Genomic DNA, 182,253 nt, shown 5'->3' with positions numbered 1-182,253 from the left:
AAAGAAAGATGAAACAGCATTTAACTCTATTATTGAGTTACTTGCTGAAGATTTAGCAGCACTTCCAGAAAAGACCATTGCAATAAAAGAAAATGGCGTGAGCTTAAATCTGTAAGAGATTTTGATAGCCTAAAAACCTTTTCTGGTGTAACTAAAACGGTTTTGGCTAGAGATATTGCTCCATTAATGCAATGGCGAAACACTCGCGGACACGAAGAAGCCTATTATTTTGATTTACTTATAGCTAGGCTTCAAAATGAACTTTTAAGAAAGTCTGCTAAGTTTGAAGATTATAAAGATGAGCTTTATTTGCAATTTCCCAGCTTCCAACAAATATTAATCAAGTTCGTGAAAAGCTTAATATTATCAATCAAATAAAGGCTTCTCAATTTTGGGAAACTATAACAATCAAAGATTTAGAAAATATCCGTGTAGAACTGCGAGGAATAATGCAACATAGACGTCTTACTTCTTATAGTAGTCCTAAACCATTAGTTATTGATGTAGCTGAAGATAGAACCAAAATTGAACAAAGAAAAGTACTGCCTAAGCTAGAAGGTTTAGAGTTAATAGCCTACCGTATGCGTGTTAAGGATGCTTTAGAAGCTTTAATTGAAGAAAGCACTATTTTACAAAAAATCAAATCTGGAAAACCTGTTAATGAAGACGACTTGCAAGAGATTTGTTCACTTATACTTACACAAAATCCAGACGTTGATTGTGATAACCTAGTAGAACTTTATCCAGAAGCAGCAGGAGATATTATTTATATTTTCCATAGAATTATTGGATGGGAATCTACAGCAGTTCGTCAAAGATTTGAGCAATTTGCACAAGAGCATAATCTAAATTCTAAACAGATTAAATTTTGGATTTAGTAATAAACTTTATTGCTAAAAACGGTTCAATAGAAATTGATAAGCTTTTTGAGTCACCGTTTACTTTTATTGATAGTTATGGATTAGTGGAGTGTTTAGCGATGAAGAAAGAAACGAGTTATTAGGCATTATTAATTCTTTTCAAACCTAAGAATATAAGCAACAATTAATAAATTTTTCCAACAGGACAATTATGATTACAGGACAGCTAAGAAGTCAGATTGACAAACTCTGGGAAGAGTTTTGGACAGGCGGAATCACCAATCCATTAACCGTCATTGAGCAAATTTCTTTTCTAATGTTTGCGCGGTGGCTTGATATTAATGAAGAAGTAAACGAGAAAAAAGCAAAGGTTAAAGGTAAATTTTTTTTAGGATAGCCTTTACGGAGAAGATAAACGACATCTCCGTTGGTCTAGCTTTTAAGCAATTAGGCGGTGATGAAATGCTTAAGCTAGTGCGCGATAATGTTTTTCCACACTTTAAAGAAATAGCCAACAAAGGTAAAGATTCAACCTTTAGCGAATATATGGCAGATGCTCAACTAATGATTCAAAAGCCTAGTTTGTTTGTTTTCTGCTGTAAATATGATTGACCGCTTACCGCTTACTGAAGCTGATACAAAAGGCGACTTTTATGAGTATTTGCTTTCTAAACTAACTACAGCAGGCATTAACGGCCAATTCCGTACACCTCGCCATATTATTGGTCTAATGGTTGAACTCCTTGATCCAAAGCCAAATGAGGTTGTAGGAGATCCCGCTTGTGGTACGGCGGGCTTTTCTAGTAGGAGTGATGCAATACTTATTAGAGAAATACACATCAACCGAAGGTATTATTGAAAATGAAGATGGTAGCAAAATTTATAGTGGTGATTTGTTAGAACCATATCAAGAGCATATTCAAAAGAAATGCTTCACGGTTTTGACTTTGATGCAACAATGCTAAGAATTGCAGCAATGAATTTAATGTTGCATGGTGTAGACTCGCCTAAAATCCATTATCAAGATACTTTGAGCAGCAATTTTCCAGATAAATTTCCTAAACTAGCTACAGAAGGCTTTGATGTAGTGCTAGCCAATCCACCATTCAAAGGCAGCCTTGACGAGGAAGATGTTCATTCCTCATTAATTGGCAAAGTAAAAACCAAAAAGACTGAATTGTTGTTTATCGCGCTAATCTTGCGAATGCTTAAAAAGGGTGGTCGTTCAGCAACAATTGTTCCTGATGGAGTGTTATTTGGCTCAAGCAAAGCCCACATAGCCTTACGTCAATTGTTAGTTGATGAAAACCAATTAGAAGCAATTATTTCGCTTCCATCAGGCGTATTTAAGCCCTATGCAGGAGTTTCAACAGCAATAATAGTTTTTACTAAAGGCGGCAGAACGGACAACGTATTTTTCTATGATGTTGAAGCCGATGGATATTCATTAGACGACAAGCGCGACCCAGTAGCCGAAAATGATTTGCCCGATGTGCTAAAGCGTTGGCAAGCACGAGATCCTAAGAAAGACAGCAGTAGAACAGACAAAGCTTTTTTTGTCCCTGTCAAAGATATTCAAGAAAATAACTATGATTTGTCATTGAATAGGTACAAGGAAGTAGTGATGAAGAAGTAGAGTATGAAGCACCAAAGGAAATACTTAAAAAAGCTAAAAGGTTTAGAGGCAAGTATTCAAGAAGATTTGAATGAACTGGAGACACTACTATGATGAGTAAAACAAAGTATGTTTTCTTGAATGAAGTTGCTGATATTTTAGGAGGGTTTGCCTTTAATAGTTCTTGGTTTCAAGAATGGGGGAAAAGTAATTAGAATAAGTGATATAGCAGGGGGTTTTGTGTCAACAAGAAATTCTGTTAGGGTTGATAATACAAAAAATCCTTTACCAAATTCTTGTAGAGCTAAAAGGAGATATTCTGATTGCTCTTTCTGGCGCAACAACAGGGAAAAAAGTGGCGTTGTTTTGCAGGAAGACGAAGGTGCTTATGTAAATCAACGTATTTCTATTATTCGTCCTAAAAGTCCAGAATTCTCAATAATTTTGAGGCATTTGATAAGCTCAAAAAAAATTATGGAAAACTTATTAAGTCTTGCTGGGGGAAGCGCACAACCTAATTTTAGTCCTAACGAGTTAAAAAATTGCAAATTCCATTATTTAACAGTGAGCAACAAAAGCGCATCGCCGCCATTCTCGACAAAGCCGACGCGATAAGGCGCAAGCGGCAAGAGGCGATTAAGCTGGCGGATGAGTTGCTGCGGTCGGTGTTTTTGGACATGTTCGGCGATCCGGTGACGAATCCGAAGGGGTGGGACAAAGTAAACATTAAAGATTTAGTTTCTGAAGTAAATTATGGAACAAGTAGCAAGGCAGGAGAAAAGGTCAATATCCTATCTTAAGAATGGGTAATATAACTTATCAAGGTGGATGGGATTTTACTGATTTGAAATATATTGATTTATCTGACAAAGAAAAAGAAAAGTATTTAGTGGTAAAAGGTGATTTACTTTTTAATAGAACCAATAGCAAAGAATTAGTTGGCAAATCAGCAGTGTATCGCCAAAGTGAACCTATGGCTTTTGCAGGGTATTTAATTAGAGTAAAAGCTAATTCTCAAAACAATGCAGAATATTTAGCTGGGTTTCTTAATTCAAAATATGGTAAACAAATATTAACCAATATGTGCAAAAGTATTATTGGTATGGCTAATATAAATGCACAGGAGTTGCAGTCTATAGAAATACTAAAACCTCCTTTAAATCTACAAAATGATTATGCAAAAATAGTTTATAAAACAGAAAAAAATAAAAGAGAAATTGTTTTATGATCACCAGCAAATAGATATTTTATTCAACTCCCTTGTCCAACGTGCTTTTCGAGGCGAATTATAGAAATAGGTAGGTTTATGATTACGGCAATTACACTAAAAAACTTCAAAGGTATTCGTGAGCGTGTACGAATTGAGCTAAAGCCTATCACGCTGTTGTTTGGCGCAAATAGCGCGGGCAAAAGCACTATTTTGCAAGCAATACACTATGCAAGAGAAGTTTTGCTGTACCAAAACCTTGATGCAGATCAAACTATTCAGGGTGGTGACAACATAGATTTGGGAGGTTTTAGGAATTTAGTTAGTGATCGCGATCTTAAAAAGAAAATTCATTTACGGTTTGAAATGGATCTTTCTAGAGAAGATTTACCTTTATATCATTCTTTATCAAAATGGGATTTTGATATAAGCCCTAAGGTTAAATCAGCTTGGGTAGAAATTGTTATAGGGTGGGACGAAGTAAGAAAATATCCTTACATTACAAATTATCTAGTGGGCATGAATAATGATGAAGAAATAGCAGGAATTTATTCTGAAGGATTAGGAAATATAATAAAAGTAAATGTTAGTCATCCAATTTTTTATGATGATCCGAAAATCGGTCAACCTGTTGGCTCAGAGAAAAAGTAGCAGAATTTACATTGGTATATCCTAATTCTGTTTTGCCAAGATGGAAAACAGGAATAAGTTTTGTAGAAAGAGGCACTACTCTTTCTGAAGACTTGGCTGGTAATTATTACTTTAGTGGAATGTATCTTCTTGGACAATAAACCAAATTTTGAGAGGGACAGGAGAAGTATTAACAGAAAAGTTAAATAGATTTTTGTACTTAGGGCCAATTAGAGAAATCCCATCAAGGAATTATCAGCCTGTGTCAACGCAAAATAGACAAAATTGGGCTAATGGTTTAGCTGCTTGGGACACGCTTTATTTGAGAGATCAAAAATTTCTAAAAAAAGTAAACCATTGGTTAGGAGAGGAAAAACTTAAAACAGGCTATGCTCTAAAAATGAAAGTGTACAAAGAAGTTGATTTAGAAAGTCCTATAATAGCCATACTAGAAAGAGGTGCAGAATTAGATGATATAGAGATTTTGAAATCATACATGGAAAAATTGCCAAATAAAAAACGTCTTTTTATTTGAAAATAAGACGGGTATAGATGTTTTTCCTCAAGATATTGGTATAGGTATTTCTCAGATTATTCCTGTTATAGTAATAGCATTAAATAAAACAGATGATAGTATTATTGCTATTGAACAGCCAGAACTATATTCATCCGGCAATTCAGACGGGGCTAGGGGAGATCTTTATTGATCAAATTAATGAAAAGAGATCTCTTTTCTTGAAACCCATAGCGAACATTTAATATTAAGACTACTTAGACGAATACGAGAGACTAACGACAATGAACTACCACCAGATGCACCAGCACTTACACCTGATAAAGTTTCTGTTATTTATGTTGAACAAACTGCTGAAGGCGTGAAGCTAACACCACTTCGCATAGATGAAACAGGCGAGTTTATAGACCGTTGGCCTAAAGGCTTTTTTGAGGAACGAGCAGAGGAGCTTTTTAAATGTTAAAGGAGTATGCTTTAGATCCTTCTGTTTTAAGTAATTGGGATAGATTTCGTTATTTCATTAGCCAATTTGGTGTAGCCAATGGGCGGCTTATTTCTCAGTACCCTTCTAAATGGAAAAGGCTTGTTTATGCAGCGACAGCAAATTTTCAAGCAGTTGAAAGAACGAAAGTAGAAATAGCATTAAAAAATCTTGTTCTTATGACACGTGTTTCTGAATGGACACCTACTTTATCTTGGCTAGAAAATGTTATTGAGGAACATTCCAAAAGGCCATTTCATGCAATAATTGCGACGGAAAACTCTAATAACCACGCCTGTGTTTTAATAGGTAGTCAAGTGGATAACAACGATGAGCTTATGAAAGCTCCAAGGTCAAAGGAAATAAGACGCTCTGCTACTGAAATGGCTTTGTGTGTTAAAAACTTACTTCTATGTAGCAAGGAAATCATATTTATAGATCCGTATTTTTTCAGGCTTTCATTAAATCCACATATTCGCCCCTTGAGAGAATTCTTAAGCATTATATCGGAAGATTGTAAAGAAAGAGGAAGTTCTATAAAACTAGAATACCATTCTGAAGATAACGATAAAACAATAGGTAATAATACATTCAAAGATGAGTGTGATAAAAGGCTTCCTTACATAATACCTAAAGGTTTATCACTTAATATTATTCGATGGGATGATGGCGAGTTGCATAATCGTTATATTTTGACAGACATAGGTGGAGTAATGTTTGGAACAGGTTTAGATGACAATGAAGACGGCAATAGCACAGATACAGACATAGTAACAATTTTGGACGAAGAAACGCATCAAAGCTTGGCAGCAATATATTGGTAAAACTCCTTTACATCAAGTAAAAGGAGCAAAATAACACTTTTGTTTATACAAAAGTAGATTTCTAAAACCCTAACAGAATTTTAGCCTAGGAGCAATGTTATGGGAGAACCATTAGGAAGTTGTCACTTGTTTTTAGAACCAGCTAGACAAGCTTTGTTTAGAGTAGTTCGCTCAGACATAGAAGATTCCAGAGGCTCAAGCACTATGTATTTGGAAGATTTAAGAGTTAATAGTAATGCTGGAGAAATTTGCTTAGAAGAGCCTATTTATAGAGAAATAGGCAGAGATTCTAGTTATTTTGTGACTGTAGGGCTTGAAACTTATCGTTTAAAGTATGGCAAAAATCGAATTGGGCGTTTTAGCGATAATGATATTGTAGTAGAACACATAATGGTTTCTCGTAGGCATTGTTGCATAGTTGTTCATTCAGATGAACAGATGGAAATCTTTGACACCGCTTCTAAAAATGGCACAAAGGTTAATGGGCAAAAAATAGAAAAATGGTGGTTAAACCTGGTGATGAAACAACTTTGGCTAGACATTATGTTTTAATGCTTTCTGGTTTAGCAGAATAAAATTGTTTGAATAAAATTATGGAAGAGTTTTTCAGTTGAAGTGATAATTCTAACTCGAAATCTAAATATTCTACAGCTAAAATATCAAAATGTGTAAAAAACTCCTGTTTATCAATAACTTAAGGGACTTAGAAAAAATAAAATCTCCCAAATTAAGTAGGTTTGTATGGTAAGCTCTAAGGAATAACAAACTTGGAGAAAAAAGTGGAGCTAACAGAATCGGTAAAAAAATATTTAATAGAAACAGTAGAAAGACTGAAAGGGAGGGAGAGAAGGTTTTTTATGGCTAGAACAGTAAAAGAATTAGGAATAGGAGGACAAAGACGAGCAGAAAAAGAACTAGGGATGGGATAGAACAACGATACGTAAAGGAATGAACGAATTAAATACAGGAATAACGTGTCAGATGCTTTTCGGCAAAGAGGGCGCAAGGCAATAGAAGAACATATACCAAATCTGCTTTTGGATATAACAAATATAGTGGATGGACAAAGCCAAACAGATCCTTCTTTCAAAACTAGCAGACTGTACACAAGATTAAGTGCAAGAGAAGTTAGAGAGCAACTTATTTTGCAGAAAGGCTATGAAGAAAGCGAACTACCTAGCGAGAAAACTATAGCTAACAAATTAAATGCGTTAGGATATTATCCTAGTAAAGTACTAAAGAGTAAGCCAAAAAAAAGATCCCGCAAACAGACGCAATTTTTTCACGTCTAAATGAAGTTAATCCAAAAGCTGATAAATCCACAGAAGAGTTGAGAATTTCCTTGGATGCAAAGGCAGCAGTAAAATAGGTAATTTCTCAAGAGGAGGAAAATCTAGAGTGTTGACTAAGGCGTTAGACCACGATTTCAAGCCTGATTCTACATTAACCCCATTTGGCATATTTTTACCAAAATATGACGATCTGTTTCTTATCACCCCATTTACTCTTACCAGTGATTTTATCGTTGATACCTTAGAACTATGGTGGTTAAAGCAGAAAAAATTCTTTCCTAGCGTTAATACTTTAGTTATAAATCAGACACGGCCTGAAAACCAAAGCCATCGTACACAGTTTGTAAAACGTATGGTTGAGTTTGTTGCAAAATCAAACACATCTGTTTCTCTGGCTTACTATCCTCCATACCATAGCAAATATAATCCCATAGAGCGTTGTTTTGGCGTTTTGGAGAATCATTGGAATGGTTCTATTTTGGATACTTTAGATTCTGTTCTTCATTTTGCTCACTCCATGACTTGGAAAGGCAAACATCCCTACGTTGAATTAATTTCTAAGCCTTACCAAACAGGTGTCAAGGGCTCCTAAATTCCTTATGAAATCTTTAGAGTCTAAACTTGTTCGTTTTCCTGGTCTTGAACGTTGGTTTGTTGATATTCCTTCCCTTTCTATTTAATTCTGGGAGATTTTATTTTTCCAAATCCCTAACTAAAGCAATTGCCCATCAAGTTCTGCTTTGCTTAAATTGTGGTGGATTTTCTTTTAAAGTGCTTCCTATATTTAAGCTAGAAATTACCAAATCATTCTCAAAAAGGCTGCTTTTAAGCCTCTTTTAACCTTAATTTAGTATTCTCTGGGGCATGCATAACTTTATTTCATCACTTCAACTGAGGGACACCACCTAAAATAATACTTTACTATATTATTATTTATTTAGTATAACTATAGTAGCTTATTTAATAAACTAGTAGGATTTCTAAACGATGAGAATGCCAAAACAGTCTTTACGTAAAATAGTACAATTTCTAAATAATCCAGAAGAAGAAGGAGGGTTTTGGCTTCCAAATATACAACGTTCTTTTGTTTGGACAAAAGAGCAAATATGCAGGTTGTTTGACTCTATCTTAAGAGAATATCCTATAAGTACTTTATTAGTATGGAAAACAAAAAGCCGTGTGAAATGTAGAAAATTTATTGAAAATTATAAATCAGATATAAGATTGTCAGATTTCTTCGTACCCGAAAGTGATAAAAAAAAATGTCTTGTTTTAGATGGTCAACAGCGTTTACAAAGCCTCTTTATAGGATTGCGTGGAAGTTTTGAAAAAAAGGAATTGTACATTAATATGCTTAGTGGAGAAGTTGCTGCTCCTGATGATGTTAAATACAAATTTGAGTTTCTTTCATTAGATGAAGCTAAGTATCCTTGGATAAAATTCAAAGATTTAGTATTTTCGGATTTAGATCCTGTCACTTTAGCACAAGACGTAATTTCTCGATCAACCAAAACGCTTTCTTCTGATGAGTTAAAAAAAATAAGCAAAAACATAGGGATTATCTTTAAAACTTTTCACTCAGATGAAGGAATTTCTTATCAAGAATTAGATAGTACAGAGAATATTGCTCTTTACTCTGAAGATGATGTAGTAGAAATTTTTATTAGGGCAAACTCTGGTGGAACAAAACTTGGTAAATCAGATTTGCTTTTTTTTCTTTGTTGGCAACTAGTTGGGACGAATCTGGAGAGGAAATAGAAGAGTTGTTAACAACTTTAAACAACTATGGTTTTGCTTTTTACGCGTGACTTTGTTTTGAAAACATGTCTTACATTACTTGATCAGTGAGCCCGTTACGAAGTTGGTAAATTTAGAAAACAAGGTGTAAGGGAAAAAATAGAGGAAAGATGGGGAGATATATCTAATGCAATTAAAGATGTTTTAGATTTTGTTCAAGGAAAAACGTTTATTCGTTGTGACAAAGCTTTGCCGTCATATTTATCACTAATACCAATAATTTATTTGAGATTTCATTTTGAACAAGCATGGAAAGAATCTAAAGGGCTAGATGAATATTTGATACGCTCTTTATTTTCTGGTGCCTTTAGTGGGACATCTGATCAAATGATAGATGATTGCATTACAAATATTCGTATAAATAAAAATTTTTTATTAAGTGAAATTTTACACGTAATTCGCATGCGTGGGCGAAGTCTTGAAATTTCAAAGGAGCGGCTTTTTGAGATAACTTATGGTTCAGATACCATACATTTATTATTTAATCTTTGGTATAAAGACTTTAATTATACACCAGCATATGTAGGTAATATGCCTCAGATAGACCACATTTTTCCTCAAAGTGTTTTAAAGAAAATAAAAGATATTAATCTAATTACAGGAAGAAGAGATTTGATGAAATTCCGTGATTATGAAAGAAACCAGATAGCAAATTGTATGTTACTTTCTCAAGCAGAAAATGGTGCAGCAGGTAAAGCAGATACACTTCCTAAAGATTGGTTTAATGGTAAATCACGAGACTATTTGGAACTACACTTAATTCCAAAGGATCCTGTTTTATGGGAAGTTGATAACTACCAAGATTTTATAAAGGCCAGAAAAGTGTTAATTCAACAAAAATTTAGCTATTTATTATCAAAATATTAACTTGGCAAAAAATTCTTATTTGCTTGAACAAAATTATTATCTATTTTGTCAAAACTTTAATATTTAAAGTAAAAATTATTTTAAGCTTTGTGTTCTAACTAACACACAATTACTCAAAATTAAATTTCAAATTATTGAGTGAATAAAATAGCTAAATAAAAGTTGGACATAGCAAAATATTACAACCCAAGAGTATTTGATTAATTTTTCAAATACTCTTAAAGCTTAGTTAGTTAAAACTTGTTTATATCTTAAAATCTTTACTTAAGCTATATTTTTGAAATACTATAATAAGTTACTTAAAATATATGCAAAAAATACTAAGATAAATACTATATTTATAGAACATTATAGGAAGTTGTTATGATAGATTTAGAAGAACATTTGCCATTTTTAATGATAAATTCTGTACTAGAAAATAGTTACAGAAAGAGGTTAATAAAAAGAGTAATTGATTATTATAGAAATTCATCAGTAATTGCTAAAAAAAAGTTAAATAAAGTATTACAAAATCTACCAATTAAAATAGATGGATTTAGGCGTATTGATATGAATGCACCTAAAATAAAGCTCTACAAACCATTAGAAATAGCATTTTGTGCATGTAATCCTCTAGTAGAATCAATTTTATGTATTTGGATGGAATCTCACAATGTTTTAGAAAAGTTAGTTGAAGGTTTTTTGGTAGATAAACAAATAAAATCTGTAAAATTTTCTGATCTTGGTGGCAAGTTTATTTTATTTTGGGAATTAGAAAAAGTAATGACTTATGTCAAAGAGTTTTTAGTAAAACATCCAGATTTTGATGAAAATGATGTGGGATTGATGTTGTGTTGTTTGGTTGGATGTTTACCAATTCCAGGAGAAGTAATAGAAAAAAACAAAAAGGAAAAACAACTAATGGATGACAGAAAAAAAGTTTGTGAAACGGTACCGAAATTTTCTGGTTTATTAGGGGAAATGTTTGATAAGTTAAGCTCATTACCATATGAAGCGTCTGAATGGTTAGAGTTATTAGATTTCATTGAAAATATTAAAGAACTTAAAGAGAAAAAATATAAGGAGTATGAAAGTCAACATAATAAGAACAAGAGGGCGCTAAAGGATTTAGTTAACCAAATAGCAGAAAATCTGTCAAAGGAACTTTCTTTTTGCAAAATAAATATTCAAGATTTGGCAATACATAATCTTTCCACAGAAAATCTAGAATTTTTAACAAAACAATTTTTGTCATTTAAAGAATTATTAGAAAAACTAAGCAACTTACTACAAACATTGCCAAACAACATAGATGAACATCAAAAGTGGAATGAGTCATTGGTTGAAATAGTATCAAGTATTAATAATATTTACTCCTATATATGTTCTTTAGTATTGATAGTTCCTCCACAAAATAAAAATTTTGAAGCAAAAGAACACTTTTCAGAACAAAACAAAACTAAAGATGTTAGTGAAAAAAAAAAGAATATAGATAATTCTGATATGTTTATTTCATTGAATTATTGTGATAGTCATGTTAAAGAAGATAATATACAAGACATAGACATAATAACAATTAATGAATTTGTTAAAACTGAAAATAATATATTAGAAAAAAATGTAAGTATATTTACAAAGAATGAGAGCAATGATATAGAAAAATTACAATTATCCACTATAGAAATAGAAGAAAAACAAGAAGATAATGTTAATCAAAATATATCTTCTACTTTGGCTAATCCTATAGATACAGTGAATACATACTATGGTAAAGAAAATATAGATAAATCACAGTTTATTTTGCAAGATGATATACAAGTAATTGAGGCAAAAGAGAAGAATAAAAAAATTATTAAATCTTAATGGTAAAGAAATTATTGGAAAATTAGAAGAAAATTTTTGAATACTTCTTTTCTATTTCGACCTCTAAAAGATGTGGCAAAATTAATTCTCAATGATGCTAGAGAAAACGTAACTTCTAGATTGGAAGAATTGATTTGGAACTTATTAGCAGAAAATAAGTTGAGCCTTGCTTTTCATTTGAATCGATGTTGTGAGTTGATGTTTCCAAGTAACAAAAGAGTTGTTACTTCTTGGTTAATAAGAGCAATAATTTTGAGTAAAAATATACTCCATGATGTGCGGCAACTTTCAAATATACTGAAAAAAGATTTTTCTAATTTTGTGCCAGAAATTTTTTCTGTATGATGGTGAATGGAATCAAGTTTTAAGTTTTCTCTTAGCTTCTGCTTCTTTAAGACCTGCTTTATTAGCTCCTAGTACAAATGCTTCCAGAATTTTACACCTGTTGTACTATGCAAAAGATGGTTTAGGCATGTTTAAAGATTATTGTGAAATAATTGCAGAATATGGTGACAATTCACAGCCAATAGATCTTTCTCTTCTAAAAGGAAAAGAATCTTGGGAGAAAAAACTTCAAGAACTTTGGGCAGATATTGATTCTTGGTGGGAAAAAGCTCCTAAATTTAAGATGAGTTTTGTTCCTATTACGCATATTTGGCAACATTGGATTAAAAAAGGTCAACTTATTGAGAACTTAATTACAACCATACGTAACGACAAGATTGAAGAACTAAAAAAAGTTTGTGAAAAAGTTAACTTTTTGTCAGATGAAAAAGCTGTTTTAAAAGAAGTACAACGTCTTGAAAAAATAATCTTTCTTATCCAAGTAAACAAGGAATAGAGGTAAAAAATTCTAAGTTCTTTGCTAAAACATACAAATGAAGTTGTGGAACTTTGTGGTAGGTGGATTTCTATTTGTAAGTCTCGTCCTAACGAAAATAGTGACTGGATAACTCGTAAAACTAATGAAGTACATAAAAATATTAAAAAGAATTATGATTTTGTTGTAAATGAATTAGAAACATTTGTTAAAAAAAATTCTAGTTTTTCAGAAATATCTGTTCGGAGAAAATATGTTTACAGGCTATTAAAGATATAAAAGCAATTTTTTCTCCAGTTGTTGAAATAAAAGATAAAGAACCACTACAAAAACACTTACTTAATGCAGATTTCTTAAAAATGTCCTTTCTACCACTGAGCGATAATTTGGAACCAAGAAATTATGATCCTAAAATTGTCATGGAACAAATACTAAATTTTATATCTAATGAAGATATAAGTTGGCACCAAGCTTTTGAGGAGAGAGCAGAACTTCGTGATCACAGTGTCACTTTACAGATAATAGAGTATGTTGAAGCTAATAGAAACTCAACTACAGATTCTTTTCTTGACATAGAAGATATGCGTAAGGGAAGAGAAAAAATATTCGAGAATGTAAAGATGCTCTGAAAAGGGATTTACAAAACACCAGAGAATCCATAGAGTCAGCAATAGTTTTAAGTCTGCTTAAAGAAGCAGATAGAGATTCTCTTATCACCAAGATTCAACAAATAGAAAACACAATTGATGAAATTTTAGAATTTAAAGAAAAACATAATCAGTTAACAAGTATAAAACAATCTATAGAAGAGGAACGTACTAATAAAATTACTAACGTAAAACAACGCCTTGAAAAAGCAGGCATAGAGAAAGGGCATTTTGCATATAATAGAATTTGTAGTGTTTTAGAAAAAGGTGATATCTTAACAGCCAATGAATACATAGATACAATATTACAAAAAAATTTCATACATGAATTTAGAAAAGAAATAAATTCATTCAAAGATTTCTTTCCTCAGAAATACAGAGAAATAGAAGATTTCCTTGAACCTGATTATGAAACTAGGCCAACACCCCAATATATAATAGATATTGTTAATTCACGTAAAACCATTGGCCCTATTCAAATGAGACCTGTTGCTGGCCCGCAGGCAGAGCAAGCAGCAGATATGCTAAAATCTTGGTTTACAGCCAAAAAAGCAAAAAAAATAGATGAACACAGTTTAACTATTATACTTAGTAGCTTAGGGTTTAATGTTATAAAAATAACTTTTGGTTCTCAAAAAAATAAACCATGTCTTTGGATAAATATAACTACAGAAATAATACAGGAAAGAGAAAGATGTCCAGTCTCTTATTATGGATCAAATGCTAAAGGTAGCTATCGTGTTTTGTGTGTTTGGGAAAGGCCCACAGAAGAAGATTTGCTAAATGAAATTGGGGATAACTTTCAAGGTAGTCCAGTTATTGTTTTTCATTTTGGTAGAATGACAGAAAAAAGGCGGAAAGATCTTGCTAGAATGTGTCGAGAGCGTCGACGTACTTTTGTTGTTATTGATGATGTTTTAATGTTATATCTTTGCGGTGAGCGAGGTTCAAGATTACCACGAATGTTTGAATGCAGTTTACCATTTACCTTTTTAAAACCTTATACTACAACAGCTAGCCTTGTCCCACCAGAAATATTTTATGGAAGACGTATAGAACGAGAATCCATTATATCTCCTATGGGATCATGTTTTATATATGGCGGAAGACAATTAGGTAAAACAGCGTTATTAAGAGACGTACAGAGAACTTTCCATTCCCCAACTAATGGTAGAATAGCAATATGGTTAGATTTAAAAACTTCAGGGATAGGCTATAATCGTCCTGTTGACGAGATTTGGACACTTATAGCTGATGAATTTAAAGTTTTAGATATTATTCCGAATAATGTGCCTCCACAAACTAGAGAAAATAAATTACTTGAGTACGTACAAAAATGGTTGGAACAAGATGATAAACGTCACATACTTTTATTGCTAGATGAGGCTGATCGCTTTTTGGTTATAGATGGGAAAAAGCATGCAGAAGGAGAAGAAATAGGCGAATTTACTAGGGCTGCATTATTAAAAGGTTTGATGGATAGAACTAATCGAAGGTTCAAAGTAATTTTTGCTGGTTTGCACAATGTTCAACGTACTACAAGATTAGAAAATCATCCATTGGCTCATTATGGCGATCCAATGTGTATAGGCCCATTACTTGACAATGGTGAATCACGCGAAGTAAGAGAAGCTAGAGCCTTAATTGAAAAACCTTTTGCTAGTTTAGGATATTATTTTGAACCTCGTGACTTAGTTTTTAGAATACTTTCTCAAACAAATTATTATCCTAGTCTTATACAACTTTATTGCGATCATTTGCTTAAACATGTAACTAGCTCAAACAATTTTACAATTGAGCATCATAAAAGTCCTCCTTACACAATTACGTCTAAACATGTTGAAGATGCTTATCGCAGTCAAGATTTAAGAAGAGCTATCAGAGAACGCTTCAAACTTACGTTAGATCTGAATACACGTTATCGAGTGATTGCTTTAGCAATAGCCCTCTACAGTTTAGAAGATGATGATAGAGTAAGTGATGGATTTTCTACTGCATGGATTAGAGAACAAGCATTGACCTTTTTTGGAATCAAGGGTTTCAAGATACTTCTGAAGATGCTTTTCGCGTTTTACTTGATGAAATGGTAGGCTTGGGTGTACTAAAAAATATTTCTGTAAATCATTATAGTCTTAGAAGTCTTAATGTAGCTTTACTTATTGGTATAAAAGAAGAAATAGAGTCAGAGTTGGAATCTAGTTCAAATAAGGAGCTATCTCCTGATTATGAAGCCGCAACTTTTAGATCTTCTCTTAAAGAAGATTCTTCAAGACGCAGCCCCTTAACTGCTCAACAAGAATCAGAGCTACGAAGTAGAAAAATGAAGTATCAATAGTTTTTGAAGTGAAGCAGCAGGAATAGAAGATTTGGAGCAATTTTAATAGGAGCTTTTGGCAAAGAATTCTTTTTTAAATTTGGACAAATAACTGATAAAGCTCAATTTGTAAAACAATTATCGGATCTCGGAAAACGAGAAAAAAATGGTACAAATCTTGTTTTTGTCCCTTATACTTGCCCTTGGGCTGATAGTTGGGTAGACGAAGCTATTAATAGACTTAATAGATTAACTTCAAAAACTTCTTTTGTTCGCATTTTATTTGTTGCGGATTCACAAACAACATGGCAATTGACAAACACTAACACTGAGAATTTAGATAAATTTAGAGAAAAACATGTAACATGCTTTACCTTAAAACCATGGCACGACTTAGCTTTGTGGCAGTGGTTAGAAGATATTGGTTTTCCAAATCTTGGGGATAAAAATAATAGACAAAGAATTACAAAAGTTACAGGTAATTGGCCAATACTACTTTATGAGTTATATAACAAAACAAAAAATGCTATTCACTTACTTGATCATCATTTAAGTAAAATAGAAATGGGATTGAAAGAAAAAGAAACTGTAAAAAATTTAGAAGTCTCTTTTGGGCTTAGGTATGTTGAAGCCAAAAAAGTTTTGCATAATTTAGCAATATTAGGAGAAGCATCCATAGAAAATTTGATGGAACTTACAGACTTACCACCTGAGATTGTATATCGAAGCATAGTATGGGCAGATTTACTAAATTTAGTATTTCCATCGAGTAACAAAACTTGGAAGGTTGATCCAATAGTTGATAAACTTGTTAAATTAGGCACAGAGTAAATATATGTATAATTTTTGGTGGCAATTACCTGGGCCAAAATCCTTTATAGATAGACTTGTTCAAGATATTAGAGATGGCAAGAATATTATCATGTGTCTACCAAAATATTCACCCTATGAAAAATTATCAAAAGCTGTAAGAATAGAAATGGAGAATGATGAGTGGGAATGGCACTCAATAGATACCGAAGAAGAAAAAGATCCAGTAAATTTACTATTTAAACGATTTATCCAAAATCATAGAATTGACCAAATTAGAAATGCTAATACTTTAGCAAAAGATCCTGTTTTCAAAGGAAAATTAATTTGGCTTACAAACATAAACCAAAATAATTGGCTGTCTTGGAGAGAATTTATAGTTGATTACGCAAATATATGTAGGCATTATTGTTTGCTCGATAGAACTTTATTTTGCATTCCTTTGATAGGAGAACTTACTTTGAATCTTCCATCAGAAGATATTTGTCTTTCATTACACAGATGGTGTAATTATATAGACAGAACAGATATGTTAGTTTTTACTTCACAATTTTTTCGAGAAAAGGCTATCCCGCTTATAGAAAAACAAATGATTATTTCTGTTATTGTTAATCTTTCGCTTTGGGATCCGTTTACTAGTGAAAGATTGGCAAATGAAAGTATAGATAAAATACTTAAACCTAATTATATACTTAAGCAAATAGCTAGAGAACGGGATTGGGATAATAGTGATTTTGTTAATGAGCGGTTACTTTGGTTATCAGGTATAAAAAATGAGTTTGAAGGAAAGGAAGAATTTCACTCAGCCATTTTGAGTTTGCATGATCCAAAAAAAGAAATAGAAAGAAGAATATGGAGTGCTCAGGTAGGAGTATATTTTCCATTTATAGAACAAAAACGACAAGAGATATTAGTTAAACTTAAGAATGTATTAAAAGTGCCTTTTACGACAAGATTTGAGACAATAAATAATATTTGGGATTTAGAAATAGGGCATATTGAAAGCCAAATCGTGAATGAAATTTCTGTACCTATGGAACTAAAAAAGTTAGTTAAAAGACTAAGGATAATGCGTAATAAATTATCTCATCTTAATTCATTGGATGAAGATATTTTATTTTTTAATTATGATATTTTGTAGCTTTTTGTATAGGTAAAATAAATTAGTGATTCTATTGTCTTAATTAATGGGAATGCTGGTATCAGTAGAGCGATGTTGAGATTTTTCATTAAAAGAATTATCAGATAGATTTGAGCTATTTGAGCTATTTGGGCTATTTGAGCTATTTGGGCTATTTGAGCTATTTGAGCTTGATGTACTAGGTTGATTGGGTAGAGAGCTAGCGTGATTAAATTGATTAAATTGGCCTTGAGAATAAGTTTGGTTTTTAAGTCTTGCAATCTCTTGGTCGCAGTCTTGAATTTGCTTACGTAGTGAAAATTTTTGGCTGGCATCAGAAGTAATAGCCAACGCTGTTTCCAAGAACTGTTTTTTTTCAATCCAAATTGATAAAGGATCGGGCATAAAATAAAAAGTTATGAATAAAACCTGCTTTCTCTAGCCAATAAAGTAGCACAGCAAAAACAGAAATTAATAAAGAGTTTAGTAAAGAAATGAAATACAAACTTGTAATATTTGATTTTGATGGAACTTTAGCAGATTCATTTCCTTTTTTTCTAAGTACCATAAATGATTTAGCAAATGAATATAATTTCAAAAAAGTGAACATGGAAGAGATAGAAACTTTACGAGGTTATGATGCAATGCAACTTATGAATCATTTAGGTTTACCATTGTGGAAAGTGCCATTTGTAGGAAACAGCTTTAAGAAAAAAATGGCTGAAAATATTGACCAAATTCCGTTATTTTCTGGTGTAGAAAATATGTTGCAGGTTTTGTCTAATAAAGGAGTTATATTAAGTCTTATAACTAGTAATTCTTACAGCAATGTGAGCAAAATCTTAAGCCCTAATAATATGGCTTTTATGGTTGAACCTCAATGCGGTAGTTCTTTGTTTGGAAAACGCTCTAAATTAAAGAATATTTTACGAAAAACTAAGATTGATTCTAGCCAAGCTATTTACATTGGCGATGAACTCAAAGATTTACAAGCTTCTAGTGCTGAAAATATCGCTTTTGGTGCTGTATCCTGGGGATATACTAGAATCGACACACTTATAAAACATTCTCCAACAGAAATGTTTTATTGTATTGATGAGATTATTAGAAAAATTGTTCAATAGCAATTAATTTGAGAATAATAAACTTAGCATTCAGCATATATATGTAGGGTGAAATGTAACAATAAATGGAAGAAAAACTAAGAATATATGGATATAAATAGTGAAATAGAAATATATTGGAAAGAGTTTTGTAACAAAATGAAAATAAGTGTTAATACAACTACCAGCATTGGTATTTTGGAAATAGTGAGAAAATGAGCAAACAACTGTGTAACCTTGTATTAGCAGGTAAGAAAACAGCAACAGCAAGTTTACAATGGGTTTATGAAAATAAACCCGAAGACTTACCAATACCAAATGGATATAGCATTATTACGGATTTTCAAAGAAAGCCTAAATGTATAATTCAGACTATTAGTATTGATATAGTTACATTTAATAAGGTTAGCGAAGAATTTGCTAGGAAAGAAGGGGAAGGTGATTTGAGTTTGAAATATTGGAGAGATGTTCACTGGGCATATTTTTCTAAAGAATGCCAAGAAATAGGAAGACAACCTAGACAAGGTATGCCTATCATTTGTGAGGAGTTTAAGCTAGTTTATAAATCTCTTGTAAACTAATTTTTTGTTAAGAATGTGCATAACAAGCGTTGCAGTAGACTCTCAAAGTCGGCTCACTAATTTCACTCACTGCTGAACTTGGTATTCGATGTTAGCCATTAGGGTAGTAGTAGTAAAGTAAAAGAAAGAATAAATGTAGTCTAGGTTAGAAGAATAAATGCTTAAAAAGTTAGGAGAAAGTTAATGAAAATGTATATTCTTGTGAAAGAATCTATACCTAATGGTTTCGCAATGCTTGCATCAGCTTTATCTTCTTTGGCCTGTTACTTAAAATTTAAAGATACTCCAGAAATTTCCCAATGGTTGTCTGGCCCTTTTTATAAAGCTATTTGTAAGGTTAATGATTCAGAGTTTGAGAAAGCCAAAGAAACCGACGATCATATTGTTTTGACAGAATCGGCTTTAGGTAATCAGGAAGTTGCTATTGCTTTTAAACCTAGAGAAGAATGGCCGAAACCTTTTAAATTTTTTCGTTTATACAAATAACTGACAGTAAAGACATTCGTAGGAAAATTATACTTTTTAATACTACAAAATAATTATTTTTAACTATTTAGGGGTTTTAATCTTTAACTATTTAAGGGTTACACTCTAATTTTTAAAGAAAGTTAACAGATGAACAAGAAAACAATTAGAAAATACGAAAAATCATTGGCTAGCAATTGGAGTATAAGAGTAAAGACTAAAGATCAAATAGGGGAATAATTATGATGGAGTAATCTTTAATATAAAAGAAAATTTTATTGCATTGAGAGAAGAAAGAGATTTTGAGTTTGATGGGATAATTATATTGGTAAAGAAGTTTATAAAAAGCTGCCGTGATGGAAAAATCGAGAAATGTTGTAATGAAATACTTAAAATAAATGCTGAAATTAAAAAAATAGATAAACCAGAATGGCTAAATAATTGTGAAAATATAAAACAAGTCTTAGAAAAAATGATGGAAAGAGATATATAATAAGAGCGTTGAAACATTATTTAAGCTTAATAAAAAGGTTCAAACAGCCTTCTACCTTGGCCCAATTACTAACTGTGATAAAATGTCATTTTTTCTTAAATGTTATGATGCTTCTGGTAAATGGGAAAAAGTTTATAAAATTAATTATGATGAAGTTTTTAGGATTGAGTTTGATAGTAAATATTGCAATCGGTTTAATCATTATATGAAAATTAGTGCATAACAAACGTTGGAGTAGACTTGCAAAGTCGGCTCGCTGGTGAGCTTAGTGCTAGGCATTCTTACTATGAGGAATCATGGACATAATCTCAGGAATAATAGTGTTTGCTTTTGGGATAGGGCTGATTGCATTAGCAGGTGTGATTGCCTCAAAACGACTGCTTGCAGAACGATTCCTTAATCTATTTGCAAGTTCGGCACGCGCTCACTACATCGAGCAAGTTTTGCGATTGGTCGTGGGAGCATCTCTTGTTATCTTCTCGCCATTAATGTGGTATTCTTACGTATTCCAGATATTTGGATGGCTTTTTGTTGTATCAACCCTAGGATTGCTTCTTGTGCCTTGGCAGTGGCATCATCGGTTTGCTGAAAGAGTTATACCGTTGGTTATCCACCACCTCGAAATATATGGAGTTGCTACATTTGTGCTAGGTGCTTTCGTTCTTTATAGTGCTTCTCGATACGCATCCCAATAGAATGGTAATAGTCAAATTTTTTGTTCCTGTTGTTTTTGTGTTGTTGTGTGGGGCATAACAACTGTTGCAAGGGACTCAGGAAATTGGCTCGTTAGCACCGCCGCTGAACTTGGCCTTATTCTGCTTATACAACGCAGTAATATACACTTGGTTTTTCTGAATTGATCTAGAAAAGAAATGTTTCTACAAAGATATTTGAAGTTTAATTTAGTCTTGAAGAAACGAAACTGTATTTTGTATAAGGAAAAATATGTCGATAAAAAATTAAGTTTATGTAGAATAAGCAAAAGGAAGTAGTGAAAAAAAATATAAGGCGGAAACACAATGTCACCTTGGGTAAAAGATCCTAATGCAGGAGGAAAAAAGGTTCCAGAATCAGTACAAAATAAAGTTAAAAAACGGATTTTGACATATGCAGAAAAACATCATGTGGGTACATATACCAAATTAGACATACGTTTTAGAGGGCAGTTTTGCTATATAGATGCGTATAAAGAACCTTACGTATCAGATGATTTTCCTCCACCAGGATATCCTGAATCAAGAGAAACCTTTATAGAACGCTTGCGTAACACTCCTATACATTTATGTAGATTACGATATTTTGGCGATGAAGAAGGTTGGGGTTTTGCCTTTTTTACTTACAGTAATGAGAAATATGAACTATCTGTTTTTCCTGATGGTAGTTTTTATGGTTCTCCTGAAGACGCTTTTGCTGCTTCTGCTGTGTATTTGTATGACTAATTGTTTTTATAACCTTTAGATTATATTAGGGTTGTTCTTTATCATGCGTTTTTGAGTAGCGGCATAACAAACGTTGTAGCGAACTCGCAAAGTCGGCTCGCCAAAGCTAGCTAATAAGGCAAAGAAGGCAAAGAAGGCAAAGCAGTAGCTAAAGTAGCCAACGACTATCTACAAATTAACCATCATCAAAACCAATCAACAACCACCAAACCATCACGAAACCTTAATTTTTGCCCTGCAAACACTGTTTATTAATGAGTCTTATATTAATGAGAAGTGTTTTATCAAGATTTTCAATTAAATATGGTCTTTATTTTTAGTTATCAACTTGGCTATTAATTAATTAAGCTTTTTCTTGCTATCAGTAGTAATAATTAATATAAATCATCATAAACACATCATCAACTACCAATTAATCAATAATCAACTACCAATCAATTAACCAAGCTCAACAACACCGCGATTCATAACAATACCTCTCAAAAACTCCAATCTGCTAGCAACCAACATATATTCACCATTAATAGAGTTGCCAACACGTTTTTGTTTTAATCCTAAGCGTTTAAGTAATAATGATAAATAGCGAATTGGATCAGATAATAATTGTTCATTTTTAGGTAGATTAATAATTCCTACTAATACTTCACGATTTTGAGTTAAGTAAGTAATTAGCTCGCTTGATGATAAGCTTTCCTTACTATATTTTCTTCCGTCATAGACTAAACCTTTCAAATCAACACAATGCTAGTTAATACAATCCTATAAAGCTCTCAGGAAAATCAGAAAAAATAAGGTCAATAAATAGAACAGTTGAGAAAGAGCAAAAGGACTAAATAATCCAAAATCAATAAGATAAAAAAGTATTCAGAAATAAAAGAAGAAAATCCATCCTATTAGTGATTAAATAAAAATACTGCAATAAACTAAAGGAGGATGGAATGTATAAGAAAATGTTAACAGAATGGATAAGAAAGCTGCAACCAAGACAATCAAGAAGATTGACAGAAGAACATCTTAATGCAGCAATGATACTAATGGAAATAGAACTAGAAGAAGTAAGAAAGGAATTAGAAAAACTCTATAGCCAAGATAAAAGGGGAAGAAAAGGGTACGATCCAGTATGTGTGCTAAGAGCATTACTGCTAATGATAATACTACAGTATGAAAGAATCAGCAAGTTTGCAGAAGAATTATATGACAAGCCAAGACTAGCGATGATAGCAGGGTTTAAGCCGAAAAAAACGCCAGCCGCATCAACGTTTTATTTGTTTATAGACAGGTTAGAAGATGGAGAACATCAAAAAAGTTGTGAACATAAGTTAAAAGCATCCAAAAAGAGGAAGAAAAAACACATTCGTAATCTATCGGCAGAAAAAGAAAGTAAAGAAGCGCGTAAGAAACAGATAGAAAAGAAAGTGACTCAATAACAATACACCTAAAAAAAGAGCTTTTAGCTAAAAAACAAGAACCAAGGGTAGAAGGGTTACAAAAATTGCTAGAAGATTTACTGATGAAACTAGCAATAATACCGAGTGCAAATAAGGGGTTGCTAGGAGAACTAACCAAGCTAAAAGTGTGTGGAGATGGTTCAGCCCTAGAAAGTGGAGCAAACTGCAATGGACAGCCAACTTGCGATTGTCGTTCAAAAGGTATTTATAAATGTAAATGCGACCGTATTTATTCAGACCCAACCGCAGATTGGGGATTTGATTCTTATCGTCAAACATACTACTTTGGTCACACTTTTTATCAGCATACAATTTCTGTTTCTGGACACGATTTACCCTTACATATAACTATGGGGCCTGCTTCCGAGAGTGATTTTACTCTGTCTATGAAAAGTCTGGATTCTATGTTAAAGATGTTTTCTGCTCATGTTCTACCTGTGAATATCTACTCTATGAGTTATGATTCTGGTCACGATGGATTAGGCATTTATCAGTATCTCAAGGCTAATTCCATTAAACCTGTTATTGCCCTCAATCCCCGTTCTGGTACTCTCCCCAAGCCTACTGGCACTGCTAAACTTGTTAATGAAAAAGGTGTTCCTCTTTGTCCTGCTGGTTTAGAAATGCGTCATAATGGTAAGCGTGGTGATGGTAGAATCTATTACAATTGTCCCGTTAAGCGTCCTACTCATCTTAATGGTAAATATGTTTTTAAGACTCACTCTCAAGAATGTCCTCAAGGCTCTCTTTGTCAGCCTGATTCCCAAATGGGGCCGGTTGTTTATATTCGCTCCTCTGATGACTTACGTCTTTATCCTGATATTTCTCGCTATTCTCCTGAATATAAACTCCTTATGAATCTTCGCACTGGTTGTGAGCGTTCCAACTCTACCAAAAAAGTTGTTCATAAACTTGCTAACCGTCCTTGTCGTTCTGCTTCTCATTTTCTTGTCCGTCTCTATCTTGTTGCTATTCTTGAACATTCCAAGGCTTGGTTGGCCGATCGTAAAAAAGCTGTTGGTTCTGATACCTTAAAACTTATCGCTTCTTTTTTAGCTGCTTAAGTTTTTTTAGGTTTTAATTTTTAGGTTTTCTAGCTTTTTGGCTGGGTTGCGTAGCTTTGTCTTTTTTTCTTGTCTTTTTTACTTGCTAGCTTTTTGACTTTGCATTTTTGATTTTTTGGTTGGCTTTTCTCTCTGATTTTATCAATTTATCCTATTAATCTTACGCATTTTTTAGGATAAATCTTTCCGTACATACCTATCTTCTTTATTCTCAATTATTCAGCTTGTTTTGCTGAATACCCTCTGCCACGTCAATTATTCCTACCCTTTTCTTCGGGGAGTTTTTTCCGTGTTTTGGGAACCCGGTGGGGTCTTAATCCGCTGACCGTCAACTATTCTACAGATTGGTACATGAATCCGCAGCATGTTACGTCTTAATCCGCATGCCACGTCAATTATTCCTACTCCCCGGGGTTCAACTGCCGATGAATACAGGCTTAAAACCCAGTTTTGGCTAACCTTATGCTGAATTAGGAATTGTACGACGTGAAAACGCTAAGATTAAAACATATGATTTCCTGCTTGTCAACGAAAATAAACGACTTATCAATTTTGGCTAACCTCGATTTTCCTAACAAGATGTTGCACCTCCATAAAATATGGCTTAACCCCTTTATCTACAACATCTGTAGACACACCATTCTTTAATATTTTTTCTCTGCAATACGTAAGAATACAAAGCTAATTACTTTATGTAATATAATTAGTATTAATTCTAACTTTTTAGATTTTTATAGATCAATGCCTAAGCGTCCACACTTAAGATGTAAGCCTCGACGAGTTAAACCTAATTCTCTAGCTGTGCGGGAAATATTGTTTTCATTACGCTTAAGCGTTTCGGTTAAAATTTGTCTTTCTACTTCATCAATAGCTTCCGCTAAAGTAGTATTTCTAGGGATAGTAATTGCACCTGTTTTACCTAGCATAACCCATTCGGGGCGAGTAGATACTTGACGTTGAAAATTAACTATTTCTGGCGAAAGGTCTTCTAAAACCACAATATGTTTATCATCAGCATAAGCAACGACTCTTTCAATTTCATTTTGAAGCTGTCTTATATTACCCGGCCAATTATAGTTAAGTAATTTATCAGCCACTTCTTCAGACAACTTGACAGATTTGTCCATTCTTTCGGCAAAAGTTTTTAAGAAACTTTCTGCTAAAGGTAAGATTTCTTCTCGTCGCTCTCTAAGTGGAGGAATTTGTATGCGGATTACGTTGAGACGATGAAAAAGGTCTTCACGAAATAACCCTAGGCTAACTTGTTTTTCTAAATCTCGGTTGGTAGCAGCTAAAACCCGGACATTAACCTTTGTTGGTCGATCATCGCCTAGGGCGTGGACTTCGCCTTCTTGCAAAAATCTAAGCAGTTTAGGCTGAATATCTAAGGGAAGTTCACCTATTTCATCCAAAAATAATGTCCCACCTTCTGCTGCACGAACTACACCACGTTGATCGCTAGTTGCACCAGTAAAAGCACCTTTGCGATGACCAAATAGGCGACTTTCTACTATATCTTTTGCTACAGCAGCACAGTTAAAAGGAACAAAATCTCTATCTCGTCGCTCGCTTTCCAAATGTACAGCGCGGGCAATTAATTCTTTGCCTGTGCCGGATTCACCAGTAATTAAGACAGTAACATTATTAGAGCGAATTTTATGTATATGAGCTAAAACAGATTTCATAGCTGGACTAGCAACTAAAAAGCCAGACATTGAGCTAAGACAGCGCAATGATGTAGGGTCAAAATCTTTAGTGGTTTTAATACGTTCTCTTAATGTATTTATTTCTAAACTTTGTTCTGCAAGTCTAACAATGGAATTAAGTTGGCTTAGCCTACGCTCATTAGGTATTTGTCCTGCAACAACATAAAGAAGTAATTTTTGCTCACGGTCTGAAAACTCTTTGACTATATGTTCTGGTGCTAAGGCACGGCTTCCATTAAGTTGTAAGCGGATTTTATCATAAATTCTAGCGATATTACTTAAAGGATTACCCTGACTAATAATAGGATTAAAATCTGTTGTTTCTGTTATTTCAAAAATTATAACAGTGCTAGCAGCCATTAAATCACGAGCAATTGCAGTAAGTTCACGAAGCAGTAATTCACGTTGATGTGTTGCTTCCATCAATCTTTCTATTAAAAAGCTATCAAAATTAACTGCGGCAAGGGTTTTTTCTGCTGCAACTACACCTTGGCGGGGAAGTTCACTAAATAGTTTTGCTGCTTTTTCTTGCAGTTTTGTTACTCCTAGTTCAACAAAAATATTTTTTGCTGCTAGTAGGTTGGTTTCTGCTAGAACAATATCGCCAAGTTTATATAAAACCCTTGCTAACTCAAGTTGTGAAAGGGCTGTTTGATAAACTGATTTAGTTGTATTAAAACAAGAAATACTTTGATCAATAGCATAACGTGCGCCGCTAAGATCTCCCATTGCAGCACGAGTGCGGCCTAAAAGCCGTTGAGAATAGCCTGAAAGCTCTAAGTCTGCTTGTTTATCTAATTTTGCTCGTGCCATTTTAAGAAAGTCTTCTGCCGTTCGATATTCTTTTTTTTCTAGGTGCATTTCTGCTAGCACAAGATAGGAAATCGCCGCATGTTTAGTTACTTTAGAATTAAAAGTTAGTTGCAAGGCTCGTTTGGCATAATCAAAAGCTTCGTTATGTTTGTTTTGAGCTAATAAAACTAGAGCTAGATAGCGAAATGACTCAGCTAAAGGAGTCTTAGTTTTTATTTGCATTAGCAGATCTATGGATAAGCTTATCTCTTTTTCTGCTAAATCATATTTTTCTTGAAAGTAATGTAAATAACCTAGAGTTTGTAAAGCTATGGCCTCATCACGTCGGTTTTTTGCTTCTTTAGAAAGGTTTAAACCACGAGTTAATATTTCTTGGGCTTCTTTCCAATTTCCTAATCTAATTAGGTTTTTCCCTAGGTTACTATAAGCAACTCCTAAAAGTCTTTTATGTCCAACATTTTCTAAATGTTCAATTGCTAGTTCATAACAGCGGGTAGCGGCTTCTATTTCGCATTGGTCAAAATAGACAGCAGCTAAATTTATTTGTAAAGCTCCTTGAAGTATATGATCCGTAGAGCTTTCAGCTAAATTAATTGCTCCTAAGAAATTTTCTTTAGCAGTTGTTAATTGACCTTCTTGATAATCTATTAGCCCAAGCCTTAGGTATGTTTGAGCTAATGCATGAGTGTCGCCAGCCCGACGTTGATAATCAATTGCTTCCAGCAAATGATCACGAGCAATTTTATATTCTTCTATTTCAACAATATAAGTACGACCTAGGGCATGATAGGCTTCTCCAACACCAGACTCAAAACCTATGTCCTTAAACTCTTTTAAGGCTTGATTTAATAATGCTATTGCTCTAGGGTGATCACCTAGCCAACTATAAACCCAACCTAGCCTTAAATTTACATTTCCTCTAACTTGAATAGAAAGTTCCTCTTTTGCACCAGTTTGTTCATATTTATTTAATACTTTTAATGCTTCGCGGTATTGATTCATATTTTCCAAACACTTGGATAACATACAGCGAACAATATATTCTTGTTCTGTTGGCAAGTCAGTTTCAAGAATTTCTAAAAAATGTCGGCTTGCTTCCTGATCAGCATTACGACGTAGCGCAGCCTCGCCAAGAAAGATTTTTTCTTGTACAGATAGCGTGTTTTTTGTTTCTACTGGTGACATAAAATTGATAGGCTTTAAGATATTATTTTAAGATATTTCGCCATTTGATTTTTAGCTTAAATAACTCTTGGTGCCAACCCTTGATTTATATTTATGCAAAAAAATGGATAAATTTTTAGCTAAAATTAAGTTCAATGATTATAATTGCTTATTACTCATCTTGTTAGAAATTAAAAATCAGGTCTTTTAAATCTTATGAAAATTATTATTGCTGAAGATGATGTAATGAGTGCCAGAATCCTAGAAATTTTTTTTGTTAAACAAGGTATTAAAGTTTCCATAACAACTAATGGAGAAGATGCTTTAGCACTCCTAAAAACACAACATTTTGATGTTTTGTTAACTGATTGGATGATGCCTAAAATGGATGGTATAGAGCTTATACGCCAGGTAAAAGCCTCTATTTGTCCATTACCTATAATTATTATGTTTACTGCTGTTAGCTCCCAAAATGCTAAGAAAATTTTGTTTAACTTAGGTATAAATGACTATATTGTTAAACCTTATAAGCCAATTGATGTACTAGAATGTATAAAAAAATTTTTTCCTAATTAATTTTCACTACATTTCACACATAATTCTATAAATACCTCAACATAAGATTGTTTATAAAAACTCTGGAAATAAATGCAAACTTCTACCAACTTTTGTGAACTAATATTTTAAAGTTACGTTAACAGTGTTAACTAACTTGAAGGCGTTAAATAAATCACAACAATATCTCATAAAAAAGTCAAATAAGGGGTCAATATGAAAAAAGTATTTAATTTAGTAATGGTATTAGTAGCAAGTGTAGTATTTTTCAATGGATTAGCATATGCTGAAGGAAAAAGTAAAACAGTAGATATTAGTAAAGATGTAATAGTCAATGGAACAGAAGTAAAAAAAGGTAAATATGAAGTAACATTTGATGAAGAAAAGCAAGAAATTAGTATTTGGAAAGGTGATAAATTAGTAGCTAAGTCTAATGTTCGTAAAGGTTTACTTAAAAACAAAGCGGCTGTTAATCAATTAATGACTACTAAACAAAACCAAAATGATATGCTTAGAGGCATTATTTTAGCTGGTGAGCAAGAAACCATTTTAATTAGCCCTGATAGCACAGTTAATGCTGCTCCTCAACAGTAACTAACTTTTTGATAAGGAAAGTTTATAGACTATGGAAAAGCTTATTATTGGAATTATTGTAGTTGTTGGGCTAATAAATTTTTATCCAATAGTAGGGATTTTTTCTAGTGAAATTTTATTTAACTTATATAAAATAGACTCTATTAGTAATGATGTTCTTATACTATTAAAACATAGAGCTATTTTATTTGGTTTGTTGGGTGGGTTTATTATTTATTCAGCGTTTAAGCCAGAATTACAGATCTGGGGCATTATTCTAGGATTAGCAAGTATGTTGCCATTTATTGTAATTGCTCTATTTACAGGAAATTATGGTATTGGTATTCAAAAAATAGTAGTTGCAGATGCTATTGCTTTGGTTGGATTAATTATTGCGTTAGTGCTACGGTTCCTAAAAGCTGGAAGTGCTATATAACTTACAATAATTTAGACCTAGTTGCTAATCTTTAGCAAAAAGCATTGATTGGACTAAATTAACCAAAAATGAATCTCCATTGATTTAGTTTATCTACCTATCAGCAATAGCTTATTTGTATTTGCAAGCAGCGGAGTATAATTTTTCTACTTAGTAAAAATCACAAGTTGAAGGAGAAAAACATGGAGCAACGCAAACTAGGCAACCAAGGCTTAACAGTTTCAGCAATTGGCTTAGGTTGTATGGGAATGTCTGAATTTTATGGGGCTTCTGATAAGTCAGAATCTTTAGCTACAATTGCCCGCGCTTTAGAATTAGGAATTAATTTCTTTGATACGGCTGATATGTATGGCCCATTTGTTAATGAAGAATTATTGGGAGAAGCTGTTAAAGGTTGTCGTGATAAAGTAGTTATAGCAACTAAGTTTGGAATTATGAGAGGTGAGGATAAATCTTTTCTTGGTGTAAGTGGAAAACCTGAATATGTCCGTTCAGCTTGTGAAAATAGCTTACGCCGTTTAGGTGTAGAAGTAATAGACCTTTATTATCAACATAGGGTTGATCCAGAAACTCCAATTGAAGACACTGTTGCAGCTATGGCAGAGCTAGTTAAAGAAGGAAAAGTAAAATATTTAGGACTCTCTGAAGCAGGCCCGGAAACTTTACGTCGTGCTTGTAAGATTCATCCAATTTCAGCACTTCAAACAGAATATTCTTTATGGACACGCGAGCCAGAAGATAAAATTTTGGCAACTTGTCGAGAGCTAGGAATAGGTTTTGTAGCTTATAGCCCTTTAGGGAGAGGTTTTTTAAGTGGTGAAATTAAGAAATTTGATGATTTAGCCGCTGATGATTACCGTAGAATGTCGCCACGTTTTCAAGGTGAAAATTTCCAGAAAAATTTAGATTTAGTAAAACATATTGAGCAACTTGCTAAAGAAAAAGGCTGTAACGCTTCACAACTTGCTTTAGCCTGGGTGCTTGCCCAAGGAAAAGATATTGTTCCTATTCCTGGAACAAAAAGATGTAAATACTTAGAGGAAAATGCTGCTGCATTAAGCATAGAATTAACTGAAAGCGATTTAGCAAAAATAAATGAAATATTACCAGCAAATAGCGCGGCAGGTTTAAGATACCCAGAAATGTCAATGCGCTTTATTAATCAATAATCCCCCATATAACTTTGGGAATATAAGATAAATATGTTCCCAAAGTTTATTGAATAACAACAATATCTAATTTTGTATCCCCTTTAATTTCAATCTCTGTATATTTGTTGCCATTAACAAAAACGGAAACTTTCTCTCCTACTTTTGTTTGAAAATCTATTTTGTAATTTCCTTTTTCGTCTATTTGTGCGGTTTTGCCATAATCCCAGCTAGTGTTAATAATTAAAGCTTTTTTATCAGTGTTTTTTTGCTCAGTAGATCTATTTTTATTTTTATATGTTACTGTCCCATATAAAGAATCGGCTAATACTAAAGTAGATAGTAGTAAGGTCAATAAAAAAGCATTAAAAAGTTTTAACATCAAAACTCCTTAAATTATTAGTTAGATTGATAAATTAGAATGTTGATTTTTGTTGCTAAATCAAACAAGTGGTTTAGTTTAGCATAGTTAGAAGGTAGTAGCGAAGAAGAAAATTTTATGCGGATGAGAGGACTTGAACCTCCACCAACCGAAGTTGACAGCGTCCTGAGCGCTGCGCGTCTGCCATTCCGCCACATCCGCAAAGTGCCAGCAAATATAAAAGATTTTAACTTTTGTAGCAAGTTTGAATAACAATTTTTTTCCGCGTTAAAAAATATCTTGTTTCTATAAGTTTTTGATAAAATTAAACTTAGTCCAGCCTTAAAAGACTAGGCTATTAATGACCCTTAACAGGGTTAAAAGTTATATATTGCTGTATTTTTAATAACTTATGCTATTACAAAGCAGTTTACTGTCTGAACAAACATTTATTTTTTTACATCAACATTTGATTCGGCTAGGTATTTGGGCATTATTTAGTATTATTCTTGGTATCGTAATTTTACTAGCAAAAAGACAAAACCTAGCAGCAGAACATTTTAGCCTTCAATTTATCGTTTGGGGTGCTATTGATGGAATAATTGTGCTTTTTGGGCTACGTGACAGTTCCCGTCCAGATTTAGTTGCTGCAATTAAGCTTAGAGAATTTCTTTGGCTAAATGAAGGTTTAGATATTGGTTATGTAGCTGTAGGCATTACACTAATAATCATTGGCCGATGGTCAAAAGTTAATTCTGCTAGTTTGGTTGGTGCTGGTTTAGGTGTAGCAATTCAAGGATTTCTACTGCTTTTACTAGATGGTGTGCTACTTTGGCAATTACCTAATATTTCTGACTGGATCAAGCCATAAAATAGCTACAAATATTTTAATATTATTTTTTGCCGGGTTTTTCAATTTTCTTGTTAACACTTTTCTTTTTTCTAACGTCTCTTAGTTAAAATTCTTTTAAAGACCAAAAAAGAAAAGGTTTTGAAAATTTCATGGTAGAGCAAGTCATTGAAATAGCTCCAAGAAGTAATAATAAAGACCAACCCGCGCTAGAACCTTCACTTTCAGACTTAGTTAGTGATGCACGTTTAGGTAATCGCATGGCATTTGGTGAGCTTTACCGACGGTTTGCCCGTATGGTGCATGGCGTTATACTGGCAAATGCTCCAGCAAATGTAGCAGACGATCTAGTTCAAGATGTTTTTCTAACTGCGCTTAATCAGCTAGCTAATCTACGTATTAATCAAGCTTTTGGCGATTGGTTAGCAACCATAGCCCGTAATCGTGCAATAGATTACAACCGCCAAAGTAAAAAAGTCCTGGAGTTAGCTCAAAAACCTATTTCTACAAATACATCAAAACTAGAAGCTACAGCTATATTAGCTGTAATTCATAGCCTACCTGATTGTTATCGTGAACCTCTAGTTTTACGTTTAGTGGAAGGGATGACAGGGCCTGAAATTGCCGAGCAAACAGGCTTAACACCTGATTCAGTAAGAGTTAATTTACATCGAGGAATGAAATTATTGCGTAGCAAGTTAGAAGAAAGGGACAACAATGAGTGACTATCTTTGGGATAAATCAGGAAAACCGGATCCAGAAATTGAGGAATTAGAAAAAGCTCTAGGAAGCCTTAAATATAAAGAGCAGCCATTTAATTATCCTGTTAAAGCAAAACCAGAGGGTTTATCTATAAAATTACTAATAGCAGCCTGCTTAGTATTAGCTCTAACTGTTGGTTTGTTGCAAATTTTTATAACTCAAACTAATCAAAAGCTTTCTTCTACTACAACTATGCCCATAAAATTAACAACAGAACCAGCAATTGATGGCAAAAAATCAGCCGAGCAAGTTATTTTTGCTCTTAGCATAACTAATGCTGAACTAAAAAAAATTCAGACAAAAATTTCTAAAAGAAAAAATTTTAATTAATAAGGAAAACATATGAAAAAAGGAACAAAAATCTCTTTAACCTTAATCAAATTAATTTGTTTTATTACTTTGCTAGTTACTACAGCCAAAGCTCAGGATGGCAGATTACAGCTTGATAGCTTAAATCATTTGGATACAAAAGCCGAAGAAATGGTAAATATTTCATTAGACCAAAATATGCTTAAAACTGCTGCAAATTTTCTAGACATAAAAGATCCAGCTAAAAAGGCTGAACTTGAAGAATTAGTTAAAGATTTAAAGGGAGTATACATTAAGGTTCTTGAATTTAATAAACCTGGTGAATATTCACTTTCAGAATTTGATGTCATCAAAAGCCAATTAAGAGAACCTATCTGGTCAAAATTATTTGATAGTACAAATAATAATGGCAAAGAATTTGCCCAAGTTTATACAATGAACCAAGGTGGCAATATTACAGGATTAGCTATTATTGCGGCTGAAGAAGATGAATTTGTGGTTATAAATATTATTGGTTCAATTAGTTTAGAAAAACTCAAAAAGCTCCAAGGCAATTTTGGGATTCCAGATTTTGATGGGCTTAAGAAAAAATCTAAAGAAAATAAAAAAGTACAAAAAAACTTTTAGTTATTTGGTAAAGTAGTTAAGAGTTTTTTCTTAACTACTTCTGTTTGCAATAACATATAGACCATTACTGCACCAATAACTAAAAAAGCACCCAACGCTTGCCAGCCAGATTTTAATGGCTCGCTTAGTAAAACTGCACTTAAAACCAATGCGGCTACAAGCCTTGCTCCCATCAAGCTAGTAAAAAGTGCTGCTCCAAGTAAACTTAAACTATTGATTTGGATTAAGTTACCAGCAATTAAGTTAACTACTAGTAAAGCAATAAAAAGTCCCCACATTTCCCAAGACATTCTTAGCCAACTATACCAATTTTCTTGCAAGAAAAAGCTAGCAACAAAACCTGTCAACATTAAAACTACACTTTGTTGAGCAAAAAGCACTACTGAGCTTATTTTATGGCTAGTTTGCTCATAGCGAGTTAGCAAAACATAAAAGGCTAAAAATATATTGGAAAACATTGCTAAACTAATTCCAATAGTATCGTTTAGCTTCCATTCATCTTGGAAAATACTTAAAGAAGGTTCTCTAAGAATTACTAAAATAGAACCTAAGCTAGAAACAGTTAAAGCTGAAAAAGTATAAGGTGGTATTTTTTCGCGAAAAAACGCCCGTCCAACTATTGCAACAACAAATGGAGTAAGTAAATTAATTAATTGTACATAAGAAGCACGAGTAGCTTGGATAGAAAGGATATTTGTCACCATTCGCACTGCGCCAACAAACATTAGTAGCCAGGCACTACGATTTTTTAGCGACTGTGTCCAAGAATGTTTAACTAAAACTGGAGACATTAAAATTAGAACTCCAGTATAACCAACTGCAACTAAAGCAAATGGAGGGAGAACTAAAAGCAGTTTTTTAGCAATTACTGGATAACTACCCCAAATTAAGTGCGCACTTAAACCTAAAAATAGACCAAAGACTAAAGATTTATTTAATAAATTAGGGTTATTACTCAAGTTTTACATCCGTAGAGAATTTCTTATAATCGCTATATTTTTGATTTACTCGGTTAGTAAATTTTTTCTCAACAAATTCACTAGAAGCTTCTATGGGAAGTAAAAAGCTATCTTCGCCTAGTGTGACATAAGCATAATCTACAGCATAGGAAAGAGACTCTAATCCTTTAGGCAATTTTTTTTCTTGGTACTCAATTCTTAAAGGGACTAAAGTTTCTGTGTCTATCCAGGCTTGTCCAACTTGTTCAGAAGCAAGGCGTTTACCTTCAAAAAAATAATATTGTTGGTTAACTATTTTACTAGTAAATTTAAGTAAATAAGTATTTCGGCCTCTTAAGATATGAAAATTAGTATCTAGGTCAAAGCTAAAATCTTTTTGGTCACGCGAAGCAAAATGAGAAACTAAAATTGAGCTAAAAACCCCATCAACTTGAGGGCCACGAGGCTTAAATTTATCAGACTTAACAGTTTTACCATTAATTGATTGAACTTGTCGATATTCTTGGAAATCTAGTTGTGTACGACCTTTTTTTGTTAGCTCAAGTTGGCGACCTGTTAAGCGAGAAACAATTTCACTACTTTCTAAAAGTTTTCCTGAAGGTTTTTGGTAACTTTCCTGCAAGATAGTTTCAGTAGCAATAAAATCAGGCAAGGATTTTTCAAAACTATCTGCTCGACTAGCTAAAGCAACTAGGATTTTTTCTAGCGTTTCAGGATCTGCTGGATTTTGTGCAAGTATAGCAATAACAGCAAAAAAACATAATCCAATGGTTAATAATGATTTCTTTAAGAGTTTTTCTATCATCAATTTTCTGAAGTTGGTTTAGGTAACTTAAACCAAAACCTTGATCCTCCTTGATTAAGCGGCAAATAGCCTATTGTCCCACCCCATTGTTCAATCATCATTCGACAAAAATAAAGCCCTAAGCCTATTTTTCCTCTATATTTACCTATTTGATAAAATTTTTGAAAAAGATGGCCTACCATATCTGAAGCAATACCTACTCCTTGATCATCAACATTAACATTAACAAAATCGTCTTCTAACTCTAAGGTTACTGTTACAGTAGAGTTTTTAGGACTATAGCGTAAGGCATTTTCTAGTAAATTAGAAAATATTCTTGTAAGTCGTGAATATTCACCTACTACTAAGTAATTTTTCTTATTTTGAATATTTGGAGAAATCTCCAAGTTTACTTGTTTTAAGGCAAAAGCAGGTTGAAGACTTTCAATAACTTCTTGTAAACAAAGTAGTAAATTAGGTGCTTTGTTAATATTGTTTGAGAAATTATTTAATGATGCAACTTCAGCAGCAAATACATCTAAGACTTCTCTAATTAATTTTGCTTGTTTATCAGCTTGATTTAGGCCAATAGTTACTAGTTCTTTTGCTTCATTGCTAAGCTCTTCTAAGGAAATTAATGATAACGCGCCTTTCATACTATTTAGAGGGGTATTTAAGTCATGTATGATGCAATGAAGTAAAATTTCTTTTTTCTGAATTTCTTTAGAAAGCTGATAATACTTTAAGCTAATTTCTCTGCCTGTTTGAATTAAATAATGTTTTTCTTCATAGGAGATGCGAGAAAATTCAATTAGTAAAACTTTTTTTTGTTCTTTTTCTAAAAAAAGTGCTACGGCTTCTAAGTAATATTCTTTACCTACGTTATTAGTTTCAATCCAAAGACCTGATTTTAAGTGTCCTGATTTGGTATGTTTCCAAAAGTCTTCTGCATCTATTAAAAAATTATCTAAAAAAGGGGAAACTCCTTCTAGGTTTACCTCTTTTGACTCAGAAATAACGTTTGGGTAAATATCTGGAAACCAATCAGGCAAACTACCAAGTAACTTAAATAGTTCTGTGTCTAGTCGTTCTAGTGCAACAACATTTAGAGCTACCAAAAGTTCTTCCATCGTTACTATATCCTCTTGACTACCAAGCTTTGCTATCATTGTTGTGATAAACCCAAGAAAAAACAGGAATTGGTTGGTTATTTATTATTAAATTTCTTGGAGAAAATTTTGTTTGTAGTTCTGCTAGTTTTTGAAATGTCGTTTCATCTATTAAAATTTCCTTAGCTTCTGCTTGACGTTCTAAATTGGCTGCTAGTTTTACAGGTTGTCCAAGTGCAGCTAGAAATTTTTGCTCTTTACCATTAATTATACCTAAAGAAATTGTACCAGAAGCAATGCCAATACCAAGTTCAAAAGTAGGATGTTTTTCCTTTTCACGATATAAATTTAATTCATTTATTGCTTGTAAAGCTCTAAGAGAGGCTCTTAAAGCTTGTCTAGCTGAAATGGCAGTTGAAGGAAGTACACCAAAAATAGCCATTACCCCATCACCAATAACTTTATCTAAAATCCCAGATTCATCAATTATTGGTAAAAGTATAGTTCGCAAATATAAATTAAGTACCTTAAATACTTCATCTGATTGAGCATCTTCACTATATCTACTGAAATCACGTAAATCAATAAACAGAATAGAAACTTCCTTATGTAAATCATTTTGCCCAAAAAGTCTGACTTCTTGGGCAATATTTTCTGCTTCACTTCCAAGCATCATGCCAAGCATTTTTGATTGTTTATCTCTAAGTAGACTTAGGTCATTAATTTTCTGTTGCATTATTTGTTGTTTACGTTCTTCTTCAGCAACACTTAGAAGCATCACCCAATCAGCACTATCTGAGGGAAAAATATGTAAATCGGCAGAGAGTTCTGATTCTAATTTTATTTGGGGTAGGATTATTTTTTCTTCTTGAAGTGGAAGCAACCCACAAAGAAAGCCTAGTTTTTCAGCAGCTAAATCACCTATGGTTAAATCCATAATTCCATAAGCCGCCCAATTACCTCCTAGCTCTACAACACAACCCTGTTTATCAACTTTTAGAAAGGCTAGGCAACGTTCTTGTTCTATTAATTGGCTTAAGTAATCCAATAATTCTGTTGGGACTATCAACATTAGGCCCCCACCATTTTTTCTGCTAATGAAAGAAATAATTCTTCTACTCCTTCGCCGGTTTTAGCACTACCTTTAATTACAACTAGACCTTGGTCGGTTAGCTCAGTAATTGTTGCTTGGTCAATTTCCCAATCTTCTACTAAATCAGCTTTGTTTAATACCAAAATAAAAGGGACTTTTCCAATAGCTTCTTCAACATTTTTTTGTAGAGAAAAAGCTTTATCCAAAGTAGAACGTCTAGTTCCATCAACTACCAAAATATATCCGGCTGAACCTCGTAAATAGGACATTTGAACTTTGTTAAATTCATCTTCTCCCGCTAAATCCCAAAGCATTAGCATTAGATCTTCGCTACCAACTTTAAGAACTTTTTTGTCTATTTTTACCCCTACAGTTGTATGGTATTTTTCTGAAAAAATACTCTTTACAAAACGAGCAACTAAGCTAGTTTTACCTGTAGCAAAAGCTCCCAGCATACAAATTTTTTTCTGAATCATTACTTAAACCTTATTTACTAATTTTTTACTTAGTATTTATAACAGATATTTGAAAAGATACCCGGCGATTAACTTCACTATTTTGCTGTGAGTTAGCTGTATTTGTCAAAGTATCTGCGACACCAATTCCAACCGCGCTAAAATATTTAGAATCAATATTTTGTGTCGCTAGTAGATTTACCATTTTAGTTGCACGTTCTTTGCTTAAAGACAAGTTTAAGTCTTGTGTTCCAACCTCATCAGTTTGTCCAATTATTCTTATTTCTAGCCTTTTATTTATTGATTCAGCTAAAGAAATAAGTTTTTTTAGAGTTGTGACAAGTTGAGAAAGTTTTTTTTCTTCTCCATCAATAAATTGTGTTTTGCCATTAACAAATAAAAAATATTGTTTTTCTATTTCTAGCTTAACTTGTTCTAATTCTTCAGTTTCTTGGTCAATTAAATTATCTTCCTTAAAAGAGCTAACTCCAGCAATTACTCTTGACCATCTTTTTGCATCCCTGATCCATTGATTTGGTGCTTTACCACTTGCAATTAAAACATTGTTTTCTAGTCTTAAATTTACCGTTTCTGGTGTTTGTAATATATCTTTAGCTCTGGCTAAAATAAATTTAGGTTGCATAGCCTGATAAGGTTCCCAGCGTGAAATTACTTTCTTTTCACTTAAACCTGCTTGTTTACGAAGTTCTTCTGGGTTTGTTGCTAGAGGGTCAACAAGTCCAGCAATAAAATATTTACTTCCTTGTTTACTTGTTTGAGTAATTACTATGCCGGGTTCGCTATTAAGTCTATCCAAGTAAATTTGCCAATGCCAATAATGCCAAAGCCAAACGCTAAACCAAATTAGCAGCAAAGTGCTAATAACCCCAAATGTGCCTAAAAAAGCAGGGGAAAGCTTTTTTTCATCTTTTTTAGCTTCATATTGTGATTCTAAACAAGGCTCTAAAAGTGGTCGAACATTTTCAAATATGCTAGCATCACCTTGAAATTCACTTAATATAGTAGATTGTTCAAGATGAATTTTTTCTAAAGCTTCCTGAAAAGTTGCTCTTAGTTCTTTAGGCGTATTTCCTCTTAAAACGCCTGCTAACAAGGCTTGTGGCCCTTGTTCAATCCAAACTGTTAAATCCCCCATTCGCAATTCTTGTAAAGACTCATTTTGTCCAACTTGAAAAGAATCCCGTACAAAATCTTGAATCGCGCTAAACATTCCAGAAACCATATCTGCATCTTGAATTTCTGTCCCCTTAGATAAAAGTATTGGTGAAACCATATGTTGAAGTAAAAGACCTGTTTCTTTATGAATTAAAAAGACTTGTTCAACTCGATAAAGTAAAGTTTTTAGTAAAACTATCTCTGCAAAAGTTCGCCCAGTACGAAAAGCTTCTAATCGCCATTTTAAGCCTTGAGCAGAAAAACTATTTTCTAAGGTTTGGTTTAAGCTTTGTAGCATTGTGCTTAGGGTTTGAGCTATTGCTTTACGAATTGCAGGCCCCATAACAGGAAAAAGCGCGTCTACAAGGGTTCGTGGGTCTTTTTTTACTGATACTTTAATAGCGGTTTCAATGGTAGGTTGTAAGGCTTCGCCTAATCGCTCATCTCGTTTTATACTTAAAGCAAAAGCTCTAGGTAAAACATTACTAACACTTTGGGCTTGTTGTTCAGGGTCGTTTAGGTGTTTTTTTATTTTGGAAAGTTCTTCTTGTTCAGGAGCAAACAGTAAATGCCGAAGCTCGCCCAATAATTCTGCTTGGTTTTGAGCATCGCTTTCAGCATCTACTGTGGATTTTTCGCTAGCTAATTTGTTGGTTTGGCCTAAGTCTGGATCTAAGGACATGTTAGCTTAAGCTACTAGGTTATTCTCCACCTGGAATCTTAAATTCATTATTTAGACGCATTGCTACTTCAGTAAACAAAGTAGCTAAAGTAGTACGGTCAGTTTTATCAAGGCGTAATTCTTCAGCCTCGCGGCTAATTAAGTTTAAGAGTTCTTCATATTTATTTCTAATTTCATCAGATAATTGTTTGGATTTATCTGTAATTTGTTGGTTAAGTTCTCGTTGGGTTTTAATTAAATTGTCATCTAATTGAGTAACTTTTTTCTCTAGCATTCGAGAAGAATCTTTTATTTCCCTGGAAAGCTCTTTAGTGTTGTCTGAGCGTTCTCTTTCTTCAACTTTTAAGCGATCAGCTAAAGACTCTAATTCCCTTTTAATATAAGTTTCTAGGTTGTCAAAACGTTTTCTCATTTCGTCTTTTAAGTCTGTTGTTTCTTTTACTACTTTCTCTTCCAAACGAGCTAATCTTTTTTCATAATTGCGCATTTGTGAGCCAAATAATATTTCTCGGACTTTGTCTAAATTTCCACCTGATAGATCGCTGCTAGTAAAAGCATTCTTGTTAGTATCTTCAACAGCAACAAGTTTTGTTTCTGTTGGTAGGTTTTTTCTTTTCTCTTCTGCCATACTCATTAGATAACCCTCTACTTTTTCTAAAGTTTATTAGCTCAAAAAGTTAAATTAATTACAGGTTTGGTGGTTATTACTTTAACCTTTTTTTTCTGATTAAAACAATTAGAAATCACCTATTTTTTAGAAAACAACCAACATAAATATAGCCTAGGAATATCACCCTAGGCTATATCTACTTTAAATTTTAGAAAATTTATCTTTTTTATTTGACTACAACTTTGCCTTTAAGCATTCCCATGCCACAAGTAAATTCATAGTTTAAGTCTTTTTCTGGAGTAAATTCAACTACTGTTTCTTTATTAAGAGGTAAGTCTTTACGAATACCTAGCTCAGTAAATAAAATTTCATTACCACAATTTTTTTCATCCACTCGATAAAAAGCTATTTGTGCAGGAACACCTGATTTAAGTTCTAAATTAGTAGGTTCATAGCCATTTTCACTAACAGTAACTTTTAATTTCTGTACTCCAGAATCAGTTGTTGCAGCAACTGTTTCTAAGGATTTACCTTCAGCAATATTAACAACAAAAGGAGCAACAATAACTTTTCCATTGCGTTGAAATTGAGTCCAAATTTTATAAAGACCTGCTTTAGGGAAAATTGTTCTAGTGCTAACTTCGGGGCCGCCACGAGCATCTTTGCTTTCTGCTTCTTTAAGCGGATGAGCATGTAAATTTTCTGTATGGTCTTGATTAATAATATTAAAGTGAGCAAATGCACCTAAGTAAGGCTCAATATCTGTAAGTGGTTTACCTGTTTTAGCATCTTCTAGTAAAAAGGCTAAATTTAGCGCATCATTAGTTTGAAAAGGCTTTTCAGGCTTTATTGTAACTTTAACGCCGTCAACTATTTGGCTATCGGTTTTATCTACAACTAATGGAACTGCCGCTTGTGGAGTACCAGAAACATTAAGTTCTAGACGAGCTAGACGATGACCTACACTTTTAGGGCTATAGTCCATATAAAAGCGGTATTTACCAGCAAAAGGAAATTCTGTTTCTACTTCATAAATGCTTCCATCACCTGTTGGTTGTGGATGAATATGATTAAAAAATGAAAGATCCTCGCTAGTAACAATTAAATGTATAGGTTTTTCATGAACTATTTCTAAATCATTGATAGCAACATCTTTAGTAGTGCTATCTTGAATAGAGAAAATAAGTTTAGCTTTTTCTTTTGGTTTTACCTCACCTGGTTCAGTAGCTAAACTAACATTAAAATAAACTTGTTTTTTCTTTTCTACATTAGGCTTATCTTCTTTTTTTTCTTCTGTTGTTTGATTGCAAGCCAATAAAAGTAGGCTTAAGAAAAATGTTAAAACTAATATTGCTTTTTTTTTCATTGAGTGACAACCTCCAAACTTGGGTCTTGCCAAGTTAGTTTATTTTTCCTCCAATTGCTTTTTCTAAAGCAACTAAAGATAAGTAATATTCTTTATTTATTTGAATAAATTGCTGTTGAAAATCTATTAGACGACGCTGTTCAGCAATAACAGCTAAAAGCTCTTGTTCACCTAATTGATAAGCAACTGAGATAATTTTTAAGTTATCCTGTGCCTTAGGTAAAATATCTATTTCAAATAGTTTTAATGTTTCTTTAGAGCTTTCTAAACGATTAAGAGCTAGTGCAACTTCTTGTTTAATTTGTTGTTCTAGTTGTTCGCGTTGGTAGCGAATTTGTGTTTTAGTAGCGGTAAATTGTGCAATTGTGCCTTGGTTACGGTTATTTATTGTTAGAGGGATGGTGATGCCAACACCGATTTTTCTATTAATATTAGACGATCTAGCTACTACCATATCTTCAACTTCTCGTTCTTCTGAGTAAGTCGCAAAAAGATTTATATCCGCTTTAGCATTAGCCGTTGCTAAATCAATTTGTGCTTGTGAAAGTTCTTCTTTAAGACGTGCTGCTTGTAAATCTAGGCGACTAGCTAAAGCTTGTGTTTGTAAATCTAGTAAATCTAGTTGACTAGTTATTTGAGTAGGAAAAAACTCTGTTAATTTTACTGCTGTATCAGCCTCTAAACCAGCTAAAGTTTTAAGCTGCAAAATACTAGCTTTTACTTGTAAATCTGTTTGCAGAAGAACGCTTTTCCAACGGTTTAGCTCTACTTGTGTTAGTTGTAAGTCTAATTTAGCTGCCTCACCTTGTTCAAATTTTACTGTTACTAGCCGAAGATTTTCTTGAGTAAGAGCAACTAGCTTTTCTAGTAATTCTAAGGTTTTAGCTGTAGCAAGAGTGTTTATATATTGGGTATAAATTTCTGAGCGTAAAGTTTGCTCTTGAAAAGCAATTTCTTTTTCTGCTTGAGCAAGTTCTAACTCTACAACTTGAACACGTTTTTGACGCTTTCCACCACGTTCAAAAGGTTGGGAAAAGTAGCATCTAAGTCATATTCACCTGTGCGGCTAGCAAGTTGGTCGCTTCCAAACTGCACGCTAATTTGTGGATTAGGTCTTAAGCCTGCTTGCAAGCGTTTAGCTGCTAGAATATCGCGGGTTTGTCGTGCTGCTAACAAATTCCGATTATTTGTTAGAGATTGGTTAATTAACCAATCTAATGTAACCCCATTCCCAATATATTGTTGATAAATAGGTGTTGGAAATTGTGCAAGGTCTATTTTTTGCAAAAACTCATTTTCTGGATTTGTTTGACTAGGTTTTTCTTGTGCTTTGATAACTGTTAAATTCAATATTATGAATAAAATACCAAAGATAAAATAATAAAAATTCTTCTTCATAAATAAAACTATTTCTTAAGCTTTAGTTTGAACTTGCCTAAATAAAGCTATTTTGCGATAGAAAAGCCAAATAAAAAACATAAGTAGTAGTGTAGCACTACTTATAAAAATAATTTGTTGCCAACTAATTGAGCTAATAACAACTTGTTTTTCTAGTGCAACAATACCTGAAATACTAGTGTTAGCATCAATATTGCTACCAGCAATACGCATTTTTAACCCATAATTGCCTACTTGGGGAAATGTTACTTTTGTTTGATAAATTCCAGGGCTATTTGTAGTTGCCGCAACTGCCTCAAAATTAGCAGCATCCGCATAAACTGTACCATAAGATATTTTGCTAGTTTGTAAATTCCCTAGAAAATTAAAATTTAGCTTTATTTGAGCATTACTAATAGGCTCATTAGTTGTTAAATCTGTCACAAAAATTTTAACTAAAGTTTCTGTTTGTGCTATAGGAGTAGCATATTTAAGTAAAATTTCTGTATTACTAGTTTTAGCTAGTTTGCTATTAAGTTGTCCTGTTTGTGCTATAGGAAGATCTCCTGCTTCATCCGCATGGTCATCTCCTCCATGAGCAAAAACAAATGAAGAAAGACTAAAAATTAAAAAAGAGAAAATACCAATAATAAAGACTTTTTTAATCATTTTTATAACTCCTAGCCCTTTAGGGCTAGTCTATTCTCATATGCCACTACGTGGCATTGAAGGTTTAAGACAACGAATAATTTCTTTAGGACAAAGCTTTATTAATTTTGCCAGCTAAAATTTGGTTTTCCTTTTCCAAAAGTTTATTTAATGAAAGAGCTTTTTGTAGCGACTCTTGAGCTTTTATAGCCAATTCTTTAGCCTTGTTTTTATCTGTTTGAATACTAGCAGATAATAAATAAAGCTCTGCTTTGCTAACATAAGCATCTGCATTATTTGCATTAGCAATTAGTGCTTGTTCACTTGCTTTTACTCCTTTTTCAACAAATTCATCAGCATTTTTAGAGTTTTGTTTAATTAATGATTCTACTTCTAAGCTAAATGCACTAGCAAGTAAAGCATTGATATTAGTGTTTTTAGGACTAATTTTTAAGCCTTCTTCTAGTGCTTGATGACAATCATTTAATGCCTTTTCTGCTGATTTATTTTGTAAAATTAGCCACTTTGCTTCTAAGTAATAAGCTCTTGCAATTAGAAAAAAATTGTAATTATCCCCTGGTTTTAGTTCTTTTGCTTTGTTTGTTGCTAAAATAGCTTGTTTGATTTCCTCTAATGGAGATTGCTTTTTATTTAGTAAATATTCTGCTTTTACTAAATGTGCCGTAGCACGGTTAACATATATAAAAGGTTCATTTGGATTAGTGCTAAAAGCTTTGTCACAATTATCCATTACTAATTTTACCCACTCTAAAGGAGACTCACCTTGTTTTAAGCTATACACTGCTTTTAACCAATAAGCTCTTGCCTTACCTATATATGCTAGCGTGTAATTGTTATTATAAGTTATAGATTTATCTAAATTAGCTATGGCTTGGTCAGCAAAATCTAATGGGGATTCACCAGAAAATAATTGGTAGCTTCCTTTACCAAGATAAACAGATCCAATATTAAAATAATTAATAACAGGGCTATAAGTGCCATGAGTAATAAAGTATAGGAAGTTTTTTATTGCTGCATCATAACTAGAATTAGGGTTTTGACCAAATAAGCTTAAATAATCGCCTTGCTGTAAATACAGCATGCCCATGTAATTATAAGTAATTAGGTTATTAGGGGATAGAGAAATAGCTTTAGTAAAATTATCTTCTCCAAGTTTTATTAATTTTTCAAATCCTTCTCCTTTATTTAATAAGTATTGTGCTTTTATGGTGTAGATTAATATTTGTTTATTATAAGCTTCATGAAATTTAGGGTTAATTGCAATTGCTTGTTGGCAAGTATTAATTGCTTGTTGAAGAACTGCACTAGGGTCTTGTCCTTGTCTAATTTTATATTGTGCTTCTAAACTAGCAACTCTAGCTAAATTAACATAAGCTGGTAGAAAATCCTTTTTTATATTAAAAACATTGTTATAAGCTTCAATACTTTTTTCAAATTCTTCAATAGGATCTTTTCCTACTTCTAATAAATATTCTCCATAATAAGCATAAATACTTCCCATCAAATCATAAATTTCTGGGAAAGCAACATTATTTCTAATTCCTCGTTGAACTTCAGTAATAGCATTTTTGTAGTATTCACTAGGATCTTGATTTAACTTTTTTGCTTGGTAAAGACCAGAATAAAAATAAGCAGTCGCTCTTCTAGTATAATTTTCTCTATTGTAGCGATCTACTTTTATACCTAAATCTGTTATTTGTATTATTTCTTTAGAATACTCATCTAGCTTTTTACTCTCATCATTAGCATAACTAGAAATCATTCTTCTAGAAAACAAGTCTGAAAGTTTGTCATAATTTTCCGGGTCACTAGCAGCAATCTTTATTACTTCTTGATAAACATCTTGTGCTTTTTGGTAAAAATTTTCTGCCTCAGAATATTGTCTTTTGCTTGGTTTCTGTCACCAAAACTAGCATAAATATCCCCTTCTAAGCGTTTTGCTTCATAAAACCAAGGAATTTTATTAAAAGTTTTTGAGCTTTATCCAAAGCTAACTCCAATTTTCCTTCATAAAAAGCAATTAAGGCCTCACCATATTCAGTTTGATTTACTCCTGATTTACTTATTTGTAAGTATTTAAGTGCTGGGTTGCCTATTTGATTTTGTAATTTTTCACGTTCTAAGTCACGAGTATTAGCATCTGGAATTTGGTCTATTTCTCGTAGTTGTCTGCTATAAACTTGGCTTAACAAAATGCCTAAAGCATAGGCTACTTTAGGTTCTTGATAACCTTTTTGCCAAGCAAGTTCTAACTCTCTTAAAGCTTCTTGAGTTTTATCAATTTCTTGGTAGGCTCGACCCAAAGCATAATGTTTAGCCGGGCCATCTTTGTCTAATTCTTTTACCTTTATTTCTAGTTCTTCTATTTGTTGTTTTACTAAAGTCATCTCCCTATTAATGTCATGCAATGGCAACATATGGCTATGACGTGTAATATGTTCTATTTCTTCTAGTTGCGCACCTATTTCACGGTTTAATTTATTTTCCCGTTCTACTCTCAAATTAGTAAAGTGAATTTGTATAGCAAAAATAACTAGAATAACTAGAATAATAGCTGATGGAATAACTACAACCTTATGCTTGATAGCTAGGCGTTGTAAACGATAAAGTATATCTGCTTGTTTTGCTTCTATTGGCTCACCTGCCAAATATCTTTGTAAATCATCAGCTAAAGCTTTTGCAGAATCATAACGACGTTGTGGTTCTTTTTCTAAACACTTCATCACTATGGTTTCTAAATCTATAGGTATTTGTGGATCTATTTTTCGTAGTGGTTTAACCTCTTCCATAGCAATTTGCTTAAGCAAATCCATTATATCTGCACCTTCTTGAGGAGGTTTACCAGCTAAAAGCTCATAGAGGGTAGCTCCTAGGCTATAAACATCACTACGTCGGTCTAGCATTTCAGTTTTACCATGAGCTTGTTCAGGAGACATATAATAAGGTGTGCCTAGGATTTCACCTGTCATTGTCATACCTTTTTGAGAAACTTCTCTAACTAAGCCAAAATCCATAACATAGGCTTTCCATTGCCCATCCTCTGTTTTTTCAACAATTACATTTTGAGGTTTAACATCTCGGTGAATAAGTCCTTGTTTATGTGCTGCATGAAGACCCTCAGCCACATCAGACATAATTTTTACTTTTTGTTCTAAACTTAATTTTGTACTTAATTTAGGAAGGATTTCCCCGTCAATATATTGCATGGCAATATAGATACGGTTATTAAATTTCCCTACTTCATAAACTCGACAAACATTAGGATGTTCTATTTTTGCCTGTGCGCGTCCCTCTTGTAGTAATCTCTGAGTTGCTTCCTTATCACCACTATGAAGAAATTTTACTGCTACATAACGTTGCAAATCTGGGTCATAAGCTAGAAAAACGCTTCCCATACCTCCTTCACCTAGAAGTTTAATTAAATCATAGCGTCCTGCTTTAACTAAATTACTAGGATCTTGGGTTAACTCTCTTGAGATTGTAGAACTTGTTTTAGTTGTATTGGTAAAATCTACAGCATTTGCATCTGTATCAACTTTTTTTCTGCCAGAAGAAGTATAGACTTGAGAATGAGCTAAAACTTCCTGCTTAATAGAAAAAGGAAGTACAAAAGAAGGGCTATTTTTACGTGCTTCTACTTCTTGTTCTAATGCTCTCCACATTGCCTTACTAAGAAGACCTGCTTCCATTAAACCTTCTAATTCATTATGTACAACCTCTTTATTATCAATATTTTCTTTAATTAAATTTAAGTCTGTCTCACTAACTAAACCTTTTTGCAAAGCAAGTTGGATAATTAGCTCATCTTTGTTACTCATAAAACTTCCTTATTTTTATACCAACTCTTAAGCGACTAAGATTTTCTTTAATCCTAAATATAACATAAAATTTCTTTTAATCTTAAGTAAGCAAACCACTTGGAGCAATATAGATGACCAAAAAAAATCTAGCTGCAAGCAAAATTAAAAACTTAGAAAAATCTAGCTCTATTTTTGAACAAGTTTATAAAATAGTTTTACAAATTCCTTTAGGTAAAGTAGCAACTTATGGACAAATTTCCCGTCTTTTAGGTGAACGCCTTTCTGCCGCAGGCGTTGGTTGGGCAATGAAAGCTACACCTAATGATGGCCGTAAAATTCCTTGGCATAGAGTAGTTAATAGCCGAGGAGGTATTTCTACAGAAAAACTATTAAATTTTGCTCCTAGCCTTCAACAACATTTATTAGAAACTGAAGGCATAATTTTTAACCAACAAGGATTTATAGACTTAAAAGTCTTTCAATGGCAACCCAATATTAATCAAAAAGAGAGCTAACTATTTGAAAATGAGAAAAAATAATATTGCTTTAGTATTATTTGCAAAATCTCCTATTTTGGGAAAAGTAAAAACTCGTTTAGCTTTTAGTGTTGGCGAGGAATTAGCACTAGAATTTTACTTAGCTTTTCTTAATGACTCTTTAAATCAAGTTTGTCAATTAAATAATGTTGATTGCTATTTATATCTTACTGATATATGGAATGAAACTCTTGTTAAGTTACCTAACATATTGCAAATAAAAGACATAAATATTGCTTATCAAACCAGCGGAGATTTAGGTATAAAACTATCAACAACCTTTTTAGAGCTATTTGCCAAAAAATATAAAGCTGTAATAATTATGGGAACAGATAGCCCAAATTTACCAATTGAATATTTACAAGAAGCTATATTAAAAATTATAAATTTTGATTTGGTTTTAGGAGAAACTTTAGATGGAGGGTATTATTTAATAGGTCTTAACCAAAGGGTGGAAAATTTAGTAGATCTTTTTACCAACATTTCTTGGAGTACAGAAAAAGTTTTTTTAGAAACTATTACTTGTGCTAAAAAGAAATCCTTGGAAGTTTTTTGCTTACCATCTTGGTATGATATTGATACCTTAAAAGATCTAACTAAGCTTAAAGAAGATATCAAAATATCTAAGTCTGCTAAAAATTGTCCAAATACTGCTGAATTACTTAAAAAAATAACTCTTAAAACATAGCTAAATAATAAAGCCGTAAAAATTCGCTTTCCGGCTTTATTAAATTTACTAAAAATCTATTTTGCTGCTTTAGCAGTAGCAGCTTTACCACGAATTTCTAATTCTTTGAAGATACCGCTTGCTCCTGCCATACGTTCAGCTAAAAGCAATACATAGCGAATATCTACACAAATTGTGCGTGATTGTGCTTCATTAAAACCATAATCACTACCTAATCCTTCATAATTACCATCAAAAGCAACTCCTATCATTTCCCCGCGTCCATTAATTACAGGGCTTCCAGAATTACCACCAGTGATATCATTAGTAGTAAGAAATGCTACAGGCATTTCTTTTAGGTTAGCATCATCATAAGGAGCAAAACTGTTGCTAGAAAGGATTTGTTTAATCGAAGAAGGAACATCAAAAGGCTCTTTTCCAGTGTCTTTATCTACAACACCTTGTAAAGTGGTGTAATAATCATAATAGACACCATCACGAGGCTTATAACCCTTTACTTCACCATAGGTAAAGCGCAAAGTTCCATTAGCATCAGGATAAAAGAGAGTGTTTTTAAGTGTAGACATACCTTCAATATAAAGTGAGCGAAGTTTAGGAAGATTGGCAGCAAATTCTTGTTCAATTTTGCGAGTTTTTTCAACTTCTTTGCTTACTTCAATTAAAAACTTAAGTGTTGCATTAGATTGCATATCTGCAAGAGATGAGCTAAATAACTTGGTCAAGCTTTCTTGTGTAAATTCTTCTGTTAGTTGACGAGCAAATTCTGCTACTGCTGTTTGACGTGCTTCCCCTTGTTTACCACCTAAGCGTTCTTCAATAAGAGCTAATTTTTGCCCATTTGACAAATCTAAAGCTTTGTTTAAGTATAATGCTATTAATTTAGCATCTAGTTTTGGATCTGAATCTTTTAATAAATTAGGTATATTGCTCTTAAACTGTTCAACTCTAGCATCAGCATAAAGAGGAGATCTTTCATTTTCTGGCTTTTCTTTATCTAAAGCACGTCCAACAGCTAAACTAGCTATTCTTAAACTTCCAACATTATTAAGCAGTCCACCTAGAATTGCATTCTTAGAATAATTAGCATTTCGTTCAGCATAAAGTTTTTCTAGCTTTGGAAATAATTCACCGTATTTTGCTTGCAGTGCCGATTGTTGGGCAATTTGTTTCTTAAATGCAGTTTCTTCAGCTTGTTTTTTCTCAATTAAACGAGTGCGTTTGATTCCTTCTAATGAGCCTTGGAAATTTTTTAGTGCATTGCTTAAGCTAAAACGTTCTGAAGCATAAGCTAGCTGTTTTGCAGGATCTTGTTTTCCTGCTTCATCTAAAATATTAATTCTTGCAGTTAAGAGATCTACTAAAAATGGTAAAAAAATATTTTGCTGAAAATCCATTGAGTAAGACTCTGCTAGCCGAGAAGTACGACCTGGATAACCAAGGATCATAGCAAAATCTCCATCTTTATAACCATTTAGTGAAATAGGAAGGAATTTTGATGGTTTATAAGGAACGTTTTTATCTGAATGTGGGGCTAAACTGCCATCAGGCGCAGCATAAGCACGTAGGAAAGTATAATCACCTGTATGACGCGGCCAAATAAAATTATCATCATCGCCTCCAAAAAATCCTACTGATTTAGGAGGAGCATAAACAAGGCGAACATCTTTAATAACTTCATAACCTAAAAGTTGATACTTAAGCCCAACTACCATTTCAGAAACTTCATACTCAATAGTTTCTTTTTGCTTATGTGCAGCCTCGGCTATCTCTCTTCGTTTAGCATCAATAGCTTTTTGTGTTTCTTCAGGAGTCATCCCTGCTTTTACTGCACTAAGAACTTCTTCTGTAACATCTTTTATTTCTTTAGTTATATTAAGGGCATAGCCTTTTAATGGGATTTCCTCAGTTTGAGAGTTGGCGACAAACCCCTGATCCAAGTAATTTTTTTCTGGTGTACTAACAGCAGCAATGCCATCAAAAGCAACGTGATGATTAGTGATTATTAAACCTTGGGAAGAAATAAATGATCCTGTCCCAAATCCACCGCCACCAATCCTAACCTTAAAAACAGCATCTTTTAGACTTAAACCCGCAGGGCTATAAATTTCTTCTGCTGAAAGTTGTAGTCCTTTTGCTTTCATTTGAGCAATAGGTAATTTACTTATATCTTGTACTAGCCACATTCCTTCATCAGCTAATTGAATAACAGGTAATATTAATGTGACTACCAACATTATTACTAAACAAAATAACTTACGGTTCATGAAACTCTATCCTTTATATATTAGATTTTTCAGGGATTGACAATCTTTGAATATAAAAGAAAAAATGATTTGTTTCAATAAGTTAGTGAGAAGAAGAAAAGAAAAACCGATAGATTTTTATTTCTATCGGTTTTTCTAAAAGTTAATTTGTTAGCTTAAACTAGAAGCTAATACGGAAACCTAATTGCATTTGAAATGGAATACCTACGGTTGTACCAGCACCAAAAGCACTACCAAGTAAACCTGCTGGTTGTAAATCTTGTAGATTGACAGGGTTACGAGGAGCAGTATTTTTACCTGTTGCTATAGTAGAACTAATATCACCATTAAAGTTATTACCAATATTTGCACGGTTAAATAGATTAAAGAATTCTACATAACCTTCTGCTTTAAGTCTTTCACCAAATCTAACATTTTTAGTTACACGTAAATCAACTTGGAAATATGGAATACCTCGACCAGGATTTATTCCTAAAACTCTACCATTACTACCAGGTCTATCGCCAGGATTAAACTGGATAAAGTTACCATTTCCATCAACACGAACAAAATCATCAAAACGGCCATCACCATTAAGGTCATTTCCATCAACAACAGCAAATGGACGAGCAGATTCAGCTTGAATAATAGAAGAAACTTGGAAGCCATAAGGCATATCTAAAATACCGTTGATAACTGCACGATGACGTGCATCTTCACCTGTACGACCTAAATCGATAGGACGAAACATAGCAAATTGATTTTCAAATGTATTACCAAAATCATTACGTGAAGCACCTAGTCCTGGGCCACCATAAGCTAAGGTACGAGCTAAGGTGTAATTAAAGCCAAACTGGTACTTAAAGGGGCCATCACCACCATAACGCTTATTAATACCAATGGTAAAACCATCATATCTGGAACGACCTATAGAAGCAGCAAAACGAACTCTACCAAATGCAGGTTGACCACTTGCAAGAAAGTTTGGTGTTAAGCTACGTGGATTTTGGCTTGAAGGTGTACCAACAACAAAGTTTGGATTAGCAGCACCAATACGAGAATTTAATTCTAAGTTAGCAAATTCATGCAAACCAAGAATATGGATATATTGTGTTTCCAAGATAAACCCTGGTTTAAGTTCATATTGGAAATTGATAGAAGTTTGTTGTGAATAAGGAGTAACAATATTTGGATCAATTAAGCGCAATGTACCATTTGCGGGTACATTTGGAACGCTGCCAGTTTGTCTTGGTAAAGGATCAATACCAAACCGAATTGGATCAAATAAAACTGAAGTATAAATATTGTCTCCAGTTTGTTGAAGTGCAAAAAATTGTACGTTGGTAAAAATTTGGTCATAGAAAAGACCATAACTAGCACGAAGTACAGCCTTACCTCTACCTGTTGGGTCATAAGCAAAACCTATACGTGGGCTAAAGTTATTTTTATCGTTTTCTGGAACGCCTCCATTAGGAGAAAATACTCCTATACGACGTAGTGCTTGAACGCCACGATTATTTTCATATGAACCGTTTTTTGGATCATAAAAACCAAAGTCTGCATCATAGCGAACACCATAATTAAAGGTAAACTTATTGTTTACACGAAAACTATCTTGACCATAAAAAGAAAATTGTTTAACAACTTGATCTACTCGACTATTACCATCAGATAGAATTACTAGATCAACTACATTAATATCACTTAGTGTTCCACCAGAAGCAAGTATTTGGCTTGGATCAGTATTAAAATCAACTTCTGGAACAGAGTTAAAATCAAATGTACCAGCTAAAACAGGTACATAAACAAAATCTACACCAAATTTTAAGCTATGACGACCTTTAGCTACAGAAACAGCTTCCTTAAATTGAAATTTATTTTGGAAAGTGGTTTGAGGAACATTTGGATTACGACCAAACAAAGCACTTGGGAAGACTAATGTTAAAGGAGCGTTTGTATTTTCAACTATACGATTATCAAACTTAGTAAATTGAAAATTAAATACATTTACTACGCTAGGGCTAATTGTATAAGTATCGCTTAATAAAATAGAGCGAAGTTCATTAGTTGTACGTGCAGAAGAAGTAATATCAGCATTACTTGGTATTTGGTCATTAACAAGCTTATTAGTTTGATGACCATAACGGGCATAAGCTTGATGTCTATCATTAAATCTATAATCTGCGCGTAGTTGAAATTGAGTATCGCGGAAAGGTGTTGGAACTGTGGAAAGTGCAGCTACAGATGCAACTCCAGGAATTGCACCCATACGAGCAAAAGTATCTAATGCTTTTAATTCTCGTACTGAGTTTGGGGAAATTACTACAGAAATATTTTCTCTAGTATATTCAGCAGCCCCAAAAAAGAAAAATTTATCTTTAATAATTGGGAAGCCTAAACTACCAGCTATATTTTGACGGTCAAAAGGTTGTTTAGCAAATGGGCCATCACCTGTAACACGGTCAAATTCTGGGTTAAAGTTATCACGAGCATTAAAACGGTCGTTACGTTCAAAAAGTACAAAACTTCCGTGTAATTCATTTGTACCACTTTTTGTTACTACAGTGATATTACCACCAGCAGAACGACCTGTATCAGGTAAAAAGTTTTGGGTTTGTACTACAAATTCTTGAATGCCTTCAGTAGTAAAGTTTTGTACTGCACCACCAACCACATTATCTTTATTATCACCACCATCTACAGAAACATTAGCATCACGTCCACTACTACCAGAAAGTGAAACTGTCCCTGTACGAGCTTTAGTTGGGTCAAAAGCTCCTACTGGTTTTGCACCTGGAACAAGTACAGCTAAATTAGAAAATGTGCGACCAGTTAAAGGTAATTGTTTGACTTGACGATTATCGATAACACCTTGAACTACAGTATTTGTAGTTTCAATTGTGGCTCCTGCTTCTCCAGAAATAGTAATTACTTCTTCTGTTCCTACAGGTTTAAGGGTAAAGGTTACGGAAATGCGGGAACTAACATTAACTATTACTCCCGGTTGGATAATTTTTGTAAAACCACTAGCCTCACTAGTAACTTCATATTCGGCTGGTGGCAACGGACCAATTTCATACTCGCCTTGCTCATTAGTTGTTACTGTTTTTGTTAAACCAGTTGACTTATTGATGGCAGTTACAGAAGCACCTGCAACAACAGCACCTGTTTGATCTGTAACAGTACCTACGATAACACCCGTCGTCACTTGAGCAACTGCTGCGCCGGCCAATGCTAGTACAAATGCTAGTATGGTCAACACTCTAACAGACAATCTGTGCATATCTACCTCCTCGTAGAGTGAGAGAATTATTTATATTTCAAAGAATCTTAGGGAAATCGCCCTAAAAAGTTTTGCTAATAACTATTCCTTATTACTTTATAGAACAGTTATTAGCAGATATAACGACCAGGGTTTTCTTATTCTATAAAGCAAATTGCAGACCAAGATTCTTTGATACTAGGGAATTTTGATAAACGACACTTTATAATAGGGTTAGTATTTCTACAAGTGAACCTTCCTAGTAAGAAAAAATTTTAGAAAATACAAAAATTTGTATTTTTTTACATATTTTCCAATTAAAACCAAATAATAAACATAAATATGTATAAAAATAAAAAAGCGGGCTAGTTAGCCCGCTTTTTTAGTAGAGGAAAATTTACTTCTAATTTATTCTGGACGAGTTGCCCCTTGTGGTACAACGTGCAACATTACTCGTCTATTGAGTAGGCGATCTCCTGATGGATCTGGACGTTGATTATCAAAGCTACGAACTTCAATACGGCCAGCATCAAGATTTCTTTCATTGACTAAATAATCTCTTACACGTTGAGCGCGGGTCTTAGCTGTGCCAGCTTTTTCACCCTTATCAGAATGTCCATCAATAATTAAAACAGCATTTCTATCATTTTGTAGTCTTGCTGCAACATCGTCTAATACACGCTTACAAGCGTTATCTGGACGAGAATCATTGACTGTCTTATAAGTGTTACAGCTAGTTGTAAATACAGCAGGTGGAGCAGGTCTAGGAGTAATTGAAACTGTAACGCTATCTGTAGCAGAGCATTGACCATCACTAACAGTTACTTTTACAGTGATATTGCCTGCACTTAAGCCTGTGCTATTAAGTTGTTTAGCTGCATCACCACCATTAAGTGTGCCTCGAGTGGTTGTCCAAACATACTGTAGCTTGTCACCATCTGGGTCATTACCGCCAGCAGTGAAGTTAAAGGTGACATCTGCACCTTCTTGAGCAGTAGTTGGATTAGCCTTGAGTGAAACGGTTGGGCAACGATTACCTTTTTCTACTGTAATTGTACGAGTATCAGATTTAGATAAATTACATTTATCTGTTACTGTTACTGTAATTGTGTAAGTACCAGGAGCTAAATTAGCAGAACTCCAAGTTCTTTCTACAGAACCGTTATCTGTAAATGAACCACCTGTAGCAGTCCAATTATAAGTTAATCCATCACCCATGCCACGAGTGCTAAATTTAACAACATCGTTAGAACGCTCCTTAACTGCTAATTTATCAGCAGCAAGTTCAATGGTAGGAGCTACAGCATTAGCACAAGGGTCTACTGCTGGAGGTGGTGGAGGTGCTGCTTTTGTATTACGTAACCCTAGAGTTATATGAGCAACAAAGCCGTTATAATCACCTTCTAAGCTACGAGCTATAGTTGCTGCTGGTACTGTTCCAGTAGCAATAACTCGTTTAATGGTGTCTTCTTCGCGTTCTGAACCAGAATTATTAGCAAAGTAACGATAGCCACCACCAAAAGAGAATAAGAATCGTCGGTTTTCATCCTTACCAAATGGATAAAATCTAGCACCAGCTAAAACATCTACAGGGTTAGGACGATTAAGCGTAGGTGTAGCTTCACCAACATAATAATTATAGGTAGCTTCACCAATAAGTTGTACATAACGATTAATAGGAACATCTACACCAGCAGAGAAAATTAAAGAATCACTACGATCTAGAAGCTCAAAATTACGTGATTTTGGATCATTAGCATGGACATAGCCAAAGTTTAAGTGAGTGCTAACAAGTCCTCTACGTAAACTAGTAATTAAAAATACTCCAAAGTCTGTTGCGCCAGCACCAGATCCTTGTGTTAACCGTCCACCTCTATCTTTTTGAAATAATGCACCGGCTGGAACAGTTGGCACCTTAACTATGCCTAAAATAGCAAAACCAATACCTCTTTCTGGTCTAAAGCTTATTTTAGTACCAAAAGAAGCACTGCCTAAAGTGCCGCCACCTTTACCTAAAAAAGGAAAATCATTTAGAAAACCTGGGGCAAAAAAGCCTGGTTTATTAACTCCCAAAACAGGATCAAATATTGGTCGTGAGCCTGTTTGCGGCAACCCTGGTAACACACCACCAACGACAGCACCGCTTATTGGTGCGCCATTAAGAGGGAAAAATTGTGGGTTAGTTTGGTTTAATTCAGGGAAATTAATATTAACACCATCTAAACCAAATGAACCTTGGGGACGTGAAAGTCCTGGAAATAATGGCCCGCTTAATTCAAATGGGGCGTTGGAAATAACTCGTTGATATCCATCAGTTTGTAAGAATACTTCCACACGATCAGTAACACCAAAAGCAACATTAACAGGATATTGCATAATATCAACATCGCCTGGGTCACGATCATAGTTGTTAGCAAAAAATCCAACATTAAATTCCCCACGCTTTAGCGTAGAGGAGTCATAAACAGTAAAAAGCCCTGTGGCACCACTAACTGTTGGTTGAGTTACGCGGCGTTTGTCTCTTTCTGATTCTTGCGCAGAGACCATAACATTAAATAACAGCACCAGCAAAATTGTCGCCATCATGGTCTTCAAAAATCTCATAAGCACCTCCGGTCATCCGACCACTATTTAACTCTAAAACCTGTATTGTTAATCTTGAATGAATCACCGCAACAAGGGTTTCTATTAAAACACTACTTAAAGTGTTATATAGTGCGGTGTTATTAAAGTGTTATTTTTGCTTATACACGCTTTAGCTTGATAGAGTCAACCCAATTTTGTCAAACCCAGGATCAAAATCCTTTTAACTATTAGCTTTTCTAACAAAATACCTAGAACACAGTTTATATCATAGTGCTATATACTAGGTAATTATTGGTAAAATATGATCAGGTTTATATTTTGCCAATAATCTAGCTAACACCTAATCCTTTGCGTAGTTGTTCTAAAGCTTTTTTCAGATAATTTGTATAATCTCGGCCCCAATAAATAAATTCTTTTTCACCTTGTTCAAAAAATTTAGCTGCATAAGCATATTCTATTAAAGAAGCTTGTTGTTCTGGATTTAGCTTTTCCCAAGCTTTATTTTCAGAAATTCCTGTTACAAAATCATAACCTTGGCCTAAGTATTGCCCTAATAAAGATTTGCCAATATAACCACAACCACCATTTTGATATTGCCAAATATGAGTCATTTCATGAACTAATAACTGCATACTATAAGTTTCTTTTGGAATATAAATAATATTACCCATTACAAAAGCTCGTCCGCTAATGGTTAGTAAATGTGAGTCGCCAGCTTTTATTAAAATTTTGGAATAATCTACTGTAGAAAGAAATATTTTCTTTAACTCTTTTGTTTGTATTTCTGTTAGTTTTGTAGTTGGTGCTTCTAGCCCTAAAGATTTTTCTACCAAACTAACAGTAGTTAAACCTTGATAAAGTAATTTAGAAACTAGATTATTAACACTCATTAGATTAAGAAAATAGCTTAAGCTATTATTTGAATTCCATTACTATTTAGTGCTTGACACAAAGAGTTTTCGGCTGCACTAAGTAAGCTATTGATACTACTATCTTTACCACGGATATGTAATTTAATTTGAAAACGTAAATCTTTACCAAAACCCTTTGCTTTGGACTTAATATAAACTTGTGGGTAAAGTTTGGCAACCTGACTTAAAATAGGAGCAAGTAAAGATTCATCCCCACACAAAGCAAAAAGTTCTTTTTCGGCAAATATTCCTGTTTCATATAATTCTGATAGCAATGCTTGCACTGGGCCAAGCATAAAGGCTTTCATTTCCTGAGGAACACCTGGAAGACAAATAATTGTAGTATTTTTAGCTGTAATTTTTATTGCGGGTGCTACTCCTTCTGGGTTTTTTATAGGTATTGATGTTAATGGTAGAAATGCCATTTTACTACGTGCATCATTTATTTCTGCGCTATCAACAAAATTTTTTTCAGCTAAGGCTTGATACTTTTCTACTATCCATTGATAAGCAATTTGGTTTAATTCCAAAGACAAATCAAGGCTTTTAGCAATGGCTTCTAAAGTTAGATCATCAGATGTTGGGCCTAAACCACCAGTACTAATAAGTAGATTTATTGGAAAAGAAAAAATTTTTTGACTAAGTAATTGTTCAACAGTGCTAGCAATTATGCCTAAATCATCAGGTAAAGTTAAAGTAGCAGCAACTTGCAAACCTAAAGCCGTTAAATTTTGACAAAGCCAATTTGTATTGGTGTCTAAAGTTTCACCAATTAATAACTCATTCCCTATAGCTAAAATTACAACTGTGTACATAACTCTGAGCAAATCCCTAAATTAGTTAAATGTAGCTTAACTTCTGGCATTGTTAGTATTCCGTACTCAGTAACTACCCCTGTAAAAAAATCTAATGGAATAGTTTCAAAATAACGATTAAATACTATTATTTCTAAAGGTGAGTCGGGCCAAATTTCCGCTTGTTTATGTATTTCTTCAGTCATCAAACGATAAGACGAGGGTAAGAACTTAGTGCTATCTGCCAGTACATAACAAGGTTTATTAAAATGACGGGCAGCCAAAGCAATAAGCATTGTCCCTATTTTATTAACAATCCCTTCTGTAGTAATTGCATCAGCCCCAAAAATAACAACATTTGAGCGTTGCAAGGCAAATAAAATTGCAGCATCAACAATAAAAGTTACTCCAATACCAGCAGTTGCTAGTATTTGAGCCGTTTTCCTCCCTTCCATTATTGGCCGACTTTCGCTACAAAAAACCTCAAAGTTAATCCCTTTTTGTTTAATGTTAATTAAAGCTTTATTAACTGTAGCACTATAAGAGTAAGTAAGAACTATAGTATTTTCTGTAATTATTGGTTGAAATATTTCGCTAATCCCATCGCTACCACTAACAACAATTGATAAAAAATTATAAATATATTTTTCTAATGCTGCTTTTGCTTCCCCAAAAACAACTTGGCTATTGATAACCAACAAAGCACGGTTGACTAGGTTAAAAAGTGTTGCCATTTTAGGTTGGGCTTGAAGTAGGGCTTTAGCAAAAATAAGTATTGGAGTACGTAGGCTTTGTACTGAGGTATTAGGGGCTTCCTGTATACTTGCCACTATTTCTAATAAAGTTACTGCTGCACGTTTAGCTAATTCTGAAGAACCAGAGCTATTATCTTGAGCAATATCAATTAACTTTTGTTTTATTTTCTCATCAATATCCATAAATTTCTTAACCTGGCAAAGGTCTTAAGATTTCTAACTCTAGTAATAACTGCTCTGCACTACTGGTGCGTTCGGTTAAATCCTGTGCTAGCAGCCCATCTATAATACAAGCAAAGGCAGGAGTAACATTTGCTTGGCTATGCCAAATAAATTGTTTTTCTATAGGGTTATATAACTTACTAGGATGCACTCCTGTAATTAACCTTAGTATTGTAGCACCAGCAGCATATAAATCACTTTGTGGAACAGCTTGCCCATAAAGTTGCTCTGTTGGAGCATAACCAGCAGTTCCAACTACTGTGCTATTAGTGCTTTTTTGTGCATGTTGAGAAACCGCAGCAAATTCCACCAATAACAACCGTCCATCGTCTTCAGCAAACATTAAATTTTGTGGCTTAATATCTCGGTGAACTACTGCTGGAACACGGGAATGTAGATAAACTAAAATTGTAGCAAGTTCTTTTAAGATCCTTCTTGCCTCAGCTTCAGTAATTTTACTTCGGTTAGATTTATCTAATGATTCTAGTAATGTTGTTCCAGGAATATATTCTTCTACCAAATAAGCAAAAGATTTCTCCTCAAAAGCAGCATATAGGCGAGGAATACCAGGATGATGTAGCCCCATTAATACACGTGCTTCTCGTTCAAAAAGTCGCTCTACTGTAGAACGTCTTACACTATAAAAATCAGGATCATCTTCAGAAACTGGTTGTAGTTCTTTTACTATCTTAAAAGTGCTATCTTTGTTTGAGTCTTTAACTAAGTAGTTAACTCCAAACTTACTGCGGTTTATAACCTTTTCAACAATGTAACGTTGTCGAATCATTTCATTTTTTATTAATGATCCACAACCTTCACAACGTCCATTTACACCATCGCTAGGGGAAGAACAATTACTAAAAACACATCCAGACATCCACAATCTCCAAAAGATACATTGACTTAAATAGATATATTGACTTAAATAGCTTTGTGCAAGATAGCAAAAAATTTAATAAATGTCAGTTAATATTATTTAATTTTATCTAGGCATTTTCCTTAGCAGAATTTTAGAGATAATATTCTTATTGGTTAAGATACAGGTAAATCAACTTTAGAATTGCTGCAATGGATGACGTTTTCCAGAAAAATACCATTTTAATTTCTCTATTCCATTAAAAGCTAAAATTCCCAATATAAAAACTAGCCCAAAAATTAATCCTCCTAATAAACCACTAAATAAAGACAAAATAGCTAAAACCAAAATAGCATCACCCGAAGCACCAGCCCAGAAAAAAACTAACATTAGGCTTGCAAATCCTCCTGTTGTTAAACCAAGTTTTATTAAACCTAGTAAAATCTCTAAAGCAGTTTTTTTAGTAATATTAATAAAAATTTCCTTTTTTGAATGGTCTTCTTTAATTGTAATTTCCTTACAACGTGAACACCAGTTTTGATCTGGGTCAAAACAATCTGTTTGATGACAAATTTCGCAACGTAAAGGTAATGATTCAGTACGAATATGTAGATTTGTTATTTTGTTCATATCTATAGTAGCATCATTAAGTTATTTTCTAGGTGAAAGATTGGCAACAGGGTAGATATGCTGATTAATATCATAGTTTCCAGAAATTTCTAACATTACTTCTTCTAAAATATTTTCTCGTCCATTAAAAGAAAAAAAAAGCACATTGTGCTAAATTAGGACTACGATGTAAAGCAGGAGGAACAATTAAGTTTGCAAATTGCTTTTGTACCTCAACAGGCATTTCTTCAGGCAATTCTAGATCTCTAACTGTTTCTACTACAAACCTACCACGTAAAGGAATTTCTAATAATAAAAACAACCTAGCTACATCTCCAGCAGTTAACTTTTCTGATTCCACCAAGTCAAAAGCTCTTAAAATACGGGCAAAATCCCCTTTTTCTAATGAACTGTAATAATTATTGCCTAATACCAGATAAGTAATAGGTAAATAATCAAATACACCATTAATTGTTATAGAAAATTTTCTTAGTTCTGAAGGAAGGTCAAAAACTTGGTTTTCTGTTAGCGTCATACGGCCAGCAAATCGGGATTTTTTTGCTTCTGCATCAGCCAATATTAAATCTGTTATTGCCATAAAATTATTACTCCAAAAAGTTAAAAGCTGCAAGCATACTTTTAACGCATAACTTGCAGCTTATTCAAGCTTTAATTTTAGAAAAATAGAAGATTTAACCAAAAATTCTATTGAGAAATCCAACGTCTTTAGGTTTTTGCTCTAGCTTATTATCTAACTTAGAATCATCCATAGCTTTTAAATAAGCAGTATCGTGTAATGTAGCATCTCTACCTTGTAACTTAAGCGCATTTGTATCTAATTTCTTTAATAAGCGATCACGTAATTCTTGAGGTGGGACTAAACGATTATTGCTAAGCAAGCTATAAATATCATTAGTTACTTGATCAAAGCGTCCTGAACGTGTACGGGCTGCGGATAGCTCATTATAATATGCTGCACCTGTATCTTTAGCAGAACGTCCTACAAGTGTACGCCAGAAGCCTTTCATTTCATCTGGGTTAGGCAAGCGGTTTTGTGCCGCCATAATACCTGTATATTGTGCGCTATATTCATCTAGTAACATTGCAGCTAAATTAGCATCTTCATATTTAACACCTTGGAATTCTACACCTTTACGATCAATCATATTATGGTCAAGGTGTGCAACTTCGTGGGCTAAAGTACCAACTATTGCTTTGAAAGCGTCTAGGTTTTCGCTATAGCCATTAGCAGCATTAATAGCAGGATTATTTAAGTTAAGATTTATTTTACCGCTTACTTCTGCTTCACCATAAAGTTGCGGGTCATCTTTGATGAAGTTTTAGTCTATTGTTCCTTTAACAAAATTGTCTAAAGTGTTACGAGCAATTGTATTTGTAGGTTGGGCTGCAATTTGAGCAGATACTGTAGCAATAACATTTAATGCTACACCTTTTTGATCAGCAGGAAGGCTAGAAAAATTACCATTTTTAACAAACCCTAACACATCGCTTGTACTAGCATTTGGGTGAAGTTGGATTGCTCTGCGTACTAAATCTTTGTCAGCAGTGCTTAAAGAATTAAAGGTAGTTCTATCAGTACCTGTTAAAGAAGAAATCTTAGAGCTTGCTTTATCTAAAGCTGATTGAGGAGGATTAGCAACTAATCCTAAAGATCCACTTTGTTGATTACCATTTTCTAAATTTACTCCGCCGCCAATTCCATAGCCACCGCCGATGCCATAACCGCCACCAATTCCATAGCCGCCGCCAATTCCATAGCCCCCGCCGATGCCATAACCGCCGCCAATTCCATAGCCACCGCCGATGCCATAACCGCCACCAATTCCGTAGCCGCCGCCGATGCCGTAACCGCCACCAATTCCATAGCCTCCTCTAACTTCTTGGCCTTGAGAGCCTTTGCCACGACAAAAAGCGCATCCATCACTTTTGCCTTCTTGGGCTTGAACTGTGCCTGAAGCAGCAGCAGAGCTATCTACTTTTGTTTGTGTTTCGGTTTGTAGTTGGCGAGCAATTAAGCTAGCACCTAGGTCTAGTTCACCTGTTCTACTTAATTTTCCTGGAGCTACTTCAGTGTTTGTTGTAACACTAGTAGAATTATTAGTATTTTGATTGGTTTTGTTATTTGTTGTAGGTAATGAGTTTGTATATATATTAGGGACATTTGAATTGTTAATTTGATTAACCATTACTAGCTCCAAATTATTTTGATTAGAAAATGAATACACTTAAAGCTGATCGTAGATTTGTTCACATTATCGGGGTGTAGTTTTAAATAGTTGCGTAATAAAATTACCAATTCTGCAAATTACCTGTTTTTTCCTTTTTTGCAGCATAAAAGTCTAGGCTATTAACTAAAAACTCATAAAATAGACATATTTTGATCGCTAAGACCCCCCTAAAATTACTGTGTTTTTACTCTATGGAGAAAAATTTATGTCAGATCAAGTAAACCAATCGCTTTCAGGCATTCACTTATCTTTATTAATGAATTTAGAAGCCAAGTTTCGAGATGCAGAAAATCGCTTGTTAGGTGAAAACAAAGTCCCATTTGAATTTCACACCGATGCACCTATGGAGTTAGTAGAATGTCCTTATGTTGGTAGTCGTCATAAGCATTTTAAGCCTATGAATATTTCTGCATTAAAACAAATTAATAGCCATTGGTCTGAAATATTAAACGGATTTTCCTGTTTACGTAGCTTTCTTCTTTCACAAAAAACTGAAAGTAAAATCACAGTTTTAGATCTTTATAACCTCTCAATTGCTGGTTATTTAATGCCATCCTATTTGTTTTACAGAGCTAAAGATGCTTTTACAGATGGAGAGTTACCAGCTTTTGTTGCAACAATTTATAAAGCTTCTCTTGGGCTTATTAATGCAGTACAAGTAATGCTAACAAAAAGATTAGTTTTAGGTAGATATAACGCAGAAATGCAGATTGATGCAGAGGCTTTTTATTTATTTGCTGAAACGGAAAAGCTTTTTATTGGCCCTGGGAAGTTTGCGCTGGTACTCCAAATCAAATTAAAGAATTATTAAAAGTAATGTTAAGTGACAAAATAGATAAAACAGCACAAATTTCATTAATTGATAATTTATCTGATTATTTTCATTATATTACTCAGGCAGAAAAAGTTGTCTTACTTGATAATTTTTTCCCATTTATTTTTTATTTTTCTCTAGAGAATAAAAACATGGATAAATTACTGCAAATTCTCTATGAACAAGACACTTTAGGCTTTCGGGGAGTATCAATGGAACTGCAATTTTTTGATTTAATTGAGCCTATTTTAGGCAAAAAAGATGCAAACTATCAGGAGAAAGTAAAAGCTGATTTAATTAATATTTTCGAGCATATTGATAAACAAAATGATATTGTTTTTTTGTTAACACAAACTGAGGAAGAAAAAGAGAAATTTACTATTTATCAACAAAAAGTTTTTGAATTTTTTGCTAGCGATGAAATAAGAATTTCCAGAAAACTTACTCATCAAGACATGGAAATAGTTGTTGAGTTTTTTGTTAGCTATCTGATGTTAGAGCAAAAAAAATTAGCTCTTTATACAAAGTACCAAAGAGAAATGAACAAGGTTTTAGGCCGAGATCAAGTATCTAGGCCAATAGATGGACTAGATTTAACATTAATGTATGACAAAAAATTACGAGATGTTTTTGCTAGTTTTTTAGCGGTTGAAATAGAAAACTTTGCAGACAAAACTATTTTACGACAAGGTGTAAACACACTAGTTTTAGAGTAATTTAACAAAGTAGATCCATCAGCATAGCTTGCCAGATCTTTAATAACTATTGCAAAATCTTTGCTTAAAAGTAATTTCCTAAAAACTTTTCTTTTGGAGATGGCATGTCAGAAAACTCTTTAGCACGCTATAAAAAAGGTCGTTTAGGTCAACGCATATATCAAGCTAGCAGTTTGCCAAAAGCTTTTCGTCAAACTTATGTTGTTTTTGGTGGAACGGGTGCCGTGGGTGGGACGGCAATAATGAAGATGCTTGAAATCTTAGAAGAAATGATGCACTACAAACACCCTAACCCCGCCGACACGCCTACAATATTAGTTACAGGTTTAACTAATGAAGAAATTCGAGCTTTTACTAGTCGATTATTTGAATATTACAGCAAGTTTTATGGTAGTGAATGGTTGCCTGAGCATATTGCTAATAAAGGTTATCGTACTCGCTCTGGAATTATGCTAGAGCTACATCGCTTAAGCGTTAATCCAGAACTACCCGGACTAGTTAATTTACTAAAATTAAGCGTATCAGAGCGTCAAGCTTTAGCAGATAGTTTTTTGAAAAAAGGTGATTTAACGTTAGAAAGTTCTGAAAAAGAAAAGTTTGACCATTTAACTAAAGCCATTAAAGTAGACTTAAAACAACCATTTACCGAGTTTTTGCAAAAATACAAATCTGATCGCAACTTAGCATCCCGTTTTCGTGCTGTTATCGTCGGTATCCCTCTAGCTAGCGTTGCAGCTTATCATTTAAGTAATTTAGAAGAAATTTGCCGCGTTTTTGGCATTAAATCACCTCAGCTAATCACAGACCTAAAGCAACTTTATCTTTCCAGAGTAAGAGACGATTTAGCCTTTATTCGCAATGAGTTAGCCGAAGAAGTAATAGCTGCACATACAACGGCTGTTGGTGGAATGTATGACGAAGGTGCAGAGGGTGAAAGAGTTATACGGCTAGGCTTTGCTCATAGTGCTTTAGACGAGCGTTTACGTTATAAACAGCTTTTTGCTGAACAATTACAACAGCTTTATTCTGAGGTAGGAATAAAAATGCTTGTAACTGCTGCTGCTATTGGGATTGATGCAATTATTTCTAATCAAAGCGTACCTATTCAAAGTGGAGTTTTACGGGATTTACGAGAACTTTTTGCAACAGGTCGTCAAATAATTCCAGAAGAAGATCTTCGACGTGGAAAAATTAAAATTTATCCTCCTGTAATGATAAAAGATCGAAAAGAAACTAACGCATCTGTTACCTTTCAAAAAGGTTTGGAGTTTACTCCACGTATTCAAATTCGATCAGGGGAAAACGGGCGATTTTCTACTTCCAATACAGACGCGCTTTACCGTGTTATGCGTGTTGCATCGGCTAGTGAGCTAGGTTTAGTTTTAGCCGAAGCTGCAATTGTTGGTGATGATAAAGATGTTCCCTGGTTTATAAACAGCAATTGCTATTATACAGAAACAGAAAATGCTCGCTTGGTCTTTGATTTCTTGCAACAACCTCAATTAATGGACTCACAAATCAGCGGACTAGATGTAAAGTCATTCCAAGATTTAGGATCAGCTAAACATCAGGGAGAATTGCACTTATTAGGCTTAGTTATTTTGCTTCACAGACTCCGAACCTTTGACGCTGATGCAATTCCAACACAAATTTCTTTGTCTACATTTAATCCACAGCAATTTTTTGAAAGTAATTCACGTCCATTATTTTTTGAAGATTTAGCTACTTGGCAACTAGAAACTTTAAGCAAAGATTTAATTACTTTGGTAAAAGCTCAAACTCCACAAGACCTAATTTCAATTAAACATCTCTCTAGCCGTAATTATCAGGAACGTAACGACGCTTTTAATTTAGTAATGATGGAAGTAATAAAAACTGTCCACTCCATTACTTCGCTAGGCTCGCCAATTATTTTTAATGACAAGAACGAAACTTTTATTTTAGTTGGCCCCTACATTGCACCGTTAGATTTGCTAATGTCTGAGCGTAACACTATTGAAAATGCTATCTTAGACCAACTAAAAAACGTCAGCAAAACGGCTCGTACCAAAGAAGTAACTCTAGCAAAAGAATTTTTCTATTGTAATAACGGCTTTATAGATTTAAGGCCAATCGCCGTTGTTTCTACAGCTAAAAATTTAGCTGATGCTTTAGATAATAGAATTCATGTTTATGATTCTTTGGACGCTTTTAAGAAATACTTAAATAGGTTAACGCCTTATTCCTATTTTGCCACTAGCGGTTTAATAGCTTTTCTTGCTCGTATGCTCGGACTTTATGAACAAATTTCGCAATTTAGCTTAGAGCTTGGCACGCTGCATGACTACCGTTCACAAATACCTGTTTCACCTGGTGGGCTACATTATGTTGTGCCAAGTGTGGTTGAAGCCTTGCGTCAAGCATCCGAAGGGCTAGAAAAAAATACTGGTACAGATCGTTTACATGGGCAATGGGGTTATTTTCGTCGTGAACCGCCTGATCGTCCTATGGTTTAGAGATTTAGAACTACGATTATGGAAAACGTCTATCCAACATTTTTAGAGGCTACAGAAAGTTTTCGTAAGTTTTTAATGGAACAAGGCCAAACAGATAAAATTGTATGGATAGATGTAGAAGATGTTGTACTGGTTAATTATAAAATCTGGACAAATAAAATTGACTTTGCAAAAAATTATTATAAAGCAGAAGAAAAATATAACCTTGGTACAAACAAAATGTTAGGAATAGAGCTTTCAGCAATTTGCCGATTAGGTGATAATATTTGCTCCCATGTTTTTGTTCCAAATGATAAAGAAGATGCTCTAAACCATTTGATGTTAGGCAACTTAAAATTGGCTGTTCCACAAAATTGCCCGTTGCTAAACAAGTTTGGTTTTCTTGGCAATGGAAACTGCTAAAAAAACAAGACTCTAAACATAAATCATTTTTGTTTCATATAGATTAAAAATGCTAAACCAACTTAAGTTATTTTTTATGCTCTATTATCAGCCCCAAAAGGCAATGGGCAGTATTATTGACACAGGTTCAATAGCAGGTGCGATTATTGCAATAATTTTAAGCTCTTTTTTATTTGTAGTTATCACACAACCAATTTTTGACGAATATGAGCAAAAAATGATTGTGTTACCTAAGCAAAATGTGTCTTTTGCAAATCAACCAAGTAATTCTGAGGTTGAAGAAAACTTTGAAGAATATCCAGAAATTTACCACCCTAAAATTAGACAGCCTTTGCCTTTAGTTGGTAATTTTGGCTGGTGGTTTGTAACTTTCTCTCTTGGTTCAACACTAGGAACAATTTTATTTTTACCACTGCTTTATGTTCCTGTAACTATTTTAGTGTTAATTTTTTTTGAGCCTCTAGGAAGCTTTGGCGTAGTTTTCCGCCGTGATTATGCACCACTTCTAGCTTGTACTTTGCTAAGTTGGTCAGCAACACATTTGCCTTTTTCACTTCTAGCAATAGCAATCAAACCCAATGCAAAAACAGCATTACTACTTTGGCTATTATGTAAAATTTCATTTGCAATATTTATGGTTATAGCTTTAAGAGTCGTTTTTAGTGCTAGTTATTTTAGTGCTTTAGGAACGTTGTCTATTTCTTGGCTCTCGGTCTTGCTGCAATCTCTTTTATTTTGGCTAATGTCCCCTTTTATTATATTTTGGGTTTATTTTTATTTACGTGGGGATATTGGCGCGGTAGGCGGAGATGTTATGTCATCTTTTCGGCAACGTCAAAGTTTTCGCCGTAATCTTGAAGCAGCAACCATTAATCCACAAGATGCAGAAGCGCATTATCAACTAGGACTTATCCATAAGCAACGTCGTCAATATAGCGAAGCAATAGCCCGGTTTCAGCGTGCTGTAGAAATAGATAAAAAAGAAATAGACGCATATTTTCAGCTAGGTATAATTGCTCGTGAACAGAATCGCTTGCAAGAAGCTATTTCTTATTTTGATACAGTAGTTTCACTAGATGATAAACATTCACAAAGCGAAGTTTGGCGGGAAATTGGAGCAACTTATCAAGTAGCAGGAATGAAAGAAGACGCTCACACAGCACTAGAAAAATACATTGAACGCCGACCATATGATGCTGAAGGGCTTTATTATTATGCAAAAGTTTTAGTTGAACTTGGCAAAACAGAAAAAGCTAAAGAAATTATTAAACAATGCTTAGAGGCAGTAGAAACTGCTCCTTATTATCGTCGGGCTACTTTGCGTCGTTGGAGCAAATTAGCAAAAGGGCTGTTAAAAACTTAGGTTTTAATAATTAAGCTTATTTCTTTGCAACTCTAAAATAATAGTCCTCTAATTCAAAAACTTCACCGTTTTTGTTTATTCCTGACACAGTAACTAAGTAATCATCGTTAGAAAAAGTAACTGTTTTTACACTAACATTTATAGATTTTTTAACATTATCAGTAACTTTTTGTTGCCAAATCTGTTTACCATCTACAGTTTTAATTGTAACTTGGTAGGTTGAATAGCTTTCTACCCCTTCTTCTAGCATAAGCTTAAGCTGCAAAATTTGGGCATCTGGTGGAATATTTAGTAATTTTGTTGTGGCATTATCTCTAGTTAACCCTGTTGTCAAAACCATTGAAATAACTTGTGCTGACTTTTGTAGTAATTTGCTTATTTCATTTTCTAGAAGAGTGCGTTCTTGTCTTTCTGTGTCTAATTCCTGTTTTATTTGCTCATAACGTTTTTGGCTAGTGTCAGATTTTTGTTGAAGAAGTTGCTCTTTTTTCTGAAAATCTGCTTGTTGCTGACTTTGCTGGTTTTCTAAGATTTTTATTTGGTTTTGAAGTTTGATAGTTTGAAACATTAGCCAACTACCTCCACCAAGCAAGATTACTAAACTAGCAGCCAAAGCAAATTGCTTAAGAGTTTTTGATTCAGACCAAACAAACCGCCTTTTGTAATTGCTAATAACAGGTATTTCTAAGACAGCTTTTTCACCAGTAATTTTGTTAATAGATTTAAGAAAAGCTCTAGTCATCTCTACTTTTTGTTTTCCATCTTTTGAGCTTAAAAATTTTTCTTCAAATTTCTTTTTTTCCTTTATATCTAACTCATTGCAAAGATAAGCATCTATTAGTTCTGTTTCGGTAATTTTTAATTGCTGATAAAAACTATCATCAGCAAAATATTTTTCCTCTATTTGAGTTTGCTCATCAGAAGACAAATCGCCTAACAGGTAATTTTTCATAAGTTGTTTTTCATTATTTTCTTCAGGACTAGAATTTTTCATAACTTAATGTCTGTTATTGCATTTTCATTACAATATTTATTTATAATTTTTGAGCTTTTTTAACACAGTTTTCTACACATTTAACTAGATCTTGTCTTAGACGATGAGCTTTTACCCGTAAAGCATTAATATTTATTCCCAATTTATCAGCCAAAAATTGACGTTGTTCGGCTTTAGTTATTTCAACAGAAAAATATTCAATTATCAAAAGCTTTTGCTCTATAGGAAAATTACTTAAACATTCATTAAAACACTTTGTTGTTAGCTCTGTTTGCTCATATTCAATTAGCTTTTGCTCTTGATTATTATTTATTGCTAACTGGTTAGTTGCTATTGGTAAATCTTCTATTGCAACTGTTGGTTTTACACCTCGTTGATGCTCTTTTAACACAAAATGAGCAACACTTAAAAAATAGCTATCTGACAAAACGTTTTGTGTTTCGCTGTTTTCTGATTGATTATTTTCTTGTTCTAAAAGTTTTCTTGCTGCTCGATCAATGGTTTTATCAGCTAATTCTAAATCCATTTGTGAAAAACCACGAGTACGGAAAAAAATTATCAGCTTATTGCGAACAATTAAATATTTTTCTTCTGCTAATCTTTGATTAGTATTAAGACGTTTTAAGAGAACCTCAAAAGACTCTTTTTGCAATTCATCTTTATTTTGTTTAACTGTGGCTTTTTGCTCCTTCATTGAAAATCACCTTGTAAGACAAAAGCCGCCCAATAATAAGGGATTTCCACCTAGGCTGTTTCATCATTTGAAGTTGTGCTTCTCTAAGTGCATTTGAAGGTGATTGGTTGTTTTTTAATAAATTTTGATAAAAGTATTTCATTAGTTCAGCCGTAGCTCTATCATCCACCTTCCATAAACTAGCTATTATTTGTTTAGCACCTGCATACATAAAACCACGTGTTAAACCTACTAAACCTTCTCCTTTTACTTCTTTTCCTAGAGCAGTTTGACAAGCCGATAAAACAACTAAATTAGCAGAAAATTTTAAGTTATAAATTTCTTGTAATTGTAAAAACCCATTTTTAGGATTACCTTCTCTGTCAACTAAAGATAAAACTATGCCTGAAAGCTCTGGATAATCATTATTTATTATTGAATGAGTAGCAAAATGTAAGATTTTATTGTTTGCTAACTTACCTTTAGTTAACAAATCATAATCGGCATCAAAATCTAAGAATTGCTGGTAGTTCTCTTTCCATAATAAACTAGTAATTGCTGTTGCTTCCTGGCGACTAAAAGGAAGCCGAGATAAATCATTTATGCTATTTATTTCTTTTTCTCTAAATGTCTCTGCTGACGCTAAATTAACGTTATTCTTTACTTTATCCTCTATTTTGCTTTCTTTTTTTACAATACTTTGTTTTATTCTTGGATCGTCTTTACTAAATATAGGGTCAGCAACAATAGTAATAGTAGTTTTACTTATTAACTTTTCTTTTTTTTCTCTAAGCAGCAATAAAGTTGCAGCAGAAGGTAAATTTACCACCTCATTTTCTAAAATTAATGGCGAGAAGCTTCTTTGCCGGTTTAAGGAAGTATGCTTAGATAATATATTGAATGGAATATATTGTAACGTCCCATCTGCAACAATCAACAACCGCTTATTTGCAAGTTGAGAGCTAAGAGGAAATAACACTAACTCACTTAATTTAGTAACCGCTAAATTATAGTCTGAATCTAAAGAGCTAGTATTTTTAACATTACTGGGTAAGCCTTTACTTACTAGTAAGTTATAAACTATTTGTGCTTGTTTTTCAATTTCTGACCTAGAAGCTAGCTTATAATACTGTACTTTATTATTAGTAACTAACCATATATAGCTACTATCTTTACCTAACGAATATTCTAGTAACATTGTACTATCATCTAATAAAGATTGAATTGTTGGTAAAGAAATATCTTGTATTTGGGTTAAAGTTGCATATGCAGGACTATTAATTTTAATTTGTGTTTGAGTTTCTTTTCTTTGATAGATTAGTTCTCGTAGTTCTTTTTCTATTTTTTCTATTTTTTATAAAGGTGTGTTTTTATCTAAAAGCTGTCGCTTTTGTTGCTCTTTTATAGATAGTTTAACTTGGATCTCCTTTTCTTTTTCAAGCAATTGAGCATCAATACCTTGGCGAATATCTACTTGTGCTTCGGTTAGAAGTTCTCTAAGACTTCGCGCACGTCTTTTTTCATTAATTTCTAAGGCTTTAGCTAGATAATTTTCTTTTTGTTCTTCTTCATAAAGTTTTATTAATAAATCAATATATAAATCATAATAATTTTGTGTTTTATCAAAATAAGATTCACCTAATTCTTGGCTATTTATGTTGGTACGAAAAACTTCTATAGCCTCTAAAGCCTCTTCTATCAGTTTAATAGCTTTAGGTAAGTCTTTTTTTTGTTCCAAAAGTGCAAGCTGATAAAGATTTTTTACTTTTCCTACTGAATAACCCATTTTTTCATATAATTCTAAGGATTTATTAAAGCATTCTGTTGCTTCATTTAAGTTATTGGTAGACAATTTTGCTATTCCGATAAAATATAATATATTTGCTTCCGTAGCTTTGTCATTAAGCTCTTGAGCTAAAGCCAAAGCTTGATTTAGGTATTCTTCTGCCTTTTTGTAATCACCTAGTAAACTATAAGTAATTGCTACACCAATAAGAGGCGATGGTAGTTCAAAAGATTTTCCTATACTTTTATATAAAGTTATAGCCTGTAAATAATACTTTAGACTTTCTCCTGTATCAGAAATATAAGTTTTACCAATAGCATTAAGTGCAGCGGCCTCTTGTTCAGTATTTTTTGTTAGACGAGCTAAAGCCAAGGATTCCTGATAACAATCTCTTGCTCTAGTAAAATCTTTTAGCAAGAAATATATAGATCCTTTTTGATAGAGTAATATAGATTTATTAGTAATATTGCCTATTTCTTTTTCTATGTCTAAAGCTTTTTGTGCAAATTCTAAAGCTTTTTGGCTTTTGCCTATTTGCAAATAAACCTGGCTTATTTTACTTAAAACATTTAATTGCCCTTGTTTATTATCTGTAGTTTCTCTTAGAAGTAAAACTTGGTTATAATAATCTAAAGCTTTTTCTATTTTTCCATCATCTTCTAATAAAAGACCAAGAAAAAATAACAAACTAGCTTCACTATTTTTATCTCCAATAGTTTGAAATATTGATAAACCTTTTTGGTAGGCTTCTAGCTGTTTTTCTTTCTCACCTAACCGCCCATAAACTACACCTAAAGAACTATGTATTTTCCCTTCAGCCTGCTTATCTCCTAGGGCCTGATAAATTTCTAAAAGTTTTTTTATATCCTCTATAGCTTGTTTTGTATCACCTAAATTTAATCTTATTTGTGTTATTTTTTCATAAACTGTAGCTTGTTTTTTTATATCACCTAAATATTTATATTCAAGCAATAATCTTTCATATTTTTCTAGTGCAGCAGTTAAAGATTCTTTAGTAATTTTATTTGTTAACTGTTTAGCTTCTTCAATAAGCTTATTTATTTCTTCTTCTGTTAACCTCTTATCTTGACTAGTTTCTTGAACAAATAGCAAAATTTTTGCAGAAGTTATTGTAGGCAAAGAAATAAAAAATATTCCAACAATTAAAATTATAGTAAAGTATTTTTGAGTAAGTAATAGATTATTCATAAATTTTTACTTAGTATATAGTAGCTAGAATGTTATAGATAGCTTTCCGACTAATATTTACACTAATTAATAGTTAATTAGTTGCATAAGTTATCCAACTAACTACTAACTCTGCTAAAACAATTTGTTAAAAATCCGCTAAAATAGCGCGTATTAATTTTAAGTATAATACTAAAGCTAATCTGGAGAATAAATTATGAGTGACTCACCCGTAGAAATTACCATTAATAACAATGGTTCAATAAGAATTAGTGGAAATTTTGTTATCAAAGATCCATCAGGAAAGGAGTTTGGTTTAGCAGGTCGTACTGTTATTGGTCTTTGCCGATGTGGACAAAGTGCTAATAAACCTTTCTGTGATGGTGCGCATGCTCGTTGTGGTTTTCAATCGCCAATAGAAGCACGTGATTTGCCAGCACCAGTAAAAAAATAAAACCCAAATCCACTAATAACTGTTCAAAAGGTCAGAAAACTATTCCTGACCTTTTGTTATTTTATTTGTTAAACTTTTACATTTAACTAACATCTTCCAGGGTTTTCACAATGTTTTTATCAGAACTTAAATCTCGAATTTCTTTTTATTTAACTTTAGGGCTAATATCAGGTTTTTTACTTTGGATAATTGAAGTCGTAGAACGGTTTCTTAGCCTTAAACATAACTTTGTCCAACCTCATGAAGCATTTTTTTTCCCTTTTTATTTTGTCCCTACCGTTTGGGGAAGCCTGCTTTGGTCATTATTTTTAATTATGTGTATGGCTAGCAGATTAATTAGCCTTGAAATAATTGATAAGACTAAAGTTACAAGAAACTTAATTAATAACAAATGGAAACAAAACCTATTTGCTAGTTTAGGGCTATTATTAATTTTTATTTTGCTTTGGGCGTTAATTCCTATTTATTTTACTAGTCCACTTTATGAAATGTCTGTATCTATAACAGAAAAAGTCCCTTATGTCAGCCTAGTTTTTGCAAGAAAAAAACTTGCTATCTTATTTATGTTATTTAGTTTAGCAATATTTACCATTATCTTAGATCTAGTAATTACACCTTTAATAAATTTAGAAAACAATCAAATAACTTTTACCAAAAACAAAAAAATTACTCTAGCTTTATTTAGCCTAGTGGTTTTGTTTACAACTTACTACATGGACGCTAACTTTTTGGTGACACGTAGAGATTTAAGTTTCCATGTACCTATTCATTTGTTAAGTGTATTAGCATCATTTGGCTTAATTGCTACTATTTACAAGTCAATTAGAAAACCAATTTTATTAATTAGTTTAATTCTTGTAGTTAGCTCAAGTATTTTTACTATTACCACCTTAAAAAGTAATCAAAATTTAAAATCCTTACTTTGGCGATGTAGCACAATTGCAAGACGTTATTTAACCTTAGCTGAACAAATTCAAGGCTGTAGAGAAAAAAACTTGGATGAACTTTTAGCACTAGGACAATTAAACCAAATAAGTAAGTCTAATGCTTTATCCGACGCAGAAAATATAGTTAGTTCTAATAATTTAGAAGAAACCCGAAATATTATTTTTCTTTCTATAGACACATTAAGGGCTGACCATATGGGGATTTATGGTTATAAAAGGAGTTTGACACCAAATCTTGATAAGTTTGCTAGAAAAAGTATTTTTTGCCAGCAAAGTTATAGTATTGGAACTAATACAGGTCATTCTTTTGCGTCAATTTTACGTTCTGCGCTAGGTGATGGGATTTTTGACTCTAGCATTCCAAGCATTGCTGAAGTTTTAGAGCAAAAAGGCTACCAAACAGCTTTTATAACTAGTCCAAAAACTGAGAATTGGTTAAATAAAAAACGTTGGGCGCAGTATAAAACCATTATTATGAATGGTTTTCAAGAAGTTGTACATCAAGAACCAAAAACTTGGGATGCAGCAGAAATGACGGATAAATCCATAGAACTACTAAAACGACTTCAGGAAAAAGGAAAGTTCTTTGCTTGGATTCATTACCTAGATCCACATACTCCTTACGTACATCACCCAGAATATGATTACGGACAAGGTGACTTAAATATTTATGATAGCGAAATTGCTTATACAGATGCTCATATTGCTCGCTTATTAGAGTTTTTAGAAAGTTCTGGACTAATGAAAAACTCTCTTCTTGCTTTTACTTCTGCTCATGGAGAAGGATTTCTTGAACATGGTGAGGTAGAGCATGGCGGGCTTCCTTATGTAGAGCAAAGTTTTGTTCCTTTATGGGTTTACAAACCTGAAATAGTGCCAACAAAAATAAGTAAACCTGTTTCACATATTGATTTAGCCCCAACAATGCTTGGATTCTTAAAAATTCCTTTGCCAACTGGTTATGAAGGTCAAGATATTAGCAAAATTGCTTTAGATAGTACCTTGGCCCACCCTTATGTAATTACAGAAACACCTAGAAATATTCCTGAAGGGACATTTTTTGCTTGGGGTTTAACCGAAGGTCATTGGAGAATTATTTATGACTCAGTTGGTAATAACTGGCAGCTATATAATTTAACTAATGACGCTTTAGAGCAAAAGAATTTAGTTGATTTAGAACTAGAAAAATTTCATGACCTACGCACTAAACTTGCTGAGTATTTATATAAACAAAGTAAAAGAAAAAATTATTCTAATTGGCAAAGCTTAAAACAAATGGCTGAAAGTAAATCTAATTAATCTAAGTAAAAACAAAAAATGCCAAGCTATTATGCTTGGCATTTAATTTATACTCGTTACTACACTTAATTAATTAAGCATAGAAGTTACTGTGCTATAGAAAACGTAAATTGAAAGTTTGCACTTGCTCCAGAGGAATTAGTCACTGTTAGTTGGTTAACACCTTTGCGCATATTTAATTTTTTGCGGTTTCCAGTCATTAATATTTGTCTATCAGTTTGATTAGATAAAAATCTGCTTATTTCTACTCCATTCATAAATACTTTTGCTGTAGTGCCAAAGCCTTGTCCATCAACAGTTAGTGTTGGTTTTCGGTATACAGCATTGTTAATTACAATGTCTCCTACAGGATTAGTAACAACTTCAGGCAATCTAATTAAACGAACAGAAGAAACAGGTTCTTGAAGTTCATTAAATAAAAGGTTTCCAGTATTGCTCAGGTGAAGATTTGGCAAGCTAAAGACACTAGCATTAGCAACTGAACCACCATCACCTTTGTAAACATTATTACCTTTTATTAAGGTAGAAATGTTTTTACTTGTAGCATTAACTCTGAAAATTCTAGTGCTTTCTATTACATCGCCAAAAGTTTCTGGTCTATTGGAATCAAACTCTCCAGCACTAATAAACAAATTACCGGCTTTATCTACATCAACACTACGAACAAATCCAATACCGGCTAATGTAGCTGGCCCGCCTTCACCACTAAACATTGACTGTGCATTACCAGCAACTGTACTAATAGTACCTGTTGCAATATCAACACGACGAACTACACTTCCAACTAAAAATCTATTAGTCCCTACTTGTCTATCAGCAATAAAGACATTGCCATTTATATCAACTGAAATGCTTACAGGGCTAATGGCTACTTGAGTAGCAGGATCACCATCTTTGCCACTACGACCGTCACCAAGTTCTTTTCCATTACCAGCAATAGTAGTAATAATGCCTGTTCTAGCATTGACACGACGAACATTTGCTTGACTAGCAATAAGTAGATTTCCTTGCACATCTATTGCAATATCTACAACTCCACCTAAAGCAGCTTGGGTTGCTAGCCCACCATCACCACTAATTGCATCTTCCAATGAACCATTACCAGCAACCGTTGTAACAATATTTGTAGCAGCATCAATACGGCGGATTTTTCCATCTGATGTATCAGCAACAAATAAGTTACCTTGTGAATCAGTTGCTAAAGCTATTGGTTGGAAAAATACTGCATTTAGGGCCGGGCCTCCATCACCATCAGAGCGATCTTTATCAGGAATAAAACCTGTACATTCTGGTTTACCAATCCCTGCAAAACGGCTAATAATCCCTGTTGCTGCATCAATACGACGAATAACACCATTATCAAAATCTGCAAGAAAGATATTTCCGCTTGGATCGGTTACTGTATCAATTATTGAGCCTAAACTGGCTTTTATAGCTAAATCACCATCACCTCGTTGATCTAAAAACTTTTTGCCTGCTATATCTCTAACATCCCCAGTATTTATATTTAAGCTTCTAATTCGGCGCGAATCAGAAGTATATAAATTTCCATTTCCATCAATGTTCATACCATTGTTCAAAGAACTTAAAATAAAATCTTCAATATTTTTGCCACCACACTCAAAAGTGGGAGGATTTTGTTTAATAACTGTAATGATACCTGTAGTAAGATCTACATGTGATATTATCCCGTCAGAAATAATAGCGTTATTTTTGCTATCTATAACTACGCTTCTTGGCCCAACTAACCCAACACTAATAGCAGGTTTACCATCTCTATCACTACCACCAGAAAATGTTCCATTGCCAGCTATAGTAGTAATCACATTAGTTTTTGCGTCAACACGACGAACACGGCCATTAGCAGTATCAGCAATAAAAAGATTACCTGTAGAATCAAAAGCAATCCCTATTGGAAGACGTAAACTAGCACTTAAAGCTGGGCCACCATCACCACTAAAAGTAGGATTACCATTACCTACTACAGTAGTAATTATTTTTGTAGAGCTATCAATTTTTCTTACACGATTATCAGCAGTAACAAACAAACTACCAGCCGCATCAAAAATCAACCCTCTTGGAGTTTCCCCAAAACCAGCATTAATAGCTTGCCCACCATCGCCACTAAAAGAACGGCTTTTCCCACCAGCAACAGTAGTAATAATATTAGTAATTGCATCTATACGACGAATACTTTGAGTTAAAGCATCAGCAATAAAAATATTACCTGTACTATCTAAAACAATTGTTGTAGTTGGTCTGATTGCTATTAGCTACAATGCCATCTGGTGTTCTTTTTGGTTTAAAAAAAAAAAAACAAAATAAAAATTTATTTTTCTTTTGTTTTTTTTTTTTTTTTTTTATTTTTTTTTTTTTTTTTTTCAAACTTCTTCCTCAAGAGATGTTCCACCACCTGCTATTGTGTTGATAATCCCTGTTTCTTTATCAACACGTCTTATACGTTCAGCCCTATTATCAGCAATAAAAACATTGCCCAGGCTATCAACATATGAATTAGTTAAAATACTTAGATTAGCTTCTAAGGCTTTACCACCATCACCAGAAAAAGCTGTTCCACCAGCAATAGTAGTTACTTCTTCTAAGTTAAGCTCAGAAACAGGTTTAGCAATAACATTTACTTCCTTTTGTGCAATACCGCCGCGAGTAAGAACAGAAAAAGTTCTAATACCTGGTGCATCCTGTGATGGGACTCTAAATCTTATTTCTGTTGCACTAACAATTTGAGCATCTTTAATGATATTTCCACCAAAAGTTACAACGCTTTCTGGAGCAAAGTTTGAGCCTGTAACAACAATTTCTGCCCCACCTTCCATACGAAAAACCCCGGACTAACTTTTGCTCTCTCTGGCGCGCCAACCGTTACAACCTCAATCGCTTCATCCTCAGAAGTAGCGGCTGCATCAAGAACAAAAGTTTCTGTTCCCTGTACTACAACATTAACAGCTTGATTAAAACTTACTCCAGGTTGTGCCAGTTGTGTAACCTGTGTATTTTGTCCAAATGGATTTGTTATAACTTGAACCCCTGTATTATCAACTACATAGATATTATTGACACCATCTAAACTTATTGATTGTGGACGATCAAAAACAATCTCATTATTGTTTTGTTCGTTAACTAAATTATGGTTTTGTATATTAGCACTTGAACTTGTACCTAAGGTTGAAACATTAGCAATAGGGCGACCATTTTCTTGACGTGTTATTTCAATTACTCTAACTCTATTATTGTCTTCATCTGCTACGGTTAGTAATCGTCCATCTGCACTAAGTGCTAAACCAGCAGGACGCTTAAATCTAGCTTGTTTGCCTATACCATCTTCTTTGCCGCTTTCACCTGGCTGACCAGCAAGTAAACTTACTGTATTACTAGCAAAATCTACATAGTAAATTGCATGGTTATCTGTATCTGAAACATAAAGATTGCCCCCAACATCTGATACTAATCCGCGTGGACTATTAAAAAGGGTTTGTCCAAATGGTGCTAAATCATTGCTGTCAAATTGGCTTTTTCCTGGAAAACCTGCTCCAATTAATGTTTCTACTTGTTGATTAAAGCCTATTTTTCTAATTCCATGATTAAGTGTATCCGCAACATAAATGCCACCTTTTGAGTTGTTGTCTATTGCAATTGCTGTTGGGCCGGCAAAAAGTGCTTGTTCACGAAAACCATTTTGACTGCCTACTCTATTGCGTTGTCCAGCAAAAATTTTAGTACCTGAAGTTAAGGCCTTATCTGCAACTAAAATTACATTTTGAAGCGGGTTACTAATATATAAACGACCTGTGTTATCAAGTTTGGAATCTCCTGGTACTCGCTCACCTTTACCTTTTCTTACTCTCGCCACTACAACAAAGGTAGAAACACTTTCACTACCTCGTTTTGCTGTAACTGTGGCAAAACCTTGTTTAACTCCTCTAACTTCTCCTGTAGTTGGATTTACTTGTGCAATATCTGGGCTACCTGAAGACCATATAACTCCATCTGCAAGCCGGCCATTACTGTCAACGGCTGTTAAAGTAATTCGGTTTTGTTCATTAACAATGGGATTACGTTGTTTGATTAGTAAATTCTGCGCTAATGGTTCTACTGTGTCATATAATGGAAGGAAAATTTGGTCATTATTAGCTATATTTGTTGTATCTAAAGATACTTTTGGGCTAACACTTAAAAAGCAACTCATTAAGGAAAATGAAATTACTATGCCGCGTACTTTATTAGATGAAAATAAACTCATATGTCAACTGTCTCCCTACACCAAACTTCTTAAAAAATCTTTCTCATTAGGAGAACGCGCAATTTTTATTGGATTTCTATCATTTTAACGGAAAAATTTTTCTTTTAATTAAAAACTTTTAGCAGTTTTTTATAAGTTATCGAGAAAAATATATTTAGCAGATAACAATGTTTTAAATTAGTTTTTCTTTTCTTAACCATTCCTCAGTCAATTTCATCCCTTCAGATAAATTAACTTTAGGAGTATAACTTAAAACTTGTTTTGCTTTGTTTATATTGTAGGTAGCTCGGCGAGTAAGAAAATTCAGTGCATTTCTTGTAATAGGAGCTTTTTTTCCTGTAATTTTTTCTGCTAACTCCATTGTTAAAGCTACTATATAAGCAACAGGAAAAGGAAGTGTTTTTAATTTTTCCTGTCCTAGCATTTTTGCATAATAGCCAAAAAACTCTTTCCAAGTAGTACTTTTTCCATCAGTAATAATAAAGCCTTGGCCTATCACATCATCATTTTTAGCAGCCATTATCATTGCATCTACTAGATTATCAATGTAAACATAATTACATAAGCCTGTACCACCAGCGACTAAAAACATTTTATTATCTTTAATTGCTTTTATTGGTCTTATAGTCCATGCACTTGAGCGAGGCCCATAGACTGCACCAGGGCGGATAATTACGGCAGGAAATTTTTCTTTTTCAACAGCTTCTAAAACTACTTTTTCTGCTCCTACTTTAGTTTCTGAATAAAGTCCACTCTCAGGGTCAAAAGCAGAGTTTTCATCAGTTCCATCTTTAGGATTAAATCCATATACAGCAATACTACTAATATGTATAAATCGTTGACAATTATTTGTTTGTGCTGCAATAACAATATTTTTTGTACCTTCAACATTAGCTTGATAAAACATTTCTCGACTACCTCGGTCACTGGCCCAGGCAGCAGAATGAAAAATAACTTCGCACCCTTGACTAGCTTTTTTTAATGAAGGCAGATCAGTTAAATCTCCAATAGCTATTTCAATTGGTTTGTCTATGGCTTCTTTTAGCTTATCGCCTTTTTCCTTACTACGCGCTAAAGCACGAACTTTAGCACCTTCTTCTTTAGCTAAAATTTCAACTAACCGATGTCCAATAAAACCTGTTGCACCAGTAACTAAAACTGTTTTGCCTGATATATCCATAGCTTTTTATTTATTCTCCAGCAGTTTTATCCTGCTAATTCTTTTTAAGATATGCTTTAGCCTTAACTCTACTTCAGTTACATCAAAAGGTTTTGTCCAATAATCTTCTACACCTTTGGCTAAAGCTTGTAATTTATCTTGTCTTTGAGTACGCGCTGTAAGAAAAATTAAAGGTATTTTACTTAATTCTGGGTCTGCTTGTAAAATATCGTAAAGTTTATATCCATCAATATCAGGCATCATAATGTCAGAGATTATTAAATCTGGACGGGTTTGCTTGATTAAATTTAATGCTATGCGCCCATCTTTAGCTGTCATTGTATGACAACCCATATTTTCTACAATTTCTTGTAGTAATAACAAAATCCCTAATTCATCATCAACAATTAAAACTGTATGGTCATGTAAACTAGTATTTTCACTAGTTTCTAGAAGCCTATCTTGCCACTGTTCTGTATTTAAGGCTATTCCTTCTTCTGTCTTTTTTTTGGGAAAATGATTCTGTAACATTAATTGGAGGATTTGTTTTTTGCCAAAGTGTTGGAGTTTCTAAAATATTTTCATCTACAAAAGTGCGAAGTTTAAATTTTTGAGTCTTACGACTTATTTGAGGCAATGTATCTAGGTCTAATTTTCCAAGAAAAGCTAATTCCTGTGCTGCATCTTTAAGTTCATCTATAAGCTGTGAAGCCGACTGTTGGCGCATTTCACAAGATTTGGCTAAGGATGTTAAAACACATTTTTCTAATTTTGGTGTAATATCTGACCGTAACTCTTTTAGAGAAGGAACAGGTTTTAATAAATGTTGTCTAGCTATAGCTGATGGTGTTCCACCATTAAAAGGAACTTGCCCTGTTAACATTTCATATAGCATAATCCCTATAGAGTATATATCTGTACGAAAATCAACTTCTCTGCTTTCAAACTGTTCTGGAGACATATAAAGAGGAGTGCCTAAAATAATTCCTGATAATGTAATACCTACTAATTGCTCGCTTAGTTTAGCAATACCAAAATCAAGTATTTGTACAAAGTCTGAGTCTTCCAAAATAATGTTTTCTGGTTTTAAGTCGCAATGTACTACACCTAATTGATGGGCAAGCTCAATAGCTGAACAAATTTGAAATGTAATGTTAAGTATTCGTTCAAAAGAAAAAACTTTTTGTAATCTCAACTCTCTACTTAATGAATTACCTTTTAATAATTTCATTACCAAATAGCCAGCATTACATGGTAATGTACCGTAATCATAAACAGTAACAACATTAGGGTGGTCTATACGTGAAGAGGCTAAAGCCTCACGGCGAAGGCGTTTTGGTGCGGATTGATCAACCATCATTGTAGGAAGCAGGATTTTAATTGCTACCGATCTAGCAAGCTCTATTTGTGTAGCATGATAAACAGCACTCATTCCCCCCCGACTAATTAGGGAGTTAAGACGATATTTATTGTCTATTACCAAGGGCCATGGTAGCGAGTTAGATAAATCCTGGCTATCTTTGGGACAGCATAATAACTCATCCTCATAGCAAGTACGGCATGTTGGACATTCTTTCATTTTTATTTTTTGATAAATAAAATTATTTGGGGCATAGCTTTCTTGCAGAAAGCCCAGTGAATAAATAATATAGTTGACTTGCTAAAAGCTTATTAAAAGATAGATTAAATGCTTTTTGATCGAAATAAAAGTCTAAAAAACCTAAGTTCTTAAAGTTATTCCGGTAAACATCTTAGTAAATTATGATTATTAATGCCCGTGCATATGCCAAAATTAATTGGTTATTAGAAGTAGGTAGCTTGCGTGAAGATGGCTATCATGAACTTTCTACGCTTTTTCAAACCATAGATCTTTATGATGAACTTAGATTTAGTTTATCTAAAGATATTTCATTAAAAATAATTGATCCAAATTTTTCTGCTAACTTACCTATAGATAATAAAAACTTGGTAATTAAAGCGGCTGATCTACTTGTAAATGAGTTAGATAGAAAACAAGGTGTTAGTATTCAATTAAAAAAGACTATTCCTCTAGGTGGTGGACTTGGTGGCGGTAGTGCTGATGCAGCAATAACGCTTTTAGCCTTAAATCAGCTTTGGAAGGCGAATTTAAGCCAAGAAAAGCTACTTTCTTTAGCTGCTAAGCTAGGTTCAGATGTACCCTTTTTTATTCTTGGTGGCACGGCCTGGGGGAAAGGGCGTGGAATAGATATAACGGCTCAACAAGACATTGATGCTCCTTATTTACTGTTAGTTAATCCCAGGCAAGAAGTTGCTACTTCCCGCGTATATTCTGAATTTGACCGCTTGACAAACAAAGATCAGATGAGTACACTTGCAACTTACTTTTTCACATCCGCTGAAACGTTATTTGCTAAAATTAAAAACTCACTTTCTCCAATGGCTAAAGCTATTTGTCCTCAAATAGCTACTATTGAAATAAAGCTAACAGAACTTGGAGCTAAAGCTGTTTTAATGTCTGGTAGTGGTGCTACTGTTTGGGCAGTTTTTCCATCAGCTTTACTTTTAGAACAAGCTTTTGAGACTTTAAATAAATGTGAGTGGTTGGTAATCAAATCCCGCACAATTTCGCGTAGTGAATACCAACAAAGTATACTTAAAGTAAGTGATTAGTGAAAATCAAGTTTTTGTTTTGCCTGCTTACAGGCATTGCTGGGAGGTCGTCCAATGGTAGGACAGCGGTCTTTGGAGCCGCTTATCGGGGTTCGAATCCCTGCCTCCCAGCCATCGTTTTTGTATAGCTAAAAATCTTAGCTGAAAATCTCGTCTATATGGTGGAGTTTTTAAGGTGGGTGGCCTACTGGTCTTTTCCGGCAATGCAAATAAACCTTTGGCAGAGGAAATCTGTCGTCATCTTAAGATCCATCTTGGGGAAGCAAATACGTCTCGCTTTAGTGATGGAGAATTTAATTTTCAAATCCTGCAAAATGTTCGTGGTATGGATGTTTTTATTGTCCAACCTACTTGTCCCCCAGTAGATGCTAATGTGATGGAACTGCTTATTATGTTGGATGCGTTAAGACGTTCTTCAGCAGATCGAATTACAGCAGTTATTCCCTATTATGGTTATGGGCGTAAGGATAGAAAAGATAAGCCTAGAGTACCAATTTCAGCTAAATTAGTAGCAAATTTAATTGTAGCGGCTGGAGCTAACCGAGTTTTAACAATGGATTTACATGCAGGCCAAATTCAAGGCTTTTTTGATATTCCTGTAGACCATTTGTTTGCTTCACCTGTTTTTGTTGATTATTTTTTGAAAAAGCAAATCCCTAACCTAATAGTTGTATCTCCTGATACTGGTGGGGCCGAGCGTGCGCGTGCTTATGCAAAACGTCTTAATACGGATTTAGCCTTAGCAGATAAAAGACGTGAAAAAGACCGTGCTAATGTAGTGGAAGTAATGAATATAGTTGGTGATGTACGCGGTCGTAATACATTAATTATTGATGATATGGTAGATACGGCTGGTTCATTAACTCAAGTAGCAGCAGCACTTAAACAAGCTGGAGCAGAGGATATTTATGCGTGTTGCTCACATGCAATATTATCTGGCCCAGCACTAAAACGTCTGGAAGCTTCACCAATAAAAGAGCTTGTTGTCACCAACTCTGTTCCTTTAGGTGCTGTTTTAGAGTCGTCTAAAATTACTTGTTTAAGCATAGCAAAACTTTTAGCAGAAGGAATTAAATCAATTCATGATGAAACTTCCATAAGTAAGTTTTTTATTTAATGATTTATATGTAAGGGTGGAATAGAACATGATTTCAGATATTACTGTTGAAGCTTCTCTTAGAAACAATACTGGTTCAGCAGAATCACGCCGATTGCGCCGCGTCGGTTTAATGCCTGCTACAATATATGGTGATAAAAAAGATCCTCTTTCTGTAATAGTAAATGCTAAAGAAATAACCAGAATTTTACGTTCAGAATCAGGCCATAACACTATTTTTAATCTTCAAACTCCTGGACACGATGCAACTACTGTAAGAATCAAAGATTGGCAAATACACCCGATTTCTGGCAAGCTTATGCACGCTGATTTTTATCGTATTTCTTTAACAGAAAAACAAAATGTAAATGTTCCTGTTGAATTGGTTGGCGAAGCTGCTGGTACAAAAATAGGTGGTGGTATTTTAGAGCATAATCTTAGAGAATTATCTGTAGAGTGTCTTGCAGCAGATATTCCTGAGCATATTAGTGTTGATGTTAGCAATCTTCAATTAGGCGAACATATATCAGTTAAAGATATTAGCGTTCCAGAAGGCTTGCGTGTACTTAACAATCCAGATCAAGTTGTAGCTTCAGTACTTGCACCACGTGAAGAAACTGTTTCTGAACCTTTAGCTGAGCCAGAAGTAATTAAGAAAGGTAAAGAAGAAAAATAAGTTTCTTATTTTTCTCTTAAGTGTTTTGCTTTACTAAGTCAAGTAAAGCTTAAAAGTTAAAAGCATGCTTATAGTTGGACTTGGAAACCCAGGACGCAAGTATGAAAATACCCGCCATAACCTGGGTTTTCTTTTGATTGATAGATTAGTAGAAAAAGCTAGTGTGATTATTAATTCCCGAACAGATTGCGAAGCACAAGTCACAAAAGTATCACTAGCTAATCAAAATTGCTTACTAGTTAAACCTCAAACCTTTATGAATTTAAGTGGTAAAGCGGTTTACTGCTTAGTCAATAAATACAAAATAGAAACTGAGTCTAAACTATTAGTAATTTTTGATGATGTAGCTTTGCCATGAGGAAAAATAAGGTTTAGACCTAATGGTTCGGCAGGTGGGCATAATGGAGTAAAATCTATTATTGCAGAAATCCACACAAATGTTTTCCCAAGACTGCGTTTAGGAATAAAATCTAGCGAACCTATTAGAGATTTAGCAGATTTTGTTTTGTCGGTCTTTGAAAAAAGTGAAGTTGATTTGGTTAACCAAATGCTAGAACGTGCAGAAGAAGCTGTAATGTTTTGGCTAAAAGAAGGTAATGATAAAACCTTGGCATTTGCTAACCGAGATACTGTTTCTTAAGTTCCTTGCTCCAAACAAATAAGCTTTGGGGCTTTATATCCATAAGGAGAATTAAAATTGAGAATCTACGAAGTACCATTTATTGTTACGCCAACAGCAACAGATGATGATGTTGAGCGTTTAATTGCTCAATTTGAGCAAGTTGTTAAAGATAAAGGCGGTAAAGTTACCAAAGTTGAACGTATGGGACGGCGCCGTCTAGCCTATTCAATCCGTCGTAAATTCCGAGAAGGCATTTATGTCTTACTAGTAGTTGAAGGTAGCGGAAAAGAAATTGCTGAACTTCAACGCCGTTTAAGAGTTAATTCTGACTTTGTACTACGATTTATTGTAGTCAGAATTGATGAAGATCTAAAACGTGTTGAAAAAATCCGTGCCAAACGTCAAGCTCGTAGCTTAAAACGCCCACAAAAGAACGATCACCGTGGCGGTGGTAATCAAATGATGGGAACGGCTGATGATTCAGATGAATAACTATTAGGAAAGAAAGGAAAAATATGGCTGTACCAAAAAAATATATTAGAAAGCGTAAAGTTTGTCATTTCTGTTCTGATCGAGTTGATTATATTGATTACAAAGATGAAAAGCTTTTAAGACAATATACTCCTGAACGTGGAAAAATTTTACCTCGTCGCATTTCTGGCGTTTGTTCAATTCATCAACGTAAATTAATGGAAGCTGTCAAACGCGCACGTAACATCGCAATTCTGCCCTACACTACTCTGTAAGGTAGCAAACATATTTATTTAGTGGAGAAATAATATTATGGCAACAATGGAAATATTATTGCTAGAAGATATGGAAAACTTGGGCGCGCGCGGTGAAATTGTGCGTGTAAAAGCTGGCTATGGTCGTAACTATTTGTTACCTCGTAAGTTCGCCCTTGCTGCCACTCCTAGCAATCAAAAAATGATTGAACAACAACGAAAATCTTTACTTAAACGCGAAGCAGCAGAAAAAGCTTCTGCATCTGCTAAAGCTGAAGCATTAAAATCTTTAGAATTAGTCTTTGAGCGTAAAGTAGGCGAACATGGCATTCTTTATGGTTCAGTTACTGCGCTTGATATTGCTGAAGAAATGACCAAAAAAGGCTATGAAGTTGATAAACGTCGCATTGTCTTAAAGGATCCTATTAAGAGTGAAGGTCAATTTGAAGTAACTGTGAAATTACATCGTGAAGTTTCTACTGTAGTAAATGTGGTAGTAAACAAAAAAGATGCTTAAAGATAGTTAAAACTTTATTTTTTGATTTTAAGAAAGTTATTGCCCGACAAAACCAAATATTTGTCGGGCAATTCTTTTTACTTAAAAATAAATTCTATATCTACAGGTATTTTATCTAGTCTTTTTAAGTTATCTTCTGTTGCTTTATCTAATCTCCCTTGTCTATCTAAAGTTTGGCGAGCAGATTCATAGTCACCACGTCCTTCAACAGTAAGTAAAAACTCTGATAAAGATCTTATTGAGGCTCGGAATTTATCAAAATCTAGCCCAAAAAGACCTGTTTTTTCATCATAAGTAATTGCTCCTCGTTCTCGCAAATAGTTGAATTGAATAATATTAGCGCGTGCATGATCATCGCCTGATCCAAACCTAATAGATCTAAATGTACCAGCTAAATAAGTTGCAAAAGATTGTTTTTCCTGTTGTGGAGTTAAAACACCTTTTTTAGTCAAATAACTAACAGCATAAATACCAACAATATCTGCTTTTGCTTCTTCAATTGATGAATAGGTATCTTTTAATGCTATTCGGATAGCTGTTTCTGTATCTTTTCCTTCTTTACGAACAAATTTTAAGCCTAAAGTATGGGCTAATTCATGTCCTAAAACATTGTTAAAGAAAGCTTCATCAGTAATAAAAGGAAGCAATTTAGGGTCAACCATTTCTTCAGCAATAGGAAGCAGAATTTTTTCATACTTTGCAAGCATTATATTTTTATAAAAAAGTTTTTTTGCACCCTTTTCTTTGATTACTACTTCATCATTTGGTAGCGATGCAGCAACAGTCTTAACTCCAACATTACTTGCCCCAGCAGCATAAGCAACATCAAAAATACTAATTGGTGTAGCTGTAGGTTTTTCTTTTGGTTGTAGATCGGTTGTCACAGGTAAATTTTGCTGTAAATTATCCATTTTTTGTTCAAAAACTTTTAATTTCTCACTTGCTGCAACATCTCGAACTAAAACCATAGCTTCATAAGAAGCCTTTAACCCCAAAAGACTATCGTCATAAACTTCAATTGGCCCGATAACAATATCTAAAAATCCATCTCTAACATCAATCCAAGCAAAATCACTATTACGAAAAGTTCCTGAAAGCAAAGCATCTGCTCGTAGATCTAAATACTTCTTAAATGCTACATTTCTGGTTAATCTGCTAGCTTCACGTAATGCGTTAGCCGTTTTAGTTAGTTCTAAGTGAAAGATCTCCTCAAAAGGAACGGCTACCAACTTATCACCTTCACGTTTAATAATGGTGTTGATTTTTTGAAAATCTTCTTTAACTTCTGGGTGTTTGTCTAAATAGCGTTCAAACTCTTCTTTTGTTAAATCTTCTGGATAAAAAGTAGCTCCACTAGGCATGCTTTTTGTGCCAATAAATGCTTTATCTCCATCACTTTTATCATAAGGGCCATAATTAATTTTTAAGTAATGTAATTGGTCTTTCTCTAGCTCACTGTTAGACTTTTCTAAGCTAGCTAGTAAATCTAGTCCATGCTTAGAGCGTTGTTTCCAATAAAGAAGGTCTAAAGCACGTGCTGCTTCAACCATTTTTTCTAAAGCTTTTTTTTCAGAAACAGGTAAAGCTTTAATGCTTGCTTGTAAAGGGACAGGAGCATATTTAGCCAGTAAAATTTTTAGCTCTGTATGAGAGAGTCCTTTACTTTCACTTGCTTTTACACTAAAAAAGCTAATCATCAAACAAACTGCCCAAAAGCAAAGTAATAATTTTCTCATTAATTTTACTATCCTTAATTATTTAATTAATTTAACGACAACTAAAAAGAGGCTATTAATTTTAGCTTTTATTGTGATAAATTGGTAAGAATAAAATTACTATTTTTTTAATTTTTCTAAATTATTTATATGTTTTAGCAATAAGTCTTGATTTCAGAACACTTTCCTAGACTTTAGTTTAAGAAAATTTTATCTTGACACTTGACTATCTGGTCAGATACCCTAACCTAATGTTAATAATCCGACTATTTATTATCATTTTTACTGCATTAGTTTTTATTTCCTGCCAACCAAACCAAACAACAGAAGTTGAACAAGGTGTTGTAGTGGTAGAAAAAGCTGAATTGCGTAACTCTACGGGCTTAGTCTCTGCAACTATCAAAGAAGTAAAGCGAGGTGAGCTAGTAGATATTTTAGAAAGACGTACAGCAAATAATCAAGATTTTGTTCATATTCGCATAGGGAAAGATAATCCTGTAGAAGGCTGGTTAGAATCTCACCAGATAATTAAAAAGATCTAGTTGATGATTGTGAAAAACTAGCAACAGAATGGCAAGACATTCCTACACAAGCTATTGGCAAAACTAAAGATAAACTTAAACTGCGTCTTACACCGGGCCGCGACACTGAAGTAGCTACTGTTTTAGCAGCAGGAACAAAATTAGAAATTGTTGGTAGAACCCGTGTTGAGCGCAAAGATGAGAATGATCAAGAAAAAAAATATGATAGTTGGTATAAAGTCCGTTTAACTGATAATCCTGTAATAAAAGCTGGTTGGGTTTATGCTGAATCAATAGAAATTACTCCACCAGATTTAATTTTAGCTTTACCTGGTGCAGGTCGCCGCTTTGTTGCTTGGCACTCCTTTGGTGAGTTTACCGATCCAGAATTAAATGTTACTCAAAATAATTATATTATTTTAGATAAATATGCTTATAGTAAAGAATCACAAATAGATTTTGATCGAATTTATGTTGTAGCCTGGGATTTAGAAACTCATGGTTATAAATCTATATTAATTCAATCCCAAGTAGATGGCCTCTATCCTCTTAAAGTTGAATCTCAGTCAGATGGATATCTTTTTACAGTAAATTTACTAGATAAACAATCTAAACCTGTTGCTATACGTTATAAAATAACTGGTGATGCAACTACTAATACTTGGAAAGCGGCTAAAGAAGCAGAAGCTAAACCTATAACTAAACCTGTAGTCAAGCCTAAAAAATAAACTTATTTTGTTGCAACTGTAAGGTTATTACCCTTTTTTAAGGTGTCAACATAGTTATTAACACCATTAAATAAAGCTTGTGCAATATTTTGACGAAAACCTTCTGTTTGAAGTAGTTTAGCTTGCTGTGGATTACTAACAAAAGAAATTTCTGATAGGACACTAGGCATATTTGCACCTACTAAAACTATAAAAGGTGCTTTTTTCACTCCACGATCTAGCCCTGCCATTTTGTCAATTTTCCTTAAACCTGTCACTAAACTTTGTTGCACTACATGAGCAAAGTCTTTTGATTCTAATATTTTGTCTTCTAAAACTATTTTTTGTAATAAAGCTTGAAGGTCATGAGCATTTCTTGCAGTAGAAGCATTTTCTCTTGCAGCAACTTCTAATTCTTCTTTACTAGCTTTAATACTTAAATAATATGTCTCAATTCCGCTTGCTTCCAGTGATTGACCAGAATTAGCATGAATTGAGATAAAAAGGTCTGCTGTTTGAGAATTAGCAATTGCAGTTCTTTCTTCTAAAGAAATAAATTCATCTTTATTTCTAGTCATCACAATGTCAATTTCTGGTAATTGTTGCTTAATCAATTTTTGCAAACGTAAAGCTACATCCAAAACTAAATCTTTTTCCTGTAAGCCATTTGGCCCTAAAGCACCTGTGTCATGCCCACCATGCCCTGCATCAATAACAATACGTTTTACTTTTAACCCTAAAGCACGCATCAAAGATAGCCCTGCTTGAGTTGGTTTTTCATCAAGTGTTGGCAATCCTTTATCAGACAAAGATAAGCTAGTATCAACTAATGTGGGTTTAGCTTTACCTCTAAGATCAATCATTAGTCGATCAGGATTATTTAAGGTAAAGATGGCATAGTCTTCTATTTTGTCAAACTTTATGTCAATACGTACTTTTTTTTCAAATTCAGTAATTTGAAAATCCTTTAGCAATCCTTCTTTTTCTATCTCTAGTTGCTGATCTAATAATTTGGGTAACACTTTAACTTCATGGACTTGAACACTAAGAAACTTGCTATTCATTAGTGCTTTTTCATAAGTTACAGGAGCAGATAAATCTATAACAATGCGGCTATAATCTGCACCTGTAAAAGCGCGTATTCCTGTAATTTGCCTTTCAAGATTGCTTTCAAGGCTTGCAATATTTGCTATTTGCAAGTTTGCTCCTGTAGCTTTTAAGTTATCAATCAATCGAGAAATATTAGCATTAGCTTCTCTCGCGCTTACAGAATTAGGGAAAATTTTTATTACATCTGAATAAGCATTTATGGCTAACTGAGGATCAAAAGGAGGGTTTTCTAAAATTTTTGCCATCCGAATCAATGCCCGTGCTTTATGTGGACTTTGTATATAAGTATCTATAAGCTGACGATAATAGCTAGCTGCATTATAGTAATAACGTGGCTTACGTAAATAGTATGCAGCTTCTTCAGAGATTTGTGCCATTGCTAGTAAGGCTTCATCACCTTGAAGTTTTTCTGTGTCCACTACTAATGCCTGACGATAAAGTTCAATAATAGTTAAATATTCTGTTTCAATACGTTCTGATATTGGGCGGTTATGTAATTTTTCGTTAGCAAGGTCAGCTTGTTTAATAAGCTTTTTGGTTAAAGAAATAGTGTTGTTATTTTGTTGTGCCTTAAAACCTGGGCTACTGTTAAGAGTTAACAGCAAGACTATTACCATAAAAAAAGTAATAAACCGGTAGCGTGATTTCACTTACGTAGCCTCCTAAAAATCTAACCTATTAGCCAAATTCTAGGCCCCACGACTAAGTAATGTCAAATTTGCAGAGAAAGAGAAATTTTTACTTTTTTTAGTCCAATATTAACAATAAGTTGCAAAGAGCATTAAATTTTAAGTCTTAAAAAAAAGCAGATCATATTTAAAGCAACACTTCAACTAATTAGTCTTAAAATATTGTGTAACAAGGTTATTAGCTAATTTTAGTTAATCAAGGAAATAATTTTTTCGTTCTTCCAGTTGTTTATTTCGTTCTTTTTGAGCTTGTAAATATTTTCCAGCAACATTAAGAAAGCGTTCTTGCAAAGATGGATCAGTAATTTTTCTTGCTCCTTCTAGTACAACTGGATCAACAGGAATGTCTTTTTGCAGAAGTTTAGATTTATTTATTTTCTTAGGTTTTATTTCTGTAGGAGCAATATAAAAGTCAAATCCCGTTATTAAAGGAAAACCTAAAATAGTATTAATTTGAAAAAGTAGTTGGCTAGACATTTTTTCTAGTTCTTTTTTCCATGTTTGGTCAACAACAGCTATAAGTAAGGTTTTTCTTATTAACTTTTTTGGGGTTGTTACTTGAGTAATTGAATGTCCTGTAACTAGTCGCCAAGCAACAAAACTAGCACTTTCACAAATTTCTTCACTATAATTTGCTTGTTTTATCATTGAAGGAATTAGTTTAATAATTGCATCCATAAAATTTATTACCTAAAAGAAATATCAAAAACAAAACCATCCACTTTTTTAATCTGGATGGTTTTATTTTAAATAAAAAAGTTTACTACTAATTAGAAGGAACTTTATTGGGTTGTCCCGTAGCATTAGACTTTTGGTTAGTATTATTTAACTCATTAAGTCTTTTTAGCTCTTCTTCTTCTGCTGCAAGAAGTTTAGCTTTACTAGCATCTATTTCTGCTTTAGCTGTAGCAACAACCTTAGCAGCATCCGCTTGATCAGGAACATTTTTATCTAAAGCAATATAGCGGTTAAGGTAGTCTTTAACCTTACCTTCTTGATCTAAATAAAGTCTTAGTTCTCCTAAACTCTTGGTTTGGTTGACGCTATAAACAAAAATCGTCTTTCCATCACGTTGAGGAGGAGGAGGTAAAGCAACAGCATTAGCAGCAATTAAAACATCAATATCAGGGTTTTGTTTAATAATTTCCTTAGCAACTCCTAAGGTACAATAAGCTAAGACTACTACTAGATCAGCTTTAGCTCTTACTTCTGGAACTACTGCCTTAATTTTCTCTAATGGTTCATTGATAACAAAACCTGTTGTGCCAGCAGGCCAAGTTTCAGTTAAACCAATAAAACCAACTTTTAAGCTACCCTTCTTACCTAGACGGTTTCCTTGAACTTCACGGATAACATAAGGTTTAAGAGGAGTAATTTTATTGATATCTTGGGCAGGAACAATATTAGCAGAAATCATATCTCCTAATATTGGGGTTGATATTACTTGTTGTTGATATTTTTCTTTGTCCAAGACAACTTTTCCATAAAGCATATCTCGACGTGAAAAATTAACTACATCTAGCTTAAATTGGCTAAAGCCTTTTAACATCCATTCATTCATTAGCAGTGCGTCTTCACGCAGTGTTTCTGGTTTTTCTGCTGCTAATTCTTCATTAAATAAATGCCCTACATCTACATGTAAAACTGGTATATCTTTATATTTTTCCTTAAAAGATTCTACATACTTAGCACGCCGTGCCAAGCCCCCTTGCGGGTTAGCTTTTCAGCCACAAGTTTCTAAACTCCCCTCCATATCTGCACCATAGATAAATGCTATTGAAGCCCCATCATCTACTCCAAGGCGTTCTTGTAAAGTGGCGGCTCTTTCTGCCTGAATATTTTTTGCTTTTCCATTTAAGTCTACCTCTACAGTTGTTCCTGTAAGGCCACGTCCAATTAATAAAGCTACTCCAACAATAATCACAGCAACAAATACGCAGAAAATCATAAAGCGTTGTTGAACGGGATTCATAACTTATTAAACTCCTTGACTAAATTACTTTAAGCTAAAGTTTTCGTATTAAGTAATTTTGATAGTTTTGATAATCTATAACTTAAAACTGCACAATCTGGTGAACGTCTATTAGTTCTAATTGGTTACAAACTATTTATCAATTACAAAGGTTGGAACCATTCCACCGCCAGAGGTTACATTACAAAGCGATGTGCTAGAAAGACGTGTAAAGGCTCCTTTTACTTCACCATAAAACAGCAATGGATCTAAATCTACTAGCTGCTCTAAAAAGCTAACTTCACCAGTTTCAGAAAAATAAGGGAAAACTTCTCTTGCTGTTGCTACTCGCTCTTGTAATAAATAATCCCCTTTTAATGCCGTTTGAATTGCTTCATCCCATTGGCTTTCATCAGATTCCCAACCAATAAAAATACCTTTGCCACCATACTCATCATTAGGTTTTAATACTAATCGATCTCTATTACTACGAGCATAGTTGACTAAATCAATATCTTGGTCTTTATATTTGGTGTGGCGTTCACACATTCGACGAGTCCAAGGAATATGTGTTTGAATAGCTTGGCGTTCTACTGTGCTAAATAAATGGTCATTCTTTTCATCAGTTAACAAGCCAAAAAGCATTTTTTTATGTACAAACTTGGCATGAAAAGAATTAACAACACAAACAGCACGTTCACGATAAGCATCAAGCAAGGGTTTACAAATATCATAATTATCTAAAAATTCATTTACTAGTAAACGACGATAAACAATATCTATTTCATAGTCGCCACGTCGCAATCGTCCATTAGAAAATTCAAGTTCATCAGGATGAACTATTTCTGCTGTATAACCAGCATTTCGGAAAAATTCTTGGAATTGCTCAAATTCACATTGGGTAGGAAGCCCACGTAAATCAACAATAGCAATATTTGGACTTTTACTATTTGCTCCACTCCATTCTGAATAAGCACGTAGCAATGTATCTAGCAAATCTTTACGAGCATAAAGAGGAGTAACTTGGAATTTTTCAGCAAAGCGTTTCATTATGGGTAAATCCATAAATATTTGTCCCATTACTTCACAATAGGAAATTCCTGCTGGGCTTTCTCCGTTTAACTCAACAAACTGAAAGCTATTTTCTGTTAAAAAAGAATCTAGCCGAGAGGTTACAGAAACCCCTGTAAAGCCTGAATCTAAAAGCACAAGTTCGCGTTCTTTTTCTGTAACTCCTAATTCATCTTGAAGTTCGCTACTAGCTTTAATGGCTATGCCCATTTTTTCTATACATTGCCAAATTACACGGCAAATATCTTTCATATAATCCCATTGTTTTTGTGAGACAAAATGAGGACGGATATAGGGTGAAAGAACACGACCCCCAAAAATCATTTTTTTCTCTTTGATTCTTTCATAAAGAAAATCTCTACTCTCATTTATTACACTAGGGCTTTCCTCTAGTAATGAATTATAGTAGTTTACTGCTTCACGTACTTTTTCCATATCTGTCTCCTTGGCTTACCAAATATTACTTATATATCACTATAAACACTGATAGGTAAGGAAGAATTTTCCTTACCTATTTAAGTTTTTAGATAATATCTAAGCTATTCACCTACAGCGATACGTTGATTAATAAAGCTATCCCAACTCATAGATTTAGCAGTTGGAGTACCTTCTAAAGCATAGCGAATAGCTAAGTCTGAGACGTGTTGAAGCATCCATTCAAAATTAGCCGGGCCTACAGAAAAAGAATCTGCATCTGGAGCAGGATTCATAAAGTCAATTGCGTAAGGAATGCCATCACGAACAGCAAATTCTAAAGTATTAATATCATATCCTAAAGCATTACAAAGAGTAATACAGTCTTTATGTATACGTTCTTGTAGTTCCTTACCAATATAGTCTTCAATGCTAACATCAATATATTGTGTAGGATATGGTCGGCTCGGATCATAAGGCATCATTCTAACATGTTGACGACCAATGCAATAACAGCGAACATATTGTTCAAATGCAATATGTTCTTGTAAAGTCATACAAAGTTGATCTGTATGGTCATAAACTTGTATTAGTTCTTGTAAACTATTTACCTTATAAACATTTTTCCAACCGCCTCCATCATGGGGCTTAAGCCAGGAAGGAAAGCCAATATAATCAGCAATAGCTTGCCATTTTAGAGGGAATTCTAAGTTTCTTAGTGATTCAGAAACAACACCCTCTTTATAAGCTTTTTGCGGCATTAACATAGTTTTAGGAACAGCTACACCTAAACGTGAAGCCAAGGAATAATTAAAAAATTTATCATCAGCAGACCACCAAAAAGGGTTATTTACAATAATAGTTCCTGTTAATGCTGCATTTTTTAAGTAAGCACGATAAAAGGGGATTTCATGAGAAATACGGTCAATAATCACACGATAGGGGCAATCAGCTACTTCACTAATACCACCAATCTTGACATATTCTGCCTTTACACCTTTATTTAGAGAATTAATTCTATCAATTAGTGCTGGTGGAAAAGTATTTTCCCTCCCTACCAAGATACCAATTTTCATTTTGGCTACCTCCCAATTTAGCTTAGAATGGCTGTAATGTGTTAGATTAATTACTAGTTAAAAAAAATCTTATAATAATTTATAGAAAAGATGATTTTGAAATGGAATTTTTATTAAGTAATCTGCAACATTACTAATAGCAAGCCTTAAAGTCAATCTAAAATAGCTTTAGAAATAATTTAGTTGACAATAAAATGTTCGCCTAAAAAACTCACTTATGTATAATATTAATTTGGTACTTAAAAGAACTGACATCTTTATCAACTATTTTCGCATCTCTAAAAAAATATACATTTAATTTATCTTGGTTTTGCATAAAGAAAGGATTTACAATCTTACAAATGAAACTAACTAGGCCATTTATAGCTTCTTCTTTAATTTTAACAATGTTTTTAGCTGCCACTTTTATTTCTCCTAACGTTACGAAAGCTAACCAATTAGCTCAAGAAACAGACAAAAAAGAAAAGAAAAAAACTGATCAAGAGAAAAAAGTAGAAAAACTCACTGCTGAAGAATTGGCTGAGGTAGTAATAATTTCTTATGGTGGGCGTGCAGAATTAGAACTTGTTCGCACTAGCGGTGTTGAAGAAGGCACCATAAAACTACTTGGAGATGACAAAGAAATTGAAGGACGTATTACTAAAAAATTTTCTCGTAAAAACCCTAAAGGCACTGATCTTGCTCGTATAGATGTAAAGCTTCCAAACCAAGAAATTACTTTTGGTTTTAATGGCTTTACCGTTTGGGCGGCTCGTGATGGTGTAGGATTTAGTCCTGAAGAGGGTGCAGAAAAAAGCTTTTCTGCTGCCTTAGTACATAACTATGAAGCATTACTGCGATATAAAGAACAAGAAAGCACATTAGAACGTGCTGGTATGGAAACTATAGTAGGTATAGAAACTTTACTACTAGATTTAACTCATAGAGATGGTTCTAAAACACGTTTTTATATTAGCTCTAAGTCTTATAGGATCTTACATTTAGAATATGAAGTAGCATTATCTAATGATAAGCCTACAAAATTTCGAGAATCATTTTATGATTTTCGACCCATTCAAAATACTTTAGTACCTGCAAAATCAATACTTTTTGAAAATGGCCGACAAATTCAAGAAATTCTTTACACTCAAATTCGCTATAAATTACCTTTCCCAGAAGAAACTTTCTTAAAGTATTAAAATTTATAGATTTTACTAGAAAAATAAAAAGCTCTGCATTTAAGCAGAGCTTTTTATTTTGAAACTAATTTTAGAATATAAGACGGAAGCCAAATTGTAGTTGACGTGGGCGGAATGCTCCAGCAAAGCGATCTGGAGTAGCAATAAAGCGTCCATCCTCTTGAGGTGGCAAGTTAAAACCGTTTGGCCCGGGTGGAAAAACTCGATTTACATCGCTAATATTAAGACGATTAAAGAGGTTAAATGCTTCAAAATAGCCAATAAGTTTTACATTTTCACCTGCCCTAATAGAACGTGCAACACGCATATCAACACTGGCAAATCCTGGCCCGCGTCCCGCATTACGTGCAATAGCACCTGGCCGGTCTGCTGGTGCTGCTGTATCACCATTACCATCAAAGTCTGCACCTGCTAACAAATTAAAAGGTTGTCCAGAGCTTAAAGTAATAATTGAAGAAACTAAAAAATCTCGTAGGAAAAGATTCTTAAGCGAAGATGTATCATAATTACCAGAAAATACAAATCGTCCACGAACATCTTGCAAGGATAAAGCTCTTTCACCACCAAGATTTAGTGGGTCTTTTAACTCTAAAATATCAACACGAAGAGCATCAATATAATTATCTATAGTTTTAGAAACAGTAAAGTGTGTGAGAACAGAAAAGCGTTTTGGCAATCTAGCAAAAAAGGCTACAGTTCCTGCGTGATAATAGCTATCTCCAGAGGTTTCAAAGCTGATTAGCTCGCCACGAGTTGGGTTTACACGACCTGTAATTGCACTCATAATTGGATCATTTGGTACAGGTCGCACTACAGGGTTAATATTGCGAGCTAAAAATATTTTTAACCCTCTAACCATTTGATAACTAGCCGACAGTCCATATTTATCATTAAATACATAATTTACACCAAAATTCACTTGCTGAGCATAACCATTACGTAAGTTAGAATCTAGTACAGTATCTCTAGCAAGTTGAGGAGTAATAGCAACTTGTGAAGGAACTGATGTTCCTTCTGGAAAACGTCTGCCAGGTAAGTTAAATGGAATTATCGAGAATGGGAAAGGTAGGACAGGTGTTACAACTGTTTTACCATCAAGAAATCGTGTAACAGTAGCTGGAGAAAATTGTGTAGCAACATGGTAGATACCATAAGAACCAAAAATGCTTAAATGTTCATTTTGTCCAGGTCTATAAAAAAAAGCTAGACGAGGGCTAAAATTACCACTATTTTTTGGAGCAAACCGTATTCTTTCTTGGTCATAACGTAAGCCAGCTTTAATTAGTAGATTTGGCCTAACACGAAAATCATCTTGAAAATAAGCAGAATAATAATCATAACCAACTGATGTAACTGGCCTACCAAAGCCTTGTAGAAAAGTAAGAGGAATAGGTAGTTGTGCTAGAGGTAATCCAGCAGGAAAACCAGGAAACTGTACAGGTAGTATTCCAGAAGCAGCAGCAAGAAAAGCTAGTTGTGCAGGACTACGTCGGGTTGGATCTAAAAATTCTTCTGCTGTAAATCTAGGCAACCCAGGAATGCCTAGAGCTTGAGAAAAATCTAATGGAGTAAATACTGCTAAACCTCCAAATAAAACTGGTGTAGAAATTTTTCCATCCGGTATACGAACAAAAAGAAAATCGAGTCCAGTCTTAAATTGGTGTCGCCCTTTACTAAAAGAAATATTTTGAACAGCTTCATAGGTACGAGTTAAACCTGTTGTAGGGAGTAATGGATCGCGTCCCACGGTGACTAAACCATTGGCACTAAATATATTTAATGATGGGCCATTTGCATCTATTGGTCTAGTAACAGCGTCTCTACGGGTAAATAGAAATCTAGTCTCATAAACTATATTACTAGTAGGATTAATAAATGTATTATTAACTGCTATAGTATTATCATTTAAGTCAAGTATCCCGCCAGCAGTAGCATCTCTACTACCACCAAAATTTTGCCGCGCACCATTGTAAATACCACCATAGTTATAACGAACTGTTAAACGATCATTTTGGCTAACTTGAAAATCTGCCCTAGCTAAAACACGTGAAGAACTTTCTGAAAAAGGAATTGGGCCATTTGTAGCAAGTATTCCTAACCGTCGTATTGATTGAACAAGTTGGTCATTTATAGTAACGATATTATTTTGTTTTAATGATAGTCTTTCAAAAGATGCAAAATAAAACGCTTTGTCTTTTTTTATAGGCCCACCCAATGTACTACCAAATTGGTATTGGCGAAATTCTGGCTTAAATGGTGAAAAAGCATCTCTAGCACTAATTGAATCATTGCGGAAGAAATTATAAAGCGTTCCATGTATTTCATTTCCTCCGCCTTTAGTAACAATATTAACAATTCCTCCTATTGAGCGTCCAAATTCAGCAGAAGAATTTGCCCCTACAACTTGAAATTCTTGCACAGCATCTTGGCTAAAAGTGCTTCGGACACTACCATTTCCTTGCTCATTATTATCTACTCCATCAATACTAACATTATTATTACGAGCAGATTGTCCATTAAATGAAAGACCTGAACTAGCAGTAGCACCTGTAGCAGAAACTCGGTCTGGAGTGACTCCAGCAGTCGTTAAAGTAAAGTCTAAAAAGTCACGTCGGTTTATTGGTAAATTAGCAATATCATCTACTGCAATATTGGTAGCTTTTTCTGTTTTATTTTCAACAGAAATTCCACCTGTTGCTTCTACCACTATAACATCACTTACAGTACTTGGTTGTAACGTAAACTTACAGACTCCAGTTGTACCAATATCTAATGTAGTTTGAAAAACTTTGCCAGAAAAACCATCAGCACTAGCTTTAATTTCATATTCACTTGGAGGTAGCTGATTAATTAAAAATGAACCATCTTCGGCACTAACTACTTCACGAATTTGATTAGTTTTTATATCTCTAGCTGTAACGGTTGCCCCACCAATAACACCTTCTTGATTATCACGTACCACACCTGTTATTGAAGATGTAGTACCTCCGCTAGATTGTGCATAAATAGGATTAACACACAGCAAAAGGACTACCAAAATAACAGCCGTCATTAATAGACGAACACCCTTTAAGGCCATCTTTGCTTATCTCCTTCTAGTTATATTATTTTGAATTTAGATTTTGTTTTTATATAGAATTTAACTGAAATTCTACGTAACGTTTGGTAAAAAAGCAAAAGCTAAATAAAAATTCAGCCACAGTTATTGCTGTGGCTGAAAGCTTTTGGAGTTTAAGTTGTTAAATAAATCAGTTAAAACTGACTTGGGTTAATATTTTCTCTAAAGTTAGTAAAGAGAATGTATTGTAGATTTGGTGTTCCTGGTGGTAAACGAGCAACACTAGTAAATGCTGTATTAAATGTATAGTCACGAGTAGGAGGACTATATACTGTAGTACAACATTTAAAGTTACCATTGGCTTGGAAACTATCCCAACCATCAATGATTGAACCACAGTAACTTAGTTTATCATTACCCCAATCTTCTAAGTATCTTAAGAAGTTATGTACACCACCATAGAGGCGAACATCATCTGGTTCTGTACCAATTGCTCCACTAGTTCCTTTAACTCCCCATTTAACAGTATCTGTAGCACCAACAAATAGGCCATCTCGTACACGTCCAGTAAAAGCAGCAAATCGATATTGTGTACTAACAGCAACACGTCCACCTTGATTATAAGGAGAGGTAAAGCTATTAGAATCTCGCCAATCTTTAGATAACAATGTAATGCTATCAGAAATGATTGCAGCAGGAACTTCATTGCCTAAGTAATCTGTAGCTACATTTGCAGTAGCTCCTGTAGTGTTTTTTACATTAGTAGTATTATAGTTACCAAGAACATAGGCATGATTTTCTGTTGCTATTGTTATACCACGATTTAGATTTAAACCTTTATTATTAGGAATAGAGTTGGTACCAGAAGCGGTTAAATCAGTACCATTTGACAATCGAACACCACGACGAAATAGACTTTGTTGTAATGCCACTGTACTATCATCAAGGCGCACTCTAGTAAGATTAGTTACATTATCCCCAGTACTACGGAATAACTCCACAGCAGCACTAATATTTATTGGAGGAGGTAGTTTAGCAGGAGCCCCTGTAGCTAAGCCTTGTCTGCTATTTGGGTGCCAAGGCCCTTTGGTAATAGCGTCTACTCTATCAATAAATTCATTTGGTAGACCACCTTCTGTATTGATTAGATTTTTTCCTAAGTCAACAAAAGGAAATTCAATAGTTCCGTTGTCATTAGTATCTTCTATTTCAAATAAAGTTTCATTTGGCCCACCTGGAATATAAGGTCTGCGTTGTCCAGCAACAACAGTGTTAGTGTTACCATAAATTGCTTCATGGTCATATTTACCAAAATTATTCATTTCTGGGTTAGGAGGATTGTTTGGATTAAGTAAGTTAATTGCATAGTTATCACCGCGACGGTCAGAAAGATAAATTATCCAACCATTTGTTTCACTAGCAATATTAGAGGCTCGGAAAGAAAATCCACCAGCAGCAAAATCTGGATCAAAAGCACCTGTAAGAAGTCTCTTTAGATTTTGCATATCTATATCAACTAAAGAAATAACACCATTAACAGGTATATTGGCCGGGCCTGCTGTATCTAATGGGCTACCTTCACGTTGATCATACATATTTATTGGGTAGGTAATAAACATGCCATCTTTCATTAACTTATCTGTAACACCAGCATAAATAATTGGAGGTGTATCACTATTTTCTGGTTTGTTACGGATGTTATCTACTAAAGGAGCAGTAATTAGCGGATTTGAAGGATCGCCATTACCATTTCCACTAAGTTGAGTTACTCCATTAACTACTAAATTATTTCTATTGTTATTTGTTAAAGCACCTGCAAACCCTCCATCACTTCTACCAATAACTGTTGCTGTTGGAGTTGTTGCAAGCATAGAAACACGTTGAAGACGAATTACAGATTTCCTATCATCCAAATTACCATAAGCTTGTAATGCTGGATCTGCTGGATCTACATTTTTAACATTACGCAACTCTGTAAGATCATTGGTGTTATCATAACTAGTTACACCTAAAGCTAGAATTTCTTTTGTTACATCATTAACTACAATAGAACCATTGTCTAATCGTGTAACAGTTTCAATTTTGATCCAGCCCTTCATCCTATGACCATTGATTCGAGAAGCTTGATAAGCACCTAGGCTTTGTGGTTTATAGCCTAAACGTCCATCTGTATAAGTAACATTAGTAATAGGATCTTTTGAAGCATCTAATTGAACACCACCATTTCCACCAGGTAATTGAGCTTGAAGATCACTAATACTAATACGTAGTCCTGCTTTATTAAAGAAACGGGATTGAGCAAGTATATTTGTAGTTGGATCTTCGCTTGGAAGGCCACGACGAATAATTTCTATAGGTCGGTTATTAGTATTTTGAATAGGTAGTTTTAGTGGTGGGGCATTAAAGAAAACTTGTCCCGGTAAATTAGTTTTAATAAAGTTCTCAAAAGAAGTTTTATTGGATGTCCCTACTGGATGGCCTGGACGAGGATCAATTGTTGTATTTGGGCCACCTACTACACTACCTAAAGTTAAATTTTTATAACTAGAAGATGGAGGAAAGAAAATCTGTACACTTCCAACAGCTTGACTTCTATCAGCACCATTTCTTAATTTTCCATAAGTAAATTGTCCGACGGTTGTCACTCGATCAGCAAACTTAGTAGCACTATTAGGTGTAAGATAAACATCTCGGTTAGAGTGCATACGACCACCAAAATTAAATGGAGGCCCATTATAAAACTCTAAATGCCTAGTAGAAAAAATACCAAACTGAAATATAGGAATTAAATTGTTATATAAACTACGGGTAAGCTGTACAGTTACACCACTTCCAGTAGTAGTAGTAGCAGTAAAAATATATTCCTCTCGCAAAGCTTTTAACCCCGAGTATGGGCCGTTGGTAAGGTCTATTTCTGGATCAACAAGTTTGCGGTTTCTAATATTTGCATTAATAACTGTACCATTTTTTGCTAGATTTGGGTCATTAGCCAAAGCTTTTGCATTATTTACAATTGCATCAAGTTGTGCTTGTGAAGGAGCTAGATTAGCAGTAAAGATATCAGAGAATTCCTTGCTCATCTTTTCTAGGCCAGCATAAGAAAGATAGAAAGCATTTTTTGTTACAGCATCATTATTTATGCTAATAGAAGAAGATGTAGTATTAATCAAAGCGGTAGAAACAAAAACAGTCAATAAAGCCAGGATCAAAGCAGAAATTAGTAAAGTTGCTCCCCTTTGATCCTGTCCTATGGGTTTAAAGTATTTTTTAATAAAGTATTTAATCATAAGTTACCCTCCTATGAGCAACTAACTAGCATTTTGGTTAACTCGATAAACGATGTTTCTTGGTGCAAAAGATGCCTGTACACCAAAGCGTGCTGGTTGGGCATTTCTGCGGTCAATTTCTGTAGAACGTAAAATTAAATTAACATTTACTAGCCGAATATTTTGTAGTGCAGCAAAATCATTTGTATCAGTTGAAGGGTCAAGTTCAATATCATTACTAAGACGAGCAGGATCAGTTGAAGTAGATGGAACAAACAACTTAAATGATACCCAAAAGCGTTCTACATTTTGACACACTGGATCATTAACAAAGGCATTTCCAAGCGTTCCTGTAGCTTCTGGTTGATAAGTATAACGACGGCGAATTAGGTCTTGAGTTAGTGGATCAACCATATAAGTATAAAGCATTATTCTAGTAGCTGTAACCAACCCACCAGCAGGATCACCTGGAACTTCAGGAAGTAGATCTAAAGGAAAAACTTGGCTAAGTGCAGCATCTTTTTGAGCTTCTAATGCAGCTATTGCGGCTGTTGCAGTAGCAGGATCTAAAGCACCAATTTGAGCATTTAGATTATTTATATTGGCTATAACAGCATTTATATTAGAGGTTTTTTTATTAAATCCAATTACATCTGGAGCAAATTCTAAACTAGTTGCAGTAACATTGGAAACTACTGCTAATACAACACTTTGGCTATTACTACCTCCTGTTAGCTTAAATATATCACCTACTCTAACAGTAGAAGTATCAAAAACCCTTCTAAAATAAATTGGGCTACCCATATCATCTTGGCCTTCAAGAAAAATTTGTCCTGCTGGGCTAACTGGATCTGGATCTCCCAAGTTTAGTGTGGAAGTAGTACGGTTCCAAACTCCTTGAAACTCAACATCTGCACTAAGGCTTTTAGCTGTATCATCAGGAGCAGGAAGAGGGATTGTTCTACCAATGTCTTGAAATCCTTGTTCTGAACCAGCAAGAAAAAATTCATCTTCATAGGCAATTGTTACTTTATCGGCACTACCATTTTCTAAGGCGGTTTGTCCACCTCCATTAGCACCATTGCCTAAAGCTGTTGCTCTTCTAACTGGAAGTAATGAGAACAAAGGTTGTTTATTATCACTTGGAGTAGGTACATTAATAGCTGTGTTGGTTGGGTTAGTGCCTCTGATTTGCTCAAAAGCATTTAATGAAACACTTGGGCCAACAATACCTAAACCACCCGCAATGCCTATTAGGTAAGAGTCTCCACTATTAGTAATATCTCTTTCTAGGAATTTTAAGGCAACGCGGGAACTTTGTTGGACTTCATTAAGGTTTGTATTTACTTGAGAATCAAAATTAGCAAGTCTAATTAATTGACCACTCAAAACAACAACAATTATAAAAACAACTGTTGTGACTAAGAGTTCTACTAAACTAAATCCTTTTATATTAAAAGTTTTTTTAAAGTTTTTATTTAACATGTGATTTTCTCCTATTAGATAATCACTAATTTACGTAGGTGAAAAATAATAATTTTGAGTTTTCAAAAATCAACCAGTTAAACTAGTTGGATAGGAACCAAGTACCAAATTAAGTCTATATACTCCTCTATCATTTGGCTGTGTTGAGCCTGGAGGATAAATTTCTACAGAAACTTGTTTTAAGGCATTGTTGCTACCTGCAACAGGAATAACTAAAATTCTATAACCATAACCTTGTTGAGTTAGGTTAAAAATAGATTCTGTTGTACGGTCAAATTTTTGTTGTCCAACAGCAAGTGCAGGATTTGGGCCAACAGAAAAAGTTAAATCTCCTACATCATCGCTAGTACCATAAATATTATCTGGGCCTGGAGCTAAAATAGGTCGGCGTACATTGGCACCAGCAAAAAACTGTTTCCAATTTAGTAAAATCTATTATTTCTGATTCTCTAGCAACAATAATAGTTTCAGTTATTGTTGTAGCAAGTGTTTTACAAAGAGTTGTTTGACGAATAGTTTCATTACTACGAATAGATAAACCTAAAAGTCCTGCTAAACCAAGTAATGCTGTTAAAATAACTCCAATAGAAATAATTAATTCTACTAAGGAAAATCCTGATCTATGAGAAAGCTTAATTAAACTTTTCATAATAACTACTTAAAAATTCTTACTGCCTGTGCGAAAAGTAGTACCATCGTAATACCAGGTCTTAACACCACCTGTTGAACCATAAAGACTAACCACTCTGGTTAATTCTGATCTTTGGGTTGTGGTACATGCATTAGGAGCATCTGCAAAAAAGAAAGATCCTCGAAATGGATTGCTACCAGGGAGTGGAAAATAATTTCCACTAGTAACAGAGCCATCAATATTAAAGAAAATTGTTGCTGTATCCATTCCCATAAAGTCAGCTAGCTGAAAAGTATCTTGAGGAGGCATATTTGCTGCTATAGTTAATGGGATATTTGTTGGTAGAGCAATAGCAACATCTTGAGGTAGGTATTCTACACGAACTACATTTGTTACAGGTGGGGTTTTAGTAATATCTATACTGTTTATAGTTAATACATTTCTATTACCTGAACTATCTGGAACACGGCTAATTGTAACTGAATGAGGTACCCGATTAGTAATTGCACGTTGTCGAGCTTGTTGTATTAAAGAGGTTGCTACATTAGCTGCTTTTACAGTTTTGATATTTGTTCTAACACCACGAAAACCAACAATAGCAACAGTAGTTAAAATTAGCCCTATTGTCACAACTACCAAAACTTCTATTATAGAAAAACCTTTTAAATTTGCTTTTTGAAAGACCATATTTTATGCCTTTCTCTTTAAGAAAGATTTATTAAAATAAATAAATTAGATAAACTCTATTTAGTTGGTTGATTAGATTGACCATCAATAACATTGTTGTTATTTGATGATGTTTTTGTTGTTAAAGTAATAGTTTCTGCTTCTGGACTAGTAGCAATAAGCTTTCTAGCTTGTAGGTCTACTTTCCAAGAAATTTCTTTTCTTCCATCTTGTTTATAAACAAATTTAACAGTCTGGAAGTTACCTTCAGCTTGTTCAATTTTCCAACCTAAAATTTGCCAAGTTCTTCCATAAGTAATATTTAAGTTAGTAGCTAAAGCTTCTTCAATTGTTAAACCTGTAAGCTTAGAAGCAGAGTTTCTAACAAAACTAGCTACTTCATTAGCACCATCAACAAATTGTTCTTCTACCTGTGTTTGGTCAGTAGAAACTTCTGTTGTTTGTGTATTTGTTAAATCACTAGTTTCATTAGCTCTTGATAAAAAAGTATATGTTGCTGCCGCTGCTGCAAGTACTAAAGTAATAGCTATTGATAAGACTACTTTTATTAAAGAATTGTTTTGTGAGGTAGTTGTTTTTGAAGAATGAAAACTAGATTTTTACTTTCTGTTTTTATATTATCTATTTGTTTTTGCCCAGATAAAGTTGGCATATTTTTATTATCAACTTTGTCAACAAAATCACTTTTAGATAAAGGGTTAGATAAAGGGGCTGTTTTTGCTTCAAAATCTTCTAAATTCTTAAGTAGATCTATTCCTATTTGTTGCTCTCCATAAACATTGTCAACATCAGTCAAAGTTTGTGTTTCTCCTGTTATTGGATCAAAAGAAACATCATCATAATTATTTAAATCATTAGGTGATTTAGACATAGTTTTAAAAAGAAAATAAAAATAAATTTATAGAAAAATTAAAGAGATTTTATTTATGATTAGGGCTAAGAATTTATAAATTATGTTGTTCGAGAAATTAAGCAAATCTATATATTGAGATTAGCTCCATAGTTTAGCACAAACATTAATGCTTTTTAATGGTTTTTAGCAAAAATTTTTATGTTGTTAGGGGAAGCAAGAGAAAGACACTTTAATTATTAATTGTAACTTAAATAACTCTACTTGTTTAGTAGTAAATTAAGGGATAGATTGTTTCTTAAACTCTTCATGGCGTTTGCGAGCTATTTCTAAAAGTTCGGTAAATTCTTTTTCCTTACGCAAATTATCTAGTAATATATCTTGTAAAAAATAAGGATAGCAAAAAAACCTTTTTCAATACTTAAGCGAAGCATTGCTAAAGCGGAAGGTATGTCTTCTAAAACTGCATAAGCTTGAGCAATTTTATAAATTGCTTCTCCATCGCTAACACCACTACTTCTGATTTTTTCTTCACTATTTTTAATTAGTTTTAGTGCTTCTGCATTTTTACCTTCAATAGATAAACTAAAAGTTTTGCCTATTTGAGCAAAAATTTGATCTGGGGTAAGTCTATAAGCTTCATCAAAATGTTTTTTTGCACTAGAAGAATTGTGCAAATAATAATCTGCAATACCTTTATAAAAAATAAAATAAGAATCATTTCTATCAGGTAAACTATCTAAGAATTTACGATATTCTCCTGCATATAAATAACTATTAAAAGTGCGATTCATTACACCTGCATCTAACTCTACGGCTCGTTCTCCTGCTTCAATAGATTCTTTTATTAGTCCACCATAGCGATAAGCATAACTTAATTCCCAATAAGCTGCCGCATATTGAGGTTTTTTTCTAATAACCTCTTTTAATCTACTAACAGCTTCTTGAGCCTTTCCAGTATCAGTTAGCAATGTAGCACTAAAAACACGTGCCTCAATTTGTTCTGAATCTAATTCTATTGCCTTATCATAAGCTGCCTGAGCTTTAATATAATATTCTTGCCCGCTATATTCAGCCGTAGCAGCAGAAGCATAGCAAAAACCTAAGTATGCCCAAGCCTGAGCAAAATTAGGATCCAAAGCAACAGACTTTTCTAACATACTTCTAGCTTCAGAAAAATTATTAGCAGACTTTACCATTAAATCTATGCCTTTTAAGCAATATTCATAGGCTAAAGAGTTGATAAAAACATCCCGATTCAACCTTTTTACTTCATCATCTGTAAGCTTTATTTCTAATTCTTTAACAATTCGGTCAGCAACCTTTGTTTGAACTGTTAGTAATTTTTCATATTTTAAGTCCAGACTACCTACCCAAATTACTTTATCATTTTCTACATCAACAAGTTGTGTATGAATTCTTAGCTCTTCGCCTTCTTTTAAGAAACTTCCCATTAAAAGAGTATTAACTTTTAGCTGACTAGCAACTTCTTTAATATCAATATCTTGATTACGATACTTACTTATAGCTGAAGAAGGTCGCAAGGTTAAAGAGTCAACATAACCAAGTTTATTAATTACAGCATCTGCTAAGGAAAAACTTAAAAAGTCTGTATCTGGATCATCTTTTAAATTACGAAAAGGTAATATAGCTAAACTACGTGCTTTTTTATTATTTTGTAAATTCTTATAAAATACAAAATACCCTGCTAATGTTCCAGTAAATATTATTACTAAAGCAATTAAAGGTATTAGGCGTTTTTGCTTATTCTTAGGTTTATCTATAAAATTATTATTTATAGTAGTTTCAACAGCAGTTAAGCTTTTATCTGTTTTATCTTTACTAGAAGGTGTAGTAGTTTCGCCACTAGGGTTAGTATTTTCTGAGTTGTTGCGGTTTAGCTCTTTTTCAAAATTTAAGCGTTGCTTTAAGCTCTTTAGATCTAGCAACATATCTTTAATAGTTTGATAGCGTTCTTCCCTATCCTTACGTAAAGCTTTTTGAACAATTCTTTCTAATTCAGAGTCAATTTCCGCTACATGTTGACTTAGGGGTAAAGCTTCATGCTCTAAAACCGAAACAATAATGTCTGTATTTGTAGCACCATCAAAAGGTACTTTACCAGTAATCATTTCATAAAGAACTACCCCAAAACTAAAAATATCTGTTCGTGCATCTACAAATTGTCCACGAGCCTGTTCTGGAGACATATATTTGGGTGTTCCCATAATTTTTCCAGATTCGGTATTAATCCCAGTATTATCTTTATTTCCATTTGCTTCTGTAAATTTTGCTAAACCAAAATCCAGAATTTTTACGTAACCATCTGCACGTAGCATTATATTTCCAGGCTTAATATCTCGATGAACAACCCCTGCTGGATGGGCAACAGCTAGAGCATTAGCAATTTGTACAGCAATTTTTAGTATTTCTTTTAGAGTTAGTCCTTGTTGGATTTTTTGTTTTAGAGTTAGACCTTCAATATATTCTGTTGCAATAAATTGTATGCCTTCAAAATCTCCAATTTCATAAATAGTAAGAATATTAGGATGGTTTAAGGCTGAAGCTGTTCGAGCTTCCTGCTCAAATCTTTTAGTCCTTTTTGGGTCTTGAGTAATTTCTTTTGGTAGTAATTTCAAGGCTACTTTACGCCCTAAACGCGCATCTTCAGCTAAATAAACTTCTCCCATTCCACCTTCAGCTAATTTTTTTAAGATTTGGTAGTAAGAAATTTTTTGGCCGGCTTGAAGTTCTAAAGAGTCAAATTGTCCATCTTCAGTAGTAGTTATACCATATTTACTACCCACCAAAGAATATTGTGTACTTAAATCAGGAGAAGGGATAAATTCTAGACTCTCTAATTCTCTCTTTAGCTCCAAAGCTGATTGCTGGCGGTTTATAGGTAGAGGAGAAAGCCCTTTATGAACAATTTCATTTAATCTTGAAGAAATATCTGGTCTTAATTCTTTTAAGGGCCTAGCAAGCGAAACCGTTGCGGCTGGAACAACACCTGCTAACATTTCATAAATCATTAGACAAATACCAAAAATATCTGACCGTGCATCTACAGCATTGCCCAGAAATTGTTCTGGTGTCATATATTTTATAGTACCTATTAGTTCTTCATGCTCACTAATATTTTCTTCGTTATCACCTAGTTGAAGCAGTTTAGCAATACTAAAATCTAATACTCGTACAAGTATTTCACCATCAGCTAATTGTTCAATCATGATATTTTCTGGCTTTAAGTCACGATGAACTATGCCTTGTAAATGTGCAGCATAAAGGCCAGCACACATTTGTTTAGAAATAAGCAAGGCTTGTCGCTCAGTAAAATATCCTTTATCCTCCATCATAGTACGTAATGACATGCCTTCGATATACTCCATTACTATATAAGGAGTATGTTCTATAGTAATACCAAAGTCTGTTACACCAACAACATTAGGATGACGTATTTTAGCAAGCGATTCTGCTTCACGCTTAAAACGAACTAATTGTGGGGAATTGTGGGCGGGAAAATTCATTAATTTGAGGGCAAAAGTTTTATTTAACTGCAAGTGGGTAGCACAAAAAACACGCCCCATGCCACCTAAACCAATTAAAGAGTCAAGTCTGTATTTTCCATCAATAACCGTTCCCAAGACTGCTTCAATTGATGGTCTCATAAATTTATCTAACAAGCCTCAAAATAAAACTTTTTTAAGGAAAAACCCATAATACCTGCCGCTAAAAGTTTAGGCAACTATCTAAAGCCAAAATTATTTTTTCCTTATAATTTTTACTCAAATTCGTCTTCTATAGTATCTCTATATTCATCTGCCATACCTGGGTGATTATGCCGTTCAGCAGCCGAAATCCCTAACTCAAAAACTTTTCGTGCCTCTTCCATACGTCCAAGCCTTAACAAAGAATGTCCCCAAATTCGATAAACTGCTCCCTCATCATCAGCTAATTTTATGTAGCTTTCTGCATATTCAGCGCATTTTTCTAATTCACCTAATTTATAGTAAGTATCTGCTAAACCATAATGAACAAAAGCGTCTTTGGGATTTTGTGTTAGTAACTCTTGTAGTGAAGCAAGTCTTTCTTTAGGCGAAATTGGCACAGTTATAATCTCCTTAAAAACTATCTTATTTATATTCTTTCTTGATTAGAAAGTTTTTTCATTGGTTGAATTAAAAAATGGCCTAATGAAAATAGCCATCTTTCCCGCTTAGCTTCCCAACTAGAACGCTTGCTTATAGCCTCAAATTTGCTTAAGCGTTCCTGCATAAGCAGTCGTTCTTCATCTGTATAGTAACTATATCCAGAAGCACTTTGTTGAAATCTCTCTGATAATACTTTAGTAAATTGTTTTACCAGTTTATTTACCTCTATAGGTTCTTTAGTAGAAAGAACTATAATAATTTCCTGTATACGTTTTACAGGTGTTTCTACGGCTAACATATCTTCTAGCAAATAAGCTTCTGGTTGTTGCCAACTAGTAATTTGATAAGAAAGTTGGACATAGCGCATCATTGAAAGAAGAAAGCGTAAAAACCCTAGTCTAATTGTGCCTTGACGCGAAAAAGCCATCAATAATTGCAAGCGTCTTTCTAAAACCTTCCGACGTACTGAACCACTAGCTAAAGTATTTAAGCTAATCCAACGTTGATATTGGTCAACCAAACTATTTCTTTCTGCACTACTATGTTTAAGTAATAATATAAATAAGATTTGTTGCAACCGTAAAATAGTAGTTTCTGGATTTTTCCATTCATTTAATATACGTTCATGGGTTAATTCCCAGTCATCTATTTCACTTAGTATTATTCCATAAGACGATATAGAGATAGGATCACTTTGTTCTAAGTCTTTTAAGCCAGCAGTAATGCTATTAAACCATTGTTCTTTTTCTTGGTCATTAAGCCCAATAAGAAGACTAACTCTTTGCCTTAAGTTTTGCAAAAAGTTTGTTAAAGATGCTATTTCTTCAACTATTCTGCCCTTTTCAACCATTTCAATAGAAGCTCTTAAGGCTTGCTGAACTATGGTTTTATCTTTAGCATCTGGGCTAACTGCTGTTAGTAGTGCCTCTAAGGTATATTCTGATAGAGGCAACTCACTTTGTGATAAAAATATACGTGTTTGTACTGCATCAAGAGTAAAAGTAGCTGTATTATTTTGTTTTACAGACAAATTGCTTTCACTAGCAGACCTAGATAAAACACTTAAATCTTCTTTTACCTTAATAATATCATCTGATTTTTCAGGATTAAAATTAAGTAAGGCTTGATGAAGTGCAACTAAAAATTGAAGAAATTTTTCTTTTAATATATCTTCAGGCTTAGTTACTTTAGAGATTTTTTCTAGCTTAAAATCTACAGGAAATAGCCCCGGGCCTTGTAAATCAAAAAATGATAAGTGCTTTTCTAATAATCTTTTATAAATATTTTCAAAATGATATCTTTCCAAATCATTTAAGTTACGACCAAAAAACAGCCTTGCATAACCACGAGAACAATCTGTAACTATCTCTTCCCAACTACTATAATCATTAGCTGAAGTAGCACGCCCACGTGCATAGCCATGATCAAAAACTCTACGTAAACTATCCAGGAAAAACAAAGTATCATTCATTAATTTAGAAATAAAGTGTGCTGAATCTGCTCCTTTTTCACGTAAAGAACACCTTTGTTTTAAGCTAAATAGAAGTAGTTCAGATAACATATTTTTTTGTGATAATATATCTGAAGTTTCATCTAAAGGAATATTATTACGACCAGCATAATGCCTAGTACCTTCATCTAAGTTTTCTCTGGCATAAACCTCACCAGAACTTGACTCTAGTACTCTAATAGCTTCATAGGTATAAAAGGAAAGTTCACATAAATCACCAACACGTTTAAGAAAAAAAACTTTGCTACGAATAGTTTTTTGTGAATTTTGGTATTCTCGGCGAAAGGTTTCTACAAATCGATCAAATGACTGATGAATAGCATTACGAAAGATTATTTTTATTTTTGGTAGATAATTTTCTTGTATATTATGGATAAATTCTTCATTTGCAATATTAATAGCATTGTAAGTAACTACTAAAAAATCTTCTATAAATTTAATTAGTGATTCTAGGGAGTGGTCAATACTATGGGCAATATACTCAGAGAGTATATAAGCAACCGGGTGATCATCTCCTTGACTACGTAGTAAAATGCCAGGAATACCTCGTTTTTTTGCCATTGCTTCCAAAGTATATAAAACAGCATTGTTAAAAAGAGTATCACTATCAATTTTATTCCATTTTTTAGCAGAGATTAAAATTGCTAATAGTCCAATTTCTCCACCTCGTTCTAGTAATTTATGCTCACCAAATAAGATTTCTAAAAACTGAGCATCCCCACTAGAGTACATTGCTGTACCACGTTGATCTTTAAGAGCCGTAGTTTTTAGGTCTACCCCTATTTTCTTTGCATTTTGTTGTGGGATTAATGGATGGCTAAGTAGAGTTTGAATAACTTGAACTGCATATTGTTCTACCATTTCATCTATTTCTACAGGGGCAAGATCTGAAAGGTCAGAATGAAAGTCAATAATATCTTGAAGGTTTAAGTCTACGGCAAATTCTGCTGGGCGAACACCTGGAGGAAAATCTGGAATATACTCCCGGCAATAAGGAAGCATTAAGGCTGCGGCACGTAGTTCTAGATCCTGGTTTGACCTTCTAATATAGGGCCAACCCCATTATTTGACGGATAATTTTTTCTACTTCTGTTTTTATTTCTGCAATACTGATTTGTTGTTTAAGAGCATTTCTTAATTCACCAATATCAAGCGTTGTGGTGTGTTTATCTCCTAAATTATTTGGTAAAGATTGTGTTGTTCTTGTTGAAGAAGTTTCACTAACACCACTAAGACTAATACCTAGAGAAGCTAGTTTTTCTTGTAATTCCCGGTCAATATCTTCTTCAGAAGGATTTTCTGTAAGACCAGAGTCTTTTGTTGTACGCAGAAAAACCTTCTTATTTTTGTCATTAGAAGTTTGCATCTTAACCTAGATTACTAAATTCTTGCTTCTTTAAATACAGTGATATTAAAGAAGTTAGATTTGTATTTAGCCAAATAATAACATATCTTACAGCTTTACACATCCGTTAGGAATAAACTATAAGTCTTAAGTTCCTTCATATTAAGCATTTTTTGAAGGTTATAAAAAATAAAATAGATTTTCTAATTAAGCAACTGCTGTTTCTGTATAAGTCAGAACTAGACGACAGAAATAATCATCTAGTAACTGAACTCTAACATCAAAAACAGACTGTTGAATTGTCTCTATTAAATCGTATTCTTGCTTAATACAAAGTAAAATAAACAATGACCAAAGCATTCTTTGCCGATCTGCTATTAATTCTTCTTTATGTGCAGTTACGCCTTCTCTTCCTAGCTGCTCATCTAAAATCAAAATTTCTACTTCTTCGTGCATTTGTTTTAAGAGTCTTAGGTTTAAGTCAAACATTGCCATAAATTTACTACTATAATCTGGATCATCTTGATAGTAAATATTACGGTATTGATAAAACTTTAGATAAATTTCTTCTGCTAATTGTTTAGCCATACCTGTTAAGGCGGCTATTTCATCAACATTGGTTTGCATAAATTTATCAAAAGTATTAAGACCTGCAAACAATATTTTACTTAGTATTTTTTCTGTAACTTCTGGGATTTGTTTTAAGACAAATTTAACAATAAGAATTTCCTTCTTGTCTTCTAAGTCTTGTTCTGAAACAGCTAAAGCAAAGGTTTTTGGTTGGAGTTCTGCTAGTTTTTGGTAAGCAACAATTATTTGCTGGGCAGCCATTTGGTCAAAACTATCTCGGCTTTGTGTTTCTGCTAAGTTTTTATCATCCATTACCAATTTTTCCATATCTTTTACTGCATCAGAAATTTGTTGATACCCCATTTTAGCTGATGCTCCAGAAAGTAAAGAAAAAATTGGCTCAATAATTTCAGTCCATTCTAGCGATGTTGGACGTTCTGCTTCCCAATTACGGTATAACTCTCTAACATAATCTTTCAGCGGTTTTACATAAGCAAGAGCAATATTATCAAAAAGATCTCTAATCATTGCATCTTCTGCATCTGTTAAACCTGTGCCATCTTCTGAACCAAATTCACCTGAACTTACCCCTATACCTGAACCAAGAATTGTATCAAGAGAGCCAAAAACATCATCTAGCATAGATTCATCAAATTCATCTCCACCTTCTAAAGGATCATTACCTAGTTCAATATTTTCAAGTTTTTCTAATGCTGTATTTTCATCAATTTCTGGAGGCGGTGCAGGCAGTGGTTGAAGAGAAGCATCTTCAATACGAAAAGTAAAGCTAATATAATCTAGTAAAGATTGTCGGTTTTCTGCACTAGGGTTTTGTACATAACCAGCAACCCATTCTAATACTTGTTGTCCTATTTCTATATTAACAGAGGTAAAAACTTTACGGCTTTGATAATACTCCAAACAGTAGTTACGCAGTACCCCAATAGCAAAACGTATTACATCATCTTCTATAGAACGCATTAAATCAGCACAGATTTCAGCAAATGTGCGGTAGTAGTTAAACATTACTGGACGGCGTTCTATACGTTGTAAAGTAGCAGTTAGGGTGACTAAACCGCTTTCAATATCAACAAGTTTCTCTTTCTCTTCATCTCCATCAACAATTAACATATTTTGTTTTAAGAAATAAAAGAGAATTTTATAAACATCGTGTTTAGAAAGATGTGTAGCTTGTTGTAAGCTAGCAATATCAGTGTTGGCTATTAAAGCATCCCAAACACGCTGGTATTTGTCTGGTGCATCAGTGTTATTAAAGTTTGTATAGTAGCTATTAACTTGTTTTTGTCGGAATTTAGATTCAGGTAAAACATATTTACCTGCAATTTGTAAAATTTGACCTCGTTGAACAGAACCTTCAGAGATTAAATTTTCTGTAGAGCGACTTATATTAGGCTCACTACGACTAGGAGGAGAATTAAAATAAATCTGTTCAATATCGCGGGGATCTAGTAAAAAAGACCAATAGAAAGCATTATCCCCTTCTAAGTAAAAAGCCCGTACAAAAGCGCGTGTTGCTTGTCCTCGTTCAAAGTCAATTTCGCTTTCTACTCCATCAGTTGTAATAATAGCTAATTTTCCACTACCTGATATTTCTAGGATTTGACATATTGCTTCTGGAATATTTTTAAGTGTTGCGAGTTTTTGGATGTTTTTATCACGAGCATAAAGACCTAATGCTGTAGGTTGAGCAAGTATTTTCTCTGCTTCTTGCGTAAGTTTATGTTTACCCGGTAGAGCTTTTACTATTTCTTTACAAAGTGTTTTTACTGGCTCATTAGCCATATGACCAATAATTTTAAGTAGTTCTGAAGCTGTTTCTTTATCACCTAATAAAGAAAATGTATATTTTATCTTTTGAAGTTCCTTACGTATTTTGCCAGCAATATATTGTATTGTTTTATCAGACAGATAAGCTCTAGGAAATTTATCTATATGTTGGCTTAGTTGTTCTTGTCTTAAACAAGATTCCAACGCAGTTTCTATTGAGCGTTCAGATTCAATAGAAAGTAAAGCAGGTATTATTTTTTGGTAATATTCAGCACTTTGTTTGTCTTTTTCTATTTGAGGCTCAATTATTTTTAAGCGTTCTATTAAACGCTCACAAGCTAAATCTGTGCCTATTGAACCTAGTGTAGTAATAATTTGGTTAATTAATTGGCGTTGTGCTTTGGGCTGCCAATAACTACATAGTAATTCTACAGCTTGATTTTTAACTGTGTCATTGTCAGTTGTAATGCGACCTAAAATATAGGCTAAATTACGTGTATACCACCAAGGTAAACTAGCTGCTTTGCTACTTAGCTCTACTACAAGTATATGGTAAACATCCTTACCATAGCATTCTAGTAGTTTTAATAAGAATCTACGAATACGACGATTAGCTTCTATTTGAAGTTGAACTAAAATTCTTTCTGGCTGCCAATGGTTAAATAAACTAACTATTTGTTTTACTAAAAGACAATTAGCATTATTATTAGCAGCATCTTCTAGCTTTTGCATACTAAATAGTTCTGCTTTATCTTGAAACTTCTTAATTTCTGATAGTTTTAAGTTATTTTGATCGCGTAGTTCTCTAATTATGGTAAAAATTTGTATACTTTGATAAAAGAAATCATCATTAAATAAAGCAATTGCTAAATCTAACATTTGAGTTAGATATAGCTCTATCTTAAATGCTTCTTTCTTTTGGTAGTTATTATATTTATCCGACTCATTAGCAAGTAGAATTTCTTTCTTTTGTTGTTTATCTTCAACTAAATCAACAAAGTCGGAAAATATTTCTTTAACTTTTTCTTGATAACCTGCTATTTGATTACTAGTAGCTTCATCAGCAAAACTATATTTTTTATCAGCAGAAAGGACGCTAAAAGTAGCATTTTTATAAACATCTTCATTAAATTTTTCTGCTTCAACTTTTATTTCTTGGCGTTTTTCTATAACAAAACGTTGATCCCGAATAGTACCTATAGGACGGATATCTTGCCACTTAAACTGTTGAAAAAGAGCAGCTAAATGGGCATTTTCTGGGCTAGGACAAATAGATATTAAAGTTTGTTCAAAGGTAGGAAAAAACTTATGTATTCTTTCAAATTTAACTACACGATAGAAAAAAATATCAAAAACTTTATTACGGGCTGAAACTAGTGAATCTACTATATATTGTTCTTTATTATTTCTGGCCCATTCAAGCACTAAGTAAGCAACTTGTTGTATATCAACTTGACGAATAATAGTAGCAAGTGATTGACCAATCAAAGCTGGGGCGCGTTTGCCGGCTAAAAACATTTGAAAATCTGCAATGGCATATTTTACTTGATTAGGATCTTTTGCTGACATTTTCTCTTCCGTAATAGCAACTCTAAAATTCTTTGCAGTATAGCTTACTGCTAATTATTGTGCCAAGCTATCAAGAATCAATAGTTAATCACAAAATTATATAAGTTAAAATATCTATTTTTCTGTCCTATCAAAATACTGATACTTTTTTACTTAAAACTCAAATTGAACTCTCAATATAAACTACTTATAGATTTTTTTTCATCAAAAAATTACTCTTACAAAGCTGCTTCTTGACCTTTGGCTGCTCTAAGCTATAATTTTGCTCAAACTATTAATTATGGAAACTAACCAACAAATTAAAGATTTAGCAAATAAAAAACCTAAACTAACCAACAAATTAACTTGTTGGTTAATACCTTTATTATTTCTAACTTCAGCTATATTTTTACAATTATCTGCTAGTAGTCACCCTAGTTTAATAGAGAAATATTACCATCAAATAATTTACCCTTATATTGCACAATTTTTAAGCCTAATTAATAAATTAATTTGGTTTTCCTTAGCTGAACTTATACTGTTAGTAATACTAATAGTTTTACCTAGTTGGTTATTTTGGCAAATACGAAAATTTTATCTAAAGAAATCTCCAGCAAAAGAGCTTATTTTAAGTTCACTTTGGAAATTAAGCGTTTTCACTAGCGCAGGCTTACTTCTTTTTCTTTTTCTTTGGGGCCTAAACTACCAAAAACAGCCTTTAGCACAAAATCTTAATTTACCAAGTCGTAAGGTAGACACTAAAGAATTATTAGAGGTTTGCCAAGCATTCATTGAAGCTACTAATGAAAGTTATAGAGAAGCTACCCCACCAACTTTTTACTTAGCTAGTGCAGATAAAGCATTTAATAACAATTTATTAACACCTAAAATTTCTCATAGCCAAATACCTATAACTTGGCAAAAACTAAATGACAATATTGAAAGATCATTTCAAAAAGAACCTTTATTAAATTATTTGGCAAAGGGAAATTATGGGCCAGCTAAGGCTGTCTATCTCTCTACTTTTATGAGCCGTTTTGGAATTTCTGGAATATTTATTCCATTAACCGGCGAACCAAATGTTAATGTTGCACAAGTAGATTGTTCAATACCCTTTACCTTAGCACATGAAAAAGCTCATCAACGTGGTTTTGCTTTAGAAGATGAAGCTAATTTTTTAGCCTTACTAATTTGTATTAAATCTGAAGATTCCTACTCTCGCTATTCAGGTTACTTAATGGCAACAATACATTTACTTAATACTTTATATTTAGTTGCTCCAGAACATTACCAAAACACTATTGAAAAACTTAGCTCCGGGCCAAGGACAGATCTAAAAGCTATGTCTCATTTTTGGAATTACTACTCTGGTGCATTAAGTAAAGTTTCTGAAAAAGTAAATCATACCTACTTAAAAGCTAATCGTGTTCAATCTGGAATTAAAAATTATAATGAAGTAGTGAATCTAATTATTAGTTATTACTTCATACATTTATCTAGTAACGCTAAAAAAAATAATCTTTCTGACTACAAATAATTATTTTTTTGTTAATTTTAGCTAAAATTTAGTCTTTTGAGTGATACGCTTCTATTCAATTGCCGATAAGTTATTGTTATGGAATTAATAGGGCAACAATTTGCTCAATATGAGATTATTGCTAAACTGGGTCAAGGCGGTATGGGAGAGGTTTATAAAGCCCGTGACAACCGTTTAGGTCGTGTTGTAGCAATTAAAATTCTCCCTCCTCAAGCAGCAAAAGATGAAACAGTTAAACGCCGTTTTCTAATTGAAGCTCGTGCAGCTTCAGCCCTCAACCATCCTTATATTCTTACCGTCTATGAAATAGGAGAAACTCCAGAGTTTGAATATATGGTAATGGAATTTGTTAATGGTATTACCCTACGTGAACACCTAGCAAAAAGCCACTTAAAGTTATCGGAAGCACTAGACATATTTCTTAAAATTGCTGAAGGATTAGACAAAGCTCATCAAGCAAAAATTATTCATCGAGACTTAAAACCAGAAAACATTATGCTAACCAAAGATGGTTTTATTAAAATCCTGGACTTTGGGCTAGCAAAACTAGAATATGAATTTGCAGAAAAGCCTGCTACAGATGAACTAAAAAGCGATCCAAATATTATCCAAGGCACAGTTGGATATTTAGCTCCTGAAATGATCCAATGCCAGCCAGCAGATATTCGTAGTGATATTTTTGCTTTTGGAGTTATGTTCTATGAAGCTTTAAGTGGTCATCTACCTTTTGACGGTCGCAATTTAGGAGCAAAATTAGTTGCTACCCTACAGTATAATCCTCCAGATATATCAGAGTTTCGAGCAGATTTACCCCAAGAGATAGTAAATCTAACAAATAAAACTATAGCTAAAAACCCTGATGATCGTTATCAAAATCTTAGCCCAATAGTAGAAATTTTACGTGCTATAAAATTAGAAATAGAAGTAGAAACTTCTATTTCTAGTATTCGTAACCCACCAGAATTTCTTGAAAAAATCCGCAAAAACAATAGTGGGGATATAGTCATTAAACTTGCTGATAGTGATCGTACTATAGCAAATTCTATCAATAAAATTACTTCTAGTACTGATGTTAGCACAACTAAAAAAATAGATATAAAACAGGCTACAGCTAATACTTTTTACTTAACATCCTTAACTAAAACCAAGTTATTTCGCTTAGTTGTAGTAAGCCTAGTAGCTATGCTAACTACAACGCTTGTGTTTACTTTCTGGCAAAACTCTAAAACTATTCCTATAAATAACTTACCTATAAGTAATAATAAAAATTTAGAAAAATTTTCTTTAGCTGTTATATATTTTGAAAATATTTCTCAGGATGAAGAATTAAAATGGCTTGAACGTGGATTAGCAGAAATGCTAACAACAAATCTTGCACAAATTGAAGCTTTTGACATTGTTAGTAGTCAACAAATTTATGAGCTTGTAGCAAGAGTTAATAATAATGAACCAAAGAACTTAAATCGTGAAAAAGTCTTAGAAATTGCCCAACAAACCCATGTCCCTGCTTTTGTTACAGGAACTATATTAAAAATAGGTAAGCGAATCCGCTTAACTATTAATCTGCAAGATACTGCTAGCGGTAAAATAATTTTCTCTGATAAAATTGATGGTGAAAATATTAATGATATTTTCTCAATTGTTGATGAGCTAACCGTAAAATTGACTAATCACTTTGGAATTAAAAATACAAATAAACCTGATATTTCTATAAGTGAAGTAACTACTTCTTCAATCACAGCTTATAAACACTATGAACAAGGTGTTGAAAAATCCTTACAACTTTATTTATCAGATGCAGTAGTTGAATTTGAAAAAGCTGTTGCAATAGATCCTAATTTTGCAATGGCCTACCTACAATTAGGATTAGCTAAATTAAGGTTAGAAGATGAAAAAGGGACTCGTGCTGCTATTAGCAAAGCTGTTGAGCTAATAGATCGTGTAGCTAGTAAGGAAAAGCTTTATATTCGTGGTCTTGAAGCATTAATTGAAGGTCAATCAGAAAAAAGAATTGAAATTTTTAAGGAGATTACCGAAAGGTTCCCTAAAGATAAAGAAGCTTTTCGCCAATTAGGAACAGCTTATTTATCAGACGAACAGCTTGATGCTGCAATTATAGCTTTTCAACAAACAGTTAAACTTGATCCAGATTATTTAGAAGGACATAATCGTTTAGCTTACGCATATGCAGCTAAAGGAAATTTCTCTCAAGCTATAGAACATGCAAGCAAATATGTTTTAGCTAGACCCAATGAACCTAACCCACATGATACAATGGGAGATATTTATCTACTTGCAGGTCAAGCAGATAAAGCACTTTTAGAATATAAAAAAGCCTTAGAAATCAAACCCGATTTTATTAATTATTATCCTTACTGGAAAATAGCAGCAGCCTATAGGGTTTTAAACGACCTTGACCAAGCAGAAGCTTATTATCGTAAACAATTAGCACTAAAAGACAAAAATCTTGGTGGGGCTGATAGTATTAAATCCTTAGCTATGATTGCTCTCTTAAGAGGAAATAAAGAAGATACAATTAAGTATTTTACTAGTGCAATTGAAGATGAGTTAGATAGAGGAACTCGTCCAATGGCTGTTTTAACATATGTTGAACTAGCTTTGTTTTATTTAGAAATGGGCGATCTTACAAAAGCAAAACAAGCATTAAATAATAGCCAAAAATTAATGGAAGATGCTTCATCTCAGTTAGATCTTTTCTCTCGCTATAATGACCGAAACGTAGAACTTAATTACATTAAACTACTAATTGCACTAGGTGAATTAGAAAAAGTGGAAATAGAAATAGAAAAATTTCTTCAGCTAAATAAAAAGTCTTATACTCAATTTAGCGCAGCAATGCTTAAGCTATATGCTAAGGCAAGTTTGGCTGAAGCCCGCAAAAATTACTCTTTAGCTTTAGATTTATGGTTAGAATTACGTAAACAATCTGGTATAGAACATAATTATCAACTTGCTATTGGACGTTGTTTATTTATGTTAGAAAGATATAGTGAAGCTCAAGTTGAGTTTACCAAACTAGCTAATGCGCCAATGGTTATGCACCAACAATCAGCTAGTCCTATTGGAACAGAAGTAATTTTAGATAACCTAAAAGCTAATTATTACCTTGGCAAAATTGCAGAGATCCAATCAAATCTACCTCAAGCAAAAAAACATTTTCAATACATCGTATCTCGTTGGCAATCAGAAAAAATCCCTATTTCAGAAGTTGCTTATTCTGAGAAATTTCTAAAAAATAATTAAATAAATACCCCTATTTTTCCCTACATTTATCAACTTAATCTAAATTGATAAATGCTCAAAGCAAAGAGGTAAGGAGAAAAAATTCTTTAAATAAACTAAAAAGAAAACTAACTTTTTAGTTTACATCTGTGTTATTTTAGTAAATAATAATGAGCTTTCCAGCTAATGGAAAAGTAAACAAACATAAAACTAATTCTTAATAATCATTTTTTTAATAATAAAGGAGTTCGTATGTCACAGGTTGCTATTACTGAAACCAACCGCTTCTCAACTTTTGTAAAAAGCAAACGTTCAGATGATTATCGTGACCTTGTCGCTTGGCAACAGTGGTTTGTTCAACGTGGGATCCCTGCGGTGATTGCTTCTACATCTTCTGGCTATGCTTTATATCGTCAAGGATTAATTGAAGTAGATATTCACGATACAGAAACAACTGTAAGCGCACAACGCTCACATTCATAAGGCTTAAAGAATAAATAGGAACCTCTTTGGGGTTCCTATTTATTTTCTGAGCAAACTTATATTAAGTTCTATTTTTCTTAAAAAACCTTTTATAAAACTATTCTATTTACCATTTGTTTTTGTGCAAAATTTCTTGTAAAGGAAGTCGTGTTTTTTTTGAGTCATTTGTTAATCCATAACCAACAGGAATAATTATTGGGACTTCAAAACTACTTGGAATATTAAGGAGACTTTTTAGTTTTCCCTCATCAAAACCTTCCATTGGTACTGTTGCTAAACCTGCTGCTTTAGCAGCTATCATAAAATTCATTGCTGTTAACATTACTTGTTTGGCAATCCAGTAACGTTTATAAACGCCTGGAATACTAGGAATAGGCTTAAATAACCTCACAATAGGAACTAATAATGCTTTCCAAAGCCAATTAACCCCTAATGGGCCTTGCTTAAAAGCCAAAGAAACAAATCCACGCATGTTATTTGCATATTCATTATTAATTGCCCCAACAGCTAAATCCATAGCCAAAACTTTTTCAAAATTATTTTCCACTACTTGCCGATCTCCAGCAAACACAATAATTGCAGGTGCCTCTAAAATTTGCCGTTGTTGCATACAAATCGGAAAAAGTGCTTGTTTTAATTTTTCGTCTGTAACTACTAGAAAATGCGTTGGTTGTAGGTTATAACCACTTGGGGCCCAATGAGCAATATCTAGTAACTCATTTAGTAGTTCTACATCTATAGGATCTTTACGAAATTGACGTGTAGCACGACGGTTAATAACAATTTCTTTTAAGTCTTTTAACTTGTTCAAAATATTAATTTATCCTTGCTCTTAAGTTTTTAGTATTTTTATTTAATTTATAAAAATTATAATCTTGACAATTATCGTTTCTTGCCTTGGAAAGTTGTTCATTGTCCAACTAGAATCAACGCTAAAACCATTTATAAAATACTGTACAATAAGCCTTTTTAGCGATAATCTATAGTTTGTTTTTATACTTGTTAAACCCCTGTCAAGTATAAATATTAGTTATTTATTCTATAGATAAAAATTTATTATTTTTTATTAAATGAGCAAAAAGCATGGAAAAAATTCTACCTGCCCAACATCTACTTGCAGATTTATTTGGAATAGAAAAAAACCTATTATCTAATCAAGACATTTTTTTAACTCTCCTAAAAGATTCTGCTACTAAACTATCCCATCCTACAACTACAGAAATAACATTATTAACCTTACCTCAAGGTGGTTATGCTTATAGCTTAATACTTCCTATAGGACATATAAGCTTTCGTTCTCATCCTGAAGCTAACTACTTGGCAATAGATATATTTCTGCAAAATCAATTAGACCCAGAAGAAATATTTACTCTTTGGGCGAAAAACTTTTCTGCCAATTTGATCAGAAAAACATCTATTAGTCGTGGGCTGTATGGAGATTAACCACAACTAATAGTGTTAAGCTAATTTTCCTTTCTTGATCTATTTTTATAAGAAATAAGAGCAAAAATATAAGCTGTTTAAAAACTAATAGGTTATCCTAGTAGCCACAAATATATTGTATTTCGCTGTTGACACACATAAAAGCCAGGTCTAGCATTCCCTAATTAAAAAAGCTATAACTATTTCTCTACTTAAAATAATACTTAATCTATATTCTATAGCTTATTTTAATCTACAAAATATTAATAAAAACAATAATGTTGTATTTTTAATTAGTTAGCTAAATTTAACTAAACTATTACGTAAAATTTGGGAGCAAAAGTCATGAGTGCTAGCACTAATAAAGTTTGGCAAGGTAAATCCTTAAGCATTAACACAGAAAAAGTTGTTGCCAAACGTTACGCGCTAAAAGACAATGAAGGAAATGCTTTAGAAAACTGGGAAGCTATTTGTAAAAGAGTAGTAACAGCGATTGCAAAAGCAGAAACAGACGTTAATCAAAAGCAAAAATTCTATCAATCAGCCTATCAATTGATGTTAGAACGTAAATTTATTCCTAACACTCCTTGTTTAGTAAACGCTGGTAAAGAAGATGGTCAACTAGCAGCTTGTTTTGTACTAGATGTACCAGATTCAATTGCAGCAATCCTGGATTCAGTTAAAGCCGCTGGACTTATTCACAAATCAGGGGGCGGCACAGGGATGACTTTTGAGAAACTTCGTCCATCTGGTTCTATTGTTGCTTCTACTCATGGAGTAGCTTCTGGCCCGGTTTCTTTTATGAATATCTTTAATACAATGACAGAAACCGTTAAACAAGGCGGCGTTCGTCGCGGTGCCAACATGGGCATACTACGTATTAGTCACCCGGATATTTTACGCTTTATTCATGCTAAAAATGACCAGTCCTCTTTAACCAACTTCAACATTTCTGTAACCGTTACAGATGATTTTCTTTTAGCAGTTGACCGCAATGAGTGGTTCCAAACCGAATTTGAAGGCAAAGCTTGGGAGAAGTCTATTTTTGACCCAACAACAGGCAAAGACTATGAATATGAAGGCCAAAAGCCTCCTAAAGCTGGAATGATTTATGCTCCTGATATTTGGCGGCGTATTGTTGAATCAGCTTGGAAATATGCCGAACCAGGAATTATTTTTATTGATGAAGTAAATCGACATAACTACTTAATGAATTCTATGGGAGAGATTTATAGCTGTAATCCTTGTGTTACTGGAGATACTCTAATTTACACATCACAAGGGTTAATTACTGCGGCTAGCCTTTTTCATGATTTTAGCAAAGCAAACAATGAATTTTTCCAAATAGTAGTAGATGGACGTTTTGGACATAAACAAAATATTACAAAAGCTTCTCCTGTCTTTTGGACAGGGCAAAAGGAAGTATTTAAGCTATGCACCCAAGAGGGCTATACCCTTCGTGCAACAGCCAACCATCAGATTATGACTCCTAGCGGTTGGGTAGAATTAGATAAGCTAAAAGTTGGTGACAAAATTCATATTCTTAACCGTAAAGGTGGATTTGGTACAGAAGGCAGCTTAGAAATGGGTAGAACGCTTGGCTGGCTTGTTGGTGATGGACATATAAATAAATCTGTTAACCGTGTTGTACTAGGTTTTTTTGGTGAAGAACAAATACTTGCACCAATGTTTGCTGAATATGTTAATGACTTTGTTGCACCTCTTACAGTTGAAGAAGCTGGAGTCTATCCTATTTCAACGGTAGCTGTTAAAGGTCAGGCCCAGACTCGCGTTAGCTCAACAAGATTTTATCAAGTCGTTGAAAAATATGGATTAACAGAAAATAAATTACAAGTTCCTGAGAACGTTTATAAAGGCTCAGAAAATATGCAGCGTGGATTTCTACAAGCCTTATTTTCTGCTGATGGCACGGTGCATGTTGATGCTCAAAAAGGAAATCATGTTCGTTTAACTTCTATTTCTAAAGATTTACTTGAATCAGTACAACGCCTACTCCTTAATTTTGGTATTGCAAGTAGAATTTATTTAGAGCGTCGGCCTGCTGGCGAACGAGCTTTCCCTGACTCTAAAGGTGGACTTCGTAACTACAATTGCCAAGCTTATCATGAGCTACATATTTCCAAAGGTAATATTGAGACTTTTACTAAGGAAATAGGCTTCTTAGTACCAAATAAACAAACCAAACTGGAAATAATTCTTGCTAATCGGAAGCGTCAACCTAATAAAGAACACTTTATTGCTACAGTAGAAAGCATTACATCAGAAGGTATTGAAGATGTTTATGATTTAACTGAACCTCTTACTAATTCCTTTATTGCCAATGGGATAGTAGTCCATAATTGCGGCGAGGAATTTCTTCACTTTTATAACTCATGCAATCTTGGTTCAGTAGATGTTGCTAAGTTTTGTGACGCAGGCGTTATTAACTGGTCTGCTCTACGTAGCGCAGTTCATACAAGTATTAGATTTTTAGATAATGTAGTAGATGTTTGTGCCTGGCCGCTACCACAAATTCAAGATGTAGTTTCTCGAACACGTCCCGTAGGTTTAGGGATTATGGGCTATGCTGATTTGCTCTTAAAACTTGGCATTCGCTATGGTTCTCAAGAAAGCTTAGACCTAGCAGAAAAATTAATGAAATTTATCCGCAAAGAATCTTGGGAAGCAAGCTTTGACCTAGGACAAGAAAAGGGAGTTTTCCCAGAACTTCCGCCAAATGAAGAACTTTATAAAGAGTTTCTCTATAAAGATATTGGAATTGATGCAAAACGTCCTCTAACTCCTCGTAATTATGAAACAACAACAGTTGCGCCAACAGGAACAATTAGCTTAGTAGCTGAAACTTCTTCTGGCATCGAACCTAACTTTTCTTGGGCTTATTTAAGGCAAGATACTTTAGGAAAAAGATTCTACGTACATCCTTTAGCTGCTCAAGCTTTAGGTATTAAGTACGATCCATTGGATGAAGCATCTATTGAAAAAGCTGCTCAAACTGTTGTAGAGCGACAATCAGAACTACCTGACTATTTTATTAATGCTTATGAAATTGGAGCAGAAGAACATGTTCGTGTATTAGCTACATTTCAAAAACATGTTGATAACTCTATTTCTAAAACTTGTAATGGTTCAGCAAATGACACAGTAGCAGACGTTGATAGGCTCTATCGCCTAGCTCGTAGCTTAAAAGTAAAGTGTGTTTCTTACTATCGAGATGGAAGCCGTGAAGGTCAAGTTTTAACAGCTATTAAACAAACAGAGCCAACAACACAAAAAGAAAATGTAGAAAAATCCAGCAATAGCACAGTAAGTAAAGCAGAGCCACAAAAAGCGGCTGGAAATCTTGTGCATGTAGAAAGACCTAAAGAGTTAGTAGGCTACACTTGGCGGATAACTTTTGATGGAGTCAATTTATATGTAACAGTAAATCATGACTATAACGGGGTGTTAGAAATCTTTACTTCTGGCCCAATTAGCGCTTCTGTTGGTTTGCTAGCTTCCAAGATGTTACGCGGAGGGTTTGAAGCTGAAGAAGTAGCACGAAGCTTAAATAAAGTTACTGGTACACATTCAGTTTGGTTTAATCAAAGGCTTTGCACTTCACCAGAACAAGCAATTGCAGAATGTATTTTAATTACTAAACGTCGTCTAACAGGTAAGACTGATACTTCTCGCAACAAGGAAGTTTCAATTGTAGGCACTTGTCCAGAATGTGGCGGACAGCTAGAACATGCTTCTAATTGTGATTCTTGTCGTGATTGTGGCTATTCTAAATGTAAGTAAATCTAGGTTTTAAGCTTTTTCATTACAGTTTTAAGTATTAAAGATTTGAACCTTGGTTCATCTTCAATACTTACTTTTATTTCAACAACATAAACTGGTAGTTCAAAAGAGAATTTACGAAGTTTTACTGCATCTTTTTCTGTAGTAACAATAAACTCTGCTTTAGCTTCTTTTGCTTCCAATACTATTTTATCTATATCTATTTGTTGGTAGTTATGGTGGTCGATGAAGACATGTTTTGAAACTACTTTGGCTTGATAGCTTTCCAAATCAGAGATAAAAACATCAGGATTTCCTAAAGCACATAAAATAGCTACTTTAGCACTAATAAGTTTACGTAGTGCAATAGGTTTATTAGTTGCTAGTTCTCGAAGTCCTACAAAATCATGGTCAGAGTAAAAAACAGGAATATTTAATTCTAAACCTGATAAAACTTGAAAAATTAGATCTCTGTTAATTTCTCGATCTGCTCGGCTAACAACAATCATTTGAGCGCGTTTTAGACCATAAAGAGGCTCTCTTAATTTGCCATAGGGAATCATTTCCCCATTATCAAAAGGATTAGTAGCATCTAGCATAACAATATCTAAATCTCGCTTAAGTTTTAAGTGTTGAAATCCATCATCAAGCAAAATCACATCACAACCTAAGTCTTTTATGGCTAACTGTCCTGTTTGAAAGCGGTTTGCACCAACAATAATTTTTACTCCTTTTAACTTTTCAGCCAACATAAAGGCTTCATCCCCCGCTTCAAGCAAAGATGCAAGCATTTGTTTTCCATCAGAAATTACTAACTGTTTTTTTGTGTTATTTGCACGTTTATAACCTCGGCTAAGAATGGCTGTTTCTAAGTTTTCTTCATTAAGAAATCTAGCAATATATTCTATCAATGGAGTTTTTCCTGTTCCACCAACAGAAATATTTCCAACACTAATCACAGTTTTACTTAAAGTTTTTGCTTGGAAATACTGCTGTTCATAAAGCAGCATTCGCAAACTAACAATCAATTGATATAGCTTGGCTGGTAAGTAAATAAATGCGCGGAGCAATTTAGATTTAGGTAAAAAGTCAGAGGGTTGAGTCATTTTTAGGCTAGGGTAGAAATTATTTTTTATTTACAATATCTAGTATTACTTCTAGTTGTTGTGTGAATGCCCCTCGATTTTTTGCTATTACTTGATAAGCATTTTCTCCTAACTGCTTATTAGCAGACTCATTCTTAAGTAAATAGCTAAGTTTTTCTGTTATCTCTAAGATTAACTCTTGTTTTTCTAAAGCAGGAAGTTGAATAACAGCTTTAGCTGCAAGAAAATCTTTAATAATTTGATGGAAATTATTCATATAAGAACCTGTAATGATTGCACGTTGGTAAAGTGCTGGTTCTAAAATATTATGACCTCCATATGGTACAAGGCTTCCACCAACAAAAACAACAGTTGCAAATCGATAAACTGCGGCTAGCTCTCCAATGCTATCTAGTAAAATTACTTGTTCAATTTGATTATTATTTTTAGAGTCGTCTAATTTTGATCGATGTGTAAATTTAATATTTTGACTGGTTAGTAGATTTGCTACTTCTGCAAAGCGTTCTGGCCGTCTAGGAACAATTAAAAGTCTAGTGTTAGCAAGCAGTTTATCCTGTAAAAGTCTTTGATAAGCAGCTAAAAGTAATTCTTCTTCACCTGGTGTAGTGCTACCAAAACTAACAGTGGTGCATTTTGAGAAAGATTAAGTAATTTATCTAGTTTTATAGCTATTAAGTCTAAACGTTTGCTTTGCTCTTGTGTCCCAAAATCATATTTGATATTTCCAGAAACCAAAACGCTATTTGGAGGCGCACCTAGAGCTAAAATCCTTTCTGCATCTTGAGTTGATTGCATCATAAATCTAGTAACTAAACTTAAAGTTCTAACTAGTAAAAATTTTAATAACTTGTATCGAGGAAAAGAGCGATCAGAAATTCGGCCATTAGCAATTAGAATTGGGATTCTATTTTCAGAAGCTATGTGAAAAAATTGCGGCCAAATTTCTGTTTCCATAATTACAATTGCAACTGGATTGACTTGAGCAAAAAACTTTTTTACTGCAAAAGCAAAATCTAAAGGAAAATAACAAATCTCAGCAAATTTACTAGCTCGTTCTTTAGCTAGATGTTGACCTGTAGTAGTAGTAGTAGTAATTATTATTTGATATGTTGGTAAGTTTTTATGGATTTGCTCAATTAAAACTTCAGCAGCCAAGAATTCACCTACAGAAACACAGTGAATTAAAATTACAGGCTTATTTATGGGAGAAGAGAACTTTATTGGACTTAAGCCTAGACGAGCAGTTAGGTTAGCAAGATATTTTTTATGTACAACTGCTTGATAGAGTAGGTAGGGGGCAGCTAGCACTAATACTAAAAACAAGCCTACATTATAGAGAAAATACATAAATTAGTGCTAACTGCTAGATAAAGAAGCAGTTATTTATTAGCCCGTTCCATATATTTATTTTCCGTTGTATCAACACGAATACGATCACCTTCTTTAATAAAAGGAGGGACTTGGATTGTTAGACCTGTTTCTAATTTAGCAGGCTTATTAGAATTACTTATAGTTGCACCTTTTAATTCTGGCTCAGTTTCAACAACTGTTAACTCTACAGAAGCAGGTAGGTCAATTCCTATAGGTTTACCGTCATAAAATTCTACTTGGATGGTTAAATCTGGGATTAAGTAATATGTTCCATCTCCTAATGCTTCATCATCTAGTTCTATTTGTTCATAAGTTTCTTCATTCATAAAATAGTGAGTGCTATTATCACTATAAAGATACTTAAACATATGTTGTTCTAATGTTGCACGTTCAACGTCTTCAGTAGCACTAAAACGGGTTTCTAATGAAGCACCCGTCATAACATTACGTAGTTTAGTTTGCATCATTGCTCGTAGATTGCCTGGCGTATGGTGACGCGCATCCATAACACGATGAGGTATGCCATTAAAAAGGATAATCATACCGCGTCGAATTTGATTTGCTCTCATTGAAATCTTATCTCCTTACTATGGTTATTAAATTGGGTTTATAAAAATTTTAGTAACCTTGTTTTTTTAGTTTTATATAATTATTTAATATGTTTTTAAGAATTATATTTTGATAATTGCTAGCTTTTTACAAAACGTTATAGACTAATAGAACTATTACACTTGGTCAAGCAAGGCGAGCAATTACAGCTTAAAAAAATAAAAATACAGCTTTTTTTTTTTAAGCTTTCTTGAAAATTGACAATTAACAGATGCTTAGTATATGCTTGATTGTCATATATAGTAGGAATATTCATAACACAAATTTTACATTCAATTTCCCTTATCTCAGCAACCTGAGTTAAGAAATTAGGATCTAGTATATATAAAAGCTTGTTAGAATTTTGTTTTCTTCACACTGTAAACTTAAGGTATTTTTCCTAAAATGAAGGAATGTGTTAGTTGTAGCCGCAAATTCCCAGATCATATGGTTTTTTGTCCATTTGATGGAGACATGCTAGATGGAGAAATGGAAGATCCGCTAGTTGGTCGCGTCATAGATGGCAAATATCGTTTAGAAGAAAAATTGGGCGAAGGCGGAATGGGAACAGTTTATAGAGCTAAACATGTGCTAATTCAAAATGATTTAGCAGTGAAAATTCTCCATTCTCCTTTAGTGGCTGACCGTCATGCTGTAGCACGTTTTCAACGTGAAGCAACTGCTGCTGCTCGTATTAAACACCCAAATGCAGTAGGAGTTACTGATTTTGGACGGACTGAAGATGAAATTGTTTATATTGTGATGGAGCTTTTTGTAGGCAAATCCTTAAGAGATATTATTGAGGAACTAGGCCCTCTACCTATAGAGCGATCCATTACTATAGTTCGTCAAGTTTGTTTGGCTTTAGATGCTGCCCATCGTAGCGGTATTATTCACCGAGATGTTAAACCAGATAACATTGTAATTGAAAATAATAATGGTCAAGGTGAATTGGTAAAAGTTCTAGATTTTGGTATTGCTAAACTTAAAGACGGCCCAAGCAATGAATCGGGAGGACGATTAACTCGTCAAGGCGTAATTATTGGCTCACCTCATTATCTTTCGCCAGAACAATGCCAAAACTCTGAACTTGACGCTAGATCTGACTTATATAGCTTAGGTATTGTGCTGTATGAAATGTTTACTGCCGATGTACCTTTTAAGGCTCCTACACCAATTGCTGTTGCAATGATGCACACAACAGAAACACCTGTTCATGTAAAAGAAAAAAGACCTGATCTACCAGACCCCATTGCTAAAATAGTGATGGATGCTTTAGAGAAAAAACCAGAAAACCGTCCTCAATCAGCTATAGAAATGGCTCAAGAACTAGAAAAAGCCTCTATAGAATGTGCCATAGCTCTTCCACCTCTACCTGGAGCATCTACAGCTTATACTTTACCAACTACTAGCAGTGCTAGTATTCCAATAGTAAGCCCAGATCTAGCTAATCTACACGATCCTTATAAAAGTAATCCTCAACTTAAACCTCTTTTAAACAATGGTGTTAATAAATTTGCTACAACAGGCTCATTATCTCCTGAAAAACCTTCTAGAGATACTATGCCAGAAAAACCTCTTACAGGAAGATTAACTCCTCTAATAACGAGTAGCACAAAGAAAGTAGATGATACTCCTAGCTTTATTGTTAATACTCCTCAATATACTCCCAGCAATATACCTACACCTATTTCTTTAGGCAATACTTCTGCTATTAATGCACTACCTTATCGTGAAACAGAAGAAGTTAAAGCTAAATCTAAAAGTATTTTTATTTTTGGCAGCATAGCCGCTATTGTTTTACTAGTGGCTGTTTCTTATTTTGCTTTATTTAGGTCTAGTAATAGTTCAACTACAACAAGCACTACAAATAGTACTACTACAAATCCGATAGCAAAAATACCCGAAGGAATGCTTTTAGTAAAGGGTGGAAAGTTTAAGATGGGTTATGATGCGCCAGCAGATGATGATAAAAATAAATATGTTGGGCCAGCATTCGAGACAACAGTAGCAGACTTTTATATTGATAAAACAGAAGTAAGCAATCAAGACTATAAAAAATTTATTGATGCAACAAAACATCCTGCTCCTGCAAATTGGAAAAATAATCAATTTCCCTCTGGTCAAGATTTATTTCCTGTAACTAATGTTACATGGGAAGATGCGCAAAGCTATGCTAAGTGGGCTGAAAAACGTCTCCCTACAGAGAAAGAATGGGAATACGCTGCACGAGGAACAGATGGACGTATTTATCCTTGGGGTAAGAGTTGGGAACAAGGTGTAGCAATATCACAAGAATTAAAAGAAGATGCTCCTCGCACAGTTGGAAGTTTACCAAAAGGAGCAAGTCCATTTGGGGTGTTAGATATGGCTGGAAATGTTTGGGAATGGACAGCAGATAAATTCTCTTCTTATCCAAATAATAAAGAACCTGTTGATTCTAAATTAGCAAATGCTAATGTTATTCGTGGGGGAAGTTTTAGATCTGATCAAAAAGTTTTAACTACATACGTTCGCAATTTTGTTCCTCCTAACTTTAAGGATGATATTTTAGGTTTTCGTTGTGCTAAATCAATTAAATAAAAATATGACGGCATCAAAAAAAATCTTATTAGTCATTGCCCTAGTTTTTACAGGTATTTTTGTAGACAAAGCCCAAGCACAGGATATTGGCATTTTTAGTGAACCAGCACCAAAGAAAAAACCTGTGGAAAAGCCGCCTGTGCGCAAACCTACACCCAGAAAAACAGAAAAACCAGACAACAACTTGGAAAAAGCCGTGGAAAAAGTAAAGTCGCTTTTTACTTTGACTGTTATTTCTGATCCTATAGAGTGTGAAGTATATATAAATGATGTTTATCGAGGAACAACATCAACAGCTAATGGAAAACTAATTATTCCTGATTTGGATCCAAAGATTTCTTATAACTTACGCATTTACAAACGTGGAATAGGTGAAGATTTACAAAGTTTGCAGCTTACAGAAGATAAAGTGCTTAATCTTTCACTTACACAAGTTGCAAAAACCAGTGATCCTTTAAATAAAGTTGATGAAAATACAACAAATAATACAACAGAAGTAAAAAAAGAACCTGACAAGCAACCAGACAAAGAACTTAATAAAGAAGCTGATACTACATCAACCAATAATTCGACTACTCCGCCAACTACTGTAAATCCACCTAAACCTATTACTCCGCCACAAAGAGAAATGGTCTTTATTCCTGCTGGGGACACTGTAATTGGAGTAAATGCAGGTGCAAAAAACAATACTGCTAGACCTCAACATAAAGTCTCTATTCCTGGCTTTTATATGGATGTTTATGAAGTAACAAATGAAGATTACAAGCTATTTTGTGATGCTACTAATCGCGTTTATCCTACAAACCCTGCATGGGATAAAAATTATTTTTTAGATAAACCAAATCATCCAGCAATAAATGTTTCTTGGGAAGATGCTAATGCTTATGCTGCTTGGGTTGGTAAAAGACTTCCAACAGAAGAAGAATGGGAAAAAGCTGCACGTGGCCCTGAAGCAAGAATTTGGCCATGGGGAAAAGACTATCAGCCAAATCTTTCTAATTTATCAGGTAAAGAAGATGGTTTTGAAACAACTGCACCTGTAGGTAGCTTGCCTAGTGGAGTTAGCCCTTATGGACTACAAGATACAATTGGAAATGTTTGGGAATGGACATCTAGTCGTTATATACCTTACCCAGGCGCACCACTTATAGACGATGAGCGTTTAAACAAAGAAAATTTTCGTGTGATTAGAGGAGGTGGATATAATACCCCATCTGGCCCGCCTCTTAATGCAACTTTTCGTTTCCCTGGTGAAATTGGTAAAACCTATGAAGCAACAGGATTTCGTTGTGCTAAATAAGTAAGTTGTTAGTTTAGCCATAACTAAATTATTGATGTTGATAGTAAAACTGCTTTCTTTGCTGGTAAGTAGTAATAAATATAGTAAAATCTCTTTATTCTTGTCCCTTTCAAGCTTAAATCAATAAATGAGGATTAAAATTAATGCTGAAACATCAGCATAAGATTCTTTTTGTAGACGATGATTTAGAAAACCTTCGGCTAGCACAACGTGTCTTCCGCAAAAACATTACTGTTTTAACTGCTGAAACTATAGAAAAAGCTCTTACTCTGCTTTCAGAACAAGAGATTTCTTTAGTTATCTCTGATCAAAAAATGCCTGAAGGCTCAGGATTGGAACTTTTGCAAGAAATAGCTAAACACTCCCCTAATACAATAAGGTTTCTTTTAACAGGTTTAACAGACACAGAAGAAATACAAACAGCTATTAGTGAGGACTTGATTTTTGGTCATATCATTAAACCTTATAAACTTGCTGAATTACGCTTAACTATTTCTCGGGCTTTAGAATTTTATGAATTAAAACAAGAAGTCTCTAGCCTTCAACAAGACTGGCAAAAAACAGCACGCGAAACCGCTACATTACTAGAATCAGGTAGTGCGTTATCTTCCATAAGTGAAGTACCTCATGTTTTAGACCGTATTGTTAGTATTTTATGTAAAGACTTTGGTTATCAAGCTTGTTCTATTGAACTAATTGATAGAAATAGCTGGGAACTATTTGTTAAAGCTAGTTCAGGCTTTCCTGAAAATTATGACAAACGCCGTGTTACTATTGAAGGAGCAGGTTTAGTTAGCTATGTTGCTAGAACAGGAAAACTACTTACTTATCAGATACTAGTAAAGATGAAAGATACATCTTACAAAATCCAAATACTCAATCACAATTAGCAGTACCTTTAAGAGTAGGTAAAGAAATTATAGGAGTCTTAAATATTGAAAGCGGACGTTTAGAAGCTTTTTCTGAGCGAGATATTTTTATTTTAAGTTCAATAGCAGATAAAGCAGCAGCAATTGTTCAACAAGCCCATTTATTTGATTTAGTAGCAAAAGGCAAAGAAGAATGGGAACAAACCTTTGATTCAATATCTGATGGAATCTTTATCTTTGATCGAAAAAACGTCTGCGCCGTGTTAATACAAGCGGAGCAAGGCTATTAAGACAAAAATTTGAAACTTTATTAGGACAGTATTCTCATAATCTTTTCCCTAGCGAAGAAAAATTAGAATTATTAAAACAAGCTTTTGAAACTAAGCAAAGAATCACAGAAAAAATCCTAATAGGAGAAGAAGAACTCCTTATGCAAGCAACAGTTGATCCAATTTGGGATGAAAACAAAGAGATTTCTGGTTGTGTGGTAATTTTACGAGAAGTCATTTAATTATGCCTATTAGAGAGGACGCTTTTCTACACTATCAAGAATTACTAAGTGATATTAGTTTAATTACTAAAGACTTAAAAGAAAGATTTAGTCAAGAAATCACCTGTCATTTAGGGTGCATTGGTTGTTGTCAGCAACAATTAACGCTTTCTTTAGTAGAAGTTGATTTTATTAGTCTTGCTATAAAAAATTTACCTACTGCCCAACAGCAAAAAGTTCTATTAGCTGCCCAAACTATAAAAAATAAAACTAATGAGACAAATACTTGTCCGCTTTTAGATGGCATTGCTTGTAGCGTTTATGAGTCACGTCCTGTTATTTGTCGAACACATGGATTTCCTATTACTTTTAAGGATGAGGAAAGCGAAGACCTTTTTTTAGATGTATGTCCTTTAAATTTTTCTAAAGATGGGGAGTCAGTAGAACTAAATCTAACAGATACAATAGATATAGACCGACTCAACTTACGTTTAGCAGCAATAAATTATACTTATTCTAGAGATAAGCTAGGAGACGGAAAAAAATCTGCTGAACGAATGGAGATGTCTGAAATTATTATTAGCGCATTAGGTGATCTATAGCTATAATTTGAAGATACAACTGTCAATCAACACAACTGTCAATCTAAGGAGGCCAAAAAGATGTCTGGATGTCCAAATTGTCGTGCTTATGTGTGTGATGGGGAAATGTTTTGCCGTGCTTGCGGTTTTCGTTTAGCCGGTTTTCAAATCTCTACTCAAAATTTATCCGTCCCAAATATTTCTCGTGTGCCAGTCTTACTACGTGCTAGCAATGAATCGTCAAATACTGCTAGCTGGCAACGACATGTTTTACCAATTATGGGATTTATTCTAGCCCTTGCTATTGGTAGCTCTACTGTTGCTTTACTTAATAATGAACCTATTAGTAATCAATCACTTCCCACTATTTCACAAACTTTTGAATCTTATGCTAATCGTAGTTATGAACGCTCTTATATGGGAGTTTATCTTATTTATGAAGCGGATGAATCTGGAGGAGCATTGATAGAGAGAATAGTTGAAAGCAGTCCAGCAGAGTATGCAGGTCTACTTAGTGGAGATCGTATTATGTTTGTTAATGGTGAAGAAATTTTCTCACCCGCTGATGTTTTGTCAAAATTAAGTACTGTTACTCCTGGCTCACCAATTACAATGGAAGTTTTACGCGATAACATAGAGCTTAACATTAGCCTTAATACTGTTTATCGTAACCAACTACAACTTGATAATATTTGCCATCACCAAGGTTTTTTAGGTGTAAGTAGTTTAGAAACTTATAAAGTTAAATCAAGTCTTTGTGGTGCGTCTGAACCTGTTGCAATGGGTGTTGAAGTAGGTGAAGTATTAACTGATAGTCCTGCTGAAGAGGCTGGATTGCAAGAAGGTGATATTATTGAATCAGTTAATGAATTCTCTGTTGATAGCCCCGGTGATCTAAGCCGTCGTATTAGAGCTAATCAAAGTGGAGATATGGTAGAACTAAAGGTTTTAAGAGATGGTGAAGCTTTAACATTAACAGCTACTTTAGGTAGTAGAAGATAAGTTAAAACCTAATTAAAATCCCTGGAAGTGGGAGTAGTAATCCTATACTACTCCCTATAATTCCAACTACAGCAGCAAATCTTCCCCAGATCACCGCCGTATAAGTTAGCCTTTCATTATGCTTATCTTTACACCAACCAAACAAAGCAAAACTTATAACTAAATTAATTAGATTAAAGATAATTATTTTATTATGAATAGTAGAGGGGCTATACATAAGCATTTGAAGTTTTTGTCCAGAAATAGCATTTATATCTATAAGTCCAATAGAAAAACAAATTATTCCAAGTACAGCAGCAAGAATTGTAGCTGCTCTTGAAGCTCTAATAACAAAAACAGGATTAGCTAATTGTTCTAAAGGTAGGCTGTTACAGCGAAGACAAATATTAGTTTGTTTGTCAAACATATCTATTTGATGACAAACTTCACAACGCTCTGGAGCTTTATGTTGGGTAATTTTAAAGTTCCATTGTCTCATAAAAAAGCATTATATCATTCTACTAACATATGTGAAGTGTTGAATAAAAAAATTTTTGCAAAAATTTTTATGTTCATTTCTTTTTTAATCATTAAATAATTCTACTTATTAGTTCTAAATTCTTGACTTTTGATTTGCTTAGTGTTAAAAATCGGTTAGCTCTATTAAAAGAATTATCATAAAGTTTTAGTAATGCTTACAATTAGTTAAAAGAGGAAACAATGTTGAATAAAAAAAATCTCCTAAAGCTCTTTGGTATTGCACTTGTACTAACTACAACAGTAATAACAGCCTCTGCAATTGTTAAACCTGGTCATTATGAAAATAAACCCATAAACATAGTTAAACCTGGTCATTAATTTATTTATTAGCTTAGAATTGTAGCTAGTAAATAGGAAACATTAAAAATTTTAACTTAGTAAAAGTAGTAAGAGTAAAGTTATGAGAATCCGTTTTAAGTACCAAACTCTAACTTTTTTAATTTGTATAGTAGCCTTGCTTTATAGTTGGTCAGCAAAAGCTGAATCTCCAGAAAGTAGTGTTTTAACAGCACTACCAAGCAAACTATCTACTACAAATAATGTAGTCTTCACTCAAAATGGTGAAGTAGGTTTAGTAGCAGCTTATAGTGAATCAGATGATTCTAATGGACATTATGTCTATAGTTTTAATTCTGTTACTGGTAAAGTACTTGATAAGTTTGATACTCAACCATCAGGCGTTAATCCAACCAAATTAACTATAACTAGTAACAATGTTTTAGTTATTGCTGCTAGTGCTAGTGTTTCTGATGAAGCATCTATAGTTACAGTGCCTATAAATAGTGATGGTAGTTTTGATAATTCCCACCAAGTATTTATAAATTTTGCAGTGCCTACTTCAGCAGAAGACTCATTCTTACCAGACGATATAGCGGTTTCATCAAATGGTGTATATGGTATTTATTCTAATAAATCCCACATATTTGTTTTTTCCATCAGTACAGGACAAGTAGTATTTCAAGAAAGAGTTGGAATTGACCTATATAGTCCAGAAAATCGTTTAGAAAGTATTTCATATGATGCAGTAAATAACCGATTAGGTGTTATAAAGCAAGTAAGCGGACAATATTACTTATATGTCTATAGCTTGACAGAAGAAGGGCATTTAGAAGTAAAAAGTTTAATAACATTACTGCGTGATGAGATAATTGGCTTTGGCTCAAAAGTGGCATTTAGCGATAATGGCAACAAAGTTTATGTAGCTTCCTCTAACAAAGGTTTTCTTTCTTGTTATGATGTTAATAGTGCTAGTCCAATTGCTCGCCAATATATTGCAGCTTTAGCAGACACAGAAGTTGAAGATGCTAAATTCCTAGCAATCAATATTCAATATAACGACAATAGTAATCTAGTTTATATTCAAAAACCTGGTCATATCCAAAAGCCTGGCCATATTCAAAAACCTGGTCATATCCAAAAACCTGGTCATATCCAAAAACCTGGTCATATTGCTGTAGTTTCTCCAAACTTATTTGATGTAGTTTTTGATAAAACCTACACTTCTTCTTTAGCGGATGTTGCCATAAACTTAGATGGTTTATCAATTTTCGTTGCTACAGATAGTGGCGAGTTAAATAAAGTTAATCTAGCTGATTTAAATGAAGGATTCCAAGTTAGTTTTGACTCCTTATTACAATTAGGATTAAATCAGAAAACCCAAAACTTAATATTGACTCATCCACAAGGAATAAATTTAATTAACGCAAATTAACTTTAACTGTAAAACCAGCTTAACACAAAGTTCAAACATATTAGATTTGAACTTTGTGTTAATTTTTTTATTGTGTTAATTAGAGCATAAACAAAGTTTTTTGGCTTTTTATCTCTTAAAGCCCCAGAGGGGCAACATATTTGTAGCGCAGGGTTTTAACCCTACGTATGATAGTATAGTATTTACAGAGTCACGAACGTGACGACATAATTAAAATATTGTGTTAATTAGGTTTATTATGTCATTGCTACGTGACTCTAGTTATGTATAATCACTAAGCTTAGGTCTTACAACCTAGGCTACAATTATTTCGTCACGCGCGTGACTTAAGATATTGAAAAAATATCAACTTACTTAGTTTACATTCTACTAAATCAAGTATTAAAATTATTTAAAAATTTTACCCAAATAAGCAAAGTGCCTAAAGAAAGTTTTTCTTTAGGCACTAAGTAAGAGCTTTTTAGTAAAATGATAGCGATTTATAGCTACTAATTAAGAATGCCTTACAGTAGAAACAAATCTATCCCCTAAAATCTCTGAAAGCTGATCAAAAATATCCCCAGGTATATGAATAGCAATATTTTTATCATCTTCACAACGAATAATCGGATTACGTGCTTGTTGTTGTAGCATAGTTAAATTAGAGATAAAAAACTGCCTTCTTACCCAAACAAATGCTTCTCCAGCTTGGATTAAATCATCTGAACGACGATCTGTTGGAGGAACTAAAAAGAAAAGAGATTGTTTTTCGCCTCGCTGATTATCTGCCATAACCCTATATCTACCACCAACTAACCAATAATGTTCTTTAGCACTACTACCTGGTTCAACATGTAAAACATCCCCTTTTCTAAAAACTACATAATCCCCAAATTTACCTATAGCAGCTAAAGCTTCACGTTGTTCATCTGAGCGTGCAAAAGCATCTATCACAGCCGAAGCAACCCAGTCTTGGAAATTAGCTGGTCGGACTTCTCTTCTTGGCTTCGCCTCAGCTTCTTGTTCTGGATCAAAGCGAGCTAAAACTTTAATTTGCTTGGTTAGTGTTGCTGCCATACCCCCAGCATTTAGTTTAGTTTGAAGTCCTGAACCTTCAAACTTAGCAAGAATGATTGTAATGTTATCATCCCCACCACGTTCTTTTGCTAAATTGATTAATGTATTGCCAGCATCAAGCAAAGTAGCACTACTATCAATTACTTTCTTTATTTCATTGGCATTAACCTTACCTGTTAAACCATCACTACATAGTAGTAAAATATCATTAATTTGTAATTTAATAGAGGTGACTGCGATTTGTAGAAACTCTTGACTTCCAATAGCTTGTAACAAAATATTGCGGTTTTTATTAGTAGAAGCAGATTCAGGAGAGATAGCACCAGAATCTATTAACATTTGTATCATGGTCTGATCAGTAGTTAATTGCTTAATACGACCATCTCTAAGAATATAAGCGCGAGAGTCTCCTACTTCAGCAACATAAGCAATATCTTGCTCAATTAATACTGCTGTTGCGGTTGCTCCCATATTAGATAATTTTGGATCCAAATTACGATGATAAGAAACCGTACGATTAGCTTCTTCTACAGCAGCTTCTAAGCGACTTTGTGGAGATAATTGTTTTGGGAGTTTTAATAATTCATTCTTTATTGCCCCTACTGTTAGTAAACTAGCAACTTCTCCACCTTCATATCCACCCATCCCATCAGAAACTACTAGTAGGATATTATGTTTTTCTAAAGGACGTATTAATTTATAGTTATTGTCTAGTAACATCCCTGATTCAGGCTCAACCATTAAAAACATATCTTCATTATTGCCACGTACTAGCCCAACATCCGTTAACCCTACTAATAGTGTTGAAACAATTCCCCCACTCATAAACACCTCGTTAAAAATAAAAAATGAATTAAATTATTAAAATTATTGAAAACTTAAATAAAAGTTAATTTGATTTACTAATAAAAATTTCTTTGACTGTGTATCATACATAGAGATCCAAAATGAAACAAGTCTGTAAATAGTTATTTACAATTTTATTCTATTTTTTCTTATAAACTACTTTGTAAAGGTAGCTTAATAGTAAAACAGGTACCTGATCCTAACTGACTTTTACAGCTAATTTGACCATTATGCGCTTCTATTATACGCCGACAAATTTCAAGTCCAAGCCCTGTTCCTTCTTCTCCTTTAGTAGAGAAAAAAGGCTCCCAAATTGATGGCATAATTTCTGGGGCAATACCTTGTCCATTATCTGCAATTTCTATAATAACTTCTTTTCCTACAACAGTTAAATTAATAGTTATTTCTCCACTATACTCTTTTGTTGCTTCAACCGCATTGCGAATTAAATTAATAATTACTTGGTCTATTTTCTCCTCATTAAAAACTAGTTCTGGTTCAATATCATAATAAAAATTAAGAGTCCTTTTCGCTACTCCTGCATCAAGTTTCATTAAAGACAGTGTTCTTTGAATTGCTGGAACTATTGGCTTACAAGTTTTTTCATATTGCTCAGTACGATTACGAGCAAACGCCCTAATTTCTTCAACTAGTGCTAAGGCGCGTCGTTGGCCTTCTAATACCATTGCTGTAAATTGCTTTACTTCTGGATCATGACTATATTTCATTTCAATAAATTCAACTCCTGTAAGTAAAGCCAACCTATTACGAATCTCATGAGAAATAGCTGAGGTAAGTTTACCTATAGTCGCAAGTCGTTCTGCTTTAACTAGTTGTTCTTGTGTAGCACGAAGTTCTTCAATAAGTCTTAAGTTTTCCATTACCAAACCTGCTTCACGTGCTGTAGCCATAAGAAATTCCAAATCTTCAGAATTAAATAATGCTGCTTTAGTACGACTATCTAGGTAGATTACCCCCCACACTCTTAACTTTGAGCTTATTGGAGCAGCTAAAACTGAGCGAATATTTTCTAAAATAACACTGACATTTGCAGCAAATCTTTCATCATTAGTAGCGTCATGTGTAAGAATACCAACTTTTTCTTGAAAAGTATGTTCTACTATGGTATTACTAACTATAGTAGAACTAATTTCTTTTTCATCTCTACTACGAGCTAAAGCTAGATCTAATTTATCCGTAACAGGGTTATGAAGCAAAATTGCACCTTGATCTATAGGCATTACCTTAAGTAATTCTGTTAGCCAAGTCTCAGCTAATTCTGTGACACTTTGAGCAGGTAGAAGTTTATGAGTAATTTCATATAAAGAAGTTAGTCTTTGTAGAGTTGTTCCGGTTACATATTCTGGTTGGCGCATTAAAGCAGTGTTAAGAAAGCGTGTTTGTTGATCTGTAATTACAGTTGCCCCGCGTAGTTCTGGGCTAATACTTAAAGGAGCGCGACTATCTGTTACATCTGTATCTAGGTTAGTAACATTAATTTTAGGTTGACCATAGCCAAAAGTTAATTTAGTAGTGTTTAGCCCTCCTAATACAATTTCATCTCCAGTTTTTAAGATATGTTCTTGTACTCTTAAACCATTAATAAAACTACCACATTTACTTTCTTTATCCCGAAAAACGTATTTTCCGCCCCAAATTTTTACAATTTCTGCATGGCGGCGGGAAATACGAGAATCTTCTATACGCAAATCATTTTCATATGCTCGCCCAATAGAAAAAGAATTTTGTGTAATTTCAACTCTACATGGAAGGTTATCTTCATCTAAAAAATCAAGATAAGCTACTTGTTCTTGCTCACTTGACATAACTTTTTATTTTTTCTCCCTCATATAATTAGCCCTAAAATAACAAAGATAAGGCTTAAGATATTCTTAAAATATCTTTTGTAACTTTTAAGTATTACTTTATTTACAACTTAATTTATAGCTTTAAGATTTTTTAATAAAACTGGAATTATATTTTGTTGATAGCTAATATTTTGCTAGACATTATAAAATACAAGTTCAACAAACTAAAGCTATAAAAATCAAGCTATCTTGTAAGGGATAAATTATTTTTTCCGTATTTACCCTTGCATCTCTTGACCTGCTCAGTTTAGACTGCTCTTTTAGCATTAAACTTTATATATCAGCTAATTAAAATCAAACTTATGATAAAAGACACTCAACAGTTTTCCGCAGAACTGATAGAAGCAGCCCTAAGATTACATCAATTTAAGCTGCGTCATAAATGGCGATTAGGTGATCAATTCTGTGTTACTGAAGATTGCGAACTATTTTGGCAAATGCTTTTTATGGATTGTGTTTATTTAGTTGATATAGAATTAGTAAATTTAATGGAAGAATTAAATAAAAAAAAGGTTTCCTTAAAAGAAGAAAATGAAAAGATGGTTTTTATTCCTCGTTTAGAGGATATTGTTTATTTTTGTGCTATTAGTGTTTTTACTTTAGAACTTAGTGTTGAACCGCACCAAGGCCAACCCACTTATAGGGCCCGTTTAAGCATTTCTTCAGAAGATAAAATAGTTTGTGAAGAAACAGCTTCTGGCTTGCGTGTTGCAGCACTTCGAGCGTTATCTACAGCACTGCAAAGCTATTTTCCAAATTTTATCCCTACTAATCCTACTTCTATTCCTATTTATATGTAGATAACCATAATTGAAAGTTTCAAATTAATTCTATTATTTGAAAGTTTTGTAAGCTATTGAGTTATATATAAGATGTTAATTTAATTTAATCAACGGCTTACAAAACTTTTAAGGATCTTTTATAAAACCCTAAAAATGTACTGTTGGTTTAGCAGTAAAAGTTGAAAAAGTACCATTTCTTCCTTCTAGTTTGTTAATTCTATAATCAAAGCCTAAAGAAAATCTTGGACTAATACGAAACTCTAAGCCTCCACCAGCATTTAGACCAAAACGGAAATCGCCTTGACCAGCAGAAAGACCACGAGATCTAAGTTCTGGAGCTATAGGAGCAAGTCCGCCAACTTGCGCACCATTAAGTAAAGCATTTAGTAAACTAGCTAAAGCAGGGTTATTAACAAATTTAGCAGCATCAAAATCTACTAACTTTTGGCTACTTAACCCTACATAAGTACCAAGCCCAACAACTACATAAGGTCGTATATTTTGTTTATCAAAGGATAACATTGTGTACTTAAAACTAGCTGGTACAACAGTTAAGACTGTTAGACGTTCTTTAACTCGGTTAGTTATTGGGAGTGGGGAAAGTAAATTATTTACACTTGGAGGGTTGCCTAAAGCAGTATTTAAAGCACTATTCACTAAAGCAATTACGCCTGAAGTGCTTTGTACTTGGGTAATAGTTCTTTGCGCTCCTATCATAATTTCATAAGAGATTTTGCCACCTTTAACCCTTTTTAATGGCAAATCAATAAAACCCCCTGCAAAAAACCCTTCATTAGATTGAAAAGGATTTTGGCTACCTCCAATCATTAACCCAACCTCAGCCCCAATATGTCCAAGATCTGGCAGCAATTCACTAGGCGCACGTTTAGCTATTGGTGATGGTTTAATACTTGGCAATGGAGGATTTATAGAAGGCTCAGGATTTAGCTTAGTATTATTAACTGACGTTGTTTCTATTACAGGTTTATTAATAGTTTTTTCTAGCAAGGCTTCTAACTTTTCTATTTGTTGGCGTAATGTGTTGATTTCTGCTTGTTGAGCTTGCAGTTGTATAGTTAGATTTTCTATCGAACTGTTATTTTTATCCGTTGATGTGGTAACATTTTTTGGATTATTAGTAGCTACAGCACTAACTAGGTTGTTTTCTGTAAATTGGCTTATCATATTAGTTTGAGCAAAAGTATATTTTTGGGTAAAGAAAAAAACTGCAAATAAAGTAGTTATAAAAAATAAATATCGAGATTTCAAAGACATAGATTTCCCTCCTCACAAATTTTTAGGTTGGTAGTTTACTTTTGGTTGTTGATTTGTGTTTTAGTAGTTCTTGGTTAAGAAATTCTAAGAAGTTAAATACTTTACTATTTATAAGTTATTTAACTTAAGACTATTCTATTATTAACTAAACCAAAAACTACTTCTAATGGGGGGTAAAAAAATTGTTCTACACCTAACTAGATATTCAAACAGTATTAAAGCTAAAATACCTGCTTATATTTACTTGTTTTGAGGAAATTTTCATTAATATCAATAATTCTGACTGGCAAAAGTCTTTTGCTGCAAATCGCATTCCATAAATCAATATTCATAATATTAAACTTTACTATTTATTTTCTAACTATTTATTAATGCTCAAGTTATAGATAGTTTAGATACACAAAATTTATCAAGCATCTTTAATATTATCTAAATAAAGTGCTAGGCTTATTTGGAAAAATGTTTTTATTTTAACAAGTAAAAATTCACATCTTAGAAAAGATAGAGAAATATTTCCCAACAAGATTTTTTTTTCTTCATGCTATATTTTGGGTTTGCTTTTATCAGGAGTTAAATCAATGCAAAAAATTAATGTTGGTATTATTGGCGGCGGACGTATTGCAGATTTACATTACCTTGGATATAAAAATAGTCCTGATGCAAGAGTTTATGCCGTTTGTGATATTGATAAAGTAGTTGCAGAAAACCGCAAAACAGAGTGGCAAGCCACAAAAGCCTATACTAACTATCAAGATTTACTAGCAGATAAAGAAATAGATGCAGTAGAAATCTTAGTCCCTCATAATGATAACTTACATGAAAAATTAGTTATTGATGCTGCAAATGCTAGAAAACATATTGCAGTACAAAAGCCTATGACAACTAGTTTAGCTAGTGCAACCCGTATGCTTGCAGCAGTAAAAGAAAAAGAACTCATCTATAAAGTAACAGAAAATTATGTTTTTTATCCTCCAATTGTAAAAGCTAAAGAATTAATCCTATCTGGCGCGATTGGAGAGCCAATAAGTCTAAGAATTAAGTTTATTAGCGGCTCATCCGGTGGTTGGACAGTACCAAGTAATTCTTGGGAATGGCGAATGTCAGAAATTTTAGCTGGACGAGGGACAGCAACCTTTGATCATGGACATCATCTTTGGTCTACTGCTTGGTTTTTAATGGGTGAAATAGAAAAGGTTATGGGCTGGATTGATTTTTCCCAAGACGTTTTAGACACCCCAGCAACTTTTATTTGGAAATATAAAAATTCTAATCGTTATGGAGCCTGTGATCTTACTCATTCGACTAACCTACATATTCCTTCTAAATATTATGCTAACGATGAATGGATTGAAATAAATGGCTCAGAAGGAATTATTTTTATCCGACGCTGCACAGGAAATATTCATACTGGCCCAGCACTTTCTATTTTTGATGGTAAATCAATGAAAGATATAGAAATAGAATCTGATTGGAGCATTGGATTTCAGCTTTCAACACAAAACTTTATTGATGCAATTAAGGGTAAGGCTAGTCCTATGCTTTCTGCTGAGCAGGGCCGCGAAATTCTACGCTTTGCATTAGCAGTCCAAAAAACAGCTAGAGTTAATCGAGAAGTCTATTTGGATGAATTAGATAGCCATTGGCCCTCATTTTATAGTTGGCGTAAACGTCAAAGCAGTAAACCAAAAAATAAAACTTCCTGGTCTATAGCTTCTTTATTTACCCCAAAAGATCTTTCCATCTATGCCCCACAAGCAAAAACACTTACAGAAAATTTAGTTAAAAGTTTTGATCCAAAAACGGCTACTGGTTGGGATATTACAATTGGGATTCATCTAACGGCTGATGGTGGAGTGTCAGAAGAGAAAATAAGTTTATCAATCAAAGATTCAAAAATTAATTTAGAGTATGGACAAATTCCAGAAAACGCCACATTTACCGTTACAATGTCATCAGGTGTCTGGGCGGCAATTTTGCTTAAGAAAAAGCGAGCAGAAGTAGCATTTCTTCAAGGAAAAATCAAAGTTGCTGGTCAGGCTGAAGAAGTCTTAAAATTACGTGCTATTTTTAAGCTTTAATAATTATTAAGTAGTATCCTCTGCCCAGCTTTTACGCTGCATTAATACTTGTAGAGTGATAGCTTCAAATTCTGCAATAGTTAAAGTAATTTTTTCCTCTTTAGCTAGTTTTCCTCCTGGAACTAACCGATTTATCTTAACTTCAATTGTTGGTAAGTGTTGCCAAAAGTCTAGCAAAACCGTAGTGCTACTTTCATTACCTGTAATTTTTATTTCTGAACTCGGGCCTCGATCAAACCAGTAATGACCTGTTTTTACATCTAAATTTGCTTCAAATACCAAACCACAATGCTTACAACAACCATCCCAATCACTATTCCAAACATAAACATTTAGATCCCCAAAAAACCGTCTATTTTGCCAATCTGCTACAGGTTTGTTACATTGTGGACAATTAGGAGCAAGTCTTTCAACTCCACAATGTGAACAAGTGCTTTCTGTATGTCCTACTTTTTCATTACAAGCAAAACAATTAATTAATATCGGCTCAATATATGTTGTTTCTAGTTCATTTTCTGAGTCAACTACGGGTAAATCTCCAAGCATTGAGCGTACCATTGTTTTACTTATGCCTGAAGTTTGTTCTAATACTTCTTCTTGTATACGGCCTAAATATTTTATTACTACTTCTGCTGTTACAGTTTCTACAGTATGCTTATCTATTACTTTTATAAGTATTAAATGTTGATTTTTTTCTACTATTAACCTTTCTGCTAACATTAAGTAATCGCCGTCATCTAATTTCATAGCACCAATAATTACAAAATCATCAAATGTCCCATCTTTAGGATGTAGTAGTCTTAGCTTAGGTATACCAACATAGGCCCAACGATTTTTAATTTTAACTTTTTGCTCAGGCGCAACATTCTTTGTTGGTCTTTGCTCACAAGGAATTGCTATTGTATGTGTGACTACTTTATCTAGTAAAACAGGTTCAGTAATTTCTTTTATAGGTGAAATAATTTGTGTTATTGATAATTCTTCTTTAACCGTAGGTTCACTATTTAGTTGTTTTAAGTCATATAAAAAATCTTTTGCGCTGTAATACCTTTCAGTAGGATTTTTTGCTAATGCTTTTTTTATTACTTCGTCAATACTTTTTGGCAGCTTTGGATTAGTTAAATAAAGGCTAGGTATTGGTGAATTTACTTGCTGATGAAACATCTCTGTCAAACTACCTTCTTGAAAAGGAATAGAGCCTGCAAGTAGTTCAAAAGCTAAAACCCCTAGCGAGTAAATATCTGTCCTAGCAGAAATAGCTTCATTCATTATTTGTTCTGGTGACATATAGCCAGGTGTCCCAACTACAACACCTTCAGGTACTTTCATCTTAAAACCTATTAAACTAAGCTTTTGCTCTTCATCAACAATAATATTTGTAGGGTTAATATCCCTATGAAAAACATTAGCACGATGAGCAAAATCTATTGCTTCTGCTAAAGGTTCTAATATTTTTAGTGCTTGGTCAAAACTTAAACTTCCTTGCTCATCCAACAAATTAGCCAAAGTTTTACCAGTAATATACTGCATTATTACTAAATATTTTTTATCAACCCAAATAGCATCATATATTGGAACAATGTTTGGATGTTGGAGTAATGCTATTGTTTCTGTTTGACTAACTAAGTAAGTAGTCATATCTAAATCATCATAATAATCATTAAGTAAAGTTTTTATTGCTACAAAACGATCTAAGCTAGTTTGTTCTGCTTTATAAACAGCACAAAAACCCCCTTGACCAATCTTTTTGATAACTTTATAACCATCAAGATTATCTATTGAACTACTTATTGAAATTTCATGCATAAAGTTGGGGTTTAAGTAAAGGGTTAGGATCTATTGCTTTGACAAAGTATAATCCATTTATATTTTTTGTCAGGAAAAATTTTAGGAAGTTATCATGTTTATTAACTCAAAACTTGTTTTTATTTTTTTAGCTATTACTTTGCTTTGCCAAGTTGTCTTTTGTCAAAACCCTTCTAGGGCTAAAACTCCGCTTAGACTTGTAGACCAAGCCTTATTTGATGCGGCTTATTTAGGCGATGATAAATTGGCTAAAGAAGCTTTGGCAGCAGGAGCAGACCCTAATGCTAAAAATGATACTGGCTATACACCTTTAATTTTTGCTGCTGATGCCAATCAAGAAGAAATTATTAAATTACTAATTAAAGCCAATGCCAATGTTAACGCTCAAGATGATAGCGGTAGGACATCCCTAATGGTTGCAGCAATTAACGAAAGTAATAAAGCAATAAAGCTACTATTAAACGCTCAAGCTAATGTTAATTTAGCTGATCGTAGCGGTAAAACAGCCCTAATGTATGCAATAAGCACTGGTAATGCTTCTGGAGTAAAATGCTTTTAGCTGCAAAAGCTGACGTTAATGCTAAAGATAATTTTAATAGCACTCTTAATGTATTCTGTTGATTATGGTGAAAGTAAAATTCTAAAAATAATTTTAAGTGCTAAACCAGACATTAATAGCAGAGATAGAAACGGACGTACCGCGCTACTTCGTGCTAAAGAAAGCACTAGCCCAGATTTAGCTAAAATCCTTGTAGAAGCCGGCGCGACTCCATAACTTCAAATAAAAAAGCACAAAGGCTAAAAACCCTTGTGCTTTTTCTTAGAAAAGCTCTGTAGGACAAATAAAAATTTAACGCCATAACCATTAAGATTGTCACCTATTTATTTGTCCAATACAGAAAACCAAATAACTTTAATTATGTCCAAAGTACATCAATTGGCGCATAAACGCCTTGATTTGCATATGGAACATATTCAAAACCCCGCTTAAATGGGTCATCTTGTCTTACAAGGGTGTAATCAATACCTAAAGCAGAATAGATAGTACAAAATACATCTTCAGGTCTAATGGTAACACCTCGCGCCCAACCTGGATCAACGTAGCAGCACCCATAGCATCGGTTGAACCTATTGGACGACCACCACGAACACCAGCACCAGCAAATAAACAAGACATTTGTAAGTAATGATCTCTACCTTGTTGGTTATTAAGCCTTCCTACAGTTCGGCCAAATTCACCCATTGCCACGATTAGAGTTTCATCTAACAAGCTCTTACCAGCAGTTTGTGAAGGTGTTTTAGCTAAATCAGCAATTAGCTGTCCTAAACCTGAATCTAAAGCCCTAGCTGGATTAAACAAGCCTTGTGGAGTGTAAATATTATTGTGATTATCCCAACCACCTAAGTTAATTTGTATAAAACGTGTTCCTAGGTCAGATTTCACAATATTTCTAGCCACTAAACAAGCATTGCCAAAAGCATTATTTCCATAGCTCATTGAGTCGCTTTCAGAGTATTGAAAAACAGATTGTATTGCTGGGTTATACATTAAATCGCGTGCTTGTGTATAAGCTGCTGCCATATCATCCGAACCAGCACCAATTACATTATCCTTGCGGTTTTCTTCATCCAAGCTTTGAAGCATGTTATAGCGATTAGTAAACCTTGCTTCTCCTACTGGATTAGTAGAGTTAGCTAGTCCGGTTGGGTTTGGAGTTACGCCAAATGGAGCAACTTGAGGAGGAAAATAGCCCCGACCAACAATATTACCTGCATTAAGAGCTATAAAGCCTGGCAATTTTTGATTAGCAGTCCGACGATTTTCATATTCAAGTGCTACAACAGCACCAATATTTGGAGCAATTTTAGAAAGACCACTTGCAGGATTACGCCCTATTTGCGTCCAAATTTGCGCTAGTGGATGCACTAGAGCATAAGCACTCATTGAACGAACTATTGAAACTTTATCTAGTTGTTCGGCCAGTTTTGGAAGTAAGCCTTTAGGCCAACGAAATTGACCAATTGTAGTTGGTTCAAACTCCTTTGGTGTCCAATCGCCTTCTTTTAAGTCAAAAGTATCAACATGGCTTGGTGCGCCGTCTAAATGAACAAAAATACAGTAACGCGCAGTATTTTCTAGTTGTGGGCCGGTTTGGGCTAAAACTTCCATTGGTTTAGCTACTTGGCTAAAGAAAAAGCCTGTTAAGCCAAGGGCTGACAACTTAAAGAACTCTCGACGGCTAAAACCTTGTCCTCCAATTAAACTTTGGCGGGATGTTGGTAATTTTTCTTGTGCATAAATTAATTCTTTTGATTCTTTATTCATTGTCCTATCTCCTTGCTGCCATTAGTAGTTATAGATAAAGTCAATCTTATTCATTAAAACCCACATTAAATCTTCCGCGCCTTGGCTACGGTTGGGCTTTAACATACTAAGTGCTTGATTCATTTCTGTTTTGTTTGGAAAACGAGAAAGCACAGTTAAAAACATATCTTCAACTAGCTTTTCATCTTGGCTACTATTAGCAAGTAGACGGTTAAGCGTACTATTAGCAATATTTGCACTAATACGAGTATTAACAAATGGGCTGTTCATCAAAGCTAGACCTTGGGAAATTGTTGGGCTATTACTACGTGGTAAATCATCTCTATCACCACGTTCAAAAGTATTTAGAAATACTAGTCCAACGAGTGTTGCAGGAGTGTTAGCGCGTCTATCTCTACGGTTAAAAGGCTCGTTTGTGTCAGGCAGTTGCATTGCAAAGGAAATAGGGCTATTAAATCCAAATATTTGGTAGCTTGGGAAAATATTGGTTGCTATGCTGATAGCGTCGTGTAATTCTTCTGCATCTAGGCGACGGACAAATTTTCTAGCAAATAGCGGTACATATTCAGCTTTCCAAACACCGTTATATCTTGAAGAAAGTTGATAGCTGCTAGATTGAGTAATTAACCTCATTATATGTTGTAGGTTATAGTTACTACCGATAAATTCATCAGTTAGTTTTTCTAGCAATTCTGGGTGTGTAGGTTGAATGGTAAAAGGGTCTTCAACTGGGCTATTTGGGTCAAGGCGTGCTAAATCAAAATTATCAACAGGTTCAACTATTCCCATTCCATAAAATTGCTTCCAAAGATAATTAACTGTAGCACGTGCAAATTGACGGTCAGCCGTTAAAAATCTAGCAAATGCGGCTCGATAACTTTCACCTGTTGAAGGTCTTTCACCTGTAAAAATATATCTAGGTGTTACTACATTTGAGCTACCTGCTTCAGGTTGGCGAGCAGGTCGGTTGCCATCATCAGTGTTAAGTGTGTAATTACCATTTTGCAAATCAATAACATCAAAGTTAAAAATATTTGGCTGCCGGCTAACTATATTTCTTCTAATACCTACACGAGAGAAAAACGCAGCCATTTCCCAAGCTTCAGTGCGTTTTACTTGTGTTGCCCAAACATTTAAGGCGTTAGTATGGCCTTGACCATTATGACAAAGCAGACAATCAAAAGTGTTGATTCCTAAAAATCTAGTGGTAGCTTGTACTAAGGTAGTGTCATAGGTATCTTGAGGTGGCCCCATTTGAGTAATACCCCCGATTAAGTAACTAGCGTTACCACTTTGGAAGGTGTTACCTGTTCCAGTAATCAGACCTCTAACAAATTGATTATAAGGAGTATTACTAGCAATAGATGTTTTGATTGTGTTATAGAGAGCGTTACGGCCTTCTTCAAATCGATCAATATTTTGTGAAAAAGCAGTATTTTTTACTAAATCCCCTACAAACAATGTCCAACGATCAACAAATTGAGGAGAACCTATTAAGGAATTTATTACTTTATCTCTTTTATCTGCTGAGGTATCAGCTACAAATTGACGTACTTGCTCTGGTGTAGGAATACGTCCAGTTAGATCTAGTGTAACTCGGCGTAAAAATTCTTCATCGCTTGCAAGTGGTGATGAGGAAATGCCGTTTTGTTCAATTTTGTCAAATATCTGATCATCAATAAAATTACGTCGGGGAACTTTTGCTGTTGCGTTATATTCTTGTGGAGAAAGCTTAGCGGCTGCTATCTCAGTATTTCTTGATAATTCTTGAGCATATTCTTTTGGATCTATAAATCTCTTCTTCTTATTTAATACAGTACAATCATCTTTGCTTACACCTGCCCTTGGGGTATTTCTAACAATACCTTCTAAATCATTCCTAGAGGCTTTAGCGGATGAATTAAATTGAGTGTTTGCTAATACTAACGTAGCAATAAAACCTAATATTACTAACCGTTTCATTAGGGTTTTACTCATGTAGTCCTCCCTACTGTCCATTATATCCTTAAATCTATACTATTGTTTATTTTGTGTCTGAAAATTTTGTCATCTGGTTGACGTTAACTTAGAGATTAGCCATTATAAGAAAGTCTGAAAAATATTAAAACTTTTTGGAACTTTTTTCTTAGTTTTTTTCCTTTCAATAAAGGAAAATTTTATTGTTGGCTATGTGGTGATAACTTAAAATTATCCATCAAAATTTCGAGGTGTTATTATGGCTAAACTTAATCAAATTATTGCAGTAGAAAAAGGCATTAAAGCCGTTCTTTTCAAGAACTTACAGAAGCTCACCATTTTTACAAAAACCACACTTTTAGCAGGAATTTCAAGGACCTATCGCCCAAAAGATGAAGAAGGCGAGCAACTCCCATCTGAATCTAACCGCGTACAAGTAGGGCAGAAGAAATAATTCGTAAAACAACAGAAATTCTCTCTAAATTATTTGATGTAACTGCAACCAAAGATTGGGCAAATTGCAGAGCTTCAGCTGATGTTGTAGTAGATGGTAAAGTGCTATTAAGCAAAGTACCTGCTAGTTATCTATTATTTTTAGAAAAACAATTAGTTGATATCCACACATTTGTAAGGAAACTCCCTACCTTAGATCCTTCAGAGGAATGGAAGTTTGACCCTTCTGCCGATTGTTGGGCAAGTGAGCCAAATCAAACGGTAAAAACCAAAAAAGTCCCACGTAACCACGTAAAAGCCGCCGCTACAGATAAACACCCTGCTCAAGTAGAAGTTTATTATGAAGATGTAATTGTTGGTTATTGGCGGACGGTAAAATTTTCTGGCTCTTTACCAGCACAAAAAGTTAATGAACTGCTTGCTAAAGTAGAAAAACTTCAACAAGCTGTTAAATTTGCTCGTGAAGAAGCAAATAATCTTGAAGTAGAAGATCAAAAAGTGGGAGAAAAAGTTTTTAACTATATTTTTGGCTAACTAGGTTGCACCTACCCTTGTCTGTTGATTATTATTGGTGGTGGAGTACAAGCTTAAACTTAAATTTAATTTGAAGACTAAGCGTAAAAGCGTAGGTTCAAACCCTACCCCTGCCACCTAAATAATTATACTTATGGCAGGGTAGCCCAATTGGAAGAGGCAGCGACTTATGTCACCCAAGGCTGAGATTATCACTCCTAAGCTCAGTATTTTCGCCGAACGTCAAATCGACCGTTAAAGGTCTTACAAATCGAGATGCTGATTCATAATCGGCCCGGCTCATCAATAATAAAAATAAATCCTTATGGGCTGGTAGTTTAAGTGTAAAACACGATTATTTAGACTGAACCTTTAACTTAAATGTGTTGGCGTGTGCAAATGGGCGAAATCCACCTAACTTTTAATTAGGAACGGAAACTCGGGCCTGGAGGTGGGTCATACCTCTAGGCCCATTAACCAATGAAAATAACCAAAAAAATAGCCTGGTGAGCAATCACTAGGCTATTTTTTTAAGATAAATTGTTAGTAAGTTTTAGAAATTAAAGCTACCCATATTAGAGCTAAGGCCATCAACAACAAGTCTGACACTATTGCTAGAGCCTTTAATCAAATTAAGCTTTTTCTTATTGCCTTTGATAGTAAATGTTGTATTGGTGACACTACGAGGTGCAATTGTAATTAACTTGTCATTAACAAATAGCTGTAAGGTGTTAGCACCGTTGGACATAAAGCCTATGCCATTGATTGTCAGTATTTTAGCTTGAAATGAAGTTTGGGTAATGGTTGGGTTGATTGTAAATTGAGCCGTTGCTTGACCTGTGTTACCTGCTGCGTCTGTTGCTGTTATTCGTACTATTGCTTGTGGTGTTGTTAAGCTTAACCCAGCAATATTATTGAGTGTAAAAGCTACTATCAGTTGCTCCAAAGCTTGCTACTTGAGTAAGTTTTGCCCACCATCTAACGATAACAACAAGGCTTGAGACATAACAGCCCTATTATCAGTGCTTTGCCAGTTGACTTGGATAGGTTGACCTGCCATAACTTGTTGATTTGATGTTGGTTGGCTAATGGTTACTGTTGGTGCAAGGTTGTCAACTGCTGATTGGATGCGAAAGTTGTTAGCTGTAATTGCTTGAGATGAATTACCAGCAGCATCCCTAACAATTAAGCGCAGGCGAGCTTGATTTGTTTCAAGTGTTTGAGGAATTGCAAAATTAAAGCTTTGAGTTGAACCGGACAAGCCTGTTGCTAGTGTAGTTGTAAAAGTCTGCCCTCCATCGGTTGAAAGAGACAAGTCTTGAGCAACCACCCCTACATTATCGTTTGACATCCAGCTTATTGCTAAATTGCTGCCACTTTTGAAGTTTTCGCCGCCCATTGGAGCAATAAAATTAACCGTAGGGGCTTGAGTGTCGTTATTGCCACCTCCACCCATTCCAATAGTAAAATTACCAGTAATTGAGTTAGCCCTTTTAGCCCCAAGGTCAACGGTTGAGACTCTAATTTGAGCTTTGTTAGCAACTTGGATATTTGGCACTGTCCAGTTAAAGTCTCTAGCGTCTGCTCTAAGTTGTTCTGCTCCAGGAATAACCGTAAAAGTCTGGCCGCCGTCGGTTGATAGTTCTACCCTGTGACTAGCAATTGAAAAGCTTTGAGGTGCAACCGTTGTTTGCCATTCTATTCTAAAGCTTTGTCCCGGCATTAGCTGTTGATTGGCTGTAGGGCTTGTTACTTGAATGCTTGGCGGTTGCCCTATTGTAAAATCCCCTGCTAGCTCTAGCCCAGAACAGTTTTGTGAAAAGGTGTTAAACTCTTCCTTTGCGAAAATAGATACATCTGTCCTAAGATCAAAGATAGATCTGCCTGCAAAATCAGTAATATAAATTAAACCTCCGTCAGGAGATATAGTAAATGCTTGTATAGTAAAAACATTAGCAGTAAATATTTTAGTTAATGTCTTAGAAGATGGTAAATATCTATATAAATCTACTCCATTAAACTCAGCAAAATAAAGTGTACCATCAAAATTGAACTTAACGGCTGTTGTAGTAACAGTTCTTGTACTTGTAAAACTAACAGTATCAATTACTTGTAAAGAAGAAGTATCAATAATAACAACACTTTTATTAGTATCATTATTGACACCAAAAGCCAATAATTTACCATCTGGAGAAATATCTATTGATATAGATGGAAGAAATTTATTAATAGGAAGGTTATTAACTGTGGCTATAACTCTTCTAGTTTGAATATCATAAACACTAATTAAACCACCTGAAGAAATATAAGCAAGTCTTCCATCAGGGCTAAACGCTACATCTCTAGGATTAGCAATATTTATTGTATTAATGGTTCTAAAAGTTTGAGGATCTATGATAGCAACCATGTTATTGTCCCCAAGTATTGTCCATACCAACCCATCTGGTGCTAGTTTTACATTAATAACTGCAAATGTACTAAGTATTGTTCTAGCAATACCTTGTTGTAAATCTACAACAAGTAACCCTAGATTCCCTCCATTAAAACCAGGTAAAGGTCTAGTAATAAAGGCCATTTTTTTATCTTTTGATAGTTGTATGTCATCCCCAGCTTTACCATCTAAACTAATTTGTTGTATTTCTACACCTGTTAAACCATTTATTACTGATAAGTTACCATCAAACATCGGCCAAACATCACGATTAACTATTCTATATACAATAGGAGGGGTATTTTGTTGAGCAAAGATACTAAGGTTAAAGACAAAAAGAGTACAAACTAAGCCAATAAGCCACTTTAGCATAAGAATTTCTCCTAAATTTATTGTTATTAGTTATAAGTTGAACCAATGTGGGTAATTCTAGCCGTTAGGAAAAATACATAACCTGATGGATCAAGTCCTGATATTCCACCTTTTCCAGTGTTAGCAGAAGCACACCCTATTTGTGGACGGGTTGAGTTTAATCTTACCAATCTAAGGGTTTGATCATTTTCTGCTGGACATTCTAATGTAGTAGGCAAACCACCTGAACGTACATTCATTTATAATTCTAAGTCCGGGAGGTAAATTATTAGGAAAACCATTGCTAGCAGCACTTCCAGGAAGACCAACAGCACCAGTAGCATTATCTTGCGCAACAAGAAGTACACATTCAGAGCCAAATCTTTGTATAAATGGATTGGTTAGATCATCAGGACAAGGAACAATGTTAGTTTCGTCGAAATCGCAAGCATTCCCAGAACCATTAATGCCATTTGCATAGAAATTATTAGTTAAGGTAACGTCATAGTAAATAACTAAACCTCTTGTGATTTCGCCTTTGTTGGTTTGCATTGCTACATCAGCGCGGACTGACCATTGATATTTCTCTTCTCTTTGGTTTCCAAGTCTTCCTCGTGGCATTATTTCTTGACCTATGTAAGTTGTTCTTAGTGTATATTCATAAGAATTTTCTGTTTGATAAATAATTGATTTTCTTGCTTCCTCTAATGATGGATCGCTAAGAGGTGTATTATGTTCAGGATATGCTTCTGATAGATAATCAATTGTTTTGTTAGTCGCTCCATTTAAACCATCAAAAAGATTTTCTGGTTCACATAAACCAAACTGATTTTCAAGATTGCCTGATGAGCCTATGGAAGAAGGAGGAGTAAGAACACCTTGGCAAACATAAGGCTGTCCGCTTTGCGCTTTTCTTAAATGATCAATTAATTGTTGCTGGATTTTAGGGTAGATTGCTTTTACTATTTTATGGCGTATTGGGCTGGATGTTGCCATTATCATATTTTCTGAACGTGTTATAGCTATGTCTAAAGCGACATTTTGTAAATGTGCAGTAGTTCTAAGTGCTGGTGCTATGCTTGCTGATGTTGCTATTATCATTATAAATACTGTAGTAACAAGTATTGCCCAACCTTGACGGCTATTAAGCTTTCTTAATACTCTTTTAGATTTTTCTCTTAATAAATTGTTGTTCATAATATCCCCTTATTCCAAGTTACGTACAGCAATTGGAAAGTTAATCGTGGCCTTACGATTAATTACTTCTGAAGTAATTCCAGCAGGCAAAGAACGTATTAGTGTAACATTAATTGAGCTAACATCATTAAGCCAACTAACTAGTGGTGTGTTTGGTGTTGGAACTACAGTTCCATCTTTTAATTGGTAGGTTACGCTAATAGAATCAATTTCACCTAATCTGCCTTCTGAACCACCTTGGACAACAAAATTGCCATTTCCATCAGGTAAAATTACCCCGCCATCATTTCTTACAACTCTGCTACTCATTTGGTCTTGCTTTAAGTAAAAACTCGCTATTTTAACAGGTATAAGAATTGTTCCAAGACCAAATAATGTACGAGGTGAAAGGGTTGGATTTATCGCACCTGGAATAACATCAACACATTCTCCATTTAGGCATAAATCATAAGTAACATTAATAAATTTACGTGCTGTTGTCCCTGTGCCTTGTGAACTTTGAGTTGCGCTTACTATTTTAACAAAGCGGGAAATTGATTTAGCTGGTTCTACTGCATTGTCTGGCTGATAGGGTGGTGTACTAACTAACAACATCACTTCGCCAGGTTGAAACATATCTACGCTAGGAATCCAAGATAAACCATTTAAGGTCTGCTCTTGAGGGACATTTGGAGCAATATCATTTTCATCTCCGCTTGTTGGATCAGGTGTTGAAGTTCCTCTAGGAGTTGGGCTAGAAGATGGTAATGGAGTTGGAGTTGGAAGATCTTTAACTGGTGGACGTTGATTTTGCTCTGTTGTTGTTAAATTATCTTCTTTATCAGATCCAGCACCAGGTAAAAGAGTAGTTGAAACATTGGTAGGAAGCGCAATTTTAGCAATTCTTAAGCTACCTATTTGATTAGACATTTCAGCAACAGAAAACCGAGGACGTTTAGCATCTCCATAAATAACGGTAAAAGCGTCAAAACCATTGACTTTATAAGGTGTTACAACGCCTAAAGTAATTGGTGTTAGTTGCCCTTTATCATTAGGCATTGAACCAATTGCTGGCAATATTGGAGTATTAAAAGATTGTCCGTTAGAAGTGGCTAGACCTCGTGCTGGTAAAGTTGTCAAAGCTTTTTCTAGGGAAGCTTGGGTATTAGTTATTGATTTTTCAAGAGTAACTACTCTTTCTTGTCGAAGATCTAATTTAAGCCATTTAATGTAAAGACTTACTAAAGTGGTTAGTAAAAGTGTACCTATAACAAAAACTACAATTGCTTCTACTAAGCTAAATCCCTTATGGTGGGAGGAATATCTTAATGTTTTGTTTTTCATATCATTATTCCTTTACTTTCTAGTAGTTCCATCGGATTTAGTGATGATTTGTGTACGAGCAATGGTCTTAGTGTCTTGGTAAACTACTATGACATAAGCAGTTACATCTTTAGGATTTGGGAAATCTTTTTTGACTAACCATTGACGGCGGAATTTAGGAATAAGGGAATTGCTTGGATTAAGCACATTTGAAGTGGAACAATCTAACGTAGTCTCCCCCCCCGTAATTTTGCTTATTATTTTGATTAAGATTATTTATAGGATCGGTTTTGGCTGTTTTACCTTTGGGATTATCATCTTTGCCACCTTTACCATCATCATTAGGATTTTGAGCAAAGGAACTTAGAAGACAGCCAGACTCATTAAGTAAGTCAAAATAACCATTTATTGGGTTGTTAGGATTGATTGATCCAATTTGAGTTTGATTTTTAGGGATAAGGTTAACTTGATTAATGCTATCGTTATAAAGCTCACTAGCTTTTTTTAATGATAGAACGTTGACATCTACAAATTTTTGTACAAACCGACCATTGTTTATTGTGGTTAGCATAATTTTTCCAAGGCCACCAAACATAATGCCAATGAGAATTGCAGCTATCATATATTCAACTAAAGAAAAGCCACGTATGTTTGACCTAGTTAAAAATTTTAGTCTATGAAACATAAATGTTGTCTCCTAAACACTTTTATTAAACTTAATATATTTATATTAAACTGAATTTATTAGCCAAACGGCGTGTGCATTTTTTATCAAGTATTATTATTATAAGCATGCTATTTAGCTATTGAAAACTATTTTTTCCTGATTTTTGAAAAATTTTTTGGAGTTTGATTTTGGACAACAGCAATTGCTATGCCTCATATTGGTTAGTTAAATAAATAAAGCACTTAGAGCAAATTTAATTTTATAAAAGCTAAAAATTAAAAATGTCTGCCATTTTTGGCAGACTAAATTATTGGCAAACTTGGCAATGCTGCCAAAAATGGCAGTATCCTTACAAACTACTTACGCATAATTTCTGCTATGGGTGTGTCTCTACCTTCACTAGTAGTTAATATGGATTTTCCATCTAAGTTATAACAAATTGCTTCACCTTGAAATCTAAGGTTAATTTCTACTAAAGAAAGAGGTTGTTTCCAAATATTATCAAAATTACTTTCTCCGTTTGGCAAGCACAATTCATAAGCTCGTTGATAATCGCAAAGTATTATTCTTTGCCCATCAGGTGAAATGTCTCCTCCTGTAAGGCGATTAAAAAAAGTAACTGGTGTAGGTAAAGGAAGTTCTGTAATAAAAGTAAGTGTAGTAGTACTATTTAAAGAAAGCGGAAAACTAGCCTTATAAACTCTTGCTGTTTCTGTTTTATCGCTAGTAGGAGCAGCTATTTTAGTAACAATATAAAGATCCCCTGTTTTAGGATGTACTAGTAAAACCTCTGCATCATATTTGCCGTCTGGGTATTTTAATTTAATAGCATTAGATTTTTTGGTCATTCGAGCAGAAGTTTTTGGAGTGTTTGCATCACTAGCAGAAATTTTTGGTTCTAAAAATTGATAAATTATAATTTCTTCTCTTGCCCTAAAATTATCTCCAATATCTGCTAAATAAAGGTAAGATTTATTTTTCTTTGGCCCTGGCCCAATTGCCATATCTTCCCAATCAAAAGCTTTAGCCTTATTTACCCGCCAGACACCTTGTTTTTTACCTTTTCTATCAAAAGCATAAATAAATGGGCCATCTCCAGAATCATTATGCGTCCAATACTGTTTTGGATTAAGACGAGATGCTATAACACCGCTACTTTCATTTACATCTGAATCTGCTAAGTTAGCTATTATTTGTGGTGGTTGAAATTCAGTTAAACATTCTTGGTAAGCAGTTTTAACAGCAATATTTGCTCTTATCAGCAAACTATTAACATTAGATATAAAGAAAAATACTAATATTATTAGTAAAAAATGTACTGTTTTCATACATAATCCTCCGCTAGCTTGCTAAAGCTAAGATAATTGCACTAGTCATACTTCTTAAAATTATATTCGATACGCTCATAAAATATAGTAAGAAAAAATATTAATCGATACAAATGCAGCAATATGTTAGAATGACCTGAAATTTTTCGAGTGATTATCAAATGTTTTGGGGCTAATTATCCCATCTTTAGTCAAAAATAAAATCAAAGCTAGCAAAACTTTGTCAGTAGTAGCCCCTATTAGCTTATTTTCGGAGATTAATAAATGTCACTGCTTCGCTCTGTTTTGGATTCTATTGAGCCTTTAACTAAAACCTTCGCTAAAACCCACTTGGTTAGTCTTATCATTTATGATGTTAAGAAAACCAAATTGATCCAAGCAGGCCCTGAATCAGTGCTTCAAACTGAGGCTTGTGCCACTGTGCTTTGGGAACAGGCCCAACATAGCAAACCTGTTAGTTTTGATCGTATGATTGATGGTTTTTATATTTCAGCTTATAAAATTTACGATAATGCTAATAATATAAGCATGTTAGTTACTATGGCTCGCTTGCCTGAATCTGCACTTTCTGATCAACTGCAAAATGAGCTTTTAGATTCATTAGCAAAAACAGTTCAAAGTTGTTTACAATGGGCAGGGGCCCAGCGTTCTGCTGTTTTAGAGTTAATGGAAAAGTACGAAGAACTAACCTTGCTTTATGACATTAGCGAAAGACTAGAAGGACTACCAAGTTTTGATGAAGTAGCTAATGAAATGCTTAAACAAGCTACCTCGCGTGTTAAATGTAAAGCTGGACGTTTAGTTTTAGTTGAAGAAAGTGGAAATTACCAACAACGTCTATTTGCTCAAAAAGATAGCGTTATCCCTCAATCAGCTATTAGTTATTTAGGTCAAGAAGATACAGCTACACTTTGTCTAACAAAACCCGTCACCCAAATAGTAAATGACCCTTTTAATATTGGTGAATCAACTGCATTAACACAATTACATGTTCCTGTTTGCTTAAAAGAAACTCCTATAGGGGTTTTAAGTCTATTTCGTCTTTTAAGCTCTCCTTTTAAGGCTTCTGACAAAAAAATTGCAGAAATGCTTGCCCGTCAAACTGCTGGAAAATTAGAAAGCTCTCGCCTTTATGCAAAACTAGAATCGCTCTTTATGGATTCTATTAAAATGTTAGTTGAATGTATTGATGCTCGTGATACTTATACATCAGGACATTCTTCTCGTGTCTCTATTTATTCGGTTTTCCTGGCTCGCGAAATTGGATTAGCTGAAGATCAAATTAAAACTATTGAAGTTGGAGCATTGCTTCATGATGTAGGTAAAATCCGTATTCGTGACCATATCTTAAATAAACCTGGTCGGCTAACTGACGAAGAACGCCAAATAATACAACAACATCCAGAATTTGGAATGCGTATTGTTGACCATATCAAACAATTACATAATACCGTCCCCTGCATTTATTGCCATCATGAATATTACGATGGTAAAGGTTATCCACGTGGTTTAGGTGGTGAAGATATTCCGTTAATGGGACGAATTGTAACTATTGCAGATACTTTTGATGCTATGACATCTACACGCCCTTATAGAAAAGCTTTGAGCCAAAAACAAGCTTATGATGAAATAATGCGTTTTCGAGGTATACAATTTGATCCACATTTAGCAGAAGCTTTTGGCGAAGCAATTTTACGAGGAGAATTTGATAAGTATATAGAAAATACTGATCCAATTAATACCCAACAAGCTCAAGCCTAACTATAAAGGAACTAGCTTTATGAACTCTAAAGAAAATAATCTATCTATTTTTTGGATAGTTCTTAGCATGGCAATATTTATTGTTACAGAGCTAGCTATTGGTGGAGTAGTTGGAAAAATTTTACCTAATTTTATGTCTATCCCTTTAGGATTTATGCTAATGGGATTACTACATTTAATGGGTTATTTTGTTGGTGGTTTTTTTATTGGGGCAACATTTCCTAAAAAGCGGCTTTTAGAACCTCCTTTAGGTGCTATTGGATGTGTCTTATTACTTTATATTACTACCTTTTTTGTCCCAATGAGCTTTTATCAGTATAGTTTATGGAAAGTTTTAGGTGCTAGTGTAATATCTTTTATAGTTACTTTTATTGGTACATCTTTAGGAGAAAAATTAACTAGTAATTTAAGCTTTAATAAAAACACTAGTTACGGTAAAAACAGCGAGTTTGAAAGAATGAAAGCCCAATATGAGTTAGGGGAAGGCAAAAAACAAAGTGATGGTTGGTCATATGAAAAAGAGAAAAAGAAAGATTTTACCTTTTAAGATTTATTAAATATCCATCACTCCTTCAACATTCCAAAGCTTTATAATTTGGTCATATCCGGCTGTTGCTATTTGTTTTTCATCAGGTGAAAAATCTACTGTTAACACAGCACTTTCATGACCTTCTATGCTAAATACTGAAACTCCTGTAGCAGTATCCCAAAGTTTTATAAATCCATCCCAATCAGCAGAAACTAAATAATCTCCACGTGAGGAAAAAGCTATTGCCCGGATTGAAGCCTCATGACCTTCTAAAATAGCTAACTCTGATTGACTAGTAACATCCCATAAACGGATTGTATAGTCTTTACCACCTGTTGCAAGTATTCCATCTACAGAACTTGATAAGGTGTTGATACAATGGCTATGTGCTGAGATTTTACCAGCTAAGCCTTTTTTATTTATATACTAAAATCTTATGGTTTCATCTACTCCACCAGAAATTAGCAAATTACCATCGGGGGAAAACTCTACGGACTCAACTAGCCTAATATGCCCAGAAAAAGTAGTTAATTTTTGTCTAGCAATAATATCCCAAAGTTCAATATTTGCATCATTTGCAACAGCTAGTAATCGACTATTAGGAGCAAAAGCCAGTGAACGAAGTGAGCCTTGATATTTATCAAATCTAGTTATTTCTTTTTCTGTATTTAGATCCCAAATTCTAACACTTCCATCAGAACTAGCTGAAGCCACTAAGGTTCCATTAGGAGCAATAGCTAAAGCATTAACCGCTAGTTCATGTCCATGTAAAGCACCTCTAACACGTTTTTTCTTTAAGTCCCAAATTTTTATTGCTCCATCAGAGCTTGCAGAAACTAAATATTTTCCATCAGGTGTGTAGTTAATAGCTTTGATTACGTGTTCATGCCCTTGTAAAACAGCTATTTCTTGTAAGAAAATTTCTTCATTAGAAATATTAGTATGTGCTAATAGTTCGCTAGCCTCCAGGTCTAAATCACTCATTTTACTAGCCTGTTTTGCCAATGCTTCAGCAAAACCTTCTGGAGAAAGCGATAAATCCCCTGTTTCAATATCTTGTTCCATAGTTAAAGAAAGAGGATTTTCTTCAGAAATAAAGTTATTTTCTTCCTTTTCATCTTTTTTAGTTTTTTCTTCTTTATTTACTTTTGGAATATCAGAAACCTTAATATCTACAATGGTTTCAGCTTTACGTGATAACTTTAGTATTTCTTCTTCTTCTAAAGCACCTGTTTGACGAGGAGTTGCTAAAATCGAGCGGGGCAAGGGTGGGGGCGGTGGAATAGGTGTAGCAGATTTAGAATTTGGAAAAACATTTACCGATTGTTTATCTAAAAGTATGCTTTTTTCTAACTCCTCATATAGCTGCATCACTGTTTGTTGCCGGGTTTGACGGCTTTTTGTTAGAGCTTTCATTACCACTTCTTCTAGTTCAGGTTTAATATCTCGTCTAACAGTACTTAACTTGCGTGGAGGGTCAATGGCATGTTGAATAATAACGGCTGAAGGTGTAGGAGCATCAAAGGGTACTTGTCCAGAAAGCATTTCATAAAGCATGACACCCAAACTATAAATATCATAACGAATATCTAATTCTTCTCCTTTACATTGTTCTGGAGACATATAATGAGGAGTTCCCATTACTAAACCGGGCCCGGTTAAAGTCATAGATTTACCAGACTTTTCCTTTAATTTAGCAATTCCAAAATCTACTACTTTAACCATATCTGGGTTATTTTCACTCGATTCAATAATAATATTATCTGGTTTTAGGTCTCGGTGAATTACTCCAGCATTATGAGCCGCCTGCACTGCTTCACAAACAGGTTTTAATATATCTAGTGTTCGTTTAGGAGATAAAATTCCTAGTTTTTCAATTTCATCACGTAAGGAACGTCCATTTAGTAATTCCATTGCTAAATAAGCACGTCCATTTTCTAGCAAACCAAAATCATAAATTGTAATTACACTAGAATGATTAAGCCGAGCAGAAGCACGAGCTTCACGGCGAAAACGCTCTAATGTCTCACTACTAGAAACATAATCTGGCAAAACTATTTTTAGTGCTACTACTCGGTCAAGCTCTAAATGAGTAGCACGATAAACTGTACCCATACCACCCTGACCAATTAAAGCATCTATTCTATATTTATCTACCATCCTTTGACCAGGAAAAGCTTCAACTAAAAAAATACGATCCTTACTACATCGATCATCAGTATCTTCATAACAAGCTTTGCAAATTGGACAATATTTCATTTTTTGAACACCGCAAATTTTATTGATGTAACGAAATTTTGCTTAGTTTATCATAGCTTAGTTTGTTAGGATAACTTTTTTATCCACTTATATTAGAGAGCCTTTTTCTATTACTTAATACCTAATAAAGTTGCTATATTTTTTCTTAAATAAAAATTTTTCTTCCCTATATTGACACAGTCAAATTCCCTATATATATTTTCTCTTTTACAATCCATTAAAAAATCTCACCCATCCTAACAACTTAATCTAAGTAGGTATTATGACAAAGCCTTTACCAAAACAGCCGCGTTTGTTTGCTCGAATTGCAGTAAATTTCCCAGTTAGAATAAGCACTTTAGATATAAAAGGGAAAAAAATACTTACTCAAGCAATAATTCTTAATGTTAGCCGAGGTGGTGCTGCAATAGAGTTAAATGCTGATACTGATCCAACTAGCACAGTAAAAATTCATTGGCAAGACCAACGTGGTTTACACGAAACCTTAGCACAAGCTCGTTGGAAACAAGTTTGTGGCAATAATATTTGGCGATTAGGTGTAGAAAATACTGAAAATAGTCAGCTTTGGTCAAATTTAATTTATTTTGCTTGTAGAAATCGCAATTGCTAAAAACATTTCTTTGCTACTACTAAACACCATAAATCTGTTATCACTTTATCTATTATTTTTAAGTTTCTACTAATTAGTTTTCTTTCTATATCAATGAAATTATGCTTCAAAATACCAGAAATAATTATATTTCCATCTATTGTTAATCTATCTATTAAATCTGGAAAAAGTTCAGAAATTGCTATAGGTGGTAAATTAGCAATTATTGTTGAATAAGAATTTATTGGGTAATCATTTAACTTAGCTTGCCTTAAGTCAATGTACTTTTCTAATCCATTTAGCCTAAAGTTTATTTTTGCTTGCTTTATAGCATCTTGATAAATATCAAAAGCAAATACTTGATTTTCTCTTTTAAGCTTAAAAGCCGCAATAGCTAGTATTCCAGCCCCTGTTCCCACATCTAAAACCTTTCCATCTTGTAAATATTTTTCTAGCATTTCTATGCACCATTGAGTAGTTGGATGTAAATTAGTAGTTCCAAAAGCAGTAGGGTTACTTGCAGAAAGTTTTATAACTAACCAGTTACGGTCTACTAAATCATTTAAGTTAGTTTTACCATAAACTAAGCGTATTCTTTGTCCTAGATCATAAATAATTTTGGGTGTTTGACGTTTATGTCTTCTAAGAGTTAGAAAATCTTTTGTTATTTTGCAGGTCATAAAATTCTTGTAAATACAAAAATTAAGGGACAATCACTTGTCCCTTAATTTTACTTCTAAGCTTGGATAGATATTTAGGTTTTTAGCCATCAGCTAATTTTTTGATATCTTGCGCCCATTGAAAATATTTACACTTTGCTAAATCTCCAATGGTTTTTACTCTTAAAGCTTTCTCTAAAGCTTTTCCACCTTCTTCAGAAATACCTTGCAACGCGCTAACTGGAGCATCTACAAGTTCTTTAGGTGATTTAGTTTCATATTCTTTATCTAGCATATCTTTCAAATCCATGTTTTTTCTCCTTATAAACCAATTATCAAACTAAAAAATTTAACTACATTAAATTTCTGCGTGTGCGCGTTCTACTAAACTACGCGCCAGGGTTTGAATACCTGTATGTTCATAGTAATTAGTAGTCATATCCAAAAAGGCTCCAATATAATCTAGTTTGCTTTCTGAAACTTCAATAAAGCGTTGCAGATTACTAACCAACATATTTTGGGTTAAGCTTCGTGAACTAACAAAGTTGCTCATCCAACCTTTAACAGAATTAAAACTATCTTTAATAAATCCAACTTGACCTAACGCGCCAGAACCAGGAATCATACTGCTAACATAACTAAAACCAGGATGGCTAGTTAACTCACCAGATTGCAACCTACCAACTATTTCTTCTACTTTAAGAATAAAATCTGGGCCTAAAGGAATAACACCATCAAAGCAAATTAGTGCTGCCATACGCATTAATGAAGCACTGCTATAATCAGCAATAGCTCCCCCAAATTCAGCAATTCCATCTCCAGGAATACCATTTATCTTACTATATGCTACTACTTCGGCTACTAACTTTAAGCATAAATCTATAGCTTGTAGGTTGTCAGCTTTAGGGGTAATTCGATTTAAGAATGAGAGAAAAGAAACACTTTCACCAAATTTATTTACAAGTGCCGCTGAACCAAGCGCACCACCAGCACTATTAACTTTTTGGTACATCCATAAAGCTGTTTGGTAGCCTTGGGATTTATCATTGTAAAGATGTATTGCACGTTCACCAATTTGTTGGATCATATCTTGATCCGTTTCACCAGTAACTTCAATAATGGTATTTTCAAAACCAACAATATTTTTCCATTGACCTGGAATAACAAAATCTAGTGCTTGTAGTGACCTTACAGTCATTCCACCTTTTGGCAGTTCATCTATGATTTCATAAATAGGTTTACTCATCTAAACTCCTTAACTAAGGTATAATTTTGGATTATTACTTAAGTGCTGACAAACCATTAAGATCAAATTTCTTTAACCATGCTTCGCGGTCTGCTTTAGTAAAGCCTGGGTCTTTAGAAATAGCTTTTACTTGAAAACGCTCTGCTACTAAGAGTGTGGTGCCAGTGCTACCTTGGTCAAGAGCAGGAAATCCACCAATTTTTGAAGTAGATTTCTTAAATTTTTCTGCTGCACTAGGATTATTAGCAGTGTCAGAAATAGTTAGTTCTGCTGCATCTTTGCCATCTTTTTTAAGTTTATAAATAGCAAGACCTTCTTTTTCTTGTGCTGCTACACGCTCAAAACCATCACCAGCAGCAGGAAAGAATTTATTAAAAGCACTACCTGCTAATGGTTTAAGATTAGCTGGATCTGTTTTATCGGGGATTGATTGGTCAGGCTTTTCATCCGTATTTTTGGGTTCTTCTTTTTTATCTACTTTCTTACCTGTACTTTCATTTTGCGCTTTATCCCAACGAGATTCTTCTTTTGGCGCGCCACCACAAGCAGCCATTAGTAAAACTAATACTAATGTTAAAGAAACCCAAATTTTGGAAAAACCTTTTTGTGTGAGAACCATTTTGTCTTCTCCTTCAAGAAAATGTTATGTTTACTTGGAAACGATTTGATTAAATATGCCAATAGTAGATGGTTAGCAATTTTACCAAAACCATTGCTTTCGCCAAAATGGTTTTTACTAAAATTTTTCTAACCAATTGAGCATTCAGACAAGAGGTCTGACAAAAGGGTCATAAACTGCTGTTACTACTAGAAAATGCTTGTATTTAGTTATCAAGCCATTAAACAGGATCTCAGATGAAAATAGTTAAAAAAAACGTTGTCCATTATTAAAAAAATTTTTCCAAAAATTCTATTCTGTAGTCTCTTTTTCTGATTTTAATAAATGCTCCATTGCTCTTAGTACAGCTAATCTAGGTGTTAAACCTTCGGTAAATTCTCCTGTCATCCAGGTAATTCTCCATTTACCTTTAGCAAAATATTCCAAAGTAGGGACAAAACTTCTTTGAAGTAAAAAGGCTAGAGCATCTTCTAAGGTAGGAATAAAATAGCAAATATCTGCTTCAATATATTCCCCCTTATAGCGAAAAATTTCTGGTCTTGTTGCCTGCATATAAGTAACATTTGTTTCCTTTGCATATTCATCAAAATCTTGCCAAGGATCCCGGCGAATCCCCAATTGATGAAGACTTTTAGCTAATTCTACTAATTCTTTTTGATCCATCTCCCGAAAAAAATTACTCATAATCTTAGTTAATGCTCCTAAAGATATTTTTATTATATAAATTAATTTATTAACAAATGGTAACAAAAATAAATTAAGGTAGCCATAACAGCTACCTACAACGAATACTTAAAAAATTAGTCAAATAAAACTACATATTAGCAATTAAATCTTGCTGTTTAGCATTCATATTCTGTCTTAGTGTTTCTAATGATTTTTTAGAAACGGCTCTTAAAGTCTCTAAAACTCCAACTCCTTTATCTGCCACAGCTTCAATAACAGGTTCATCTTTAATAACTAGCTCTTTTTTCATTTCATCTAATGTACAAATATTAGGTAAGTCTCTTTTATTAACTTGTAAAACATAAGGAATTTGATAAAGATTTAACCCATAAGATTGTAAATTATGTTGTAGGTTCCAAAAAGATTCTATATTTGCATCACGTCTATCAATTTGACTATCAGCTACAAAAACTATTCCATCAACTACATTTAAGCCTTTTAAGATAGTTTTGCGGGTAATTTCATAGAAAAGCTGACCTGGGACGGTATAAAGATTAAATTTTGTTTTATATTCTTCTATTAAATCAAATTCTAAAGCCAAATAATCAAAAAACATTGTTCTATCGGTTTGTGTAGCCAAATTTATTAAATTGCCCCTGGATTTATTTACAGCATGTTGATGTAAATAGCTTAAATTTGTTGTTTTACCACCTTGACTAGGGCCATAGTAAATAAAATTACATGTCATTATACGTGCTTCGTAATCTATGATTGGCACTGACAACCTCCCTTTTTTTGACAAGACTAATGGTACTTTCTCGCCAATCGTTGGACTCTTAGCAACCTAGTCCATACTACTTAAAATCTAAAAAGGCGTGCCATATAGTAACCTGACAGAGCCTATAAGTAAAGATTTTGACTGATTTTAATAGGAAATTTTCGTTGTTAACAGAGTCGCGCCGTAAGGATAATATTTTCAATACAAAAAAAAAAGCGCAATTTTACCAAAATAAGAAAATTAATTTTGCTTGATTTTTCTCTTTAATTAAAACGCTTCTTCAGTGTGTTTAATCATTCGTCCTTCCATCATATAAATAACCATTTCACAAATGTTTGTAGCATAATCAGCCATTCTTTCTAAATGTTTAATTACAAATAATAGTTCTGTTCCTCGTGTTACTGTATCAGGGTTGCTTTTCATTATTGAAATTAGCTCATCATAAATTAAATGAAAAAGCTCATCTACCTGGTCATCTTTTCTAATGGTTTGGCGAGCTAGTTCTGCATTTCCATTGATTAAAGCTTGTAGGCTATCATGAAACATTTCATTAGTAACTTTTGCCATTCTAGGTAAATCAACATAAGGTTTTAGAGGTGGCTCTAAATTTAAGGCTTTTACATGTTTAGCAATATTTACTGCATGATCGGCAACTCGTTCAATTATTGCTGCACTTTGTAAACAAGTAACAGTAAAGCGTAAATCTCCTGCCGCAGGTTGGCGCAAGACCATAACATCAATAGCTAATTTAACAATTTCATTTTCTAGCTTGTCAATCTTATCATCATCAACTATTACTTGATTAGAAATCTCTGAATTGCTTTCTAGTAAAGCTTTTATAGTTAAATCAATAGCCGTTTCTGTAAACGTTCCCATAAGGGTAAGTTTTTCTTTTAGTTTTGTTAAATCGCCGTCAATAATTCTCATCTTTTTTCCTAAACAATAAATTTTTAACCAAATCGCCCTGTGATGTAATCTTCTGTTTTCTTTTCTTTGGGCCGAGTAAAGATTTTTTCTGTTTCGTCAAATTCTATTAATTTGCCTAGTAAAAAAAATCCTGTGTAATCAGATACTCTTGTAGCCTGCTGCATATTATGAGTGACAATAATCACAGTATACTTTTCTCTTAGCTCTGCAATCAACTGCTCAATTTTTTCTGTAGCAATTGGGTCAAGTGCCGAGCAAGGTTCATCCATTAAAATAACTTCTGGCATTACTGCCAAAGTGCGAGCAATACAAAGGCGTTGTTGCTGTCCGCCAGATAAAGCCATAGCAGAATCATTTAGCCGATCTTTTACTTCATCCCAAAGCGCACCTTGTTTAAGTGCTTGTTCTACAATCTCTTGCAAATGTTTACGAGACTTTGCTAATCCGTTAATTTTTACTCCATAAGCTACATTTTCAAAAATCGATTTAGGAAATGGTGTAGACTTTTGAAATACCATTCCAACCCGACGACGTAGAGCTACAACATCAACGCTTTTTGCATAAATGTCTTGCTCATTAAGTAGCATTTTACCTTCAACACGCGAACCTATAACAATATCATTCATTCGATTTATTGAGCGTAGCAGCGTAGATTTTCCACATCCAGAAGGGCCAATAAATGCTGTAATAGACTTTTCTGGAATTTTAATATTTATGTTATATAGAGCTTGTTTTGCTCCATAAAAAAAATTAAAGCTACTTGCCTCAATTTCAATTTTTGTAGCTGTTTTATTATCAACTTCATTAGCTTCTTTTAAGATATTTTTTTCCATTTTCCTTATTTTCCGTGTCTTTTAAGGCTAGCTAGATTTGTTTCGAGTAACATAACGTACAGATAGATTTATTAATAAAACAAACATAACTAATAAAAACGTAGCAGCCTAGGCTTGACGATGCCAATCATCATATGGAGATACTGCATAAGTATATATTTGTACTGGTAAAGATGCAATTGGTCTATCTAAAACCTTAACAAAAAATCTATTTCCTAAAGCAGTAAAAAGTAGTGGTGCTGTTTCACCAGCAACCCGTGCAATAGCTAGTAAAATTCCGCTAATAATTGCTTTATGAGCAGAAACCAAAACGATTTCAATTATTACTCGCCAATAAGGTGCGCCAAGTGCTAGCCCTGCTTCTTTTACTGTTTGTGGAACTAGTCGAATAGCTTCTTCTGTTGCTCTAACAAGGGTTGGAACCATAATCATTGCTAAAGCTAATGCTCCAGCAATAGCAGAAAAACGTTGCATTGGCAAAACTACTATTGTGTAAATAAAAATTCCAATAACAATTGAAGGTACACCCGCTAGCACATCAACCATAAAGCGAGTAATTACAGCTAGTTTACCTCTACCAAATTCAGCTAAATAAATTGCAGCAGCTAAACTTACAGGAACAGAAATTATTGTGGCAATTACGACCATTATTGCAGACCCTAAAATAGCATTTGCCATTCCTCCGCCTTCCTCACCAACAGGTTTTGGAAGTTGCGTAAAAAAGTCTAAATTAACCGAAGTAATGCCATTTAGGAGAATATAAATAAGAATTAAAAACAGAATACCTAAAACTAAAACCGTGCTAAGAGAGCAAAGCCCAAAAACTAATTTATCTATAAATTTACGCATTTGACTTTGTTCCTTTAGTAATTTGGCGAATAAGTAATTGTGCTAGCCCTTGGACAATAAAAGTAAGTATAAACAGTAAAACACCTATTTCTATTAATGCGTGTAAATAAAGATCATAGGTAGCTTCAGCAAATTCATTAGCAATTACACTAGCCATTGTATAAGCAGGGGCAAGCAAAGAGGCAGCTATTTCTGGACGATTGCCAATTACCATTGTTACAGCCATTGTTTCACCTAACGCACGTCCCAAGCCTAAAATAACCCCTCCTAAAATTCCAGAGCGAGCATTTAAGAGCATAATTTGTGTTGCTTCCCAACGTGTTGCACCTAATGCTAAAGCCGCTTCTCTTTGTGTTGGGTCAACGGCTGTTAGCGAACTTACAGAAATTGCTGTAGTTATTGGAACAATCATCACTGCTAAAATCAGTCCTGAAGTCAAAAGCCCTATTCCATAGGCTGGCCCTTGAAATAATGGTAAAAATCCAAGTGTTTTTCCTAATACTGGGTTAACTACTTCTCTCATAAAAGGAACTAAAACAAAAATTCCCCAAAGTCCATAAGCTACGCTAGGAATTGCTGCTAAGAGTTCTACCAGAGTAAGTATTACAGGTCTTAATTTAATTGGGCATTGTTCGGTCAAAAAAACAGCGACACCTAAGCTTATTGGAACAGCAAAAGCTAGTGCAATTAATGAGCTAACAAGTGTGCCATAAATAAAAGGTAAAGCTCCAAAAACTTCTTTAACTGGATCCCAGGTAGAAGAAAAAACAAAACTAAAACCAAACTGACTAATACTTAGACGACTACTATAAATCATTGAGATTAGCAAGGTTATAACTAATCCTAACAACAATATTGCTAAAATTTTTGTTAGCTGACGAAACCCATTATCAGCCGCGCTAGTCATTAGCCAGCGTTTTTTACCTTGAAAATTTGACTCTAGGTTTATTGCTTGTGTTTCTGCTAAAGGTGATATTTTATCCATAAATTCAGAGGTTTAAGAAATAGTTAAGGGTTGGCCTTTAGATTTTAGAGTTTTTAGTTTTTCTTTTATCCGCTTTACTACTTCGTCTGGAAGAGGTGCATAATTAAGCTGTTTAGCTATTTTTTGCCCATCATTTATTGACCATTTTAGAAAATCAGCTAGAGCTTGAGCTTTTACCTTGCTTTGTGTGTCTTGGTAAATTAAAAGATAGGTATAGCTCGCTATTGGATAAGATTCTTCGCCATCTGCATTAGTAATTGAAAGCCTCATATCATCAGGCATTTGCGACATTGCACCCGTCGCTGCCGCTGTTACTGAATCTATGTTAGGAACAATAAATTTACCAGCTTTATTTTTAATTGAAGCAAATGGAAGTTTATTTTGCAGAGCATAAACTAATTCTACATAACCAATAGTTCCTTCAATTTGTTTAATTTGTCCTGTTACGCCTTCATTGCCTTTGCCACCAAGACCAACAGGCCAATCAACCGATGTTCCTTTGCCAACTTCTTTAGCCCAAATAGGGCTAATTTTACTTAGGTAATCAACAAAAACGGCTGTCGTCCCACTTCCATCAGAACGATGTACAACCGTAATATCTTTATCTGGCAAATTAATATTTGGGTTAGCTTCAACTATTTTTGGGTCATTCCATTTTTTTATCTCACCCAAAAATATTGCAGTTAAGCTTTCAGGAGTAAGTTTTAGCTCACCATTAACACTAGGTAAGTTATAGCAAGTTACTACTGCACCTAATGTAGTTGGAATATGTATGATAGGTTTTTTTAAGGTTTTTTGCTGCTCGTCTGTCATTGGAGCATCTGTAGCCCCAAAATCAACAGTTTGCTCTTTAATTTGCTTGATTCCACCACCGGAACCTATAGATTGATAATCGATCTTTATGGTTGAATTAAGTTTGTTATATTCGCTAATCCATTTAGAATAAAGAGGATAAGGAAATGTAGCACCAGCACCTTGAAGTAAAATCCCATCACCTGACATCATTCCGCCCTTCTCATCTTCTGTTAGCGGGCCGGCACAAGCTAAGGTTAATAGAAAGATCATTACAACAAGCAAGAGATAAAAATTTTTTAACATAAAAACAATTTTGGATATATTCACAAGGTTTTCGACAGCTTAGAACAGGGCTGTAAATGCCTTGTAAATGAGTTGTAAAAAGTCTGTAACGCTAACGTAAAATTTATGTAAATAGAGTATTTATTTCTAATTTCTCTTGGATAAAGACTAGCCGAAAAAAGAAAAAAAAAGTATCCTTTAACACTTATTTACTTCCTTAATCATTGGAGCAGAAAAATAAATGTCCTTTTTTGAAGATGATCTTAACTTTCTAAGAGATCGCATTCTGCTACTTGGAGGCGCGGCTGAAGCAGCCATTTCACGAGCTACCCGTGCTTTAATAGAACGTGATGCAGATCTAGCTGAGTCCGTTATTGCAGAAGATGATGAAATTGATAGTATGGAAAATGAAATTGACCAATACTGTAGCGATTTATTAATTAATAATACTTCTCTTGATCTGGATCTACGCTTTGTTATTTCGGTTTCTCGTGCTGCACAAATAATTGAAAGAATTGCTGATCACGCGGTAAATATTGCTAAACATGCCCTAGTGCTAATTGACCAACCTCAGCTTAAAACACATATTGAACTTCCTCAACTAGCTAGTATTGCTCAAGATATGCTCTTAAGTAGTTTAGATGCTCTTACTCGTTCAGATTGCCAGCTAGCTTTTAATACAATTCATAAAGATGATCAAGCCGACGAGCTTTTTCACACCATTTATGACCATTTAGTTACTACTATGGAACAAGAACCAAAAACCGTTAGACGCGCTGTTGAACTACTTTTTGTAATTAAACATTTAGAAAGAATTGCTGATTATGCTACCAACATTTGCGAAATGGTTATTTACTTGGTAGAAGGACGGTTAATTAAACATACTCCTGAAGCTAAATAAATTATGTTAAACAAAAATCGAATTTTAGTTATAGAAGATGATGAAGATATTGCTAATAATATCAAGTATAGTCTAGAGCGTGGTGGCCCTTATGAAGTGCTACTAGCTTTGACAGGTGAGGCAGGTTTAGAACTTTGCGAAGATAGCGATTACGATTTAATTCTTTTAGATCTTAATTTACCTGGAATGTCAGGCTTTGAGCTTTGTAGGGCATTACGTCGTCGTCGTCGCACTTCTCATATACCGATTTTAATTCTTTCAGCACGAAGCAATGAAGATGACAAGGTACATGGCTTTGACCTAGGGGCTGATGATTATGTGACTAAGCCTTTTAGTATGCGAGAATTAAAGGCGCGTGTTAGTGCTTTGCTTAAACGCCGTATTGATCCAGTAAAAATCCTTCCCTTTGATGATGGACAACTTATTGTAGATTTTGAGCAAATGAATGTGCGTTTTCGTGGTCGAAATGTCACTTTAACACGCAAAGAATTTCAATTATTAAAACTTTTATTAGAAAATCGTGGACGTATTCTTACCCGTGAAACATTGCTAGAACGTGTTTGGGGACTAGAATACCTAGGTGAATCCCGAACAATTGATGTGCATGTTTCACGTCTTAGGCAAAAGTTAGGCGGGGATGAGTATATTCAAACTGTAGTTGGTCTTGGTTATCGTTTCAAAGACCCAAAACAAGGAGATGATTTTAATGACTGAGCCAATAGAAGCTAGCGAAGTTAGCAAAAGTGCTACTAGTCCGCTTCGTCGGGAATTGATTGGTAATCCACTGCTACGACCACTTTTAGATGTAGTTAGAGAAGCAATTTTAATTGTAGATTTAGATACTAAAATAGTCCTAACCAACCGAACCGCCCAAGAAATATTTGCTTTCCCTTCAGATCAGTATCATAGACTTCGCTTAACCGATATTACCCGCAATAAAGAGATTTATCATTGTTTTACAGTTTGCTTAAAAGAAAAAAATTTATTTGAAAAAAAGATTCGCCTGCATACAAATAGCGGGGAACGAAGCCTAGACTTAAAAGTTGAGTCTATTACAGCTAGCGACGCAGATGGAAAAGAAAAAGTAATTGGTGTTGTAGGTACATTTTTTGATAACACTAAACTAGAAGCCTTAGAGCAAATGCGCCGAGAATTTTTTGCTAATTTATCTCATGAACTTCGTACACCTCTAACTTCTATTGAAACCTATGCTGAAACCTTGTTATCTGGCGCACTTTATGACAAAGAAAATAATGTTAAATTTCTACAAATCATTGCTAAACATGCGGCTAGGATGCGTAATTTAGCCCAGGATATTTCTGATTTAGCAGCAATTGAATCTGGCAAAGTAGCAATGCACCCTCAAGCTATAAGAATTTTTACTGTAGTTCAAGAAGTTTCAGAACTTTTAAGAGATTCCATTAAGGCCAAAAATATTTTCTTTTCCGTGCAAATCCCAGAAGATTTATTTGTTCTTGCTGATGGAAAAGCATTTGAGCAAATCGTTTTTAATTTGGTACAAAATGCAGTTAACTTTAATCGTCTCAGTGGTTCTATTACTGTTACGGCTGAATCAAAAGGCGATTACCAGTTAATTAAAGTTATAGATACAGGAATTGGAATTGAAGCTAAACATATCAACCGTATTTTTGAAAGACTTTATAGAGTGGATGAATCCAGGTCTCGCAAAGAAGGAGGGACTGGTTTAGGACTTGCCATTGTTAAACACTTAGTTCAAAGTCAATCAGGCGCAATTTTTGTTGAAAGTACGCCAAACAAAGGCAGCGTTTTTTCTGTTTCCTTACCTTCTGCTAATAAATAATGCTATCTAATTTCTTACCTACAGCATTTATTTTAAGCCTTTTGGAACAAATCTTTTGATGCTCCGTTTAAGGCTACCAAAATCATTAAATAAAATTATTAATTATATTAAGCGAATTTTTGAGCTAAAATTCTATTGTTTGTCGCTATAAATAAACAAGAAATAAATTAAAGAGCTTTTAACTAGTTATAATCACTATTACCTAAATAAATACTGATAGGATATTTTATAATGTCTAATCAACTGCCTTTATTATCAGTTAAGAAAAAGGTCTTATGGTTCTCACCATTAGTAATATTAGCTTTATTAGTACCAATAATACTAAAATCTGGTGTTTCCTTTAATCCTGACAAACTCTTAACTAACCTTCCACCCATTACAAAATTAACCCAATCAAAACCCATATTAGAAACCGTTTTAGTAGAAGTTGGAACATTAGAAAAAAAAGTTCTTTTAGATGGTGATTTACAAGCTGTTAGAGCGCGTACTTTGTTTGGTAAGGCAAGTGAATCAAAAATTACTTATATGCCGCCTGAAGGAACAAAAGTAAACATAGGCGATAGACTTGTTGAATTTGATAATACTCCTGTTTCTAACCGAATACTTGAAATTAAACAACAAATTATTACATCAGAAAATCAATTAGTAGAAATACAGTCAAATCATGAATCAGGACTACGCGACTTAGAAGCAGGTTTAAGCCAATATTGGTTAGCCTTCCAACAAGCTAAAATTGATGCGTCTGTACCTATAAACTTAGTGCCTAGAAGAGATTACCAGGAACGTCAATTATTATTAGAAAAAACTGAAACTGAATATAATAGCCATTTAGCTAAAATTGAAAAAAAGAAATTAGAACAACAAGCAGAGTTACAAGCTAAAAATTTAGAAAAAGAAAAATTAGTAGTAGAACTACAAAAATTAGAAAACCAATTAAATGATCTTAACCTTAAAGCCCCCTCAGATGGTATTGTTATTTATGCAGATCATATTTTTGAGCCTAGAAAAGTACAGGTTGGAGATGTGGTTTTTAGTGGTTTCCCTGTTATTAATCTTCCAGATTTAACAGAATTAGAAATTTTAGCTAGGGTTAATGAAGTTGATGGGCCTCGTCTTTCCATTGGTCAAGCGGCTCAAGTTTTTTTAGATAGTTATCCTGATATTAAAATTAATGGAAAAATTAAAGATATTTCACAAACTGCTGCAAAAGCTGGAACTAGCCGTTCTGATACAACTAAAATTTTTAAGGTTGTTGTTTCCTTAGAAAAAACCTTAACAGATATAATGAAACCCGGAATGTCTGCCCAAGTTGAAGTTAACTTGGTAGAAAATACTCCTAAAATCCTAGTCCCTCGTTTTGCTGTTGAATTTCACAACAAACAAGCTCAAGTATTTAAACAGGTTGGAGAAGAACTTCAACCAATTGCTATTAATATTTTGGCCTCTGA

At 34.0% G+C, this 182,253-nt stretch carries 165 protein-coding genes, 2 tRNA genes and 9 pseudogenes (1 of these 176 running past the window's edge); 84 read left to right on the top strand and 92 right to left on the bottom strand.

Translation table 11 applies throughout. The features are described 5' to 3' along the window. Positions 1-162: 162 nt before the first annotated feature. From IPK14_12050 to IPK14_11955, 20 genes and pseudogenes are all read left to right on the top strand, one after another. Positions 163-378, top strand: a complete 216-nt coding sequence (locus IPK14_12050) for a hypothetical protein (protein MBK7994114.1) — start codon at positions 163-165, stop codon at positions 376-378. Between the two features lie 71 nt (positions 379-449). Beyond that, the gene (locus IPK14_12045) at positions 450-878 is read left to right on the top strand and encodes a hypothetical protein (protein ID MBK7994113.1); all 429 of its coding nucleotides are present in this window, start codon (positions 450-452) and stop codon (positions 876-878) included. A 193-nt stretch (positions 879-1,071) separates the two neighbouring features. Beyond that, positions 1,072-1,227: pseudogene (locus tag IPK14_12040) on the top strand (SAM-dependent DNA methyltransferase). Between the two features lie 95 nt (positions 1,228-1,322). Next, positions 1,323-2,496 (top strand): annotated as a pseudogene (locus IPK14_12035) (N-6 DNA methylase). A 548-nt stretch (positions 2,497-3,044) separates the two neighbouring features. Further along, a pseudogene (locus IPK14_12030) lies at positions 3,045-3,191 on the top strand (restriction endonuclease subunit S). A gap of 86 nt (positions 3,192-3,277) precedes the next feature. Then, complete coding sequence (locus IPK14_12025) at positions 3,278-3,703, top strand: restriction endonuclease subunit S (GenBank protein MBK7994112.1); 426 nt, start codon at positions 3,278-3,280, stop codon at positions 3,701-3,703. Between the two features lie 78 nt (positions 3,704-3,781). After that, the gene (locus IPK14_12020; GenBank protein ID MBK7994111.1) at positions 3,782-4,333 is read left to right on the top strand and encodes an AAA family ATPase; all 552 of its coding nucleotides are present in this window, start codon (positions 3,782-3,784) and stop codon (positions 4,331-4,333) included. A gap of 241 nt (positions 4,334-4,574) precedes the next feature. Then, positions 4,575-4,847, top strand: coding sequence for a hypothetical protein (locus IPK14_12015; GenBank protein ID MBK7994110.1), 273 nt, complete (start codon positions 4,575-4,577; stop codon positions 4,845-4,847). A 190-nt stretch (positions 4,848-5,037) separates the two neighbouring features. Next, complete coding sequence (locus IPK14_12010; GenBank protein MBK7994109.1) at positions 5,038-5,289, top strand: DUF3696 domain-containing protein; 252 nt, start codon at positions 5,038-5,040, stop codon at positions 5,287-5,289. Further along, positions 5,283-6,131, top strand: a complete 849-nt coding sequence (locus tag IPK14_12005) for a hypothetical protein (GenBank protein MBK7994108.1) — start codon at positions 5,283-5,285, stop codon at positions 6,129-6,131. The genes IPK14_12010 and IPK14_12005 overlap by 7 nt, the downstream gene beginning before the upstream one ends. Positions 6,132-6,230: 99 nt before the next feature. Further along, the gene (locus IPK14_12000; protein MBK7994107.1) at positions 6,231-6,683 is read left to right on the top strand and encodes an FHA domain-containing protein; all 453 of its coding nucleotides are present in this window, start codon (positions 6,231-6,233) and stop codon (positions 6,681-6,683) included. A 227-nt stretch (positions 6,684-6,910) separates the two neighbouring features. Next, positions 6,911-8,103 (top strand): annotated as a pseudogene (locus IPK14_11995) (ISAzo13 family transposase). Between the two features lie 307 nt (positions 8,104-8,410). Continuing rightward, positions 8,411-10,087 (top strand): annotated as a pseudogene (locus IPK14_11990) (DUF262 domain-containing protein). Between the two features lie 363 nt (positions 10,088-10,450). Then, positions 10,451-11,929 (top strand): hypothetical protein, encoded by a 1,479-nt coding sequence (locus IPK14_11985; protein MBK7994106.1) that lies wholly within the window; start codon positions 10,451-10,453, stop codon positions 11,927-11,929. Positions 11,930-11,965: 36 nt separating this feature from the next. Next, a complete protein-coding gene (locus IPK14_11980) occupies positions 11,966-12,274 on the top strand; it encodes a hypothetical protein (GenBank protein MBK7994105.1) in 309 nt (102 codons plus the stop codon). After that, positions 12,249-12,770 carry a hypothetical protein gene (locus IPK14_11975; GenBank protein ID MBK7994104.1) on the top strand — a complete coding sequence of 174 codons (522 nt, stop codon included), beginning with the start codon at positions 12,249-12,251 and terminating at the stop codon, positions 12,768-12,770. Before IPK14_11980 ends, IPK14_11975 begins: the two co-directional genes overlap by 26 nt. Before the next feature lie 1,105 nt (positions 12,771-13,875). Then, positions 13,876-15,486, top strand: a complete 1,611-nt coding sequence (locus tag IPK14_11970) for a hypothetical protein (GenBank protein MBK7994103.1) — start codon at positions 13,876-13,878, stop codon at positions 15,484-15,486. 2 nt (positions 15,487-15,488) lie between these two features. After that, complete coding sequence (locus tag IPK14_11965) at positions 15,489-15,731, top strand: hypothetical protein (GenBank protein MBK7994102.1); 243 nt, start codon at positions 15,489-15,491, stop codon at positions 15,729-15,731. A 291-nt stretch (positions 15,732-16,022) separates the two neighbouring features. Then, positions 16,023-16,541 carry a hypothetical protein gene (locus IPK14_11960; GenBank protein MBK7994101.1) on the top strand — a complete coding sequence of 173 codons (519 nt, stop codon included), beginning with the start codon at positions 16,023-16,025 and terminating at the stop codon, positions 16,539-16,541. A 4-nt stretch (positions 16,542-16,545) separates the two neighbouring features. Then, positions 16,546-17,661, top strand: a complete 1,116-nt coding sequence (locus IPK14_11955) for a hypothetical protein (GenBank protein ID MBK7994100.1) — start codon at positions 16,546-16,548, stop codon at positions 17,659-17,661. A gap of 39 nt (positions 17,662-17,700) precedes the next feature. Here IPK14_11955 and IPK14_11950 read toward each other — a convergent pair whose 3' ends face one another. Next, the gene (locus tag IPK14_11950) at positions 17,701-17,991 is read right to left on the bottom strand and encodes a hypothetical protein (GenBank protein ID MBK7994099.1); all 291 of its coding nucleotides are present in this window, start codon (positions 17,989-17,991) and stop codon (positions 17,701-17,703) included. Positions 17,992-18,134: 143 nt separating this feature from the next. Here IPK14_11950 and IPK14_11945 point away from each other — a divergent pair, with 143 nt between their 5' ends. From IPK14_11945 to IPK14_11915, 7 genes are all read left to right on the top strand, one after another. Next, complete coding sequence (locus IPK14_11945; protein MBK7994098.1) at positions 18,135-18,764, top strand: HAD hydrolase-like protein; 630 nt, start codon at positions 18,135-18,137, stop codon at positions 18,762-18,764. Between the two features lie 194 nt (positions 18,765-18,958). Then, a complete protein-coding gene (locus tag IPK14_11940; protein MBK7994097.1) occupies positions 18,959-19,324 on the top strand; it encodes an ASCH domain-containing protein in 366 nt (121 codons plus the stop codon). A 183-nt stretch (positions 19,325-19,507) separates the two neighbouring features. After that, positions 19,508-19,810, top strand: a complete 303-nt coding sequence (locus IPK14_11935) for a hypothetical protein (GenBank protein MBK7994096.1) — start codon at positions 19,508-19,510, stop codon at positions 19,808-19,810. A 262-nt stretch (positions 19,811-20,072) separates the two neighbouring features. Beyond that, positions 20,073-20,282: a hypothetical protein gene (locus IPK14_11930; protein ID MBK7994095.1), complete on the top strand. Its 210-nt coding sequence runs from the start codon at positions 20,073-20,075 to the stop codon at positions 20,280-20,282. 82 nt (positions 20,283-20,364) lie between these two features. Next, positions 20,365-20,505, top strand: coding sequence for a hypothetical protein (locus IPK14_11925; protein MBK7994094.1), 141 nt, complete (start codon positions 20,365-20,367; stop codon positions 20,503-20,505). 73 nt (positions 20,506-20,578) lie between these two features. Further along, positions 20,579-20,977, top strand: a complete 399-nt coding sequence (locus IPK14_11920) for a hypothetical protein (protein ID MBK7994093.1) — start codon at positions 20,579-20,581, stop codon at positions 20,975-20,977. Between the two features lie 324 nt (positions 20,978-21,301). After that, positions 21,302-21,721: a hypothetical protein gene (locus IPK14_11915; protein MBK7994092.1), complete on the top strand. Its 420-nt coding sequence runs from the start codon at positions 21,302-21,304 to the stop codon at positions 21,719-21,721. Between the two features lie 438 nt (positions 21,722-22,159). Here IPK14_11915 and IPK14_11910 read toward each other — a convergent pair whose 3' ends face one another. Beyond that, on the bottom strand, positions 22,160-22,453 hold the full coding sequence (locus IPK14_11910; protein MBK7994091.1) for a hypothetical protein: 294 nt from the start codon (positions 22,451-22,453) through the stop codon (positions 22,160-22,162). A 206-nt stretch (positions 22,454-22,659) separates the two neighbouring features. Here IPK14_11910 and IPK14_11905 point away from each other — a divergent pair, with 206 nt between their 5' ends. Together IPK14_11905 and IPK14_11900 are read left to right on the top strand one after the other, a co-directional pair. Further along, positions 22,660-23,148 (top strand): transposase, encoded by a 489-nt coding sequence (locus IPK14_11905; GenBank protein MBK7994090.1) that lies wholly within the window; start codon positions 22,660-22,662, stop codon positions 23,146-23,148. 83 nt (positions 23,149-23,231) lie between these two features. Beyond that, positions 23,232-24,233 (top strand): hypothetical protein, encoded by a 1,002-nt coding sequence (locus IPK14_11900; GenBank protein MBK7994089.1) that lies wholly within the window; start codon positions 23,232-23,234, stop codon positions 24,231-24,233. Positions 24,234-24,964: 731 nt separating this feature from the next. Here IPK14_11900 and IPK14_11895 read toward each other — a convergent pair. Beyond that, the gene (locus IPK14_11895; protein MBK7994088.1) at positions 24,965-27,937 is read right to left on the bottom strand and encodes a sigma 54-interacting transcriptional regulator; all 2,973 of its coding nucleotides are present in this window, start codon (positions 27,935-27,937) and stop codon (positions 24,965-24,967) included. A 195-nt stretch (positions 27,938-28,132) separates the two neighbouring features. Here IPK14_11895 and IPK14_11890 point away from each other — a divergent pair, with 195 nt between their 5' ends. The 4 genes from IPK14_11890 to IPK14_11875 all read left to right on the top strand — a co-directional run bounded on the left by IPK14_11890 (position 28,133) and on the right by IPK14_11875 (position 30,649). Beyond that, positions 28,133-28,492 (top strand): response regulator transcription factor, encoded by a 360-nt coding sequence (locus tag IPK14_11890; GenBank protein ID MBK7994087.1) that lies wholly within the window; start codon positions 28,133-28,135, stop codon positions 28,490-28,492. 195 nt (positions 28,493-28,687) lie between these two features. Next, a complete protein-coding gene (locus IPK14_11885) occupies positions 28,688-29,065 on the top strand; it encodes a hypothetical protein (GenBank protein ID MBK7994086.1) in 378 nt (125 codons plus the stop codon). Between the two features lie 31 nt (positions 29,066-29,096). Next, positions 29,097-29,480: a phosphopantetheine adenylyltransferase gene (locus IPK14_11880; GenBank protein MBK7994085.1), complete on the top strand. Its 384-nt coding sequence runs from the start codon at positions 29,097-29,099 to the stop codon at positions 29,478-29,480. Between the two features lie 182 nt (positions 29,481-29,662). Beyond that, a complete protein-coding gene (locus IPK14_11875; protein MBK7994084.1) occupies positions 29,663-30,649 on the top strand; it encodes an aldo/keto reductase in 987 nt (328 codons plus the stop codon). Positions 30,650-30,695: 46 nt separating this feature from the next. On the opposite strand, the gene IPK14_11870 is transcribed toward IPK14_11875, so the two are convergent. Together IPK14_11870 and IPK14_11865 are read right to left on the bottom strand one after the other, a co-directional pair. Further along, on the bottom strand, positions 30,696-31,010 hold the full coding sequence (locus IPK14_11870) for a hypothetical protein (protein MBK7994083.1): 315 nt from the start codon (positions 31,008-31,010) through the stop codon (positions 30,696-30,698). 118 nt (positions 31,011-31,128) lie between these two features. Then, positions 31,129-31,211: transfer RNA gene (locus tag IPK14_11865), tRNA-Leu, on the bottom strand. A 190-nt stretch (positions 31,212-31,401) separates the two neighbouring features. Here IPK14_11865 and IPK14_11860 point away from each other — a divergent pair. The 4 genes from IPK14_11860 to IPK14_11845 all read left to right on the top strand — a co-directional run bounded on the left by IPK14_11860 (position 31,402) and on the right by IPK14_11845 (position 33,537). Then, positions 31,402-31,860, top strand: a complete 459-nt coding sequence (locus IPK14_11860) for a hypothetical protein (protein MBK7994082.1) — start codon at positions 31,402-31,404, stop codon at positions 31,858-31,860. 131 nt (positions 31,861-31,991) lie between these two features. Then, positions 31,992-32,564, top strand: coding sequence for a sigma-70 family RNA polymerase sigma factor (locus IPK14_11855; protein MBK7994081.1), 573 nt, complete (start codon positions 31,992-31,994; stop codon positions 32,562-32,564). Then, on the top strand, positions 32,557-32,931 hold the full coding sequence (locus IPK14_11850) for a hypothetical protein (GenBank protein MBK7994080.1): 375 nt from the start codon (positions 32,557-32,559) through the stop codon (positions 32,929-32,931). Before IPK14_11855 ends, IPK14_11850 begins: the two co-directional genes overlap by 8 nt. Positions 32,932-33,000: 69 nt before the next feature. Then, a complete protein-coding gene (locus IPK14_11845; GenBank protein MBK7994079.1) occupies positions 33,001-33,537 on the top strand; it encodes a DUF4252 domain-containing protein in 537 nt (178 codons plus the stop codon). Here the strand turns inward: IPK14_11845 and IPK14_11840 are convergent. From IPK14_11840 to IPK14_11775, 14 genes and pseudogenes are all read right to left on the bottom strand, one after another. Next, a complete protein-coding gene (locus IPK14_11840; protein MBK7994078.1) occupies positions 33,534-34,496 on the bottom strand; it encodes a DMT family transporter in 963 nt (320 codons plus the stop codon). The genes IPK14_11845 and IPK14_11840 overlap by 4 nt on opposite strands. Then, positions 34,489-35,301: a hypothetical protein gene (locus IPK14_11835; GenBank protein ID MBK7994077.1), complete on the bottom strand. Its 813-nt coding sequence runs from the start codon at positions 35,299-35,301 to the stop codon at positions 34,489-34,491. The genes IPK14_11840 and IPK14_11835 overlap by 8 nt, the downstream gene beginning before the upstream one ends. Then, a complete protein-coding gene (locus tag IPK14_11830) occupies positions 35,301-36,449 on the bottom strand; it encodes a HAMP domain-containing histidine kinase (protein MBK7994076.1) in 1,149 nt (382 codons plus the stop codon). The genes IPK14_11835 and IPK14_11830 overlap by 1 nt, the downstream gene beginning before the upstream one ends. Then, a complete protein-coding gene (locus IPK14_11825) occupies positions 36,430-37,461 on the bottom strand; it encodes an adenylate/guanylate cyclase domain-containing protein (protein MBK7994075.1) in 1,032 nt (343 codons plus the stop codon). Before IPK14_11825 ends, IPK14_11830 begins: the two co-directional genes overlap by 20 nt. Then, the gene (locus IPK14_11820) at positions 37,461-37,958 is read right to left on the bottom strand and encodes a GTP-binding protein (GenBank protein ID MBK7994074.1); all 498 of its coding nucleotides are present in this window, start codon (positions 37,956-37,958) and stop codon (positions 37,461-37,463) included. Before IPK14_11820 ends, IPK14_11825 begins: the two co-directional genes overlap by 1 nt. Before the next feature lie 25 nt (positions 37,959-37,983). Next, entirely contained in the window at positions 37,984-39,795 is a 1,812-nt protein-coding gene (locus IPK14_11815) for an OmpA family protein (protein MBK7994073.1), read from the bottom strand. Positions 39,796-39,814: 19 nt separating this feature from the next. Further along, positions 39,815-40,429, bottom strand: coding sequence for a hypothetical protein (locus IPK14_11810; protein MBK7994072.1), 615 nt, complete (start codon positions 40,427-40,429; stop codon positions 39,815-39,817). A 202-nt stretch (positions 40,430-40,631) separates the two neighbouring features. Next, the gene (locus IPK14_11805; GenBank protein ID MBK7994071.1) at positions 40,632-41,771 is read right to left on the bottom strand and encodes a cupredoxin domain-containing protein; all 1,140 of its coding nucleotides are present in this window, start codon (positions 41,769-41,771) and stop codon (positions 40,632-40,634) included. A gap of 34 nt (positions 41,772-41,805) precedes the next feature. Beyond that, positions 41,806-42,477, bottom strand: coding sequence for a TolC family protein (locus IPK14_11800; protein ID MBK7994070.1), 672 nt, complete (start codon positions 42,475-42,477; stop codon positions 41,806-41,808). After that, a pseudogene (locus IPK14_11795) lies at positions 42,454-42,807 on the bottom strand (TolC family protein). The gene IPK14_11800 and the pseudogene IPK14_11795 overlap by 24 nt, the downstream one beginning before the upstream one ends. Continuing rightward, positions 42,753-43,121: a hypothetical protein gene (locus IPK14_11790; protein ID MBK7994069.1), complete on the bottom strand. Its 369-nt coding sequence runs from the start codon at positions 43,119-43,121 to the stop codon at positions 42,753-42,755. The pseudogene IPK14_11795 and the gene IPK14_11790 overlap by 55 nt, the downstream one beginning before the upstream one ends. 63 nt (positions 43,122-43,184) lie before the next feature. Continuing rightward, complete coding sequence (locus IPK14_11785) at positions 43,185-43,817, bottom strand: hypothetical protein (protein MBK7994068.1); 633 nt, start codon at positions 43,815-43,817, stop codon at positions 43,185-43,187. 85 nt (positions 43,818-43,902) lie between these two features. Next, positions 43,903-45,579, bottom strand: a complete 1,677-nt coding sequence (locus IPK14_11780; GenBank protein MBK7994067.1) for a hypothetical protein — start codon at positions 45,577-45,579, stop codon at positions 43,903-43,905. A gap of 166 nt (positions 45,580-45,745) precedes the next feature. Beyond that, positions 45,746-47,635, bottom strand: a complete 1,890-nt coding sequence (locus IPK14_11775) for a serine/threonine protein kinase (GenBank protein ID MBK7994066.1) — start codon at positions 47,633-47,635, stop codon at positions 45,746-45,748. A gap of 113 nt (positions 47,636-47,748) precedes the next feature. Here IPK14_11775 and IPK14_11770 point away from each other — a divergent pair, with 113 nt between their 5' ends. Beyond that, positions 47,749-48,132, top strand: a complete 384-nt coding sequence (locus tag IPK14_11770) for an MGMT family protein (GenBank protein ID MBK7994065.1) — start codon at positions 47,749-47,751, stop codon at positions 48,130-48,132. A 10-nt stretch (positions 48,133-48,142) separates the two neighbouring features. Next, complete coding sequence (locus tag IPK14_11765) at positions 48,143-48,841, top strand: TIGR04282 family arsenosugar biosynthesis glycosyltransferase (protein ID MBK7994064.1); 699 nt, start codon at positions 48,143-48,145, stop codon at positions 48,839-48,841. A gap of 56 nt (positions 48,842-48,897) precedes the next feature. On the opposite strand, the gene IPK14_11760 is transcribed toward IPK14_11765, so the two are convergent. The 11 genes from IPK14_11760 to IPK14_11710 form a co-directional block, all read right to left on the bottom strand. Then, positions 48,898-51,105 carry a S46 family peptidase gene (locus IPK14_11760; protein ID MBK7994063.1) on the bottom strand — a complete coding sequence of 736 codons (2,208 nt, stop codon included), beginning with the start codon at positions 51,103-51,105 and terminating at the stop codon, positions 48,898-48,900. A 160-nt stretch (positions 51,106-51,265) separates the two neighbouring features. Then, positions 51,266-54,367, bottom strand: coding sequence for a TonB-dependent receptor (locus IPK14_11755; GenBank protein MBK7994062.1), 3,102 nt, complete (start codon positions 54,365-54,367; stop codon positions 51,266-51,268). Between the two features lie 387 nt (positions 54,368-54,754). Next, entirely contained in the window at positions 54,755-56,893 is a 2,139-nt protein-coding gene (locus IPK14_11750; protein MBK7994061.1) for an OmpA family protein, read from the bottom strand. Between the two features lie 368 nt (positions 56,894-57,261). After that, a complete protein-coding gene (locus tag IPK14_11745; protein ID MBK7994060.1) occupies positions 57,262-57,822 on the bottom strand; it encodes a hypothetical protein in 561 nt (186 codons plus the stop codon). Between the two features lie 17 nt (positions 57,823-57,839). Further along, positions 57,840-58,658 (bottom strand): competence/damage-inducible protein A, encoded by an 819-nt coding sequence (locus IPK14_11740; GenBank protein MBK7994059.1) that lies wholly within the window; start codon positions 58,656-58,658, stop codon positions 57,840-57,842. Further along, positions 58,643-59,575 carry a hypothetical protein gene (locus IPK14_11735; GenBank protein MBK7994058.1) on the bottom strand — a complete coding sequence of 311 codons (933 nt, stop codon included), beginning with the start codon at positions 59,573-59,575 and terminating at the stop codon, positions 58,643-58,645. The genes IPK14_11740 and IPK14_11735 overlap by 16 nt, the downstream gene beginning before the upstream one ends. 7 nt (positions 59,576-59,582) lie before the next feature. Then, entirely contained in the window at positions 59,583-60,491 is a 909-nt protein-coding gene (locus IPK14_11730; GenBank protein MBK7994057.1) for a serine/threonine protein kinase, read from the bottom strand. Between the two features lie 177 nt (positions 60,492-60,668). After that, the gene (locus tag IPK14_11725) at positions 60,669-61,100 is read right to left on the bottom strand and encodes a hypothetical protein (GenBank protein ID MBK7994056.1); all 432 of its coding nucleotides are present in this window, start codon (positions 61,098-61,100) and stop codon (positions 60,669-60,671) included. Between the two features lie 124 nt (positions 61,101-61,224). Continuing rightward, entirely contained in the window at positions 61,225-61,677 is a 453-nt protein-coding gene (locus tag IPK14_11720; GenBank protein ID MBK7994055.1) for a hypothetical protein, read from the bottom strand. A 94-nt stretch (positions 61,678-61,771) separates the two neighbouring features. Then, on the bottom strand, positions 61,772-62,245 hold the full coding sequence (locus IPK14_11715) for a hypothetical protein (protein ID MBK7994054.1): 474 nt from the start codon (positions 62,243-62,245) through the stop codon (positions 61,772-61,774). A gap of 174 nt (positions 62,246-62,419) precedes the next feature. Then, positions 62,420-63,286 carry a hypothetical protein gene (locus IPK14_11710; protein MBK7994053.1) on the bottom strand — a complete coding sequence of 289 codons (867 nt, stop codon included), beginning with the start codon at positions 63,284-63,286 and terminating at the stop codon, positions 62,420-62,422. A 247-nt stretch (positions 63,287-63,533) separates the two neighbouring features. On the opposite strand from IPK14_11710, the gene IPK14_11705 reads away from it, so the two are divergent. From IPK14_11705 to IPK14_11685, 5 genes are all read left to right on the top strand, one after another. Further along, a complete protein-coding gene (locus tag IPK14_11705; protein ID MBK7994052.1) occupies positions 63,534-64,139 on the top strand; it encodes a hypothetical protein in 606 nt (201 codons plus the stop codon). A 5-nt stretch (positions 64,140-64,144) separates the two neighbouring features. Beyond that, positions 64,145-64,858 carry a hypothetical protein gene (locus tag IPK14_11700; GenBank protein ID MBK7994051.1) on the top strand — a complete coding sequence of 238 codons (714 nt, stop codon included), beginning with the start codon at positions 64,145-64,147 and terminating at the stop codon, positions 64,856-64,858. Positions 64,859-64,962: 104 nt separating this feature from the next. Further along, the gene (locus IPK14_11695; protein MBK7994050.1) at positions 64,963-67,353 is read left to right on the top strand and encodes a hypothetical protein; all 2,391 of its coding nucleotides are present in this window, start codon (positions 64,963-64,965) and stop codon (positions 67,351-67,353) included. 18 nt (positions 67,354-67,371) lie between these two features. Continuing rightward, positions 67,372-67,755 (top strand): hypothetical protein, encoded by a 384-nt coding sequence (locus tag IPK14_11690; protein MBK7994049.1) that lies wholly within the window; start codon positions 67,372-67,374, stop codon positions 67,753-67,755. A 49-nt stretch (positions 67,756-67,804) separates the two neighbouring features. Further along, the gene (locus IPK14_11685; GenBank protein ID MBK7994048.1) at positions 67,805-69,118 is read left to right on the top strand and encodes a tetratricopeptide repeat protein; all 1,314 of its coding nucleotides are present in this window, start codon (positions 67,805-67,807) and stop codon (positions 69,116-69,118) included. 16 nt (positions 69,119-69,134) lie between these two features. On the opposite strand, the gene IPK14_11680 is transcribed toward IPK14_11685, so the two are convergent. From IPK14_11680 to IPK14_11665, 4 genes are all read right to left on the bottom strand, one after another. Then, complete coding sequence (locus IPK14_11680) at positions 69,135-70,112, bottom strand: hypothetical protein (GenBank protein ID MBK7994047.1); 978 nt, start codon at positions 70,110-70,112, stop codon at positions 69,135-69,137. Positions 70,113-70,152: 40 nt separating this feature from the next. Further along, on the bottom strand, positions 70,153-70,806 hold the full coding sequence (locus IPK14_11675) for a hypothetical protein (GenBank protein MBK7994046.1): 654 nt from the start codon (positions 70,804-70,806) through the stop codon (positions 70,153-70,155). Continuing rightward, complete coding sequence (locus IPK14_11670; GenBank protein MBK7994045.1) at positions 70,781-71,983, bottom strand: CHAT domain-containing protein; 1,203 nt, start codon at positions 71,981-71,983, stop codon at positions 70,781-70,783. Before IPK14_11670 ends, IPK14_11675 begins: the two co-directional genes overlap by 26 nt. A 156-nt stretch (positions 71,984-72,139) precedes the next feature. Then, a complete protein-coding gene (locus tag IPK14_11665) occupies positions 72,140-73,780 on the bottom strand; it encodes a tetratricopeptide repeat protein (protein ID MBK7994044.1) in 1,641 nt (546 codons plus the stop codon). Between the two features lie 196 nt (positions 73,781-73,976). Between IPK14_11665 and IPK14_11660 the strand changes: the two genes are divergently transcribed. Beyond that, positions 73,977-74,213, top strand: coding sequence for a CDGSH iron-sulfur domain-containing protein (locus IPK14_11660; protein ID MBK7994043.1), 237 nt, complete (start codon positions 73,977-73,979; stop codon positions 74,211-74,213). A gap of 110 nt (positions 74,214-74,323) precedes the next feature. After that, positions 74,324-76,459: a sulfatase-like hydrolase/transferase gene (locus IPK14_11655; GenBank protein MBK7994042.1), complete on the top strand. Its 2,136-nt coding sequence runs from the start codon at positions 74,324-74,326 to the stop codon at positions 76,457-76,459. 86 nt (positions 76,460-76,545) lie between these two features. Here IPK14_11655 and IPK14_11650 read toward each other — a convergent pair whose 3' ends face one another. The 6 genes from IPK14_11650 to IPK14_11625 all read right to left on the bottom strand — a co-directional run bounded on the left by IPK14_11650 (position 76,546) and on the right by IPK14_11625 (position 83,455). Continuing rightward, positions 76,546-78,531, bottom strand: coding sequence for a hypothetical protein (locus IPK14_11650; GenBank protein ID MBK7994041.1), 1,986 nt, complete (start codon positions 78,529-78,531; stop codon positions 76,546-76,548). 309 nt (positions 78,532-78,840) lie between these two features. After that, positions 78,841-79,293 (bottom strand): IPT/TIG domain-containing protein, encoded by a 453-nt coding sequence (locus tag IPK14_11645; protein ID MBK7994040.1) that lies wholly within the window; start codon positions 79,291-79,293, stop codon positions 78,841-78,843. Then, on the bottom strand, positions 79,233-80,717 hold the full coding sequence (locus tag IPK14_11640) for an Ig-like domain-containing protein (GenBank protein ID MBK7994039.1): 1,485 nt from the start codon (positions 80,715-80,717) through the stop codon (positions 79,233-79,235). The genes IPK14_11645 and IPK14_11640 overlap by 61 nt, the downstream gene beginning before the upstream one ends. A 172-nt stretch (positions 80,718-80,889) precedes the next feature. Beyond that, positions 80,890-81,897 (bottom strand): SDR family NAD(P)-dependent oxidoreductase, encoded by a 1,008-nt coding sequence (locus IPK14_11635; protein MBK7994038.1) that lies wholly within the window; start codon positions 81,895-81,897, stop codon positions 80,890-80,892. Between the two features lie 6 nt (positions 81,898-81,903). Next, positions 81,904-82,407, bottom strand: coding sequence for a response regulator (locus IPK14_11630; GenBank protein ID MBK7994037.1), 504 nt, complete (start codon positions 82,405-82,407; stop codon positions 81,904-81,906). Further along, complete coding sequence (locus IPK14_11625; protein ID MBK7994036.1) at positions 82,334-83,455, bottom strand: serine/threonine protein kinase; 1,122 nt, start codon at positions 83,453-83,455, stop codon at positions 82,334-82,336. Before IPK14_11625 ends, IPK14_11630 begins: the two co-directional genes overlap by 74 nt. 182 nt (positions 83,456-83,637) lie before the next feature. On the opposite strand from IPK14_11625, the gene IPK14_11620 reads away from it, so the two are divergent. The 9 genes from IPK14_11620 to IPK14_11580 all read left to right on the top strand — a co-directional run bounded on the left by IPK14_11620 (position 83,638) and on the right by IPK14_11580 (position 88,164). After that, positions 83,638-84,528 carry a 4-(cytidine 5'-diphospho)-2-C-methyl-D-erythritol kinase gene (locus tag IPK14_11620; protein MBK7994035.1) on the top strand — a complete coding sequence of 297 codons (891 nt, stop codon included), beginning with the start codon at positions 83,638-83,640 and terminating at the stop codon, positions 84,526-84,528. 40 nt (positions 84,529-84,568) lie between these two features. Then, positions 84,569-84,642: transfer RNA gene (locus tag IPK14_11615), tRNA-Gln, on the top strand. Positions 84,643-84,703: 61 nt separating this feature from the next. Further along, positions 84,704-85,645 (top strand): ribose-phosphate pyrophosphokinase, encoded by a 942-nt coding sequence (locus IPK14_11610; protein MBK7994034.1) that lies wholly within the window; start codon positions 84,704-84,706, stop codon positions 85,643-85,645. A gap of 28 nt (positions 85,646-85,673) precedes the next feature. Further along, a complete protein-coding gene (locus IPK14_11605; GenBank protein ID MBK7994033.1) occupies positions 85,674-86,300 on the top strand; it encodes a 50S ribosomal protein L25 in 627 nt (208 codons plus the stop codon). 64 nt (positions 86,301-86,364) lie between these two features. Further along, positions 86,365-86,658, top strand: a complete 294-nt coding sequence (locus tag IPK14_11600; protein ID MBK7994032.1) for a peptidyl-tRNA hydrolase — start codon at positions 86,365-86,367, stop codon at positions 86,656-86,658. A gap of 6 nt (positions 86,659-86,664) precedes the next feature. Beyond that, the gene (locus IPK14_11595) at positions 86,665-86,940 is read left to right on the top strand and encodes an aminoacyl-tRNA hydrolase (GenBank protein MBK7994031.1); all 276 of its coding nucleotides are present in this window, start codon (positions 86,665-86,667) and stop codon (positions 86,938-86,940) included. Between the two features lie 57 nt (positions 86,941-86,997). Beyond that, positions 86,998-87,414, top strand: a complete 417-nt coding sequence (gene rpsF, locus IPK14_11590) for a 30S ribosomal protein S6 (GenBank protein MBK7994030.1) — start codon at positions 86,998-87,000, stop codon at positions 87,412-87,414. 23 nt (positions 87,415-87,437) lie between these two features. After that, entirely contained in the window at positions 87,438-87,668 is a 231-nt protein-coding gene (locus IPK14_11585; protein ID MBK7994029.1) for a 30S ribosomal protein S18, read from the top strand. A gap of 46 nt (positions 87,669-87,714) precedes the next feature. Then, complete coding sequence (locus IPK14_11580) at positions 87,715-88,164, top strand: 50S ribosomal protein L9 (protein ID MBK7994028.1); 450 nt, start codon at positions 87,715-87,717, stop codon at positions 88,162-88,164. Positions 88,165-88,241: 77 nt separating this feature from the next. Here IPK14_11580 and IPK14_11575 read toward each other — a convergent pair whose 3' ends face one another. Next, positions 88,242-89,900 (bottom strand): Zn-dependent hydrolase, encoded by a 1,659-nt coding sequence (locus IPK14_11575; GenBank protein ID MBK7994027.1) that lies wholly within the window; start codon positions 89,898-89,900, stop codon positions 88,242-88,244. A gap of 230 nt (positions 89,901-90,130) precedes the next feature. Between IPK14_11575 and IPK14_11570 the strand changes: the two genes are divergently transcribed. After that, positions 90,131-90,421, top strand: coding sequence for a hypothetical protein (locus IPK14_11570; GenBank protein MBK7994026.1), 291 nt, complete (start codon positions 90,131-90,133; stop codon positions 90,419-90,421). A gap of 38 nt (positions 90,422-90,459) precedes the next feature. Continuing rightward, complete coding sequence (locus IPK14_11565; GenBank protein ID MBK7994025.1) at positions 90,460-91,128, top strand: SH3 domain-containing protein; 669 nt, start codon at positions 90,460-90,462, stop codon at positions 91,126-91,128. 2 nt (positions 91,129-91,130) lie between these two features. Here IPK14_11565 and IPK14_11560 read toward each other — a convergent pair whose 3' ends face one another. The 6 genes from IPK14_11560 to IPK14_11535 form a co-directional block, all read right to left on the bottom strand. Continuing rightward, positions 91,131-92,867, bottom strand: a complete 1,737-nt coding sequence (locus tag IPK14_11560; protein ID MBK7994024.1) for an N-acetylmuramoyl-L-alanine amidase — start codon at positions 92,865-92,867, stop codon at positions 91,131-91,133. Between the two features lie 231 nt (positions 92,868-93,098). Next, positions 93,099-93,584, bottom strand: coding sequence for a DUF721 domain-containing protein (locus tag IPK14_11555; protein ID MBK7994023.1), 486 nt, complete (start codon positions 93,582-93,584; stop codon positions 93,099-93,101). 88 nt (positions 93,585-93,672) lie between these two features. After that, the gene (locus IPK14_11550) at positions 93,673-94,608 is read right to left on the bottom strand and encodes a hypothetical protein (protein MBK7994022.1); all 936 of its coding nucleotides are present in this window, start codon (positions 94,606-94,608) and stop codon (positions 93,673-93,675) included. Between the two features lie 21 nt (positions 94,609-94,629). Beyond that, complete coding sequence (locus tag IPK14_11545; protein MBK7994021.1) at positions 94,630-94,878, bottom strand: hypothetical protein; 249 nt, start codon at positions 94,876-94,878, stop codon at positions 94,630-94,632. Positions 94,879-95,010: 132 nt separating this feature from the next. After that, positions 95,011-96,363, bottom strand: coding sequence for a hypothetical protein (locus IPK14_11540; protein MBK7994020.1), 1,353 nt, complete (start codon positions 96,361-96,363; stop codon positions 95,011-95,013). Between the two features lie 104 nt (positions 96,364-96,467). After that, on the bottom strand, positions 96,468-97,418 hold the full coding sequence (locus tag IPK14_11535; GenBank protein ID MBK7994019.1) for a hypothetical protein: 951 nt from the start codon (positions 97,416-97,418) through the stop codon (positions 96,468-96,470). A 341-nt stretch (positions 97,419-97,759) separates the two neighbouring features. On the opposite strand from IPK14_11535, the gene IPK14_11530 reads away from it, so the two are divergent. Further along, the gene (locus IPK14_11530) at positions 97,760-98,596 is read left to right on the top strand and encodes a hypothetical protein (protein ID MBK7994018.1); all 837 of its coding nucleotides are present in this window, start codon (positions 97,760-97,762) and stop codon (positions 98,594-98,596) included. A 70-nt stretch (positions 98,597-98,666) separates the two neighbouring features. Here IPK14_11530 and IPK14_11525 read toward each other — a convergent pair whose 3' ends face one another. The 11 genes from IPK14_11525 to IPK14_11475 form a co-directional block, all read right to left on the bottom strand. Next, entirely contained in the window at positions 98,667-101,675 is a 3,009-nt protein-coding gene (locus IPK14_11525) for a TonB-dependent receptor (protein ID MBK7994017.1), read from the bottom strand. A gap of 173 nt (positions 101,676-101,848) precedes the next feature. Further along, positions 101,849-104,941: a hypothetical protein gene (locus tag IPK14_11520; GenBank protein ID MBK7994016.1), complete on the bottom strand. Its 3,093-nt coding sequence runs from the start codon at positions 104,939-104,941 to the stop codon at positions 101,849-101,851. 21 nt (positions 104,942-104,962) lie between these two features. Continuing rightward, complete coding sequence (locus IPK14_11515; protein MBK7994015.1) at positions 104,963-106,405, bottom strand: hypothetical protein; 1,443 nt, start codon at positions 106,403-106,405, stop codon at positions 104,963-104,965. A gap of 358 nt (positions 106,406-106,763) precedes the next feature. After that, complete coding sequence (locus IPK14_11510; protein MBK7994014.1) at positions 106,764-107,054, bottom strand: prepilin-type N-terminal cleavage/methylation domain-containing protein; 291 nt, start codon at positions 107,052-107,054, stop codon at positions 106,764-106,766. Positions 107,055-107,063: 9 nt separating this feature from the next. Next, positions 107,064-107,723 carry a prepilin-type N-terminal cleavage/methylation domain-containing protein gene (locus tag IPK14_11505; GenBank protein ID MBK7994013.1) on the bottom strand — a complete coding sequence of 220 codons (660 nt, stop codon included), beginning with the start codon at positions 107,721-107,723 and terminating at the stop codon, positions 107,064-107,066. 547 nt (positions 107,724-108,270) lie between these two features. Beyond that, entirely contained in the window at positions 108,271-108,594 is a 324-nt protein-coding gene (locus IPK14_11500) for a hypothetical protein (GenBank protein ID MBK7994012.1), read from the bottom strand. Positions 108,595-108,941: 347 nt separating this feature from the next. Continuing rightward, positions 108,942-112,241, bottom strand: coding sequence for a protein kinase (locus IPK14_11495; protein ID MBK7994011.1), 3,300 nt, complete (start codon positions 112,239-112,241; stop codon positions 108,942-108,944). A gap of 113 nt (positions 112,242-112,354) precedes the next feature. Beyond that, on the bottom strand, positions 112,355-112,681 hold the full coding sequence (locus tag IPK14_11490; protein ID MBK7994010.1) for a hypothetical protein: 327 nt from the start codon (positions 112,679-112,681) through the stop codon (positions 112,355-112,357). A 29-nt stretch (positions 112,682-112,710) separates the two neighbouring features. Further along, a complete protein-coding gene (locus IPK14_11485; GenBank protein MBK7994009.1) occupies positions 112,711-115,236 on the bottom strand; it encodes a hypothetical protein in 2,526 nt (841 codons plus the stop codon). Between the two features lie 40 nt (positions 115,237-115,276). Then, the gene (locus tag IPK14_11480; protein ID MBK7994008.1) at positions 115,277-115,600 is read right to left on the bottom strand and encodes a hypothetical protein; all 324 of its coding nucleotides are present in this window, start codon (positions 115,598-115,600) and stop codon (positions 115,277-115,279) included. Between the two features lie 186 nt (positions 115,601-115,786). Then, positions 115,787-119,506, bottom strand: a complete 3,720-nt coding sequence (locus tag IPK14_11475; GenBank protein MBK7994007.1) for a DUF4388 domain-containing protein — start codon at positions 119,504-119,506, stop codon at positions 115,787-115,789. Positions 119,507-119,768: 262 nt separating this feature from the next. On the opposite strand from IPK14_11475, the gene IPK14_11470 reads away from it, so the two are divergent. From IPK14_11470 to IPK14_11460, 3 genes are all read left to right on the top strand, one after another. After that, entirely contained in the window at positions 119,769-121,022 is a 1,254-nt protein-coding gene (locus tag IPK14_11470) for a DUF3810 domain-containing protein (GenBank protein ID MBK7994006.1), read from the top strand. A gap of 78 nt (positions 121,023-121,100) precedes the next feature. Further along, positions 121,101-124,286 carry a protein kinase gene (locus tag IPK14_11465; GenBank protein MBK7994005.1) on the top strand — a complete coding sequence of 1,062 codons (3,186 nt, stop codon included), beginning with the start codon at positions 121,101-121,103 and terminating at the stop codon, positions 124,284-124,286. A gap of 231 nt (positions 124,287-124,517) precedes the next feature. Further along, positions 124,518-124,748 (top strand): hypothetical protein, encoded by a 231-nt coding sequence (locus IPK14_11460; GenBank protein MBK7994004.1) that lies wholly within the window; start codon positions 124,518-124,520, stop codon positions 124,746-124,748. 106 nt (positions 124,749-124,854) lie between these two features. Here IPK14_11460 and IPK14_11455 read toward each other — a convergent pair whose 3' ends face one another. Beyond that, entirely contained in the window at positions 124,855-125,559 is a 705-nt protein-coding gene (locus IPK14_11455) for a nitroreductase family protein (protein ID MBK7994003.1), read from the bottom strand. Positions 125,560-125,831: 272 nt separating this feature from the next. Between IPK14_11455 and IPK14_11450 the strand changes: the two genes are divergently transcribed. After that, on the top strand, positions 125,832-126,191 hold the full coding sequence (locus tag IPK14_11450) for an S-adenosylmethionine decarboxylase (protein MBK7994002.1): 360 nt from the start codon (positions 125,832-125,834) through the stop codon (positions 126,189-126,191). 324 nt (positions 126,192-126,515) lie between these two features. Next, positions 126,516-129,971 carry a hypothetical protein gene (locus IPK14_11445; protein ID MBK7994001.1) on the top strand — a complete coding sequence of 1,152 codons (3,456 nt, stop codon included), beginning with the start codon at positions 126,516-126,518 and terminating at the stop codon, positions 129,969-129,971. A gap of 2 nt (positions 129,972-129,973) precedes the next feature. Here the strand turns inward: IPK14_11445 and lpxK are convergent, their stop codons facing one another. The 4 genes from lpxK to efp all read right to left on the bottom strand — a co-directional run bounded on the left by lpxK (position 129,974) and on the right by efp (position 132,996). Then, positions 129,974-131,056, bottom strand: a complete 1,083-nt coding sequence (gene lpxK, locus IPK14_11440; GenBank protein ID MBK7994000.1) for a tetraacyldisaccharide 4'-kinase — start codon at positions 131,054-131,056, stop codon at positions 129,974-129,976. 19 nt (positions 131,057-131,075) lie between these two features. Continuing rightward, positions 131,076-131,312 (bottom strand): hypothetical protein, encoded by a 237-nt coding sequence (locus IPK14_11435; protein MBK7993999.1) that lies wholly within the window; start codon positions 131,310-131,312, stop codon positions 131,076-131,078. Positions 131,313-131,632: 320 nt separating this feature from the next. Continuing rightward, a complete protein-coding gene (locus tag IPK14_11430) occupies positions 131,633-132,403 on the bottom strand; it encodes a hypothetical protein (protein ID MBK7993998.1) in 771 nt (256 codons plus the stop codon). A 32-nt stretch (positions 132,404-132,435) separates the two neighbouring features. Further along, positions 132,436-132,996, bottom strand: a complete 561-nt coding sequence (efp, locus tag IPK14_11425) for an elongation factor P (protein MBK7993997.1) — start codon at positions 132,994-132,996, stop codon at positions 132,436-132,438. A 424-nt stretch (positions 132,997-133,420) separates the two neighbouring features. Here efp and IPK14_11420 point away from each other — a divergent pair, with 424 nt between their 5' ends. The 7 genes from IPK14_11420 (at position 133,421) to IPK14_11390 (ending at position 139,840) form a co-directional block, all read left to right on the top strand. Further along, on the top strand, positions 133,421-135,598 hold the full coding sequence (locus IPK14_11420) for an SUMF1/EgtB/PvdO family nonheme iron enzyme (GenBank protein MBK7993996.1): 2,178 nt from the start codon (positions 133,421-133,423) through the stop codon (positions 135,596-135,598). Then, positions 135,579-136,898 (top strand): formylglycine-generating enzyme family protein, encoded by a 1,320-nt coding sequence (locus tag IPK14_11415; GenBank protein ID MBK7993995.1) that lies wholly within the window; start codon positions 135,579-135,581, stop codon positions 136,896-136,898. Before IPK14_11420 ends, IPK14_11415 begins: the two co-directional genes overlap by 20 nt. A 143-nt stretch (positions 136,899-137,041) precedes the next feature. Then, a complete protein-coding gene (locus IPK14_11410) occupies positions 137,042-137,788 on the top strand; it encodes a response regulator (GenBank protein ID MBK7993994.1) in 747 nt (248 codons plus the stop codon). Beyond that, on the top strand, positions 137,755-138,057 hold the full coding sequence (locus tag IPK14_11405) for a GAF domain-containing protein (protein MBK7993993.1): 303 nt from the start codon (positions 137,755-137,757) through the stop codon (positions 138,055-138,057). The genes IPK14_11410 and IPK14_11405 overlap by 34 nt, the downstream gene beginning before the upstream one ends. Continuing rightward, complete coding sequence (locus IPK14_11400; GenBank protein ID MBK7993992.1) at positions 138,021-138,278, top strand: PAS domain-containing protein; 258 nt, start codon at positions 138,021-138,023, stop codon at positions 138,276-138,278. The genes IPK14_11405 and IPK14_11400 overlap by 37 nt, the downstream gene beginning before the upstream one ends. A gap of 2 nt (positions 138,279-138,280) precedes the next feature. Continuing rightward, on the top strand, positions 138,281-138,859 hold the full coding sequence (locus IPK14_11395; GenBank protein MBK7993991.1) for a YkgJ family cysteine cluster protein: 579 nt from the start codon (positions 138,281-138,283) through the stop codon (positions 138,857-138,859). Between the two features lie 60 nt (positions 138,860-138,919). Then, positions 138,920-139,840, top strand: coding sequence for a PDZ domain-containing protein (locus tag IPK14_11390; GenBank protein ID MBK7993990.1), 921 nt, complete (start codon positions 138,920-138,922; stop codon positions 139,838-139,840). A gap of 1 nt (position 139,841) precedes the next feature. On the opposite strand, the gene IPK14_11385 is transcribed toward IPK14_11390, so the two are convergent. After that, positions 139,842-140,318 (bottom strand): hypothetical protein, encoded by a 477-nt coding sequence (locus tag IPK14_11385; GenBank protein ID MBK7993989.1) that lies wholly within the window; start codon positions 140,316-140,318, stop codon positions 139,842-139,844. Between the two features lie 221 nt (positions 140,319-140,539). On the opposite strand from IPK14_11385, the gene IPK14_11380 reads away from it, so the two are divergent. Both IPK14_11380 and IPK14_11375 read left to right on the top strand, forming a co-directional pair. Then, positions 140,540-140,677: a hypothetical protein gene (locus tag IPK14_11380; GenBank protein MBK7993988.1), complete on the top strand. Its 138-nt coding sequence runs from the start codon at positions 140,540-140,542 to the stop codon at positions 140,675-140,677. 82 nt (positions 140,678-140,759) lie between these two features. Further along, entirely contained in the window at positions 140,760-142,070 is a 1,311-nt protein-coding gene (locus tag IPK14_11375; protein MBK7993987.1) for a hypothetical protein, read from the top strand. 492 nt (positions 142,071-142,562) lie between these two features. Here the strand turns inward: IPK14_11375 and IPK14_11370 are convergent, their stop codons facing one another. Further along, on the bottom strand, positions 142,563-143,951 hold the full coding sequence (locus IPK14_11370; GenBank protein MBK7993986.1) for a serine/threonine-protein phosphatase: 1,389 nt from the start codon (positions 143,949-143,951) through the stop codon (positions 142,563-142,565). A gap of 170 nt (positions 143,952-144,121) precedes the next feature. Then, entirely contained in the window at positions 144,122-145,798 is a 1,677-nt protein-coding gene (locus IPK14_11365) for an FHA domain-containing protein (GenBank protein MBK7993985.1), read from the bottom strand. Between the two features lie 344 nt (positions 145,799-146,142). On the opposite strand from IPK14_11365, the gene IPK14_11360 reads away from it, so the two are divergent. Continuing rightward, entirely contained in the window at positions 146,143-146,640 is a 498-nt protein-coding gene (locus IPK14_11360) for a hypothetical protein (protein MBK7993984.1), read from the top strand. A 129-nt stretch (positions 146,641-146,769) separates the two neighbouring features. On the opposite strand, the gene IPK14_11355 is transcribed toward IPK14_11360, so the two are convergent. Continuing rightward, positions 146,770-147,897, bottom strand: a complete 1,128-nt coding sequence (locus IPK14_11355) for an outer membrane beta-barrel protein (protein ID MBK7993983.1) — start codon at positions 147,895-147,897, stop codon at positions 146,770-146,772. A 578-nt stretch (positions 147,898-148,475) separates the two neighbouring features. On the opposite strand from IPK14_11355, the gene IPK14_11350 reads away from it, so the two are divergent. After that, a complete protein-coding gene (locus IPK14_11350; GenBank protein MBK7993982.1) occupies positions 148,476-149,975 on the top strand; it encodes a Gfo/Idh/MocA family oxidoreductase in 1,500 nt (499 codons plus the stop codon). A 6-nt stretch (positions 149,976-149,981) separates the two neighbouring features. Here IPK14_11350 and IPK14_11345 read toward each other — a convergent pair whose 3' ends face one another. Continuing rightward, the gene (locus IPK14_11345; protein MBK7993981.1) at positions 149,982-151,781 is read right to left on the bottom strand and encodes a serine/threonine protein kinase; all 1,800 of its coding nucleotides are present in this window, start codon (positions 151,779-151,781) and stop codon (positions 149,982-149,984) included. A gap of 94 nt (positions 151,782-151,875) precedes the next feature. Here IPK14_11345 and IPK14_11340 point away from each other — a divergent pair, with 94 nt between their 5' ends. Next, entirely contained in the window at positions 151,876-152,340 is a 465-nt protein-coding gene (locus tag IPK14_11340) for an ankyrin repeat domain-containing protein (GenBank protein ID MBK7993980.1), read from the top strand. Between the two features lie 18 nt (positions 152,341-152,358). After that, positions 152,359-152,556 carry an ankyrin repeat domain-containing protein gene (locus IPK14_11335; GenBank protein ID MBK7993979.1) on the top strand — a complete coding sequence of 66 codons (198 nt, stop codon included), beginning with the start codon at positions 152,359-152,361 and terminating at the stop codon, positions 152,554-152,556. A gap of 252 nt (positions 152,557-152,808) precedes the next feature. On the opposite strand, the gene IPK14_11330 is transcribed toward IPK14_11335, so the two are convergent. Next, the gene (locus tag IPK14_11330; protein ID MBK7993978.1) at positions 152,809-154,107 is read right to left on the bottom strand and encodes a DUF1501 domain-containing protein; all 1,299 of its coding nucleotides are present in this window, start codon (positions 154,105-154,107) and stop codon (positions 152,809-152,811) included. A 21-nt stretch (positions 154,108-154,128) separates the two neighbouring features. Continuing rightward, positions 154,129-156,084 (bottom strand): DUF1553 domain-containing protein, encoded by a 1,956-nt coding sequence (locus IPK14_11325; GenBank protein ID MBK7993977.1) that lies wholly within the window; start codon positions 156,082-156,084, stop codon positions 154,129-154,131. 238 nt (positions 156,085-156,322) lie between these two features. Between IPK14_11325 and IPK14_11320 the strand changes: the two are divergent. Beyond that, positions 156,323-157,050: pseudogene (locus IPK14_11320) on the top strand (hypothetical protein). 532 nt (positions 157,051-157,582) lie between these two features. On the opposite strand, the gene IPK14_11315 reads toward IPK14_11320, so the two are convergent. The 8 genes from IPK14_11315 to IPK14_11280 form a co-directional block, all read right to left on the bottom strand. Next, positions 157,583-157,975 (bottom strand): hypothetical protein, encoded by a 393-nt coding sequence (locus IPK14_11315; protein ID MBK7993976.1) that lies wholly within the window; start codon positions 157,973-157,975, stop codon positions 157,583-157,585. 6 nt (positions 157,976-157,981) lie between these two features. Then, entirely contained in the window at positions 157,982-159,832 is a 1,851-nt protein-coding gene (locus tag IPK14_11310) for a hypothetical protein (GenBank protein ID MBK7993975.1), read from the bottom strand. 26 nt (positions 159,833-159,858) lie between these two features. After that, the gene (locus IPK14_11305; GenBank protein MBK7993974.1) at positions 159,859-160,050 is read right to left on the bottom strand and encodes a hypothetical protein; all 192 of its coding nucleotides are present in this window, start codon (positions 160,048-160,050) and stop codon (positions 159,859-159,861) included. Further along, the gene (locus tag IPK14_11300) at positions 160,016-161,008 is read right to left on the bottom strand and encodes a hypothetical protein (GenBank protein ID MBK7993973.1); all 993 of its coding nucleotides are present in this window, start codon (positions 161,006-161,008) and stop codon (positions 160,016-160,018) included. Before IPK14_11300 ends, IPK14_11305 begins: the two co-directional genes overlap by 35 nt. Before the next feature lie 9 nt (positions 161,009-161,017). After that, positions 161,018-162,331, bottom strand: coding sequence for a prepilin-type N-terminal cleavage/methylation domain-containing protein (locus IPK14_11295; protein ID MBK7993972.1), 1,314 nt, complete (start codon positions 162,329-162,331; stop codon positions 161,018-161,020). Positions 162,332-162,343: 12 nt separating this feature from the next. Then, entirely contained in the window at positions 162,344-162,517 is a 174-nt protein-coding gene (locus IPK14_11290) for a hypothetical protein (protein ID MBK7993971.1), read from the bottom strand. Beyond that, complete coding sequence (locus IPK14_11285) at positions 162,510-162,995, bottom strand: prepilin-type N-terminal cleavage/methylation domain-containing protein (protein MBK7993970.1); 486 nt, start codon at positions 162,993-162,995, stop codon at positions 162,510-162,512. Before IPK14_11285 ends, IPK14_11290 begins: the two co-directional genes overlap by 8 nt. A gap of 338 nt (positions 162,996-163,333) precedes the next feature. Then, complete coding sequence (locus tag IPK14_11280) at positions 163,334-164,305, bottom strand: hypothetical protein (protein ID MBK7993969.1); 972 nt, start codon at positions 164,303-164,305, stop codon at positions 163,334-163,336. A 264-nt stretch (positions 164,306-164,569) separates the two neighbouring features. Between IPK14_11280 and IPK14_11275 the strand changes: the two genes are divergently transcribed. Both IPK14_11275 and IPK14_11270 read left to right on the top strand, forming a co-directional pair. Beyond that, positions 164,570-166,066 carry an HD domain-containing protein gene (locus IPK14_11275; GenBank protein MBK7993968.1) on the top strand — a complete coding sequence of 499 codons (1,497 nt, stop codon included), beginning with the start codon at positions 164,570-164,572 and terminating at the stop codon, positions 166,064-166,066. Positions 166,067-166,085: 19 nt separating this feature from the next. Then, positions 166,086-166,613, top strand: coding sequence for a hypothetical protein (locus IPK14_11270; protein MBK7993967.1), 528 nt, complete (start codon positions 166,086-166,088; stop codon positions 166,611-166,613). A 6-nt stretch (positions 166,614-166,619) separates the two neighbouring features. Here IPK14_11270 and IPK14_11265 read toward each other — a convergent pair whose 3' ends face one another. From IPK14_11265 to IPK14_11255, 3 genes and pseudogenes are all read right to left on the bottom strand, one after another. Continuing rightward, on the bottom strand, positions 166,620-166,721 hold the full coding sequence (locus IPK14_11265; protein ID MBK7993966.1) for a hypothetical protein: 102 nt from the start codon (positions 166,719-166,721) through the stop codon (positions 166,620-166,622). A 48-nt stretch (positions 166,722-166,769) separates the two neighbouring features. Continuing rightward, positions 166,770-166,970: pseudogene (locus IPK14_11260) on the bottom strand (serine/threonine protein kinase). Between the two features lie 51 nt (positions 166,971-167,021). Continuing rightward, entirely contained in the window at positions 167,022-168,854 is a 1,833-nt protein-coding gene (locus IPK14_11255) for a serine/threonine protein kinase (GenBank protein ID MBK7993965.1), read from the bottom strand. 262 nt (positions 168,855-169,116) lie between these two features. On the opposite strand from IPK14_11255, the gene IPK14_11250 reads away from it, so the two are divergent. Further along, positions 169,117-169,464, top strand: coding sequence for a PilZ domain-containing protein (locus IPK14_11250; GenBank protein ID MBK7993964.1), 348 nt, complete (start codon positions 169,117-169,119; stop codon positions 169,462-169,464). Here IPK14_11250 and IPK14_11245 read toward each other — a convergent pair. The 11 genes and pseudogenes from IPK14_11245 to pstS all read right to left on the bottom strand — a co-directional run bounded on the left by IPK14_11245 (position 169,461) and on the right by pstS (position 178,103). After that, entirely contained in the window at positions 169,461-170,123 is a 663-nt protein-coding gene (locus IPK14_11245) for a 50S ribosomal protein L11 methyltransferase (protein ID MBK7993963.1), read from the bottom strand. The genes IPK14_11250 and IPK14_11245 overlap by 4 nt on opposite strands. Before the next feature lie 82 nt (positions 170,124-170,205). Continuing rightward, on the bottom strand, positions 170,206-170,412 hold the full coding sequence (locus tag IPK14_11240) for a hypothetical protein (GenBank protein MBK7993962.1): 207 nt from the start codon (positions 170,410-170,412) through the stop codon (positions 170,206-170,208). Positions 170,413-170,460: 48 nt separating this feature from the next. Then, the gene (locus IPK14_11235; protein MBK7993961.1) at positions 170,461-171,348 is read right to left on the bottom strand and encodes a hypothetical protein; all 888 of its coding nucleotides are present in this window, start codon (positions 171,346-171,348) and stop codon (positions 170,461-170,463) included. 34 nt (positions 171,349-171,382) lie between these two features. Beyond that, positions 171,383-171,967, bottom strand: coding sequence for a hypothetical protein (locus IPK14_11230; protein MBK7993960.1), 585 nt, complete (start codon positions 171,965-171,967; stop codon positions 171,383-171,385). 291 nt (positions 171,968-172,258) lie between these two features. Next, positions 172,259-172,651: a hypothetical protein gene (locus IPK14_11225; GenBank protein MBK7993959.1), complete on the bottom strand. Its 393-nt coding sequence runs from the start codon at positions 172,649-172,651 to the stop codon at positions 172,259-172,261. 130 nt (positions 172,652-172,781) lie between these two features. Next, on the bottom strand, positions 172,782-173,411 hold the full coding sequence (locus IPK14_11220) for a GTPase domain-containing protein (GenBank protein MBK7993958.1): 630 nt from the start codon (positions 173,409-173,411) through the stop codon (positions 172,782-172,784). A gap of 267 nt (positions 173,412-173,678) precedes the next feature. Further along, positions 173,679-174,338: a phosphate signaling complex protein PhoU gene (gene phoU / locus IPK14_11215; protein MBK7993957.1), complete on the bottom strand. Its 660-nt coding sequence runs from the start codon at positions 174,336-174,338 to the stop codon at positions 173,679-173,681. Positions 174,339-174,361: 23 nt separating this feature from the next. Then, on the bottom strand, positions 174,362-175,171 hold the full coding sequence (locus tag IPK14_11210) for a phosphate ABC transporter ATP-binding protein (GenBank protein MBK7993956.1): 810 nt from the start codon (positions 175,169-175,171) through the stop codon (positions 174,362-174,364). A 27-nt stretch (positions 175,172-175,198) separates the two neighbouring features. Then, positions 175,199-176,020 (bottom strand): annotated as a pseudogene (gene pstA / locus IPK14_11205) (phosphate ABC transporter permease PstA). After that, positions 176,013-176,927: a phosphate ABC transporter permease subunit PstC gene (gene pstC, locus IPK14_11200; protein ID MBK7993955.1), complete on the bottom strand. Its 915-nt coding sequence runs from the start codon at positions 176,925-176,927 to the stop codon at positions 176,013-176,015. Before pstC ends, pstA begins: the two are co-directional and overlap by 8 nt. Positions 176,928-177,017: 90 nt before the next feature. Beyond that, a complete protein-coding gene (gene pstS, locus IPK14_11195) occupies positions 177,018-178,103 on the bottom strand; it encodes a phosphate ABC transporter substrate-binding protein PstS (GenBank protein ID MBK7993954.1) in 1,086 nt (361 codons plus the stop codon). A gap of 220 nt (positions 178,104-178,323) precedes the next feature. Here pstS and phoU (IPK14_11190) point away from each other — a divergent pair, with 220 nt between their 5' ends. The 4 genes from phoU (IPK14_11190) to IPK14_11175 form a co-directional block, all read left to right on the top strand. Further along, positions 178,324-178,983 carry a phosphate signaling complex protein PhoU gene (phoU, locus tag IPK14_11190; GenBank protein MBK7993953.1) on the top strand — a complete coding sequence of 220 codons (660 nt, stop codon included), beginning with the start codon at positions 178,324-178,326 and terminating at the stop codon, positions 178,981-178,983. A gap of 3 nt (positions 178,984-178,986) precedes the next feature. After that, on the top strand, positions 178,987-179,697 hold the full coding sequence (locus IPK14_11185; GenBank protein ID MBK7993952.1) for a response regulator transcription factor: 711 nt from the start codon (positions 178,987-178,989) through the stop codon (positions 179,695-179,697). Beyond that, the gene (locus IPK14_11180) at positions 179,690-180,805 is read left to right on the top strand and encodes a hypothetical protein (GenBank protein ID MBK7993951.1); all 1,116 of its coding nucleotides are present in this window, start codon (positions 179,690-179,692) and stop codon (positions 180,803-180,805) included. Before IPK14_11185 ends, IPK14_11180 begins: the two co-directional genes overlap by 8 nt. 231 nt (positions 180,806-181,036) lie before the next feature. After that, a protein-coding gene (locus IPK14_11175; protein MBK7993950.1) for an HlyD family efflux transporter periplasmic adaptor subunit crosses the window boundary here: on the top strand, positions 181,037-182,253 show its 5' portion. 82 nt of this gene lie beyond the right edge of the window; only the first 1,217 of its 1,299 coding nucleotides appear in the window; it begins with the start codon at positions 181,037-181,039; its stop codon lies beyond the right edge, outside the window.

Source organism: Blastocatellia bacterium (assembly GCA_016713405.1).
Taxonomy (GTDB): domain Bacteria; phylum Acidobacteriota; class Blastocatellia; order Chloracidobacteriales; family JADJPF01; genus JADJPF01.
This window is presented reverse-complemented; position numbering and strand designations above follow the sequence as displayed.

Bases quoted from the DNA above. Each gene is read 5' to 3' on its own strand.
- IPK14_12020 (MBK7994111.1), top strand. From the start codon at position 3,782: ATGATTACGGCAATTACACTAAAAAACTTCAAAGGTATTCGTGAGCGT.
- IPK14_11245 (MBK7993963.1), bottom strand. From the start codon at position 170,123: ATGACCTGCAAAATAACAAAAGATTTTCTAACTCTTAGAAGACATAAA.
- IPK14_11680 (MBK7994047.1), bottom strand. From the start codon at position 70,112: ATGAAAAATTCTAGTCCTGAAGAAAATAATGAAAAACAACTTATGAAA.
- phoU (MBK7993953.1), top strand. From the start codon at position 178,324: ATGTCCTTTTTTGAAGATGATCTTAACTTTCTAAGAGATCGCATTCTG.
- IPK14_11730 (MBK7994057.1), bottom strand. From the start codon at position 60,491: ATGTCTGGATGTGTTTTTAGTAATTGTTCTTCCCCTAGCGATGGTGTA.
- IPK14_11740 (MBK7994059.1), bottom strand. From the start codon at position 58,658: ATGTACACAGTTGTAATTTTAGCTATAGGGAATGAGTTATTAATTGGT.
- IPK14_11230 (MBK7993960.1), bottom strand. From the start codon at position 171,967: ATGGTTCTCACACAAAAAGGTTTTTCCAAAATTTGGGTTTCTTTAACA.
- IPK14_11350 (MBK7993982.1), top strand. From the start codon at position 148,476: ATGCAAAAAATTAATGTTGGTATTATTGGCGGCGGACGTATTGCAGAT.
- IPK14_11755 (MBK7994062.1), bottom strand. From the start codon at position 54,367: ATGCACAGATTGTCTGTTAGAGTGTTGACCATACTAGCATTTGTACTA.
- IPK14_11690 (MBK7994049.1), top strand. From the start codon at position 67,372: ATGGAAAACGTCTATCCAACATTTTTAGAGGCTACAGAAAGTTTTCGT.
- IPK14_11180 (MBK7993951.1), top strand. From the start codon at position 179,690: ATGACTGAGCCAATAGAAGCTAGCGAAGTTAGCAAAAGTGCTACTAGT.
- pstS (MBK7993954.1), bottom strand. From the start codon at position 178,103: ATGTTAAAAAATTTTTATCTCTTGCTTGTTGTAATGATCTTTCTATTA.
- IPK14_11365 (MBK7993985.1), bottom strand. From the start codon at position 145,798: ATGTCAAGTGAGCAAGAACAAGTAGCTTATCTTGATTTTTTAGATGAA.
- IPK14_11925 (MBK7994094.1), top strand. From the start codon at position 20,365: ATGTCATTTTTTCTTAAATGTTATGATGCTTCTGGTAAATGGGAAAAA.
- IPK14_11450 (MBK7994002.1), top strand. From the start codon at position 125,832: ATGGAAAAAATTCTACCTGCCCAACATCTACTTGCAGATTTATTTGGA.
- IPK14_11750 (MBK7994061.1), bottom strand. From the start codon at position 56,893: ATGGTCTCTGCGCAAGAATCAGAAAGAGACAAACGCCGCGTAACTCAA.
- IPK14_11825 (MBK7994075.1), bottom strand. From the start codon at position 37,461: ATGTTGATAGTCCCAACAGAATTATTGGATTACTTAAGCCAATTAATA.
- IPK14_12000 (MBK7994107.1), top strand. From the start codon at position 6,231: ATGGGAGAACCATTAGGAAGTTGTCACTTGTTTTTAGAACCAGCTAGA.
- IPK14_11540 (MBK7994020.1), bottom strand. From the start codon at position 96,363: ATGGAAAAAGTACGTGAAGCAGTAAACTACTATAATTCATTACTAGAG.
- IPK14_11570 (MBK7994026.1), top strand. From the start codon at position 90,131: ATGTTAATAATCCGACTATTTATTATCATTTTTACTGCATTAGTTTTT.
- IPK14_11620 (MBK7994035.1), top strand. From the start codon at position 83,638: ATGATTATTAATGCCCGTGCATATGCCAAAATTAATTGGTTATTAGAA.
- IPK14_11360 (MBK7993984.1), top strand. From the start codon at position 146,143: ATGATAAAAGACACTCAACAGTTTTCCGCAGAACTGATAGAAGCAGCC.
- IPK14_11295 (MBK7993972.1), bottom strand. From the start codon at position 162,331: ATGAAAAACAAAACATTAAGATATTCCTCCCACCATAAGGGATTTAGC.
- IPK14_11915 (MBK7994092.1), top strand. From the start codon at position 21,302: ATGTCACCTTGGGTAAAAGATCCTAATGCAGGAGGAAAAAAGGTTCCA.
- IPK14_11345 (MBK7993981.1), bottom strand. From the start codon at position 151,781: ATGCATGAAATTTCAATAAGTAGTTCAATAGATAATCTTGATGGTTAT.
- IPK14_11330 (MBK7993978.1), bottom strand. From the start codon at position 154,107: ATGAATAAAGAATCAAAAGAATTAATTTATGCACAAGAAAAATTACCA.
- IPK14_11335 (MBK7993979.1), top strand. From the start codon at position 152,359: ATGCTAAAGATAATTTTAATAGCACTCTTAATGTATTCTGTTGATTAT.
- IPK14_11600 (MBK7994032.1), top strand. From the start codon at position 86,365: ATGCTTATAGTTGGACTTGGAAACCCAGGACGCAAGTATGAAAATACC.
- IPK14_11300 (MBK7993973.1), bottom strand. From the start codon at position 161,008: ATGAACAACAATTTATTAAGAGAAAAATCTAAAAGAGTATTAAGAAAG.
- IPK14_11460 (MBK7994004.1), top strand. From the start codon at position 124,518: ATGTCACAGGTTGCTATTACTGAAACCAACCGCTTCTCAACTTTTGTA.
- IPK14_11970 (MBK7994103.1), top strand. From the start codon at position 13,876: ATGAGACCTGTTGCTGGCCCGCAGGCAGAGCAAGCAGCAGATATGCTA.
- IPK14_11495 (MBK7994011.1), bottom strand. From the start codon at position 112,241: ATGAGACCATCAATTGAAGCAGTCTTGGGAACGGTTATTGATGGAAAA.
- IPK14_11775 (MBK7994066.1), bottom strand. From the start codon at position 47,635: ATGAGTAACAAAGATGAGCTAATTATCCAACTTGCTTTGCAAAAAGGT.
- IPK14_11945 (MBK7994098.1), top strand. From the start codon at position 18,135: ATGAAATACAAACTTGTAATATTTGATTTTGATGGAACTTTAGCAGAT.
- IPK14_11955 (MBK7994100.1), top strand. From the start codon at position 16,546: ATGTATAATTTTTGGTGGCAATTACCTGGGCCAAAATCCTTTATAGAT.
- IPK14_11645 (MBK7994040.1), bottom strand. From the start codon at position 79,293: ATGGAAGGTGGGGCAGAAATTGTTGTTACAGGCTCAAACTTTGCTCCA.
- IPK14_11905 (MBK7994090.1), top strand. From the start codon at position 22,660: ATGTATAAGAAAATGTTAACAGAATGGATAAGAAAGCTGCAACCAAGA.
- IPK14_11375 (MBK7993987.1), top strand. From the start codon at position 140,760: ATGAGAATCCGTTTTAAGTACCAAACTCTAACTTTTTTAATTTGTATA.
- IPK14_11630 (MBK7994037.1), bottom strand. From the start codon at position 82,407: ATGTTACAGAATCATTTTCCCAAAAAAAAGACAGAAGAAGGAATAGCC.
- IPK14_11665 (MBK7994044.1), bottom strand. From the start codon at position 73,780: ATGAATAATCTATTACTTACTCAAAAATACTTTACTATAATTTTAATT.
- IPK14_11830 (MBK7994076.1), bottom strand. From the start codon at position 36,449: ATGATAGCAAAGCTTGGTAGTCAAGAGGATATAGTAACGATGGAAGAA.
- IPK14_11185 (MBK7993952.1), top strand. From the start codon at position 178,987: ATGTTAAACAAAAATCGAATTTTAGTTATAGAAGATGATGAAGATATT.
- IPK14_11810 (MBK7994072.1), bottom strand. From the start codon at position 40,429: ATGAGTATGGCAGAAGAGAAAAGAAAAAACCTACCAACAGAAACAAAA.
- IPK14_11480 (MBK7994008.1), bottom strand. From the start codon at position 115,600: ATGCAAACTTCTAATGACAAAAATAAGAAGGTTTTTCTGCGTACAACA.
- IPK14_11890 (MBK7994087.1), top strand. From the start codon at position 28,133: ATGAAAATTATTATTGCTGAAGATGATGTAATGAGTGCCAGAATCCTA.
- IPK14_11500 (MBK7994012.1), bottom strand. From the start codon at position 108,594: ATGTCTAAATCACCTAATGATTTAAATAATTATGATGATGTTTCTTTT.
- IPK14_11660 (MBK7994043.1), top strand. From the start codon at position 73,977: ATGAGTGACTCACCCGTAGAAATTACCATTAATAACAATGGTTCAATA.
- IPK14_11475 (MBK7994007.1), bottom strand. From the start codon at position 119,506: ATGTCAGCAAAAGATCCTAATCAAGTAAAATATGCCATTGCAGATTTT.
- IPK14_11505 (MBK7994013.1), bottom strand. From the start codon at position 107,723: ATGGTCTTTCAAAAAGCAAATTTAAAAGGTTTTTCTATAATAGAAGTT.
- IPK14_11685 (MBK7994048.1), top strand. From the start codon at position 67,805: ATGCTAAACCAACTTAAGTTATTTTTTATGCTCTATTATCAGCCCCAA.
- IPK14_11585 (MBK7994029.1), top strand. From the start codon at position 87,438: ATGGCTGTACCAAAAAAATATATTAGAAAGCGTAAAGTTTGTCATTTC.
- IPK14_11225 (MBK7993959.1), bottom strand. From the start codon at position 172,651: ATGAGTAATTTTTTTCGGGAGATGGATCAAAAAGAATTAGTAGAATTA.
- IPK14_11870 (MBK7994083.1), bottom strand. From the start codon at position 31,010: ATGTTAAAACTTTTTAATGCTTTTTTATTGACCTTACTACTATCTACT.
- IPK14_12025 (MBK7994112.1), top strand. From the start codon at position 3,278: ATGGGTAATATAACTTATCAAGGTGGATGGGATTTTACTGATTTGAAA.
- IPK14_11820 (MBK7994074.1), bottom strand. From the start codon at position 37,958: ATGATTCAGAAAAAAATTTGTATGCTGGGAGCTTTTGCTACAGGTAAA.
- lpxK (MBK7994000.1), bottom strand. From the start codon at position 131,056: ATGACTCAACCCTCTGACTTTTTACCTAAATCTAAATTGCTCCGCGCA.
- IPK14_11885 (MBK7994086.1), top strand. From the start codon at position 28,688: ATGAAAAAAGTATTTAATTTAGTAATGGTATTAGTAGCAAGTGTAGTA.
- IPK14_11420 (MBK7993996.1), top strand. From the start codon at position 133,421: ATGAAGGAATGTGTTAGTTGTAGCCGCAAATTCCCAGATCATATGGTT.
- phoU (MBK7993957.1), bottom strand. From the start codon at position 174,338: ATGAGAATTATTGACGGCGATTTAACAAAACTAAAAGAAAAACTTACC.
- IPK14_11625 (MBK7994036.1), bottom strand. From the start codon at position 83,455: ATGAAAGAATGTCCAACATGCCGTACTTGCTATGAGGATGAGTTATTA.
- IPK14_11760 (MBK7994063.1), bottom strand. From the start codon at position 51,105: ATGAACCGTAAGTTATTTTGTTTAGTAATAATGTTGGTAGTCACATTA.
- IPK14_11370 (MBK7993986.1), bottom strand. From the start codon at position 143,951: ATGAGTGGGGGAATTGTTTCAACACTATTAGTAGGGTTAACGGATGTT.
- IPK14_11525 (MBK7994017.1), bottom strand. From the start codon at position 101,675: ATGGCCTTAAAGGGTGTTCGTCTATTAATGACGGCTGTTATTTTGGTA.
- IPK14_11325 (MBK7993977.1), bottom strand. From the start codon at position 156,084: ATGAGTAAAACCCTAATGAAACGGTTAGTAATATTAGGTTTTATTGCT.
- IPK14_11670 (MBK7994045.1), bottom strand. From the start codon at position 71,983: ATGTTACTAGAATATTCGTTAGGTAAAGATAGTAGCTATATATGGTTA.
- IPK14_11720 (MBK7994055.1), bottom strand. From the start codon at position 61,677: ATGGCAATAACAGATTTAATATTGGCTGATGCAGAAGCAAAAAAATCC.
- efp (MBK7993997.1), bottom strand. From the start codon at position 132,996: ATGAGAGCAAATCAAATTCGACGCGGTATGATTATCCTTTTTAATGGC.
- IPK14_11655 (MBK7994042.1), top strand. From the start codon at position 74,324: ATGTTTTTATCAGAACTTAAATCTCGAATTTCTTTTTATTTAACTTTA.
- IPK14_11605 (MBK7994033.1), top strand. From the start codon at position 85,674: ATGATTTCAGATATTACTGTTGAAGCTTCTCTTAGAAACAATACTGGT.
- IPK14_11430 (MBK7993998.1), bottom strand. From the start codon at position 132,403: ATGTATTTTCTCTATAATGTAGGCTTGTTTTTAGTATTAGTGCTAGCT.
- IPK14_11435 (MBK7993999.1), bottom strand. From the start codon at position 131,312: ATGAATAATTTCCATCAAATTATTAAAGATTTTCTTGCAGCTAAAGCT.
- IPK14_11725 (MBK7994056.1), bottom strand. From the start codon at position 61,100: ATGAACAAAATAACAAATCTACATATTCGTACTGAATCATTACCTTTA.
- IPK14_11535 (MBK7994019.1), bottom strand. From the start codon at position 97,418: ATGAAAATTGGTATCTTGGTAGGGAGGGAAAATACTTTTCCACCAGCA.
- IPK14_11390 (MBK7993990.1), top strand. From the start codon at position 138,920: ATGTCTGGATGTCCAAATTGTCGTGCTTATGTGTGTGATGGGGAAATG.
- IPK14_11410 (MBK7993994.1), top strand. From the start codon at position 137,042: ATGCTGAAACATCAGCATAAGATTCTTTTTGTAGACGATGATTTAGAA.
- IPK14_11275 (MBK7993968.1), top strand. From the start codon at position 164,570: ATGTCACTGCTTCGCTCTGTTTTGGATTCTATTGAGCCTTTAACTAAA.
- IPK14_11940 (MBK7994097.1), top strand. From the start codon at position 18,959: ATGAGCAAACAACTGTGTAACCTTGTATTAGCAGGTAAGAAAACAGCA.
- IPK14_11445 (MBK7994001.1), top strand. From the start codon at position 126,516: ATGAGTGCTAGCACTAATAAAGTTTGGCAAGGTAAATCCTTAAGCATT.
- IPK14_11520 (MBK7994016.1), bottom strand. From the start codon at position 104,941: ATGATTAAATACTTTATTAAAAAATACTTTAAACCCATAGGACAGGAT.
- IPK14_12005 (MBK7994108.1), top strand. From the start codon at position 5,283: ATGTTAAAGGAGTATGCTTTAGATCCTTCTGTTTTAAGTAATTGGGAT.
- IPK14_11875 (MBK7994084.1), top strand. From the start codon at position 29,663: ATGGAGCAACGCAAACTAGGCAACCAAGGCTTAACAGTTTCAGCAATT.
- IPK14_11285 (MBK7993970.1), bottom strand. From the start codon at position 162,995: ATGTTTCATAGACTAAAATTTTTAACTAGGTCAAACATACGTGGCTTT.
- IPK14_11770 (MBK7994065.1), top strand. From the start codon at position 47,749: ATGACCAAAAAAAATCTAGCTGCAAGCAAAATTAAAAACTTAGAAAAA.
- IPK14_11695 (MBK7994050.1), top strand. From the start codon at position 64,963: ATGTCAGAAAACTCTTTAGCACGCTATAAAAAAGGTCGTTTAGGTCAA.
- IPK14_11745 (MBK7994060.1), bottom strand. From the start codon at position 57,822: ATGAGTGTTAATAATCTAGTTTCTAAATTACTTTATCAAGGTTTAACT.
- IPK14_11355 (MBK7993983.1), bottom strand. From the start codon at position 147,897: ATGTCTTTGAAATCTCGATATTTATTTTTTATAACTACTTTATTTGCA.
- IPK14_11515 (MBK7994015.1), bottom strand. From the start codon at position 106,405: ATGTTAAATAAAAACTTTAAAAAAACTTTTAATATAAAAGGATTTAGT.
- IPK14_11895 (MBK7994088.1), bottom strand. From the start codon at position 27,937: ATGTCACCAGTAGAAACAAAAAACACGCTATCTGTACAAGAAAAAATC.
- IPK14_11240 (MBK7993962.1), bottom strand. From the start codon at position 170,412: ATGGATTTGAAAGATATGCTAGATAAAGAATATGAAACTAAATCACCT.
- IPK14_11250 (MBK7993964.1), top strand. From the start codon at position 169,117: ATGACAAAGCCTTTACCAAAACAGCCGCGTTTGTTTGCTCGAATTGCA.
- IPK14_11385 (MBK7993989.1), bottom strand. From the start codon at position 140,318: ATGAGACAATGGAACTTTAAAATTACCCAACATAAAGCTCCAGAGCGT.
- IPK14_11815 (MBK7994073.1), bottom strand. From the start codon at position 39,795: ATGTCCTTAGATCCAGACTTAGGCCAAACCAACAAATTAGCTAGCGAA.
- IPK14_11710 (MBK7994053.1), bottom strand. From the start codon at position 63,286: ATGGTTAATCAAATTAACAATTCAAATGTCCCTAATATATATACAAAC.
- IPK14_11395 (MBK7993991.1), top strand. From the start codon at position 138,281: ATGCCTATTAGAGAGGACGCTTTTCTACACTATCAAGAATTACTAAGT.
- IPK14_11530 (MBK7994018.1), top strand. From the start codon at position 97,760: ATGAAACTAACTAGGCCATTTATAGCTTCTTCTTTAATTTTAACAATG.
- IPK14_11380 (MBK7993988.1), top strand. From the start codon at position 140,540: ATGTTGAATAAAAAAAATCTCCTAAAGCTCTTTGGTATTGCACTTGTA.
- IPK14_11805 (MBK7994071.1), bottom strand. From the start codon at position 41,771: ATGAAAAAAAAAGCAATATTAGTTTTAACATTTTTCTTAAGCCTACTT.
- IPK14_11485 (MBK7994009.1), bottom strand. From the start codon at position 115,236: ATGCTTCCTTATTGCCGGGAGTATATTCCAGATTTTCCTCCAGGTGTT.
- IPK14_12045 (MBK7994113.1), top strand. From the start codon at position 450: ATGCAACATAGACGTCTTACTTCTTATAGTAGTCCTAAACCATTAGTT.
- IPK14_11675 (MBK7994046.1), bottom strand. From the start codon at position 70,806: ATGAAGGAGCAAAAAGCCACAGTTAAACAAAATAAAGATGAATTGCAA.
- IPK14_11235 (MBK7993961.1), bottom strand. From the start codon at position 171,348: ATGAGTAAACCTATTTATGAAATCATAGATGAACTGCCAAAAGGTGGA.
- pstC (MBK7993955.1), bottom strand. From the start codon at position 176,927: ATGACTAGCGCGGCTGATAATGGGTTTCGTCAGCTAACAAAAATTTTA.
- IPK14_11935 (MBK7994096.1), top strand. From the start codon at position 19,508: ATGAAAATGTATATTCTTGTGAAAGAATCTATACCTAATGGTTTCGCA.
- IPK14_11255 (MBK7993965.1), bottom strand. From the start codon at position 168,854: ATGAAATATTGTCCAATTTGCAAAGCTTGTTATGAAGATACTGATGAT.
- IPK14_11835 (MBK7994077.1), bottom strand. From the start codon at position 35,301: ATGATAGAAAAACTCTTAAAGAAATCATTATTAACCATTGGATTATGT.
- IPK14_11340 (MBK7993980.1), top strand. From the start codon at position 151,876: ATGTTTATTAACTCAAAACTTGTTTTTATTTTTTTAGCTATTACTTTG.
- IPK14_11545 (MBK7994021.1), bottom strand. From the start codon at position 94,878: ATGAATCCCGTTCAACAACGCTTTATGATTTTCTGCGTATTTGTTGCT.
- IPK14_11580 (MBK7994028.1), top strand. From the start codon at position 87,715: ATGGAAATATTATTGCTAGAAGATATGGAAAACTTGGGCGCGCGCGGT.
- IPK14_11900 (MBK7994089.1), top strand. From the start codon at position 23,232: ATGAAACTAGCAATAATACCGAGTGCAAATAAGGGGTTGCTAGGAGAA.
- IPK14_11210 (MBK7993956.1), bottom strand. From the start codon at position 175,171: ATGGAAAAAAATATCTTAAAAGAAGCTAATGAAGTTGATAATAAAACA.
- IPK14_11640 (MBK7994039.1), bottom strand. From the start codon at position 80,717: ATGAGTTTATTTTCATCTAATAAAGTACGCGGCATAGTAATTTCATTT.
- IPK14_11635 (MBK7994038.1), bottom strand. From the start codon at position 81,897: ATGGATATATCAGGCAAAACAGTTTTAGTTACTGGTGCAACAGGTTTT.
- IPK14_11985 (MBK7994106.1), top strand. From the start codon at position 10,451: ATGATAGATTTAGAAGAACATTTGCCATTTTTAATGATAAATTCTGTA.
- IPK14_11735 (MBK7994058.1), bottom strand. From the start codon at position 59,575: ATGGATATTGATGAGAAAATAAAACAAAAGTTAATTGATATTGCTCAA.
- IPK14_11310 (MBK7993975.1), bottom strand. From the start codon at position 159,832: ATGCTAAAGTGGCTTATTGGCTTAGTTTGTACTCTTTTTGTCTTTAAC.
- IPK14_11850 (MBK7994080.1), top strand. From the start codon at position 32,557: ATGAGTGACTATCTTTGGGATAAATCAGGAAAACCGGATCCAGAAATT.
- IPK14_11855 (MBK7994081.1), top strand. From the start codon at position 31,992: ATGGTAGAGCAAGTCATTGAAATAGCTCCAAGAAGTAATAATAAAGAC.
- IPK14_11510 (MBK7994014.1), bottom strand. From the start codon at position 107,054: ATGAAAAGTTTAATTAAGCTTTCTCATAGATCAGGATTTTCCTTAGTA.
- IPK14_11920 (MBK7994093.1), top strand. From the start codon at position 20,579: ATGGACATAATCTCAGGAATAATAGTGTTTGCTTTTGGGATAGGGCTG.
- IPK14_11780 (MBK7994067.1), bottom strand. From the start codon at position 45,579: ATGATTTCTAGTTATGCTAATGATGAGAGTAAAAAGCTAGATGAGTAT.
- IPK14_11715 (MBK7994054.1), bottom strand. From the start codon at position 62,245: ATGATTGATCGTAAAGGTGTAGAATTCCAAGGTGTTAAATATGAAGAT.
- IPK14_11765 (MBK7994064.1), top strand. From the start codon at position 48,143: ATGAGAAAAAATAATATTGCTTTAGTATTATTTGCAAAATCTCCTATT.
- IPK14_11575 (MBK7994027.1), bottom strand. From the start codon at position 89,900: ATGAGAAAATTATTACTTTGCTTTTGGGCAGTTTGTTTGATGATTAGC.
- IPK14_11700 (MBK7994051.1), top strand. From the start codon at position 64,145: ATGTTAAGTGACAAAATAGATAAAACAGCACAAATTTCATTAATTGAT.
- IPK14_11880 (MBK7994085.1), top strand. From the start codon at position 29,097: ATGGAAAAGCTTATTATTGGAATTATTGTAGTTGTTGGGCTAATAAAT.
- IPK14_11270 (MBK7993967.1), top strand. From the start codon at position 166,086: ATGAACTCTAAAGAAAATAATCTATCTATTTTTTGGATAGTTCTTAGC.
- IPK14_11280 (MBK7993969.1), bottom strand. From the start codon at position 164,305: ATGAAAACAGTACATTTTTTACTAATAATATTAGTATTTTTCTTTATA.
- IPK14_11785 (MBK7994068.1), bottom strand. From the start codon at position 43,817: ATGATTAAAAAAGTCTTTATTATTGGTATTTTCTCTTTTTTAATTTTT.
- IPK14_11860 (MBK7994082.1), top strand. From the start codon at position 31,402: ATGCTATTACAAAGCAGTTTACTGTCTGAACAAACATTTATTTTTTTA.
- IPK14_11555 (MBK7994023.1), bottom strand. From the start codon at position 93,584: ATGGATGCAATTATTAAACTAATTCCTTCAATGATAAAACAAGCAAAT.
- IPK14_11465 (MBK7994005.1), top strand. From the start codon at position 121,101: ATGGAATTAATAGGGCAACAATTTGCTCAATATGAGATTATTGCTAAA.
- IPK14_11705 (MBK7994052.1), top strand. From the start codon at position 63,534: ATGTCAGATCAAGTAAACCAATCGCTTTCAGGCATTCACTTATCTTTA.